190 protein-coding genes, 1 tRNA gene and 2 riboswitches (2 of these 193 running past the window's edge) are annotated in these 230,686 nt (G+C 65.8%); of the genes, 73 read left to right on the forward strand and 118 right to left on the reverse strand.

The window, feature by feature from the left end:
- Positions 1–761 carry the beginning of a glycoside hydrolase family 31 protein gene (locus AB2N08_RS03370; RefSeq protein ID WP_367609194.1) on the reverse strand. Its footprint begins 1,660 nt before the window's first position, so the window shows 761 of its 2,421 coding nt (coding positions 1–761); its start codon is at positions 759–761; its stop codon lies off the left edge, out of view.
- 142 nt (positions 762–903) lie between these two features.
- Positions 904–2,124, reverse strand: coding sequence for a hypothetical protein (locus AB2N08_RS03375; protein ID WP_367609195.1), 1,221 nt, complete (start codon positions 2,122–2,124; stop codon positions 904–906).
- 206 nt (positions 2,125–2,330) lie between these two features.
- On the opposite strand from AB2N08_RS03375, the gene AB2N08_RS03380 reads away from it, so the two are divergent.
- Positions 2,331–3,833: a peptide MFS transporter gene (locus tag AB2N08_RS03380; RefSeq protein WP_367609196.1), complete on the forward strand. Its 1,503-nt coding sequence runs from the start codon at positions 2,331–2,333 to the stop codon at positions 3,831–3,833.
- 45 nt (positions 3,834–3,878) lie between these two features.
- Positions 3,879–5,072 carry a pyridoxal phosphate-dependent aminotransferase gene (locus AB2N08_RS03385; protein WP_367609197.1) on the forward strand — a complete coding sequence of 398 codons (1,194 nt, stop codon included), beginning with the start codon at positions 3,879–3,881 and terminating at the stop codon, positions 5,070–5,072.
- A gap of 3 nt (positions 5,073–5,075) precedes the next feature.
- Here AB2N08_RS03385 and AB2N08_RS03390 read toward each other — a convergent pair whose 3' ends face one another.
- Genes AB2N08_RS03390 through AB2N08_RS03400 form a run of 3 tightly spaced genes read right to left on the reverse strand, consistent with a single transcriptional unit; the run spans position 5,076 to position 8,228 of the window.
- Positions 5,076–6,377 (reverse strand): hybrid sensor histidine kinase/response regulator, encoded by a 1,302-nt coding sequence (locus tag AB2N08_RS03390; protein WP_367609198.1) that lies wholly within the window; start codon positions 6,375–6,377, stop codon positions 5,076–5,078.
- A 1-nt stretch (position 6,378) separates the two neighbouring features.
- Positions 6,379–7,845: an RAD55 family ATPase gene (locus tag AB2N08_RS03395; RefSeq protein ID WP_367609199.1), complete on the reverse strand. Its 1,467-nt coding sequence runs from the start codon at positions 7,843–7,845 to the stop codon at positions 6,379–6,381.
- Positions 7,845–8,228, reverse strand: a complete 384-nt coding sequence (locus AB2N08_RS03400) for a hypothetical protein (RefSeq protein WP_367609200.1) — start codon at positions 8,226–8,228, stop codon at positions 7,845–7,847. The genes AB2N08_RS03395 and AB2N08_RS03400 overlap by 1 nt, the downstream gene beginning before the upstream one ends.
- A 355-nt stretch (positions 8,229–8,583) precedes the next feature.
- Here AB2N08_RS03400 and AB2N08_RS03405 point away from each other — a divergent pair, with 355 nt between their 5' ends.
- The gene (locus tag AB2N08_RS03405; RefSeq protein ID WP_367609201.1) at positions 8,584–10,305 is read left to right on the forward strand and encodes a DUF885 domain-containing protein; all 1,722 of its coding nucleotides are present in this window, start codon (positions 8,584–8,586) and stop codon (positions 10,303–10,305) included.
- 144 nt (positions 10,306–10,449) lie between these two features.
- On the opposite strand, the gene AB2N08_RS03410 is transcribed toward AB2N08_RS03405, so the two are convergent.
- The 8 genes from AB2N08_RS03410 to AB2N08_RS03445 all read right to left on the reverse strand — a co-directional run bounded on the left by AB2N08_RS03410 (position 10,450) and on the right by AB2N08_RS03445 (position 23,810).
- Positions 10,450–10,935, reverse strand: a complete 486-nt coding sequence (locus AB2N08_RS03410) for a hypothetical protein (RefSeq protein ID WP_367609202.1) — start codon at positions 10,933–10,935, stop codon at positions 10,450–10,452.
- Positions 10,935–11,483: a peptide deformylase gene (gene def, locus AB2N08_RS03415; RefSeq protein ID WP_367609203.1), complete on the reverse strand. Its 549-nt coding sequence runs from the start codon at positions 11,481–11,483 to the stop codon at positions 10,935–10,937. Before def ends, AB2N08_RS03410 begins: the two co-directional genes overlap by 1 nt.
- Positions 11,480–12,373, reverse strand: a complete 894-nt coding sequence (gene galU / locus AB2N08_RS03420) for a UTP--glucose-1-phosphate uridylyltransferase GalU (RefSeq protein WP_367609204.1) — start codon at positions 12,371–12,373, stop codon at positions 11,480–11,482. Before galU ends, def begins: the two co-directional genes overlap by 4 nt.
- 20 nt (positions 12,374–12,393) lie before the next feature.
- The gene (gene ligA / locus AB2N08_RS03425) at positions 12,394–14,706 is read right to left on the reverse strand and encodes an NAD-dependent DNA ligase LigA (protein ID WP_367609438.1); all 2,313 of its coding nucleotides are present in this window, start codon (positions 14,704–14,706) and stop codon (positions 12,394–12,396) included.
- Positions 14,707–14,746: 40 nt separating this feature from the next.
- Positions 14,747–16,096 (reverse strand): cell division protein ZipA C-terminal FtsZ-binding domain-containing protein, encoded by a 1,350-nt coding sequence (locus tag AB2N08_RS03430; RefSeq protein ID WP_367609205.1) that lies wholly within the window; start codon positions 16,094–16,096, stop codon positions 14,747–14,749.
- A gap of 201 nt (positions 16,097–16,297) precedes the next feature.
- Positions 16,298–17,773 carry a PAS domain-containing sensor histidine kinase gene (locus tag AB2N08_RS03435; RefSeq protein ID WP_367609206.1) on the reverse strand — a complete coding sequence of 492 codons (1,476 nt, stop codon included), beginning with the start codon at positions 17,771–17,773 and terminating at the stop codon, positions 16,298–16,300.
- 13 nt (positions 17,774–17,786) lie between these two features.
- A complete protein-coding gene (gene smc / locus AB2N08_RS03440) occupies positions 17,787–21,299 on the reverse strand; it encodes a chromosome segregation protein SMC (RefSeq protein ID WP_367609207.1) in 3,513 nt (1,170 codons plus the stop codon).
- Between the two features lie 90 nt (positions 21,300–21,389).
- On the reverse strand, positions 21,390–23,810 hold the full coding sequence (locus tag AB2N08_RS03445) for a DUF1631 family protein (protein WP_367609208.1): 2,421 nt from the start codon (positions 23,808–23,810) through the stop codon (positions 21,390–21,392).
- 285 nt (positions 23,811–24,095) lie between these two features.
- Here AB2N08_RS03445 and AB2N08_RS03450 point away from each other — a divergent pair, with 285 nt between their 5' ends.
- Positions 24,096–24,413, forward strand: a complete 318-nt coding sequence (locus tag AB2N08_RS03450) for a hypothetical protein (RefSeq protein WP_367609209.1) — start codon at positions 24,096–24,098, stop codon at positions 24,411–24,413.
- Between the two features lie 147 nt (positions 24,414–24,560).
- Here AB2N08_RS03450 and AB2N08_RS03455 read toward each other — a convergent pair whose 3' ends face one another.
- Complete coding sequence (locus AB2N08_RS03455; protein ID WP_367609210.1) at positions 24,561–25,121, reverse strand: ATP-dependent Clp protease proteolytic subunit; 561 nt, start codon at positions 25,119–25,121, stop codon at positions 24,561–24,563.
- A 414-nt stretch (positions 25,122–25,535) separates the two neighbouring features.
- A riboswitch (glycine riboswitch) is annotated at positions 25,536–25,621 on the forward strand.
- 17 nt (positions 25,622–25,638) lie between these two features.
- Positions 25,639–25,735: riboswitch (glycine riboswitch) on the forward strand.
- A 46-nt stretch (positions 25,736–25,781) separates the two neighbouring features.
- On the opposite strand from AB2N08_RS03455, the gene gcvT reads away from it, so the two are divergent.
- The 3 genes from gcvT to gcvP all read left to right on the forward strand — a co-directional run bounded on the left by gcvT (position 25,782) and on the right by gcvP (position 30,317).
- Positions 25,782–26,900, forward strand: a complete 1,119-nt coding sequence (gene gcvT / locus AB2N08_RS03460) for a glycine cleavage system aminomethyltransferase GcvT (RefSeq protein ID WP_367609211.1) — start codon at positions 25,782–25,784, stop codon at positions 26,898–26,900.
- A 58-nt stretch (positions 26,901–26,958) separates the two neighbouring features.
- Positions 26,959–27,339: a glycine cleavage system protein GcvH gene (gene gcvH / locus AB2N08_RS03465; protein WP_367609212.1), complete on the forward strand. Its 381-nt coding sequence runs from the start codon at positions 26,959–26,961 to the stop codon at positions 27,337–27,339.
- A 95-nt stretch (positions 27,340–27,434) separates the two neighbouring features.
- The gene (gcvP, locus tag AB2N08_RS03470; RefSeq protein ID WP_367609213.1) at positions 27,435–30,317 is read left to right on the forward strand and encodes an aminomethyl-transferring glycine dehydrogenase; all 2,883 of its coding nucleotides are present in this window, start codon (positions 27,435–27,437) and stop codon (positions 30,315–30,317) included.
- Between the two features lie 42 nt (positions 30,318–30,359).
- Here the strand turns inward: gcvP and AB2N08_RS03475 are convergent, their stop codons facing one another.
- Complete coding sequence (locus AB2N08_RS03475) at positions 30,360–32,060, reverse strand: methyl-accepting chemotaxis protein (protein ID WP_367609214.1); 1,701 nt, start codon at positions 32,058–32,060, stop codon at positions 30,360–30,362.
- Positions 32,061–32,309: 249 nt separating this feature from the next.
- Here AB2N08_RS03475 and AB2N08_RS03480 point away from each other — a divergent pair, with 249 nt between their 5' ends.
- A complete protein-coding gene (locus tag AB2N08_RS03480; RefSeq protein ID WP_367609215.1) occupies positions 32,310–33,284 on the forward strand; it encodes a DUF3108 domain-containing protein in 975 nt (324 codons plus the stop codon).
- Positions 33,285–33,314: 30 nt separating this feature from the next.
- Here AB2N08_RS03480 and AB2N08_RS03485 read toward each other — a convergent pair whose 3' ends face one another.
- The 9 genes from AB2N08_RS03485 to AB2N08_RS03525 all read right to left on the reverse strand — a co-directional run bounded on the left by AB2N08_RS03485 (position 33,315) and on the right by AB2N08_RS03525 (position 45,293).
- Positions 33,315–34,991: a peptide chain release factor 3 gene (locus AB2N08_RS03485; RefSeq protein ID WP_367609216.1), complete on the reverse strand. Its 1,677-nt coding sequence runs from the start codon at positions 34,989–34,991 to the stop codon at positions 33,315–33,317.
- Between the two features lie 127 nt (positions 34,992–35,118).
- A complete protein-coding gene (locus tag AB2N08_RS03490) occupies positions 35,119–39,822 on the reverse strand; it encodes a pilus assembly protein (RefSeq protein WP_367609217.1) in 4,704 nt (1,567 codons plus the stop codon).
- Positions 39,823–39,855: 33 nt separating this feature from the next.
- A complete protein-coding gene (locus tag AB2N08_RS03495) occupies positions 39,856–40,452 on the reverse strand; it encodes a pilus assembly PilX family protein (RefSeq protein ID WP_367609218.1) in 597 nt (198 codons plus the stop codon).
- Positions 40,449–41,639, reverse strand: coding sequence for a PilW family protein (locus AB2N08_RS03500; RefSeq protein ID WP_367609219.1), 1,191 nt, complete (start codon positions 41,637–41,639; stop codon positions 40,449–40,451). Before AB2N08_RS03500 ends, AB2N08_RS03495 begins: the two co-directional genes overlap by 4 nt.
- Complete coding sequence (locus AB2N08_RS03505) at positions 41,636–42,097, reverse strand: hypothetical protein (RefSeq protein ID WP_367609220.1); 462 nt, start codon at positions 42,095–42,097, stop codon at positions 41,636–41,638. Before AB2N08_RS03505 ends, AB2N08_RS03500 begins: the two co-directional genes overlap by 4 nt.
- A complete protein-coding gene (locus tag AB2N08_RS03510; protein ID WP_367609221.1) occupies positions 42,097–42,717 on the reverse strand; it encodes a Tfp pilus assembly protein FimT/FimU in 621 nt (206 codons plus the stop codon). The genes AB2N08_RS03505 and AB2N08_RS03510 overlap by 1 nt, the downstream gene beginning before the upstream one ends.
- On the reverse strand, positions 42,705–43,121 hold the full coding sequence (locus AB2N08_RS03515) for a type IV pilin protein (protein ID WP_367609222.1): 417 nt from the start codon (positions 43,119–43,121) through the stop codon (positions 42,705–42,707). The genes AB2N08_RS03510 and AB2N08_RS03515 overlap by 13 nt, the downstream gene beginning before the upstream one ends.
- A gap of 131 nt (positions 43,122–43,252) precedes the next feature.
- Positions 43,253–44,584: a sensor histidine kinase gene (locus tag AB2N08_RS03520; RefSeq protein ID WP_367609223.1), complete on the reverse strand. Its 1,332-nt coding sequence runs from the start codon at positions 44,582–44,584 to the stop codon at positions 43,253–43,255.
- 13 nt (positions 44,585–44,597) lie between these two features.
- Positions 44,598–45,293 (reverse strand): response regulator transcription factor, encoded by a 696-nt coding sequence (locus tag AB2N08_RS03525; protein WP_367609224.1) that lies wholly within the window; start codon positions 45,291–45,293, stop codon positions 44,598–44,600.
- A gap of 289 nt (positions 45,294–45,582) precedes the next feature.
- On the opposite strand from AB2N08_RS03525, the gene AB2N08_RS03530 reads away from it, so the two are divergent.
- On the forward strand, positions 45,583–46,386 hold the full coding sequence (locus tag AB2N08_RS03530) for a Crp/Fnr family transcriptional regulator (protein WP_367609225.1): 804 nt from the start codon (positions 45,583–45,585) through the stop codon (positions 46,384–46,386).
- Positions 46,387–46,390: 4 nt separating this feature from the next.
- Here the strand turns inward: AB2N08_RS03530 and AB2N08_RS03535 are convergent, their stop codons facing one another.
- From AB2N08_RS03535 to AB2N08_RS03585, 11 genes are all read right to left on the reverse strand, one after another.
- Positions 46,391–47,881, reverse strand: a complete 1,491-nt coding sequence (locus tag AB2N08_RS03535; RefSeq protein WP_367609226.1) for a CHASE3 domain-containing protein — start codon at positions 47,879–47,881, stop codon at positions 46,391–46,393.
- A 200-nt stretch (positions 47,882–48,081) separates the two neighbouring features.
- Positions 48,082–48,714, reverse strand: a complete 633-nt coding sequence (locus AB2N08_RS03540) for a response regulator (RefSeq protein ID WP_367609228.1) — start codon at positions 48,712–48,714, stop codon at positions 48,082–48,084.
- Positions 48,715–48,962: 248 nt separating this feature from the next.
- Entirely contained in the window at positions 48,963–49,367 is a 405-nt protein-coding gene (locus tag AB2N08_RS03545; RefSeq protein WP_367609229.1) for a MerR family transcriptional regulator, read from the reverse strand.
- 7 nt (positions 49,368–49,374) lie between these two features.
- A complete protein-coding gene (locus AB2N08_RS03550; protein WP_183553735.1) occupies positions 49,375–49,743 on the reverse strand; it encodes an integration host factor subunit alpha in 369 nt (122 codons plus the stop codon).
- Positions 49,744–49,893: 150 nt separating this feature from the next.
- Complete coding sequence (gene pheT / locus AB2N08_RS03555) at positions 49,894–52,320, reverse strand: phenylalanine--tRNA ligase subunit beta (protein WP_367609230.1); 2,427 nt, start codon at positions 52,318–52,320, stop codon at positions 49,894–49,896.
- Between the two features lie 23 nt (positions 52,321–52,343).
- Positions 52,344–53,357, reverse strand: a complete 1,014-nt coding sequence (pheS, locus tag AB2N08_RS03560; protein WP_367609231.1) for a phenylalanine--tRNA ligase subunit alpha — start codon at positions 53,355–53,357, stop codon at positions 52,344–52,346.
- Between the two features lie 139 nt (positions 53,358–53,496).
- The gene (rplT, locus tag AB2N08_RS03565) at positions 53,497–53,856 is read right to left on the reverse strand and encodes a 50S ribosomal protein L20 (RefSeq protein ID WP_183553077.1); all 360 of its coding nucleotides are present in this window, start codon (positions 53,854–53,856) and stop codon (positions 53,497–53,499) included.
- Positions 53,857–53,876: 20 nt separating this feature from the next.
- Positions 53,877–54,074 carry a 50S ribosomal protein L35 gene (gene rpmI, locus AB2N08_RS03570; protein ID WP_057262756.1) on the reverse strand — a complete coding sequence of 66 codons (198 nt, stop codon included), beginning with the start codon at positions 54,072–54,074 and terminating at the stop codon, positions 53,877–53,879.
- Between the two features lie 501 nt (positions 54,075–54,575).
- Positions 54,576–55,097, reverse strand: coding sequence for a translation initiation factor IF-3 (infC, locus tag AB2N08_RS03575; RefSeq protein WP_183553737.1), 522 nt, complete (start codon positions 55,095–55,097; stop codon positions 54,576–54,578).
- Between the two features lie 36 nt (positions 55,098–55,133).
- Complete coding sequence (gene thrS, locus AB2N08_RS03580) at positions 55,134–57,044, reverse strand: threonine--tRNA ligase (RefSeq protein WP_367609232.1); 1,911 nt, start codon at positions 57,042–57,044, stop codon at positions 55,134–55,136.
- A gap of 207 nt (positions 57,045–57,251) precedes the next feature.
- Positions 57,252–57,328 (reverse strand) — tRNA-Val (locus AB2N08_RS03585).
- 132 nt (positions 57,329–57,460) lie between these two features.
- Here AB2N08_RS03585 and AB2N08_RS03590 point away from each other — a divergent pair.
- The gene (locus AB2N08_RS03590; protein ID WP_367609439.1) at positions 57,461–58,384 is read left to right on the forward strand and encodes a cation diffusion facilitator family transporter; all 924 of its coding nucleotides are present in this window, start codon (positions 57,461–57,463) and stop codon (positions 58,382–58,384) included.
- A gap of 107 nt (positions 58,385–58,491) precedes the next feature.
- Positions 58,492–59,421: an NAD(P)/FAD-dependent oxidoreductase gene (locus AB2N08_RS03595; RefSeq protein ID WP_367609233.1), complete on the forward strand. Its 930-nt coding sequence runs from the start codon at positions 58,492–58,494 to the stop codon at positions 59,419–59,421.
- Positions 59,422–59,443: 22 nt separating this feature from the next.
- Here AB2N08_RS03595 and AB2N08_RS03600 read toward each other — a convergent pair whose 3' ends face one another.
- The 7 genes from AB2N08_RS03600 to AB2N08_RS03630 all read right to left on the reverse strand — a co-directional run bounded on the left by AB2N08_RS03600 (position 59,444) and on the right by AB2N08_RS03630 (position 65,790).
- Positions 59,444–59,689: a hypothetical protein gene (locus AB2N08_RS03600; RefSeq protein WP_367609234.1), complete on the reverse strand. Its 246-nt coding sequence runs from the start codon at positions 59,687–59,689 to the stop codon at positions 59,444–59,446.
- Positions 59,690–59,733: 44 nt separating this feature from the next.
- Positions 59,734–60,363 carry a hypothetical protein gene (locus AB2N08_RS03605; RefSeq protein WP_367609235.1) on the reverse strand — a complete coding sequence of 210 codons (630 nt, stop codon included), beginning with the start codon at positions 60,361–60,363 and terminating at the stop codon, positions 59,734–59,736.
- On the reverse strand, positions 60,360–61,307 hold the full coding sequence (locus AB2N08_RS03610) for an MlaD family protein (RefSeq protein ID WP_367609237.1): 948 nt from the start codon (positions 61,305–61,307) through the stop codon (positions 60,360–60,362). Before AB2N08_RS03610 ends, AB2N08_RS03605 begins: the two co-directional genes overlap by 4 nt.
- 19 nt (positions 61,308–61,326) lie before the next feature.
- The gene (locus AB2N08_RS03615) at positions 61,327–62,133 is read right to left on the reverse strand and encodes an MlaE family ABC transporter permease (RefSeq protein ID WP_367609238.1); all 807 of its coding nucleotides are present in this window, start codon (positions 62,131–62,133) and stop codon (positions 61,327–61,329) included.
- 132 nt (positions 62,134–62,265) lie between these two features.
- A complete protein-coding gene (locus AB2N08_RS03620; RefSeq protein WP_367609239.1) occupies positions 62,266–64,506 on the reverse strand; it encodes a RelA/SpoT family protein in 2,241 nt (746 codons plus the stop codon).
- Positions 64,507–64,510: 4 nt separating this feature from the next.
- On the reverse strand, positions 64,511–64,861 hold the full coding sequence (locus AB2N08_RS03625) for a RidA family protein (protein ID WP_367609240.1): 351 nt from the start codon (positions 64,859–64,861) through the stop codon (positions 64,511–64,513).
- 41 nt (positions 64,862–64,902) lie between these two features.
- Positions 64,903–65,790: an alpha/beta fold hydrolase gene (locus tag AB2N08_RS03630; RefSeq protein WP_367609241.1), complete on the reverse strand. Its 888-nt coding sequence runs from the start codon at positions 65,788–65,790 to the stop codon at positions 64,903–64,905.
- Positions 65,791–65,952: 162 nt separating this feature from the next.
- Here AB2N08_RS03630 and AB2N08_RS03635 point away from each other — a divergent pair, with 162 nt between their 5' ends.
- Positions 65,953–66,735 (forward strand): 3-hydroxybutyrate dehydrogenase, encoded by a 783-nt coding sequence (locus AB2N08_RS03635; protein WP_367609242.1) that lies wholly within the window; start codon positions 65,953–65,955, stop codon positions 66,733–66,735.
- Positions 66,736–66,898: 163 nt separating this feature from the next.
- Positions 66,899–68,200, forward strand: a complete 1,302-nt coding sequence (locus AB2N08_RS03640; RefSeq protein ID WP_370662389.1) for a dicarboxylate/amino acid:cation symporter — start codon at positions 66,899–66,901, stop codon at positions 68,198–68,200.
- 67 nt (positions 68,201–68,267) lie between these two features.
- On the opposite strand, the gene AB2N08_RS03645 is transcribed toward AB2N08_RS03640, so the two are convergent.
- Positions 68,268–69,236 carry an IS1595 family transposase gene (locus AB2N08_RS03645; RefSeq protein ID WP_367609243.1) on the reverse strand — a complete coding sequence of 323 codons (969 nt, stop codon included), beginning with the start codon at positions 69,234–69,236 and terminating at the stop codon, positions 68,268–68,270.
- A 177-nt stretch (positions 69,237–69,413) separates the two neighbouring features.
- On the opposite strand from AB2N08_RS03645, the gene AB2N08_RS03650 reads away from it, so the two are divergent.
- The 5 genes from AB2N08_RS03650 (at position 69,414) to AB2N08_RS03670 (ending at position 72,468) form a co-directional block, all read left to right on the forward strand.
- Positions 69,414–69,917, forward strand: a complete 504-nt coding sequence (locus tag AB2N08_RS03650; RefSeq protein ID WP_367609244.1) for a GAF domain-containing protein — start codon at positions 69,414–69,416, stop codon at positions 69,915–69,917.
- A 7-nt stretch (positions 69,918–69,924) separates the two neighbouring features.
- Positions 69,925–70,320, forward strand: a complete 396-nt coding sequence (locus AB2N08_RS03655; protein ID WP_367609245.1) for a response regulator — start codon at positions 69,925–69,927, stop codon at positions 70,318–70,320.
- 103 nt (positions 70,321–70,423) lie between these two features.
- Positions 70,424–70,810 carry a BlaI/MecI/CopY family transcriptional regulator gene (locus tag AB2N08_RS03660; RefSeq protein WP_367609246.1) on the forward strand — a complete coding sequence of 129 codons (387 nt, stop codon included), beginning with the start codon at positions 70,424–70,426 and terminating at the stop codon, positions 70,808–70,810.
- The gene (locus AB2N08_RS03665; protein ID WP_367609247.1) at positions 70,807–72,078 is read left to right on the forward strand and encodes a M56 family metallopeptidase; all 1,272 of its coding nucleotides are present in this window, start codon (positions 70,807–70,809) and stop codon (positions 72,076–72,078) included. The genes AB2N08_RS03660 and AB2N08_RS03665 overlap by 4 nt, the downstream gene beginning before the upstream one ends.
- A gap of 9 nt (positions 72,079–72,087) precedes the next feature.
- Positions 72,088–72,468 (forward strand): energy transducer TonB, encoded by a 381-nt coding sequence (locus AB2N08_RS03670; RefSeq protein WP_367609248.1) that lies wholly within the window; start codon positions 72,088–72,090, stop codon positions 72,466–72,468.
- A 72-nt stretch (positions 72,469–72,540) separates the two neighbouring features.
- Here AB2N08_RS03670 and AB2N08_RS03675 read toward each other — a convergent pair whose 3' ends face one another.
- Positions 72,541–73,191: a 3-oxoacid CoA-transferase subunit B gene (locus AB2N08_RS03675; protein ID WP_367609249.1), complete on the reverse strand. Its 651-nt coding sequence runs from the start codon at positions 73,189–73,191 to the stop codon at positions 72,541–72,543.
- Between the two features lie 23 nt (positions 73,192–73,214).
- The gene (locus AB2N08_RS03680) at positions 73,215–73,910 is read right to left on the reverse strand and encodes a CoA transferase subunit A (protein ID WP_367609250.1); all 696 of its coding nucleotides are present in this window, start codon (positions 73,908–73,910) and stop codon (positions 73,215–73,217) included.
- 83 nt (positions 73,911–73,993) lie between these two features.
- On the opposite strand from AB2N08_RS03680, the gene AB2N08_RS03685 reads away from it, so the two are divergent.
- Positions 73,994–74,551: a LuxR C-terminal-related transcriptional regulator gene (locus tag AB2N08_RS03685; protein WP_367609251.1), complete on the forward strand. Its 558-nt coding sequence runs from the start codon at positions 73,994–73,996 to the stop codon at positions 74,549–74,551.
- A 63-nt stretch (positions 74,552–74,614) separates the two neighbouring features.
- Complete coding sequence (locus tag AB2N08_RS03690) at positions 74,615–75,478, forward strand: hypothetical protein (protein ID WP_367609252.1); 864 nt, start codon at positions 74,615–74,617, stop codon at positions 75,476–75,478.
- A gap of 54 nt (positions 75,479–75,532) precedes the next feature.
- Here the strand turns inward: AB2N08_RS03690 and AB2N08_RS03695 are convergent, their stop codons facing one another.
- The 22 genes from AB2N08_RS03695 to AB2N08_RS03800 form a co-directional block, all read right to left on the reverse strand.
- Complete coding sequence (locus AB2N08_RS03695; RefSeq protein WP_367609253.1) at positions 75,533–76,147, reverse strand: 4'-phosphopantetheinyl transferase family protein; 615 nt, start codon at positions 76,145–76,147, stop codon at positions 75,533–75,535.
- 54 nt (positions 76,148–76,201) lie between these two features.
- The gene (locus AB2N08_RS03700; RefSeq protein WP_367609254.1) at positions 76,202–76,837 is read right to left on the reverse strand and encodes a hypothetical protein; all 636 of its coding nucleotides are present in this window, start codon (positions 76,835–76,837) and stop codon (positions 76,202–76,204) included.
- A gap of 46 nt (positions 76,838–76,883) precedes the next feature.
- Entirely contained in the window at positions 76,884–78,113 is a 1,230-nt protein-coding gene (locus AB2N08_RS03705) for a beta-ketoacyl-ACP synthase (RefSeq protein ID WP_367609255.1), read from the reverse strand.
- Positions 78,110–78,844: a 3-oxoacyl-ACP reductase FabG gene (fabG, locus tag AB2N08_RS03710; RefSeq protein ID WP_367609256.1), complete on the reverse strand. Its 735-nt coding sequence runs from the start codon at positions 78,842–78,844 to the stop codon at positions 78,110–78,112. The genes AB2N08_RS03705 and fabG overlap by 4 nt, the downstream gene beginning before the upstream one ends.
- On the reverse strand, positions 78,834–79,298 hold the full coding sequence (locus tag AB2N08_RS03715) for an ApeP family dehydratase (RefSeq protein ID WP_367609257.1): 465 nt from the start codon (positions 79,296–79,298) through the stop codon (positions 78,834–78,836). Before AB2N08_RS03715 ends, fabG begins: the two co-directional genes overlap by 11 nt.
- A complete protein-coding gene (locus tag AB2N08_RS03720) occupies positions 79,295–80,488 on the reverse strand; it encodes a beta-ketoacyl-ACP synthase (protein WP_367609258.1) in 1,194 nt (397 codons plus the stop codon). The genes AB2N08_RS03715 and AB2N08_RS03720 overlap by 4 nt, the downstream gene beginning before the upstream one ends.
- 8 nt (positions 80,489–80,496) lie before the next feature.
- The gene (locus AB2N08_RS03725) at positions 80,497–81,051 is read right to left on the reverse strand and encodes a DUF3261 domain-containing protein (RefSeq protein ID WP_367609259.1); all 555 of its coding nucleotides are present in this window, start codon (positions 81,049–81,051) and stop codon (positions 80,497–80,499) included.
- Positions 81,029–83,407 carry an MMPL family transporter gene (locus AB2N08_RS03730; RefSeq protein WP_367609260.1) on the reverse strand — a complete coding sequence of 793 codons (2,379 nt, stop codon included), beginning with the start codon at positions 83,405–83,407 and terminating at the stop codon, positions 81,029–81,031. The genes AB2N08_RS03725 and AB2N08_RS03730 overlap by 23 nt, the downstream gene beginning before the upstream one ends.
- The gene (locus tag AB2N08_RS03735) at positions 83,404–84,006 is read right to left on the reverse strand and encodes an outer membrane lipoprotein carrier protein LolA (protein ID WP_367609261.1); all 603 of its coding nucleotides are present in this window, start codon (positions 84,004–84,006) and stop codon (positions 83,404–83,406) included. The genes AB2N08_RS03730 and AB2N08_RS03735 overlap by 4 nt, the downstream gene beginning before the upstream one ends.
- Entirely contained in the window at positions 84,003–84,437 is a 435-nt protein-coding gene (locus tag AB2N08_RS03740; RefSeq protein WP_367609262.1) for an acyl-CoA thioesterase, read from the reverse strand. The genes AB2N08_RS03735 and AB2N08_RS03740 overlap by 4 nt, the downstream gene beginning before the upstream one ends.
- Positions 84,430–85,989, reverse strand: coding sequence for an HAL/PAL/TAL family ammonia-lyase (locus tag AB2N08_RS03745; RefSeq protein ID WP_367609263.1), 1,560 nt, complete (start codon positions 85,987–85,989; stop codon positions 84,430–84,432). Before AB2N08_RS03745 ends, AB2N08_RS03740 begins: the two co-directional genes overlap by 8 nt.
- A complete protein-coding gene (locus tag AB2N08_RS03750; RefSeq protein ID WP_367609264.1) occupies positions 85,976–86,926 on the reverse strand; it encodes an LpxL/LpxP family acyltransferase in 951 nt (316 codons plus the stop codon). The genes AB2N08_RS03745 and AB2N08_RS03750 overlap by 14 nt, the downstream gene beginning before the upstream one ends.
- A complete protein-coding gene (locus AB2N08_RS03755; RefSeq protein WP_367609265.1) occupies positions 86,914–87,654 on the reverse strand; it encodes a glycosyltransferase family 2 protein in 741 nt (246 codons plus the stop codon). The genes AB2N08_RS03750 and AB2N08_RS03755 overlap by 13 nt, the downstream gene beginning before the upstream one ends.
- A 2-nt stretch (positions 87,655–87,656) precedes the next feature.
- Positions 87,657–88,730 carry a class I SAM-dependent methyltransferase gene (locus tag AB2N08_RS03760; RefSeq protein WP_367609266.1) on the reverse strand — a complete coding sequence of 358 codons (1,074 nt, stop codon included), beginning with the start codon at positions 88,728–88,730 and terminating at the stop codon, positions 87,657–87,659.
- 7 nt (positions 88,731–88,737) lie between these two features.
- Positions 88,738–90,435 carry an AMP-binding protein gene (locus tag AB2N08_RS03765; RefSeq protein WP_367609267.1) on the reverse strand — a complete coding sequence of 566 codons (1,698 nt, stop codon included), beginning with the start codon at positions 90,433–90,435 and terminating at the stop codon, positions 88,738–88,740.
- Complete coding sequence (locus AB2N08_RS03770; protein ID WP_367609268.1) at positions 90,428–90,973, reverse strand: hypothetical protein; 546 nt, start codon at positions 90,971–90,973, stop codon at positions 90,428–90,430. Before AB2N08_RS03770 ends, AB2N08_RS03765 begins: the two co-directional genes overlap by 8 nt.
- A gap of 4 nt (positions 90,974–90,977) precedes the next feature.
- Positions 90,978–91,268, reverse strand: coding sequence for an acyl carrier protein (locus AB2N08_RS03775; RefSeq protein WP_367609269.1), 291 nt, complete (start codon positions 91,266–91,268; stop codon positions 90,978–90,980).
- A 9-nt stretch (positions 91,269–91,277) separates the two neighbouring features.
- Positions 91,278–91,532 carry a phosphopantetheine-binding protein gene (locus AB2N08_RS03780; RefSeq protein WP_367609270.1) on the reverse strand — a complete coding sequence of 85 codons (255 nt, stop codon included), beginning with the start codon at positions 91,530–91,532 and terminating at the stop codon, positions 91,278–91,280.
- Positions 91,525–92,295: a lysophospholipid acyltransferase family protein gene (locus tag AB2N08_RS03785; RefSeq protein WP_367609271.1), complete on the reverse strand. Its 771-nt coding sequence runs from the start codon at positions 92,293–92,295 to the stop codon at positions 91,525–91,527. The genes AB2N08_RS03780 and AB2N08_RS03785 overlap by 8 nt, the downstream gene beginning before the upstream one ends.
- On the reverse strand, positions 92,285–93,043 hold the full coding sequence (locus AB2N08_RS03790) for a beta-ketoacyl synthase chain length factor (RefSeq protein WP_367609272.1): 759 nt from the start codon (positions 93,041–93,043) through the stop codon (positions 92,285–92,287). The genes AB2N08_RS03785 and AB2N08_RS03790 overlap by 11 nt, the downstream gene beginning before the upstream one ends.
- A 147-nt stretch (positions 93,044–93,190) precedes the next feature.
- The gene (locus tag AB2N08_RS03795) at positions 93,191–93,622 is read right to left on the reverse strand and encodes an acyl-CoA thioesterase (protein ID WP_367609273.1); all 432 of its coding nucleotides are present in this window, start codon (positions 93,620–93,622) and stop codon (positions 93,191–93,193) included.
- Between the two features lie 17 nt (positions 93,623–93,639).
- A complete protein-coding gene (locus AB2N08_RS03800) occupies positions 93,640–94,416 on the reverse strand; it encodes an SDR family oxidoreductase (RefSeq protein WP_367609274.1) in 777 nt (258 codons plus the stop codon).
- Positions 94,417–94,599: 183 nt separating this feature from the next.
- Between AB2N08_RS03800 and AB2N08_RS03805 the strand changes: the two genes are divergently transcribed.
- Positions 94,600–96,276 (forward strand): electron transfer flavoprotein-ubiquinone oxidoreductase, encoded by a 1,677-nt coding sequence (locus AB2N08_RS03805; RefSeq protein ID WP_367609275.1) that lies wholly within the window; start codon positions 94,600–94,602, stop codon positions 96,274–96,276.
- Positions 96,277–96,430: 154 nt separating this feature from the next.
- Positions 96,431–96,829, forward strand: coding sequence for a hypothetical protein (locus AB2N08_RS03810; RefSeq protein WP_367609276.1), 399 nt, complete (start codon positions 96,431–96,433; stop codon positions 96,827–96,829).
- A gap of 60 nt (positions 96,830–96,889) precedes the next feature.
- Here the strand turns inward: AB2N08_RS03810 and AB2N08_RS03815 are convergent, their stop codons facing one another.
- Complete coding sequence (locus AB2N08_RS03815) at positions 96,890–97,672, reverse strand: transporter substrate-binding domain-containing protein (RefSeq protein WP_367609277.1); 783 nt, start codon at positions 97,670–97,672, stop codon at positions 96,890–96,892.
- Positions 97,673–97,782: 110 nt separating this feature from the next.
- Positions 97,783–98,892: a Gfo/Idh/MocA family protein gene (locus tag AB2N08_RS03820; protein ID WP_367609278.1), complete on the reverse strand. Its 1,110-nt coding sequence runs from the start codon at positions 98,890–98,892 to the stop codon at positions 97,783–97,785.
- 106 nt (positions 98,893–98,998) lie between these two features.
- Between AB2N08_RS03820 and AB2N08_RS03825 the strand changes: the two genes are divergently transcribed.
- Positions 98,999–99,970: an SMP-30/gluconolactonase/LRE family protein gene (locus tag AB2N08_RS03825; RefSeq protein WP_367609279.1), complete on the forward strand. Its 972-nt coding sequence runs from the start codon at positions 98,999–99,001 to the stop codon at positions 99,968–99,970.
- Positions 99,971–99,989: 19 nt separating this feature from the next.
- Here AB2N08_RS03825 and AB2N08_RS03830 read toward each other — a convergent pair whose 3' ends face one another.
- The 5 genes from AB2N08_RS03830 to AB2N08_RS03850 all read right to left on the reverse strand — a co-directional run bounded on the left by AB2N08_RS03830 (position 99,990) and on the right by AB2N08_RS03850 (position 102,618).
- Positions 99,990–100,394 (reverse strand): hypothetical protein, encoded by a 405-nt coding sequence (locus AB2N08_RS03830; protein ID WP_367609280.1) that lies wholly within the window; start codon positions 100,392–100,394, stop codon positions 99,990–99,992.
- Between the two features lie 66 nt (positions 100,395–100,460).
- Complete coding sequence (locus AB2N08_RS03835; protein WP_367609440.1) at positions 100,461–100,922, reverse strand: metallophosphoesterase family protein; 462 nt, start codon at positions 100,920–100,922, stop codon at positions 100,461–100,463.
- 6 nt (positions 100,923–100,928) lie between these two features.
- Positions 100,929–101,219, reverse strand: coding sequence for a DUF378 domain-containing protein (locus AB2N08_RS03840; protein ID WP_367609281.1), 291 nt, complete (start codon positions 101,217–101,219; stop codon positions 100,929–100,931).
- A 143-nt stretch (positions 101,220–101,362) separates the two neighbouring features.
- On the reverse strand, positions 101,363–101,980 hold the full coding sequence (locus tag AB2N08_RS03845) for a YcbK family protein (RefSeq protein WP_367609282.1): 618 nt from the start codon (positions 101,978–101,980) through the stop codon (positions 101,363–101,365).
- Between the two features lie 113 nt (positions 101,981–102,093).
- Positions 102,094–102,618 carry a GNAT family N-acetyltransferase gene (locus AB2N08_RS03850; RefSeq protein WP_367609283.1) on the reverse strand — a complete coding sequence of 175 codons (525 nt, stop codon included), beginning with the start codon at positions 102,616–102,618 and terminating at the stop codon, positions 102,094–102,096.
- Between the two features lie 222 nt (positions 102,619–102,840).
- On the opposite strand from AB2N08_RS03850, the gene AB2N08_RS03855 reads away from it, so the two are divergent.
- Positions 102,841–103,860: a sulfate ABC transporter substrate-binding protein gene (locus tag AB2N08_RS03855; protein ID WP_367609284.1), complete on the forward strand. Its 1,020-nt coding sequence runs from the start codon at positions 102,841–102,843 to the stop codon at positions 103,858–103,860.
- Between the two features lie 289 nt (positions 103,861–104,149).
- Positions 104,150–105,112 carry a serine hydrolase gene (locus AB2N08_RS03860; RefSeq protein ID WP_367609285.1) on the forward strand — a complete coding sequence of 321 codons (963 nt, stop codon included), beginning with the start codon at positions 104,150–104,152 and terminating at the stop codon, positions 105,110–105,112.
- Positions 105,113–105,158: 46 nt separating this feature from the next.
- On the opposite strand, the gene AB2N08_RS03865 is transcribed toward AB2N08_RS03860, so the two are convergent.
- The 9 genes from AB2N08_RS03865 to AB2N08_RS03905 form a co-directional block, all read right to left on the reverse strand.
- Positions 105,159–105,821: a thiol:disulfide interchange protein DsbA/DsbL gene (locus tag AB2N08_RS03865; RefSeq protein WP_367609286.1), complete on the reverse strand. Its 663-nt coding sequence runs from the start codon at positions 105,819–105,821 to the stop codon at positions 105,159–105,161.
- A 76-nt stretch (positions 105,822–105,897) separates the two neighbouring features.
- The gene (locus tag AB2N08_RS03870; protein WP_367609287.1) at positions 105,898–107,493 is read right to left on the reverse strand and encodes a M48 family metallopeptidase; all 1,596 of its coding nucleotides are present in this window, start codon (positions 107,491–107,493) and stop codon (positions 105,898–105,900) included.
- Between the two features lie 64 nt (positions 107,494–107,557).
- Positions 107,558–107,929, reverse strand: a complete 372-nt coding sequence (locus AB2N08_RS03875) for a hypothetical protein (protein ID WP_367609288.1) — start codon at positions 107,927–107,929, stop codon at positions 107,558–107,560.
- Between the two features lie 10 nt (positions 107,930–107,939).
- Entirely contained in the window at positions 107,940–109,520 is a 1,581-nt protein-coding gene (locus AB2N08_RS03880; RefSeq protein ID WP_367609289.1) for a CHASE2 domain-containing protein, read from the reverse strand.
- Between the two features lie 111 nt (positions 109,521–109,631).
- On the reverse strand, positions 109,632–111,557 hold the full coding sequence (gene recD / locus AB2N08_RS03885) for an exodeoxyribonuclease V subunit alpha (protein ID WP_367609290.1): 1,926 nt from the start codon (positions 111,555–111,557) through the stop codon (positions 109,632–109,634).
- The gene (recB, locus tag AB2N08_RS03890; RefSeq protein ID WP_367609291.1) at positions 111,544–115,206 is read right to left on the reverse strand and encodes an exodeoxyribonuclease V subunit beta; all 3,663 of its coding nucleotides are present in this window, start codon (positions 115,204–115,206) and stop codon (positions 111,544–111,546) included. The genes recD and recB overlap by 14 nt, the downstream gene beginning before the upstream one ends.
- Complete coding sequence (gene recC, locus AB2N08_RS03895) at positions 115,203–118,604, reverse strand: exodeoxyribonuclease V subunit gamma (protein WP_367609292.1); 3,402 nt, start codon at positions 118,602–118,604, stop codon at positions 115,203–115,205. The genes recB and recC overlap by 4 nt, the downstream gene beginning before the upstream one ends.
- A 72-nt stretch (positions 118,605–118,676) precedes the next feature.
- A complete protein-coding gene (locus AB2N08_RS03900) occupies positions 118,677–121,730 on the reverse strand; it encodes a CHASE domain-containing protein (protein WP_367609293.1) in 3,054 nt (1,017 codons plus the stop codon).
- 171 nt (positions 121,731–121,901) lie between these two features.
- A complete protein-coding gene (locus AB2N08_RS03905; protein ID WP_367609294.1) occupies positions 121,902–122,483 on the reverse strand; it encodes an acyl-homoserine-lactone synthase in 582 nt (193 codons plus the stop codon).
- Between the two features lie 237 nt (positions 122,484–122,720).
- On the opposite strand from AB2N08_RS03905, the gene AB2N08_RS03910 reads away from it, so the two are divergent.
- The gene (locus tag AB2N08_RS03910) at positions 122,721–122,936 is read left to right on the forward strand and encodes a helix-turn-helix domain-containing protein (protein WP_367609441.1); all 216 of its coding nucleotides are present in this window, start codon (positions 122,721–122,723) and stop codon (positions 122,934–122,936) included.
- Here the strand turns inward: AB2N08_RS03910 and AB2N08_RS03915 are convergent.
- Complete coding sequence (locus tag AB2N08_RS03915) at positions 122,911–123,663, reverse strand: helix-turn-helix transcriptional regulator (RefSeq protein ID WP_367609295.1); 753 nt, start codon at positions 123,661–123,663, stop codon at positions 122,911–122,913. The two genes, AB2N08_RS03910 and AB2N08_RS03915, sit on opposite strands and share 26 nt — an antisense overlap.
- A 347-nt stretch (positions 123,664–124,010) precedes the next feature.
- On the opposite strand from AB2N08_RS03915, the gene AB2N08_RS03920 reads away from it, so the two are divergent.
- On the forward strand, positions 124,011–128,933 hold the full coding sequence (locus tag AB2N08_RS03920) for a hybrid sensor histidine kinase/response regulator (RefSeq protein ID WP_367609296.1): 4,923 nt from the start codon (positions 124,011–124,013) through the stop codon (positions 128,931–128,933).
- On the forward strand, positions 128,921–129,784 hold the full coding sequence (locus tag AB2N08_RS03925; RefSeq protein WP_367609297.1) for a chemotaxis protein: 864 nt from the start codon (positions 128,921–128,923) through the stop codon (positions 129,782–129,784). Before AB2N08_RS03920 ends, AB2N08_RS03925 begins: the two co-directional genes overlap by 13 nt.
- A gap of 215 nt (positions 129,785–129,999) precedes the next feature.
- Here AB2N08_RS03925 and glpD read toward each other — a convergent pair whose 3' ends face one another.
- Entirely contained in the window at positions 130,000–131,565 is a 1,566-nt protein-coding gene (glpD, locus tag AB2N08_RS03930; protein WP_367609298.1) for a glycerol-3-phosphate dehydrogenase, read from the reverse strand.
- A 189-nt stretch (positions 131,566–131,754) separates the two neighbouring features.
- Here glpD and AB2N08_RS03935 point away from each other — a divergent pair, with 189 nt between their 5' ends.
- Positions 131,755–132,354, forward strand: a complete 600-nt coding sequence (locus AB2N08_RS03935) for a phosphohydrolase (protein ID WP_367609442.1) — start codon at positions 131,755–131,757, stop codon at positions 132,352–132,354.
- Positions 132,355–132,372: 18 nt separating this feature from the next.
- Here AB2N08_RS03935 and AB2N08_RS03940 read toward each other — a convergent pair whose 3' ends face one another.
- From AB2N08_RS03940 to AB2N08_RS03950, 3 genes are all read right to left on the reverse strand, one after another.
- Complete coding sequence (locus tag AB2N08_RS03940) at positions 132,373–133,806, reverse strand: sugar porter family MFS transporter (RefSeq protein WP_367609299.1); 1,434 nt, start codon at positions 133,804–133,806, stop codon at positions 132,373–132,375.
- Positions 133,807–134,330: 524 nt separating this feature from the next.
- Entirely contained in the window at positions 134,331–136,427 is a 2,097-nt protein-coding gene (locus AB2N08_RS03945) for an ATP-dependent helicase (protein ID WP_367609300.1), read from the reverse strand.
- Positions 136,428–136,756: 329 nt separating this feature from the next.
- Positions 136,757–136,975 carry a hypothetical protein gene (locus AB2N08_RS03950; protein ID WP_367609301.1) on the reverse strand — a complete coding sequence of 73 codons (219 nt, stop codon included), beginning with the start codon at positions 136,973–136,975 and terminating at the stop codon, positions 136,757–136,759.
- Positions 136,976–137,117: 142 nt separating this feature from the next.
- Here AB2N08_RS03950 and AB2N08_RS03955 point away from each other — a divergent pair, with 142 nt between their 5' ends.
- The 4 genes from AB2N08_RS03955 to AB2N08_RS03970 all read left to right on the forward strand — a co-directional run bounded on the left by AB2N08_RS03955 (position 137,118) and on the right by AB2N08_RS03970 (position 140,818).
- Complete coding sequence (locus tag AB2N08_RS03955; RefSeq protein ID WP_367609302.1) at positions 137,118–137,726, forward strand: chromate transporter; 609 nt, start codon at positions 137,118–137,120, stop codon at positions 137,724–137,726.
- Positions 137,723–138,304, forward strand: a complete 582-nt coding sequence (locus AB2N08_RS03960; RefSeq protein ID WP_367609303.1) for a chromate transporter — start codon at positions 137,723–137,725, stop codon at positions 138,302–138,304. Before AB2N08_RS03955 ends, AB2N08_RS03960 begins: the two co-directional genes overlap by 4 nt.
- Positions 138,305–138,364: 60 nt before the next feature.
- Positions 138,365–139,207, forward strand: coding sequence for an S-formylglutathione hydrolase (fghA, locus tag AB2N08_RS03965; protein WP_367609304.1), 843 nt, complete (start codon positions 138,365–138,367; stop codon positions 139,205–139,207).
- A gap of 204 nt (positions 139,208–139,411) precedes the next feature.
- Entirely contained in the window at positions 139,412–140,818 is a 1,407-nt protein-coding gene (locus AB2N08_RS03970; RefSeq protein WP_367609305.1) for an SRPBCC family protein, read from the forward strand.
- Between the two features lie 122 nt (positions 140,819–140,940).
- On the opposite strand, the gene AB2N08_RS03975 is transcribed toward AB2N08_RS03970, so the two are convergent.
- From AB2N08_RS03975 to AB2N08_RS03995, 5 genes are read right to left on the reverse strand one after another with little or no spacing between them, the layout of a single operon-like run.
- Positions 140,941–141,279, reverse strand: coding sequence for a hypothetical protein (locus tag AB2N08_RS03975; protein ID WP_367609306.1), 339 nt, complete (start codon positions 141,277–141,279; stop codon positions 140,941–140,943).
- Between the two features lie 60 nt (positions 141,280–141,339).
- On the reverse strand, positions 141,340–141,732 hold the full coding sequence (locus AB2N08_RS03980; RefSeq protein WP_367609307.1) for a RidA family protein: 393 nt from the start codon (positions 141,730–141,732) through the stop codon (positions 141,340–141,342).
- A gap of 21 nt (positions 141,733–141,753) precedes the next feature.
- Complete coding sequence (locus tag AB2N08_RS03985) at positions 141,754–142,929, reverse strand: acyl-CoA dehydrogenase family protein (RefSeq protein WP_367609308.1); 1,176 nt, start codon at positions 142,927–142,929, stop codon at positions 141,754–141,756.
- A complete protein-coding gene (locus tag AB2N08_RS03990; protein ID WP_367609309.1) occupies positions 142,926–143,765 on the reverse strand; it encodes an enoyl-CoA hydratase family protein in 840 nt (279 codons plus the stop codon). The genes AB2N08_RS03985 and AB2N08_RS03990 overlap by 4 nt, the downstream gene beginning before the upstream one ends.
- A gap of 40 nt (positions 143,766–143,805) precedes the next feature.
- Entirely contained in the window at positions 143,806–146,142 is a 2,337-nt protein-coding gene (locus tag AB2N08_RS03995; protein ID WP_367609310.1) for a bifunctional salicylyl-CoA 5-hydroxylase/oxidoreductase, read from the reverse strand.
- 249 nt (positions 146,143–146,391) lie between these two features.
- On the opposite strand from AB2N08_RS03995, the gene AB2N08_RS04000 reads away from it, so the two are divergent.
- The 4 genes from AB2N08_RS04000 to AB2N08_RS04015 all read left to right on the forward strand — a co-directional run bounded on the left by AB2N08_RS04000 (position 146,392) and on the right by AB2N08_RS04015 (position 154,136).
- Positions 146,392–148,629, forward strand: a complete 2,238-nt coding sequence (locus AB2N08_RS04000; RefSeq protein ID WP_367609311.1) for a hybrid sensor histidine kinase/response regulator — start codon at positions 146,392–146,394, stop codon at positions 148,627–148,629.
- A 150-nt stretch (positions 148,630–148,779) separates the two neighbouring features.
- Positions 148,780–151,110 (forward strand): putative bifunctional diguanylate cyclase/phosphodiesterase, encoded by a 2,331-nt coding sequence (locus tag AB2N08_RS04005; RefSeq protein WP_367609312.1) that lies wholly within the window; start codon positions 148,780–148,782, stop codon positions 151,108–151,110.
- Positions 151,111–151,173: 63 nt separating this feature from the next.
- Positions 151,174–152,820, forward strand: a complete 1,647-nt coding sequence (locus tag AB2N08_RS04010; RefSeq protein ID WP_367609313.1) for a Na+/H+ antiporter — start codon at positions 151,174–151,176, stop codon at positions 152,818–152,820.
- Between the two features lie 95 nt (positions 152,821–152,915).
- Complete coding sequence (locus tag AB2N08_RS04015) at positions 152,916–154,136, forward strand: DNA topoisomerase IB (protein WP_367609314.1); 1,221 nt, start codon at positions 152,916–152,918, stop codon at positions 154,134–154,136.
- On the opposite strand, the gene AB2N08_RS04020 is transcribed toward AB2N08_RS04015, so the two are convergent.
- The 4 genes from AB2N08_RS04020 to AB2N08_RS04035 all read right to left on the reverse strand — a co-directional run bounded on the left by AB2N08_RS04020 (position 154,117) and on the right by AB2N08_RS04035 (position 158,150).
- Positions 154,117–154,539, reverse strand: a complete 423-nt coding sequence (locus tag AB2N08_RS04020) for a DUF4019 domain-containing protein (protein WP_367609315.1) — start codon at positions 154,537–154,539, stop codon at positions 154,117–154,119. The genes AB2N08_RS04015 and AB2N08_RS04020 overlap by 20 nt on opposite strands.
- Positions 154,540–154,630: 91 nt before the next feature.
- Positions 154,631–155,818, reverse strand: coding sequence for a nicotinate phosphoribosyltransferase (pncB, locus tag AB2N08_RS04025; RefSeq protein WP_367609316.1), 1,188 nt, complete (start codon positions 155,816–155,818; stop codon positions 154,631–154,633).
- Positions 155,819–155,857: 39 nt separating this feature from the next.
- Positions 155,858–156,382: an SET domain-containing protein gene (locus AB2N08_RS04030; RefSeq protein ID WP_367609317.1), complete on the reverse strand. Its 525-nt coding sequence runs from the start codon at positions 156,380–156,382 to the stop codon at positions 155,858–155,860.
- A gap of 76 nt (positions 156,383–156,458) precedes the next feature.
- On the reverse strand, positions 156,459–158,150 hold the full coding sequence (locus tag AB2N08_RS04035) for an AMP-binding protein (protein WP_367609318.1): 1,692 nt from the start codon (positions 158,148–158,150) through the stop codon (positions 156,459–156,461).
- 125 nt (positions 158,151–158,275) lie between these two features.
- On the opposite strand from AB2N08_RS04035, the gene AB2N08_RS04040 reads away from it, so the two are divergent.
- From AB2N08_RS04040 to AB2N08_RS04070, 7 genes are all read left to right on the forward strand, one after another.
- The gene (locus tag AB2N08_RS04040; protein WP_367609319.1) at positions 158,276–158,542 is read left to right on the forward strand and encodes a hypothetical protein; all 267 of its coding nucleotides are present in this window, start codon (positions 158,276–158,278) and stop codon (positions 158,540–158,542) included.
- A 107-nt stretch (positions 158,543–158,649) separates the two neighbouring features.
- The gene (locus tag AB2N08_RS04045) at positions 158,650–159,543 is read left to right on the forward strand and encodes an SPFH domain-containing protein (protein ID WP_367609320.1); all 894 of its coding nucleotides are present in this window, start codon (positions 158,650–158,652) and stop codon (positions 159,541–159,543) included.
- Between the two features lie 12 nt (positions 159,544–159,555).
- Positions 159,556–159,765: a hypothetical protein gene (locus AB2N08_RS04050; RefSeq protein WP_367609321.1), complete on the forward strand. Its 210-nt coding sequence runs from the start codon at positions 159,556–159,558 to the stop codon at positions 159,763–159,765.
- Positions 159,766–159,794: 29 nt separating this feature from the next.
- Positions 159,795–160,556 carry a fumarate/nitrate reduction transcriptional regulator Fnr gene (gene fnr / locus AB2N08_RS04055; RefSeq protein WP_367609322.1) on the forward strand — a complete coding sequence of 254 codons (762 nt, stop codon included), beginning with the start codon at positions 159,795–159,797 and terminating at the stop codon, positions 160,554–160,556.
- A gap of 13 nt (positions 160,557–160,569) precedes the next feature.
- Positions 160,570–161,340, forward strand: coding sequence for an AraC family transcriptional regulator (locus tag AB2N08_RS04060; RefSeq protein WP_367609323.1), 771 nt, complete (start codon positions 160,570–160,572; stop codon positions 161,338–161,340).
- A 62-nt stretch (positions 161,341–161,402) separates the two neighbouring features.
- Complete coding sequence (locus AB2N08_RS04065; RefSeq protein WP_367609324.1) at positions 161,403–162,350, forward strand: DMT family transporter; 948 nt, start codon at positions 161,403–161,405, stop codon at positions 162,348–162,350.
- Positions 162,351–162,524: 174 nt separating this feature from the next.
- Positions 162,525–164,780, forward strand: coding sequence for a penicillin-binding protein 1A (locus AB2N08_RS04070; protein WP_367609325.1), 2,256 nt, complete (start codon positions 162,525–162,527; stop codon positions 164,778–164,780).
- Here AB2N08_RS04070 and AB2N08_RS04075 read toward each other — a convergent pair whose 3' ends face one another.
- The 4 genes from AB2N08_RS04075 to AB2N08_RS04090 form a co-directional block, all read right to left on the reverse strand.
- Positions 164,781–165,617 (reverse strand): metallophosphoesterase, encoded by an 837-nt coding sequence (locus AB2N08_RS04075; RefSeq protein WP_367609327.1) that lies wholly within the window; start codon positions 165,615–165,617, stop codon positions 164,781–164,783.
- A gap of 51 nt (positions 165,618–165,668) precedes the next feature.
- Positions 165,669–167,939 (reverse strand): catecholate siderophore receptor Fiu, encoded by a 2,271-nt coding sequence (locus AB2N08_RS04080; protein WP_367609328.1) that lies wholly within the window; start codon positions 167,937–167,939, stop codon positions 165,669–165,671.
- Positions 167,940–168,202: 263 nt separating this feature from the next.
- Positions 168,203–170,035 (reverse strand): DUF885 domain-containing protein, encoded by a 1,833-nt coding sequence (locus AB2N08_RS04085; RefSeq protein ID WP_367609329.1) that lies wholly within the window; start codon positions 170,033–170,035, stop codon positions 168,203–168,205.
- A 152-nt stretch (positions 170,036–170,187) separates the two neighbouring features.
- Positions 170,188–170,571, reverse strand: coding sequence for a hypothetical protein (locus AB2N08_RS04090; RefSeq protein ID WP_367609330.1), 384 nt, complete (start codon positions 170,569–170,571; stop codon positions 170,188–170,190).
- Between the two features lie 88 nt (positions 170,572–170,659).
- Between AB2N08_RS04090 and AB2N08_RS04095 the strand changes: the two genes are divergently transcribed.
- Together AB2N08_RS04095 and AB2N08_RS04100 are read left to right on the forward strand one after the other, a co-directional pair.
- Complete coding sequence (locus AB2N08_RS04095; RefSeq protein WP_367609331.1) at positions 170,660–171,625, forward strand: arsenic resistance protein; 966 nt, start codon at positions 170,660–170,662, stop codon at positions 171,623–171,625.
- Positions 171,626–171,740: 115 nt separating this feature from the next.
- On the forward strand, positions 171,741–172,241 hold the full coding sequence (locus tag AB2N08_RS04100) for a hypothetical protein (protein ID WP_367609332.1): 501 nt from the start codon (positions 171,741–171,743) through the stop codon (positions 172,239–172,241).
- Between the two features lie 12 nt (positions 172,242–172,253).
- Here the strand turns inward: AB2N08_RS04100 and AB2N08_RS04105 are convergent, their stop codons facing one another.
- The 3 genes from AB2N08_RS04105 to AB2N08_RS04115 all read right to left on the reverse strand — a co-directional run bounded on the left by AB2N08_RS04105 (position 172,254) and on the right by AB2N08_RS04115 (position 177,075).
- Positions 172,254–173,918 carry a heavy metal translocating P-type ATPase gene (locus tag AB2N08_RS04105; protein ID WP_367609333.1) on the reverse strand — a complete coding sequence of 555 codons (1,665 nt, stop codon included), beginning with the start codon at positions 173,916–173,918 and terminating at the stop codon, positions 172,254–172,256.
- A 9-nt stretch (positions 173,919–173,927) separates the two neighbouring features.
- Entirely contained in the window at positions 173,928–175,373 is a 1,446-nt protein-coding gene (gene hemN / locus AB2N08_RS04110; RefSeq protein WP_367609334.1) for an oxygen-independent coproporphyrinogen III oxidase, read from the reverse strand.
- Between the two features lie 97 nt (positions 175,374–175,470).
- Entirely contained in the window at positions 175,471–177,075 is a 1,605-nt protein-coding gene (locus AB2N08_RS04115; RefSeq protein ID WP_367609335.1) for a methyl-accepting chemotaxis protein, read from the reverse strand.
- A gap of 161 nt (positions 177,076–177,236) precedes the next feature.
- Here AB2N08_RS04115 and AB2N08_RS04120 point away from each other — a divergent pair, with 161 nt between their 5' ends.
- Together AB2N08_RS04120 and AB2N08_RS04125 are read left to right on the forward strand one after the other, a co-directional pair.
- Positions 177,237–178,463, forward strand: coding sequence for a metal-dependent hydrolase (locus tag AB2N08_RS04120; RefSeq protein ID WP_367609336.1), 1,227 nt, complete (start codon positions 177,237–177,239; stop codon positions 178,461–178,463).
- Positions 178,464–178,616: 153 nt separating this feature from the next.
- Positions 178,617–179,012: an MAPEG family protein gene (locus tag AB2N08_RS04125; RefSeq protein ID WP_367609337.1), complete on the forward strand. Its 396-nt coding sequence runs from the start codon at positions 178,617–178,619 to the stop codon at positions 179,010–179,012.
- A gap of 44 nt (positions 179,013–179,056) precedes the next feature.
- Here AB2N08_RS04125 and AB2N08_RS04130 read toward each other — a convergent pair whose 3' ends face one another.
- The 4 genes from AB2N08_RS04130 to AB2N08_RS04145 all read right to left on the reverse strand — a co-directional run bounded on the left by AB2N08_RS04130 (position 179,057) and on the right by AB2N08_RS04145 (position 183,451).
- Positions 179,057–179,599, reverse strand: coding sequence for a flavin reductase family protein (locus tag AB2N08_RS04130; protein ID WP_367609339.1), 543 nt, complete (start codon positions 179,597–179,599; stop codon positions 179,057–179,059).
- 2 nt (positions 179,600–179,601) lie between these two features.
- A complete protein-coding gene (locus AB2N08_RS04135) occupies positions 179,602–180,663 on the reverse strand; it encodes an NAD(P)H-dependent flavin oxidoreductase (RefSeq protein WP_367609340.1) in 1,062 nt (353 codons plus the stop codon).
- 44 nt (positions 180,664–180,707) lie between these two features.
- A complete protein-coding gene (locus AB2N08_RS04140) occupies positions 180,708–182,897 on the reverse strand; it encodes a hybrid sensor histidine kinase/response regulator (RefSeq protein ID WP_367609341.1) in 2,190 nt (729 codons plus the stop codon).
- 68 nt (positions 182,898–182,965) lie between these two features.
- Positions 182,966–183,451: an Lrp/AsnC ligand binding domain-containing protein gene (locus AB2N08_RS04145; RefSeq protein WP_367609342.1), complete on the reverse strand. Its 486-nt coding sequence runs from the start codon at positions 183,449–183,451 to the stop codon at positions 182,966–182,968.
- Positions 183,452–183,563: 112 nt separating this feature from the next.
- Here AB2N08_RS04145 and AB2N08_RS04150 point away from each other — a divergent pair, with 112 nt between their 5' ends.
- The 6 genes from AB2N08_RS04150 to gudD all read left to right on the forward strand — a co-directional run bounded on the left by AB2N08_RS04150 (position 183,564) and on the right by gudD (position 190,503).
- Positions 183,564–184,856 (forward strand): D-amino acid dehydrogenase, encoded by a 1,293-nt coding sequence (locus AB2N08_RS04150; protein ID WP_367609343.1) that lies wholly within the window; start codon positions 183,564–183,566, stop codon positions 184,854–184,856.
- A gap of 4 nt (positions 184,857–184,860) precedes the next feature.
- Positions 184,861–185,967: an alanine racemase gene (gene alr / locus AB2N08_RS04155; protein ID WP_367609344.1), complete on the forward strand. Its 1,107-nt coding sequence runs from the start codon at positions 184,861–184,863 to the stop codon at positions 185,965–185,967.
- Positions 185,968–186,024: 57 nt separating this feature from the next.
- On the forward strand, positions 186,025–186,909 hold the full coding sequence (locus tag AB2N08_RS04160) for a LysR substrate-binding domain-containing protein (RefSeq protein WP_367609345.1): 885 nt from the start codon (positions 186,025–186,027) through the stop codon (positions 186,907–186,909).
- 156 nt (positions 186,910–187,065) lie between these two features.
- Positions 187,066–188,139: a porin gene (locus tag AB2N08_RS04165; RefSeq protein ID WP_367609346.1), complete on the forward strand. Its 1,074-nt coding sequence runs from the start codon at positions 187,066–187,068 to the stop codon at positions 188,137–188,139.
- A gap of 31 nt (positions 188,140–188,170) precedes the next feature.
- Complete coding sequence (locus AB2N08_RS04170; RefSeq protein ID WP_367609347.1) at positions 188,171–189,136, forward strand: Bug family tripartite tricarboxylate transporter substrate binding protein; 966 nt, start codon at positions 188,171–188,173, stop codon at positions 189,134–189,136.
- 26 nt (positions 189,137–189,162) lie between these two features.
- Positions 189,163–190,503, forward strand: a complete 1,341-nt coding sequence (gene gudD, locus AB2N08_RS04175; RefSeq protein WP_367609348.1) for a glucarate dehydratase — start codon at positions 189,163–189,165, stop codon at positions 190,501–190,503.
- On the opposite strand, the gene AB2N08_RS04180 is transcribed toward gudD, so the two are convergent.
- Positions 190,504–191,205: an SOS response-associated peptidase family protein gene (locus AB2N08_RS04180; RefSeq protein WP_367609349.1), complete on the reverse strand. Its 702-nt coding sequence runs from the start codon at positions 191,203–191,205 to the stop codon at positions 190,504–190,506. It abuts the gene before it with no gap.
- A gap of 98 nt (positions 191,206–191,303) precedes the next feature.
- On the opposite strand from AB2N08_RS04180, the gene AB2N08_RS04185 reads away from it, so the two are divergent.
- The gene (locus AB2N08_RS04185; protein ID WP_367609350.1) at positions 191,304–194,504 is read left to right on the forward strand and encodes a hybrid sensor histidine kinase/response regulator; all 3,201 of its coding nucleotides are present in this window, start codon (positions 191,304–191,306) and stop codon (positions 194,502–194,504) included.
- A 116-nt stretch (positions 194,505–194,620) separates the two neighbouring features.
- Here AB2N08_RS04185 and AB2N08_RS04190 read toward each other — a convergent pair whose 3' ends face one another.
- From AB2N08_RS04190 to AB2N08_RS04205, 4 genes are read right to left on the reverse strand one after another with little or no spacing between them, the layout of a single operon-like run.
- A complete protein-coding gene (locus AB2N08_RS04190; RefSeq protein ID WP_367609351.1) occupies positions 194,621–196,198 on the reverse strand; it encodes a chemotaxis protein CheW in 1,578 nt (525 codons plus the stop codon).
- 17 nt (positions 196,199–196,215) lie between these two features.
- Entirely contained in the window at positions 196,216–196,707 is a 492-nt protein-coding gene (locus AB2N08_RS04195) for a chemotaxis protein CheD (RefSeq protein ID WP_367609352.1), read from the reverse strand.
- Positions 196,707–197,522, reverse strand: a complete 816-nt coding sequence (locus AB2N08_RS04200) for a CheR family methyltransferase (RefSeq protein ID WP_367609353.1) — start codon at positions 197,520–197,522, stop codon at positions 196,707–196,709. The genes AB2N08_RS04195 and AB2N08_RS04200 overlap by 1 nt, the downstream gene beginning before the upstream one ends.
- A 16-nt stretch (positions 197,523–197,538) precedes the next feature.
- Positions 197,539–199,236 carry a methyl-accepting chemotaxis protein gene (locus tag AB2N08_RS04205; RefSeq protein WP_367609354.1) on the reverse strand — a complete coding sequence of 566 codons (1,698 nt, stop codon included), beginning with the start codon at positions 199,234–199,236 and terminating at the stop codon, positions 197,539–197,541.
- A 371-nt stretch (positions 199,237–199,607) separates the two neighbouring features.
- On the opposite strand from AB2N08_RS04205, the gene AB2N08_RS04210 reads away from it, so the two are divergent.
- From AB2N08_RS04210 to AB2N08_RS04250, 9 genes are all read left to right on the forward strand, one after another.
- Positions 199,608–200,111 carry a hypothetical protein gene (locus tag AB2N08_RS04210; protein WP_367609355.1) on the forward strand — a complete coding sequence of 168 codons (504 nt, stop codon included), beginning with the start codon at positions 199,608–199,610 and terminating at the stop codon, positions 200,109–200,111.
- A gap of 131 nt (positions 200,112–200,242) precedes the next feature.
- Complete coding sequence (locus AB2N08_RS04215; protein WP_367609356.1) at positions 200,243–201,550, forward strand: NEW3 domain-containing protein; 1,308 nt, start codon at positions 200,243–200,245, stop codon at positions 201,548–201,550.
- A gap of 118 nt (positions 201,551–201,668) precedes the next feature.
- Complete coding sequence (locus AB2N08_RS04220; RefSeq protein ID WP_367609357.1) at positions 201,669–206,468, forward strand: hypothetical protein; 4,800 nt, start codon at positions 201,669–201,671, stop codon at positions 206,466–206,468.
- A 14-nt stretch (positions 206,469–206,482) separates the two neighbouring features.
- Positions 206,483–208,162 (forward strand): hypothetical protein, encoded by a 1,680-nt coding sequence (locus AB2N08_RS04225; RefSeq protein WP_367609358.1) that lies wholly within the window; start codon positions 206,483–206,485, stop codon positions 208,160–208,162.
- Positions 208,163–208,390: 228 nt separating this feature from the next.
- Positions 208,391–209,050 carry a response regulator gene (locus AB2N08_RS04230; RefSeq protein ID WP_367609359.1) on the forward strand — a complete coding sequence of 220 codons (660 nt, stop codon included), beginning with the start codon at positions 208,391–208,393 and terminating at the stop codon, positions 209,048–209,050.
- A 13-nt stretch (positions 209,051–209,063) separates the two neighbouring features.
- The gene (locus AB2N08_RS04235; protein ID WP_367609360.1) at positions 209,064–210,659 is read left to right on the forward strand and encodes a sensor histidine kinase; all 1,596 of its coding nucleotides are present in this window, start codon (positions 209,064–209,066) and stop codon (positions 210,657–210,659) included.
- 108 nt (positions 210,660–210,767) lie between these two features.
- Entirely contained in the window at positions 210,768–211,415 is a 648-nt protein-coding gene (locus AB2N08_RS04240; RefSeq protein WP_367609361.1) for a response regulator, read from the forward strand.
- A gap of 23 nt (positions 211,416–211,438) precedes the next feature.
- Complete coding sequence (locus AB2N08_RS04245) at positions 211,439–213,025, forward strand: sensor histidine kinase (protein WP_367609362.1); 1,587 nt, start codon at positions 211,439–211,441, stop codon at positions 213,023–213,025.
- Positions 213,025–213,390 carry a response regulator transcription factor gene (locus AB2N08_RS04250; protein ID WP_367609363.1) on the forward strand — a complete coding sequence of 122 codons (366 nt, stop codon included), beginning with the start codon at positions 213,025–213,027 and terminating at the stop codon, positions 213,388–213,390. Before AB2N08_RS04245 ends, AB2N08_RS04250 begins: the two co-directional genes overlap by 1 nt.
- Positions 213,391–213,481: 91 nt before the next feature.
- Here the strand turns inward: AB2N08_RS04250 and AB2N08_RS04255 are convergent, their stop codons facing one another.
- Positions 213,482–215,737 carry an ATP-binding protein gene (locus AB2N08_RS04255; protein ID WP_367609364.1) on the reverse strand — a complete coding sequence of 752 codons (2,256 nt, stop codon included), beginning with the start codon at positions 215,735–215,737 and terminating at the stop codon, positions 213,482–213,484.
- 370 nt (positions 215,738–216,107) lie between these two features.
- Here AB2N08_RS04255 and AB2N08_RS04260 point away from each other — a divergent pair, with 370 nt between their 5' ends.
- The 6 genes from AB2N08_RS04260 to tssA all read left to right on the forward strand — a co-directional run bounded on the left by AB2N08_RS04260 (position 216,108) and on the right by tssA (position 224,867).
- Positions 216,108–217,010, forward strand: coding sequence for an alpha/beta fold hydrolase (locus AB2N08_RS04260; RefSeq protein WP_367609365.1), 903 nt, complete (start codon positions 216,108–216,110; stop codon positions 217,008–217,010).
- A gap of 210 nt (positions 217,011–217,220) precedes the next feature.
- The gene (locus tag AB2N08_RS04265; protein WP_367609366.1) at positions 217,221–218,432 is read left to right on the forward strand and encodes an efflux RND transporter periplasmic adaptor subunit; all 1,212 of its coding nucleotides are present in this window, start codon (positions 217,221–217,223) and stop codon (positions 218,430–218,432) included.
- A 6-nt stretch (positions 218,433–218,438) separates the two neighbouring features.
- Positions 218,439–221,603 carry an efflux RND transporter permease subunit gene (locus AB2N08_RS04270; RefSeq protein WP_367609367.1) on the forward strand — a complete coding sequence of 1,055 codons (3,165 nt, stop codon included), beginning with the start codon at positions 218,439–218,441 and terminating at the stop codon, positions 221,601–221,603.
- A gap of 7 nt (positions 221,604–221,610) precedes the next feature.
- Positions 221,611–222,291 carry a response regulator transcription factor gene (locus tag AB2N08_RS04275; RefSeq protein ID WP_367609368.1) on the forward strand — a complete coding sequence of 227 codons (681 nt, stop codon included), beginning with the start codon at positions 221,611–221,613 and terminating at the stop codon, positions 222,289–222,291.
- 5 nt (positions 222,292–222,296) lie between these two features.
- Positions 222,297–223,682: a sensor histidine kinase gene (locus AB2N08_RS04280; protein WP_367609443.1), complete on the forward strand. Its 1,386-nt coding sequence runs from the start codon at positions 222,297–222,299 to the stop codon at positions 223,680–223,682.
- Between the two features lie 96 nt (positions 223,683–223,778).
- Positions 223,779–224,867, forward strand: coding sequence for a type VI secretion system protein TssA (gene tssA / locus AB2N08_RS04285; protein WP_367609369.1), 1,089 nt, complete (start codon positions 223,779–223,781; stop codon positions 224,865–224,867).
- Between the two features lie 460 nt (positions 224,868–225,327).
- Here tssA and AB2N08_RS04290 read toward each other — a convergent pair whose 3' ends face one another.
- From AB2N08_RS04290 to AB2N08_RS04300, 3 genes are all read right to left on the reverse strand, one after another.
- Entirely contained in the window at positions 225,328–225,981 is a 654-nt protein-coding gene (locus AB2N08_RS04290; protein WP_367609370.1) for a YitT family protein, read from the reverse strand.
- Positions 225,978–226,112: a hypothetical protein gene (locus AB2N08_RS04295; protein WP_367609371.1), complete on the reverse strand. Its 135-nt coding sequence runs from the start codon at positions 226,110–226,112 to the stop codon at positions 225,978–225,980. Before AB2N08_RS04295 ends, AB2N08_RS04290 begins: the two co-directional genes overlap by 4 nt.
- 217 nt (positions 226,113–226,329) lie before the next feature.
- Positions 226,330–227,247, reverse strand: a complete 918-nt coding sequence (locus AB2N08_RS04300; RefSeq protein WP_367609372.1) for a LysR substrate-binding domain-containing protein — start codon at positions 227,245–227,247, stop codon at positions 226,330–226,332.
- A 94-nt stretch (positions 227,248–227,341) separates the two neighbouring features.
- Here AB2N08_RS04300 and AB2N08_RS04305 point away from each other — a divergent pair, with 94 nt between their 5' ends.
- Together AB2N08_RS04305 and AB2N08_RS04310 are read left to right on the forward strand one after the other, a co-directional pair.
- The gene (locus AB2N08_RS04305) at positions 227,342–228,424 is read left to right on the forward strand and encodes a tartrate dehydrogenase (RefSeq protein ID WP_367609373.1); all 1,083 of its coding nucleotides are present in this window, start codon (positions 227,342–227,344) and stop codon (positions 228,422–228,424) included.
- 78 nt (positions 228,425–228,502) lie between these two features.
- Positions 228,503–228,985, forward strand: coding sequence for an RDD family protein (locus AB2N08_RS04310; RefSeq protein ID WP_367609374.1), 483 nt, complete (start codon positions 228,503–228,505; stop codon positions 228,983–228,985).
- Positions 228,986–228,998: 13 nt separating this feature from the next.
- Here the strand turns inward: AB2N08_RS04310 and AB2N08_RS04315 are convergent, their stop codons facing one another.
- Positions 228,999–230,165: a mandelate racemase/muconate lactonizing enzyme family protein gene (locus AB2N08_RS04315; RefSeq protein ID WP_367609375.1), complete on the reverse strand. Its 1,167-nt coding sequence runs from the start codon at positions 230,163–230,165 to the stop codon at positions 228,999–229,001.
- A 95-nt stretch (positions 230,166–230,260) separates the two neighbouring features.
- Here AB2N08_RS04315 and AB2N08_RS04320 point away from each other — a divergent pair, with 95 nt between their 5' ends.
- Positions 230,261–230,686: the beginning of a LysR substrate-binding domain-containing protein gene (locus AB2N08_RS04320; protein ID WP_367609376.1), read on the forward strand. Its footprint extends 468 nt past the window's final position; only the first 426 of its 894 coding nucleotides appear in the window; it begins with the start codon at positions 230,261–230,263; its stop codon lies off the right edge, out of view.

Raw genomic sequence — 230,686 nt, forward strand, 5'->3', positions numbered from 1 at the left:
GGCTGGCGGCCCGTCAGGTCGGTGTAGCCGGCCATGACGGCATCCCAGGTCTCGCCCGCGACCACCTGGTAGGTCTTGCGCCCGCCGCTGACTTCATAGCGCAGCGTGCCGTCCTTGCGGCTGTCGAAATCGAGCCAGCCGACCTGCGGATTGTCGAAGTGGATTGCGTATTTCTTCGACGAGAGCGCAACCGGAATCGTGTAGTTGAGCAGCTCGGAGCGTTCGCCGTAACCGTAGTCAGCCTTGTTGTACAGGCGCAGGCGGTTGCCGCGCCGGTTCATGCCAAGCGCCCGCGCGCCGCCGCCGTACAGCGCTTCGCCGTCGTCGAGCGAGAATTCGATGGTGTCCATGCCGCCAACCCGGCCGAAGCCGCGCTTCTCGGCCACCAGTGGCTTGCCCTTGTAGGCGTAGCTGATCCGGAAAGGCTGTTTGTCGACCGTGACGGCGATGCCGTCGGTGGCGTAGGTAATGCGCGCGCCGTCGTCCTTGAACGAGGCCGGCGCCTGTACCGGCGCGAGAATCACGGCATGCGAGGCCGGCTCGAAGCGCTCGCCGTCGGGGATGAACGTGGTTTCGACGATCGCGCTCGAATAAGGCTTGATCAGGTAGCGGCCATCGCCCGTCGCGATCTCGAGCGTGTTGCCGTTCTGCGTGACGCTCTTGAACTGGCGCTCGGCGTTCTGCGCAAAGGCGAACCCGCTGGTGGCCAATGGGACGGCGGTGAGGCAAAGCGCCAGGCGGGCGATCGTAGCTGTTGTCATGTCTTCGTTGTCGTTATTGTGGGGATGTACGGCTGCAGGCCGAAGCATGACAGAATTTGGCCGATTCATACAGCACGGCGCCACATGAAAAACGCCCCGCGCCGATGCGGGGCGCGGGGCGTATTGACGACAACGTCGCAGCTTAGTTGGTGCCCAGCGTCAGCAGCAGCAGGCGTCCCTGGCCGTCGGCACGCTCATTGGTCACGACGATGATGCGGCCTTGCGGATCCTGGCTCAGGGCCGAGATCGACGGGGTCGAGAATTCGTCGTCGGTCTTCTTGTCGTAGCCCGGCACCAGGGTTGAAATATCCTTCCACGAGTTGCCGCTGTCATCCGACCAGGCCAGGTAGGGCCGGCCGTGCATCTTGTCGAAACCACCGATGACGATCGTGCCCGGATTGTCCTTGAGCGGCAAAAAAGCGCCGATGTACGGATAGCCTTTGGCGTCGCTAAGGGGTTCGTGGATCACGAACTTGAAGCTGCGGCCGTTATCGAGGCTGCGCAGCAGGCCGCCTTCAACGCCGACGTAGACGATCTCGGTGCCCGGCACCGATTCGATGAACTGGACGTTGCGGTTTTCCATCTCGGGCAGCGTCATTGGCAGCTTGTCTTCGCTGGCCAGCGCGCCGCCGTCAGGCGTGAGCCGATACGCCTCGACGAACGCCATGTCGAGCGGGCACTCGCCGCCGACCAGCACCCGGTCGCCAATCACGTGGAACTTGGTCGCGTAGCACATCTGCGATTCCTTCGTGCCACGGATCACCTGCCAGGTCGTGCCGCCGTCTTTCGACGTAAACAGGTTGTTGCCGCCGCCCGGATTGCTGTACAGGCGATTGCCGGCCAGTTTCAGGTCCTGCATCGACAGCGTCTCGCAGAAGTACGGATTGCAGCTGCGCAGATCCTGGTCGCGCGGCACGAAGCTTGCCGAGTCGGGACTCAACGAGCAGGTGGTGTGCTCACCAAGCGTTTCCGGTAGATCGGCCCACGGCTGCATCAGCCACACATCCTGCCCCACCAGCTTGATCTTCGGCGCACGCCCGATAAAGTCCCCGATCGGCGCCATGCCGCACGCGCCCAGGCCCATCGGGCTCCAGGTCGACGCCGCCGTCAGGGGCAGCGTGGCCCGCAGGACCGACGACCCTTCGGTGGCGCTGTTGGCCAGCGACAGATAGGCGCTGCCGCCCTGGAACACGAGCGTATCCATCAGGCGCGTGGTCGAGGACAGCAGTTCGAGCTTGGTCGCCACGGGCGTGACGGCCACCGGCGGCAGCGCCGGCGCCGCAGTGTCGCTCGAACCGCCGCAGGCCGCCAGCAGCAGTGCGCAGGCAGCGCCGGCGGCGGTGTGTTTGATGTGTTCAATCATGCGAATCCCCAGATCTTGTTGTCGATATTCGAACGTGGAATTTTAGGCAACGCATGGTGCGCGTATGCGGGTTTATTGTCGGGCGAATGTCGTGAAACTGTAAGCATGGCGCATGCCGCCGGTTCTGCAAGCTTCACCCAATTGGCATAGAATCGTCGGATTTTGCGCGCCGGCCTGGCCAGGGCGCTTCGTTGCAAAGGATTTGTATGGACATCGCACAAGGGCGCCCGGTCAGCCAGACCCGCTCATTCGCCACGATCGCACTGATCGAGTTATGGGAACGCTTCGGCTACTACGGCATGCAGGCGCTCATCGTCTACTTCATGGTGCAGCGCCTGGGGTTCGACGACACCCGCGCCACGCTGGTGTGGGGCGCGGCGGCCGCGCTGATCTACGTCGCGCCGGCGATCGGCGGCTGGATCGGCGACAAGGTGCTGGGCACGCGCCGCTCGATGGTGATCGGCGCCATCATCCTCTCGCTCGGCTACGCACTGATGGGCATCCCCACCACGAACACCTGGCTGACCTTTGCGGCGCTGGGCGTGATCGTCGTCGGCAATGGCCTGTTCAAGCCCAATACCGCCAACCTGGTGCGCAAGATCTACGAAGGCAACGACTCCAAGATCGACAGCGCCTTTACCATCTACTACATGGCCGTCAACGTCGGCTCGACGGTGTCGATGCTGGCCACGCCGGCCATCAAGGATTACGTCAACGCCAACTACGGCGGCGATCTTGGCTGGCACATGGCGTTTGCGTTCTGCAGCGTCGGCCTGTGGGTGGGTCTCATCACGGTGGGCCTCCTGCGCCGCACGATTGGCCATATCGGCTCGCCGCCGGACGCCCTGCCGCTGGACTGGGGCAAGCTCGCGCTGGTGCTTGGCGGCGGCGTGCTGGCCGTGATTGCCTCGACCTTCATCCTCGAATACGGTTGGCTCGCGCGCCTGTTCGTGTACCTGGCCGGCTTCGTCGTGCTGGGCATCTTCATCCACCTGATCCGCAGCAGCCAGGCCAGCGAACGCGCAGGCCTCGTCGCCGCGCTCGTGCTGACGCTGCAGACGGTGTTCTTCTTCATCTTCTACCAGCAGATGTCGACGTCGCTGTCGCTGTTCGCGCTGCGCAACGTCGATCTGGACTTCAGCCTGTTCGGCAATCACCTGTTTACCTGGTCGCCGGCCCAGTTCCAGGCCCTGAACGCCATCTGGATCATGTTGCTCAGCCCCGTGCTGGCCTGGGTCTACACGCGCGCCAGCGACGCGGGGCGCGACCTGTCGATTGCCGGCAAGTTCGCACTGGGCTTTGCCGTCGTCGCGGCGGGCTTCTTCACCTACGGTGTTGCCGGCGCCTTTGCCGTGAACGGCCTGACCTCGTCGTGGATCATGATTGCCGGTTACGGCCTGTATTCGCTGGGCGAACTGCTCGTGAGCGGCCTGGGCCTGGCCATGATCGCGCGCTACGTGCCGGCGCGCATGGGCGGCTTCATGATGGGGGCCTACTTCGTCGCGGTCGGGATCTCGCAATACCTGGGCGGGCTGGTGGCCACGATGGCCAGCGTGCCGCAGGGGATGACCGACCCTGTGCAAACACTGCCGATCTATACGAGCCTGTTCAACAAGCTGGGCCTGGCGGCGATCGCCTGCACGCTGATCGCGCTGGCGGCGCTGCCGCTGATGCGCCGCCTGACGGCCGAGCATCACACATACAAGTAGGTTCTTGTAAGATGGCCGGGTTGATTCTTTTTTGATCCGGCCATCATGTCTTCCACGACTTTCAATTCCACCCTCCAGGTCGCGCAGCGCGTGCATGCGATCGAACCGTTTCGCGTCATGGAGATGGTCAAGGCCGCCGCCGCGCTGCGACGCGCCGGCCATGACATCATCAGCATGAGCGTGGGCGAGCCCGATTTCACGGCGCCCGACATCGTCGCCGACGCCGCCGTCGCCGCGATCCGGGGCGGCGTCACGCAATATACCGAGTCGCTCGGCCTGCAAGAATTGCGCGCAGCGATCGCCGGCCACTACGCGGCCACACAGAACCTCGACATCGATCCGCGCCGCATCGTCATTACCGCCGGGGCCTCGGCCGGCCTGCTGCTGGCGTGCGCCGCGCTGGTGAGCCAGGGCGACGAAGTCCTGATGCCCGACCCTTCGTATCCGTGCAACCGCCATTTCGTCACCAGTTTCGGCGGCACGCCAGTGCTGGTGCCGTCGTCCCACGAAGACCGCTACCAGCTCGGCGCGCACCATGTGCACGAGCATTGGCGCGAGCGTACGCGCGGCGTGCTGGTGGCTTCGCCGTCGAACCCCACCGGCACCTCGATGACGCCGCCCCAACTACGCGAGATGCTCGCTGCCGTGCGCGCGCGTGGCGGCTTTGCCATCGTCGACGAGATTTACCAGGGACTGTCGTACGACCACGTTCCGGCATCCGCGCTGGCGCTCGATGCCGACGTGATCACCGTGAACAGCTTTTCGAAGTACTTCAACATGACCGGCTGGCGCCTGGGCTGGCTGGTGGTGCCCGACAGCCTGGTGAGCGTGTTCGAGAAGCTGGCCCAGAACCTGTTCATCTGCGCGCCGACGATCGCCCAGCACGCGGCGCTGGCCTGCTTTGACCCCGAGGCGCTGGCCATCTTCGAAGCGCGCCGCCAGGAATTCCAGCGGCGCCGCGACTACCTGGTGCCTGCCTTGCGCGCGTTGGGCTTCGGCGTGCCGGTGATGCCAGACGGCGCGTTCTATGTGTATGCCGATATCGCGCAGCTCGATCATCCACTGCATGGCGACAGCACGGCGCTGTGCATGGCGTTGCTGCATGACGCGCACGTGGCGATCGTGCCGGGCGACGATTTCGGCGTGGCTGCGCCCGCGCGGCATGTGCGCTTTTCGTATGCGACGAAGTATGAGCGGATCGAAGAAGCAGTCGCGCGGCTGGCGCGGCTGGTGGGCTAGGCGTCAGCCGGCCGGCACTGCGCCCGCGAGCGCCTCGACGAGCATGGCCGGCGCCACCGGCTTGACCAGGTAGCGGTCGAATCCGGCGGCCAGCGCCCGTTCGCGGTCGCTCGGCTGGCCGTAGCCGGACAGCGCGATCGCCAGTGGCCGCAGGTCGGGCGGCGCAGCGCGCAGGCGCGTCATCAGTTCCAGGCCATCGATGCCAGGCAGGCCGATGTCGCACACGATGGCGTCGAAGCGGCCCTCCAGCGCCAGCGCCAGGCCGGCATGGCCGTCGCCCGCGATCTCGACCCGATGGCCTTCGACTTCAAGCAGCAGGCGCAGCATGTCGGAGGCGTCAAGGTTGTCTTCGATGATCAGGATGCGGCGGGCGGCCTGTTCGCTGCCCGCCGGCGCTGGCGCGGTGGCGCCTGCCGGGAACCCCGTGGACACGGGCAGGCGCACCGTGAAGGTACTGCCCTGCCCCAGGCCAGGACTGGCGGCGTTGACGCTGCCGCCGTGCATGGTGACCAGGTTGCGCACGACATTCAGGCCGACGCCCAGTCCGCCTTCCGAGCGCGCCAGCGAACGCGGCCCCTGCGTAAACAGTTCGAATGCACGGCCGATCGTATCGCCCGACATGCCGGCGCCATTGTCGGCGATCGTCACGGCGATGCCGGCGTCGCCACTCACGGTCACCGTCACCAGGCCGCCATCCTGCGTGTACTTCGACGCGTTGTTGAGCAGATTGGTGAATACCTGGGTCAGGCGCACGCGGTCGCCCTTGACCACCAGCTCGCGGTCGGCCTGCGTGACGTTCAGCTGCTGGCCGCGCTCGCGCATGCGCGGCATGATCGTCTCGGCTGCGTGTTCGAGCACCTCGGCCAGGCGCAGCGGCTCGATCGCGAGCGTGATCTTGCCGCTGCTCAGGCGCGCGGCGTCGAGCAGATCATCGAGCAGGCGCGCCATGTGATCGACCTGGCGCTGGATCACGCCGGTAAGCCGGGCCAGCGGCAGGGTCGCCACCGGCGTGCGCTCGAGCAGGCTGGCCGACACGCTGATCGGCACCAGCGGATTGCGCAACTCGTGCGCCAGCATGGCCAAAAATTCGTTCTGGCGACGGTTGTTTTCTTCGGCGTCATCGCGTGAGGTCTGCGCATTGACGGCGGCGAGCACCAGGTGTTCGTTGGCTTCGCGCAGCTGCACCGCCAGCGTGCCGCAGGCCTCGAGCTCGAGACGCAGCGCGGCGTTTTCATGCTCGAGCTGCGCCAGGCGGCTGGCCGGCGTGACGGCAACGTCGTCGGGTAGCGCCGCCATGGCGTTCATGTCAGGCGATCCCGCGTGCGATGGGCAAACCGTGCAGCACGCCTTCGTAGCCGGTGCTGGCCGGATCGATGTGGATGCCGTCGTCGCCGATATGGAACTGGCGCAGGTCGGGGCTGTGGCCGCTGCCCCGCACCTTGACCACCGAGATGAAGCGGCGCAGTTGGCCGCCGCTTTCGGCAAAACGCATCAGCACGATGGCATCGGTAAGGTACGCCACCTCGGACTGGCTGAAGCGCAGCTGGGTGAAGTCGTCGTCCAGGCCCATCGTCACGAGCACGCTGACCCCGCGCTTGGCCAGTGAACTGAGCATCTGGAACACCGTGGCCCGCAACTGGTTGCGGCCTTCGGGCGCCAGGTAGAGCGCCAGCTCGGACAGCGAATCGACCACCACGCGGCGCGCACCGGTGCGGTCGATCGCTTCGTTCATGGCGTCGAGCAGCTCGTCGACCGTGAGGTCGATCATGCGGCTTTCGATCACCTCGACGTCGCCCGACTCGACCATGGCGGCCAGGTCGGCATTGCGCAGGCGCGACGTGCCTTTTTCAAACGAGACGGCCACGCCTTTCTCGCCCTGGCGCGCGCCCTCGCGCAGGAACTGGGTGCCAAGAATGGTCTTGCCGCAGCCGCTGGGGCCGGAGACCAGCATCGAATGCCCTTGCGGCAGGCCGCCGTGGAGCAGCGTATCGAGGTCGGGCGTGCCAGTGGGAATACGGCGCGTCGCCAGGTCGACCGGGGCGCCTTCGTGGTGGTCGGGCGCCAGCGGCGGCAGCATGCGCGGGTAGACGCGAATGCCGTCATCGGTGATGCGGAACGTGTGCGAGCCATTCAGGTGTGCCTGGCCGCGCATCTTGACCACGCGCATCTTGCGCACGACCGAATTTTCTTCGTGCACCGGTGTCAGCGCAATCATGCCGTCGGCCACCGTCATGATGGGGCTGGCTTCGGCGTCGCCGTGCAGGTATTCGCCGATCAGGAACGTGGTGGCCTGCCAGCTCGTCATGCGCGTGCCAAGCTCTTGAATGAAGTGCTGCAGGTCGGCCACGCCTTCGTTGCCGCTGCGCGCTGTTTGCGCGACCGAGCGGAACGAATCGACGAACACGAGACTCGGCGCGAAATCCTCGACTTCTTTCATGATGCGCGCCAGGACGGCGCTGAAGTCGCCCGCGCGCAGGTCTTCGGCCAGGTTGATATAGCGCACCGCAGTGCCCACCTTGGCCATGTCGAAGAAGCTGTACTGCTGCTGGTAGCGCAGCATTTTCAACGGCGGCTCGCCCAGCACGGTAAAGAACAGGGCGCGCCGCTCGCCACTGGCCAGCGCAAACATCATCTGGTGCGCAAGCGTGGTCTTGCCCGAGCCCGGCGGGCCCGCGATCAGGTTGAAGGAAAATTCGCTCAATCCTCCTCCCAGAAGGACATCGAGCCCCTGCACGCCAGTGCTCAACTTCCCAAGGGATACTTTTTCGCTCATTACTTGTGCTCCTGTACTTTCTTATCTTCCCCACCGTCCATTGCAGCGTCGAGCAGGCGCCGCGCAAGTGCGTGCCCGATCAGGGACGCCAGCAAGTCGGTAAACGTCTGGAGCAGGGCCGCGTGGGCCGTATGTGCGAGGTCGGGTGCCACGCTGGCGAGCATATCGTCCAGCGCACTGATTTGGGCGTCGCGGGTCTTGCACGGCGAGGTTGCCGCCAGCCAAGTGTACTCGGGACCAACCAGACGCAGCGCGCGACCGTACAGCGCGCAAAAACCGCTGTCGCCGATGAGCGGCCCCAGTTGGTCAGCGAGACGCCGCCATGATTGAATGAGAAGAAGGTGCTCTTCGGAACGCCCGGGATCGCCCTTACTTGTCATCATGTCTGGTGTGGAGAACAATTGCTGCCGATGTCTTCATGAAAGGTCCGTGCGCACAGCTGCGCGATGTCGCCAGGCGCGGGCAAGGCGGCAAATTCACGGTCATTATATCTTGGCTTTCTGGCACTGATGCCCGCAGATCGAAAGTAAACTTCGAGCGCCGGCACCGTGTTTACGTCGTCAAGACAGGGTGCCGATGGGTCTGCCGATCAGTAGGCGTTCCGCGCAATCCCCGCTAATATGCTCGCCACCAAGCAATTATTTGTCCAGGCGTTTTCTATCAAGCAGCAGGTTTATCTTCATCGATCGGGGTTCAATGGAACGCAATAAGCTCAGCGCTGTCATCTCGACAGTCTTCATGGTAATCGGCTTGGCGATGGCGCCGCCAAGCATGGCGGCAACGCCGGCCGACGCGCAATTCAAGGCCATCTACACCAAAGAATGGCAATGGCGCATCGCCGAAAAACTCGAGCGCGACGAGACTGCCGCTGGCGCCAGCCGCGGCTTTGCCCGGGTCGATGCGCCGGCGCAGGACGCGCGCCGCGTCTACTGGGCCGGCATCCTCAGGCAACTCGACGCGATCAAACCAGCGAGCCTGTCGCCGGCCGAGCGCATCAACTTCGCCGTCTACCGCGCGCAGATCGCGTCGCTGCACGATGCCCAGGCCTTCCGCGAATTCGAGCAGCCCGTCAACGCCGACAGTGCGTTCTGGACGGGCGTGACTTACGGCGCGCGCCGCCCTTTGACGACCACCCAGGAATACCGCAACTACCTCGACCAGCTCGACGGCATCCCGGCCTATTTCGACGAAGAAATCGGCAATATGCGTGCCGGCCTGGCGCGTGGCTTCACGCCGCCGAAGGTCACGCTGACCGGCCGCGAAAGCACCTTGTTATCGGTGACCGACGCGAAGACGCCGCAAGACACCGTGTTCTACGGCCCGTTCAAGCAGATGCCGGCTTCCATCCCTGCGGCCGAACAGGAAGCGCTGCGCCGCCAGGCCGTGGCCATCATCGCCGACAAGGTGCAGCCGGCGCATGCAAAAACCCTCGCGTTCTTCCGCGACGAGTACGTGCAGAAAGCGCGCACCACGCTGGCAGCCCAGGACATGCCGGGCGGGAAGGCATACTACCAGTCGAAGATCGTTGAATTCACGACGACGAATCTGACGGCGGACCAGATCCACGCGATCGGCCTGGCCGAGATGGCGAAGATCCGCGCCGAGATGCACGACATCATGAAGCAGGTGGGCTTCAAGGGCGACCTGCAGGCCTTTCTGCAATTCTTGCGCACCGATCCGCAGTTCTATGCGAAGACCCCGGCCGAACTGCTCAAGAGCGCCGCCTGGACCGCCAAGCGCTTCGACGCCAAGGCCGACCAGTATTTCGGGCACCTGCCGCGCCGGCGCTTCGCGATCGTGCCGGTGCCTGACGACCAGGCGCCATTCTGGACGGCCGGTCGAGGCGGCCCAGGCATGTACTGGGTGAACACGTACAACCTGCCGGCGCGTCCGCTCTACAGCCTGCCGGCGCTGACGTTGCACGAATCGGCCCCGGGCCACGCGTTCCAGGTTCCGCTGGCGCAGGAACAGAAAGGCGTGCCGCCGTTTCGCCGCGCCTACATCTCGGCCTATGGCGAAGGCTGGGCGCTATACACCGAACGCCTGGGTGTCGAGATGGGCATCTACGAGACGCCGTACGAAGTGTTCGGAATGCTCAGCTACCAGGCCTGGCGCGCGTCGCGCCTCGTGGTCGACACCGGCGTGCACGCCAAGGGCTGGACGCGCGAACAGGCGCAGGCCTACCTGATGGAGAATACGGCGCTGTCGAAGCACGAAGTCGAGACCGAAGTCGATCGCTACATCTCGTGGCCGGGCCAGGCGCTGTCGTATTACTTGGGTCAGATGGCGATCCAGGAAGCGCGCGCGAAAGCCGAGAAGGCGCTGGGGCAAAAGTTCGACATCCGCAATTTCCACGACACCGTGCTGCAAATGGGTTCGGTGCCGCTGCCGGTATTGCAGCAGCGGATCGATCAGTTCATCGCGGCCGGTGGACCGAACCCGTATCCGAAGGACAGCTGATATGCCACGGGCGGCATTGGGCCAAATACCGTTCAGTTAGCCTGAGCCCCGTCATCCCCGCGCAGGCGGGGATGACGGTTTTCGAGATAACGAAAGAACAGGTGTGCCTGACTGGATGGCACTGCCGCATTGCGCGGCCCCTGCTCATCTCTGGAACAGCTTGAACTTCAGCTGGAACGAAATCCCGCCGTACAGCCGGTCCTTGTAGTTCGGGATGATCCCGACATTCACGCCCACGCGCTGATACTCGTACGTCAGCGTCGGGATCGCGCCCGGGAACCAGCCGCCATCGCGCGTTTTCGGATAACCGTCGAACGCCGCCAGCGCCACGCCCACGCGCACCGGCCCCACCGCATACGGCTGCCAGATCACGCCCGCATAATTCGACCATCTGCGGTCGCTGTTATAAAAGCGCCCGCCGGTGGCGGCCATCGTGCCGTTGAAGCGGTACTCGAGCGCCAGGCCCTTGTTGTTGTCGTTCAGGTCCTTGTCGCTGTCGAAGTGGGCCGTATAAAAGCCCGTGTCGAGCCACAATTCGCTTTTCGGCGCCGGGTCGATCTTCGTGAAGAAGTCGGCGCCGTGCGCCATCGGCGCGGCGCCGAGCGCCGCCAGCAAGAGTAGAGCGCGCATCAGTCGTCCGCTTTCGGGTCAAGGTCGGGGAACATCACCTCGGTGAAACCGAAGCGGGAAAAGTCGCGGATGCGCGACGGGTACAGGATGCCAAGCAGGTGGTCCACTTCATGCTGCACCACGCGCGCATGAAAACCTTCGGCGTCGACCACGATGCGTGTGCCGAACTGGTCGAAGCCTTCGTAATGCAGGCGCGCGTAGCGGGGCACGCTGCCGCGCAGGCCGGGCACCGACAGGCAGCCTTCGAAGCCCTCTTCCATCGCGTCGCCGATCGGCGTGAGCACCGGATTGATCAGCACCGTCTCTGGCACCGGCGGCGCGTCCGGATAGCGCTCGTTGCTGCCGAAGCCGAAGATCACCAGTTGCAGGTCGACGCCGATCTGCGGCGCGGCCAGGCCGGCGCCATTGGCCGCGTGCATGGTCGCGAACATGTCGGCGATCAGCGCGTGCAGTTCGGGCGTGTCGAACTCTTCGACGGGCGCGGCCACGCGCAGCAGGCGTGGGTCACCCATGCGCAGGATCTCGCGGACTTGCCCGGTGCGGCTCATTGCGCGCCCTGCCCTGCCAACAGAGCGGTCAGCGAGGCGCGGAAGCCCTCGGCGGTCTCTGGGTGTTTCAGGCCGATGGCCGTCATCGCCTGCAGGTAGCCGAGCTTCGAGCCGCAGTCATAGCGCTGGCCGGCGTAGCGATACGCCAGCACGCGTTCGGCCTGCATCAGCGCGGCGATGCCGTCGGTGAGCTGGATTTCGCCGCCGGCGCCTTTGCCGATCGTTTCGAGGTAGCCGAAGATCGATGGCGACAGCACATACCGGCCGACCACGGCCAGCGTCGACGGCGCATCGGCCGGCTGCGGTTTCTCGATGATGTCGGACACCAGCTCCAGGTCCGGCCGGTACGGCGTGGCGCTGACGATGCCGTACTGGCGCGTCTGTTCGCGCGGCACGTCCTGCACCGCCAGGATGCTGCTGCGTTCATAGGTGTACAGGTCGGTCATCTGCGCCAACACCGGCTTGTGACCGGCGGCAGTGTCCATGAAATCGTCCGCCAGCAGGACGGCAAATGGTTCATTGCCTACCACCGGTCGCGCGCACAGGACGGCGTGGCCCAGGCCCAGCGGCGACGACTGGCGGATGTAGATGCAGTTGACGTTCTTTGGAATGACATTGCGCACCGTCTCGAGCAGCGCCTGCTTGCCGGCCGCTTCCAGCTCGGCTTCGAGCTCGTAGGCGGTGTCGAAATGGTCTTCGATCGCGCGCTTGTTGCGGCCCGTGATGAAGATCAGTTCCGTGACGCCGGCGGCAACCGCCTCTTCCACCGCATACTGGATCAGCGGCTTGTCGACGATCGGCAGCATCTCTTTCGGTTGCGCTTTCGTCGCTGGCAGGAAGCGGCTACCAAGGCCGGCGACAGGGAAAACGGCTTTGCGGATCAGGGTCATCGTGGTTCAGTCAGGGTTGATTATTGTTGTTCGAGCAGCGCCAGCAGCGCCGCCTCATCCAGGATCGTGACGCCCAGTTCTTCGGCCTTGGCCAGCTTGCTGCCCGCCTCGGCGCCGGCCACCACATACGAGGTTTTCTTCGATACCGAGCTGGCGACCTTGCCGCCGGCCCCTTCGATCAGGGCGCCTGCCGCATCGCGGCTCAGGGTCGGCAACGTGCCGGTCAACACGAACGTCTTGCCGGTCATCGGGCCGTCGGCGGTCGCTGCTGCCTCGGGGACCAGGTCGAGCAGTTCGCGCCGCATGGCCGCCAGCGACGTCACCAGTTCGCGGTTGGACTTCTCGCTCATCCAGGCTTCAAGCGATGCCGCCACCGTGGCCGGCAAGCCGAAGATACCGAAGTCGGTGCGCCCTGCGACGTCTTCCAGCGTCTGGCCGGCGGCAATAACCTGGCGCGCACGCGGCTCGGTCAGTTTCGGGATGTCCAGCGCGGCGAGCAGCTTGATGGCGTCGAGCTTGTCGCGCAACTGCGCCTTGGGCGGATGCTCGTCACGCGGCGCCACGCCTGCGGCCAGCAAGGCGTCCAGTGCAATCTGGTTTTTTTCTTCGGCGAAGAATTCGGCGATCGACTGGGCCACCGTGCCGCCGATATCGGGCAGCACGCGCAGCAGCGCGGCCGGGGCGCGGCGCACCAGCGCCAGCGAGCCCAGATACTCGGCCAGCGTCTTCGCGGTGGATTCGCCCACGTGGCGGATGCCGAGCGCGAACAGCAGCCGCTCGAGCGGCGGCGCCTTGCTGGCCGCAATCGCCGCCAGCAGGTTGTCTGCCCACTTGGTCGGCACCTTGCCCTGCTTGACCGTTTCCGGGGTCGAGCCATCGGCTTCATCGGCCAGGCGCTTCATCTTGAGCAGGTCGTCCTGCGTCAGTTTATACAGGTCGGCCACGCCGGCCACCAGGTTCGCTTCGACCAGGCTGTCGATGTAGCGGTCGCCCAGGCCTTCGATGTCCATCATGCGCCGGCCGGCGAAGTGACGGATCGCTTCCTTGCGCTGCGCGGCGCAGCTCAAGCCGCCGGAGCAGCGCGCGACGATCTCGCCTTCTTCGCGCACGACGTGTGAACCGCAGACAGGACACTGCGCGGGTAGCTGATACACCGCCGGTTCCGGCGTCGGTCGGCGTTCGAGCACCACGCCCAGCACTTCGGGAATGACGTCGCCCGCGCGGCGCACGATGACCGTGTCGCCCACGCGCACGTCCTTGCGCCGCACTTCGTCTTCGTTGTGCAGGGTCGCGTTGGTGACGGTGACACCGCCGACCGACACCGGCACCAGCCGCGCCACCGGCGTGATGGCGCCGGTGCGGCCGACCTGGACCTCGATCGCCTGCACCGTGGTCAAGGCTTCTTCGGCCGGGAATTTATGGGCCAGCGCAAAGCGCGGCGCGCGCGAGACGAAGCCCAGCGCGCGCTGGTCGTCGAGCGAATCGACCTTGTAGACCACGCCATCGATCTCGTACGGCAGCGACGCGCGGCGCTCGCCGATGTCGCGGTAGAACGCCAGCAGGCCATCGCGGCCGGTGACCACCTGGCGCTCTTTTGCCACCGGCAGGCCGAGCACGCCCAGCCAGTCGAGCATCGCCGAATGGGATTCGGGCAGATCGACGCCGTCGAGCTGGCCCACGCCGTACGCGAAGAAGCGCAGCCGGCGTGCATTGGTGATGCGCGCGTCGAGCTGGCGCAGGCTGCCGGCGGCGGCGTTGCGCGGATTGGCGAATTCTTTCTGGCCGGCGGCGCGCTGGCGCTCGTTGAGGCTCTCGAAGTCGCGCTTGAACATCAGCACTTCGCCGCGCACTTCAAGCACGGCGGGCACGGCGTCGCCATGCAGGCGCAGCGGGATCACGCGCACGGTGCGGATATTGGCCGTGACGTCTTCGCCCGTGTAGCCGTCGCCACGCGTGGCGGCCTGCACCAGGCGGCCGTTTTCATAGCGCAGGCTGATGGCCAGGCCGTCGAATTTCAGCTCGGCGTTGTAGGCCACTGCGCGCGTCTCGAGCCCTTCGCGCACGCGGCGGTCGAAGTTGTCGATGTCGTCGTCATGGAACCCGTTGTTCAGCGACAGCATCGGCACGGCGTGCGTGACCTGGTTGAATTCGGGGATTGGTGCGTCGCCCACGCGCTGGGTGGGCGAATCGGACGCGATCGCTTCCGGGTAAAGCGTCTCGAGGCCGGCCAGTTCGTGGTACAGGCGATCGTACTCGGCATCGGGAATCGTCGGGGCGTCGAGCACGTGGTAGTTGTAGCTGGCGCGGTTCAGTTCCGCGACCAGCCAGGCCATCCGGGCCAGGGCGTCGATCTGCTCGGTCACGGGTGCTTCCTCAGCTGAACAGGCGCAGCGCGCGGGTCGAACCGGCCGCGATGTCCGATGCTTCCATCTCGGCGTAGAACTCGCTCACCTGGCCCTTGATTTCGTCGAGCGCTTCGGCTTCGAGCGGCTGGTTGCCGTCGTCGACGATGGTGGCGTCCAGGCGCTGCGTCAGCGAACGCGCGGTGTCGACCATGCGGCCAAAGGCGTCACGGGTCGGCGCCACGCAGGGCACGTCCAGCAGCAGCGTCAGGCGCGAGGTGGTGTCAGCGCCCAGCGTGACGTTGGTCGAGAGGGTAAACAGCACGCTGTTGCCAGCGCTGTTTCCTGCATTGTCGCGATCCGGCATGGCGAAGCGCCCGTCCGGCCGCACGTCGAAGCCCGCGTTCTCGAGCGCGCCGATCAGCGTCGACATGGCCCACGGCGCGCCGTTGGCGGCCAGGTTCACGCTCAGTTGCGCGTCGTGACCGGCGACAAAACGGTGCAGCGTACGCGCCTCGCTCATCACTTCGATCATGTCGGGCACTTCCGGCTCGGCGCCGATCTCGTCGCCCACCGCGCGCAGGCGCGTGACGAGTTCGGAATATTCGAGTTCATTCAGGGCCGTCGTGCGCGTGGCCATCTGCACGCCCGCCTGCAGCTTGGTGTACACGCCGCCATGGACGATCGGCTCCCACTCGCCGCTGACGGCAAAGCCGATGTAGTGGATCGGCTTGTTGCCCACGCGGCGCAGGCCGTGCAGCGTCGGCAGGATCTTGTCGCCACGGACCGGCGCCTCGAGCGCCAGCGGAATCATGCAGTCGATCAGCGGGTCGACCAGGCATTCGGCCAGTTCGGCCGGCGGCATGCCGGGCCGGGTGCCCGGGAGCGATGCGGCCACGGCGTCTTGCGCGGCGCTGGAGCCGCCGGCGCGGTAGGACGGTGGCGGGACTGGTGCGGCTGGTGCTGGTGCCGGCGCTGGTGTCGGCGTCGGTGCCGGCGTTGCGACTTCTTCAGCTGCCAGCGCCGGCGACTCGGCCGGGACCATTGCGTCAAGCTGTGGCTCGGGCTTGGTGTCGGCGACCGTGAAGGCGGCCGCATCGAGCGTCGGCTCGGTCACGTGCTTGTAGGTGAATTCACCTTTTCCCGCCGGCGCGGGCGCGGCTGCCGGTGTCGACGGCGGCACGCCGTGGTCGAACATCGGTTCGCTGCGTTCGGCCGCCGGCGCCGCCTCGCCGCTGCGCATCAGCACGTCGTCGTGATCCGATGCGAACGCGCGCTCGACGCTTTTCCTGGCCTTGTACTCCTGCCATTTGTTGTAAGTGACGACACCGACGACGAACACGCCGCCGGCTGCGATCAGGCTCATTTGGAGATCAGTCATGCTGCTTGTGCCTCAATAGCGAAATTCGCGCCGGACGCACGGTCCCGGTCTTGCAGCGAACTAGGTGATTCAATCGAAATGCCACGCGTGCGGGCAGTCCCCATGCAAAGGCATGCAATGATACCAACTCCCCGGTGCCGACGCCATTCATTGGCATTCCGGTATCGTGCGAGCCCGGAACCGGCACGTTCAGATGGAACGTCATGCGCCGTGCAGTGGCAAGGTGACAGCGACTTCGCTGCCCATGCCCTCCCCCCCACTCGATGCTTCCACCCGCCCGCCATGCAGTTGCACCAGGCGGTTCACGAGCGCCGGCCCGATGCCCAGGCCGCCCTGCGACCGGTCCGGCGTGCGCGTACCCTGGCGGAACAGCTCGAAAGCGCCGGCGATCAAGTCCGGCGACATCCCAATGCCGTTGTCGCGCACGGCGATGCGCACCGTGTCGTGCGTGGACGCGATCGACACCGCGATCTGCCCGCCGGGCGGCGTGTATCGGGCCGCATTGGACAACAGGTTCGAGATCACCTGCACCAGGCGCTTGGCGTCGCCGACGACCTGCCCACCCGGCCCCTGACAGGCGATGTCGAGCGTGTGCGAACGGGCGTCGACGAGCGGGCGTACCTGCTCGACCGCTTCGTCCACCAGCAGGCGTACGTCGACCGTTTGTCGGTCGAGAGAAATCGTGCCGCGCGTGACACGCGACACGTCGAGCAGGTCGTCGACCAGGCCGGCCATGTGCGCAGCCTGGCGCGCGATGACGCGGCCGATATGCTCGACGCGCACCGGGTCGCCCTTGGCCAGCGGCAGCAGGGCTGCGGCGCTGCTGATCGGCGCGAGCGGATTGCGCAGCTCGTGGCCGAGCATGGCCAGAAATTCGTCCTTGCGCACGTCGGCGTCGCGCAACGCGTCGGCCGTGAGCTTGTGTTCGTGGATGTCGGTGCAGGTGCCCATCCAGCGCTGGATCACCCCATCCTCTCCCCTCACCGGCAGCGCGCGACCCAGCACCCAGCGATAGGCGCCGCTGCGATGGCGCAGGCGGTATTCGATCTCGTAGGGCTCACCGGTAGCCAGCGAATGGCGCCATCTGGCCCAGGCTGCGGCCTGGTCGTCCGGGTGGAACATGTCGTTCCAGGCTACGCCGTCGGTGGAGCCAGGCGGCACGCCGGTAAACGCGTACCACTGGTCGCTGTAGTAATCGTGAAAGCCGTCGGGCAGCGTCGACCAGACCATCTGCGGCATCGCGTTCGTGATCGCGCGAAAGCGCGCTTCGCCGGCGGCCAGCGCGCGCTCGTGCTCCGCCTGGTCGGCCTGCGCCGGCAGCACCTGGACCACGCCAAGCACGCCTGCAATGGCGCCATCTTCCCGGTACAGCGCCGACAGGGCCACCTGCGCCGGTTCGCGCAGCACAAGCGCCACCGTGGTCGCAGCCAGACCAGCATCGACGATGGCGCGCACCGTCGCCGTCAGCGCGACAGCCTCCGGGAACATGGACGCCAGCGGCGACCATGCATCAACCGGCGCCGCGGCGCGGTCAAGCAGCGCGTGACAGGCCTGATTGAGCGTCGCCTCGCCCGTGTCGGCGCGCACCAGCAACATGGGCGCAGGCGACGTTGCGGCCATGCGCAGCGCAGCCGCCAGCGCAAAATCTGCCGGCCGATGGGCGGCGTCCTGGATCATTGTGCGGGCTCCGTCACGCGGCGACCAGGTCGGCGGCCGCTTCCATGTCCACCGCCACGATGCGCGATACGCCCTGCTCCTGCATCGTCACGCCGATCAGCTGGCTGGCCATCTCCATCGCGATCTTGTTGTGCGAGATGAAGAGGAACTGGGTGTGCTCGGACATGCGCTTGACCATGCGGCAGAAACGCTCGGTGTTGGCGTCGTCGAGCGGCGCGTCGACCTCGTCGAGCAGGCAGAATGGTGCGGGGTTCAGGCGGAACATCGAGAACACCAGCGCCGTGGCGGTCAGGGCTTTCTCGCCGCCCGAGAGCAGGTGGATCGTCGCGTTCTTCTTGCCCGGCGGCTGGGCCATCACCTGCACACCGGCGTCGAGGATCTCGTCGCCGGTCATCACCAGGCGCGCATTCCCGCCGCCGAACAAGATCGGGAACAGTTCGGAGAAGTGGCCATTCACGCGATCGAACGTGTCCTGCAGCAGGTCGCGTGTTTCGCGGTCAATGCGGCCGATCGCGTCTTCCAGCGTGGCGATGGCTTCACTGAGGTCGGCGTTCTGCGAATCGAGGAAGTGTTTGCGCTCGCTCGCCTGCGCCAGCTCGTCCACCGCCGCAAGGTTCACGGCGCCCAGACCCGCGATGGCGTTGGTCAAACGCGTGACTTCGCCCTGCAGGTATTGGGGCTTGACATCCGGATCGAGCTTGGCTGCCAGCTCGGCCTCGATGGCGCCGGTGGCGGCCAGCGCTTCGGCGAACTGCTCCTGGTTCAGGCGCGCGGCTTGTTCCTTCAGTTGCAGTTCGGTGATGCGGTCGCGCTGCGGCTGCAGGTTGCGCTCGGTCTGCATGCGCGATTCTTCGGCCGTGCGCAACTGCTGCGCGACCTGATCGAGTTCGTGGCGGGCGGCGGACAACGCTGCCTCTTGCGTCGTGCGCTGATCGAGCAGCACCTGCAAGCCCTCGTGGGCGCTGCCGCTTTCCAGCGCTTCGAGTTCCAGGCGGGCCTGGGCCAGACTGGCGCCCACTTGCTCGGCCTGGGTGGCGGCGGTGGCGATCGTGCGGCGCAATTCGTCGATGCGGCTGCGCTGGGCGCGCTCGGCGAACTGCGCCTCTTGCGCGCCGCGCTCCAGGTCGCGCATGTGTTCGCGCGCGCGGTTGAGCGCCTGTTCCTGATCCTGGAAGGCGGCCTGGCCGTCTTCGCTGGCTTCGTGCAGTTCGGCCAGCTGCAGGGTCAAGTCCTCGAGCGACATCTCGGCTTCGAGCTGGGCCTGGCGCTGCTCGGATTCCTGGGCGGCGATTTCGGTCAGGTCGGCCGCGATCTGGCCACTGCGCTGGTTGAAGCGCGCTTCGATCTCGCTCTGCTTGAGCACCTCGATCTGCAGCGCATGCACCTCGCGCTGCAGCATGGCCACACGCGCGCGGGCATCCTGCAGGCGGCGCGCCAGCGCAAGGACAGCGGCGTCGGCGCGCGCGGCGCGCTCACGCGCTTCGTCGGCCAGCAGCGCCTGTGCGCGCAACTGCTTGCCGGTGTTATCGATCTCGTGCTGGCGCGCCAGCATGCCATCCTGCTCGGCGTCCGGCGCGTGAAAGCGCACGCTCGAGCGGGTGATCACATGGCCCTGGCGCGTGACGAAGCTGGCGCCGTGTGGCAGGCGGGCGCGCGCGTCGAACGCTTCCGAGGCATCCTGCGCGATGTACACGCCGTGCAACCAGTCTTCCAGCACGCCGCGCACGCCAGCGTCGTTGATGCGCAAGAGGCTGGAGAACGGGTGCAATCCGGCAGGCGCCGGGTCGCGCGCGCCAAACAACTGCGCGGCGTACAGCGCCAGGCGCGCCGGTGGCGGATCGTTGAAAAAGGCCTTGGTCGCATCGAGGTTCGTCACGTCGAGCGCGCCGGCCCGTTCGCGCAGCACGGCTTCGAGCGCTGTTTCCCAGCCCGCTTCGACGTCGAGATGCTGCCACAGGCGCGGCAATCCGGTCAGCGCGTGTTTCTCCAGCCAGGGCTGGACCTTGCCTTTGGTTTGTACGCGGTCCTGCATCTGGCGCAGCGCGTTCAGGCGCGCTTCCAGCTGTGCGTTGGCAGCGCTCTCGCGCTGGACGTCACCGTTGGCCTGGCGGCGTTCGGCTTCCACGGTGTCCTGGCGCGCTGCTGCGTCTTCCAGCACCACCGTCTGCTCTTCGAGGGCCAGCTGCTTTTCTTCGAGCTGCAGGCGCAGGTTGTCGAGCGTGGCGCTGTCGGGCAGGTTCAGGGCATTGCGTTCCTGCTGCAGGCGCTCGCGCCGCACGACCAGGTTGGCCAGGATGCCGCCTGCGTTGCGGCCGTGGGCCGCAGCCAGTTCGATGCGCTGCTGGGCCGCCGCGATGCGCGCGCGCGCCGCATTGGCCGCATCCTGGCCGGCGCGCCAGGCCGCTTCGAGTTCCGGCAGGCGCTCGCCGTGGACTTCGACCGCGATCTGGGCGCCCTCGGCGCGCGCGGCCAGTTCCTCGAGCTGCATCTCGGCTTCTTCCTGGCCCTCGCGGTGTTCATTGGCCTGGGTCGACCAGCCGTCACGCTGGGCGCTCAGGGTGACGATCTGATTTTGCAGGCGTGTGCGCGATTCGACCACGAACTTGATCTGCGCTTCCAGGCTGCCGATTTCGGCGTTCACGCTGTACAGCGCACCCTGCGCCGTGTGCAGGCGGTCGCCTGCGGCGAAGTGCGCCTGGCGCAGGTGTTCGAGGTCGAGCTCCACGCCGCGCAGTTGCGCGGTTTGCGCCTCGAGCCCGGTCTGCGCCTCTTCGACTTCGCGGAAAAACCTGACTTGCTCGGCCTTTGCATCGTTCTTGCGCAGCAGCCAGAGGAGCTTCTGCTTTTCTTCCTGGTCCGACTGCATCTGGTGAAACCGCAGCGCCACGGCAGCCTGCGCCTCGAGTTTTTCCAGGTTGGCGTTCAGTTCGCGCAGGATGTCTTCGACGCGCAGCAGGTTCTCGCGCGTGTCGGACAGGCGGTTTTCGGTTTCGCGCCGGCGCTCCTTGTACTTCGACACGCCGGCCGCCTCTTCGAGAAACACGCGCAGTTCTTCGGGACGCGATTCGATGATCCGCGAGATCATGCCCTGGCCGATGATGGCGTAGGCGCGCGGGCCCAGGCCCGTGCCCAGGAAGATGTCCTGGATATCGCGCCGGCGCACTGGCTGGCTGTTGATGTAATACGTGGACGTGCCGTCGCGCGTGAGCGTGCGCTTGACGGCGATCTCGGCGTACTGGCCCCACTGGCCGGCGGCCTTGCCGGCACTGTTGTCGAACACCAGTTCGACCGACGAGCGCCCGGCGGGCTTGCGATGCGTGGAGCCGTTGAAGATCACGTCCTGCATCGACTCGCCACGCAGCTCGGATGCTTTCGATTCGCCCAGCACCCAGCGCACGGCGTCGATGATGTTCGACTTGCCGCAGCCGTTCGGGCCGACCACGCCGACCAGCTGGCCGGGCACCTGGAAATTGGTGGGATCGACGAACGATTTAAATCCCGACAATTTGATGGAAGAGAGGCGCACGTTGCGTGGAAGATGAAGGTAGCGAAGAAGCGCTCATCATACCATTGCGGGCATGGGGGCCGCCATGGCTGGGCGGACGCTGGCCGGGCCTTATGCGCTGCGGGCAGGCGCGCCGGGGGCCTGGCCTGCCGGCGGGCCGGCATCGTTGACCGCTTCGGTGCCGACTGCCGCGCCAAGGATGCGGCCGACGACGCCTTCGGCCAGCACCACCCGGATCGCGCCCGCGCGCAGCAGGTCGGCGAGCCGCGCAGCCGGCAGCGAGAACGCTTCCTGGCGCCCGGCGCCCGAGAAGATGTACAGCGTGCGCAGCGGGCTGACCCAGGCCAGGCGCACCTTGCGTACGTTGTCGCCCTCGGCCAGTTCGAGGCGCATGCCGCGTTCCAGGCCGGCCAGCGCGTCGGCGTCCGGCCCGTGACTGGCGTGCTGCTCGTCCTCGGCCTGTGCCTGCTCTTGCGCCACGCGGCGCAGCGCGTCCTGCTGGGCCGCTTCCACCGCCAGTTCGAGCTGGCGTTCGGGCGCGAGCTCGATCGGCGCGCGCACGATCGAGGCATGGCATTCGGCCAGCTCGGCGAAGAACTGCAGCCGCTCGGCGTCTTGCCAGCGCGTGGCGTCGAGCCATTTGTTCAGGCTGGCCAGCAGCGCGGGCAGGCGCGCGATCAGGGCCTTGCGCTGCTCCTGCGTGGCTTTCGGCTTGACGCTCCAGATCAGGTCCTCCATCGTGCGCGTAGCATTGTCGATCGCGCCGGGGCGGCTGTCTTCGATCGTGTAGGCCAGCGCCAGTGCCGCGCTCCAGCGCTGCTCCAGAAAGCCCGCCACCGCCGGCACCAGCTGTTCACCAGCCAGGCGCAGCGCGACGGCGCGCTGCGCCGAGCGCTTGGCAGCGACCTGCTTTTCCTGGCGCGTGGCGTTGGCAATCGGGCCCGCGATGGCCGCCTGCTCGGCGCTGTCGCGCGCGGCCAGGCCGGCTTCGAGTTCGGCCACGGCGGCGGCGAATTCGGGCTGCTCGGCGTCGCGCACCCGCTCGACGCTGCTGCGCATGGCGCGGTAGACCGGATCGTCCTGGCTTGCCGGCTGTTCCCAGCCGGCTTGCGAGAGCAGGTCGAGCAGGCGCCGCGCGGGATGGGCTTCCTCATAGAAGAAGCTGCGGTCGCGCAGGGCCGCCTTCAATACCGGGACCTGCAGGAACGCCATCAGCTCGCGCGTCTCGGGGGCAACGCCATCGTCCTGCAGCACGCCTTCGAACACGCGCGAGAGCAGGTCGAGCGTGGTGGCGTCACCGCGCGAGAGTGCGCCCGGCGGCAGGCTGGCGCGCAGGCGCGGCAGGTAGAAGGCGCCGTGCGGGACGCCCGGGGCACTCGCGCTGCCGTCACCGCCCTGCCCCGTGTCGCGGGCGCCGGCGCTCATGGCGAACGCCGGCAGATCCGGCATGCCGGGGATCGCGGCGCCAGCGCCAAGGCGGCCGAGCAGGTCGATCAGCGGCATCGCGCCAGTCATGGCTCCCGTGCCGGCGCCGCCTTGTGCGAATCCGTGGCCGGCCAGCGGCGTGGCGTGGCCGGGCGCGCCGTGTTGAAAACCGGCTGCCGCGACGACAGGCTGCAACCCGGCTTGCAGGCTGGCTTGCGGGATGGCTTCCAGGCTGGCAGCGAGGCCGGGTTCCGCTGCGGCGACGCTGAAACCTGACGCGGTGCTGGGTCGCCAGCCGCCGCTACCCTGCGGCAGATTCGGGATCTCGGGCACGACCAGCGCCGGGTCGAACAGCTGGCGCAGCTGATCCGACAATGATGCTTCGCGCCGTGCGCGTTCGGCGCGGCGCGCGGCGCGGTCATCGGTCTTGGCAAAGCGGGTGTCGTCGTCCTTGCCCTTGCGCGCGGCCTTGAGCGCCTCGATCAGCGATTCATACAGCGGGCCGAGATCGATCATCAGGCCGGGGCGCAGCAAAGGCGCCAGGAGGCCATGCGCTTCCGGATCGGGCTCGAACTCGCACCACGCGGCGTGCAGCGCGGCCAGGAACACGGTGGGACGGAACGGGTTGTGGGCGGCGCGCACCAGGTCGCGGCCAAGCAGCAGCCCGAGACGCACGCCGAGGGTGGCCAACTGCTCCGAATACTGCAGATCAAACGGGCGGCTGACGGTGTTCAGCGCCATCTGCCGGTCGATCTGCTCGAGCGGCACGAGACTGAGTGCCACCGGCCCTGCTTGCGCGGTCGGGGCGATCGGCACCAGGAGTTCGACTTCGGCCTGCAACGCCGCTTCGAGCGCGCTCGTGGCCAGGTGGACGAAGGCGTAGTCGTTGTCCTTGAGGAGGTTGCCCGATTTGACCCGGCGCATGACGGTGCGGGGGTCGGGGCCGGCGGCGGTCAGGTCGAGCAGGACCGACACGATGCGCCGGGCCACGTCCGCAAGCTCCGCCCCCGCCTGGCGGCAGGCGATGTCGACCAGCTCGGCGAGTGTCGCCTGCTGGGCGGCAGCGGCTTTGCGCGCGGCGTGGGTCTGGGCGGATGGGGTGGCCATGACGGTTCGGCGAAGTGAGGCAGCCTCTATTCTGCCACACTCTTGCCGGACAGCAATGAGCAAACACAGCGGGGTGGAGTTGGTGCGACAAAGTGCCGAGCCGCCATGGGTCGAATGCCCATGCAAATCTTGCTTTTGTGCGTAGGAGCAGTTCTACAGGCGCGGGGGCCGCTGTCCGATTCCAGTTCAACAGTGCGCGCCTCATGATTGATCTCCCCGGAAACGTACAACGTCATTTCGGGGACACGAGCACGATCTCTTTTGACACTTTTAAAAGGAACTATCATGGTCTCGCAAAACAAATCCAATTCGCGTTCGGGCAACCAGGGCGGCACGCACGAGCAGCATGTCGAAGCCGGACGCCAGAGTCACAAGAACGATGCGGCGCGCCAGTCCGATGCGCTGTCGAATCAGCAGTCGAGCTCTGCATCGGGCGCATCGCAGCAGTCGGGGCGCCAGGCGACGCCGGCGCAGCAGCCCGATACCCGCCTGAATGAGTCGCAGCAATCCGGCTCGCGCTCGAGCGCCGGCGTCCAGGGCGGCACGCCCGAGCAGCATGCGGCGGCGGGGCGCCAGAGTCACAAGAACGACAAGAACCGCTAGCGGTCTCCACGCTTCCGGCATGCCCGGGGGCGCCGATGGAATCAGCCTGCCCGCGCGACGCGCCGGCAGGCTTTTTCATTTTCGCGCCACGGCCGGATCACGCAAGCCCGCTGGGCCGACCTCAGGCATCGGTGTTTAATGCCAGCTTCAGATATTACGCAAAATCGCACCCTTGGGTGGCGCGAAGTCGGTCACTTCATGAATCATTTTGGATGCCTTGGCATCGCGCGCCGTCATGTGCAGGTCGCCGTACTGGTGCACGTTCCACTGGTCGGGCGTGAGCTCGATCTCCTTGCGCAGGATCGCCTCGGTGCGCGCGTCGTCGGCGCGCAAGCCCTCCACGATGATATTGAGCGCATCCGGCCGCGAGCCGGGCGACGCCGTCGCATGCGACTTGTGAATCATGAACCGCGCCGTCTCGCTGGCATAGCGGCGCGACCCGGCCAGATACAACACGACCGCGATCGAGGCCACGGCGCCGGCGTTGTACATCACAAATTTGATCGGTGAGCTGGCCATGAAGTTATACAGGCACAGCCCGTCGCTGACATAGCCGCCATTTGACTGCAGTAACACGTGGGCGGTATCGATGCCATCTTCGGTCATGTTCGCCACCGCCTCGAACATGCGATGCACCATATCACTGTTGACATCGCCGGACAGAGTGAACCACCCCTCTTTCTCCTGAAGCGCCTTTTCTTGATTCATAGTTTTTCCGCCTACAAAGTAAGTGAAACAAGTGTAGCAAATCACGACAAACGCCCCCGCCACCCACCACCAATAGTGCGAAGCAATGCTTTAAAGCACTTTTATGCCAATTCACCATGAGGGTCAGTGTAGACTTATTGGGCAATTCCTGAATGTTGTCAAACAATTCGACTCCGACCCCAATTAATTTTGAGGGGTTTAGCGCTAACAAAATCTCGGTTCGATTCCGCTTGTCACCAAGTTTTCTGAACGCATCATTTTTATTGCCGTAGCGGTCAAAATTAATTAGGGTCGGAGTCGACTTATTGGGCAATTGTCGAAAGTTGTCAAACAATTCGACTCCGACCCTGATTGGGAGCGAGTGGGGCTGGGGCTGGTGCGGTTGACAGTAATCAAAGGGTGGCATATCCTCCGCAGTCTTGATCGGGAGAGCGCAGCCAGGCTGCCGCCGAAGGGGCACTCACCCATAAACTCTCAGGCAAAAGGACCGGTCAAGGGACGGCGGCGCAGCGCGCGGCGGTTCAACTCTGGAGAGCGGCCGCGGTAGCGGTCCACCGAAGGGGCAAGTGGCGACACGCCGCTATCTCTCAGGTACCAAGGACAGAGGGGTCGACAGCGCACGACGACCGTGCTGTACCCCTATTTCTGCCTGAGGATTCCATGACGCTCAAAGCGACCCCGCTCAACTCCGCTCACCGCGCCGCCAACGCCAAGATGGTCGATTTCGGCGGCTGGGACATGCCCGTCAACTACGGCTCGCAAATCGAAGAACACAACGCCGTGCGTAGCGACGCCGGCATGTTCGACGTGTCCCATATGTGCGTGGTCGACGTCAAGGGCGCGAATGTGCGCAGCTTCCTGCGCGGTCTGCTGGCCAATAACGTCGACAAGCTGCAAGTGCCGGGCAAGGCCCTGTACTCGTGCATGCTCAATCCAGAAGGCGGCGTGATCGACGACCTGATCGTCTATTTCCTGAGCGAAGAATGGTTCCGCATCGTCGTCAACGCCGGCACCGCCGAAAAAGACGTCGCCTGGATGAACCAGCAGAATACCGCCAGCAACAGCGGTGTGACGATCACCGCGCGCCGCGACGGCAACGACCCGATCGCCCTCATCGCCGTGCAAGGCCCGAACGCCCGCGCCAAGGTATGGCAGGTGCTGCCGACCACCCAGGCGGCGTCCGAGGCCCTCAAGCCGTTCAACGCCGTCATCGTGGCCGATACCGCGTTTGGCGAAGCGATGATCGCCCGCACCGGCTACACCGGCGAAGATGGTTTCGAGATTGGCGTGCCGGCCTCGCAAGCCGAAGCGCTGTGGAATGCGTTTGTCGCCGCCGGCATCAAGCCAGCTGGCCTCGGTGCCCGCGATACGCTGCGCCTGGAAGCCGGCATGAACCTGTACGGCCAGGACATGGACGATACCGTCAACCCGCTCGACGCCGGCCTGGCCTGGACGATCGACCTGGTGTCCGAGCGCGACTTCATCGGCAAGGCGGCGCTGCAGGCCAAGGGGCAGCAGGCGCAGTTCGTCGGCCTGATCCTGCGCGAAAAAGGCGGCATCCTGCGCGCGCACCAGACCGTGGTGGCGGCATCCGGCCTGGAAGGCGAAATCACCAGCGGCACCTTCAGCCCGAGCATGCAGCAGGCGATTGCGCTCGCGCGCGTGCCGCTGGACGTGGCGGTCGGCGACACCGTCCACGTGATCATCCGCGACAAGCGCCTGGCCGCCAGCGTCGTCAAGCTGCCGTTCGTTCGCAACGGTAAGGTGCTGGCCGCCTGAGTGCCGCCCCGAATCCAGAACACCTATACTGATAGCCAATTAACTACCCGGAGTCCACATGAACATCCCTACCGACCTGAAATACACCGAGTCCCATGAGTGGGTCCGCCGCGAAGAAGACGGCAGCCTGACCGTCGGCATCACCGAATACGCGCAGGACGCACTGGGCGACATCGTGTTCGTCGAACTGCCGCAGGTCGGCAAAGCCTTCACCGCCGGCGACGACGCCGCCGTCGTGGAATCGGTGAAAGCCGCCAGCGATATCTATTCGCCAGTCTCGGGCACCGTCACCGCCGTGAACCAGCCAGTGGCCGACGCACCTGACTCGATCAACCAGGATGCCTACGGCGCCTGGCTGTTCAAGCTCGCGCCAAGCGACGCCGGCGCCTACGACAACCTGCTCGACGCCGACGCCTACGGCAAGACCACCGACCACTGATCCGCCTCCTGGTGCGCGCGCGGCCCCGCCGCGGCGCACCAATCTGCATCACCCCTCATTCTCCTTCAACGTCGCCGCAGACTGTGTCCCCAATCATGACCCGCCCAAGCCTCATCCAACTCGAAGCACGTGATTCATTCATCCCGCGCCATATCGGCCCGTCCGACGCCGACCAGGCAGCGATGCTGTCGGCCCTCGGCTACGAGACCCGCGCTGCGCTGATCGACGCCGTCGTGCCAGCCAATATCCGCCGCAAGGACAAGCTGGACCTGGGCCAGTTCGCCGAGCCGCGCACCGAAGAAGAAGCGCTGGCCACCCTCAAGGGCCTGGCCTCGAAGAACAAGGTTCTGAAGTCGCTGATCGGCCAGGGCTACTACGGCACCTTCACGCCGAAGGTCATCCTGCGCAACATCTTCGAGAACCCGGCCTGGTACACCGCCTACACCCCGTACCAGCCAGAGATCTCGCAGGGCCGCCTTGAAGCGATCCTGAACTTCCAGCAGGCCGTCACCGACCTGACCGGCATGGGCATCGCCAACTCGTCGATGCTCGACGAAGGCACCGCCGCCGCCGAAGCCATGACGCTGATCCAGCGCGTCGGCAAGTCGGCCTCGAAAGTGTTCTACGTCGCCGACGATGTGTTGCCGCAGACGCGCGAAATTATCGAGACGCGCGCGCTGCCGATCGGCGTTGAAGTCCGTACCATCAAGGCGGCCGACGTCGAGTCGCTGGACGAGACCTGCTTTGGCGTGCTGCTGCAATACCCGGGCGTCGATGGCGAAGTGCGCGACTACCGCGCCGCCGTCGAAAAACTGCACGCCGCCGGCAGCATGGTGATCGTGGCCGCCGACCTGCTGGCGCTGACCGTGCTCACGCCGCCAGGCGAATGGGGCGCCGACGTCGTCGTCGGTAACAGCCAGCGCTTCGGCGTGCCGCTTGGTTTCGGCGGCCCGCACGCCGGCTACCTGGCCACGCGCGACGAATTCAAGCGCAGCATGTCGGGCCGCCTGGTCGGCGTGACCGTCGATGCGCAAGGCAACCAGGCTTACCGCCTGGCGCTGCAAACGCGCGAGCAGCACATCCGCCGCGAAAAAGCGACGTCGAACATCTGCACCGCGCAAGTGCTGCTGGCCGTGATGGCCGGCATGTACACGGTGTACCACGGCCCGCAAGGCCTCGAGCGCATTGCCCGCCGCGTCTACCGCCAGGCCGCAATCCTCGCCGCCGGCCTGCAGCAACTGGGCTTTGAACTGGTCAACCAGACGTACTTCGACACGCTGACCGTCCGCGTGAAAGACGCCGGCGCGATCCACGCCGCAGCCACCGAACGCGGCATCAACCTGCGCCAGATCGACGCTACGCAAGTCGGGATTGCATTGGACGAAACCGTCACCCGCGACGATCTGGCCACCTTGATCGCCATCTTCGGCGCCGGCAAGTCGGTCGACCTGGACGCACTCGATGCCGATGTGGCCGATGCCCTGCCGACGGCGCTCGCCCGCACCAGCGCCTACCTGACCCACCCGACCTTCAACCGCTACCACGCCGAGCATGAGATGCTGCGCTACCTGCGCATGCTGGCCGATAAAGACCTGGCGCTCGACCGCACCATGATCCCGCTGGGTTCGTGCACGATGAAGCTCAACGCGACGTCCGAGATGGTGCCGGTCACCTGGCCCGAATTCTCGAACGTTCACCCACTGGCGCCGAACGACCAGACCGTGGGCTACCGCGAGATGATCACCCAGCTGGAGGCGATGCTGTGCGCCGCCACCGGTTACGCCGCGATCTCGCTGCAGCCGAACGCCGGCTCGCAGGGCGAGTACGCGGGCCTGCTGGTGATCCAGAAGTACCACCAGGCGCGTGGCGAAGGCCACCGCAATATCTGCCTGATCCCGTCGTCGGCCCACGGCACCAACCCGGCATCGGCCAGCATGGTCGGCATGAAGGTCGTCGTCACCGCCTGCGACGACAACGGCAACGTCGACCTGGCCGACCTGAAAGCCAAGGCCGAGCAATACAGCAAGGACCTGGCCTGCGTGATGGTCACGTACCCGTCGACCCACGGCGTGTTTGAAGAAGGCATCAAGGAACTGTGCGAGATCGTCCATGAACACGGCGGCCAGGTGTATGTCGACGGCGCCAACATGAACGCACTGGTCGGCCTGGCCGCGCCGGGCGCGTTCGGCGGCGACGTCAGCCACCTGAACCTGCACAAGACCTTCTGCATCCCGCACGGCGGTGGCGGCCCGGGCGTCGGCCCGATCGGCGTCGGCGCGCACCTGGCGAAGTTCTTGCCGAACCAACTCTCGACCGGTTACGTTCGCGACGAACAAGGCATCGGCGCCGTCAGCGCCGCCGCCTTCGGCTCGGCCTCGATCCTGCCGATTTCGTGGATGTACATCGCGATGATGGGCGCGGACGGCCTGACCGCCGCGACCGAAGTGGCGATCCTGAACGCCAACTACATCGCCCGCCGCCTGGCGCCGCACTACCCGGTGCTGTACGCGGGCCACGACGGCCTGGTGGCGCACGAGTGCATCATTGACCTGCGTCCGCTGCAGGACAAGACCGGCATCAGCAACGAAGACGTGGCCAAGCGCCTGATGGACTTCGGTTTCCATGCGCCGACCATGAGCTTCCCGGTGCCGGGCACGCTCATGATCGAGCCGACTGAATCGGAATCGAAGGCCGAGATCGACCGCTTCATCGAGGCGATGATCACGATCCACGCCGAGATCGTCAAAGTCGAGCGCGGCGAGTACGACCGCATGGACAATCCATTGAAGGGTGCGCCGCACACGGCCGAAGTGGTCACGAGCGACGATTGGCAGCACGGCTACACGCGTGAAGTGGCGGCGTTCCCGGTCGCCAGCCTGCGCAAGAAGAAGTACTGGCCGCCGGTCGGCCGCGCCGATAACGTGTATGGCGACCGCAACCTGTTCTGCGGCTGCGCGCCGATCAGCGATTACGAGTAATCGTCAGCACGCCCGCCGCAGTTGACGGCGCAAGCGATGGTGTCACTTGCGGCTCGAAGCGAGCCGCAAGTGCGATGCCGGATGACGGCGGCGTTCCCGGTTTGGCCCACGCCGTTCGCGCGAGGGTTCAAGGGGGACGCCGCCTTTTTCATTGGGCCCTGGCGGCAGGGCCGGCGCCCTCGGACTATCCCCCCCCTCTTCCAGCCGGAACCCGGCCACGGTGCGCGCCAGGGCGATCGCCTGCATCTGCAGCGTGCGCGCGGCGCTGGCCGCTTCGTCGACCAGCGTGCAGTTCTGGCGCGTGATCTGATCCATCTGCACGATCGCCTGACTCACACCCTGCAGCTGCTCGGCCTGGCCATCGCCGGCCGACTCGATGCGCCCGACGATGTCTTCGACGTCGCGCACCGAACTGGCGATGCGCTGCATGCTGCTGCCGGCGTGCAGTGCCCATGCGGTGCCGCCGTCGATCTGCGCCACCGATTGCGCCACCACGGCGCGGATTTCCCGGCTTGCGCCCGCCACCCGGCGCGCCAGTGCCCGCACCTCGGTGGCCACCGCCGCCAGCTCGCAGGCGCTCATTGGCGCACGCGAGGCGTCCAGCGCCGCATTCAGGGCCAGCGTGCCGGTCTCGCTCGCGGCCAGGTCGAGCCCGTCGACGATTTCCACCACCCGCTGCGCGCTGCGCCGGCTCGCGTCGAGTGTCGTCACCAGGCGGTCGACGACGCCGCCGCCATCCTGCGCCACGTCGCCGGCGCCGGCCGCCAGGCGGGTGGCGGCCCGGGCCTCGTCGGCGCTGTGGCGCACGTCGGCCGCCAGCGCTTGCAGCGTGGTTTCGGTATGCGCCAGCGCGCCGGCGCGGTACACCGCGCGGCTGCCCAGGCTCAGGCTGCCGAGCTTGATATCGCGCGAGGCCGCGCCGATCGTGCGCGCCGCTTCGGCGACCGTGCGCAGCGTGCCATTGAGGTTGCGGATACTTGCGTCGAGCAGGCGCGACGTGTCGGCGATTTCGTCGCCGCCGTAGTCGCGCTCTTGCACTGTCAGGTTGCCGCTGGCCAGGCTGCTGGCGGCCAGGCCGATGCCGCGGATCTCGCCAAGCAGGATGCGGCGCACCGCGAACGTGATTGCCAGCGACAATGCAATGGCCAGCACCAGCACGGCCGGCATCAGGATCGAGATCATGTGAAAGTCGGCCTTGGCGCTGCTGGCGGCCTGACGCGACAGCGCTTCTTCGAGCGCACTCAGGTCGGCCAGGCGCCGGGCCACCAGCGCGAACGCGGCTTCGGCCTTCTGCATCGCGTTGGCGCTGATCGAGCCGTCCAGCGGCGCCAGTTCGATGACGTCGCGCACCGCCCGCGCATAGCGGCGCTGGGCATGCGCGGCCTGCTCGACCTGGCGCAGTTCGGCGCCGGTCAGCGTGCTGCCCGACAGCGTCGCCAGGCCGGTGGCGATGCGCCCGTGCTGGGCCAGGATCTCCCCGCGCAGCGGGTCGGTGCGGGCCAGCGGGAAGCTGCCGCCCATCCAGCTCAGGTAGCGGTAGATATCGGCGTGCGCTTTTTGCGACTGCGTACCCAGGCTGGCGGCGGCGCGCATGCTGGCGGCGCGCTGGCCGACGATCGATTCGAGCGAATCGTTCTGGCGCGCCAGCGCGAAATAGGCCACGCACGAGAGCATGAGCAGCAGCACGAGCACGGCGCCGGGCGCGAGCAGCAATTTAGGGCCGATGCGCAAGCGGCTCAGCATGGCAACACCGTGGATGGCTGCGAGCGGTGGCGCTCGGGGCGTGGCAAAGGCAGCATGGCATCCTCACTGACGTTGTGATGCACCATTTCTTCAGTGCATTCACGAATGTACGTCCCGCGTCCTGCGATTCGTTTGTGATAGCGCAAGTGCGGCTGGGCCACCGGGCGCAAAGCAACGGCAGCCACACCCATCGAAGACAATTGCCCGCTAGACATACCCTGGCCTCCGGGCTCACGCTACACTAGCGATATGAGACTTTCCGTTTTCCACGGGCGCCACGCACTGCTGCCGATCCTGTTCCTGCTGTCGCTGGCCCTGCATCTGCTGGTGTTCGCATGGTTCGATCCTCGTCCTGCCCCGCGCGCCGCCACCGCGCCGCTGGCCGTGACGCTCACGGGCGCCGACCCGGCCCCGGCCCCGGCCGTGCTGCCGACGGTTGCGCCGCCCGTGCGTGCGCCGCAGGCGACGCCGAAGCCCGCATCCCAGCCGCGTGCGCCTGCCGCCGCGCAGCCTGCCCCGCCGTCCGAGCCGGCAGCCGGCGCGACAGGCAGTGAAGTGCTGCCGACGCAAGACGGCGGGCCGCCCCAGCGACCGAGCCAATACCGGACCGCCTCGCACGATTCGCTGCGCATCGACTACCGCGTCAGCGGCATGGACGCCGACAGCGCGCATCTGTCATGGGAAACTGACGGCAGCAGGTACCGCCTGGAGCTCGACGGAATCGTGGGAGAGATGGCCAGCGAAGGCGGGCTGGATGACGCCGGCATCGCACCGCGCCGCACGCGCGAGCGGCTGGGGACGGGTCAGGCAACGACGCTCTTCGACCGCGAGCGCGGCCAGATCGTCGATGGGCTCACCGGACGCAGCGCGCAGCTGGCGCCCGGCAGCCAGGATGATGCGTCGGTGTTGATGCAATTGAGCGGCATGGGCCAGGCCGACCCCGACCAGCTGCGCAGCAGAGTGGCGTTCTGGGTCGGCGGCCTGAAAGGCGCGCGCATGGTCTATTTCGAGAGCGCGGGGCCGGAACGCCTCGACACCGGCATCGGCCCGCTCGACACCGTGCGCCTGGTGCGCCTGGCCGACTCCGGCGCGCCGCAACTGGAAGTGTGGCTGGCCCCGGCCAACGCCTGGCTGCCGGTGCAGCTGCGCCTGACGGAGACCGGCGGCGTGGTGCGCACGCAAACCGTTGTGGCGATCAGTGCCACGCAGACGGTCCCCGACTAGCCCCGGCACAAGGCCCGGGCCAGGCCCGGATCAGGCCAGCTTGACCGCGTGCTCGCGCGTCGCGTGGAACGTCAGCTTCGGCCAGCGTTCCTGGGTCAGGCGCAGGTTGACGCCGGACGTGGCCAGGTAGGCCATATTGCCGGCCGCGTCGTAGGCGACGTTATGGCCCAGCGCGGCTTCGAAGTCGGCCAGGGCCTTCTTGTCGTCGCTCGAGACCCAGCGTGCGCTGCTGATGCTGGCGCTTTCGAACACGGCGTCGACGCTGTATTCGTTGAGCAGGCGGCTGGCGACGACCTCGAACTGCAGCACGCCCACGGCGCCCAGGATCAGCTCACCACCCAGCACCGGCTTGAACACCTGCACCGCGCCCTCTTCGCCCAGTTGCTGGAGGCCTTTGTGCAGCTGCTTCATCTTGAGTGGATTACGGATGCGCACCGAGCGGAACAGCTCCGGCGCGAAGTACGGAATGCCGGTGAAGCTGAGCATCTCGCCTTCGGTGAAGCTGTCGCCGATCTGCATATTGCCGTGGTTTGGCAAGCCGATGATGTCGCCGGCAAAGGCTTCTTCGACCTGTTCGCGGCTCGATGCCATGAAGGTCACCACCGACGACAACTTGACGTCGCGCCCCAGGCGCAGGTGCTTGACCTTCATGCCCTTTTCGAAGCGCCCCGAACACACACGCAGGAATGCGATGCGGTCGCGGTGGGCGGGGTCCATGTTCGCCTGAATCTTGAACACGAAGCCCGTAAATGGCTGCTCGTCCGGCTTGACCGCGCGCACGGTGGCATCGCGCTCGCGCGGCGACGGCGCCCAGTCGACCAGCGCCGACAGGATTTCGCGCACGCCGAAGTTGTTGATGGCCGAGCCGAAGAACACCGGCGTCTGCACGCCCGACAGGAAGCGCTCGAGGTCGAACTCGTGCGAGGCGCCGTGCACCAGCTCGACTTCCATCTTGAGTTGCTCGATTTCGAGCGGGAACATGGCGGCCAGGCGCGGATTGTCGATGCCCTTGACGATCTCGAAGGCGCCGTCGGCTTTTTCCTCGCCCGCCTTGAACAGCATGATCTCGTCTTTCAGCAGGTGGTAGACCCCGCGGAAGTTCTTGCCCATGCCGATCGGCCAGGTCACCGGCGCGCATTCGATCTTGAGTACCGATTCGACTTCGTCGAGCAATTCAAGAGGATCGCGGGTTTCGCGGTCCATCTTGTTCATGAACGTGACGATCGGCGTGGCGCGCATGCGGCACACCTCGAGCAGCTTGATGGTCTGCGACTCGACGCCCTTGGCCGCGTCGATCACCATCAGGGCCGAGTCGACCGCCGTGAGCACGCGATAGGTGTCTTCCGAGAAGTCCTGGTGGCCCGGGGTGTCGAGCAGGTTGATGACGTGGTCGCGGTAATCGAACTGCATCACCGACGAGGCGACCGAGATGCCGCGCTGCTTTTCGATGTCCATCCAGTCGGACGTCGCATGACGCCCGCTCTTGCGGCCCTTGACGGTGCCGGCCAGCTGGATCGCGCCCGAGAACAGCAGCAGCTTCTCGGTCAGCGTGGTCTTGCCGGCGTCAGGGTGGGAAATGATGCCGAAGGTGCGGCGGCGCGCGACTTCACGCGCGATGTTGCCGGCCTGTCGGTTGGCGGCGACGTCAAGGTCGGCGCCTGCGCCGGACGAATCGTCGGCGCTGGAAATATCGGTGTCGTTAGCCATAATCGAGCCCAAATGTGGACCTGTGACGGCCCTTGTCGGAAAACCCTCGATTTTACCGTCTCGGGCACGCGCCGTGTGAACAGAATACGGCGCGGCCCGTGGCCGCAGCAGCGCCTTGCAAGCGCTCTTAGTCGCGCACGCGGCGCCAGCCGGTGCGGCGCGCATCCTGGCTGGTGGCCGACGTCACCTCGGTCGTGATGGTGTCGCCCTTGGCCGTGGTGGTGACCATCTTCAACGCGCCCGATGGCAGGCGCACGATGATGAAGCCAACCGCCGCGGCATCGCCCGACAGCAGTGAACCCGCGATGTCGCCGGCGACTGCCTTGCCGGTGCAGACATCGAGGTGGTAGGCGTAGCTCGAGCCGCCCACGTTGCAGGCGGTGGCCGACTGCGGCAGGTTCGTCACCACCGACAGCGTGCCTGACACGATCTTCGGATCCAGGTTGACCCGCTCCCCGGCGTTCTTGTCGAAGTCGACGAACCAGCCGGCCTTTTCGCCCAGATCGACCCCGGCGCCGCCGATCTTGAACCGGTTCGAACGCGGCACTGTCGGCGTGGCCGCGTTATACGGCACGGTCTCGGTGAACTGGCGCTCCGAGAACGTGTCGGCGCTACGCCACTTGCCGTCGCTGACCGGGACACCGCTGTCGGCCAGCACGTACACGCTTTGCTCGCTGACATCCTTGATGTCGGTGTAGTCGAGCATGCGGCCGGTGCCGAAGGCCACGACGCGCCGCGTCGGCGACGCATCGGCGCCTTCCGCCGTGGTGTCGACCTGGCACATGGCCACGTCGGGCCGCGACGTGATCGGCTGGCCAACGCCGGCGCTGCCCATGCGCACCCGCGCCACCTTGGCCCCGGTGAAGTCGAAACGCCACATCTGGCCGAAGTTGTCGCCCCCGTACAGGTAGGTCACCAGCGGATCGGTGTTGGGGTTGGCGGTGATCGCGGTGATCTTGGCCAGGCCGGACGGATCGGCCACGCCCGTACCCGAGCCGATGCCGCCCGAGCCGGTGGTCAGGAGCCCCGTCGAAGCGTGGGTGATGTCGCTGTCGCCCAGGTTCAGCACCTGCTGGCCGGTGGCGACATCGACCACGAACAGGATGCCCTTGCCGCTGCCGCCGGCCACGTCGTCGGCGCTCGGGATATTGTTGTAGCCGGAGGTCAGGAAGGTTACCCAGCGCACCTTGGCATTGCCCTCGGCGTCGGTGCCGTCCTTGATGGTGCCGAACTGCGGATTGCCGAACGTGAAACCCATCTCGGGCTGGTGCAGCGCGCCGCTGCAGACGCTGGCGTCGGCGCAAATTTCCCACAGGGGCGTTGGCGCGTCGGGATCGGTGACGTCGATCGCATAATAGCCCCTGCCGCCGGAATTGAGGCCCGCGACCAGGATCGTGCGCCAGGCGCCGTTGATCTGGACGTCGGCCAGTTCGGGCGAGCCATCGACGGTGAACTGGTGCTCGGTGGCGTAGCCCACGCTGGCCTGGCGATACAACTTCTTCATCGTGATGCGCGGCATATAGGCCCACATCTCGGTGCCCTTGATGGCGTCGAACGCGTGCAGCATGCCGTCGTTGGCGGCGATGAACACGGTCGGCTTGCGGCCGGCCTGGGCCGTCTTGTAGGCATCGTAGCCGGCGGCCACGTAGCTCTTGCGCGCGCCGCGCAGATAGGCCGGCTTGGACGAGGCAATGTCGCCGAGCACGACCGGCTGGGCCGGTTGGTCCGGCTCGACCTCGGTCTCCCCCGGTGGCGTGTAGGCGCGCAGGATCACGTTGTTGGCGTATTGCTGGTGGCCGCGCAGCCAGCCGACGATGGTCGCGCCATTGTTGACGATCGCCTGGTTCGCGCTGTTCAGGTTGGCACACTGCGTCATCAGCGAACACTTGTCCTTGAACCAGGCCTGGTCGGCGCCCATGCCTGCGAACGCCAGTTCCTTGCGCGTGCCACTGGTGGGATCGCGGTACCAGATCGAGCGCGTGTCGCTGGCGGCGGCGACCTGCTTGCCCACGGTCCAGGTCGAACTCCAGATCACTTCCGGCTTCACTTCGCCGGTCACCGGATTGAGTACGCGCTTGGTCAGGTTGCCGGTCCACTTCACGGTGGTGAAGGTCGACGAGAAGATGTCGGCGTCTTCCTGCGTGATGTTCGGCGTCGATGTCGCGGCCGAGGCCGCAGCGCCGGTGGCCTGGCGGATGTCGTTGAGCGCCTCGTTCAGGCCCGTGACGACCTGCTGCGGATCGGACGCGGCGAAATACTTGCCGCCGCCATTGATCGCCGCATGCCACAAGTCATCGACGCGCGACTGGTAGGTGTCGGACAGCGCCACCTTGTCGACCACTGGATCGGGCCAGCGGTAGACGCCGTCGCTGGTCCACGGGCAGCCGGTACGCACCCCGTCGATGATGTTGTCGAGGTCGCCGCCGGGCTCGCGGTCGGTGTCGTACTTGGGCTCGTAGGTCATGACGCCGTCGACCCCGAGGCCAAGGCCGTAGGTTCGCATGTGCAGGCGCTTGTTGCGCGTGCCGGCCACGACGCCGTCGGCGCCTTCCAGTTCGGGGCGCAGCGAATTCTTCTTCGGATCACGGTTGACCGTGTTCGAGCCGCCGTTGTACCAGTACAGCGCGACGTCCGCCAGCGACGGCTTGCCTTGCGTGCTGGTGTCGACGCAGCCGGTGTCCTGGGTACAGAAGCGCGCCGGGTCGTCCTTGTTGTCGTTATTGGCCACGTCGCTGACGCTGCCGCCGTTCCAGTAGCCGTCGGTCGTGACGAACGTGAAGTTCTGCTGGCAGGCGAACTCGATCACTTCGGCGCCGGCCGCCTGCTTGAAGATGCCCTTGTTGGCGAACATATTGCCCATTTCGTTCAGCGCCAGCCGCACCGGCGTGCCGCCCGCGCTGTTCATTTCGTAGAGCGCCTTGTACCAGGCGACGCGGTCGCCGCCGGCGAACGATTTCGGATACAGGATCTCGTCGCGGCCCATGTAGTCGGTCTGGTTTGCCGCGCGCTGCAGGCCCACCAGGCCCACCTTGTAGTCCTTGTCCAGCGGCTGGAAGGCGTGGCCCACGGCCGTTTTCATCATCTGGTTGCGCGACTTGTAGTAGGCGTACCAGTTGGCGAAATTGGTCATTTCTTCGTCATAGGTGCACAGGGTGCCCTGGCAATCGGTGCGTCCTTCGGCCCTCGGGTACGTCGCGCGCGACGAAACGATGTCGGTGCGGGTAAACACCCCGGTGTCGACGCCGGACACCGAAGTCGGCAAGTTGTCCGTCACGGCCGCCACGGCGGTAAAGGCGAGCGAGTTGCGATTGTTGATCGAGCCGATGGTGGCCACGGTGCCGTCGGCCGACATCGGCCCTACCAGGCACAGCGTCGTGTTCTGCGCCGCCGCGCACTGCGGCGTGATGGCATTTCCGCCGGCGTAGGCCTTGACGGTGCCGCCGGTGCCGATCTGGGTCACCAGTTGCGTGACGACCTGCGCCGAGCTTGCGCTACGGCCCAGTTCCAGGCCGCGGCTGAACCAGGTCTGGCCGGCGAAACGCAGATTGGTCAGCACGCTGCGCGTGTTGCCCCCGGCCGTGCCGCTGAACTGCAGCAAGGCGGTGACGCGCGTGCCCGTTTCGACGATCAGCTCTTCGGCGGTCCGGCTGCCCTCCTTGACGACCGTGCAGCCGTTCTTGTTGTCAGTGCGAGGGCAACTGATCGGGAACACCGCCAGCATCTCGTTGGTCGGCAGCGTAATGCCGTAGTTGGCGCAGGCGGGCGCCGTGCCGGAGGCGGTTTTCACGCAGGCGTAGAACGGCCGGGCCAGTCCCATCTTGGCATTGATCGACTTGACCAGTGCGACCGCGACAGCAGTGCGTTCATCCGGCGTGTTGGTGCCGCCACTCACGGTCAGTGCGCCGTTCGTGATCTCTTGCAGGCCGGCGGTGCTGGCCGACGTCACGCGGTCGATCCGGAGCGTGTTGTTCGATTTCGAATCGTTGATGGTGATCGTGCTGTACCAGTTGACCGGGCGCTCCGGGTCGCCGAAGCGCGGGTACTTGAAATTGCCGACGAATTTCGCCTGGCAGTTGTTCAGCGCCGTGCTGTCGCACCAGCGCACCGGCGCCGGTTTGCCGTACGTGGTGCTGGGCGCGACGGCATTGACGGCGGTCGACACGCACGACGTGAGCTTGTTGTTGGTGCAGTATTCGTTGACATTCAATTTGTAGTAATAGGCATTGCCCGTGACGGCGTTCGGCGAGTTGAAGACGCGGTTGGGATAGGTGTAGCCGATCACGTTGCGGCGGCACTCGCCGGCGTCGTCGCACCACTCCAGGTCGGGAAAACCCGTCACCAGGTTGGTCTGCTGCGCGTTCGCGCTGCGCAGATCCTTGAACTCGAGGCCGAAGCCGTCGGTGGTCACGTTCGTCCAGCCGTTGGTCGTCGACCGGTTCTGTTCCGGATACGACGTCTGGTCCGCCTTCACCGGCGGCTTGTAGCGCATCTCCGGGTTGTAGTACTGGCGGTTGAATTGCGGCGTGTGGAACGGCACGTCGCCGACCGTGCACTCGCGCAGCCCCAGCGCCAGCGTGCTGCTGGCGCGGCAGGTGGTGTTGTCGTTGACGTAGTCGGGTGTGTAGGTATACGCCATCGAGCCCGAATCGTCGTACAGCAGCATCAGGTTCGGCTTGACCGTACCGCTTCCTGTCAGGCTCATCAGGGGCATCGAGGCCAGCGCCGTCGGCCCGGCCGACGCCGGCGTGGCGCCGAGACCGAGGCCGATACCGACGACCAGGGAAAGACACAGGGCCAGCAGGCCAGGGAAGGTAGTACACGAATATTTCATGCGATGTCCATGGATACGGGATGCCGGGCGCCGTCAGGCGCCGATCAGCACCACCATCTGGTTGATCACGTTACCGCCGCGCGCACCATCGAGGCGGGCGGTAATGACATAGTGGAGCTGGGGCGAGCTGGCATACGCCGGCGCGTCGGAGGCCAGGCTTTCGCCGATGGCCACCGTCGTACCGAGCTTGACGGTGTTGGCGGCGGTCTGGACGCAGGCGTTCTCGCTGTCGTTGAACGCGCCCGAGGTCTGGCACAGCCGGTGGATCACGTACTTGATCTTGTTGCCGTCGGCATCTTCCAACTCGACGCTACCGGCCCAGAACGCGCTGTCGCGCGGGCTCAGGGCGACATCCTCCAGGCTGGCCACGTAGCCGTTGTCGGCATGGTCCGTGTCCAGGTCCGAACGGTTGGCGATCGCGGTCTCGCGCAGCCACTGGAAACCGGTGTGCAAGCCCAGGTCGACCGCGCGGCTGAGCGTGGCGTCATAGGCCAGGTTGGAGGCGGCCAGCGTCGTCGAATTGCTCGAACGGAGCAGATACACGCTGGTCACCAGCATCACGAGCATCATGATCAACATGACCGGCAGGGCGACGCCTTGCTGGCGGCGCAAAATGAAACGGGATTTCATGCGGTGGGTCTCCAGCCAGCGTTACGCAGGGGCACGACGGTCTCGAAAGCGCGGTAGCGGTAGCACTGCCAGCCCACCGGGTCGTCGTCGACCGCCAGGTCCAGCGTGACCGGCACGGCCGTCACGCCGCTTGGCTGCGCCGTGGCGAACACGGTCGGCGCGGTCGCGGTGGTGCTGCAGGTGCCGTTGGCGCCGCGGCGTTCCGGACTCTTGTTGCGCGCCACCACGGCAATGCGCAGCGCGGCGACGCGCTGGTAGTCGCCGGCGCCGCCGGTCACGCCGTCGCCGTCGGCGTCGATCATCGTGTTCGACCAGCGACGCACCTGCATGCCCTGCTCCGGGTCGAACGCGGCCACGGCGCGCGTATCGAAGCCGTACTGCGCCTTGAGCGAGACGATGTTGTCGGCGACCGCTTGCGCCGTCTCGCCGCTGCCGCCCAGATTGGTCGCGCGCAGCCGCAGCACGCCGTCTTCGACCAGCCAAGTATGAAACGCCAGGTTCGCGCCCCGGCCGAGGTTGAAGATGCGGGTCGCACTCCCCGCGAAGTTGCGCCCGAGCTGCCCCGCATTGAAGCGGTCGGCGGTGTCGGCGAACCCGAGCGATGGCGTGTCGTCGGTCAAAGTCGAGATCTGCGCCAGTGCGCACTGGCCGATCCCGTCTTCCGGCGCCGCCACGATCACATCGCCCACGGCGAAACCGTACGGCACGCGGTCCAGTGCGATCTGGTTGCCGCCATTGTAGTTACTGACCAGGCGCATGGTGGCGGTGCCGCTGGCCGCGCTGCCCGAGTACAGCGTGACTTCGTCCGGTCCGGTCCCGCCATTGACGATCACCGCCGCCGCCAGCGGCTGCGTTTCGGTGGCGCCGCGCATGGCCTTGGCCATGTCGAACCCCTTGGTATCGTGGAAGATGGTGTCGCAGCCGGCCAGGATCGGATCATTCAGGCCGTAACCGGCCTGTTCGGCATCGGCGCTGATGGAAAACATGGCCATCATCCCGTTCTGCATCGACTCCGAGCCGCCCAGCGCGCCATCCTTGTTACTCTCGGAATCGGTCATCATGCGGGTGGCGAACAGCACCGCCAGCAAGCCGATCACGATGCTGACCATTAATTCGACCAGCGAAAAACCGGCCACGCGGCGGCCTGCCGGCATCTGCTGGCCGGATGGGATCGGGCGCCGCGTCATGCCGACCTCGACAGGTAGGTGACGATCCGGTGCTGGTTGCGGGGCGCCTGCTCGTCGCGGCGCCAGCGGATCTCCACCGCCACAGCCACGCGTTCGGTGCCGGCGGCCGGCGTGATTTCGACGATCACGCTGGGATGGGGCAGATGGCCGCCCAGCGCCGCATGCCAGGCCTGCAGCCGGGCGCCTGGCGTGCCGCCTTCGGCGAGTGCATAGTCGTTGAGATTGTCGAGGTCGGAATTCATGACGCCGATCAGTTCATTGGCGGCGATGGTGGCTTCGGCGCGCATGCTGGCCTCGGCCAGCGCGGCTTGAGAATTGACCTGCAGGCCGAGCGTGCCGATCAGGCCAATGGCCAGGATCAGGATCGCGATCAGCGCTTCGAGCAGCGCGACCCCGCGCTGGCCGGCGTGACGCTGACGGCGGATTGCCGGGCGCGTGGCGATTGGGCGGCGCGTCATCATGGGCACCTGCGCGCATCGCCGTCGGCCGCACCCGGGCGGCAGGTCACGACCGCCCCGGCCAGCGTCACCACGACCGCGGTAGCGGGAAACTCCTGGCTGTCCCCGACCGGCGACAGGTCGAGCCGTGTCAAGGACGGCTTGCCGGTATCGACCCAGCCCAGCGCGGTGAAATAGACCGCGCTGGCGTCGCCGTCGGGCGTGATTTCCAGCGCCGACGTGCGCGGCAGCGACGCAGCGCTGCGAAATACCGAACTGGTCTTGACATCGCCGCCATCGGGCGAGGCGGCCGGCGTGTCGACGTCCGACCAGCGCGAGCTGGTGCTGGCGCAGTCGTCATCGGCGGTCGGAAAGCACACGTCGACTTGCCAGTCGAGTTGCCCGCTTTGCGCGTTGTCGGAAAATACCATGCGGCTGCGGCTGTTGTTGGCCAGTGCCAGGCCGCGCGCCAGCGTATAGCCCTCGGCGTAGAACTGGGCCGCGCCGGCGCCCGTGGTGGCGCCCAGCCAGGCGCGCATATTCGGTACGCCCACCGCCATCAGGATGGCGAAGATGGCCACCACGACCATCGTCTCGACCAGGGTGAAGCCGTGATGGCGCTGCGGGATCATTGGGTGCATGAGCCATCCTTCCGGTCGACCCAGCAATCGTCATTATCGGTCCAGCCCGTCGGTACGCCCGTGGTGGCGCGCTTGCCGGACTGGTCGAGGGTGTACACGAAGCCGGCGGCAGCGGCGCGGCCAGTGGCAACGAGCAGGTAGCTGCTGGCGTCGGCGTCTTCGAGTTCGTAGGTGAAATTGGCGCTGTCCGCCGGTACCTGGGCAAAGTCGTCATACTTGCGGTTGTTCGACCAGTACTGTTCGAGTTTCGGCTGCGTCGAGGCCAGTGCGGTGTGCGCCTCGACCAGTCGGGCGCGCGTGACATAGCTCGTATATGACGGCATCGCAATCGCGCCGAGAATGCCGATGATCGCCACCACGATCATGAGCTCGACGAGGGTGAAGCCGGATTGGCGCTGTTGCATGGGTTTCTCCTGGTGGCGAGCGTTCGCCTGAAATGTTGCCAGAAGGAATGATAACCCGCCTTGCTGTCATTTCCCTGAGGAAAGGCTGACAAAACACTGACAAGTGCGCAAAAACGCCGTGATTTGGTCTGTTACTTTGCCATCCTGGCACCAAACAGTACCGTCACGCGCGTGCCGCCCGCCGTCGCATCTGTCAGCGTGACGGTGGCGCCGTGCGCCAGCGCGATGTCGCGCACGATCGCCAGGCCGAGTCCGCTGCCCGTGGTCTTGTCGTCCAGACGTACAAAGCGCTCGAACACCGCGGCGCGGCGCGCGGCCGGAATGCCGGGGCCGGAGTCGACGACGGTCAGCAGCGTCGCCCCGGCCTCGACGCCGCAGCCGACCGTCACTTGTCCGCCGTCCGGCGTGTAGCGCAGCGCATTGTCGACCAGATTGTCGATCAGGTCGCGCAACTGGAACGCGTCCCCGGTCAGCGGCGCCGGCGCCAGCTCGAAGCCGAGGTCGATCGACTTGCGCGCCGCCTTCTCGACGAAGAACTGGATCGATTCCTGGACCAGCAGCGCGAGGTCAAGCGCGGTGCGCGGTTCGCCCGGCCGCCCTTCCCTGGCGCGCGCCAGCGCCAGCAACTGGTTGACCTGGCGGATCATGCGCTCGTTGGCCAGGCCCATCATGTCGAGCGAGCGCACCGTCTCTTCGTCCTGTGCATGGCGCGCATGCAGCCATTCGAGCTGCAGTTGCAGGCCGGCCAGCGGCGTGCGCAACTGGTGCGCCATGTCGGCGAGAAAATCGCGCTGCGCCCGTGCGCCGGCCTCCACCTTGTCGAGCAGATCGTTGAAGCCGCTCACGACCGGGGCGATTTCATACGGCACGCCATCGGTGGGAATGGGCGCGAGGTCGCCCGGTCCACGTGCGGCGAGCTCCGCGCGGATGCGCGCCAGGGGCCGCAAGCCATTTCCCACCGACAGCCAGACCACGCCAACAAGTGTGACCGTCACGAGCGAGACCAGCACCACCAGCGAGCGCACGATGGCGGCGCGCACGTCGAGGCGCTGGCGCAGCGTGCGCGCCACGCCCACATGGCGCACGCCGCCGGGTGTCGCCACGGCCAGCGCGACGACGCGCACCGGCTCGCCGTCGACCTCGGCGTCGTACGCCGGCGCGCCCGGTCGCAGGACGGGGAAGCTGGTGGCGCCGGCGACGTACCGGCCTTGTTCATCGCGCACCACGAACCAGGCCCGTTCACCTGTTGCGCCCGCGGTCCCGGTCGCGACCGGTGGCAGGCGCGCCGTGCCAGCGACGGCCACGCGCCCGGCCAGGGCGTTTGCTGCGTCCATGAGGCCGGCGTCGAAGGCGACCTGGGCCGGCGTCCAGGCCAGGCCCGCGACCAGCGCGGCCAGCACGAGATTGACGAGCAGGATCGGGCCGAGCAGCCATTTCAGCAGGCGCAGGCGGATGCTGTTCATTGCAGGAGAACGATCACGCGGCCGCTTCGAGCAGGTAGCCGAAGCCGCGGATGGTCCGGATCGCCACATCGGCGCCGTCGAGCTTCAGGCGCAGGCGGGACACATAGACTTCCACCGCGTTGGGCGTCACGTCGTCGCCCCACGGCAGGATGGCGTCGATGATCTGCTGCTTGGAGACGACCCGGCCGGCGTGCTGCAGCAGGTATTCAAGCACGCCCCACTCGCGCACCGACAACTCGATGGCGTGTTCGCCGACGCGCGCGCGGCGCGTGGCGCTGTCCAGGCTCAGGCGGCCGAGGGTGATGACCGACGACAGCGGCGCGTGGCGGCGCGCCAGCGCGCGGATGCGTGCGACCAGTTCGGCGGTGGCAAACGGCTTGACCAGGTAATCGTCGGCGCCCGTTTCCAGGCCGCGCACGCGGTCTTCGACGGCGTCGCGGGCGGTGAGCAGCAGCACAGGGGTGGCGACGCCGCGCGCGCGCAGGCGGCGCACGACTTCGAAGCCATCGATGCCGGGCAGGCCGATGTCGAGCACAACCACATCGAACGCGGGGCCAACGTCAGTACGTTGGAGGGCGGCGTCGGCGGCAACGCCGTCGCGCACCAGGTGTATGGTCATGTCTTGTGCCTGAAGCGCGCGCAGCAGGCCGTCGGCAAGCACCGCATCATCTTCGACAAGCACGATATGTAGACCGGATCGCAGCCCCATTTGTAGGAATACCCTGTTTTGTGGGCAGTGAACGTCACCGCCGGCACCGCGAATTATGCGTTATTTTTTGTTTCCGTAACAAAATATAACGGCTTTTCGGGGCAAAACAGCGATTTCTCCCAGTAGGACTGAACTGACACGTGATGATGCTTGCAACCTACACCGGTGCGACTACATGTCTTATGTGCGGCAACAGACGGTGGACGTAAAGTAGACACATCGCGACGAGGCAAGCACGATACGCCGACTGAATCGCACCCGACGCACGATAGACACAAGAGGACATAAAATGAACAACACTCAACTTGCTGGTATTACCCAAAAAGCAAAAAGCCAGACCCCTGCCACGAGTGAGGCACTGAAGTCCGCGTCGAAACCGATCGTCAGCTACAGCGGTACCCAACAAAATGAATTGCTGGCAGCCCTCCCGCGCCAGGATCTCGAAGAGATGTTCGACCACCTCGAACTGGTGGCGATGCCCTTCGGTAAAGAACTCTTCGAGTATGGCAGCAAACTCGAATACGTGTATTTCCCAACGACCGCAATCGTGTCGCTGCTGTACGTGATGGAAGACGGCGCCACGACCGAGATCGCGGTCGTCGGCCACGAAGGCGCAGTCGGTGTGTCGCTGTTCATGGGTGAGCGCGCTACCTGCTCGGCTGTGGTGCAAAGCGCTGGCTACGGCTACCGCCTGCGGACCCAGTACCTGCGTGACGCCTTCAACCGCGGCGGCGCCCTGCCACAACTGCTGATGCGCTACACCAACGCCCTGTTCGCCCAGATGGCACAGAACGCCGTCGGCGGCCGTCACAGCTCGATCGAACAGAAGCTGTGCCGCTGGTTGCTCGACCGCCTCGATCGCTCGGCAAGCAACGAACTGAAAGTGACCCAGGAACTGATCTCGATCATGCTGGGTGTGCGCCGCGAAAGCATCACTGCTGCTGCCGGCAAGCTGCAAGACGAAGGACTGATCCAGTATCGCCGCGGTAACATCACCGTGCTCGACCGTGCTGGCCTCGAAGACTACGCTGGCGAATGCTACAAGGTCGCCAAGTCCGAATACGACCGCCTGCTGTCGGACGTCGCGCGATAAAATGTCAGCCCGGGTTCGCTGCCCCTTGCGGTAGCGAACCCTGCTGTTCCGGCCCTGCGTTCTGCGCCAGGACCGGCGGTGTGGAGTGACCTCCCGCCTCTTCATTGCCCCCCGGGGCTGCCGTCGGAATCAAGGCGCGCACACAAGTCCCCACGCCGTTCACCCCTCGTTCGATCACTAGAGTCCCGCCCAACAGCAAGGCGCGCTCACGCATACCGAGCAGACCGTGCGATTTTGTCCTGCCCAGCGTCCCTTCCGGAATGCCAATGCCGTCATCGGTGATTTCCAGGCCCCAGCCGTCCGGTTCATGGGTCAGGTTGACGATGACATTGCGGGCCTTGGCATATTTGGCGATATTGTTCAGCGCTTCCTGCGTGATACGGAATAGCGCGATGGCTTGGGTTGGACCGGCGCCATCGGCTTCCGGATCGATCAGCGCATCGCAATCGAGCGACGTCACGCGCGCATAGTCGGCGCAATAGCTTTGCAGCGCAGCCGACAAACCCATATTGTCGAGCAAGCTCGGGCGCAGATTTTCAATGATGCGACGCTTCAGTTGTACCGTGTCGACCAACGTGCGACGGGCGCGGCCCAGTTTGTCCGCGAGCTCCGGCTCGCTCATGCGCAAGCCATCGATGACGGTGGCCAGGTCGATCCCGATTGCCGTCAGGTTGGCGCCCATTTCATCGTGCAACTCCCGCGCCAGGCGCGATTTTTCTTCTTCCGAGACCCGGATCAAGTGGCGCGACAGCACCGACAGCTGCGCGGTGCGTTCGGCAACAATGTGCTCCAGGCCATCATTGGTCTGCTGCAGGGCGCGCTCGGCGTCGAGGCGTGCAACGAATGCCCGTTCGACCAGTTTGTAAAACAGCAGCAGCATGATGATCGCGGCCGCATTGATGCCGACACCGAACAGCGCGGCATGACGGTATTGCTGGTAAAACCCGGCCGTGCGCGACGTGAGCAACTCGTTTTGCTCGCGCGTCATGATTACCACTTGCAGGCGAATTTCATCCATCTGTGCGCGGTCATCGGGCGAGGCGGCGATGGCGACGATATCGTCGAGACCACCTTGGCGGAACACTTCGAGCGACTGGTGCAGCAAGGCGAGCTTGCGCTGGACAAGCGTACGCAATTGCGCCAGGTTTTTGGTTTGAGAGGGATTGTCGGCCAGCAGTACCCCGAGTGCACGGATCTGCGCATCGATTTGCTGTGGGGCGCCGCGCAGCGGGCCCAGATAGACTTCATCGTTCGACAGGAAATACCCGCGCAAGCTGGTTTCAGCATCGGTGACGAGCAGGTTCAGGTATTGCAACTCGTCCGAGACTTGCGCCGTCTGTGCCTGCAATGCATTGGCGGCGCGCAGATCATCGAGATTGCGCAGCAAGAACACACCGTTGACCACAAGCAGAACCACACAGACCAGGCACAGCAGGGACTTGTGAAGGGGAAGACTACGGGCCGGGCGCTCGGCCAGGGTGGTTGAAAAGTACATCCAGACTTCCTTTCACGCTCACAACGCGGCCCCGCATTTTACCTGTAAGGACGAATTGTTGCGCCGTAAAATGGCCTGACGTAACTATTTGTTGCATCTGAAGTCGTGAACAATGTAGAACTGGCATTCCCTGGATATGAATGACAAAACGCGCCGAAGCGCGTTGTGGGACGAATCCGATAAGAAAAATCAGAGTGCTCTTAATCCAAAAGATTGTTCTTCATGGCGTAATAGGTCAAGTCGGAATTGGACTGCAAACCCATTTTTTCCATGATCCGGGTGCGATAGGTGGAGACGGTCTTGATCGACAGCGACAGCGCATTGCCGATGTCGGACACGGTCGCGCCCTTCGCCAGACGCAGGAACACCTGGAATTCGCGGTCGGACAATTCGGTATGCAGCGCCGTGTTCGGATCACGATCGAAACTCTGGGCCAGCAATTCGCCGACGGTCGACGACACGTAGCGCCGGCCCTGGAACACGGTGCGAACGGCGGTCTTCAGTTCATCCGCTTCGCATTCCTTGTTCAGGTAACCGTTGGCGCCCATCTTGAACAGGTTCAGCGCGTATTGCTGCGCCGGGTAACCGGACAGGATCAGCACCGGCAGATTGGGCTGGCCCTGGCGAATGGTGCGCAGGATGTCGATGCCGCTCTGGTCGGGCATGGCGATATCGAGCAGCAGCACGTCACAAATCTCGCGGCGCGCGATGTCAAGGGCCTCACGGCCCGTGGCGCCTTCAGCCACGACGTCAAAGTCGCCCGACGACGAAAAAATCTGCTTGAATCCTGCTCGTACTATCTGGTGATCGTCACAAATGGCAACGCGTATCATTGTCTTCCCTTAAATTTTCCTTGCGCAGGAAAGTGCCGGATCTGCTCAGCCCGGTTCATGCGTGTCGTTCAGCATCGCGCGAGTGACATTTTAACACTCCGGGGCCTGCCTTCAACAGCGGTACGAATGCCTGAGCGATCAAACGCGCGATTGACCCGGCGACGACCCGCTACCTGCGGGTTCGCCACAGGGCAGGCGCCAGCCAGTGCGGCATTCTTGCCGATGACGTGAGGTGAAGGCCCGCGCAACTAGGCAGGCCGGGATCCGTTTTTCAGCAGATCGAGGATGTCCAGCAAACCGGCGCGCAGTTTTTCGCCATCGATTGCCGGCGTGGTGTCGAGCAGGCGCTCTTCATGGAGCTCGGCCACGACGACGGCACGATGGTCGAGCCGGTTACGTGCGCCGCTGATCGTGAAGCCCTGCTCGTACAGCAATTCGCGGATGCGCCGGATCAGCAGCACTTCGTGGTGCTGGTAATAACGGCGGTTGCCACGACGTTTGACTGGCTTTAGCTGGGTAAATTCCTGCTCCCAGTAGCGCAGCACGTGAGGTTTGACACCGCACAACTCACTGACTTCACCAATCGTGAAATAACGCTTGGCCGGAATCAAAGGCAGCACGGTCAGTTCGGTCTTGTTCGGTCGGTCGTTCATTGTCTAGTCAGGCTGCGCGCGCCATCGAACCCGAGCCCGAATTGCCCGGCCCGGCTTCTTCGACCATGGCCTTGAGTTTCTGGCTGGCGTGGAACGTCACGACGCGGCGCGCTGTGATGGGGATTTCTTCCCCTGTTTTTGGGTTCCGCCCCGGCCGTTGCGGCTTGTCGCGCAACTGGAAGTTGCCGAAGCCCGACAACTTGACCGCTTCGCCGCGCTCGAGCGCATTGCGGATCTCGTCGAAGAAGGTCTCGACCATGTCTTTGGCTTCGCGCTTGTTCAGCCCGACCTGCTCGAACAGCAGCTCGGCCAGCTCGGCCTTGGTGAGGGTCGGCAGTGACTGTTCAGCTTCTTTACGCACGCGCGCCACCAGCATTGCACGATCCAGGTCGGCAACCAGCGCCTCCTGGAACACGGTCGAATCAACGTCGTTATTGTTAATTTTGAAGCCCTGCCCGTAAGTCAATCGATGCTGGAACGACAGCAAAACCGCTCATGGCGGCTGTGCTGTCAGTGTTCATATGCTTTATGCACGCAGCTTCGCGTTCAGTTTGGTTGAAGCAGTGGCGAGTACCGCCGCCATGATGGCGTCGACCGCATCGTCCTGCAGTGTCGATTGAGTATCTTGCAAGCTAAAGCGGAAAGCAAGGCTTTTTTCATCCGCCTCGAGACCCTTGCCGCGATATTCATCAAATAAAACAACGGCTTGCACGATCTTGCCCATAGGATTTACGGCGATTTCAGCCGTGAAAGCGTCGAGCACCGACTGGGCCGGCACGTCCTGTTTCACCACCAGCGCCAAGTCGCGCGTGGCGCCCGGGAACTTCGAAATCTCGCTGTACGCCGGCACGATGCGCCCGCGCAGCGCCTCGGCATCGACCTCGAACACGACCGGCGCTTGCGGCAAGTCGTATTTTTGCAGCCAGCGCGGATGCAGCTCGCCGACCACGCCGATCTGCTGGCCGTCGAGTTCGACAATCGCCGAGCGACCCGGGTGCAGCGCTGGGTGTTCAGCCTTCGAGAAGCGCAACTGGCGCGGTGCGAACAGCGCTTCTAGGTCGGCCTTCAGATCGAAGAAATCGACGGCGCGCGTGGCGACATCCCACTGCTCGTCAAGTGCCGGGCCGTAGGCGATGGCGGCGACGCGTTTCGGCTGGTCGTAGCCGGCCACGGTCAGCGGACCATCCATGACCGCCGCGTTGCGCTTGAACACGCCGCCGACCTCGAACGCACGCACACGGCCGGCCTTGCGGTTGATGTTGTAGCGCACATTGGCCACCAGGCTGCCGATCAGCGACGAGCGCATCACGCTGAGCTGGCTGGCGATCGGATTCTGCAGGCGGATCGGTTCGAGGTTGCCGGCGAAATCGTGCTCCCACGCGCTTTCAACGAAGCTCATATTGACCACTTCCTGGAAGCCCAGGTCGGCCAGCTGATGACGAATCGCAAACAGCGAGCGGGTGTTTTCCGGCTCGATCAGCATCGCGATCGGTGCGGTTGGCGGCCGGGTCGGGATGTTCTCGAAGCCATACACGCGCGCGACTTCCTCGATCAGGTCTTCCTCGATCTCGATGTCGAAACGGTACGTTGGCGCCGTGACGTGGAATACGCCTTCTTCTTGCACAAAGGCCAGCTGCAGGCGCGTGAAGATGTCGGCAATCCCGGCGTCGGTCAGCGGCACGCCGATCACTTGCGCGGCGCGCGCGGTGCGCAGCGCCACGGGCGCACGCACCGGCAGGTTGACGATCTGGTCGTCGATCGGGCCGACCTTGCTGCCCGGGGTGCCGCAGATCTCGATCAACAGCGCGGTGATGCGCTCGAGGTGCTCGGGCACGGTCGCGTAATCGACGCCACGCTCGAAGCGGTGCGCGGCATCGGTCGAGAAATTGAAGCGACGCGCGCGGCCCTGGATGGCGTTCGGCCACCAGAATGCCGCTTCCAGATAAATGTCGGTCGTGTCGAGCGACACCGCGGTGGAATCGCCGCCCATGATGCCAGCCAGCGATTCGAGTTGCTGCTCGTCGGCGATCACGCCGACCCACTCGTCGACAGCGACCGTGTTGCCATTCAAGAGCTTGAGCGATTCGCCGGCCTTGCCCCAGCGTACGTCCAGGCTGCCGTGGATCCTGGCCAGGTCGAACACGTGCGACGGCCGGCCCACTTCGAGCATCACGTAGTTGGAAATGTCGACCAGGGCCGACACCGAGCGCTGGCCGCTGCGTTCCAGGCGGCGCTTCATCCATTCCGGCGTGGCCGCGCGCGCGTTCAGGCCGCGGATCACGCGGCCGGCGAAACGGCCGCACAGGTCCGGCGCCGAGACTTTTACCGGCAGGATTTCGTCGCTGTTGACCGCCACGGTGCGGGTGGACTCTAGCGTCAACGGCGCGCCGGTGAGGGCTGCCACTTCGCGCGCCACGCCCAGCACCGACAGGCAATCGGCCTTGTTCGGCGTGAGCTTGATCGTGAACTTCAGGTCGTCCAGGCCCAGGTAATCGCGAATGCTCTGGCCGACCGGTGCATCGGTCGGCAGTTCCATCAAGCCATTGCTTTCTTCGGAGATGCCCAGCTCTTTGCTCGAGCACATCATGCCCTGCGATTCGACGCCGCGCAGCTGGCCGACCTTGATTTCAAAGGCCTTGCCGTTCGCGCCAGGCGGCAGCACGGCGCCGGCTTTGGCGCAGATGGCCTTCATGCCGGCGCGCACGTTCGGCGCACCGCACACGATATTGAGCAACGTGCCGGTGCCGACATCGACCTGGCACACGTTCAGGCGGTCGGCGTTCGGGTGCTTGACCACTTCCTTGACTTCGGCCACGACCACGTTCGAGAACGGCGGCGCAACCGCTTCGACCTCTTCCACTTCGAGGCCGGACATGGTGAGCAGGTGTGACAGCTCTTCGGAGCTGATCTGCGGGTTGACGATCGAGCGGAGCCAGTTTTCGGAGAATTGCATAATCTTTTTGCCTCAGCGTCGAATTAATTGAACTGCTTCAGGAAGCGCAGGTCGCCTTCGTAGAACAGGCGCAGGTCGCTGATTCCGTAACGCAGCATCGTCAGGCGCTCGAGGCCGGAGCCGAACGCGAAGCCGATGAATTTTTCCGGGTCGAGCCCGAAGTTGCGCACCACCGTCGGATGCACCTGGCCGGCGCCCGAGACTTCGAGCCAGCGGCCCTTGAGCGGCCCCGAGCCGAAGGCGATATCGATCTCGGCCGACGGTTCGGTGAACGGGAAGTACGATGGACGGAAGCGTACCTGCAGGTCGTCGGTCTCGAAGAAGGCCTGGACGAAGTTCAGGTACACGCCCTTGAGGTCGGCAAAGCTGATGTTCTCGCCGATCCACAGGCCTTCGACCTGGTGGAACATCGGCGAATGGGTCGCGTCGCTGTCGACACGGTAGGTGCGGCCCGGTGCGATCACCTTGATGGGCGGCGTGTGCGTGCGCGCGTAGCGCACCTGCATCGGGCTCGTGTGCGTGCGCAGCAGCAGCGGCTTGCCGGTGGAGTCGTTGCCGTCGATATAGAAGGTATCTTGCATCGAGCGCGCCGGGTGGTTCTCGGGGCTGTTCAGTGCGGTGAAATTGGTCCAGTCGTTTTCGATCTCGGGGCCGTCGGCCACGTCGAAACCGATCGAGCGGAAGATCTGCTCGACCCGCTCCCAGGTGCGCATCACCGGGTGGATGCCGCCCTTCGAGCGGCCACGGCCCGGCAGGGTCACGTCGATGGCTTCCATCGACAGGCGCGCCTGCAGCTGCGCCTCGGCGAGTGCATCGCGGCGCGCGGTCAATGCCTGTTCGATTTGTTCTTTGGCGGCATTGATGAGGGCGCCCTGCGCCTTGCGCGCATCGGGATCGAGCTTGCCCAACCCCTTCATCAGGTCGGTCACCTGGCCGGTCTTGCCCAGGTACTTGGCTTTCGCATTTTCAAGCGCGGCGGCGTCCGGCGCCCCCGCGAAGTCGGCCCGGGCCGCGACGACGAGTTGTTCCAAGTTCATGCTTGTTCTTTTCCTGTTTTTCGTTGGCGGGAGGCGCCAGAATCAAAAACGGGGCACAGGTGTGAACCTTGCCCCGCTTCTTTGTGCGCCACACCCAGCGATGGGCGCGGCACCATTTTGCTCAGCAGCTTAACTTGTATTAAGCAGCCAGCTTGGCCTTGACGGCGCTGACAATCGCGGCGAAAGCCGGCTTGTCATGCACAGCCATGTCGGCCAGGACTTTACGGTCCAGTTCAATCGCGGACTTCTTCAGGCCGTTCATGAACACGCTGTAGGTCATGCCGTGCGAACGCGATGCCGCGTTGATACGGGTGATCCACAGTGCGCGGAAGACGCGCTTCTTGTTGCGACGATCGCGGTATGCGTATTGGCCAGCGCGCATGACTGCTTGCTTGGCAACACGATATACCTTGCTGCGACGACCGCGGTAGCCTTTGGCAAGGTCAAGAACCTTCTTGTGACGGGCACGTGCTGTAACCCCACGTTTAACTCTAGGCATAGTAGCTCCTTAGTGTGAGATTAAGCAGATGGCATCATACGCAGAACGCTGGTCACGTCCGACGCATTGATGTTACGGGTGCCGCGCAGCTGGCGCTTGTTCTTGGTGGTCTTCTTGGTCAGGATGTGACGCTTGAACGCCATACCCGATTTCACAGTACCGCCCGGACGCACGCGAAAACGTTTCTTCGCGCTGCTTTTGGTTTTCATTTTTGGCATAGTCATCTGTCCTCGCGGACAGCCTCATATGTAACAGGATTGCAGGTGGCAGCGACGCTGCTCTTAGATGCCTACTTTCACTTGTTTTGCAGCAGAAGCTAAGTCTGCTACAACCTGCTTGTCGCAAACAGGAATCGAAGATTGTAGCACAGCTTATGTGCGCTGGGATAGTAGAGGGCAATAAAGGGGGCTGACCGAGACACTGAAACCGCGCAGCTCGCATGACCCGACACGCGCCAACGTCGCACCCGCGCAGGCGGGTGCCCAAGTTTGCGTGCACGGCGCTTGTTTCGCGCGAGCACGGAGCTGCGCTGACCGTCACCGTAGGCGCAGAACTTGGGTTCCCGCCTGCGCGGGAACGACGACTCGGCGTGCAGGAGCTCAGGCGAGCGCAGGCATCATACGTGTACACGCAACTCGTACAGACGCAACAAAACCGGGCCGCGCCGCAGCATTTTCAGCTGCGCCGCGAACCCGGCTCTGCACTTCCTCAGCGAAGAATTACTTCTTCTTCCTCGGCGCGACCACCATGATCATCTGGCGACCTTCGAGTTTCGGGAACTGCTCCACCTGACCGACTGCATCGAGATCCGTGCGCAGACGCTCGAGCACGCGCATACCGATATCCTGGTGGGCCATTTCACGGCCGCGGAAACGCAGCGTGATCTTGGCTTTGTCGCCTTCTTCCAGGAACTTGATAAGGTTACGCAACTTGATGTTGTAGTCACCGTCATCGGTACCCGGGCGGAATTTGACTTCCTTGACCTGGATGATCTTTTGCTTGAGCTTGGCTTCGTGCGCTTTCTTTTGCTCCGAATACTTGAATTTGCCGTAGTCCATCAGGCGGCAGACCGGCGGGACCGCGTTCGGCGCGATCTCGACCAGGTCGACATTCAATTCTTCGGCCATACGGAACGCGTCGGCCAGAGAAACGATGCCCAAAGGCTCGTTCTCTACACCGTTCAAACGCATTTCGGGATGGGTGATCTCGCCATTGATGCGATTATTCTTGTCAGTAGCTATGTTGTTTCCTTTGAACGTATTGAAATTTGGCCGGCGTTACTTCGTCTTGGCGGCGACTTCGCCCACCAGACGTTCCACGAGTGCATCGACGGACATCACGCCCAGATCGACATTGCCTCGGGCTCGCACAGCCACGGTGTTCGCGTCCTTTTCTTTATCCCCAACAACGAGGATGTACGGCAGTTTTTGGACGGAATGTTCTCGTATTTTATAGGTGATCTTCTCGTTGCGCAAATCCGCGTGAACGCGCAGGCCTGCCGCGCGCAGCTTGGCTTCGACTTCTTTCACGTAATCGCCCTGTGCATCCGAGATGTTCAGCACCGCCACCTGCATCGGCGCCAGCCAGAGCGGCAGCGCGCCCGCGTAGTTTTCGATCAGGATGCCGATGAAACGTTCCATCGAACCGACGATTGCACGGTGCAGCATCACCGGCACGCGGCGGGTGTTGTCTTCTGCCACATACTCGGAGCCAAGACGGCCCGGCATCGAGAAGTCGACCTGCACGGTGCCCACTTGCCATGGACGGCCGAGGCTATCTTTCAGGTGATATTCGATCTTCGGACCATAGAAAGCACCCTCACCCGGCAATTCAGTCCAGCTCACGCCGCAAGCGCGCAGCGCCGAGCGCAGCGATTCTTCCGCCTGATCCCACACCTCGTCGGAGCCGATGCGGTTGTCCGGACGCAGCGCCAGCTTGACGTCGATATTGGTAAAGCCGAAGTCGTCATACACAGCCATGGCCTGGGCGTGGAACGACGTCACTTCGCGCTCGACCTGCTCTTCGGTACAGAAAATATGGCCATCATCCTGGGTAAAGCCGCGCACGCGCATCAGGCCGTGCAGCGCGCCGGACGGCTCGTTGCGGTGGCACTGGCCGAATTCGCCGAAGCGCAGCGGCAGGTCGCGGTACGAGCGCATGCCCGAGTTGTAGATCTGCACGTGGCCCGGGCAATTCATTGGCTTGAGCGCGTACGACCGGTTTTCCGACTCGGTCGTAAACATATTGTCGCGGTAGTTTTCCCAGTGACCGGTCTTTTCCCACAGGGTGCGGTCGAGAATCTGCGGCGCCTTGACTTCGCTGTAGCCGGCCACCTGGTACTTGTGGCGCATGTATTGCTCGACTTGCTGCCAGATGGTCCAGCCCTTCGGATGCCAGAACACGAGGCCCGGCGCTTCTTCCTGGAAGTGGAACAGGTCCAGCGACTTGCCGAGTTTGCGGTGGTCGCGCTTTTCGGCTTCTTCCAGCATGTGCAGATATTGCTCCTGGTCTTCCTTCTTGGTCCAGGCGGTACCGTACACGCGCTGCAGCATCTCGTTCTTCGAGTCGCCGCGCCAGTAGGCACCGGCCAGCTTCATCAGCTTGAAGACTTTCAATTTGCCGCTCGATGGCACGTGCGGGCCGCGGCACAGGTCGGTGAAGCTGCCTTCGCTGTACAGCGAGACGTCTTCACCGGCCGGGATCGAGGCGATGATTTCTGCCTTGTAGTGCTCGCCGATCGAGGTGAAATAGGCCACGGCTTCGTCGCGCGGCAGCACCTTGCGGGTGACCGGCTCATCCTTCTTGGCCAGCTCGGTCATCTTCTTTTCGATGGCGGTCAGGTCGTCCGGGGTGAATGGGCGCTTGTACGAGAAGTCGTAATAAAAGCCGTTTTCGATGACCGGGCCGATGGTGACCTGCGCATCCGGAAACAATTCCTTGACGGCGTGCGCCAGCAGGTGGGCGGTCGAGTGACGGATCACGTCGAGACCTTCCGGGTCGCGGTCGGTGACGATCGCCAGGTCGGCATCGGCTTCGATCAAGTATGAGGTGTCAACGACCTTGCCATTGACCTTGCCGGCCAGCGCGGCCTTGCCCAGGCTTGGGGCAATGCTCTGCGCTACCTGGAACACCGTCATGGGACCGTCAAACTGGCGGCTGGAACCATCGGGAAGTCGGACGTTCAACATGCTGTACTCCAATCGTGGCGCCGCGCGCCGTTAAATAACAAGAATCAAGGATAGTAAAATCTGGACGAAAAAAAACGCGGGCTAGCCGCGTTTTCTTCTTTGTGTCGAGCAAAAGAACACCACACCGCGCCTAGCGATTCCCCCACAACCAGGTTGTAGTTCGCGGTGTCATAACCGTCAGTGCCTTTCTCGCTCTTACATATGTTCTGGTGGGCGGTGCAGAATTCGAATCTGCGACCCCTTGGATGTCGACCAAGTATTCTAACCAGCTGAACTAACCGCCCGATGCCGCCATTATAGGGATCCGATGCCCGAACCGCAACCCTCACACAAAATTTATTGCTGACCAGCCCACCCTGCTGCGCCGGCGCGAATGATTTACACTGGTGCCCCGTCCCGATATTGATTGCATGGCGATGACGTACAAGCCGCTCGACCCTTCCCACCTGCACGCCCACCTTGATGGTGACGCGCGCCATTCGCACTCGATCGAAGCGCGTAGCCAGAAGGCGCTCGCCGTTGCGCTTGGACTCACGCTGCTGTTCGCGCTGGTCGAGGTGATCACCGGCTTCGTGTCCAACTCACTGGCGCTGATCTCGGACGCCGGCCACATGGTCACCGATGCCGCCGCGCTCGGCCTGGCCCTGCTCGCGCAACTCATCGCCAAGCGCCCGCCATCGGCACGCCACTCGTTCGGCTTCGTGCGCGCCGAGGCGCTGGCCGCCTTCGTCAATTGCCTGGTGATGCTGGCCCTGGTGACCTGGATCGCCTGGGAAGCCATCCAGCGCCTGCTGCATCCCGAGCCCGTGCAAGGCGGCATCGTGCTGGTGGTTGCCGCACTGGGCGCCTCGATCAATCTCCTGGTCGCGTATATCCTGTCGCGCAACAATGACAGCATCAACACGCGCGCCGCGCTGGTCAATGTGATGGGCGACTTGCTCGGCTCGCTTGCCGCGATTGCCGCCGGCGGCATCATCTACGTGACCGACTGGGTCCAGGCCGACCCCATCCTGTCGATCTTCGTCGCCCTCTTGATCCTGCGCTCGACCAGCGGCATCCTGCGCGAGTCGTATCACTTCTTGATGGAAGGCGTGCCGCACGAAATCGACTTCGTCCGCGTCGGCGCCGACATGGCCGCCATCGACGGCGTGCTGGCCGTGCACGACATGCACGTGTGGGACATGTCGCCCGGTCACCCGGCCCTGATCGGCCACATCGAGATCCGCAGCCTGGAACAGTGGCCCGCCGTACTGGAAGCCGTGCGCGCGATGCTGCGCGCGCGCCACGGGATCGACCACGTGACGCTGCAGCCTGAAGCCGCCGGCGGCAAATCGCTGTGACACCAAGCGTGGCAATCGACCGGAAACCATCTGTGTAAGCACAGGCCCACCCACGCCAGGCATGCGCGCCGATAGCCCCGCCCTTCGATCGGCCGCATAATGGTTGGATGGACCTTACACCGAACGTATTCGATACCCTCATCATCGGCGGCGGGCCAGGCGGCCTGACCGCCGCCATCTACCTGCGCCGGTTCACGCGCAACGTCGTTATCATCGACAAGGGCAATAGTCGCCTGGCCTGGATTCCCGTCTCGCACAATTACCCCGGCTTCCCCGACGGTATCAACGGCAAGTTGCTGCTCGACCAGTTGCGCTGCCAGCTCGGCAAATATGGCGGCCACGTGACACCCGGCGAGGTGAGCAAGCTGCGCATCGAGGATGGCCTGTTCATCGCCGACTGCACCGGGCCGGACGGTGACGTCACCGAACTGCGCGCCCATACGGTGCTGCTGGCCACCGGCGTGGCCGACGCCGGCATGCCGGTCGAACGCTGGGAAGATGCCGTGGCCTCCGGCGCGGTGCGCCTGTGCCCCGTGTGCGATGGCTTCGACGTGATGGACAAGCGCATCGCGGTAGCCACGTCCGAGGTCAATCCGGTCGGGCATGCACTCTTCATGCGCAGCTTCAGCCGTGACGTGCTGCTGTTCGAGCGGGCCGATGCGTCGGCGGTCGACGACGACCAGCATGCGCAGCTGAAAGCGGCCAACGTGCGCCATATCGCCTCACCGCTGGCCGGCGTCACCCTGACCGATGACCTGAAACCGGTGCTGCACACGCGCGATGGCGAAGCCTACGAATGCGATGTGTTCTACCCGATGCTGGGCGAAAGCGCGCGCTCGGGCCTGGCCGCGAACCTGGGCGCCAAGACGGTCGAATGCGACAAGCTGACGGTCGACGCGCATTGCCGCACGTCGGTGCCGGGACTGTATGCAATCGGCGACGTCACACGTGGCTTGAACCAGATCGCAGTGGCGGCGGGCCAGGCGGCGATTGCCGCGACCGATATCCACAACACGCTGCCTTGGGCGCTGCGCTAGGCGCTGCCGGCGGCCGCCCGTGTTAGTTTTTTGGTTCGGCAGCTGGCTGTTGTTGAAACCGGTCGCCGTCCGGATCGAGGTCACGATGCTCGCGCACGATCGGAAGCTGCAGATTGAACCAGATGTCACCGTACATGGCGCCCAGCGTGCGCAGGTACGGCAAACGCTCGTCTTCCGGCAGTGTTCGCAGTAGCGGATCTGCCTCGCTCAGCACGGCGCCGGCGCGCGTGTAGATGGCCATCAGTTGTCGTGCGGTGTCGTGATCCATGTCTGCTTGCTTGACGAGAGTGTTGTAGGGGAGCGCGCCCGCACCTAAGGGGTAGTCAACAATTTTCTGCGTCGCTCGATCGCGTTCAGCGCCGCCGTATCGCCAGCCGCCTCGGCGCGTTGCGCCTGCACGCCCAGCCACGTCAGCAGCGGCCGGCGCCAGCCCTGGTTCGACGCCGTGTCCACCGCCAGCGCGACCCCGGCCGGCGCGATGCGGCCCGCCTTGAACAAGGCACCGGCCGCGACCAGCCGCGATAGCGGATCGGCGATCTTCTCCAGAGCGCCGCCGGCCACGATCGCGCGATGCTGCTCCGGCAGCAGCGCCGCATCGAGACCATCCCACTGCCCTGCCAGATACGCGGCGTAGGCGCGCTGCGCCGGCGTGGCGTCCGGGGACAGCGCCGCATATCCCGGGCAATCCTCGAACACCAGGCTGGCCGCTTGCGCCGCGCAGCGCACCAGTTCAACCTGGGCCACGTGGTCCGCGCGGCCGGTGGCGGCCGTCTCGGCGCGCGCCTCGCGGAATTCGGCGTTCGACGCGGCCGTGTGGCCTTTCAGGTAATCGTCGACAGACGCGTCGAGCGCGCCCTTGGCATTGGCTTGCCAGTCGGGCGGCAATGGTTTGCTGACGCAACCGGCCAACACCGCAGCCATCAAGAAAGGAATACACTTCATGGCAGCTTGATCTCCGGATTGGTCCGCGTGAATGGCCACTTGCGGTTGATTTCCTCGACCAGGCGATTCACCTTGCGCAAGCTGGCGTCGACGTCGCCGCGCAAGGCGCTCAGGTCTTCGGTCGCTTCGCGCGTGTTGGCGCCGACGGCTTGCGCCTCGACCAGCACCGCGTCGACTTTCTTGAGTGTCTCGCTGGCGTCCTTGAGCACGACGTCGAGCTGGCGCACCGCCGTTTGCGCGTCGTCCATCACGCCGGCCTTGCCGAACACGCGCTGGTCTGCCTTCGCCAGGATCAGGTTGACCCGGTCGAGCGCCTCCATCAGCTTTTTCGCTTCTTCGTCGCCGCCCAGCGCGCCACCGAGCACGCCGTAGCGGCCCGACATGCGGCCCGTAACCGCCGACAGGTTCGACAGGCTGGCGTTCACGTCCGAGCCGGACGACGTCATCGTTTCGAGATTTTCCAGCAGCGAGCGGGCGGTGGCCACGATGCGCGGGATTTCGGCGGTGGCGTCACCGCGCAGCACGGTGCGGGTCGAGTCGGCCGGCAGCGGCGCGTCGGTCAGCACCCCGGTGTAGGCGCGCAGGCGCGTCTCGCCGACGATGCTCGACTCCAGCGTGAACACGCTCGAGGCGCGCAGCCACCTGGCGTCCTTGCTCTGGACGTCGACCAGGATGTTCACCTTGCCGGTATCGGCCAGCTCCACCTGGCGCACGCGCCCGATCGGAAAGCCGGCGAACGTCATGTCCATGCCGGGCATGACGCCGGTGGAGTCGTCGGCCACGAGCGTGAGGCGCTGGGTCGGCTCGAACACGCCGCGCGCGTACATCACATAGAACACGAAGCCGCAGATCATCACCCCCAGCAGCACGAGGAGAATCACGGCCTTGGCCTCGACGTGCCTCGGCTCGTCGGGAAGGGTGGTGTCAGGAATCGGTTCCGTCATGAATGGTGGGTCCTGTAGTTCAGATGTATTTCAGTGCGAGCGAGCCGGCTTCGATCACGATCAGCACGAACAGCAGACGCAGCGCGCCCGGTTGCACGGTGGAAGCCAGGCGGCGCGGATAACGCTGCAGCTCGAGAATGGCGGCAGTCGGAATCAGGGCCACGGCCAGCCCGAACAGCACGGTCTTGAGCACGAACCCGGCCGTCACGGTGGGCGAAAACACGCGGCCGACGGTGCGGGTGTAATCGCCCAGCCCCCACGGCGAGACGCCATACACGTTCAGGTAAGCCAGCAGCAGCACGACGATCGACGTGACCAGCGCCAGGCTCAGGACCGCCACCGCGTTGGCGAACAGCTGCGGCACCAGGTCGCTGCGCATGCGGCGCAGCGCTGCCTCGCCCGCGGCGCGCGCAGGCAGGCCGGCATGCGCCAGGCCCAGGGCCGACGCGTCGAAGGCCATGCTGGCACGCAGCGCGACGAACAGCGCCGCGCACAGGGGAATCAGTTCGAGCACCAGCACCCGCACCACCATCTCGAGCGCGAGGCCCGACAAGCCGTAACTCTTGGCCGTGACCAGCACGATGCGGATGATGACCAGGCTGACGAGGCACGAGGCCAGCGTGAACCAGGGCAGCACTTGCCAGGTGCTGGCGTGGATGTGACGCGCGGTGGCGTGGAAACGCTCGCGCTTCCAGGTGGACGGCGAGAACGCCAGCACGATGGCGACCGCGCCCAGGTGGATCATGTACCACCAGCTGCGCAGGTAGCGCGCCAGGTGGGCGAACCAGAGTTCGGGGTGGGCGGTGGACGGGAGCGAGCGCGGCATGGGTGGAATGATACTTGGTCGGGTACGGCTTTCGGAGGTTCGTGACAAATGATTACGGTTGGGGTGGGCAGAGGACTTGGGCTCCAGCCTTCGCTGGAACCCAAGTACGCCCGCACACCACCAACGCCAAACCTACTGTCGCTTCGCCTCCATCACCCCACCCACCTCCATGATCGCCGCCAGCGCTTTCTGCGCCTGCGCGGTCGACCCGATCTCCGCCGTGAACACCATGCGCGCCTGGCCCTTCGTGCTTTGCGTGTTCACCCCGATCACATTGATTTTCTCGCGCGAGAACACTTCGGAGATATCGCGCAGCAGTCCCTGGCGATCCTGCGCCAGGATGAACAGGTCGATCGGGTACACCGTCTCGGTCCCGGCTGAACCCCATTCGGTCTGGATCACCCGTTCCGGCGATTTGGCCTGCATCTCGGCGAAGTTCTTGCACGTGAACCGGTGGATCGACACGCCCTTGCCGCGCGTGACGAAGCCGATGATCGGGTCTGGCGGCGCCGGCTTGCAGCACTTGGCCAGCAGGGTCATGAGACCCTCGGTGCCCAGCACCAGCACGCCCGACTTGGCGCCCTGCTCCACGCTCGAGGCGCGGCTCTTGTTGTCGAACTTCGGCTCTTCCACCACCGGCGGTTCGTCGCCATCGTGCAGCGCCGCTTCCACGTGGCGCAGGCTGAACTTGTCCTTGCCCACTTCGATGAACAGTTCGTCCACCTTGGCAAAGCCCAGCTTTTGCGCCAGCGCCTCGAGGTTGACGGCCGTCTTGCCTTCGCGCTGGAGCGATTTCTCGACCAGCGCCCGGCCATGGGCCAGCGTTTCGGCCTGGTCGAGCGCGTGGAACCAGGCGCGGATCTTCGAGCGCGTGCGGCTGCTGGCCGCGTAACCGGGGCTGAGCCAGTCGCGCGACGGCCCCTGGTTACCGCTCGACCCCTTGGCCGTGATGATCTCGCAGGTCTGGCCATTCTTGAGCTGCGTATTCAATGGCACCATCACGCCATCGATGCGCGCGCCGCGGCAGCGGTGGCCGACGTCGCTGTGCAGGTGGTAGGCGAAGTCGATCGGTGTGGCGCCCACCGGCAGCTCGAGCACCCGCGCCTGCGGGGTCAGCACGAAGATGCGGTCATCGAGCGTGGTGGCCTTGAGCTTTTCGACCCATTCGCGCTGCAGTTCCTCCTGGCCCGAGACGGCGTCGGACACGTCGGTTTTCCAGGCCAGCAGCTGGCGCAGCCAGGCGATCTTTTCGTCGTACTGCTGGCTCTTGAAGTTCGAACCGCCTTCTTCTTTGTAGCGCCAGTGCGCGGCGATGCCGTATTCGGCGAAGCTGTGCATGTCCTGGGTGCGGATCTGCACCTCGAGCGGGCGGCCATCTTCGGCCATCACCACCGTATGCAGGGACCGGTAGCCGTTCGGCTTGGGCCGCGAGATGTAGTCGTCGAACTCTTTCGGCACCGGCGTCCAGATATTGTGGATCACGCCCAGCACCGTGTAGCAGGTCTTGATGTCGGGGACAATCACGCGGAAGGCCCGGACATCATAGAGCTCGGTGAAATCGAGCTCTTTGCCGCGCATCTTGCTCCAGATGCTGTAGATGTGCTTTGGGCGGCCCGACACTTCGGCCGGAATCGCCGCCGCCGCCAGCTCGCTTTGCAGGCGCTCGATCGACGAGGCGACAAAGCTCTCGCGCGACATGCGCTTTTCTTCGAGCATCTTGGCGATGCGCTTGTAGGTATCGGGCTCGATGAAGCGAAACGCCAGGTCTTCGAGTTCCCACTTCAGTTGCCAGATCCCGAGCCGGTTGGCCAGCGGCGCATAGAAGTCGAGCACTTCGCGGCCATAGGCGCGGGTGACATCGTCGAACCGCTTGTGCTCGGCGAAGTAGCGCAGAGTGGCCGCGCACGAGGCCAGGCGCATCAAGACCACGCGCATGTCGGTGGCCATCGCCAGCAGCATCTTGCGCAGCGTTTCGTTTTGCGCCGCGGCCTGCTGCGCCGCGTTCTTGCCGCTGCCCACCGGCGCCTGGCCGGCGGTCAGGTCGCGCAGGCGGATCAGCTGGTGCACGCCCTGCACCAGCGCGACGACGCCCGGGCCAAAGCGTTCTTCGAGCTCGGTGAACACGGCCGGATCCATCAGCGCCAGCTCGAACACCAGGCCGGCGATGCGGGTTTCGGCATCGGTATTGAGGTACGCGAGCGTGCCGGCCGCGCCGAGCGAGAACTCGAACGCGCTCTGGCCCGAGCCAGCCAGGCGCGTGCCATACGCACCGAACGCGTATTCGAGCGCGCCATGGACGCGCTGGCAGTCAAAGGCGCTCAGGCCCTGCACCAGGCCGGTCTTGGCGTCGCCTAACAGGGCTGTGGAGACCATGCGCTTAGCGCAGCGCGGCGGTGACGCACACCTCGACCAGGCAGGCCGGGTTGGCCAGTCGGGCTTCGACGGTGGCGCGCGGCGGCGTGTGGCCCTGGGCGACCCACTCGTCCCACACCACGTTCATGCCGGGGAAGTTGGCCATGTCGGAAATGAAGATATTGCACGACAAGATGCACGACTTGTCGCTGCCCGCTTCGCCCAGCAAACGGTCGACGTGGCCGAGCACTTCGCGCATCTGGCCGTCGATGCCCTGGGTGGTGTCTTCGGCGATCTGGCCGGCCAGGTAGACGGTGTCGTTGTGGATCGCTACTTCGGACAGTCGTTTGCCTACGTGCAGTCGTTTGATTTCCATGATGTCTTTCTGTTCGATAGTGAATGATTCGGGCGGGATCGTCATGATCCGACGCCGGTTAAAAATTCGCGGGCGAGCGCGATCTGGTCGGCATGCACGAAGGTCGGCGCATGGCCTACCCCGGCAAGTTCGACCAGGCGCGGCCGCGGCCCGCGTGTGGTCATTTGCTGCGCCGTGGCGTGCGAGAGCAGATCGGAATGCTCGCCGCGCACCAGCAGCGTGGGGCATGTGATCGCATCCCAGGCCGCCCACAGCGCCGCTTCGTCCTCGGCTGCGCGTTCCACGGTGATGGCGCGAAACGGCAGCGCCAGGTTCAGGTCGTAGTGGCGTTCCCACTGCCCGTCGTCGCCCTGGCGCAGCACGTCGCGGGCCAGCTTGTTCCACTCGTCGGCCGAGTGCGGCCCGAACGAGGCGGACACATCCTTGACGAATTGCTCGCCGGCGGCAAAGCTGGGAAAGCGCACGTCCTGGCCGATATAGTCGCCGATGCGCTGCAGCGCCGCGCCATCGAGTACCGGCCCGATATCGTTGATCACCAGCCGGCGTATCGGCGTGCCCTCGAGTGCGGCCAGCGCCATGCCGATCAGGCCGCCCATCGACGTGCCGAACCAGGCGACATCCTCGCCGGCCGAGCCGGCGGTGACGCGCGCGATCAGCGTCACCATGTCGGCCACGTACTGCGGCACCGTGTAGTAGGCCGGATCGCGCAGGCGATCGGAGCGCCCGCGGCCCACGATATCGGGACACACCACGCGGTAGGTGTCGCACAGCGCCTGCGCCAGGTGATCGAAGTCGGCCCCCACGCGGGTAACGCCGTGCACGCACAGGAGCACCCTCGGGTTGTCCGCGTCGCCCCATTCCTTGTAGGCGACACGGTGCAGCCCGGCGGGCGACGTGCACTGGACGCTCTTTAATCTGGGTTCAACCATGGGGCTCCGTGACAGGAAGATAATGGAAGGCAAACGGTCGCTTTCGCGTCGCGGCGGCGTTACGATTAGAATTCTACCAATTCTGAGGAAGTTTCCCCGATATGCTCGCCAACGAGCACTCACCAACGAGCACTCACCAATGAGGACACAATGACATCGACCATGCTAGACGGTAAAACAGCGCTCGTCACCGGATCGACCTCGGGCATCGGCCTGGGCATCGCACGCTGCCTGGCCGAACAGGGCGCCAATATCATGTTCAACGGCTTCGGCGACGCCCAGCAAATCGAAAAACTGTACACCGATATCGGCGCCGAGTTCGGCGTGCAGACCGCGTACCATAACGCCGACATGTCCAAGCCGGACGAGATCGCCGCGCTGATGGCCTACGCGACCGACAAGTTCGGCGGCGTCGACATCCTGGTCAACAACGCAGGAATCCAGCACGTGGCGCCGCTCGAGACGTTCCCGCCAGAGCGCTGGGACGCCATCATCGCCATCAACCTCAGTTCGGCTTTCCACACGACACGCCTGGCCCTGCCCGGCATGAAGCAAAAGGGCTGGGGCCGCATCATCAACCTGGCCTCGGTGCACGGCCTGGTGGGCTCGAGCGAAAAATCGGCCTATGTCGCCGCCAAGCATGGCCTGGTGGGCCTGACCAAGGTGACCGCGCTCGAGACGGCGCAGACGGGCGTGACCTGCAATGCGATCTGCCCCGGCTTCGTGCTCACGCCGCTGGTGCAGAAGCAGGTGGACGACCGCGCCGCGCGCGAAGGCATCGACAACGACGCCGCGCGCAAGGCGCTGCTGCTCGAAAAACAACCGTCCGGCGAATTCGTCACCCCCGACGAACTGGGCGCGCTGGCGGTGTTCTTTTGCAGCCCGGCAGCCAACCAGGTGCGCGGCGTCGCCTGGAATATGGATGGCGGCTGGGCCGCGCAGTAACAATCCAGCACTGACGGCCGGGTGCACTGCCCGATCGCGCACACTCCGGGTGCGCGATTTTCCACACTGCCCTGTTGCAGTGCAGCATGCGGATTTCCACAATAGCCCACATACCTATATTGCTCCAACATGGAACAACCACCAACCTCGTTGAAGAGTTGCCATGAAGAAGCCGTTTTATAAAATCCTGTACGTCCAGGTGCTGATCGCCATTGTCCTTGGCGTGTTGCTGGGTGTGTTCTACCCTGAACTGGGCACCGCGATGAAGCCTTTGGGAGACGGCTTCATCAAATTGATCAAGATGATCATCGCCCCCGTGATCTTCTGTACCGTCGTTGCCGGTATCGCCGGCATGCAGGACATGAAGAAGATCGGCCGCGTCGGCGGCAAGGCGCTGCTGTACTTCGAAGTCGTCTCGACCTTCGCCCTGGCCATCGGCCTGGTCGTGGCCAACGTCGCCAAACCGGGCGCCGGCTTCAACGTCGATCCGGCCCACCTCGATTCGAGCTCGATTGCGCAATACACCACCAATGCGCATGCCCAGACCACGACCGAGTTCATCATGCACATCATCCCGACCACGTTCGTGGATGCGTTCGCTACCGGTAATATCCTGCAAGTGCTGCTGGTCGCGATCCTGTTCGGTTTCGCGCTGTCGATGATGGGCGAGCGCGGCCGGCCGGTGACCAAGTTCATCGACGACATCTCGCACGTGATCTTCGGCATCGTCAACATCATCATGAAGGTCGCCCCACTGGGCGCGTTCGGCGCGATGGCGTTCACGATCGGCAAATACGGCATCGCCTCGCTGCTGCCGCTGGCCAAGCTGATGGGCTCGTTCTACCTGACCTGCGCGCTGTTCATTTTTGTCGTGCTCGGCCTGATCGCCAAATTCACCGGCTTCTCGATCTTCAAGTTCATCCGGTACATCAAGGAAGAACTGCTGATCGTACTGGGCACGTCGTCGTCGGAAAGCGCCCTGCCCAACCTGATGCGCAAACTGGAAAAGCTGGGCTGCTCCAAGCCAGTGGTCGGCCTCGTGGTCCCGACCGGCTACTCGTTCAACCTCGACGGCACCAATATCTACATGACGATGGCGGCCCTGTTCGTGGCGCAAGCAACCAACACTGACCTGACGCTGACCCAGGAACTGACCATCCTGCTGGTGGCGATGCTGACCTCGAAAGGCGCATCGGGCATCACCGGCGCCGGCTTCATCACGCTGGCCGCGACGCTGGCCGTGGTGCCGACGATTCCGGTGGCCGGCATGGCGCTGATCCTCGGCATCGACCGCTTCATGAGCGAAGCGCGCGCCCTGACCAACTTCATCGGCAACGGTGTGGCGACGGTCGTCGTGTCGAAGTGGGAAAATGAGCTCGATGCCAAACGGATGGACGATGTCCTCAATGGGCGCGAGATCGTTGAAGACCAGAACAGCATGAAAGCCGTGCGCGAAGCGGCATAATCGGTTCGCATACACCGATCGAACAAGCCGCGCCCCTGGGCGCGGCTTTTTTTTGGCGCAGTCAGCGTTATCTGTTGGTCCTGCCGACTGCGATGCCAAACAATTGTTCTGCGGATTTGACCCGGCCGCCATCGAGCGCCCAGCGCCAGCCGAGGTAGTTGGGCAAGTAGCGTGACGCCACGCCGCGAAAACCCAGCAACCAGGTCTTGAAGCGCTGGTGATAGCTGTTGACGTTCTGAACGTGGATGGCGAGATTGTCCCGGCGCCTGACCCGCACGCCTGCGCGCAGATTGACCGCCTCATGCGCGATCTTGTGCTTGCGCGAAAAGGCGCGGTAGGCGGCATTGCCGTCGCTCACCAGCAGTGCCTGCCGATCCAGCTTGGGCAGCAGGTCGCGCTCGAGCTGCGCGGCCGTCAGTGCGCCCCGGCCGGCAACCGCATCGATGGTGTTGCCATGACGGTCGCGCGCCACCAGGATGCAGTCGAGTTCACCCGAGATGCCGCGCTTGCCGGCATGCCCGCCACGCCGGCGCGCTGGCCGGTCGAGCTTGCGCGAGCCTTTCTGCGATTCAAGAAGAAATGTTTCGTCAGCCTCGACGATGCCGTTCAGCGAGGGCGGACGGTCGAACTTGACCCAGTTCAGGAAGCGGTGGCGCCAGCGGAACGCCGTGTTGCGATGCACGCCGATCCGGTCGGCCGCCTTGCGCACGGCCAGCGAATCGAGCAGCGCCTGCGAATACTCGAGCCACTTGCCCTTGAGCCTGAGCCGCGCCAGCGGCGTGCCGCTCAGGTCATTGAACGTGCGCCCGCAGGCGCAGCAGCGAAAGCGCTGCAGGTCGTTGGCGACGCCGTGGCGGTGACAGTGCGCGCCGCCACAACTGGGGCAGCAGCGAGCAGGCGCCCGGACCCGGTCGATCAGGGCGACCACCTGGTCGAGGCCGGTTGCCGGATGCAGGGCGTCGAGAACCTGCCGGCGCTGCGGCCCGTTCAGCAATGGCAGCCTGGCAAGCAAGCTTTTGAAACGAGGCGTTTTCATGGTGGACTCCTGCTGGTGGCGGCAGGGGTTGGACCACGGGGCTGCTCATCGGTTCAGGGCTGGCCTCTATTTAACGTTGACTGCGCCCTTTTTTTTGGCCCTTGACGCCGGCCGCTCCATGCCTCTGGTATATTCGACTATTCCGACTGATCACCGGTTTTGCCGGTTTTGCCAACGATGCTGATTGCTGCCACTCCTGACAACGAAGCCGAGCGCCTGGCTGCCTTGCACGCGCTGCTGATTCTCGACACACCGGCCGAAGCGCGGTTCGACAAGATCGTCGCCTTTGCCGCCGCCGAATTCGACGTGCCGGTGGTGATCATCACGCTCATCGACAGCCAGCGCCAATGGTTCAAGGCACGCGTGGGCACCGAGGTCTGCGAAACCGGGCGCGACGTGTCGTTCTGCTCGCACGCGATCCTGCAGCCAGCCATCTTCGTGGTCAACGACACGCATCGCGACCCGCGCTTTGCCGACAATCCGCTCGTGACCGACGGACCCTTGATCCGCTTCTACGCCGGGGCGCCGCTCATCATGCCGTCCGGCCTGTGCCTGGGCACGCTGTGCCTCATCGACCGCCGGCCACGCGAACTCGGTGCGATGGAACTGGGCATCCTGGGCACGCTGCGTGACCTGGTGGTCATGGAACTTGGCACTACCAGCGAGGTCATCAATGCCTGATACAACCATGCACATTCTCCTGGTCGAACCAGAACCGATGCTACGCCGCACGATCGCCATGACCGCGCGCAGTCTCGGCCTGGGTCAGGTTCACGAAGCGGCAACCAGCGCTGCCGCACTGCGCCTGCTGAGCGTGCGACGATTCCAGGGCGCCGTCATCGCCGTCGAGTGCGTGGGTAGCGGCAAGGACAGCCGCTATGATCTGGGCCTGATCGATCGCCTGCGCGCCGAAGCAGCCGCTGCCGAACAGGCCCTGTCGATTGCAATCATGACTGAAACGGCCACGCCCGAACTGCTGAGCGACCTGCGCGAGCGCCAGATCAGCCGGGTGATCCTCAAGCCATTTCGCGCCAAGGTGGTACTTGAAACCATCGAGAAGATCTGCAGCTCGCGAAAGGCCTGAACGCCGGTCTCGGCAATCGGCCCAGCGGCTGAAACGCAATTCGTAGTAGACAACTCAATCTAGACAAGATAATCTAGAATTATCTTGAATGCACGAGGTTGTCATGCCGCTTATCCCCGACGCACCGAAACCCACGCCCGCCGAGCTCGACTTGCTGCAAGTGCTGTGGCCGCTTGGCGCCGCCACCGCCAAGCAGGTGCATGAGGCGATGCTGCCGCAGCGGCCCGATGTGACTTATTCCACCGTGCTGCGCCTGATGCAGGTAATGCACACCAAAGGCTTGCTCGGCCGCGACGAGAGCGAACGCTCGCATGTCTACACCCCGATCCACGAACGCGATGCGCTGCAGGGCAATCTGCTGAACGACCTGATGCAGCGGGCGTTCTCCGGCTCGGCCAAGGCGCTGGTGCTGGCGGCGCTCAAGAGCGGCATCTCGAAGAAGGAACGGGCCGAGATCGAACAACTCCTCAAGGACGAGGCCGGCAAATGACGGCCGCCCATCTCGTCGCCAGCATCGGCTGGACGCTCGTCGAATTCATCTGGCAGGGCGCGCTGATCGGCTGCGCCGTGGCGCTGGCCATGAGCCTGCTGCGCAATGCACGCGCCGAGCACCGGTACGCAGTGGCCTGCGCCGGGCTGGTGCTATGCCTGGTCTGGCCGGCGCTTGAACTGGCGGCGCGCCTGGCGGGACCGCCCGATCTTGCCGCCCAATCGGCGGCGATCTTCGCGGGTGGCCTGGTCGCCGGTCCGCTCGACGAGGGCTGGCGCGCGGTACTCGAGCGCAGCCTGGGCTGGATCGTGGTCACGTGGGGCGTGTGCGCCGTCGTGCTCGCCCTGCGCATGATCGCGGGCTTGCTGTGGCTGCAACGAGCGGCAGCGGTCGAGGGCCGCGACCCGGTCTGGCAAGCCAGGCTCGACAGGATGGCACTGGATATCGGCATCGCCCGCAAGGTGCGGCTGCGCATCGTCGCGCAGCTGACCAGCCCGGTCACCTTCGGCTGTTGGCGCCCGGTGGTGCTGGTGCCGGCGTCGCTCGTGTCCGGCATGCCGCTGCACTTGCTGGAGGCGCTGCTGGCGCATGAACTGGCCCATATCCGGCGTCACGATTACCTCGTCAACCTGCTCCAGAACGTGGTCGAGGCACTGTTGTTTTATCACCCGGCAATCTGGTGGATCTCGGGACGCATCCGCGCCGAACGGGAACTGGTTGCCGACACCATCGCAGCAAGACAACTGGGCGAACCGCGGCGCCTGGCTCTTGCGCTATCCGAACTGGAACGCATCCAGTTTTCAACCCAGCATCTGGCCCAGGCGGCCAATGGAGGCAATCTCATGCAACGCATCAAACAACTCGTTCGTCCCGACACGCAGGCGCTGAACTGGAAAGCCGCGGTTCCGGTCCTCGGCCTGGCCCTGGCGGCACTGGCCGGCTGCACCAGCACGACGCCGGTCAATCCGTTCGCCGCCATGCCCGATAACGAGACAACCAAGCCGATCGCCAGGTTCAACACGTGCGCACGACCGGTGTATCCGGCAGAGGCGCTGGCAAGCAAGATTGAAGGTACGGTCACGATGGGGATGCTGGTGAAGGCCGATGGCAAGGTACGAGAAGCCATCGTGCGCCAGTCCAGCGGCAATGCGTCGCTCGATGAGACGGCGCGCGCCGCCATCGCCAAGTGCAGCTTCCAGCCGGGCACCGTGAATGGCGCGCCGAAGGAGCAATGGACCGAGGTGCAGTACGTCTGGACCGTGGGCTAAGGACACATGATGCGCTACTCGACACGCACATCCATCGTCGCACTGAGTTTGGCGTACGCACTTGCCGGCTGCGCGCAGACGACGCCCGTGCCGAAAAATTTCACGGTCGTGCCAGCTGAAAAAGGCGGCGTCGATGCCCCGTCGTGCGACCGGCCGGTCTATCCGCCACAGGCAATGGCCAACAAGATCGAAGGCACATCCACCATCGGCTTTTTGATCGACACGGACGGCAAGGTCGTCGCTACACGGCTGTATACATCGAGCGGTGACGCATCGCTCGACGAAGCGGCACGCAGCGGTCTTGCCAAGTGCAAGTTCAAGCCAGCGATGGCCAATGGCAAAGCCGTGCGGGCATGGATCCCGATCCAGTATGTCTGGACGCTCAAGTAAGGGACGCAGTGCGCTGACAATAACAAAGGGCGCCGACATCCGGCGCCCTTTGTCCGTTGGCCATTACGCCGACTACACGGCCGAGGTATCGAGTTCGCAGCCTGTCGCGGCGACGATTTCAGCCACGCCGACGCCGGGCGCCAGCTCGACCAGCTTCAAGCCGGTATCGCTCACATCGATAACACCGAGGTCGGTGATGATGCGATCGACGACGCCGACACCCGTCAGCGGCAGATCGCATTTTTTCAGGATCTTGTGGCTGGTCGAACCATCCTTGGCGGTGGCGACATGTTCCATCACCACGACCACGCGCTTGACGCCGGCCACCAGGTCCATTGCGCCGCCCATGCCCTTGACCATTTTCCCTGGAATCATCCAGTTGGCCAGGTCGCCCTCTTCCGACACCTGCATCGCGCCCAGGATCGCCAGATTGATCTTGCCGCCACGGATCATGCCGAACGAATCGGCCGAGCTGAAATAGGCCGAGCCCGGCAACGCCGTCACGGTCTGCTTGCCGGCGTTGATCAGGTCGGCGTCCACCGCGTCGTCGGTCGGGAACGGGCCGATGCCGAGCAAGCCGTTTTCGGATTGCAGCGAGACCTCGATATCCTTCGGCACATAGTTCGCCACCAGGGTTGGCAGGCCAATGCCGAGGTTCACGTAAAAGCCGTCTTGCAGCTCCTGCGCCGCGCGCGCGGCCATTTCATCACGAGTCCATGCCATGTTGTTGTCTCCGGTTCTGTGGGTCAGGTGCGCACGGTGCGCTGTTCGATGCGCTTCTCGGGCGACGGGTTGTGGACGATGCGATGCACGAAGATGCCGGGCGTGTGCACATGATCGGGATCGATCTCGCCGACCTCGACCAGCTGTTCGACTTCCACGATGCAGACCTTGCCGGCCGTGGCCACGTTCGGATTGAAATTGCGGGCCGTCTTGCGAAACACGAGGTTACCGGCGCGGTCGGCCATGTACGCCTTGACCAGCGAGACATCCGGGAACAGCGCATGCTCCATCACATAATACTCGCCATTGAATTCGCGCGTTTCCTTGCCCTCGGCCACGATGGTGCCGTAGCCGGTCTTGGTGAAAAAGGCCGGGATGCCGGCGCCGCCGGCGCGCAGCTTCTCGGCCAGCGTACCTTGCGGCGTGAATTCGAGTTCGAGTTCGCCAGCCAGGAACTGGCGCGCGAACTCCTTGTTCTCGCCCACGTACGACGAAATCATTTTCTTGATCTGGCGTGTCTCGAGCAACTGGCCCAGCCCGAAGCCATCGACGCCGGCATTGTTGGAAATGGCGGTGAGGTCCCGGGCGCCCGAATCGCGCAGTGCGGCGATCAGGGCTTCCGGAATCCCGCACAGGCCAAACCCGCCCACCGCGATGGTCTGGCCGTCTTGCACGACGCCCTGGAGTGCCGACCGCGCGTCTGGATAAATTTTATTCATACCTGTCCCTTTTATAAGTTGAGATCCTCGCTCAGCATAGAATACCGGCAGCCCGCACACAATACCGTAGAACTACCGCCGCGATGACCCAGGCCGAGACCATTGATTACGAGATGATTTTCCAGCACGCGCCAGTGGGCATGTGCATCTCGCGCGACCGCGTGATCGAGGCCTGCAATGGCGCGCTGGCATCAATGTTCGGGTACACCGCAGGCCATCTGCATGGCCGCTCGTTCGCCGTGCTGTATCCGACGATGGACGAGTTCCTGCGCACGGGCGACCGCATCATCCCCATCATGAATGCCAGGGGCCGCTACTCGGACGAGCGCATCATGCGCCGCGCCAACGGCGAACTGTTCTGGTGTCACGTGACCGGCCGCGCCTTGAGCCCATCGGCGCCGTTGGGCGCGGGCGTATGGACGTTTGAAGATGTCAGCGAAAAGCGGCCCGTGTCGGCGCACCTGACGCCGCGCGAACGCGAGATCGCGGCGCTGCTGGTCGAAGGCAAGACCAGCAAAGTCATCGCGCGCGAAACCGGTCTCAGTCCGCGCACCGTGGAAATGCACCGGGCCAGTTTGATGCGCAAGTTCGCGGCGTCGACCGCGGTGGAGCTGGTGCACAAGCTGGTGGGTGCAGGCTAAGCATCGGCCCGCGTGGCGTAATCGTTACCAGAAGCAAAGTTAACGAACAATAAACTTGCCATATTGCAATATCCGCTGATAGACTTTTGGTACCCAATTACAAGAGGAAAGCGGATGTCCACCTTGAACAAATTCAGTCAGATTGCTGTCGTATTAGTCACCACCGCACTGATGTCGCAGGCGGCATATGCCGCATCGATGAGCAATGCCGATGTCCTCAAATTGCTCGCGGCCGGCATGCCCGAAGAAGTGGTGCTCGAGGCTATTGAAAACAGCACCGGCCGATTCGATACGTCGGCCAATGCGCTGATTGCACTGAAAGCCAAAGGCGCCACGCCGAATGTGCTCAAGGCGATGCTGCAGGCTGGCAAGCCTCGCACGGCAGCAGCAGCGAGCACCAAGGCCGACAGCAAAAACGCCACCACGTACAACCCCGAAGAAATCACCCTGGTGCTCGACGGCCAATCAAGCGCCATGCAATACATCATTCCGCAGCAGCGTACCGCAGCGCGCGCGCTCGGTTTCGGCGGCATGGCGACGTACGCGGCATTGAGTGGCGAAAAAGCGGTACGCCGCCTGGCGGGCAAGCCTGAGTTCATCGTGTCGGTACCGCGCAATGCACAGGCTGCGAATTATCTGACGCTGGCCAACTTTGCCGTTCGCAAGAATGGCACGCGCGAAGTCATGACCGGTGGTGGTTACATGAGCTATTCGAGCGGCATCAACAAGAGCCGGGTGGTACCGATCGTGACCGAAGCGCTGCCCGATCAATCGGCAGCCCGCGAAGGCTTCATCCTGCATAAAATCACGCCGGTCGACGCCATGGCGCCGGGAGAATATGCACTGGTGCTGTACACCGGTGAAATTCGTTCATCGGGGTTCTTCGCGCAGAGCACGAACAGCTTCTACGACTTCGGCGTCGACTGATTAAATTGCTGGTGGGCCAGAATCGAAGGGCACAATATATCTCGGTGATGCACGTCAAATGTCATCCAGGCTCACCAGCATTAACTCAGGCTCAAAGGCCAGCGGCGTGGCACAAGCTAGCACGCCTACTAGTCCTAAAACTTCAAGCGGATAGTCGGCCGAGCTGGTTTGACCGAGCTTGAAGTGTGCTTCGTAAGTGCACCAGGTACGATAGAAACGCAAGCGTTGTTCGTAACCGCTAGAATCCTTGAGAAACTCAAGATCTGTTGGCGTAAATGCATGCTCAGCCATTGGCAGGACCTCACGCTCTTCATCAATTCTTTCAATATCAAGTCCAACCTTGCTGACAGTGCTAACGGCACATCCTACCCATTGCCCGCTATGGGAGATGCTAAAATTAACATGCAAGATTGTGGGAAAATCAAGTGCTGGGCCCTGACCAGAACGCTCGATCAAGGAAATCTGCACAGGTGTCATACTAAAAATTTCAGCCAGCGTTCGTCTGAGCAATGCACGGCCAGCGAGAAATTGTCGTCGCCGCTCATCTCTGACGAAGGCTTTTAATCGCTTCTTTTCAGAATTTCCGAGCCACGAGGCGAATTTACCCGCGACTGCATCCGTCATTTTTGATACATCGGTCAATAGCAACAATGTTTCAGGGTTTGGCATACTCAGTCGGAGTAAGAATTTATTAGCGCACAACTTTTGCTGATAGATGCGCGCTCACTTAAAACCAGCTATCACTTTATATGTGATCTCCGTATTAGTCGCATTGATCACTTCAATTCGAGCACCTTTGTAGCCCAATACCATCGACTCATTTAGGTCGTATGCAACGTCGTTACTGAATGCTGGACGGGCTATATTATTTACGAACTCGCGATAGCTTAACGTAACTCGGCTACCTATACGGCCACTGTACAATAAGGTCTGCTGGTTACTTGAAGGAGCGTAGAAGGTCTTTGTGCCGATCTCATAGTCCGCTAGGACGCAATTTTCGCGACCTACACAAACCAACTTTGTTTTCGCATCTTTATTGAACAAAAATAGCTTGCCATTTTTTACTGGCTTTCCGACACGGCTCATTTGCACTGGAGCAAATGCTCGATACTCGGCATTACTAGTCAAATGTGGAAAGGTGCCAGCAAAAACCGTAATATCTCCAATAACAATATTTTTTGAAAGAATTAACGTATTGCCAGTGGCGCCAATTCCCTGCTCCAGCATCTGCTCCCCAATTCCGATAGTTGTAGTTATTCCGACTGCAGGTAGCGTAATGGATGAGTATGTTGGAGAAATGGGCTTAGTTTTGCACCCAGCAAAGGCGAGAGCCATCGCCAGTAAAACGAAATTTTTCATCTTTTCTCTCATTTACTTAAATCTACTAATTTTTTTTAACCACCCGTCAACCGTGGCGCGAGAAGATCAGTGAAGTGTTGATGCCGCCGAAGGCAAAATTATTGGACATGACGTGATTACAGTTAATATATCTTCCTTCACCAGAAATATAGTCGAGTTGGCCACATTCTGGATCAATTTCATTCAAGTTAATTGTCGGCGCAAACCACCCTTCGCGCATCATCTCGATACTGATCCACGCTTCCAGCGCGCCGCAGGCGCCGAGCGTGTGACCCATATAGCTTTTGAGGGAACTGATCGGCATGCGTGCGCCGAACAGCGCGCTCGTTGCCAGGCTTTCGGCCAGGTCGCCATGCGACGTGGCCGTGCCGTGCGCGTTCACGTAGCCGATCGCGTCGGGCGTCAAGCCGGCGTCCGCCAGGCTCAGTTCCATCGCCAGTTTCATCGTCGCGGCATTGGGCTGCGTGACGTGCGTGCCGTCGCTATTGGTGCCAAAGCCCACCAGCTCCGCGTGGATGGTCGCGCCGCGCGCCAGCGCGTGCTCGCGCTCTTCGAGGATCAGGCAGCCGGCGCCCTCCCCGATCACCAGGCCGTCGCGCGTGCGGTCGAACGGGCGCGGGCTGGTTTCGGGCGCGTCGTTGCGGGTGCTGGTGGCGAATAGCGTGTCGAATACCGCCGCCTCGGTCGCGTCGAGTTCTTCGGCGCCGCCGGCGATCATGGCGATCTGGCGCCCGCTCTTGATCGCCTCGTAGGCATAGCCGATGCCCTGGCTGCCCGACGTGCAGGCCGACGACGTCGTGATCACGCGCCCCGTCACGCCGAAGAACACGCCGATGTTCACCGGCGCCGTGTGCGCCATCATCTTGATGTAGGTGGTGGCGTTGATACCGCGCGTGGTGCGCTCTTCCATCATGCGGCCGAAGTCGCCGATCGCGCTAGGCGTGCCGGCCGACGAACCGAACGACACGCCCAACTGCCCGCCCGTGAGCAACGGATGATCGAGCAGGCCGGCATCCTGCAGCGCCAGTTCGCTCACGCGCGTGGCCAGCAACGCCACGCGGCCCATGCTGCGGGTGGCCTTGCGGTCGTAATGTTTGGGCAGCTCGAACGGCGCGGCCGGTGCGCCCAGCTGCGTGTTCAAGCCTTCGTAGCCGGCCCAGTCGGCCATGCGCACGATGGCGTTGCGGTACTCGCCCAGGCGCGCGCGCACGGTCGGCCAGTCATTGCCGAGAGGGCTGATGCCGGCCATGCCGGTGACGACGACGCGGCGGTTCATGCCAGGCCGCCGTTCACCGACAGCACCTGGCGCGTCACGTACCCCGCGTCTTCCGACATCAGGTAACTTACCGCCGCCGCCACTTCTTCTGGGCGGCCGACGCGGCGCGCCGGCACCATCTTGAGTGCTTCGTCCATCGGCACGCCATCGAGCATGTCGGTCTCGATCAGGCCTGGCGCGACGCAATTGACGGTGATCTCGCGCTTGGCCAGTTCCAGCGCCAGCGCCTTGGTCGCGCCGATGATGCCGGCCTTGGCCGCGCTGTAGTTGACCTGACCGCGATTGCCGATCAGGCCCGACACCGACGCCATCGTCACGATGCGGCCCGGTTTGCGGCGCTGGACCATCGGCATCACGAGCGGGTTGAGGACATTGAAGAAGCCGTCGAGGTTCGTGCCCAGCACGATGTCCCACTCCTCGCCCGTCATCGCGGGAAACGCCGTGTCGCGCGCGACGCCGGCATTGGCCACCACGCCGTAGTAGCAGCCGTGCAGGTCGATATCGGCCAGCAACGCTGCGGCGGTGGCGTCGCGCTGGCCGATGTCGAACTGCAGCACGCGCGCGGCGCCGCCGGTGGCCACGATCTCGGCCGCCACCGCATCGGCGTCGGCGCGCCGGTCGCGGCAATGCACGACGATGGCAAAGCCGTCGCGCGCCAGGCGCAATGCGATGGCCTTGCCGATGCCGCGTGACGACCCCGTCACCAGCACAGTTTTCTGGTTACTGCTCATTCGAACTCCGTTGCAAAAACGTTTCTACATTATGGGGCTGGAACACGGTGATGGTGGCGCTGGCCAGCGTCGATCCATCCGTGGCGTCAAGAATGCGACAGTCGAACGCCCCCAGGCCATTCTCGCCCTGCAGCGCGCGCTGCACGTGGATGTGCAGCACGCTCCCGACCGCAAACGCCGGCATGCTGCATACATAGCGGCGCGTACCGAGCAGGAAGCCCACCTGCACCGGCTCGCCCCGCAGGCGCGCCGTGTAGCCGGCGTGGGCCGCCACCGCCTGCGCCATGTATTCCACACCAACCCAGGCGCCAACCCCGCCGTCGGCGCAGAATACGCTGTCCGCCGCAATCACCACTTCGGCGCTCAGGTTCTCGTCATCGGCTGCCAGCAGGCGGCCCAGCAGCGACATGGCGCCGCTGTGCGGCACCAGTTCTGCGATCGCGGGCAGCATCATGCCAGCCTCCCGAACACCAGGGCCGCATTCGAGCCGCCGAACGCGAACGAATTACTGAGCGCGTAGCGGATCGGCCGGCCCAGGCGCGCGCCCGGCGCCGCCACATTCAGTGCTGGCAGCGCCGGATCCGGCACGCCATCCCACAGGTGCGGCGGCAGCCGGCCTTCGGGATTCTCGTCCTGCATCGCCAGCCAGCACAACGCCGCTTCGACCGCCCCGGCGGCGCCCAGTGTGTGGCCGGTAAGGGGCTTGGTCGAACTGACCGCCACCGACGCGCCGAACAGCGCCGCGACGGCGCGCGACTCCATTGCGTCGTTCTGCGGCGTGGCCGTGCCGTGCAGGTTGATATAGTCGATCGCATCGGCGCCGATGCCGGCGCGCCCCAGCGCATCGCGCATCGCAATGCGCGCGCCCCCGCCTTCCGGGTCCGGCGCCGAGATATGGTGGCCGTCGGACGACTCACCCCAGCCGCACAGCGCCACGGCGGCCGGCGCGCGACTCATCAGAAACAGCGCCGCCGCTTCGCCCAGGTTGATGCCGTTGCGGTTGGCGCTGAGCGGATTGCACGGCGCGCTGCTGACCGATTCGAGGGCCGAGAACCCCGCCACCGTGAAGCCGCACAGCGTATCGACGCCGCCAGTGACGACGGCGTCGCACACGCCCATGCGGATCAGGCGCGCGGCGCTGGCCAGCGCCTTGGCGCTCGACGAACAGGCGCTCGAATGCACGTATGCCGGGCCGCTCACACCCAGCTCACGCGCCACCAGTTCTGCGCACGAGCCCATCTCTTGCTGGCCGTAGTGAAAACCGGCCGGCAGCGCGCCGCTGCGCAGCTCCTCGGCCAGCGCCGTCTCGGCCGCGCTCACGCCCGACGTGCTGGTGCCGAGTACCACGCCCACGCGCGCGGCGCCGTATTGCGCGATCGCCGCGTCGAGCGCCGGCCGGATCTGCGCCAGCGCGGCCAGCGCGAGCGCGTTGTTGCGGCTGCGCAGGCGTAGCGGCAGACCGTCGATCGATGGCAGCGCGCCCATCACGCGCCCCAGCGGCATTGGGCGCCCGGGCGACCAGGCGTCCGACATGGCCAGGCCGCTGGCGCCATCCGCCAGCAGGCGCTGCGCGATCGCGGCGCGCTCGTCGCCCAGTGCGCACACGAGCGCGCAGTCGTTCAGGTAAATGGTCGACTCAAGCATGACGGGGCTCATTCGGTGGCCGACACCACGGTCAGGCGATAACCGTAGCGCACGTTGTCCAGCACCGCCGTGCCCTGCCAGCGCGGCATCGTGCTGTAGGAAACGGTGGCAACCACGGCGCCATCGCGACTGAGCGTGCGGCGCAAGCCGTCATCGACGATCGTCCAGCCGGGCGGCAAGGCGCGCGCGATCTCGGCGAGCGGCCACAGGGTCAGTTGCAGGTCTTCCAGCACATCGGCCGCGCGTACCTGGGATGGCAGCATCGCGTGGCGCCATTCCTTCACTTCACGCCCGTCGAAGTCGAGGCTCAGGACACGCATGCCCATCGCCAGGCCCACCAGGCTGACGTGCTGCGGATCGACTTCGAGCGCGGCCACCAGGTCATTGGTGGTACCGGCGCGTTCGACGGTCAACTGCTGCTGCACGCTGATGGTCTCGCCCAGCGCCGCAGGCACCAGGCGCAGGCCCAGGCGTGCGGGCGCTTGCGGTGCCGTGGCGCATGCGGCGAGAAGGAGCACGGCCGCGATTGGCGAGAGGCGTTCAAACAGGGTCAGGTGTTGCATGTTTCGAGTCCTTGGAGACGGAAAAACAGGGAGCGAACAGCCATACCAGCGCCGCGCCGACCAGCATCGTCAGCCCGAACGCCCGCAGCGCCGGCGTGCCGCTCAGGGCCAGCAAGCCGAACGACAGGATGGTGCTGGCCGCCGACAGCCCCACGGCCAGCCACGGAGCGTCGTCGCCATCGCTCGACTCTTCCTGCATGAAGATGCCGTAGTCGACACCGACGCCAAGCAGCAGCATCAGCGCCAGTACGTGGAACAACTGCAGCGGCTGGCCGGCAAAGCCCAGCACCGCCACCGTCAGGATGCTGGCCGCCGCTGTTGGCGCCAGCACGCGCCAGGTACGGCCACGGTAGCGCGGGAACAGCACGGCGAACACCACCGCATAGGCGCCCAGCACGACCCAGCCCATGGCGGCGCGATAACTGCCCAGCACCGCCGAAATGCCGCCGACCTTGTCGACCCATTGCACACCGTCGAGGTTCTGCGCCGCGCCAGCCAGCAGCGGCAGCGACGCGTAGCGCAGGCCGCGCAGCGCGACGATGCTGGCATGCGTCGGCGCGCCGCCCACGTCGACCGCGCCCAGCCACAGGTGGCGCCACGGCTCGGCGGCCGGCGTGCGCATGAAGTCATCGATGACGAGCGGCCTGGCGTTCGAGCGCAGGTGTGCGGCCGTGTCGACGGCCCATTGCGGTTCTTCGCCGATCTCTTGCGCAAGCAGCGACAGCGGGCCGCCCGTCGCCAGAAGCCTGGCCTCGACCAGCGCCCGGCGCTCGGCCTGGGCGCGCGCGGACGGCACCCAGTTCGACAGCGCCTGGTAGCCGGTGATGTGCTGCTGCGCGACCAGGCCGTCGAGGCGGCGCTTGAGGGCTTCTTCACGCTGCAGCACCTCTTCGCTCGACGCGCCCCGGACCAGGAAATACTGCACCGGGCTTGGTGCATCGAGCAGCTTGCTCAGCTTGATCTGGTCGCGGATCAACTCGGGCGGCGACGATTGCAGCGAGCGGATATCGTCGTTCGTCGTCAGCTGCAGCCAGCCGCCGATCGCCATGGCGCCCAGCAGCAATGCCAGCCCGATCGATTTCGGCCGATGTGAAAAACGCGGCCAGCGCGGCATCAGCTTGCGGTAATTCTGCGCCAGCCAGCCCGCCCCCAGCGTGCGGCCCGAGATCAGGCCCGGGAACCAGCACACGACCGTCAGCCAGGCAAACACGAGGCCCAAGGCCGAGAACACGGCCATGTGGCGCAATCCCGGGAAGGGGCTGAGAGCCAGACCCATGTAACCCACCACGGCCGCCAGCATGCTCAGGGAGAGGCCCGGCAGCAGGCGCCGCAGCAGCGCCGTCGAGCCGAGCGCCGGATCCGCGCGCAGGCGGTGGCACAAGAAGTAGATGCCGTAATCCTGCGCCACGCCGATCAGGCTCGCGCCAAACACCAGCGTCAACAGATGGATTTGCCCGAACAGCAGCCAGCACACCGACAGCGCGCCGAGAAAGCCGATCCCGATGGCGAGCAAGGTCAGGCCGATCGGCTTGACCGAGCGGAAGGTCAGCCACGTCAGCAGGATGATGCCGACCAGCGAGCCCACGCCGATCGTGTGGATCTCGCTGCTGGCCTGGCGGCCCGCAGCGGCGGCGTGCAGCATCACGCCGGCCGTGATGACCTCGGCATCGGGCGCCGCGCTGCGGGCGGCATCGCCCGCCTGCGCCAGCAACGGCACGACCGCATCCTGCGCGCCGAGCGAGAACGCCGAGGCTTTCAAGGTGTACGTCAGCAGCACGTACTCGCGCCCTTCACCGGCCACGAACAGGCGCCCGTCGCGCGGGCGCACCGGCGTTTCGCCCGCGCGCTCCTGGGCCCAGCCTGTGAACAGGCCGAACGGATCGTCGCGGAACGATCCGAGCTTCGGGCCAGAGAATGCGTTGTACAGGCGCGCCAGCGCGTCGTCTTTCCAGTACGCTGCCGGCTGCTCGCGCAACTGGCGCTCTTGCGCCGCGCCCACCAGCAGCAGCGCATGCGGCTGCAGGCTGGCCAGCCACCCGGCCTGGGTGTCGTCGCTCATGGCGTCGAACGCCAGCAGCGCGCCGTGCGGCGCGAGCACCTTGCGGTAGGCATCGGCCGCGCGGCCGGCATCGTTCCAGTCCTTCGCGCCGACGAGCACCACCACGCGCTGCTGCGCACTGTCGACCATGTGCGTGAACGACTGCTGCAGCACCGGGTCGCGCTTGTCCAGCGGCAGCAGCGCCAGGATGTCGGTGTCCGGCACGATGCGCTGGCCCAGCCATAGCCAGGCGTTATGCCCGATCAGCAGGCAGACAATGAAAGCCCAGGCCAGCGCCAGGCGACGTTGCGTGATCAAAGCTGGGCCGCCTCCTCAAGCAGCACGGCCCCCGGGCCGGTCTTGATGTCGGTGAAGACGATGTCGGTCTTGTCGCCGCTCTCCTCGTTCATCTGGATCGCGCGCACATAGGCGCCGCCTTCAAGAGAAATCGCGCCGACGGCGCGCGCCAGCGCCGCATTGCGCGCCTTGAGCTCGACCTTCCAGGTCTGGCCCGTGACGCTGCCGTTCACCTCGAACAGGCTGTCCAGTTGCCCAAGGTCGCCGCCCAGCAGCGAGAACAGCACGCCATTAATCATGCGCACGGTCGGTTCCTGGCTCGCATCGAGGCGCATCGCCACTCGGTCGCCCTGCATGTGGATGATTTCGTCGCGCTTCAGGCGCAGCGTATTCGGAAACGGCTTGAGGGTGCGCCACAGCACGCCCTTGCCGGCCACGACGCAGAAGCGCCCGGTCGACACCAACGGTTTCGTCATGCCGGCCAGGCGCTTGGTCTGGTCGAAGCGGCCGCACAACTGCTCGGGCTTGGCCAGCATGGCCTGAATTTGCGCGATCGGCGCGGCGGCGTGCGCACCTGCGGCGCCGAACGCCAGTACGAGCGACAACAGGATTTTTTTCATGGCGGCGTGACTCCCAGTTTCTCGAACAGGATGGCGGGCGAGGCAAAGCACATCTCCCCGCTGGCGATATCGACCGCGACCTGCGTGGTGGTCGCGCGGTTCAGGCGTTTGCCGCTGGCCGCATCAGTGATCGCGTACTCGATGTGCAGGCGATTTTCCCACTCGACGATCTCGGCGCGCAGCAGCAGGCGCTGGCCGAACGCGGCCGGCGCGGCGTAGCGCAGGTGCATGTCGATGATCGGCCAGGCATAGCCCGACGCGCGCATCTGCGCGTAGTTGTAATCGATCTTGTCGAACAGCGCGCAGCGCGCCACTTCGAGGTATTTGACGTAGTTGCCATGCCAGACGATCTGCATCGGATCGAGGTCGAAGAACTGCACCTGCATCTCGACCTCGGCCCACCAGCGGGCGGGCGCTTTCGCTTTACGCATACAAGCTCCAGGCTTGTGCGCGGATGCGTTCGAGCAGCGGGCGCAGCTCCAGGTCGAGACGGCGGTCTTCCACCACCGGCGCGATGTCGGCGCCCAGCGCATCGAGCATCTGCGCCAGCGGGGCCGGCAGCGCGCGCGCCGGGTCGAGCCGGCAGCGCAGCCATACGCCCTGGCGCACCGTGATCAACAGGCTTGCCGCCACCTGCTCGGTCAGTTCCAGCACGCGCAGGCAGTCGCGCGCGGCTATGGTGCCCATGCTGACCTTGTCCTGGTTATGGCATTCGGTCGAACGCGAAAACACCGACGCCGGCATGGTCAGCTTGAGCGCTTCGGCGGTCCAGGCCGAGGCGCTGATCTGCAGCGCCTTCAGGCCGTGATTGATGGCGGCGCGTTCGCCATCCATGCCCGACAGATTGGCCGGCAGGCCGGCGTTGTAGCGCGCGTCGACCAGCAGCGCCATCTGGCGGTCGAGCAGGTCGGCCAGGTTGGCGACCGCGTTCTTCATGCTGTCCATCGCAAACGCGATGTGGCCACCGTAGAAATGCCCGCCATGCAGCACGCGCTCGCCATCGCCATCGATGATCGGGTTGTCGTTGGCGCTGTTGAGTTCGTTCTCGATCCCGGTGCGGAAGAACGGCAGCGCGTCGGCCAGCACGCCGATCACATGCGGCGCGCAGCGGATCGAGTAGCGGTCTTGCAGGCGCTTGCCGTTGCGCTCCTGCTGGCCTGTGTAAGCCAGGTCGGCGCGCAGCCAGGCGGCCACGCCCTGCATGCCGGCATGCGGCTTGACCGAGAACAGCGTCTCGTCGAAGTGGTGATCGTTGCCGTCGAGCGCGAACGAGGCCATCGCGGTGATGCGGGTCGTCAGGCGCGTCAGATAGTCGGCGCGGTCGAACGCCAGGCAGGCCAGGCCGGTCATGACGGCGGTGCCGTTCATGATTGCCAGGCCTTCTTTCGGGCGCAGCCGCAGCGGCGCGATGCCGGCCTCACGCAGGGCTTCGCTCGCCGGCACCGGCACGCCGCCGCGCAGCACTTCGCGCTCGCCGCACAGCACGGCGGCAAGATACGACAGCGGCGTCAGGTCGCCGCTCGCGCCCACCGAACCTTCGCTCGGGATCAAGGGCAGCAGGTCGGCATCGAACAGCCGCACGATCTGCTCGAGCAGCCCCACGCTCACGCCCGAAAAACCCTTCGACAGCGACGCCAGGCGCGCGGCCATCACGGCGCGCGTCTGCGCTGGATCGAGGAACGTGCCCAGGCCGCAGCCGTGATAGGTGTACAGATGATGCGGCAGTTCATCGACCAGCGACAGCGGCACGGCCACCGTGCACGAGTCGCCGTAGCCAGTGGTCACGCCGTAGATCGCGCCGTCCTCGCGCAACAGGCGATCGAGGAAGTCGGCGCCGCGCGCGATCGCCGCGCGAAACACTGGATCGGTCGACAGCTCGGGCCGGGCCGCGCCGCGCGCGATGGCAACGACGTCGTCGAGCGTCAGGCGCTCGCGGTCGAAACGGACCGTGCGTACATCAGGGTTCACATCATTGGACTGCATCAGGACGTTCCGATCCGGGGGTATGCCAAAAATCATAGAAGTTGAACCATTCGAGCGGCGCGCGCCGCACATGGTGTTCGAGCTGCGCCGCAAAATCGGCCGCGAGCTCGCGCAGCGCCGCATCGCGATCGGCGCGCGGCAGCAGCACGCGATCGCGCAGGCAGGCGAAATGCAGTTCGTGCCGCGCGCCCTGGCGCACGGCGAACATCGTGTAGACGGGGCAGCCCAGCACCGACGCCATCACGTACGGCCCGACCGGAAACGCCGCATCGCGGCCCAGAAACGGCGCCATCACCACGCGCGGCGACGGCGACACCGGCACCCGGTCGCCCGCGATGACGATGAATTCGCCCTGCCCGATGCGTTCGGACAGCTGCATCGCCATCGCCGGCGTCATGTCGGTCACCTGCATCAGATTGAGTTCGCTGCGCGGATCGAGGCTGGCCAGCATCTTGTTGAACGCCTGCGCGTGGCGCGTGTGCACCAGCACCGTGACCTTCAGGTTCGGCGTGGACAAGGACAGCGCCCGGCACAGGTCGAGATTGCCCAGGTGCGCGCACACGAGCAGCGCGCCGCGCCGCCCGGCGATCATCTCGGCCAGCGGTTCGCCGCCATGCAGCGACACGGTCGAGAAATCAAACAGCCCGCCCCACAGCAGCATCTTGTCGAGGATCGATTCGGCAAAGGCGCCGAAGTGGCGCACCACGCCCAGGAATCCGTGCGGCGCACCGACACGCGCAAGGTAGGCGCTCGACGCGCGCCGCGCCCTGCCCTGTGTGGCGACGTACCACAGCAGCACCGGATACAGCACCAGACGAAACGGCCAGCGCCCGAATATGCGGCAGACCCAGAACAACAGGCGCATGCCGCCGACGAAGCTCGCTTCGTTGATCGCCGCCCAGTGGCGTGCATCCTGTGCATTGCTTACTTTTTCCATGTGCGGGCCAGCAGGCGGGGAATGCGCGGCAGCATGCCGAAGAACAGCGCCGTGTGCAGGCGTGTGATCAGGACGTTGTCGGTCCAGGCCTTGAAGTGCGAGACGCCGTCTTCGGGATAGCCGACCTTGGTCGGCATGCTGACGACCTCGACGCCGTCCCAGTACAGGCGCACCAGGATCTCGATATCGAAGTTCATGCGCAGGCCAAGCTTGCGGCGCGCCGCCAGCGCCACCACCGGCGCGACCGGATACACGCGAAAGCCGCACATCGAATCGCGGATGCTCAGCGACAGCGTGTTGATCCAGACCCAAACGTGGGTCAGGTAGCGCGCATACAGGCGCAGCGCCGGCACCGACTCGTCATAGATCGGGCAACCAGCAATCAGCGCCGCAGGTTGCGCGCGCGCCGCCGCCAAAAAACGCGGAATGTCGGCGACATTGTGCTGGCCGTCGGCGTCGACCTGCAGCACGTGGCTGTAGCCGTCGTGCGCGGCGCGTGCGAAGCCGGTCAGTACCGCCCCGCCCTTGCCCTGGTTGATCGCGTGGCGTTCCAGTACCAACCTGTCCGGATGCGCCGCCACCAGCGCGTCGAGCACGGCGGCGCAAGGCGGCGCGCAGCCGTCGTCGACCAGGATGCAGCGCAGGTCGTGCGCCAGCACCCGCGCCACGACCTTGCCGATGGCGTGTTCGTGGTTGTACACCGGGATGACGACGCAGGGGTGAAACATGATTACTCCGACTTGGCGAAACGCAGCAGCGAGTGACAGTAGCCGATGCCGTCGCGCGCCGTCAACAGGGTCAGGCCCGCGCCTCTCGCCAGGCGCACGTAATCATCGCTCTGATACACCTTGCTGTTACCGCTGGCGAGCACATTGAAGTAGGGCGACGTATTGATCAGGCAGTACGACGCGATGTCGTAGCGCTGGCGATCCCAGAAGGTGTCGAGCACGAGCACCTGGCCGCGCGGCGCCAGCGCAGCCGCCACGCGGCGGAAGATGCTGGCGATGGCGGCCTCCGAGAAGCAGCTCAGGAATTGGCTCATCCAGATCAGGTCCATGTCGCCCGGCAGTGCAGCCTCGCCCAGCAGGTCGGTCGGGTGCAGCTTGGCGCGTTCGCGCAGGCCGGCGTCCGTCAGCACCGTGTCGGCCACGGCCAGTTGGCCCGGCAAATCGACCAGGTGCAGCATCACCGACGTATCGTAGGCCAGCGCGGCCAGCGTGAACTTGCCGGTGTTGGCGCCGATGTCCATCAGGCGCCGCGGCGCGGTCGCGAACACGTCCGGCATGATGTCGGGGAACGAGGTATCCGAATAATAGTGGTCGAACGCGAGCCAGCTGGTGCGCGCCGGCTCGGGCAGTTGCGACAGGCCCTGGTACAGCGTCGGCCAGTCGCCGAACACCTTCAGGCCCAGCGGACGCTCGGCGTCGAGCGCGTGCTCCAGGTCGAACATGGCCTGGTAGCAGACGTCGTGGTTGAAGTCGATGTTGACTTGCGTGATCGGATCGGTCAGCACGACAAAGCCCGCCTTGTCGAGCGCGTAGCGGCCATCCTCGATCAGCACGACGCCGGCCGACAGGCAGGTTTCCAGCACCACCTTGAGCACGTACGCGCTCCAGCGGCCGTCCCGTGCCAGTGCGTCGATCGACAGGCCGGTGTCGCCGGCATCGGCAATCGCCTGCAGCATGCCGCGTTTCCAGGCGTAGCGCACGCACTGGAACACCACCGGTCCAAAGGCGATCTTTTGCGCTTCGAAGCGCGCGGCGAACGCGCTCTGGCCCTCGGGCGAGAATTGTTTGTTCAGCATGCGATGGTCATGGCCCTAACTGGATGCGGCCGCTGGCATGGGCGCCGGCGTCCGAGAAATAGCGGAAATTCAGGCTGCCCTTGGACAGGTCGTGGACCAGCTCGAGCCGCACCGGATGGCCGGGGCGGATCATTTGTTGAAACTTCAGTGCATTGACGCCGGCAAACGCGCCCGTCAGGCCCAGGTGCAGGCGTCCGTAATGGATCGCCCAGTCAAGCTGCACCACGCCAGGCAGCACGGGCGCGATGCGAAAGTGACCGTCGAAGTACAGCAAGTCTTCGGGCACCGTCAGCGCCAGCAGCGCGCGTGCCGGCGCGGTTTCCAGCACCTCGATGATCGGATAGCGCGGGCGCTCGGGTGGCGCGTCATCGAGCAGCGCCAGCAAACCAGCCACCGTGGTCTTGCCTTGTGCGTTGACGGGCCAGGCGTCGAGATAGCGCCAACGGCGCGGCAATGCCACCGCCTCGACCAGCGGCGCGAGCGCCGCGCGCAGGCGCGTGTTCAGCGCCAGCTTGCCGCCGCCTGCGAGCAGCGCGCGCCCTGCTTCACTCGGCAGCACGAAGGCTGCCAGCGCCTGGCGCGCAGCCTGCTGCACGCTGACGACCTTCGCTTCACGCACGAGGCTAGTGGCGATCAAGGCCGCCTCGAGGGCATCGAGCGCAATGCGTTTTTCTTCGATCTTGACGATGCGGTCGGCGCGCCCGCGCAGCACGAAGCGGCCAGCGCCGGCGTCGTCGGCGCGATCGGCCAGCGCCAGCCACGGTTCCACGCCGGCGTACGGCGAGGCCACGTCGAGCGTGCCGACCGGGCCGATACGCCAGCGCACATCCGGCAGTGGCGTCCACGCTTCGCCCGCATCACGGCGGCGCCAGGCGACGCCGCCGCTTTCCGAACTGCCGTACACCTCGATCGGGGCCTGGCCCAGCAGGCGCGCGGCATGGATCGACGCGTCCTGCTCCAGCATGCCGCCCGACGAGAATACCGCGCGCAGCATGTGCGAAGCGCCAGACCAATCGAGGTGCGCCGGCATGCGTTTCAGGTGCGCCGGGCTGGCCAGCAGGACGCAGGGTTGCTGCGCCAGGGCTGGCGCCAGGGTCTCGGGAAATTCATGACGCGCGGCGTGGATCGGGCGGCCGGCGGCCAGCGGCCACAGGACGCGAAACAGCAGGCCGTAGATGTGCTGGTGCGAGACGGTCGAGATCACGTGCGCGCTCTGCAGGCCGGCGCCGAACGTGCGCTCGAGCGCGGCGATTTCGCACGTCAGTTGCGCGAACCGCTTCGCGATCGGCAGCGGCGTGCCGGTGCTGCCCGACGTGAAGACGACCAGCGCCGCGAAGTCGTCGTCCGGCGCGTGCCATGCACCGTCCCAGTGGTCGCCGACAACTGGCGCGTCTGGCGCGCAGGCCGCCGGAAACGCGCCCCAGAATGCATCGACCCGGCCGGCCAGCGCGGCGCAGCTGGCCGGCAGCGTATCGGCCACCAGCCAGATGCTCTTGCGCGTAATCCAGGCGCCGATGAGCGCGGCGGCAAATTCGAGGCTGTCCTCGTGATACAGCGCCACGCGCGTGGCATCGCTGCACGCACCGAGAGCAGCCCAGGCGCGCACGCGCGCCAGCCACACACCATGCGTGACGGGCGCATCGTCGCGCCAGCCGGTCACCGCGTCCTTGCGACGCGTGGCAATCAGGGGGAACACATCACGCATGGTGCAGACGTTTGAAGCGCAGGCGCAGCAGGTATTCGCCGCCGAACATCGCGCCCATCAGGCCATACGCGATCACACCGTTGTAGAGCGACCAGACGGCGTTCGATGCAAACAGCGCCGTGCCCAGCGCGATGGCGCCGTTGATGACGAAGAACACGCACCAGGCCTGGGTCACGCGGCGTGTATACAGAACACCTGCAGGCGGCAGATCGGGCTCGCGCAGGCGCGCCAGGCCTTCGATCATCGACGGCCCCTTGATCAGGCTCGCGCCGAAAGCGGCCAGCATCGCGCCATTGACCAGCACCGGATACAGCTTGAGTGGCAACACGGCATTGGCCGCGACGGCCACGCCCACCAGCACCAGGGCCCCGGCCGCGCTCCAGCGCGCTGCAACGCTGATCTTGAGCGTGGGCAGGCGCGTGGCCACCGTCAGCAACAGCAAGCCCGCGAGCCAGCGCGGCTCGATGCGGTCGTGACCGAGCCAGATGGCCAGCGGATACACGACTGTCAGCAAGGCCGTCAGGACATTCCAGTGCACGGCGTTACGCCGCTTCGGTCTGCGTGTCGGCCGGCGCAGTGGACAGGGCCACCAGCGCATTGACCACGTCGTCGATCGTGCGGATGGTCTTGAACACGTCCGGCTGCAGGCGCTTGCCGGTCATTTGCTTGAGCTTGACGGCCAGGTCGACCGCGTCGATGCTGTCGATGTCCAGGTCGGCGTACAGGTTCGAGACCGGCGTGAGCGACGCGCGATCGAGTTCGAACATCTCGGCCAGCAGGTCGGCGACCCAGACGAACAAGGCGTCGCGGTTCATGTCTTCAATGCGTACCATGGGCTTCTCCTACTTCTTGCGGTTTGCTTCGATCATCGACGCCAGCGCACGCACCGACGCGAAATGCTGGCGCGTCTCTTGCGCTTCGGCCGACAGGGTGATGCCGTAGCGCTTCTGCAGCGCGACGCCGATCTCCAGGGCGTCGATCGAGTCGAGGCCCAGGCCATCGACGAACAGGGCGGCCTCGCTGGCGATATCGTTGGGCGTGATGTCCTCGAGCTGCAGGACATCGATGATCAGGTGTTTCACTTCGAGTTCAAGCATGGTGCTGGCTTTCTTTCATGAATAACTGTTGCAGGCAATCGGTCAACCGGCGCGCCGCGACCACCTCGGAGGCGTCGCGCACGAAGTCGTCGACCGCGATGTCGTCAAGGACGTCGATGCGAAAATGCGCCTGGCGCGGCGGCACGTGCCACCACTTGTCGCCCTTGCCCAGTGTGGGCGGATCGCAGCGGATCACGACCGGCGTCACGGCGCGCAGGCCGCGCACCGCGATATTGGCCGCGCCCCGCTTCAACGTGGCTGCGCCGCCCGGCGGCGTTCGCGTGCCTTCCGGGAAAATAATCAGGTTGCCACCGGCGCGCAGCGACGCGATCCCGTCGCCGACCAGGTCGGGCCCGCGGTCGTTGCGGATATACCCGGCCGCGCGGATCGGGCCGCGCATGAACGGGTTGGTCGACAACGCGCCCTTGACGATGCAGTCGGCATTCGGCACGAACGCAATCAAGAACACGGTATCGATCAGCGTCGGGTGATTGGCCAGGATCAGCTGGCCCCGGCGCGCGAGCTTGTGCAGGCCGCGCGCCTCGTAGCGCAGCACGCCCAGCAAGCGCATGACGCCGACAAATGCCCGGAAACTCAGGCTCACCGCGCCGCGCGCCGCGCGCTGGTGCGCTCCCGGATGGCGCACGCACAGCGCCAGCAGCGGAAACACGAGCACGCGCAGCGCCACGCCGCCGATGCCGAACAGCGCGAACGACAAGCCGGTGGCGAGCACCCGCCAGAGGCGCCCGAGGCTACTGCCCATCGCGGCTCCAGGTCCAGCGCTTGCCGCCGGCGTCGCGCACCAGTGTGCGATCACCGCTCAGCTGAAAACGCAGCACATCGAGGCCGCCGGGCATGCGCGGCATGGGCGTGTCGGCAGCTTCCGAGGCCTGCCAGGCCAGGCGCAGCACGGGCATGTCGGTCTGCACATCGGCCTGCACCGGCGCGATGGCCCAAGCGAACGCGAACGGCTGTTCGTCGCAATCCTGGAATGCTTCGAACGGTGCGGGCAGCGCCGTGTCGCACGCCACAATCAGCACCATCGGCGCGCCGTCGGCCAGTTGGCCGCAGGCTTCGATGACGGCATGCTCGAACGTGGCGCCGCCGGCGGCCAGGGCCACGTGGTTGGCGCGGTCGGTGCGGGCAATGGCGAACAGGCCGGCGCTGGCATTGTGCACGGCCAGGCCGAAGGCGGTTGGCGAGAGCGGCTCGCCGCGCGCCAGCTCGCGCAACAGCTCGACCGAGCGCACGACTTCGCCGTGACGCGAGCAAAACACGGTGGGAACGCCCTGCGCCTGCCCGATGCAGGCGTACGCCACTTCGAGCGCCATGCGCCCGAGCAGGCCGGCGCGGCGGCGCAGCATCGGCGGCATCGCGGCAACCCTGGGCTCGGCGCCCGGCGTCAGCGGCCAGGGCGCTTGCGCCCAGTCGGCCCACCCTTCCTGCGTGCTCACGCCGGGCGCCCATGCGGCGTGACGCGCGATGGAGAAGATGACCTCGTTCTCGTTCATACAGTGCCATCAATGGGGAATCGGCGCGCGCCAGCAGGCGCCCGGGAAAACTGACACGATTATAATCGCTCAGTTTCCTCCCGGGAATTACCAAGTGGTGAAAAATCGCAAAATTTGCAACACTCCGCAAATCCGGCTTGGGTGCGGTCAGGCCGTCGGCAGCACGTCTCTTAATGCGTCCGGCAACGGCGCCGACTTGCCAATCCTGAAATCGACCCACACCACCTTGGCCATGCCATGCGCGTGCAGCTCGCCCGGTTCGCCATTGGCGTCCAGCAACCGGATCTCGTGCGAGACTTCGACGCTCGAACGCCCCGGCGGCGCCACGAAGGTGCGCACCTCGATCTCGCCCGGATAGGTCAGCTGCTTGAGGAAGTTCATCGAGGCGTTGACGATCACCGGCCCTTCGCCGCGCGGATCGGGCAGGCCGCCGACCTGCTCGAGCCAGGCGATGCGGGCCGATTCGATATAGCGGAAGTAATTGGTGTTGTTGACGTGGCCCATGGCGTCCATGTCGCCCCAGCGGATCGGCATGCGCATGGTGTGCACGGGCTTTGGTGCGGTGTTTTCACTGCTCATTCTGTTTGTCCAGGCGTTCAGTGCGCCATCATGCCGTCATCGGCCGTGATGATGGCGCCGTTGATGAAGTGGGCTTCTTCGGCGGCCAGCAACAATAGCAGGCCGTCAAGGTCTTCGGGCCGGCCGGCGCGCTTGCGCGGCAACATCTCGACCAGCTTGCGGCCCTGTTCGGTCTCGAAATAATCCTCGTTCGAGTCGGTGGCGATATAGCCGGGACAGATGGCGTTGACGTTGATGCCGTACTTGCCCCACTCCACCGCCATGGCCTTGGTCATCTGCACCACGCCGGCCTTGCTCATGCAGTACACGCCGATCTGCGGCAGCACGCGCAGGCCGGCCACCGAGGCGATATTGACGATGCGGTGCTGCTTGCGCGGATCGCCCTTGGCGCGCGCGATCATGCGCTTGGCCGTCTGCTGGGCAACAAAGAACGCGCCGCGCAGATTGGTGTCCATGATGTAGTTGTAGTCGTCTTCGCCGACGTCGATCAGGCGCTGGGTAGACGACACGGACGAGTTGTTGATCAGGATATCGATCGGGCCGGCCTCGGTCTCGGCATGGGCGATGGCCGCCTTGATGCTGCCCAGGTCGGTCACGTCGAGGCGCACCACATGGGCGGCGCCGCCGTCGGCTTCGATTTCGGCGCGCAACTCCTTGAGCCGCTCGACCCGGCGCGAGGCCAGCACGACCTGCGCCCCGGCGCCGGCCAGGGCCTTGGCGAAGCGCGCGCCCAGGCCGCTGGACGCGCCGGTGACCATTGCAATCTTTCCTTCAAAATTGACTTCAATTCCCACGTCCGACTCCCCGATGTAAGTGCGATCACGAGTTGCGAAAGCACCATGATCCCACAAATGTCGGGTATTCGATTGCCCCTTCTAATATTGCCCTTACAATGGCCGCGATATTGCATTGAACAGCAAAAACCCGCACACTCGTGCTATTTTCGTGATTCCCGTCATTACTCTCCCAAAAATATCATGACAGAGACAACCAACCTGCTCGAACAATACGGCCCGCGCGATGCGATGGAATACGACGTCGTGGTCGTCGGCGGCGGCCCGGCCGGCCTGTCGGCCGCTATTCGCCTGAAACAACTGGCAGCGGAAAAAGGCCAGGAAGTCACCGTCTGCGTGCTGGAAAAAGGCGGCGAGCTCGGCGCGCACATCCTGTCCGGCGCGGTGATGGATCCGCGCGCGATGGATGAGCTGATCCCCGACTGGAAAGAAAAAGGTGCGCCGCTCAACACGGCCGTGACCGAAGACCGCGTGTTGTTCCTGACCGAGAATAAATCGTTCGCCACGCCGAATTTCGCCATTCCACCGGCGCTGGCCAACCACGGCAATTACGTGATTTCACTGGCCAATGTGGTGCGCTGGCTCGGCCAGCAAGCCGAAGCGCTGGGCGTGGAAATCTTCCCGGGCTTTCCGGCCGCCGAGATCCTGTACAACGAAGACGGCTCGGTCAAGGGCGTCGCCACCGGCAATATGGGCGTGAAACGCGATGGCGAGCCGGGCCCGGAATTCCAGCTCGGCATGGAGCTGCACGCCAAGTATACGTTCTTCGCCGAAGGCTCGCGCGGCCACCTGGGCCGGCAGTTGATGGCCAAATATGAGCTGAGCAAAGGCAAGGATCCGCAGACTTACGGTATCGGCATCAAGGAACTGTGGGAAATCGATCCGGCCAAGCACCAGCCGGGCCTGGTGATCCACACGGCCGGCTGGCCACTGCCGAACGACACCTATGGCGGTTCGTTCCTGTACCACCTGGAAAACAACCAGGTTGCGGTCGGGTATGTGGTCGGCCTGTCGTACCAGAATCCGTACCTGTCGCCGTATGACGAGTTCCAGCGCTACAAGACGCACCCGGCCATTCGCGGCTTCTTCGAAGGCGGCAAGCGCATCTCGTACGGCGCGCGGTCGATCACCGCGGGCGGCCTGCAATCGCTACCGAAAACCGTGTTCCCGGGCGGCGCACTGATCGGCTGCGATGCGGGCTTCCTGAACACCAGCCGCATCAAGGGCAGCCACGCCGCGATCAAGACCGGCATGCTGGCCGCCGAGGCAGCCTTTGCCGCACTGGGCGAAGGCCGCACGAGCGACGAGCTGACCAGCTTCCCGGCGGCGTTCGAGCAATCGTGGCTGCACGAAGAACTGCACGTGGCGCGCAACTTCAAGCCGTGGATGAGCAAAGGCCTGGTGCTGGGCACGATCATGACCGGCATCGACCAGATCGTGTTCCGTGGCAAGGCGCCGTGGACGCTGCACCACAAGCATGCCGACCACGAGTGCCTCAAGCCGGCCTCGCACTTCAAGCCGATCGCCTATCCGAAGCCGGATGGCAAGCTGACCTTCGACAAGCTGTCGTCGGTGTTCATCTCGAACACCAACCATCGCGAAGACGAGCCGATCCACCTGACGCTGAAGAACCCGAGCGTGCCGGTGGATGTGAACCTGGCCAAGTATGCCGGCCCGGAACAGCGTTACTGTCCGGCCGGGGTGTACGAGTACGTCAAGCGCGACGACGGCGGGGATCGCCTGCAGATCAATGCCCAGAACTGCGTGCACTGTAAAACCTGCGATATCAAGGACCCGACCCAGAACATTGTCTGGGTCACCCCGGAAGGCGGCGGCGGACCGAATTATCCGAATATGTAATCGCTCGGGCGGGCTGCGCAACGGTCCGCCCGCTTTTATTTCTACTGCTGACTTTGTACGAGACGTCCTACAGAATCGCCGCCAATGCTCTGATTGGCAGGCGATGCGAACGGCGTAGCATCGGTTGCTCACACACCATTGGCAGGAGACGAATATGGGTGATTACAAAGGACAGAACGACAAGGCGTCGGCGCAGAATCCGGGCCAGCAAAGCGGTAATCTGCAGAGCGGCAAGCAGCAGGGCATTCAGCAAGACTTACAGCAGGATATCGCCGGCAACAAGCAATCCATTGGCCAGCAGGCTGGCCGTAATCAGGACGGAATGCAGGACGGAATGCAGCAGGGCAAGCAGCAAGACATCGGCAGCCAGCAAGGGGCCGGTGCGCAGCGGCAGAACCAGCAACAGGGTGGCCAACATGCATCAGGTGGCACCCCGGCGCTGGATGACCTGAACGCCGACCGCGACAGCCGCGACCAGGGTTCGCCGGGCAGCGGGTCCCGGCAAATGGACCAGCAGAGCGACTGGGAAGGCAAGCAGGACAAGAAACGCTGAGGTGGCACTGTCCACGCAAAAGCGCGGCGCCTTGATCGGGCCGCGCTTTTTTTGCGTGGCTCAGGGTGGCGGCGTGCTACTGGCATCGTGACCGAACCACTTGCGCGACAGCGCGCGCAAGGTGCCATCCGCACGCGCTTCGCGCAGCGCCTTGTCGATCGCCAGCTTGAAGTTCGGGTGGCCCTTGCGCATCGCGATGCCGACGCGCTCGACATTGCCGACGCGGGCGCCGGCCTTCAGCGGCAGTTGCGTGTGCTTGATCAGGTAATCGACCAGCAGGCTGTCGTCAAGCAAGGCATCGATTCGCCCGAATGCCAGGTCCTGCAAATTCTCGGGCATGGCCGGATAGCTCTTGACCTCGATGCCGGGAACGTCCCTGGCCCGCTGTTCAAACACGCTGTTCTGGCGAACGCCCAGTTTGCGACCCTTGAGATCGCCCAGCGTGCGATACGTGGCGCGTTCATTCGTGCGCACGATCAGCTGGAACTGCGAATAGGTGTAGGGCGCCGAGAACTCGAATTCCCTTTCCCGCTGTGGCGTGATGATGACCTGACTGATCGCGACATCGACCCTGCCCGCGCTCAGCGCCGGCAAGATCGCGCTCCATTCGGTCAGCACGAATTGCGGCTTGAGGCCCATGCGAATGGCGACGGTGCGGGCCACGTCGACATCGTAGCCGGTCAGCTGCCCGCTTTTCGTGTCACGGAAATTAAACGGCGGATAGGTGCCCTCGAGCGCGATGCGCAGCGTGCCGCGCGTGGCGGTGATATCCGCCAGGTCGGCCGCCGCTGCCCATGGCGTGCACAGCGCTGCAAGCGCCGGCGCCAGTGGCAGTGCCAACATTCGCGCCAGCGCGCGGCGCCGCCGTTCCCTTGCTATCCCTTCGGGCATCTGCCAGTTCCCCGCACGGTCAAAAACACGTTATAACCGAAAAACAGCGCGAATGACCAGAGTCAAGAGCGCAAGACGATGCGCTTTTGCTCGCGCGCCGAGCGGTAGACGGCCTCGATGATGCGCATGTCGCGCAACCCTTCCTCGCCCGGGACAAGCGGCTCGCGGTTCTGCAGCACGCATTGCGCCATATGGTCGAGCTGGCCGACCCACTGGTTCGCGTAAGGCCCCGGCGGTGGTTTGACCTCGGTCTTGTCGCTGCGTTCAGCGCCGACCCACATGCGTTGGCCGCTGTAGGCGGTGGCCGGTTCCAGCTCGATCCGGCCCTTCTCGCCCATCAGCAAAAACTGGTTGCGGTTGGCGCTGTACATCGACATGCACGAACCGATTGCGCCGGACGGAAACTCGAGCTGGAAGTCGATCATGTCTTCCACTTCGCGGAAGCGCGGATCGCTGCGGTTGGTGGTTTCTTTCGCGAACACGGCCAGCGGCTCTTCCCCGGTGGCATAGCGCGCCGCCTGCAAGGCGTAGATGCCGATGTCCATCAGCGAGCCGCCGCCGGACTGCGCCTTCTTCATGCGCCAGCTGTTGGCGTCGCCCGCGACAAAGCCATGCTCGGAGCGGAAATAACGGATCGTGCCGATCGCGCCGGCACGCGCCAGTCGGATGGCCTCGACATTGTGCGGCTCGAAGCGCGAGCGGTAGCCGATCATCAGTTTCTTGCCGGCCTTGCGGCACGCGGCGATCATCTGCTCGCACTCGAGCGGATTGAGCGCCATCGGCTTTTCGCACATCACGTGCTTGCCGGCCTGCGCAGCGCGGATCGTGTACTCGGCGTGCATGAACACGGGCAGGCAGATATAGACGATGTCGATGTCGGGGTTGTCGCGGATGCGGTCGAAGTCGCTATACGAATAGATGCCGCGCTCGGGCACACCGTATTCCTGCGCGACTTTCCTGGCCTTGGCGGCGTCGCCGCTGACCAGCGCCACCAGGCGGCTGTGTTGGCAATGTTGGAATTGCGGGATGATGCGGCCCAGGCCATAGCCGCCCAGGCCCACGATTGCGTAGCCGAGCTTGCGTCCGGTGCTGGCCCAGCTCGAACCCATTGCACCCGCCGCCAGGACGCCACCTGCCGCCATTACCAGGCCACGCCGATTTACATCGATCATTCTTGTCTCCTTTATCACGTCTGTTCAGGAAGGATACAATTGATTCATATGAAATGATAGCGGTAGCATCGCTGTCTTCCAATCGTCCACCTTGCCAGGAGTTGCCATGTCCGTGTCCCACCGCCGTGCTCCCCGTTATGCCTCTTTGTTGCGTCTGATGCTAGCCGCCGGTGTTACCACCGCCGTGTGTGGCGTCGCATCCGCCGCGCCGGCCGCCAGCTGCAGCGGCAAGGCCCCGTCGGGCGAACTGAAGGCCGAGCGCATCGCCGCGATCACGCCCTCGCGAAACGAGCCGGGACTGTACGAGGGGCCGGTGTGGATGGGCGGTGCGCTGTATTTCTCGGACTTCAGCTTCAGCCAGGGTTTCCCGTCGCGCGTGCGCAAATACGTTCCCGGCGGCGCGGTCACCACGGCGCTCGATGATGCGGGCAGCAACGGCCTGGCGGTCGATGCCAAGGGCGCGCTGGTGGCCGCGACCCACAAGTACAAGGCATTGTCACGCTACGACCTGGCGGGCGGCAAGCGCACAAACGTGGCGGCGCAGTTCCAGGGCCAGGTCTTCAATTCGCCAAACGATATCGCCATCGCGGCCGACGGCACGATCTACTTCACCGATCCGGATTACCAGAAAGCGGCGGCGCCCGGCGGCCAGCCGGTGACCGGGATTTATCGGGTGGCGACGAGTGGCGCGGTGACGCTGGTCGACGGCTCGCGCAAGAATCCGAACGGGATCGCCCTGTCACTCAATGGCGACACGCTGTACGTGAATGCAAGCGACGGCGCGGTGCGCGCCTACCCCATCAAGGATGGCGTGCCGCAAGCGGGCCGCGACCTGATCAAGGGGATCGAGAATGGCGACGGCATGACACTCGACTGCCATGGCAACCTGTACGTGACGGAACATGCGCCGAAACGGGTGCGCGTGTTCTCGCCGCAGGGCCGCGAACTGGCAACGATCCGGGTCGATGCCAACGTCACCAACGTCGCCTTCGGCGGGGCCGACGGCAAGACGCTGTACATCACCGGCGCCGGCGCCGTCTGGCAATTGCCGCTGGACGTGAGCGGCCTTCCCTACTGAGGTTTTCCGCGAACCCGGCTTACCAGCTCGGGCGCGAACCCGGGCCGAAGTTGTGGCCCGTGACCAGCGTGGTGCTCTGTACGAGCGTCGACAGGCCGAGGATCAGCTGCACGAGCTTGTCGTCCGGCAGCACCCAGAATTGGCCGCGCGGTTGCACGGCGCCGGCGGCGGCCATGATCAGCGGCGCGATCCAGGCGGCGTCGCTGTCGACGTCGAGCAGGACGGCGTCGGCCGTCGTCTGCATGTGCACCAGCCCGCCTTCGGCCAGGGCGAAGCAGATGCCCACGCCCGTTTCGTGTGGCGCGATCAGTTCCTGCATGGCGGCGTTGTGTTCGTCGATCCACAGGTCGACGTCTTGCGGCGTCTCGAGCGACGTCCAGGGACGGGGTTTAAAACGTGGGGGCAGTTCGGGCGGGAGGGTCATGTGCTGCACGCAAAAGGGGACGGGGCGTATCTTACGGCAATTTCGGTCGCCGCGCCCCCCGGTCACTTACGTGACGTCGAGCGTCACGAGCCGCACGTTCACCTGCCCGCCATCGATGATGAGTTCGCCGACCGATACGGGCAGTGCAAAGCGGCGCCGCCCCGCCGCGCCGGGATTGACATACAACACCCCGTCCCGCTCGACGCACGCCGGCTTGTGCGTGTGCCCGGTGACGACGACGCGCACGCCGCTGGCCACGGGGTCGATGGCCAGTTCATTGAGATCGTGCAGCATGTGGATGGCCACGCCGGCGAACGTTACGGTCACCGCTTCCGGCAAGGCCAGCGCCCATGCGCCGATGTCGTTGTTGCCGCGCACGCTCGTGAGCGGTGCGATCGCGGCCAGGCGCTCGAGCGTGGCCGGATCAACGATATCGCCTGCGTGCAGCAGCGCATCGCTGCCTTGCAGGAAGTCGAGTGCTTGCGGGCGCAGTAACGCGTGTGTATCGGAAATCAGCCCGATGCGCAGCGCCACTTATGGTCGCTTGCTGCCGGCCATCTTGGCCGTTGTGTAGACCGAATACAGCGCAGCGAGACCGACCAGCACGTACACGACGCGGGTGAGCGTGCTACCCGGCTCGAACAGCACGCCGATCATGTCAACGTCGAACAGGCCGACCATGCCCCAGTTCAGGCCACCGATAATCAGTAGCGCCATCGCGATGTAATCCAGTGCGGACATGGCCGAGTGGCCATGCGTGCGCGCCATTACGCGGCGATCGGGAATAGAACGGCGGTCCATGGTTGGTGTATTGATGGTTGACATCACAGCCTCCTGGGAAAGACGTGGAAATCGTCGGGACGGATGCCCCGGCGCCTGCTGGCCATACTAGCCCAAGACAGCAAACGCGCACGCACTATTGCAGCGCATGCGGGCCGCGTGACGTGTCACGCCGGAGCGCCGCGAACTCAGCCTTTCCAGGTGCGCGCCAGGCCGGTATCTGCGTGAATCCAGCCGCCGCGCGGGCCGCTGCGGTAGTAGTAGCCCACACCGCCGCCACGGAAACTCTTGATGAGGCCGCCGAGCACTTCTTCGTTCAGGCTGGCGATGCGGATATCGGCCGCCTTGCCGACCAGGTGCAGCGACTGGCGCGCAGCCGGGATACCCTGCTCGCGCAGGCGCGCATTCGATTCTGGCGAACGGTAGCCCGACAGGATCTCGAGCGGCTTGATGATGCCGAAGCGGGCGATAAAGGCCTGGGTGCTCCACAGCATCTCGAACAGCTTCGGATCGATCGGCGCCGACGCCTTGCCGTTCACGTCGCGCAGTATATGGCACAGCTCCTGGTACGCCGACTCGATGACTTCGCCATCTTTCCAGTACAGCACGTTCACCTTTTCGCCGTTTTGCGGACGCGTCATCGACAGGGTGCGCGGCTTGACCCAGAAGTCAAGGTCGAGCGCCTGTGAATCGAACAGGTCGGGTGGCGGCTGGAGGTCGGTCGCGGCGGCGGCCAGCGGCGAACCGATGACACCGATGGCGGCAAGGCGCGCGCCCTGATGGAGGAAGTCTCTGCGGGAAGCCATATATGCGTTGGTGGAACTCGTGAATATCGATGGGCCGTACTATAGCGTATCGGCCCCGGATCGCGCCGTACGGCGCGCACCGGCTGTGCGTGGCGCCCGGCCTGGAACCTGACTCACTCGCTGCAGTTGCAGAACCGCTTGCGCGCGCCGCTGTCAGCGGCGCCGTCGAGTCGCTTCCACATCAGGTCGCTATCGAGGCCGAAACAGGATTTTTCCTTGCCGGCGTTGCTGTAGCCGTGGCGCTCGAAGAACGCGCTCGCGCCCGCCGGGCTGTGCAGATGCAATTTGCTGATGTTCCAGACGCGCGCCTGCGCCTCGACCGCCGCCAGCAGCGCGCGGCCCACGCCGCAGCGCAACGCATCGGGCAGCACGTAGCACAGGGCGACCTTGCCGGCCTGGGTCAACAGCGTCAAGCCGACCAGCTGGCCCTCGCTCTCGGCGACCACGGCAAAATTGGTCGGCGCGGCAAACCAGGCCGCGACATTGGCCGGCGTCTTGTTGCCGAGCCAGGCGTCAAGCACCGCTGGCTGGCCGTCGTGATCCGCGCGGCAGCCTTCCTCGATGGAGCGGCGCAGCAGCGTGCAGGCTGGCGTGGCATCGGCAGGAAGCGCCTTGCGGATTTCAATACGCGTGGACATCGATCATCAACATGAATACGGTTACGACTACGTGAGGTGGCGAAGCGCGACGCCCCGGGCATTGCACGGGCTCGACTATACACCGAAAGTCAACAACCCTGCTGGCGACAGGGGCAAACGCGCTCGCGGCATAACGATATGACGAAAGTATCGTTCCTTTCCCCGTCGACATTAGGGAACATGCAAGCTGTCACTACAACCTTTACAAAGCGAGACTCCACCATGCGCATCACCCCTCCGAACACGCTGCGCCGCTCGATCCTGGCGCTGGTCCTGGCTGCGGGCAGCGCCATGCCGCTGCATGCCAGCGCCGCCGAGACCGAACTGCTGAACGTGTCGTACGACGTCGCCCGTGAATTGTACAAAGAAATCAACCCGGCGTTCATTGCGTCGTACAAGCAGCAAAGCGGCCAGACGGTCGAGATCAAGCAGTCGCATGGCGGCTCGAGCAAGCAGGCGCGGGCCGTGGCCGATGGCCTGGCGGCGTCGGTCGTCACCATGAACCAGGCCAACGACATCGACATGCTGGCCGACCGTGGCCTGGTGGCCAAGGACTGGGCCAAGAAGTTCCCGAACAACGCTGCGCCCTACTATTCGACCATGGTGTTCCTGGTGCGCAAGGGCAACCCGAAGCAGGTACGTGACTGGCAAGACCTGGCGCGCAGCGGCGTGGCCGTGATCATCCCGAATCCCAAGACCGCTGGCAATGGCCGCTACACCTACCTGGCCGCGTGGGGTTCCGTGATCAAGAAAGGCGGCAATGAAGCCGCCGCGCGCGACCTGGTCTCGAAGATCTTCAAGAACGTGCCGATCCTCGATGGCGGCGGCCGCGCAGCCACCACCACCTTCACGCAGCGCCAGATCGGCGACGTGCTGGTCACGTTCGAAAACGAAGTGAGCATGGTGCGCAAGGAATTCGGCAACGACTTCGAAGTCGTCTACCCGACCAGCTCGATCCTGGCCGAGTCGCCGGTGGCCGTCGTCGACAAGGTGGTCGACCGCGAAAAGCTGCGCCAGCCGGCAACGGCCTACCTGAACTTCCTGTACAGCCCGACCGGCCAGGAAATCGGCGCGAAGCACTTCATGCGCGTGCGCTCCGACGCCGTCATGAAAAAGTACGCGGCCAACTACAAGCCGATCAGCCTGTTCACCGTGGATGATGTCTTCGGCGGTTGGCGCGCGGCGCAAAAGCGTCATTTCGACGATGGCGGCGAGTTCGACAAGATCTACACCGCCAAGTAATTTGAAGCACTCTTCGACAGCCCTGCCGCGTGCAGGGCTGTTTGCATTGGCACGTCAACAACGGCCAGTCGACATTTCCATGCGACATATTTTCTTAATAATATGCATGGAGGCTGTCATATTTCGATAGAAAATTGCGCCGTCACGGGGGAATTTTCTTGTGCGCCATAGACATATTCGACGGATAGATGCTATCTTCCCTTCCTTCTCGTTGCCCTAGAGACAGATGTTGATCCTGCGCCGCTCGGCGCCAAGCTACATCAACCTCAACCCAAGATTCCAGACACCCATGATCAAACACCTGCTCGCCACGGTCCTGATGACGTTTTCGGCTGCGGCACTCGCCGTGCCGTTCGGCTCCCAGTCCGTCCTCGTCGTTGAAAACGAGACCGGCAAAATCCTCCTTGAAAAAAACGCCAACACGGTCGTCCCGATTGCATCGCTGACCAAGCTGATGACGGCGATGGTCGTCCTCGACGCCAAGCTCGACATGAACGAGCAGATCGAGATCGACCGCGACGACGTCGACCGCGTCAAGTTCAGCAGCTCGCGCGTGCCGGTTGGCGCCAGCATCGCGCGCAGCGATGTGCTGCACCTGGCGCTGATGTCGTCCGACAACCGCGCCGCCGCTGCCCTGGCCCGCACTTACCCGGGCGGCAACGAAGGCTTCAAGGCCGCCGTGCGCCGCAAGATCCACGCGCTGGGCATGACCCAGACCACGATCGAAGAACCGACCGGCCTGTCACCGCACAACCGCTCCACCGCTGGCGACCTGGTCAAGATGGCTGTCGCCTCGGTCCGCTATCCGGAAATCGTGCGCATGACCACCGAGACCCGGGAGACGATCGACATCAACGGCCGTGGCGTCGAATATCACAACACCAACCGCCTGGTCGGCGCCAAGGGCTGGGATATCGGCCTGTCGAAGACCGGCTTCACGAACGAAGCGGGCCGCTGCCTGATCATGAACATCACCGCCGCCGGCAAGAAGGCGACGCTGGTGCTGCTCAATGCCAGTGCGTCGTCGGCGCGCGTGGTCGATGCCCTGAACATCCGCCGCTTCATCAGCGGCGACGCCGCGCCGGTCGCACGCGTCGCGCGCGCCGCCACGGGCGGTCCCCGCATCAAGGCCAGCGCCGGCGGATCGAAAGCGAAGGCGAAGGCCCGTGCGAAGGTCGTCAAGTCGAAGGTCAAGGCCACCAAGAACCGCAAGGTGGCCAAGGTCAAGACGACGCGCAAGCGCCGTGACTAAAGGAATCTGTTTGCAGGGATCAAGGGGCCGCGAGGCCCCTTTCTCATTATTTGGCTGCAGCCGCCTTCGTCACGAGCGCATCCATCACCTGGCCGGTTGCGGTCATCAGCTGACCGACATCCTGGATCTTGTTCGCCTGCCGCACCTGATCCGGCGACACGACATATTTGCCATCGATGACGACCGTCGGCGTGCGGCTGACTTTGTAGGCGTCGATGGTCTGGCTCAGGCGTTTGAGTTTGGTCTGCACGCCGAATGAATTCCACGCTTCGGCAAACTTCGCCTTGTCGAGGCCATTCGCCCCCGCCCACGCGATGATGTCGGCGTCTTTCATCAGGCGCTTGCGCTCGACGTGCACGGCGCGGAACACGCGATCGTGGTAGCGTTCGAGCTGGCCCATCGCCTCGAGCGTGAGGAACAGGCGCGCCTCCGGGTCTAGCGGCCCCTGGAACAGAACCGGGATCCTGCGCAACGCGATCCTGTCGCCCTGCGCCTTCACCCAGTTGGCCAGCGTCGGCTCGAAGGCATTGCAGGCGCCGCAGTGATACGCGAAAAATTCGGTGACCTCGACCTTCTTGCCCACCGCCTGCGTCGGCTGCGGCGCTGCCAGTGTCGTGAATTCGGCGCCATCGCGCGGTGCGGTGGGCGAGGCGTTGGCGACACCGGCCACCAGGGCGGCGGCGATGAAGGCACGTCGGATAAATCGCATGGCAAGCTTTCTCACATGAAAAACGTATTGTATTTAAAGTGACCAGGGGAATGCAGCTACTTCATGGCGCATGTCGTTACTTCTTCTTGAAAACGCGCTGCATCAGATTCTCGGCCTTGGCCTCTGCCTTGCGGTCGGCCTCGGCCAGCTCGGCCGGACTGGCGGCCGCAGCAGTGCATCGCGCCGACGCAAGCGGGAACTGTTTCCCGCATTCGGCTGCGCGCCGCCTGGCCTCATCCCAACCCTGGGTTTCACCGTAGAAGCGAATGGCATCCGGCCAGGCATCTTCGGCTTTTGCAAAATAAGCCAATCCCGATTCGATGACGTTCTTCGCCGCCGGCGTGGAACCCGACGTCTTCAGACCCATGCCCCGTATGGTGTACAACTTCCAGGCACGGTCCTGCTCCGAAACGAAGTTCGCTTCCAGCAGTTTGCCAGGATCGGCAACGCGCCGCTTCATCGCACCCGGCTGCTGGCCGAGCACCGTGTAGAGCGCAAACAGCGGCACCGCGTGGGCGGCAGTCGGCGCCGTGGTCGCGCGTTGCGCCGCCACCAGCGACGCCGGATCGGCAGGGGCGGCCAATGCCCGGAACGCCAATTCATAGTGAGACAGCATGGCGGCAGTACGCGGCGCGTTGCGGGCGGCCAGCAGCGGCGCCACGATCGGATCGGCATCGGAGTGGGCCGCCGGGAAGGCCGCCATCGCGTGCGCGAGCGCATCGCTGCGATCGGTGATATCGGGATGATCGCTGCGCAGCTTGCCCATGGTTTGCTCGAACTTCATGCCCCAGCTTTTCATCGTGGCATCGAGCGCGCCCTGCACTTCGCCCGTCGTCTGGGCCACGCGCAACTGGAGGGCGTCGGGCGCCCTGCCGCCACCGGCCGACTTCTGCGCCCTGGTCACCGCGTCGGCGCGAATGGCCGCCATTAACTGCTCCTGGCGGCGCGCTTCGCGCTCGCGGTTGGTGTCCTCCCAACTGGCGATGCGCTCGAGGAAAGCCTTCAATCCATGCTCGTAGGAGTAGCCCATCTTGAGCGAAATATTCAGGCCAAACGCGTCCGCCGCGCTTTCCTGCGTGCGGCTGTACACCGTCGTCGCCAGGCCCTTGCCAAGCGCGTAGGCCGCCACCAGGCTGTCGAGCTGATTCCAGCCTGCGATCTGTCCCGTCTTCTTCACCAGCATCACGCCGACGCCGACGGTTCCCGCCGCCATGTCGGCCCCCTGCACTGCGCCTTCGAGCTGGTGATAATGGAGGTAGACGTGACCGAATTCATGACTGAGCAACGCAACGAGCTCGTCTTCGCTTTCGACGGACGTGAGCCACGGAAGCGACACATACAGATTGCCGGCGCCAGTGGCGTAGGCATCGAGCGATTCGTTGGCGACAATCTGCACCCCGCCCGGCCAGCCAGGCACCCCGGCCTGCGCCTTGATGCGTGCATACAGGCCATTCAGGTAGCGCTGCAGGTCCGGCGAGTGCACCAGGCCGAAGCCGCGGGCGCGCTGGTTCAATACATCCTGCCCGCTATCGGGCCAACTACGCGCTTGCGGCGGCGCCAGGGGGCCGACCGGATTCGCCACAGTGCCTGCGCCCGAACCGCCATACGGCAGTCCTGGCACGCCGCCGGGGACGGCGGCGCAACCTGCCAGCAGGCCCAGCCAGATCGTCATGCACAACAGACGACTGCGCCGCACGCGCAGTCTGCCGTTTCCAGCCGGGTTTGTCGCCGCCATGTCAGTTGGCCTTGGTGCAGGCGACATCGGCTGCGCCGGGCGTGGACGCGGTCGGCTTGAGCGCCGCATGCGAGGCCAGCGCGCCACAGTTGGCGGTACTGGTACGGCTCACGCGCACCTTGGCGCTGCGAATCCACACCGGCTGTCCGCCGATGTCGACCTTCAGGAAGCCTCCCTGGCGGGCCAGCACCGGCAACGGCAGCCCGGCCTCCGAAACCTTGATCTCGCGCGGCGACTGGGACGCATCGGGCGTCGGATACAGGTCGAAGCTGACACTGCTGGCGGGGCTGGCGGCGACAATGGTCTGCTGCGCCATCGCAGCGACGCTGGTCAGGGCGATCGAGGCCAACAGGGTGAGCTTCACGATATTCATGTGCATCCTTTCAAGGGGGCGTGGGGGTGGACAGGTCGGGCGAGCCGGGCACCGGATCCGGCTCTGCCGGCGCCGTCTCCTTGCCGAGGGCATACCAGCGCAGGCGGGCCAGGTAATCGATCGCCTCGACGAACAAGGTCATCCCGATCAGCTCGACGACCGGGAGCATGCCGGCCCGAAATATGATTTGCAGGGCCGCGATGAGCAGTGCGGCGCTGATGAACTGCAGGGTCAGGCGCAAGGCCCAGGCCAGAGCGCCGACCGCGGCCATGCCAGTGCGGCCGCGCAGGGTCGCCTCATCGGTCCAGGTGCGCAAGGCGGGCCTGCCGGCGCGACGGTGCACGAATGTCTTCCAGGTCTGGCCCTTCCCGATCCGGGCAAGTGCCCACGACCACAGCCAGTGCACGGCCAGCACGGCCAGCACTGTCAGCAAGCCCGACCAGACAAGCGCGGCGATGCCCTCGGCGTTCCATTCATGATTGAGCTTGTAGCGCTCGCCGTAGCTCAGCAGATTGTCGAGCGCCATGGCATGGTAGTGCACGCCGGGCACCAGGCCATGTACCGGCGACCGGGCGAAATCGTTGTGGCCAGGGATGTTCGCCCCCACCAGGACGAACCGGCCAGCCAGCGCCGCGGCCAGCTCTGCCTCGGGCAGGGCCCCGACCTGCTCCATGGACAATGTGCGGTGATAGGGACAGAGCGGTGGCGGGGCATCCTCGAACTGCAGGAACAGCCCTGGCGTGAGGTTGCGCACCAGTGAGCGGCCTGGCACGCAGCCCCGGTCGCGCTCGGCCAGCGGTGCGCCAGGCGCCGCGTCCGCACCCCAGACCAGCGCCATGGGCACCGACTCCTCACCCAGCGCGATGTGCCCGGCATCCTGGGCCATCGTCATGGCGGCGCTGCGGTAGGCATACTGCGCCGGCGCTGACGGCGGGCCGGCTGTCCATCCGGCAGCGCCCAGGTGCGTGGTCAATGGATAGGTCCAGGCGTAACCGTCCAGCGGGTCGGGCGTATAGTCGGCGCCCACGAGGGTGAAGCATGAACCGAGACCCGCGCGCAGGCCGAGCTGTCCGGTTGCGGCGTCTGGCAAGGCTGCCAGGAAGACCGGGATGTGCAGGCTGTGGCGCAAGGTACACAACGCGCTGTTCAACGCCGGCAGCGTCGCATCGTCGCGTTCCTGGCCGAAGGTAATGTCCAGGAAAATCGCCTTCGGACGCGAACCGGGCTCACCTGCCAGGCGCAGCAGCCAATCGGCATGGTCCTGGTAGCTGATTGGCCATGCGCTGTCGTACGCGCGCAAGAACTGTTCGTCGTAGAGCACGACGGCCACCTGGTCACGCGCACGGTCGGGATAGCCGATCTGCGCCGTCACTGCCGCCTGGCCTGCAGCCATGAAACGGGTGAGCACCATGCCGCTGGCGTTGAGTTTGTCACCGAGATACAGCATGCCGAACGAGATCAGCACCAGGATGACAAAGGCCCAGACGAATGTCGGTGCCGGGTGACGCAGTGGCTGCCTGTCCTTATCGGTAAGGCGGAGCGCATCGGCAAGGGCCGCGCGAAGCGTGATCAGGACGGAGTGCAACGACATGCGATTGGCAACTGATCGAAATAGTTATTCGAACACCAAGTGTACAGGCAGTCTTGCAAATCTGAAATGTTTTATTGCCTCGCCCGGTAGTGGATGCCGTGCGTGTACCTTCTACGCCATCAGCGCGCGCAGTCCGCTGGTGCGGTGCGTGCGGCTGGCAATCGCCTCTTGCAGCACGTCGCCGCCCGGCGTGACGAGCGTAAACACCGCGCTTGCGCGCGTGATCCCGGTGTAGACGAGCTCGCGCGTGAGCACCGCATTGCGCTCGCGCGGCAGCGCCAGCACCGTGTGCCGAAACTCCGAGCCCTGCGATTTATGCACCGTCATCGCGAACGCCGTCTCCACATTGCGCAGGCGCGTGGCCAGCACGCTGCGCACCGCCTCGCCTTCCAGGAAGTACACGCGCAGCGCGCCGGCGCGGGCCGGATCGGGCAGCGTGACGCCAATGTCGCCGTTGAACACGCGCGTCGAATAATCGTTACGCGTCACCATCACCGGCCGGCCCACGTACCACTCGGCGCCATGGCGCAGCAGGTGGCCTGCCGCCAGCCGTTTTTCGATGGCCTCGTTCAGGCCAGCCACGCCCCACTCGCCATCGCGCACCGCGCACAGGATGCGGAAGGTCTCGAAGCTGAGCAAAATCCGGCGCACCCAGTCTTCATGCTCGCCCTGGGCGCCGTCGCGCAGCAGATGCAGGTACGGCGCGTAGCCGGCATGCGCCAGCTGGAGCAGTTGCGCCGGCTGTGCGTGCTCCAGCCAGCGCACGTTGTCGCCCCCGGCGCGCAGCACGCTTTCGGCGCGCGCCGTGTCCCCTAGATTGACCGCCAGCGCCAGTTGGCCGATCGGTCCGCCGAAGCGGCGGCTGTGACGCAGCATCACGGTTTGCTGGGCCAGCGGACCGCCCTCGCCGCGATAAGCGTCGGGGATGGCCTCGCCGCTGGCCGCCGCGACATACGCGATCGTCGCGGCGCTGTAGTGGCCCTCGTGCGCCGCATGGCACAAGTCACCGAGCACGGCGCCCGCCTCCACCGACGCCAGCTGGTCCTTGTCGCCCAACAGGATCAGCGTCGCACCGGGCGGCAGCGCATCGAGCAGGCTGGCCATCATTTCCAGGTGCACCATCGACGCCTCGTCGACGATCAGCACGTCGACGTCGAGCGGATTGCCGCGATGGTGCGCGAATGCGCGCGTATCGGGCCGCGCCCCCAGCAGGCTGTGGAGCGTGCGCGCCGCGCCCATGCGCGCCGTCAGTTCGCGCAGCGGCAGTTCGGCGCCAACGCGATCGGCCAGTTCGCCCAACGCCTTGTCGATCGACTGCTTCAGGCGCGCCGCCGCCTTGCCCGTCGGTGCGGCCAGGGCCACGCGCTGGCGCCCCGCTTCGGGCGCCGTGGCAAACAACAGCGCCAGCAGGCGCGCCACCGTGTAGGTCTTGCCAGTGCCAGGGCCGCCCGTGATGATCGCCACCGAGCCACGCAGCGCAACGGCGCAGGCGAGCTTTTGCCAGTCCGGCTGTTCTGCTCCCTGCTGCGCCACGAACAGCTTGTCGAGCCAGGTGCGCACGAGCGTTGTATCCACCGGATGCGTGGCCGCCGCGCGCTCGCGCACGGCCTGCGCGACCAGTGTCTCGTCGCGCCAGTATCGCCGCAGGTACAGGCGCTCGCCATCGAGCACGAGCGGCTGGTCATAATCGAATTCGCCCCGCACCCACACCTGCTCGCAGTGCGCCAGCAGCTTGATCCAGCCCGCCACGCCCTTGGGCAGCGGCGCGGCTGCCTGCGCCAATCCGCGCCAGGCGTCGTCGCTCCAGCCCAGCAGCAGCGTCGGCCCTTCTGCCAGGTCTTGCAATTGAATGCAGCTGTGACCATGGCCTTCGAGTTCGGACAGCACCGCTGCCGCCAGGATCAGTGCCGGCGGCGCGTCGCCCAGCTGCGCGATAAAACGCGCAAAAGCGCTCGACAGGCGGCGCAACTCGCCCGCCTCGGTCAACGCGCCGATTGCACGCCACAGTCCATCGATATCGGCTTCAACCTTCGCCATGGTCATCCTTGTCCAGCAATCGTTCGAGTCCGTCCAGCAGTTCGAGGTCGGGCGCCAGCACCCAGCAGCCGCGCGTGACCGGGTTGGCGATCCCGCGCAGGAACATGAAGACGGCGCCACCCAGTTGGTATTCCGGCTCGTAGGCATCGCCCAGGCGCGCGCGCAGCAATCGATGCAGGGCCAGCAAGTAGATGCTGCCCTGGATCTCGTAGCGGTGCTCGGCCATCCCCGCTTCCATGGCCGCCTGGCTGTACGCCGCGTCGCCCGGGCCCAGCGCATTGGACTTGTAGTCCAGCACCCAGTAGCGGCCCTCGTGCTCGAACACCAGGTCGGCGAAGCCCTTGAGCATGCCGTGCAGGACGCGCTCGGGCAGCACGGGCCGCTCGATCCCTTGCAGCAGGTGCGTGCGGCACAGCGCGTCCAGCCGCGCCAGGTCGAGGTGCTCGCTCGGGAACCAGAATTCCATCTCGGGCAGCACGCCGCGCAGGTCGCGCAGCCGCGCGTTCAACGGCGGCAACCGCGTGTCGACGATCTCGCGCAGCCAGGCCAGTGCATCGTCCAGCCGGTTGCCCCAGCCCGCGCGCTCGATATGCTGCACCAGGCGCGCTTCGCAACTGGGGGCGTCCAGGCAATCGAAGCCTTCGCGCGCCAGCCACTCGAGCCGCTCGTGCATGAAGTTGCCCGGCACCGAGCCGCGCGGGAAACGGTGCCACGGCGCGTCCTCGATGCGGGCTGGCGTGGCCGCCTGCGGCACGTCTTCCATCAGGGTCTGCTCTTGCGCGCGCATCGGGGTCGGCGGCGCCACCGCGTGGCGCGTGAGCGACGTGAACGAGCCCACCGACCAGTCGCGCTCGAACTCGGCGCGGTAGCGCGGCGCGTCCAGCAATTCGGGGCGCACGTCCTGGCGCGACAGCAACGTGACGCCGTCGGGTTCCGGCAGCTCGTGCAGCGAGATGCCGTCGGCGCGGCCGGCCACGACATCGAAGCGCGCCTGCAGCGCATCGGCGGCGATGGCGTCGCCCCCGGCCAGCAGGTAGCCAAGCGCCGACTCGTGCAGCTTGTTTGCGCCCTTGCGCGTGCCGGCCACCGCCGCCGCGCCAAGCCACAGGAAGTGGCGCGCGCGCGTGAGCGCGACGTATAGCAGGCGCAGGTCTTCCTCGATGCGCGCGCGGTCGACCGCCGCCAGCGCGTCGTCGGTCAGCGCCAGGTCGAGGTGGCGCGTGCCCTGGTCGTCCACGTACTCGAAGAACGCGCGGTTGCGGCGGTTGGTCGCGCGCGCCGTCACGGCGAATGGCAGATACACCAGCGGGTATTCCAGGCCCTTCGATTTGTGCACCGTGACGACCTTGACCAGTTCGGCGTCGCTTTCCAGGCGCAGCACGCGCTCGTCGCCGTTCGCGCCAACCCCGTCGATCTGTTCGGCGAACCAGCGGATCAGCGCCTGTTCGCCTTCCAGCTGGCCGCTCGCCTCTTGCAGCAGTTCGGCCAGGTGCAGCAGATTGGTCAGGCGCCGCTCGCCACCCGGTTCGCGCAGCAACCGCGTCGGCAAGCCCAGTTCGTGGATGAAGCGGCGCAGCATCGCCAGCACGCCCTGGCGCTGCCAGCTGCCATGCAGTGCTTTCAACTGTTCGACGCGCGCCTCCCACACCATCTCGTCGTGCGAAAACTGCGCCAGCTCGGCCAGGCCAAGGCCGGCCGTGGCGGTGGCAAAGGCCGCCCGCGCCAGCGCGCCATCGAGCGGATTGGCCACCGCGTACAGCCAGCGCAGCACGTCGGCCGCTTCCTCGCTTTCGACGACGGAATCCTTGTCGGACAGGTAGACACTGGCCACCTTGCGCCGCATCAGCGCGCGCCGGATGGCGCCGGCCTCGCGCCGGTCGCGCACCAGGATCGCGATATCGGCCGGCATCAGCCGGGTGAAACCGGTTTCGCTATCGTCGAAGCCCACCCGCGCATCGTTGAGCAGGCCGACGATGTGTTCGGCGCAGTGATGGGCAAAGATGTCGCGGTAGTCGTCGGCCTTCAGGTCATCGCGGCGCATGGTGTTCACGGACAGTGCGCCGGCATCGTCCGCCAGGCCCACCAGCTGGCGCCGGTGCCCTTGCGCCTTGACAGCGTCAAATGGCAGCGGGTTGTCGTCGCCGCGCCGGAAACGAAACGCCGCGCCCGCGTGCGTGTCTTCGGCATGCGAAAACAAGCCATTGACGGCGCTCACGAGCCGCGCGGTAGAACGGTAATTGGTGTCGAGCTGGTAGTGGCGCCCGGCCGTCGCACGGCGCGCCGACAGGTAGCTGTGGATGTCGGCGCCGCGAAAACCGTAGATCGACTGCTTCGGATCCCCAATCAGGAACAGGCCCTGCTGCGGATCGTTGGCATCGACCCGGTACAGCAGGTCGAAGATCCGGTACTGGTCGGGCGACGTGTCCTGGAATTCGTCGACCATCGCCACCGGATACTGCGCCACGATGCGCGCGCGCAGTGCCGCGCCGTTCTCGCCTTCGAGCGCAACCTTTAGTCGCTCGAGCATGTCGGCAAACCCGAACTGGCGGTTGCGCCGTTTGAGTTCCTGCATGCGCGCTTTGACGCGGCCGGCGGCGTGGCGCAGCAGCGCATGGGCGATCGGGTCGAGCGCGCCCAGGGCGGCCTGCAGCGCGGCGGTGTCGTCGAAGCAGGCCGGCACCTCGCTCGAGAAATCCTTGCTGAACGCATCCTCGATCCCGCCCGGAGTCAGGCGGCGCCAAGCGGTGTCGGTCAGATCCGGCATATGGCGCGCCGGGTCGTTCGCCCAGGCGCGCAGCGCCTCGAACCACTTCACAAGCGAGTCGGCCCGCATCTTGGTGCCGTTGAAGCACTTGGGCTGGCGTTCGCGGTGGCCGGCGATCCAGCGCTCCATCGCATCGGCGCGCTCGACCCAGCCGTCTTTCAGGCGCATCAGCTCTTCTCGCTGCGCCCGCGCCAGCCGCGCCACCAGTTGCTTGAGCGGTTCGGCGCCCGGTGCGCCGAGCAAGGCGTCGCGATGAATCAGATCGCGCACACTTGCCTTGAGCGCCTCGACATCGCGCCAGCTATCCATCACCACTGCCAGCGCCTCGGCGCCCAGCGGATAGACTTGCTGGCGCCAGTAGTCGTGCGCGGCGTCTTCGAATAGTTCGCGCTCGTCGCTGACCAGTTCTTCGTCGAACAGGCTGCCGCTGTCGAACGCATGCTCGCGCAGCATGCGCTGGCACCAGGCGTCGATGGTGAAGATCGCCGCTTCGTCCATCGTTTCGGCGGCCAGCATCAGGCGATGCGCGGCGACACTGCGCTCTGTGCCCGCCGCGTAGCTCCCCGCCAGTTCTTGCAGGTACGGGTCGTCGAGCTCGAGTTCACCACGAAAGTAACTCGCCGCCTGCACCAGCCGCTCGCGCACGCGGTTGGCCAGCTCGCGCGTGGCCGCGCGCGTGAACGTCATCACCAGGATCTCGGCCGGCAGCAGCGGCCGCACAAAGGCGTCCGGCCCACCATGCCCAAGCACCAGGCGCACGTACAGCGCGGCGATGGTCCAGGTCTTGCCGGTGCCGGCCGACGCCTCGATCAGGCGCGAGCCGTGCAGCGGAAAACCGATCGGCTCGAGTTTGCTACTCAGTCTGCTATTCAGTCTGCCATTCATGCGGACAACTCCTGCAACGGCTTGATCTTCACGAAGTCCTGCATCCAGCTGGCCAGCGGCCCATACAATTCGTCGGCCAGGTCAAGCCAGCCGCCGGCGTTCTTCAAGGCCTCGAAGTCGGGCCACAGGCGCGCCAGACACAGGTCGTCGACCTCGCCGCGCAGTTCAAAGCCGCCGTCATAGGTCGCGCGGGGGTCTCCCTGCGCCAGGTGGCTCAGGGCCGTCTTGCACGCCACCGGCAGCGGGCTGTCGAGATTGGCCCGCCACAGGCGCACCAGGTCGCGCAGCACGGCCAGGGAATCGGCAGGATCCAGCGGCGCCATCTCGAGCACCGCATCGCGCGCCACCAGGTAACCCGTTACCGGATTGCCGGCGGCGGCCGCCGCCAGCTGGCGCAGCCACGGCGCGATCAGTTTGTCGCCACGTGGATTGCCGGCCCGGTCGAGCACCTTGGACGAGATCTGCATCAGCCATGCACTGCCCTCGCCGCTCGTGCGCAGGCGGTCGATCCAGTCGTCGAGCAGCACGCCATCGAGGTCCAGGCTGATGGCAAATTTCGGCGCCGGATGCGGGAAGCGCGCGCCCAGGCGCAGCCACTCGGTGCGCACCGGCGCCAGGCTCTCGACCAGCTGCTCCTGCCACATGCGGCCCATCAGCCCGATCGGCAGAACGCCTTCGCGCGCCAGGCGCCCGGCGCGGGTGGCCAGCGTGGCGCGCACGTCGCCTATTGCTTCCGCCTCGCCGCTGTCGTCGAGCAGGTGGTCTTCGATCTGGTAGCGCTCCAAAGCGTCCAGGCCAAACGGTTCGTCGTCGTCGCCCACGTGCGCGGCGTCGGCAAACACGACGCCCAGGCGGCGGCGGAAGAAAAAGCGCGCCGGCTGGCGCAGGAAGCTGGCCAGTTCGCCCAGTTTCAGTACGAAGTCCGGCTCCAGCTCGTACGGCGGCAAGGCGTCATCGACCAGCTGGTCGTCGGCTCCGTGCGCGGTGCGCCATTCACCGGCGTACGTGAGCAGGCCGCCGCGCTGGAAGTACAGGCGGCTGAACGGTTGCAGCGGATGTTCGGTGGTGATGCCGTGCAGGTCGGGCATGGCCCAGCCGGCCTGCAGATAGTCGCGCAGCTGCGCCACCAGCACCGATGGCGGCTGCTCGCTGTTATCGCGCACATTGCGTCCGACCCAGCTGACGTAGAACTTGTCGCGCGCGGCCAGCAGGGCTTCGAGCATCAGGTAGCGGTCGTCGTCGCGGCGCGAACGGTCGCCCGGGCGCGCCATGCCAGGCAAGGCCAGCAGATCGAAGTCGGACGGGCGCGCGCGGCGCGGGAAGTCGCCATCGTTCATGCCAAGCAGGCACACGGCGCGAAACGGCACGGCGCGCATCGGCATCAGCGTGCAGAAGGTCACGCCGCCGGACACGAACTGGTGGTTCAGCGTGGGCGCATCGAGTTCGTTCAGCCACGCTTCGCGCAGCACCGCCAGCGGCACCGGTTCATCGAACCCTGCCGCCGCGCACGTCTCGAGCCAGCACTGCAGGCCCTCGCCCAGGTTCGACAGCGTCAGGCGGTCGGCTTCGTCGCCGGCCGCATAAAAGCACGACAGCATTTCGCGCGCGGCCTCGCCCCACTCGGCCGGGCGACGCGACTCGTCGAGCCGGCCGCGCCAGGTCAACAGGCATTCGACCAGTTCGGCGAGCGAACCGGCCAGCGCGGCATCGAGCCCGCCGACTTCGGCGTACGGTTCGATCTCGCCGAAGCTGGCGCCGGCGCCACTCGCGTAACCGAGCAGCATGCGGCGCACGCCGAAGATCCAGGCGTTCTGCTCGCCGGCCATGCCCAGGCCCAGGCCCGCGCGGTGATCGTGGTCCAGGCCCCAGCGCACACCGGCGCCGTCGATCCAGCGGCCCAGTATCGGCAGGTCGTCGCTCGTCACGCCAAAGCGGCGCGCCACGGCGGGCACGTCGAGCAGATCGCGCACTTCGCTCTGGCGGCAGCGCTGCTGCGGCAGGCGCAGCAGCCACTCGAGCGAGACCAGCAGCGGATTGACGCTGCGGTCGCGCACGTCGCCGATCTCGAAGGGGATGTGGCGCGGGTCGTGGCGCCGGTGCTGGTCGAACACGGCGTGGATCGCGGGCGAAAAGGCGTCGATGTCGGGCACCATCACCACCACGTCGCGTGGCCGCAAAGTCGGATCCTGCGCGAACCACGACAGCAGCTGGTCGTGCAGCACTTCGATCTCGCGCTGCACGCTGTGCGTGACGTGGAACTCGATGGAACGGTCGCCCGGTATCGGCGGCACGTTCGGATGCTCGGACAGCGGGACCAGGTCGCGCACCGCCGCCTGGACTTGCGCCAGCAGCGTGCCGCCGTCGTCGTCGGTGAACAGATCGACCCGCAGCGGCGCAGCCTGCTCTTCGCTGCGATCTTCGCTGCGATCCTGGTTGTCGAATTCGTCGAGCATGCGCACGAAATCGCGGCCTTGCCGCCCCCAACTTGCCAGCAGCGGATGGCTGTGGACATGCATTTCCTCGATCGGGAACTGGCCCAGGTCGACGCCGTTGCGCTGCGGCTGGCGGCGCCGCGCGGCCTTGAGCAGCTGGCTGCCTTCGATGATGTCGCCCCAATAGAACCGGCACGGATTGGGCACCGCGAACAGCACCTGCGTGTGGCGCGCCAGCGCCGATATCGCCTGCAACGTCTGGTATGGCAGCGTGGACATCCCGAACAGCACCACGCGGCGCGGCAGGCGGCTGGCCGGCGTGACGTCGGCCGCCACGGCGGCGAGGAACTGGTCGTGGATCGTGGCGCGCCCGCTCTGGCGCTGCGCTTCCGGCAGGCTGGCGTGCACGGCGCGCCACAGGCAGGCCTGCCAGCGCTGCTCGGGCGCGAGGGCGATGGTGTCTCCACCGGCGCGGCGCAGCACGTCGCGCCCGGCCGCCCAGTCGGCCAGCCAGTCGGCGCGGTACACCTGGTACTGGTCGTACAGGTCGGCCACGCGTTCGGCCAGTTGCAGGCGCCGCTCGGCGTCGCCGTCGGCGAGAAAGCGCGCGAGCGGCTCGTAGCCGTCATCTTGCAGCAGCGTGGGCAGCAGGCGCATCAGGCGCCAGGTCAGGGGATCCTTGTCGAACGGCGCACGCTGCGGCACGCGCTCGCGCCCCAGCATGCCCCGGTAGGCTTCCCACATGAAGCGCGCCGGCAGCGCCACGCGGGTGGCAGCGCACACGCCGTTTTCTTCGGCCAGCGCGATTTTGAGCCACTCGGCCACGCCATTGGACTGGACCAGGAAAATCTCTTCTTCGAGCGGGCCCAGAGGGTGACTGCGCAGCCAGTCGAAGACGGCGCTGCGCAGCAGCTCCATCTGGTTACCGTGGAGGATCAAGAGACCGGGAGTGATCGGGGAAGACATGCGCTGTGCTCGGGCAATCGGGAGCAAAGCATACCGCGTTTGGCCCCCTGGCGGTAGGGCCAGGCGGGCCGGCTAGCGCCCGTCGCCGGCGCGGCTGCCGAACTGCGCCGAGACCTCGCGCTCGATGCGGATCAACAGCGCGCGCAGACGCGCCGTCAGCGCCCGCGCCTGCGCCGTGCCGCCGGCACTCGATTCGCGTACCGGCTGCGCCTCGAGGTCTTCGCAGATCGCGCCGAACGCGGTGGCGCCGACCGCGCGCGCGGACGACTTGAGCTGGTGGGCCAGGCTGGCGGTGTGGGTCAGGTCGCTGCACGCCAGCGCCATGTCGATGGCGGTCAGGTTGTCGCGCGCTGTCTCCAGGAACAGGAACGCGTACTTGCGCATGCGTTCGGTGTCACCGCCGGCGGTGGACGCCAGCAGCGCCAGGTCGAGCACCGCGCTGCCGGCCGCCGTGCCAGCGGGCAGGTTGACGGCGACATCGGACACCGGCGCGGTCGTGCGCCCCAGGCAGCGCGCGATGGTGGCGGCCAGCAGCTCCGGCACCACCGGCTTGGCGAGGAACTCATTCATGCCCGCCGCCATGCAGCGGGCGCGGTCATCCACGCCGGCGTTGGCGGTCATGGCCACCACCAGCGTGCCGGCCAGGCGCGGGTCGCGCCGGATGCGGCGCGTCGCTTCCAGGCCGTCCATCACCGGCATCTGCACGTCCATCAGCACGCAGTCGAATCGCGCCTGCGCCATCGCGTCCAGCGCCTCTTGCCCATTGCCGGCCACCACGACGGCTGCACCGGCCAGTTCGAGCAATTCGCGCGCGACCTGCTGGTTGAACGTGTTGTCCTCGACCAGCAGCACCGCGCAGCCATCCAGGCGCGCCAGGGCCGGCGCCGGCGCCGCGCCCAGGCCGGAACTGGCGCCCGCCCCCACCCGCGCGCCGGCGCCATCGTCGAGCGCCAGGCGCGCCGTGAACCAGAAGATGCTGCCCACGCCGGGCGTGCTGGTCACGCCGACTTCACCACCCATCAGTTCGGCCAGCTGGCGGCTGATCGCCAGGCCCAGGCCCGTGCCGCCGTGCCGCCGCGTGGCCGACTGGTCGGCCTGCTGGAACGGCGTAAACAGGTGCTGCAACGCGTTCGGCGCGATGCCGATGCCGCGGTCTTCGACTTCGAAGCGCACCAGGATTTCAGGGCCGAACGCGTGCGCCAGGCGCGCACGCATCGTGATGCGCCCGCGCCCGGCGAACTTGACAGCGTTGCCGGCGAAGTTGATCAGCACCTGTTCAAGCCGCAGCGAATCGCCGCACAGGGGCCGCATCAGTTCGGGCGCGATCTCGATGTCGAAGCCCAGGCCCTTGGCCGCCGCCGCCGTGCCCAGTTGCGCTTCGACGTTGCGCATCAACGCGTCGGGCATGAAGCGCTCGGTGGCCAGTTCGAGCATGCCGGCCTCGATCTTGGAAAAGTCGAGGATGTCGTTGATGATGCCCAGCAGGTGCTGGCCCGAGTGGTAGATCTTTTCGAGATAGTCGCGCTGGCGCGGGTCGGGCCCGGCCTGCAGCGCCAGGTGGGTCATGCCGATGATGCTGTTCATCGGCGTGCGGATCTCGTGGCTCATGTTCGACAGGAAGTCGCTCTTGGCCTTGCTGGCGGCGTCGGCGCGCGCCTTCAGGCGATGCAGTTCGGTGACGTCGGTCGACACGCACAGCACGGCCGGCTCTTCGTCGACCTGCAGCGGCACGCGCACGCTCCATAACTGGCGCGTGGCGCCGTCCGGGCCGGCCTGCGCCACCTGCGCGCTGCTCTGGCGGTCGGCGCGCAGCACGGCGCGATCGAGCTCCCACGCTGCATCGGCCTGGGCCGCATCCATCGCTTCGCTATCGGGCCGGCCGATCAGGTCCGTCGCCGGGCGCCCGAGGCGCGAGGCGCCCTTGGCATTGAGGTAGCGGATGCGGCGCGCGCCGTCTTTCAAATACACCTCGGCGTCGAGATTGTCGAGCACCGTGTCCAGCAGCAGCCGTTGTTCGTCGGCGGCGCGGCGGGAGCGGTACTGCGCCAGGAACAAGCCGTACATCAGCAGCGTGCCGATGAAGCCGGCGGCAAACGCGCCGAACGGCACATAGCGGTCGACGCCCACGAGCATCCGGGCCTTGGGCGCCGAGAAGTGCGCTGTCCAGCCGTTGCCGACGTAGTTCACGCCCAGCACCGACACGAAGTGCAGCGCCGGATCGACCGCATTGCCACGCACGTCGACGCCGTGCAGCAGGATGTCCCCGGACACCGGCGCAGCCGGCGTCGCCGTGTAGCGGCGCCCGGTGCCGTACAGGCTCACGCGCAGCGGCTGGGCCTCGAGCGAGATGAGCGCATTGCGCACCAGTTCCTGCACCGAAAAGAAGATGCCGAACGAGCCAAGATATGCGGCGCGGCGTTCTTCGACGCCCAGCGGCAGCACGCCGCCGACATACACGGGCAGGCGCATGCCGAGCGCGTTGTGCGGCACCGGGTCGGGCAGGAACACAGGCTGGCCCGATGCGCTCATGGTGCCGCTGTCGCGCGCCAGCACCAGCGCGCGCGCGACCAGCGGCCGGGCGGCCATGTCGAAGCCGAGGCGCCGGCTGGGCTTGTCGGCCGGATACTGGTAGGTGACGACTTCGTACCAAGGGCGGCGCCCGGCCGGGAAGATCTGGAAATCGGGATAGCCGCGCGCGTCGACACTGCGGTCGGCGCGCATGGCCGCGACGAAGGCGGCCCGCTCGCCGTCGGGCACGCGGGTGGCAAACGTCAGCGCCTCGATGGCCGGATAATTATTGGCCAGGTCGAGCGCCGCTGCGTAGCGGTGGAACGATGCACGATCCGGTACCGCACTGCCGCCGCCTGCAGCATGCAGCGCCGCCATCGCCCGTACGGCGCGGGCATATGAGGCAATGGCGTTGTCGAGGCGTTCCTGGGCGCCGCGCGCCAGGTTGTCGAAGCGGCGCCGGGCATCGTTCTCGACGGCAGCGCCTGCGAACGCATGCAGCAGCATGCCAATGGCCAGCGCCAGCACCACGCCACCGCCCCACAGGACGACAGGGCGCCCCAGACGGGTGGCCGCAAGTTCGATGGCGCTGGCGCCGTGCAAGGCTGATCGCTTCATGCTTCCCCTGACGGGCGATGCAGGCCCCGCAAAATTGACAGTATATCGACGTGTTGCGCTGACGCAATCCTGTCAGGCGCCTTCATGAGGCTTGCATGCAACACATCGCGGCCCGCGCGAACACGGCCCATGCAATGCGTGCGCCGATCGGCGGGGTCGCTGCGCAAGCGGTCAGGACGCCAGGCGCGCGGCGAACAGCGCGTCCCAGGTCGGTTCGATTTCGACGTACAGCGCCACGGCCTGCTCGATCCCAACCGCCCGGGGCGCGCCGATCCGCGTGATGACCACGCCGGCGCGGCGCAGCATGCGTTCGATCGCCGTGGTGGTGACCGTGACGTAGCGCGACAACCCACGCTCGTGGGCGTCGTCGATGATGGCGGCGATCGACGCCATCGTCATGGCCGAAAACCCGTAACCGGCCACGCTGTCGGTCTTGAGCGCGAAGCGCGACAGCTCCCAGATCTGCGGGTCGCTCGGTGCAGCCTGGCCGTCGAGCAGCTGGGGGAACGAATCCTTGAGCATGTACGGCCCTTCGGTCGGCAGCAGGCGCCAGCAGCCGCGCAGCGTGGCGTGGTCGCGCATGAGCATGTAGCGCGGCTCGAGCGCGTCATAGCCATCGATCTCCATGCCGAACAAGACCGGCACTTCCCAGCCCAGCCGATCGCGAAATACCCGGGCGCGCAACAGATGCATTTCGCACAACTCGTTCGATGCGATGGCATGGCGCGGCGCGATCCTGATGTGCAGGCTCATGGCCGATCTCCTCGAGTGACATCCGGTCGATAAAAAAATGCTTTTGGCATATTAGCGTCATGCAATTTGAATAGCTTGGGTACTATCAGCTCTGCTAGGTGGCGAGCAATGTCGAGGGTGCAATACTTTTGGTTATGCAGTTTCCCTCGTGCTGGCTTCACTTCCTTGAAAGGAAAAATCATGGCAACCGAACTGATGTCTGACGCACTGGCCGCCGACCTCCACGCCAGCCATGTGATGCATACGGCTGGCGCTGTGCGCCTGGCGCCGCATGAACTGCGCCGCCTGCGCATCACCAAGCGCGAGAGCCAGGAAAAATTCTGGGGCCGCTTCGGCGTCACCCAATCGAGCGGCTCCCGCTTTGAAACCGGCCTGGCAATTCCCACGCCCGTGTCGATTTTGCTGCGTATGTATGTCAACGGCAAGCTCAGCGATGGTGATCTTCAGGGGTGATCAAGCCAAGGCCGATGGCCTTGACCACCGCCTGCTGGCGGGTGTTGACATCGAACTTCTGACGCACATTCGCCAAATGAAAGTTCACGGTCGCTTCGGAGCAGTTGGTAATGCGCGCGATCTCCCATGACGATTTACCCACCATCACCCACTGCAAGACTTCCAGCTCTCGCTTGGTCAGGCGCGGCGCGCCGCCCCGGCCCTCTTCCAGGCGCACGCCTTCCTCGCGAAAGCGATGCGACGAAGCGAACGCGTAATCGCGCGCCAGGGCGAGCAACGGCAGCACCTCGATCATGGCGCGCTGGGCGGCGATATCGGGCCGCGCGTCGGACGCGAAACTGAGCACCCCGAACTCGCCTTGTGGGCCATGCACCGGCAACGTCACGCCGCTGCGGATCCCATGCGCGCTGGCTTCTTCGTACAGGCCGGCCTGCTGGCTGCCGGCGGCGAACACGCCCGGTTCCCACACCATCGGCAAGGTGCTGGTCAGGCAGTGCGAAACGGTGGGATCGATATAGGCGAAGCCGTTGCGGTCGTAGCGTTCACGCCATTCATCGGAATAATTACTGCGCAGGAAGGCCGATTCAAAGCGCGCATGGCGCGAACCCACCAGCCCGAACAAGACTTGATCGAAACCCAATCCACGCGCGAGATTGAACAGGGAGGCGCTCCACTGCGTCGCATCCTTGGCCTGCATCAACTCTAGTAATAGGGTGGTATCAATCATGGGGGCGAAATAATATGCGACACCGCTATGCTAGTTGGTTCGGCCCCGATCAATATCCTCGAAAATTAACAATTGGATATTTACACACATCTATTTTGCATGGTGTCGTGCATTGACAACAACTATTTTCACATCGTGGTTCATTGCAGGACTATTTTCGCTATCGCACGCGGCTTTACTTAAGGTAAATTTCGCTGTCGCAAATCAATGTTACACGTTTGTTAGCGAACAATAATTTTGTGTCTTGATATAAGTCAATATAACGCACAGTCGCCACGGCGGCCTATCGGACCGGCCGGTGCAAGTCCGGCATACAACCACTTCTTCTGAGTACGAGGATCTAGTCAATGAACAATATGACCGACATGGGCGAACAGCTGGACATCAAACTGCTGCTGGCCACATTGATGGCGTTGAAAAAAGGCGATTTTTCGGTTCGCATGCCATCCGACTGGACGGGCGTGTCGGGCAAGATCGCCGATACATTGAATGACATCATCGAAACGAAGCAGAAGATGGTGGAAACCGTCACCGAAGTCTCGCGTGTCGTGGGCCGCGAGGGGCACCTGACCCAGCGCGCCGACCTGCCCGGCGTGGTCGGCGGCTGGAGCACGATGATCAGCTCGGTCAATACGCTGATCGACGACCTGGTGCGCCCCACCACCGAAATGGCGCGCGTGATCGGCGCCGTGGCCAAGGGCGACCTGTCGCAGACGATGGCGCTCGAAGTCGACGGCCATCCGCTCAAGGGCCAGTACCTGCGCGCGGCCATGACGGCCAACACGATGGTCGAACAGCTCTCGTCGTTCTCGTCCGAAGTCACGCGCGTGGCGCGCGAGGTCGGCACCGAAGGCAAGCTCGGTGGCCAGGCGCAGGTCAAGGGCGTGGCCGGCACCTGGAAAGACTTGACCGACTCGGTCAACTCGATGGCGGGCAACCTCACGTCCCAGGTGCGCAATATCGCCGAAGTGACCACCGCAGTGGCCAACGGCGACCTGTCCAAGAAGATCACGGTCGACGTGCGCGGCGAGATCCTGCAACTGAAGGACACCATCAACGTGATGGTCGACCAGCTGCGCTCCTTTGCATCGGAAGTCACGCGCGTGGCGCGCGAGGTCGGCACCGAAGGCAAACTCGGTGGCCAGGCCTATGTGCCGGGCGTGGCGGGCACCTGGAAAGACCTGACCGACAACGTGAACTTCATGGCGTCGAACCTGACGGGCCAGGTGCGTAACATCGCGGCGGTGACCACCGCGGTGGCCAACGGCGACCTGTCCAAGAAGATCACGGTCGACGTCAAGGGCGAGATTCTCGAGCTGAAAAACACCATCAACGTGATGGTTGACCAGCTCTCCTCTTTTGCTTCAGAGGTCACGCGCGTGGCGCGTGAAGTCGGCACCGAGGGCAAGCTCGGTGGCCAGGCCATGGTGAAAGGCGTGGCCGGCACCTGGAAGGACTTGACCGACTCGGTCAACTCGATGGCCGGTAACCTCACGGGCCAGGTGCGCAATATCGCGGACGTGACTACCGCCGTGGCCAACGGCGACTTGTCCAAGAAGATCACGGTCGACGTCAAGGGCGAGATTCTCGAACTGAAGAACACCATCAACGTGATGGTCGATCAATTGAACTCGTTCGCATCGGAAGTCACGCGCGTGGCGCGCGAAGTGGGCACCGAAGGCAAGCTCGGTGGCCAGGCCAACGTGCCCGGCGTGGCCGGCACCTGGAAGGACTTGACCGACGGCGTCAATTCGATGGCCGGCAACCTGACGGCGCAGGTGCGCAACATCGCCGACGTGACCACCGCCGTGGCCAATGGCGACCTGTCCAAGAAGATCACGGTGGACGTCAAGGGCGAGATTCTCGAGCTGAAGAACACCATCAACGTGATGGTCGACCAGCTATCCTCTTTTGCTTCAGAGGTCACGCGCGTGGCGCGCGAAGTCGGCACCGAAGGTAAATTGGGTGGCCAGGCCTACGTGCCGGGCGTGGGCGGCACCTGGAAGGACCTCACCGACAACGTCAACTTCATGGCGTCGAACCTGACGGGCCAGGTGCGTAATATCGCGGCGGTGACCACCGCCGTGGCGCGCGGCGACCTGTCCAAGAAGATCACGGTGGACGTCAAGGGCGAGATTCTCGAGCTGAAGGACACCATCAACGTGATGGTCGACCAGCTGTCCTCATTTGCTTCAGAGGTCACGCGCGTGGCGCGCGAAGTCGGCACCGAAGGTAAATTGGGTGGCCAGGCCAATGTGTCGGGCGTGGCCGGCACCTGGAAAGACCTGACCGAAAACGTCAACCAGCTGGCGGCAAACCTGACCAACCAGATGCGCGCGATCGGTGAAGTGGCCACCGCGGTCACGCGCGGCGACTTGTCGCGCTCGATCCAGGTGGAGGCGCGCGGCGAGGTGTCCTACCTGAAGGACAACATCAACGAGATGATCCGCAACCTGAAAGAGACGACGCAAAAGAACGCGCAGCAGGATTGGCTCAAGACCAACCTGGCGCGCTTCACGCGCCTGCTGCAGGGCCAGCGCGACTTGCAGGCCGTGACGCGCCTGATCCTGTCCGAACTGGCCCCGCTGGTCTCGGCCCACCACGGCGTGTTCTACATGATGGACTCGCAAGAGAGCGACGCGCGCCTGCGCATGATCGCCAGCTACGGCTACCGTTCCAGCCGCAAGCTGCCCACGTCCTTCCTGCCGGGCGAAGGCCTGGTGGGCCAGTGCGCACTCGAGAAGAGCCGCATCTGGCTCACCGACGTGCCGCGCGATTACATCGTGGTCTCGTCCGGCCTGGGCTCGGCGCCGCCGAACAATATCGTCGTGCTGCCGATCCTGTTCGAGCAGCAGGTCAAGGCCGTGATCGAGATCGCATCGCTCGACCGCTTCACCGAAACCCACCTGTCGTTCCTGGACCAGTTGATGGAATCGATCGGCGTGGTCCTGAACACGATCGAGGCGAACAGCCGCACCGAGTCGCTGCTGACCCAGTCGCAGTCGCTGGCGCAGGAACTGCAGCAAACGAACCAGGAACTGGCCGAGAAGGCGCGCCTGCTGTCCGAGCAGAACATCGAGGTCGAACGCAAGAACCGCGAGGTCGAGCAAGCCAAGCTGGCGCTGGAAGAAAAGGCGACCCAACTGGCGCTGTCGTCGAAGTACAAGTCGGAGTTTCTGGCCAATATGTCGCACGAGTTGCGCACACCGTTGAATTCGCTGCTGATCCTCGCGCAGCAACTGTCGGATAACCCCGAGGGCAACCTGTCGGGCAAGCAGGTCGAATTCGCCAAGACCATCTACGGCTCGGGCTCTGACCTGCTCACGCTGATCAACGACATTCTCGACCTGTCGAAGATCGAGTCGGGCACCGTCACGCTGGACGTCTCGGAGTACCGCTTCGCCAACCTGCGCAACTACGTCGACCGCACCTTCCGCCACATGGCCGAGGCCAAGCACCTGGGCTTCCAGGTCGACCTGGCCGAGAACCTGCCGACGGCCGTGATGACCGACACCACGCGCCTGCAGCAGGTGCTCAAGAACCTGCTGTCGAATGCGTTCAAGTTCACCAGCCACGGCCAGGTCTCGCTTGGCATCAGCCTGGTAGTGAGCGGGTGGACGGCCGATCACCCGAACCTGGAGCACGCCGATGCGGTGCTGGCGTTCTCGGTGTACGACACCGGCGTGGGCATCCCGGCCGACAAGCTGCAGCTGATCTTCGAGGCATTCCAGCAGGCCGACGGCTCCACCGCCCGCAAATATGGCGGCACCGGCCTGGGCCTGTCGATCTCGCGCGAACTGGCGCGTTTGCTGGGCGGCGAAATCCGCGTCGAATCGACCGTCAACGTCGGTTCGGTGTTCACACTGTACCTGCCGTACAACCGCGCCGGCTTCGTCAACTACGAGCAGGCCCGCCAGCCGCAACCGGCGCGCCTGCTGCCGCCGCAAGGCCCCGCGCACGCGCAGCAGCCGCTGCAACCGGTATTGCAAGAGCGCGGTGACGTGGCCACGCACGAACGCACTGCGGATGTGCTGGACCACAGCAGCGCGCTGGTGGAATACGCGAGTGTGCTCGATGACCGGGGGCTGGTGACGCCGGGCGATCCGTCGGTGCTGATCGTCGAGGATGACGAGCGCTTCGCCAAGGTGGTGCTCGAATTCGCGCGCGAGCGCAACTTCAAGGCGATTGTCACGCACCGTGGCGATTCGACCCTGTCGCTGGCGCGCGACTATCTGCCGTCGGCCATCCTGCTCGACCTCGACCTGCCCGACATCGACGGCTTCACGGTGCTCGATCGCCTGAAACGCGATCCGAGCACGCGCCACATTCCGGTGCACGTGATGTCGTCACTGCGCGAGCGCGAGCGCGCGCTGCGCCAGGGCGCGATCTCGTACATCAACAAGCCGGTCGAGCGCGACGTGCTGCACGAAGAATTCAAGCGCATCCAGAAATTCCTGATGGGCGGCAAGCGCAGCCTGCTGGTGGTCGACGACGATCCGGCGCAGCGTGATGCCATCGTCTCGCTGATCGGCAATACCGATATCCACATCGTCACGGTCGATCATGGCGGCGCCGCGCTCGACGTGCTGCAGTCGTCGCATTTCGACTGCATGGTGCTGGACCTGACGCTGCCGGACATCTCGGGCTTCGACCTGCTCGACCAGATCGGCCGCGACGAACGCCTGCGCGACCTGCCGATCGTGATCTACACGGCGCAGGAACTCAATCGCAAGGAAGTCACGAAGCTCAAGCGCTACGCCAAGACGATCGTCATCAAGGATGCGCGCTCGCCCGAGCGGCTGCTGGACGAGACGGCGCTGTTCCTGCACCGCTCGCAGGCCAGCCTGCCCGAGACCCAGCGCAAGATGCTGGAAGAGATCCATGCGATGGATTCCGGCCTGGCCGGGCGCAAGGTGCTGATCGTCGACGATGACCTGCGCAACATCTTTGCGCTGTCGACACTGCTCGAGCGCCAGCAGATGCAGGTGCTGTTTGCGGAAAATGGCCGCGACGGCATCGAGGTGCTCGAGAAGGATCCGACCATCGAGATCGTCCTGATGGACATCATGATGCCCGAGATGGACGGCTACGACACGATGCGGGCGATTCGCCGCATTCCCAAATTCCGCTCGCTGCCGATCATCACCCTCACTGCGAAAGCCATGAAGGGCGACCGTGACAAGTGCATCGCCGCCGGCGCGTCGGACTACATCACCAAGCCGGTCGATGTGGCCCAGCTGCTGTCGATGATGCGGGTTTGGCTGCATTGAGCGCGGTCCTGAACGCCCCGGCCATCCCGGGGCTCGATCCGGCCCTGGAAGAACTCGAGATCGGGTTGCTGCTCGAGGCGCTCTACGGGCGCTTCGGCCTCGATTATCGCAGCCACGAACGCGCGCTGCTGCGGCGCCGGCTGCAGGGCGTGGTGCGCGAACGTGCGCTGCCCAGTCTGTCGCGGCTGCAAGAAGAAGTGCTGCACGTGCCGGGCGTGGCCGCGAGCGTGGTGCGCGCGCTGGCGGTGCCGCCGGCGGCGCTGTTCGACCGCCCCGACTGGGCGCGGCGCCAGCGCACGGCGCTGGCCGACAGCCTGCGCCCGACCGCGCTGCCGAAGGTGTGGCTGCCCGACGTGGCCGGCGTGGGCGAAGCGTGGACGCTGGCGATCCTGCTGGCCGAAGAAAAGCTGTATGGCCGCACCGAGGTCTTCGCCACGCTGACCAGCGACGAGCAGCTGCATGCGGTGCACGACGCCACGCTGCCAATCGGGCAGATCGCGCTGGCGCAAGCCGGGTATGAAGCCAGCGGCGGCAACGGGCGCCTGCTCGATTATTTCGACGTGACCGACGGCCAGGCGCGCCTGCTGCCCCGGCTGCGCGAGCGCATCACCTGGGCCCAGTACAACCTGGTGACCGATGCCTCGTTCAATGAATTCCACGCGATCGTCTGCTGCCGCGCCCTGCCCGGCTTCGGCCCGGTGCTGCGCCAGCGCGTGCTGCGCCTGTTTCGCGACAGCCTGGCGCTGTTCGGGGTGCTGGGCGTCGACCGCGCACTGGCGGCGACCGATGCGGCGGTGGGCGATTACCAGTTGCTGCCCGGCGATGGGGCCTGGTACAAGCGTATCAGGTAGCCAACCGTTCGTCGTTCCAGCGAAGGCTGGAACCTGATTCGATTGCAGGCCGCTATGAATTTTGCGGCAAAGATGCTGAACTTGGGTTCCAGCCTTGCGCTGGAACGACGGTGGTATCCCGGATAGCCGTGCGCCTAGGAATGAGCTCGAGTGTGCGCACGCACCAATCGCTGTAGTTTTTGCGGATACGCCGCCAGAAGCGCTGCCCCCACCCCTCACACCGGATCTTCGACACGCGCCCGCCCGATCGCCGCCGCCGCGCGCTGCGCCGCCATCCAGGCGTCGACCGCCTTGCCCGCGCCGGGCCGCAGATGCAGGCCCAGTTTGCTGCGGCGCCACAGCACGTCGGTCGCGCACGACGCCCATTCATGCGTCATCAGGTAGCGCAGTTCGGCTTCGTACAGGCCGGGCGCGACCTCGAACCCCAGGTCGGCCAGCGCGTTGCAGCCCTCGAGCAGGCGCACCACGCGGGTACCGTAGGCGCGCGCATAGCGCAGCGCAAGCGACGCTGGCAGCCAGGCGCTGCGCTGGCGCAGTCCCGCCACCCAGCGATCGAATTCGAGCACGCCGCGCCGGTCGGGCCTGGGGCCGAACAGGTCGCCGCCAGGCAGCACGGCGTGCGCCGTCCAGGCCGGTGCGGTCGGGCGACCGACGCGTGGCGCCAGCCAGTCGAGCGCTTCTTCGGCCAGCTTGCGGTAGGTGGTAATCTTGCCGCCGAAGACCGACAGCAGCGGCGGGCCGTCGCCGTCGCGCGCCAGGTGATAGTCGCGCGTGACCGCCGCCGCGTTGCCGGCATCGTCGGCCAGCAGCGGACGCACGCCCGAATAGCTCCAGACCACGTCGCCCGGCGCGACCTGGCGCCGGAAGTAGGTGTTGGCCAGCGCGCACAGATACTGCTTCTCGTCGTCGGCAATGGCGACGTTGTCGGGGTCGCCTTCGAACTCGACGTCGGTGGTGCCGATCAGTGTGAACGCGCCTTCGTACGGCAGCGCAAACACCACGCGGCCATCGGTGTGCTGGAACAGGTAGGCGCAGCCGTGATCGAACAGGCGCGGCACGATGATATGGCTGCCCTTGACCAGGCGTAGCGCGCGCTGCGGCGCATCGCCCCCGGCGCGCAGGGCCAGGCGCGCCGCCCACGGCCCGGTGGCGTTGACCAGGCCACGCGCGCGCACGGCCAGCGGCCCGCTGGCGCGCAGCAGCCGCGCTTCCCAGTGGCCGGCGCGGCGCACGACGTCGTCGCACGCCGTATGCGGCATGACCTGCGCGCCGCGCTCGTGGGCATCGAGCGCATTGAGCACGACCAGCCGCGCATCGTCGACCCAGCCGTCGGAATAGGCGAACGCGCGCGCGAACTCGGGCCTGAGCGCAGCACCGGCGCGGTGCGCGGCCAGGTCGATTGTTTCGGCGCCGGGCAGGAAGTCGCGCGGGGCGAGCCGGTCATACAGGAACAGGCCGGCGCGGATCAGCCAGGCCGGGCGCGCCCCTGCCACCTGCGGCATGATGAAGCGCAGCGGGCGCATGATGTGCGGCGCACTGCGCAGCAGGATTTCGCGCTCGGCCAGCGCCTTGCGCACCAGGCCGAACTCGCGGTGTTCGAGGTAGCGCAACCCGCCGTGGATCAGTTTGCTGGAGGCGGAGGACGTATGCGAGCCGAGGTCGTCCTTGTCGCACAGGATGACCTTCAGGCCGCGCCCGGCGGCGTCGCGCGCGATGCCGGCGCCATTGATGCCGGCGCCCACGACCAGCAGGTCGCAATCGATGAAAGTGTCCGTGGTCATCCATCCTCCCTCGCCGCCGGCATGCTGCTCTCCGCACCAGTGTAGGTAGCCGATTCGGACCCGCGCTGTGCCTGGATCAATTATGCGCAAAATGGCACAGGCGATGTGTAAAATCGCCACATGCACATCCCCTCTTCCACGATCCCGCAGGGCGCCATCAAGGACGCGCCGACGCGCGCCTGGGTCCGCATGCCGTCGGGCCGCCGGCTCGACCTGCTCGATCCGACACCCTTCGACTGGGACGACGCCGACCTGGCGCTCGGCCTGGCCCGCACGTACCGCTGGGGCGGCCATTCGGCATGGCCGTTGCCGCTGTCAGTCGCGCAACATTCGATCAGCGTGATGCTGCTGCGGCGCGCGGCCTCGCCAACCTTGTCGCCGCTCGATGAATTGCGCGAGCTGCTGCATGACGCCGAAGAAGGCTTGTTGGGATTCGATGCGATTTCGGTCATCAAGCCGTTTTTGGGTGACGCGTTTCGCGCCCTGACCCGTCGCCTGGAGCACGTGGTGTTCCTGCGCTATGGCTTGCCGGCATGGGATGAAATATCGCATGCGGCGCACAAGAAAGCCGACCGGCTGGCGGCGGCCAGCGAGGCCGTGCATGTGGCGGGCTGGTCGGCTGACGAGGTGCGGCGCACGCTCAAGATTCGCGCCGGCATACTGCAAGATGATCCACTGGCGGCGTACTACGACTGCACGCCATGGGAACCGTGGCCGCCCAAGCTGGCCTGTAAACGCTTCTTGCATGAGCTCGAACGGCTCATGGTGGCGATCAAGCCGGCGCCCTGACGGCCGCCGGCCTGTTCATTACGCCCTGGCGCGCGGCGTCAGTTCTTGTTCCAGGTACTTTTCCAGCCCTTCCAGCGAGCGGCCACGGGTTTCCGGCAAGCGCATGGCGACGAAGATCAGCGAGCCCACATTGATGGCGGCGAACAGGAAGAAGGTCGCGCTGCCGAACTGTGCCAGAGCCAGTGGAAACACCAGGGCGACGATTGCGTTGAATACCCACTGGCACGCCACGGCAGTGCCCGTCAGCACGCCACGCAGGTGCATCGGGAAGAGTTCGGACATCAACAGCCAGTACACCGGCGCGATCAGCATCTGCATGAACAGCAGGAAGCACAGGATGCACGCCAGCGCGGCATAGCTGCGCATGACGCCATCGGGCATCCACAGCAGCACGGCGCCAAGCGCGAACTGCATGACGATCACACCCGTCAAGCCCGACAGCAGCATCGAGCGGCGACCGTGCTTGCCGATCAGCCAGATACCGATGAAGGTGGCGATCACGGCCACCACGCCGTTGCCGATGGTCGCAGTCAGCGCGGCATTGGTGCCCAGGCCGGTCGACTGCAGGATGATCGGGGTGAAGTACATGAAGGCATTGACGCCCGTGAACTGGGCCATGAAGCCCAGGCCGATACCGAGCCACAGCAGTTTCTTGATCCACGGCGTACCGAACACGGCAGACCAGCCGGCCTGGTCGTGCTCGATCGCGTTCAGCTTGGTCATCTCGGCCATCTCGAGCTCGATCTGCTTGTCGCTCGAGCGGATCTGTTCCAGCACGGCGCGCGCTTCGTCCATCCGGTTCTTGCTGGCCAGCCAGCGCGGCGACGGCGGCACGAACATCATGCCGACACCGAGCAACAGGGCCGGCACGGCGGCAATCGCGAGCATATAGCGCCACACATCCGGCGAATCCGATAAATGCGCCAGCAAGGCATTGAGCACGTAGGCAATCAATTGACCAGTGACGATCATCAGTTCATTCTGCGTGACGAGCCTGGCCCGCCTGCTGGGGCCGGCCATTTCGGCGATGAACACCGGCACGGTGGACGACGCGCCGCCCACGGCCAGGCCAAGCACGAAGCGCATGATCACCATGACCTCGACCGACGGCGCGAGGGTTGTGCCGAGCGCGCCGATCATGAAGACCAGCGCCAGCCAGATCAGGGTCATGCGGCGACCGAACTTGTCGGACAGCGAGCCTGCCATCAGCGAGCCAACGGCAGCGCCGAACACGAGCGCGGAGGTGACGATACCCTCGGTCAGCGGGGTCAGGCCCAGGCCGCCGGTGGAAGGCGGCGCGCTCATGAACGGCAGCGCGCCGGAAATCACGCCGGTGTCGTAACCGAACGCGAGTGCGCCCATGGTGGCGACGATGGCGACCTTGAAGACGAAGCGGCTTTCTTTGGTATCGGGTGGCGCCGTGGCGGCGGCCGGGGGAACTGCTGAAGACATACGGATCCTTAATGAGAAATGGACGGGGTTGAGAAACACGACGGGCCCATTTCGTCACCGTCTGGACGACGGCGAAGTACGCCAGCACTTGAGAGCATTGGCAATTTCTTTATATTACTTACCAAAGGATAAAGGAAGTTATGCCAAACGAATGTTCGATGGCAAACATATTAGTGGATTTCAATCGTATTACTAAAAATCACTAATTTGGGGATAGTGGGCGTCATCAATCTGCATCGACGCCCGCACGGTTGCGACGATCAAAGCTAACTCGCTGATTTTGTTCAGCCTTTTAGGCTATCCACAAGAATTGTGGATAAAGTTGTGGACAAGCGCCACTTGACAAGCCGCAAGGCTAGTCCTGATGCGGGTTTCAACAAAATGCCCGTTCTGCAGGCAAAAATTAGTCCTAATTAAATCAAGCACTTGCACCTGCACCACATGTGAGCACCAAGTAAACCTGCGGCGAACTCCTACAAAAGCGTGACACGGGGGATAAGTCGCCAACGTGTCCCGATCTGCGCTTATTTCCATGCGCTGCGGGCCCGGTCGCGCACGAGCATGCGCACGCTATCGGGCATCGGGGTGCGCAGCTCGCGCTTGTCGGCGCTGAGCCAGGGGCTTTCTTCGAAATGCTTGAGCATCACGGGCGTGACGAAACGCGAACGCGCCGCGTACACATGGCGGTCGCCCATGCTCGACTGCTGCTTGATGAAAAAGCGGTTCGGCACGATCAGGTGCAGGTTTTCACGCGCCCGCGTCATCGCCACGTACAGCAGGCGCCGCTCTTCCTCGATATCGTCCTGGTTGCCAGTGGCCATGTCCGACGGGATGCAACCGTCAACCACATTGAGCACGTACACCGACTTCCACTCTTGCCCCTTGCTCGAGTGGATGGTCGACAGGATCACGTAGTCTTCGTCGAGCAGCGGCGGGCCGGCGCGGTCGCTCGTGGCTTCGGGCGGGTCGAGCGTGATCTCGGCCAGAAAGCTCTCGCGGTTGGCGTGGCCGCCCGACAGCGCCACCAATTGATCGAGGTCGAGCGCGCGCACCTGGAAATCGTCATGCAGGCGCTCCAGATGCGGCGCGTACCAGTCGCGCGCCAGTTCGAGGTCTTGCGGCCAGCGCAGGCCAGGCGTTCGCAGGCGCGTGTACAGGGCGCAGAACGCCTGCCATTCGACCCTGCTGCGCGCCGGCACGGGAAACGCCGCCAGCGTGGCCGCGACATCGCTGCTTTCCGCGGCGGCATCGAGCACGCGCGTGGCAGTTGCTTGCCCGATGCCGGGAATCAGCTGCAGCACGCGAAAACCGGCCAGGCGGCCGCTCGGGTTCTGAGCAAAGCGCAGCAGCGCCAGCACATCCTTGATGTGCGACGCTTCCAGGAATTTCAGGCCGCCGAACTTGACGAACGGCACGTTGCGCCGCATGAGTTCGAGTTCGAGCGCCGCACTGTGGCTGGCCGCGCGAAACAGCACCGCCTGCGACTTGAGCGGGACGCCCTCTTCGCGCTGCTCGAGGATGCGGCTGCAGACCCAGCGCGCCTGCTCGGCCTCGTCGGGAATCAACACCAGCTGCGGCTTGATGCCCGACGCCTTGTCGGTCCAGAGCGTCTTGGCGTGGCGCTCGAGCGCGGCGCCGATGACGGCGTTGGACGCGTCCAGGATGGGCTGGGTCGAGCGGTAGTTGCGCTCGAGCGTGATGAGGTGCGCCGGCTGCGAGAACTGGCCCGCGAAGTCGAGGATGTTGCGCACGGTGGCGCCGCGAAAACTGTAGATGGACTGGGCGTCGTCACCGACCACCATCACGCCCTTGCCGTCAGGCTTCATGCCGGTGATGATCGCGGCCTGCAGCCGGTTGGTGTCCTGGTATTCGTCGACCAGCACGTGGTCGAACCAGCTGCCAAGTTCGGCGCCGAGCACCGGGTCGGCCGCCATCTCGGCCCAGAACAGCAGCAGGTCGTCGTAGTCGAGCACGTTCTGCTCTTGCTTGGCGTCGACATAGGCGCCGAACAGGGTCTTGAGCTGCGCTTCCCATTCGCTGCACCACGGGAAGAAGGCCTGCAATACCTGAGCGAGCGGATCGCGGCTGTTGACCACCCGCGAATAGATCGACAGGCAGGTGCCTTTCATGGGGAAGCGTTTTTCGGTCTGGCCCAGACCGATCTCGTGACGCACCATACCCATCAGGTCTTCGGCGTCGCCCCGGTCGTGGATGGTAAATTGCGGATCGAGCCCGATGCGCCCGGCGAACTCGCGCAGCAGGCGCGCGCCGATGCTGTGAAAGGTGCCGGCCCACGGCAACGCCACCGGCGCCTGGGATTGAGACTGGGCTTGGCCACCGCGACCCAGCAGCCGGTGCAGTACCCCGCTGGCGCGCTGGCTCATCTCGCCCGCCGCGCGGCGCGAGAAGGTCAGCAGCAGGATGCGCTGCGGATCGGCGCCGGCCCCGATCAGGCGCGCCACGCGGTGCGCCAGCGTATTGGTCTTGCCGGACCCGGCGCCGGCAACCACCAGCAGCGGCCGTGGCGCGTCGACGCCGATATCGTGCTCGACCGCGGCGCGCTGCTCGGCATTGAGGCTGGCGAACGGGTCTTCGATAACGGGCGGGTCAGCGGTGGTCATGGTTCAGCGGGCGTAGAAAACACCACTGTACATTTACACAGTAGCGAACCGCAAGCGCTAAATTGCAGGGCATCGATATCGCGCTGGCGCATGACATCAACCACCACCTGAGGAGCCGCCGCCAAGCTCCGGATAAATAAAACCTTTTCTGGATATCCACAAAGTCTGTGAATAACTATGTGGAAAAGCGGGGGCTTGACACGCTGGACACGGCCTGCCGGGCGGGTTTCAACAATTTGCCTATTGGGGAGGCAACAGCGGTGACAAGTGCAGATCGGTGGCAAACAAAGCCGGTCACACGCTTGACACGGTCGGCGCTGCCGTGCATTTCAGGCCGATGCGCGGCGCCGCTCGGGTTCGAGCACGACACGCTCGATCACCTTGGGGCCCACGCCATTCGACTTCAGATATTCGACCGCCGGCATGACGCCGAGTTCGCACAATGTGGCAATACCGCGCGTAACGACATCGCGCTGGTCGGCGTTGGAGCGCAGCTCGGATGCGCTGGCAACGCGTGAAAGGTCGTGTTGCGCGTGCAGTGTACTCATCGCTGATCTCCGGTGATGTTGGATGGGTGACGCACCCCGATTATTGGCGAAGACAAATTAAAGTCAATGGCAAACCTGTATCAATACGCGAATATATTAGTCATGCCAAGCACGTACATTGCCAAGCAGCGATAATACCGGCATGAGCATGCCGCCCCTCCCTTCCCCGACAGCGTCGCCGCGCGCGAGCACAGCCGATCGCCCCGCCCCCCTCTCGTGCACCGACCTGTTCGTGTCGTTCACGCTGATTGCCCTGCAGGGCTTCGGCGGCGTGCTGGCCGTGATCCAGCGCGAGATGGTCGAGCGCAAGCGCTGGTTGAGCAATGACGAATTTATCGAAGAATGGTCGGTCGCGCAAATCCTGCCCGGTCCGAACGTGTGCAACCTGGCGATGATGATCGGCCAGCGCCACTTCGGCCTGGCCGGCGCGATGAGTGCGCTGGCCGGCTTGCTGGCGGCGCCGCTGGTCGTCGTGCTGGTGCTGGCGCTGGTGTATGCGCGCTTCGCCGACGTGCCGGCGGTCCAGGGCGCGCTGCGCGGGATGGCGGCCGTCGCCGCTGGTCTCGTGGCCGCCACCGGCCTGAAGATGTCGGCCGCGCTGGGCAAGAACGTACTGCCCCTGGCCGTCTGCGTCATCGTCGCCGCGCTTGGCTTCGTGCTGCTGGCCTGGATCCGGGTACCGCTGGCGGCGGTCGTGTTCGGTCTCGGCGGCCTGGGCTGCGTACTGGCCTGGCGCAGGCTCAAGCCATGAGCGCGCCGCAGCTGCTATTTGCCTGGCATGACTGGCTCAGCCTGTTCACGCACTTCTTGATGCTGTCGATGATGTCGCTCGGCGGCGCGATCTCGACCACGTCCGAAATGCAGCGCTATCTGGTCGAACGCCAGGGCTGGCTCACGCCGGCGCAGTTTGGCGATTCGGTCGCGCTGGCGCAATCCTCGCCGGGGCCGAACGTGCTGTTCGTGGCCCTGCTGGGCTGGAACGTTGGCCTCAACAATGGCAGCGTCACGGCCGCGCTGAGCGGTGTCGTCATCGCAATGGTGGGCATCATGCTGCCGTCGACCGTGTTTACTTATCAGGTGGCGCAATGGGCCCAGCGCAATCGCACACTGCGGGCGGTGCGTGCCTTCAAGCAGGGCATGGCCCCGCTCGTCATTGCAATGCTGCTGTCGACCGCCTGGCTGCTGGGCTCGAGCGGCGGCGCGGACCTGGACCATTGGCCGCTGTGGTTGCTGTCGGCGGCCAGCTGCCTCATCATCTGGCGCACGCGCCTGCACCTGCTGTGGATGCTGGCGGCCGGCGCCTTGCTCGGCGCGATTGGACTGGTGTAGTTGGCACGCATGGGCAGGACGCGGCATACTGGGCCACCTTTTACTGTCCACCATATGACGATGTCCGAACTCCTGAACCAACATGCCTGCTTCGGCGGCGAGCAGCGTTTCTACCAGCACGATTCGAGCGCCATCGGCCTGCCGATGAAGTTCTCGGTGTTCCTGCCACCCGAGGCTGCCGGCAAGAAACTGCCTGTGCTGTTCTACCTGGCCGGGCTGACCTGCACCGAAGAAACCTTCATGACCAAGGCCGGCGCCCAGCGCGTGGCGAGCGAACTGGGGATCATCCTGGTGGCGCCCGATACCAGCCCGCGCGGCGCGAACGTGCAGGGCGAGTCCGACAGCTGGGACTTCGGCGCCGGCGCCGGCTTCTATCTCGACGCCACCGAAGCGCCATGGTCGACGCATTACCGCATGCACAGCTACCTGCTCGAACTGCACGCGCTGGTGCTGGCCACCCTGCCGGCCGATCCCGAGCGCGTGAGCATCTTTGGCCACTCGATGGGCGGCCATGGCGCGCTGGTGATGGCGCTGCGCCACCCGGAGCTGTTCCGCTCGGTGTCGGCGTTTGCGCCGATTGCCGCGCCGAGCCGCTGCCCATGGGGCGTGAAGGCGTTCGGCGGCTATCTCGGCCAGGATGAAAGCACCTGGCAGCAATACGATGCCAGCGCGCTGATGGCGCAACAAGAGACGGCGCCCTTCCCCGGTGGCATCCTGATTGACCAGGGCCTGGGCGACAAGTTCCTGGCCGAGCAGCTGCGCCCGGAAGCCTTCGAAGGCGCCTGCGCCCGCATCGGCCAGCCGCTCGAGCTGCGCCGCCACGCGGGCTACGACCACGGCTACTACTTCATCTCGACCTTCGTCGAAGACCATCTGCGTTTCCACGCCAGCCAGCTCGGCTGATTGCGATGCCGGGCCCTGCGCCCGGCCATCCTCCCGTGCGCAAGCGTTGCATTTTCCTCAAGGCAAACGAACACGGTCAGGGCAAACCCCTGGTGTATGCTGAGTCAACTGCGCGCAGATATTTGCGCCGCTGTGCGATGACGCATACAAGACAACGCCGGGATCGCGCCAGCGATCGGGTAAAACTAACCGAGAGGAGCCGACATGAACGAATCGAACGATCAGGGAACCAACGTGGGTAAATGGATTGGCGCCGCTGTAGCAGGCGCCCTGCTGATGTACGCCTTCGACCCGGACCGCGGCCCGAAACGCCGTGCACGCGCCAAGGGCGCGCTGCGCGACGCGCGCCATCGCGGCGCCGACAAGCTCGAACACGCGCTGCACACGGCCGGCGAGCGCTTCGACTCGGCGCGCGAGCGCGCTGAATCGGTGTACCTGCGCGCCGGCGAACGCCTGGCGGGCGCCGCCCACGCGGCGGGCGACCGTTTGGCCGAAGCATCGCACCACACGCGCGACCGCCTCGAACATGCGCGCGGCCGCCTGGCAGAAGCGTCGTACGAGGCTCGCGACCGTGCCTCGCATGCCGCCGATTATGCACGCGAGCGTGCCTCGCACGCTGCCGATCAGGCACGCGACCGCGCTTCGCATGCCGCTGACTACGCCCGTGACCGCGTCTCTCACGCCGCCGCCGATGCGCGCGACTACGCCGACGATGTCCGTTCGCGCGCGCACCACGTCGCCAATGACGCGCGCGACCGCGCCAACCACGCTGCCGACAAGGCCCGCGTCAGCGCCGATGAAGCCGCCGAACGTGCACGCGAGCGCGCCGACCTGGCCCGTGAAAACCTGGCGCAAGCCGCGCACGAGGCCGGCACCGGCGCCCGTGCCCGCGCCAACGCCGTCGGTCATCAGGTGCGTGAATGGACCGACCACCTGACACAGGCCTTCGGCTCGCGCGGCCCGACGCTGACCAACTCCGCCCTGCTGGGCACCGGCGCGCTGAGCGTCGTCGGCCTGGTGCGCCGTTCGCCGGCCGTCGCCCTGCTGGGCCTGGGCGCGCTGGCGGTGCTGCTGCGCAGCGACCGCGGCCGCAACCTGGTCGATTCGCTGCGTCACCGCGGCGAAGCGAGCCGGGTCGACGTCGAGAACAGCGTGTATATCGATGCCTCGCCACGCGAAGTGTTCGATGCCTGGTCCGAAGTCGAAAATTTCCCGCGCTTCATGTCGCACGTGACCGAAGTACGCGACCTTGGCCATCGCCGTTCGCACTGGGTGGTGCGCGGCCCGGGCGGCCTCGAATACGCGTGGAATGCGGTGATGACCGAGCAGTCGCGTCCGGACCGCCTGTCGTGGCGCAGCGAGCCAGGCTCGGAGATCGAACAGGACGGCAGCGTCACGTTCGAGCCGAGCAATGGCGGCACCCGCGTGACGGTGCGCATCAGCTATGCGCCGCCAGCCGGCGTGCTGGGCCACGGCGTGGCGCGCATGCTGGGCGTCGATCCGCAGCGCCAGATGGATGACGACCTGGCACAGATGAAAGCGTTCATCGAACGCAGCGTTTCGCGCAGCCCGACCCGTCCGCAGCCGCCGAGCCACACGTCGCTGCACTGATCATCAGGCACAAACGACCAACCACCACGCTTATGTAGAACGACGATCGGCCCCATCCGGGGCCGATCGTACGTAGTGATACAGCGAAGCTGGTTATCAGCCGAGTTTGGCTTCAAGGTTGATCAGGGCACGCCCTGCGCGCTGATCGCGTGCGGGGCCGCCGCGTGGTGGCGCGCAAAAATCGCATTGGCCATGTCTTCCTCGCTGGCGTCGACCGCCATGATCTTGAGGATGCAGGCGCCGTGCACGTCGCCCTCGGGCTGGAACACATCCTTGTAGTCGGTGCCGCCCTTGGCTTCGGACGAGTCGCCGACGGTAAAATTGGACTGCCCCGGTCCGGCTTCATCGCCGATCGGCGACAGCACGACGGCGTCCTTGCTGAAGCCGGCGGCCAGGAAATCGTCCCGTACCTGCTCTGCAATCGCGAAATCCTGGATCACGCGGACGATTGGATTGGTCATGCTGGTCTCCCTGTGTCTGGTATGCGAATCAAGGTAACAGAAAGGTCGGCATCGAGGCGCTCAGTCCGGGAGGATGGCCGTGACTTCGATCTCCACGCGCGCCCGGTCTTCCATCAGCCCGGCCACTTGCACGGCCGTCATGGCCGGGTAGTGGCGGCCGATGACGTCACGGTAAGCCGCGCCCAGCGCCGGCCCGGCGTCCAGGTACTCGCGCTTGTCGAGCACATACCAGGTCATGCGCACGATATGGTCGGGACGGGCGCCGGCTTCGTTCAGCACCGCCACGATATTCTGCAAGGCCTGGCGCGACTGGCCCACGAAATCGTCCGTCTCGAACAGGCCCGCCGGCGTCCAGCCGACCATGCCGCTGACGTGGATCTGCCGGCCGCGCGCGACGACACCATTGGCGTAGCCTTTCGGGCGCGGCCAGCCGGGCGGTTGCAGTATGTCCATCAACTCTCCAGCCATGGCACGTCAGCTTTCCTGCGCAAGCAGTTCGCGCGCAATGATCAGGAGCTGCACTTCGCTGGCTCCCTCGTAGATGCGCAGCGCGCGGATCTCGCGGTACAGGCCCTCGACGACCTGGCCGCGCTGCACGCCCAGGCCGCCGAACAGCTGCACCGCGCTGTCGATCACGCGCTGCGCCGATTCGGTCGCGGCCAGCTTGGCCATCGCCGCCTCTTTCGTCACGCGCTTGCCGCTGTCGCGCAGCCAGGCGGCGCGATACGTCAACAGCGCGGCGGCGTCGATCTCGAGCGCCATCTGCGCCAGCTTTGCCTGCGTGAGCTGGAAGTCGGCGAGCAGCTTGCCGAACATCGGCCGTGCCTGCGCGTGCTTCAGGGCCTCGCCCAGTGCGCGCCGCGCAAAGCCCAGCGCGGCCGCCGCCACCGAGGTGCGAAACACATCGAGGGTGGCCATCGCCACCTTGAAGCCGTCGCCTTCGGCGCCGATCAGGCAGGCGGCCGGTACGCGGCAGCCATTAAAGCGCAGGCGCGCCAGCGGATGCGGCGCGATCACGTCGATGCGCTCGGCGAGCTCGAGGCCCGGCGTGGCCGCATCGACGATGAAGGCCGAGATGCCACGCGAGCTGCGCTCGGCTGGCTCGCCCGTGCGCGCGAACACGACATAGAAGTCGGCGATGCCGCCGTTGGAAATCCAGGTCTTTTCCCCGTCGAGCACCCACGCCTCGCCTTCACGGCGCGCCGCGCACTGCAGGGCCGCGACGTCGGAACCGGCATCGGGTTCGGACAGCGCAAAAGCGGCGATCGCGCTGCCGTCGGCCACGCGCGGCAGCCAGGTGCTGCGCTGCGCGCTGCTGCCGAACAGCGAAATCGCGCCGCTGCCCAGGCCCTGCATGGCAAACGCGAAGTCGGCCAGGCCGGCATGGCGCGCCAGCGTTTCGCGGATCAGGCAGATGGCGCGGGTGTCGATCGCATCCTGCGCGCCGCCATGTTCGAGCCCGCCGACCGCGTGGCGCAACCAGCCGCCCTGGCCCAGGCGCGCGACCAGCGCGCGGCAGACCGCGTCGACGTCGACATCGGCGCCATGTACATCGGCGAGATGCGCCACCGCCCAGGCATCGAGTTCACGCGCCAGCACGCCATGGCGCGCCTCGAAAAATGGCCACTCCAAGTAATCGTGGTCCATCAATCCCCCTCGAACTGCGGCCGCTCTTTGCCCACGAACGCGTGATAGGCGCGATGAAAATCCTTCGTCATCATGCAAATGGCCTGCGCCTGCGCCTCGGCTTCGATGGCTTCGTCGACGCCCATATTCCACTCTTGCTGCAGCATCTTCTTGGTCATGCCGTGCGCGAACGTGGGGCCGGCGGCCAGCTGCGCGGCAAACGCCTGCGCCTGCACCAGCACCGCGTCCGGCGCGCACAGGCGGTTGAAGAAGCCCCAGCGCTCGCCCTCCTCCCCATCCATCGAACGGCCCGTGTAGAGCAGCTCGGCCGCGCGGCCTTGGCCGATCACGCGCGGCAGCAAGGCGCAGGCGCCCATGTCGCAGCCGGCCAGGCCCACGCGCGTGAACAGGAATGCGGTGCGGCTGCGCGCGGTGGCGTAGCGGATGTCGGACGCCAGCGCCAGGATCGCGCCGGCGCCGGCGCATGCGCCGTCCACCGCCGCGACGATCGGCTGCGGGCAGGCGCGCATGGCTTTGACCAGGTCGCCCGTCATGCGTGTGAACGCCAGCAGGCCCGGCATGTCCAGTTGCGTCAGCGGCCCGATGATCTCGTGCACGTCGCCGCCCGAGCAGAAATTGTCGCCCGCGCCGGTGAGCACGACCGCCTTGACGTCGTCGGCATACGCCAGTGCGCGAAACAGGTCGCGCAGCTCGGCGTAGGCGTCGAACGTGAGCGGGTTCTTGCGCTCGGGCCGATCGAGCGTGACGGTGGCCACGCGGGTGTCAGGGTCGAGCGCGAAGCCGACGTGCTGCGCCTGAAACCCCGCCAGGCTCGTTCGACTGCCCGGTAAATACTGCATGCGCTGCTCCTGATGGCTCATTGAGAAATGCGTGGACTCGTCACATGCCCTGCCGCTCGCGCGCAAGATTGCGCTCGAGTTGCTGCTTGCCAGGCGCGTACTGGCGCGGCCACGCGGCGCCAGTGTAGCCGATGCGCGCCGCCTCGTTCAGTGTCCATGCCGGATTGGCCAGGTGCGGACGGCCCACGGCGCACAGGTCGGCGCGGCCGGCCGCAATGATGCTGTTGACGTGATCGGCCTCGCTGATGCCGCCCACGGCGATCGTCGCGATGCCGGCTTCGTTGCGGATGCGGTCGGAAAACGGCGTCTGGTACATGCGGCCGTACACCGGCTGCTCGGCCTTGCTGACCTGCCCCGACGAACAGTCGATCATGTCGGCGCCGGCCGCCCGGAACAGGCGCGCGATCTCCACGGCGTCGACCGGCGTGATGCCGCCATCGACCCAATCGTGGCTCGAGATGCGCACGCTGACCGGCAGGTGCTCTGGCCAGGCCGCGCGCACGGCGGCGAACACGCGCAGCGGAAAGCGGCAGCGGTTGGCCAGGCTGCCGCCATACGCATCAAGGCGCCGGTTGGTCAGCGGCGAGATGAAACTCGACAGCAGATAGCCATGCGCGCAGTGCAGCTCGAGCCAGTCGAAGCCCGCTTCGCCCGCAGCCAGCGTGGCGCGCACGAAGTCGGCCTCGATGCGCGCCATGTCGTCGTCGTTCGCCTCGCGCGCCACCTGCGACACGCCCGCCAGGTACTGCTGGGGCGAAGCCGACACCAGCGGCCAGTTGCCAAGCGCCAGCGGCTGGTCGATCCCTTCCCACATCGGCCGGGTCGAGCCCTTCGCGCCGGCATGGCCCAGCTGGATGCCGATCTTCGCGTCGCTCGCCGCGTGCACGAAGTCGACGATGCGGCGCCAGGCCAGCGTGTGCTGCGGCAGGTACAACCCCGGGCAGCGCGGGGTGATGCGCGCATCGGCCGACACGCACGTCATCTCGGCCATCACCAGGCCCGCGCCGCCGAGCGCGCGTGCGCCCAGATGGGCCAGGTGAAAGTCGCCCGCCACGCCGTCGATGCACGAATACTGCGCCATTGGCGAGACGACCACGCGGTTCTTGAGCACCACGCCGCGCATCCTGAACGGCGTGAACATCGGCGGCGTGGCGGTGGTCGGCACGCCCACGCCAGCCTGCAACGCCGCATCGCGTGCGAAACGGCGCTCGAAGCCATCGATATACGCAGGGTCGCGCAGGCGCAGGTTTTCATGCGACAGGCGCTGGCTGCGCGTGAGCAGCGAGTACGCGAAGGCGTCCTGCGGCATGGCGCTGTAGCGGGCCACGTTCTCGAACCATTCGGTCGAATTGCGCGCCGCGCTTTGCAGCTTGAGCACCTCGACCACGCGCGCCGCCTGGTAGCGCAGCAACCCGGCATCGAGGTCATCGTTGCTATCGGGCGCGGCAGACAGAGCAGCAGACAGCGCAATCGCGTCTTCCAGCGCCAGCCTGGTGCCCGAACCGATGGAAAAATGCGCCGTGTGCGCGGCGTCGCCCATCAGCACCAGCGGCACGCGTCGGCCATCGACATCGACCGCATGCACCCACTGGCGGCAGGCCAGGCGCGGGAAGCGGCTCCACATGCCGGCGCCGCCGCGGGCGGCCTGGGTCAGCAGCGGCGCGCCGCCAAGAACTCGCGCGAACAGGCGCTCGCAGAACGCCAGTGTGGCGTCGGCGTCCATGTCGGCCAGGCCGCTGGCGCGCCAGGTGGCGTCCAGCGTCTCGACGATGAACGTCGAATTCTGGTCGTCGTATTGATAGGCATGGGCCTGGAACCAGCCATGCACGGTCTCTTCAAAGGCGAAGGTGAACGCGGAAAAATCGCGGCGCGTGCCGAGCCACACGTAGCGGCACTGCTGCTCTTCTACATCCGGCTGGAAGACATCGGCATGGCGGCTGCGCAGCGTACTGCGCACACCGTCGGCGGCTACCACGAGGTCAGCGCCGTAGCGCTGCGCCAACGCCACTTCGTCTGCCACCTCGGTCCCGAACACCAGTTCCACGCCCGCTTCTTCGCAGCGCGCCTGCAGGATGCCGAGCAGGCGCTTGCGCGCGATGCCGCAAAAACCGTGGCCGTGCGAGGTGACGGTCGCGCCCCTGATGTGCACATCGATCGCGTCCCAGCGATTGAACGCGCCTTCGATCGCGCGCGCACTGGGCGCGTCGGCCAGAGCCAGTTTGCCGAGGGTCTGGTCGGAAAACACGACGCCCCAGCCGAACGTGTCGCCGGCCCGGTTGCGCTCGACAACCGTGACGGCGTGGCGCGGGTCGCGCAATTTGATGAGCAAGCCGGCATATAACCCGGCCGGCCCGCCACCGACGCAGACGATATTCATCTTCCCTCCAGTTTCTCGCATGGCGCCTATCTTACCTGCGGCGTTGCTTGAGGTGTCAACGACCCGTGGCGCACGGGAGACGCATTCACTGTGGATAACTCAATTTTTAGTACAATCAGGAAACTTTACCTAATGCCCCCGCCAATTGCTGCGGGTCATACCGATCGATCGTCCGCCAGCCATGTTCAAGACCGCCGACAGCAACGCGCTTCCCCTCGTTATCCCTACGCCGTCCCAGGCGCTGCCTCGATGAACACATCTCCTGGACGCTTTCGCCTGAACAGCCTGCGCAGCCGGCTGATGCTGCTGGTGCTGCTGGCGATCACGCCGATCGCCATCGTGACGGTGCTCGGTGGCCTGCGCGAGCGCGAAGCCGCGATCCGCGCCTCGCAAGAAAACCTGAAACGCCTGACGGCGCTGGCCGCCGCCAACGAAGCGCAGTCGATCGACCGCGCGCGCCAGATCCTGGTCGACCTGGTCAGCGTGCCGGACCTGATGGGCAAGACCGACGATTGCAATGCGCTGCTGACCAACGTCCTCGATCGCAACGAGGGGTATGTGAACTTCGGCCTGATCCAGCTCGATGGCAACGTCAGTTGCAGCGCGGTGCCGATGGTGCATCCGGTGAACCTGGGCGACCGCAGCCACTTCAAGCGCGCCATCGCCGAGCGCCGCTTCATCGCCGGCGACTATATCTTCGGGCGCGTGATCCGGCGCCACACGATCAACCTGACCTACCCCGTCATCGACCGCAATGGCCAGGTGACGGCGGTCGTGTTCGCGGCGATGGACCTGGCCAGCCTGGACACCTTCGTCAACGACATCAGCCTGCCGGCCGGCTCGATCCTGGAAACTGCCGATGCGACCGGCAAGCTGCTCACGCGCCGACCCGAGCCCGAGCGCTGGTTCGGCAAGCGCATCGCCGCGCCATTGCTCGAGGCGATGCGCAGCCAGCAGGGCAAGGCCGTGGTGATCCCGGGCGAGGACGGTGTCGAGCGCCTGCACGCATTCGCGCGCGTGGGGCCGTCGACACTGACCGACTATACGCTCACCATCGGTATCCCGACCGACGCCATCACGCGCGTGGCACGCGAGGCGCAGCTGATGTCGCTGCTCGGCCTGGCCCTGACCACCATCCTGGCGCTGCTGGCGGCCTGGCTCGCTGGCGACAAGCTGATCGTCGAGCGCGTGCAGAAGCTGATGACGGTGGCGCGCCGCATCGCCGCCGGCGAACTCGATGCCCGCACCGGCATCAAGTCCGGCAGTGAAGAAATCGGCCGGCTCGCCGCGGCCCTGGACGAAATGGCCGCGAACCTGCAACACAAGGAAGCCCAGCGCAGCCAGGCCGAACGCGAACTGCGCGCGGCCGACCAGCGCAAGGACGAATTCCTGGCGATGCTGGCGCACGAGCTGCGCAACCCGCTCGCGCCGATCAGCACCGGCGCCAACCTGCTCAAGCTGCTGCATTCCGATAACGCGCAGATCACGCAGACCTGCGCCATCATCGCACGCCAGGTCGAGCACATGACCAGCCTCGTCGACGACTTGCTGGACGTGTCGCGTGTGACGCGCGGGCTGGTGACCCTGTCGACCGGGATCCTCGACCTGCGCAAGGTGGTCGACGACGCGGCCGAGCAGATCCGGCCACTGATGATCGCGCGGCGCCACAAGATCGTGCTCGATGTGCCGACGCTGCCGGCGAATGTCAAGGGCGACCACAAGCGCCTGGTGCAGGTCGTGGCCAACCTGCTCGGCAACGCCACCAAGTACACCCCCGAGGGCGGCCACATCACCCTGCAACTGGCGCCGCAAGGCGAGACATGGGTGATCGACGTGCGCGACGACGGCATCGGCATGGATGCACGCCTGGTCGAGCGCGTGTTCGACCTGTTCACGCAGGCCGAGCGCACCCCGGACCGGTCGCAGGGCGGCCTGGGCCTGGGCCTGGCGCTGGCCCGCAGTCTGGTCGAGCTGCATGGCGGCAGCGTCGGCGCAGCCAGCGCCGGCCCCGGCCTGGGCAGCACGTTCACCGTGCGCCTGCCACGTTTTGCACAAGAAAATCCGACTGCACCCGCGCCGGCGCCGGTTGCCGCCATCGCCGCTGGCGCCCTGCGCATCCTGGTGGTGGACGACAATCTCGACGCCGCGCAGACGCTGGGCCTGTTCCTGCGCGCGAGCGGGCACACGGTCGAAGTGGTCTACGGCGGCCTCGATGCGATCGACGTGGCCGCGGTGTTCGCGCCGCAGGTCTGCCTGCTCGACATCGGCTTGCCCGACATGGATGGCAACGAACTGGCGCGGCGCCTGCGCGCAATGCCCGGCATGGAAGGCGCCACGCTGATCGCCGCCACCGGCTACGGGCGCCAGCAAGACCGCGAGCTGGCCATCGAGGCGGGGTTCGACCATTACCTCGTCAAGCCCATCAACACGGTGCAACTGGGCGACCTGCTGGCCGAGGCAAGCGGCCCGTGGACGTCGAACGGCTAGTGAACCGCCATCGTGCGCAGCGCCGTTTCATTAGCACAACAGCTCGCAAGATAGTGCGTGACAGGTGTCGATGTAACTACATAGAATTTGCAGCAATAAATTTAATATGCTCCGGAGTAACTCCGTGCGGCGTGCCGAACAGGATGCTTCATGACGGTTCCTTCTGATGACATCGCGCAGTGGCGCGTAAAAGTGTTCTCGACCATCCTGCCGATTGTGCTGGTGCTGGGGTGCATCGCTGCCCTGCCCAGCATCCCGCTGGTTCTGATCAAGGGCAAATGGCCGGTGGCCGTCATGGATGTGGTGGCATTGGCGTGGCTCTTTGCCGTCTGGCGTCTCGACCGGATCTCGCACACGACCCGTGTGCTCAATTTTCTGACGATGCTGTTTCTGGTTGCGGTTGGCCTGATGCTGTCGGTCGGCCCGGTCGGTCTTGTCTACCTGATCGCCTTGCCGGCCATGGCCGTGATCCTGCTCGGTACGCGTCAGTCGCACATTGCCCTGGCCCTGTGCGCGGCCTGCGTCCTGATCCTGGGCGTGAATGGCCATGTCAACCTGTACGTCCCCGGCCTGGAAACGAACATCCTCGCCTCGTCGATCGTCGTCGCGATCAATTTCAGCTGCGTCGGCGCGCTGATCACCTTCACCGGCGGCACGCTGCTCAAGGGACTGGCGCAATCGCTCCTCGAAGCGCGCACCGCTGCCGCTGGACTCGAAGCGGGCCAGCTGCGCCTGCACGCCGTCAACGATGAACTGCGCCTGACGTCGGCCGCAGTGGCGCGCCTGAACGATATGGTCTTGATCGCGCGCATGGTCGATGTGCCCGGCGCCGAGCAACCGATCATCTTCGCCAACGACGCCCTGCTGCGCCACACCGGCTACACCCGCGAAGAAGTCATCGGGCGCAGTCTGCGCATGCTGGAGGGCCCCGACACCGACCCGGCGACGATCAAGCGCGTGCTGACCTCCGTGATGCACAAGGAAGCCGCCAGCGCCGAGATGGTCCTGTACACCAAGCACGGCACACCATACTGGGTCGAGGCCGAGATGGTGCCATTCTCGGGCGACAGTGGCGCCATCACGCACTGGGTCATCGTCAGTCGCGACGTGACCGAGCGGCGCAATGCCGCCGACGCCATCCACCGCCTGGCTTTCTACGACGTGTTGACCGGCCTGCCGAACCGGCGCTTGCTGATGGAGCGCCTCGATGCGGTGGTGGCCGGCGCCCGCGCTGGCCAGTCGATGGGCGCAGTGCTGTACGTCGACATCGACAACTTCAAGACCGTCAACGACGCGCGCGGCCACGCCATCGGCGACCAGTTGCTCAGGAGCGTGGCCGATCGCCTGGTGGCGATGGCCGGCGACGAAGGCAGTGTGGCGCGCCTGGGCGGCGACGAATTCGTCGTGCTGCTCGGCGCGCTGGGGCAGGATACCGAGCGGGCGGCCGAGTGCGCCCTGGCCCTGGCCGAACGGATCCGGGTGGCGCTGGCCGACAAGATCATCATCGACGCCCAGCGCTACTACGCCACCAGCAGCATCGGCGTGGCGCTCACCGCGCCCGCCGACGGCCAGCATCAGAGCACGCACGATCTGCTGCGCGAAGCCGACACCGCGATGTACCACGCCAAGTCGCGCGGCCGCAATGGCGTGGCGCTGTTCGAAGCGGGCATGCTGTCCGACGCGGAAGGCCGGCTGACGCTCGAACGCGACCTGGGCCTGGCGCTGGAAAGCGGCGAGCTGTCCCTGCACCTGCAGCTGCAGGTCGATGCCGGGCAAACGCCGAACGGCGCCGAGCTCCTGATGCGCTGGCGCCGCAAGGACGGCAGCAGCGTGCCGCCCGACGTGTTCATCCCGGTGGCCGAATCGAGTGGCCTGATCGTGGCGCTGGGCGACTGGGCGCTGCGCGAAGCCTGCCTGGCCTGGCACGTGCTGGACCGCGCCGGCCATCGCTTGCCGCTGTCGGTCAACGTCAGCCCGATGCAATTCCGCCAGCACGACTTCGTCACGCGCGTGGAAGCGATCCTGCACGACACGGGCGTGCCGCCCGGCCAGCTGATCTTCGAGATCACCGAAGGCTTGCTGGTCGACCGTCTCGACCAGACCATCGAGCGCATGCACGCGCTGGCCGAACTCGGCATCCGCATCTCGATCGACGACTTCGGCACCGGCTACTCGAGCCTGTCGTACCTGACCCGCATGCCCCTGTACGAACTGAAGATCGACAAGAGCTTCATCCGCGACACGCCGCACGACAAGAATGGCACGGCCATCGTGCAGTCGATCCTGGCGATGGCCGGCCACCTGGATCTGCGCGTGGTGGCAGAGGGTGTCGAGACGTCGGCCCAGGCCGAGTACCTGGCCGCGCACGGCAACGCCTGCATGCAGGGTTACCTGTTCCATCGGCCGATGCCGCTCGAGGCATTACTGGCGCAGCTCGGCGCCGCCGCCAACCTGCCCGCCATCCCCGCCATCCCCGCCTGAGCATGCGGGCCGGCAGGACCGGCGCCGATCCATTATCATTCTGCCTCGAACAAGGAGAGATCAATGGATGAAGTAGGGATCGTGCTGGCCATGCTGCTGGCGGTGGTGGCCAGCGGCTACCTGGTGCGCATGTTGCCGTTCGCGCTGCCGCTGCCGCTGATGCAGATCGCCCTTGGCGCAGCCATCGCCGGCAGCACGGGCCACGGCGTGCGGCTCGAACCGCATATCTTCTTCCTCGTGTTCCTGCCTCCGCTGCTGTTTCTCGACGGCTGGCGCATCCCCAAGATCGGCCTGTTTCGCGACCGCTCCACGATCCTCGAACTGGCCCTCGGCCTGGTGCTGTTTACGGTGCTCGGCGCAGGCTTCCTGATCCACTGGCTGATTCCTTCGCTGCCGCTGGCCGTGTGCTTCGCGCTGGCCGCCATCGTCGCGCCCACCGACCCGGTCGCGGTGTCGTCGATCGCCGCGCGCGTGCCGATCCCGCCGCGCCTGATGCACATCCTCGAGGGCGAGTCGCTGCTCAACGACGCCAGTGGCCTGGTGTGCTTCCGCTTCGCCGTGGCCGCCGCCCTCACCGGCACCTTCTCGCTGGGCCAGGCCACGCTGACGTTCCTGTGGGTGGCGCTGGCGGGCGTGGCCATCGGCGTGGGCATCACGGTCGGCGTGAGCTGGGCCCAGCGCCAGCTGGCCGCGCGCATCGGCGAAGAAAGCGGCTCGCCCATCCTGATCAACCTGCTGCTGCCGTTCGGCGCCTACCTGGCGGCCGAGCATCTGCAAGCTTCAGGCATCCTGGCGGCGGTGGCGGCCGGCGTGACGATGAGCTACGTCGAATTGAGCGGTCGCGCCGCTGCGACCACGCGCGTGCGGCGCGCGGTGGTGTGGGACACCGTGCAGTTCGCACTCAACGGCATCATGTTCGTGCTGCTTGGCGAGCAGCTCCCGAGCATCGTCAAGGCGGCCCTGGTCGCGCCCGAACTGCCGCGCGCCAACGACGTCTGGTGGCTGGCCACCAACGCGCTGGCGATCAGCTTCGGCCTGATCCTGCTGCGCTTCGTCTGGGTCTGGGTCTCGCTGCGCCTGACGCTGCTCAACGCCCGGCGCCAGAAGCTGCCCGAGTACCGCCCTAATCCGCGCCTGATCCTGGCCACGTCGCTGGCCGGCGTGCGCGGCGCGATCACGCTGGCCGGCGTGCTCACGCTGCCGCTGGCCATGCCCGGCGGCGCTCCCTTCCCGGGGCGCGACCTGGTGATTTTCCTGGCCAGTGCGGTGATCGTCGTCTCGCTCGTGCTGGCCAGCGTGGGCTTGCCGCGCGTGCTGCGCGGGCTCGAGCTGCCACACGATTCGGCCCATGACAGCGAAGAGGCGCGTGCGCGCCATGTGGCGGCGCTGGCCGCGCTCGACGCGATCGCCAAGGCGCCGCCACCGCCGCCAACGTCGGGTTGCGATGCGCAAGGCGCGGTCGACATGCACGCCAGTGCGGTCGACCAGGTGCGCAGCCTGTATCAGTACCGGCTCGATGGCGGCGGTGGCGGCGACGTCGATCCGGCGCATGCGCGCGCCGCCGAAAGCGCCGAGCGCCATTACCGCCTGGCGGCGCTCGAGCAGGAGCGCGCGGTACTGCTGCGCATGGCGCGTCAGAAGACCTTGTCCGACGAAGTCGCGCGCAAGCTGCTGCGCGAGATCGACCTGGTCGAGGCACGCTACCGCTGAACCGGGTCACTGGCGCGTGCGTTACTTCGCGTACAGTACGGCCTGGCGCACGGGCGTAGGATCGGCTGCTAGTCCATTCTGCGAGCCCACTTGCCATGCCCAACCAGACTCCCGACGCGCTCGACGCCAATGACTCCACCAGCGCCGCGCGCGCGGCCGGCCTGCGCTACGTGCACGACGGCCGCGCCGGCATCCGCCGTGAGGCCGTCAAGGATGGGTTTCGCTACCTGGATGCCCACGGCGAGCAAGTAGAAGACGACGCCACGCTGGCGCGCATCAAGAGCCTGGTGATCCCGCCGGCCTGGCAGGATGTGTGGATCTGCGCCCAGGCCAACGGCCACCTGCAGGCGACCGGGCGCGATGCGCGCGGACGCAAGCAATACCGCTATCACGCCAAGTGGCGCACGGCGCGCGACGAAGTGAAATACGAGCGCATGCTCAAGTTCGGCGACGCGCTGCCGACGATCCGCCATGAAGTCGACCGCGCCCTCAAATTGCCTGGCCTGCCGCGCGAAAAAGTGCTGGCCACGATCGTCTATCTGCTCGAAGCGACCATGATGCGGGTCGGGAACGAGGAATACGCGCGCACGAACAAATCGTTCGGCCTGACGACGCTGCGCAACCGCCACGTGCGGGTCGATGGCAGCGACGTCGAGTTCAGCTTCCGTGGCAAGAGCGGCGTGTACCACAAGGTCAAGGTGCATGACCGGCGCCTGGCCGGCATCGTCAAGCGCACGCGCGACCTGCCAGGCCAGGAACTGTTCCAGTACGTCGACGAAGACGGCGAAACGCACAGCGTCGACTCGAGCGACGTCAACGACTACCTGCGCGCCATCACCGGCGAAGAATACACGGCCAAGGATTTCCGCACCTGGTCGGGCACCGTGCTGGCGGCGCTGGCGTTGCAGGAGTTCGAGAAGTTCGACTCCGAGACGCAGGCCAAGAAGAATATCGTGCGCGCGATCGAGTCGGTGGCCGAAAAGCTCGGCAACACGCCGACGATCTGCCGCAAGTGCTATGTGCATCCGGCCGTGCTGGACGCGTATCTCGACGGCGCGCCGCTCGAGGTATTGCGCGAACGGACCGAAGAAAAACTGGCCGACGACCTGCACGCGCTGCAGCCCGAAGAAGCCGCGGTGCTGGCGATGCTGCAGCAGCGACTGCGGCATGAGGAAGACAAGCCGCGGGAGAAGGCTGCCGCAAAGAAGCCGGCACCGAAGAAGCCGGCGCCGAAGAACGCGGCGGTGAAGAAGACCACCAAACGCGCCGCGCCGAAAGCACAGCGCCCCGACGCCGCTAACGGATCAGGTACGTGATGGTCTTCCAGCTGCCGTCGGCCTCGCGCACCACGACGACGGTCTCGGTTGCAAGCGGGCGATTGGCAAAGCTGGACTCGTATTGCAGCACCACGTAGTCGGCTTCCGGCGCCCCCGGCAAGGTGCGCGTGGCGCGTGCGTCGGCGAGGGTGCGTTTGGTCAGAGCGCCCAATGGTGCGCGGGCTTGACCCAGCGCGGCCGACCACTCCTTCTGGCTCACCGCCCCCTGGAACAACGTGCCCGCCGTAGTCCAGGTGTCCGCCCCCTTGCCGGCATCGGCCAGCGCCAGCCAGCGCTCGGCCGCTTCGATACCGGGTTTTGTCTGGTCGGCCTGCTGCGCCTGCACAGTGAGTATTGGAAGCGAAAACAGTGCGGCGATGGCAATCGGGGCAAGGCGGGACATGGCGGTCTCCTGGGCGATGGGGAAACCGACAGCATAGCGCGGCAGGCGCCACCATAAATGCACACAAACTTGCAGCCGACGCAGTCGGCAATTACACCGGCTGGTTGAACACCTGGCGCAGATAGGCGATGTAGGTAACGTCGGTGCATTGCGACTTGCCTGGCTCGTCCGACAGCTTGGCCACCGGCTGGCCGTTGCAGCGCACGAGCTTCATGACGATATTGATCGCCGGGAAAGGCGTGTCGTTGGTGAGTTTGGTGCCGATGCCGAAGCCCGTCATCACGCGGTCGGCGAAATGGCGATACAGGGAGAGGGCCTTCGGGATGGTCAGGGCATCGGAGAACACGAGGCGCTTGGTGCGCGCATTGATGCGCAGCTTGGCGTAGTGCGCCAGCGCCTTTTCGCCCCACACGACCGGGTCGCCCGAATCGTGGCGCAAGCCGTCGAACAGCTTGGCGAAGTACAGGTCGAAGTCGGCGAGAAACGCGTCCATGCCCACGACGTCGGTGAGCGCGGTGCCCAGGTCGCCCCGGTACTCTTGTACCCAGTTCTCGAGCGCGGCGCTCTGGAAGTCGACCAGGCGCGTACCGAACGCCTGGTGCGCCTGCAGGTACTCGTGTGCCATGGTGCCGATCGGGACCAGGTTGAATTTGTAGGCCAGGTAGACGTTCGACGTGCCCTTGAAGTAGACGGGCAGTTCACGCGCCAGCGTCTGTACCACTTCATCGTGCCACTCGCCGGAAAAGCGCCGGCGCACGCCGAAGTCGAAGAACTCGAACGGGTTGGCGCACGGGGCTTCTTCGCCGAAGGCGCGCAGTTCGTCGATTTTCTGGCGCAGGCGCACGCGCGCTTCGCCCATGGCCTCGGCCTGGTCGAAGCGGCGGAAATACAGCTCGTTGACGATATACAGCACGAAGATTTCATAGCCCATCACGTGCACCAGCGGGCCGCTGGCGCGGATGCGCAGGTGCGGGCCGTCGGTGGTGACTTCGATGAACTTGCGCTGGAAACGGAACAGCGTGAGGAAGTCGGCGAAGTCGCCCTTGATGAAGCGCAGGCCGCGCAAGTACGCGACTTCGGCCTCGGTGAACATCATCGAGCACAGGTGATCGAGCTCGCGTTCGATGTCGGCCTTGAGCTCGGCCAGCGGATAGGCCGGCTCGTTACGGCAGCGGAATTCATACTCGCCCGTGGCGCCAGGATGGCTGTGCAGCAAAGCCTGCCACATCGTGAATTTGTACAGGTCGGTTTCAAGCAGGCTGCGGACTACAGGTTTCATCGTTGCTCCAGGTCGATGACGGACCAGGCCAGGACTGGTTTATTTGCTGGCGGCTGGCGTGCGGGTGCGGCGCTTTGGCGCAAGCATCGTGCCCGTGCAGCCGGGCGTACCGCAGCGGCAGGCGAACACTTTCTTGAGCTTGGGCGTGTGGCGCTCTTCGTAGATCAGGGCGTAATTGTAGTTCAGCTCGCTACCTGCGTCGATGTCGTGCATCGCGTGGATATACACCTTGCCGTCTTCTTCGAACGCTTCGCAGTTGGGCGAACAAGCGTGGTTGATCCAGCGCGCCTCGTTGCCGCGCCGGCCACCATCGATCACGCGCCCGTCGGCCAGGCTGAAATAGAAGGTGTGGTTGACCGGGCCACCCGCCTTTTCGGCGCGCTCGGTCGCCGCGTCCCAGCTGATGCGCTCACCGCGGTACTCGATGATGCGCTCGCCCGCCGCGATCGGCTTGCGGGCGAAGACGCCGTTGCCGTGAATGGGCGACTGGCGTACTTCGTACGACGGGCCGGTGGCGGCCGTGCTGGTGGCGGTGGGCGTTGGTGTGGTTCGCTTGGTGGTCATCGGGCTGGCGCGTGGACGAGAAAAAGGGATGGCATCCATTATGGCTGCATTCCCCGCAAACGCCGCACACTTGCGGCTATGCCGGAAAATCTTCTTCGCGGTATTCGAGCGCATCGGGCGCGGCGTCCGAGCGCCCCGCTTCTTCGCGCCGCAACTCGACACGCCGGATCTTGCCCGAGATGGTCTTGGGCAGCTCGCGAAAGGCGATGCGCCGGATCCGTTGATACGGCGCGAGCCGCGCGCGGCTGAACGCGAACAGCGCGCCAGCCATCTCGCGGCTTGGCGCCACGCCGGCGCGCAGCGTGACAAACGCCTTCGGCACCGCCAGGCGGAGCAGGTCGGGACTGGGCACGATCGCGGCTTCCAGCACGCTCTCGTGCTCGATCAGCACACTCTCGAGCTCGAAGGGGCTGATGCGGTAGTCGGCCGACTTGAACACGTCGTCATTGCGGCCCACATAAAAATAATACCCATCGCTGTCGACCGCCGCGGTGTCGCCCGTGTGGTAGTGGCCTGCGCGCATGGCGTCGCGCGTTTTCTCGGCATCGCCTTCGTAGCCCACCATCACGCCGACCGGGTTCGACGCCAGGTCGATCGCGATCTCGCCCTCGGTGGCAGGTGCGTCATCGATATCGAGCAATGCAATGCGGTAGCCCGGCAGCGCGCGGCCCATCGAGCCGGGCTTGAGCGGCTGGCCGGGCGAGTTTCCGATCTGGCAGGTGGTTTCGGACTGGCCGAAGCCGTCGCGGATGCGGATCCCCCACGCGCGCTCGACCTGCTCGATGACTTCGGGATTGAGCGGCTCGCCGGCCCCGACCAGTGCACGCAGGGCTGGCTTGTACGCGGCCAGGTTTTCCTTGATCAGCATGCGCCAGACGGTCGGCGGCGCGCACAGCGAGGTCACGCCGCAGCGCTCGATCACGCGCAATACGGCCGGACTGGCGAAGCGCTCGTAGTTGTAGACGAAGACGGTCGCGCCGGCGTTCCAGGGCGCGAAGAAGCAGCTCCAGGCATGCTTGGCCCAGCCGGGCGAGCTGATATTCCAGTGGATGTCGCCCGCCTGCAAGCCGATCCAGTACATCGTCGACAGGTGGCCGACCGGATAGCTCTGGTGCGTGTGCAGCACGAGCTTGGGCCGCGCCGTGGTGCCGGACGTGAAGTACAGCAGCAGCGGATCGGTGGCCAGCGTTTCGCCCTCGGGCACGAACACGCTGACCACGTCGTGGCTGGCGGCGTAGTCGTGCCAACCTTCGTGCCAGCCTTCGTGCATGCCGCCCACCGCGATGCGGGTAAAGCTGCCGGGCAGCGCAGCGAACTTGTGCACCTCGGATGCCTGCGCGATCACGTGCCTGACGCAACCGCGCTCGAGCCGGTCCGCCAGGTCGTCGCCCGCAATCAGCATCGTCGTGGGCACCAGCACGGCGCCCAGCTTGATCCCGGCCAGCATGACTTCCCACAGCTCGACGCGATTGGGCAGCATCAGCAGCACCCGGTCGCCGCGCCGCACACCGCAGTTGCGCAGGTATTCGGCCACCTGGCTCGAGCGCGCGGCCATGTCGGCGAAGGTGATCCTGCGCTCGGCGCCGTCTTCGTCGACGACCCACAGCGCCACGTTGTGGTTGTCCTGCGCCTGCTGGTCGAAGAAGTCGAGCGCCCAGTTGAAGGTGGTCAGCTGCGGGCTCTGGTAGTCGCGGTACGCGGTGTCGTAATCGAGCCGGTGCTGCTGGAGGAAGTCGCGCGCCTGCAGGAAGCGCTGGGTGGGCGTCATGGTGGTCTCCTGATCGGGGTCGTACTGCCACGCTCATGATGCCACCAAATGCGGCCCGTTTGCCGATTCTCGGCGCCGCCGCGTTTCGAGAGTAGAATTCGGCTCCAACAAACTTGAGGCACGTGATGAAAAAGACGGACATGGCAAAAGGCGACGCCAAGAAGATTCAACGCCAGATGGCAGCCAGGGGCGCCGTCATCGGCGCGCCGGCCAAGGATACGGCGCCGGATCGCCGCGAACAGCGCGAACGCGAGCGCGCGCTGGGACTGGTGCCGTTTGCAGTAAAGCTCAACAGCACTCTGGTGGCGCAGTTGCAGACCCTGAGCAAGGAACGCGGTGTCGAGCTCAATGCGCTGGTGGCCGAACTGCTGCAAAAGGGCCTGGCCGACTAGCGCCTGTTCCGTTGTATCAGCGCGTTCTCTAAATTGCTTGACAAGAATTTCTGGCGCTCCTAAAGTGATATCACTTTGATGTCACACCCACCCAGAAGAGGTCAAGCATGAACGCATCGCACGCCCGCCGCGAAAAGGCATTCTCGTCCGCAAATGGCTACCTGGCCGCTGGTGCAGGGATTGTTTTCCTGTTGGGTGCGGCGTATCTGTTCAAGACCGGGGTCGAGACGCCCGATGGCCTGTCGCTGCTGGGTGCGGTGGCGTCGGGACTGGCCGGCCTGTTGTGCCTGACGGGCCTCTTCATGCTGCAGCCGAACGAGAGCGCGATCCTGACCCTGTTTGGCAAGTACATCGGCACCGACCGCAGCGAAGGGCTGCGCTGGGCCTTCCCGCTGTACGTCAAGCGGCGCCTGTCGCTGCGGGCGCGCAACTTCAACGCCCCCACGCTCAAGGTCAACGACAAGCGCGGCAACCCGGTAGAGATCAGCGCGGCCGTCGTCTGGCGCGTGCGCGACACCGCGCAAGCCGTATTCGAGGTCGACGATTTCGAACGCTACGTGTCGATCCAGGCCGAAGCCGCGCTGCGCCACCTGGCCTCGCAATATGCCTATGACGAAGGCGAAGATCTGCCGCAGGGTGAAACCACGCTGCGCGCCGGCATGGACATCGTGGCCGACGCACTCAAGACCGAGCTGCAGGCGCGCTTCGAGGCGGCCGGTGTCGAGGTGCTCGACGCCAAGCTGACCCATCTTGCCTACGCCGCCGAAATCGCCCAGGTCATGCTGCGGCGCCAGCAGGCCGAAGCCATCATTAGCGCCCGCAGCAAGATCGTGCATGGCGCCGTGAGCATGGTGGAGGCTGCGCTCAAGGGCTTGTCCGAGCGCGGCATCGTCGAACTTGACGACGAGCGCAAGGCGGCGATGGTCAGCAATCTGCTCGTGGTGCTGTGCTCGGACAAGGAAACGCAACCGATCATCAACACGGGCACGCTGTACAACTAGCGGCCGACCAGCATGGCAAGTCCAGGAAAAAAAGCGTTCGCGCTACGAATCGACCCGGCGCTGTGGGATGAGCTGCAGCGTCTGGCCGCGCGCGACCTGCGCAGCGTGAACGCACAAATCGAGTTCCTGCTGCGCGAGGGCCTGGCCCGGCGCGGCGCGAAGGTATCGGTGCCAAAGGGCGAGCGCGACGATCCCGGATCCGACGAACCGGCCGGTCTATAATCTGGCCTGAACCTCTGCCGGCCAACCCGATGATCCCAGCCACACCCTCCCCGACCGAACCGACTCTCACACCCCAGGCGCTCAAGTCGTGCGCCTCGTGCAGCATGCACCAGCTATGCCTGCCGATGGGGCTCGAAGACGCCGACATCGTCCGCCTCGACCAGATCATCGGCCGGCGCCGCCGCCTGGCGCGCGACGAGCGCCTGTACACCGTGGGCGAGCCGTTTCGCAACCTGTACGCGGTGCGCTTCGGCCACTTCAAGACGTTCCAGGTCAATGCCAGCGGCGAGGCGCAGATCACCGGTTTCCAGATGGCCGGCGAACTGCTCGGGATGGACGCGATCGGCGGCACCCACCACTGCGACGCCGAGGCGCTCGAGGACAGCGAGGTGTGCGAAATCCCGTTCGCGCGCCTGGAAGAACTGTTCGGCGAAGTGCCGGCGCTGCTGCGCCACTTCCATCGCATCATGAGCCAGGAAATCACCCGCGAGCAGAACGTCATGCTCTTGCTTGGCAATATGCGCGCCGAGCAGCGCTTCGCCGTCTTCCTGGTGAACCTGTCGGCGCGCTACGCGGCGCGCGGTTATTCAAGCACGCAGTTCCAGCTGCGCATGTCGCGCGAAGACATCGGCAATTACCTGGGCCTGACCATCGAGAGCATCAGCCGCCTGCTGTCGCGCTTTAGAAAGCAGGGCTGGCTCGAGGTCGACAAGCGCGAGATCGTCCTGCTCGACCCGACCAGGCTAAAGGCGCTGGCGGCGGGCACGGATGTTTGCAGCCCGATGGCATAACAAGGCGCCGGGCATGTCACGGATCCTCTCGAGCGCTATCGTCACCGGTCTGCACTTGCGCAGTTACGACGCCGTGCACTGGGGCGACCGCCACGCGTTCGCCCAGCTGGTGCTGCCGGTCGATGGCGCGGTATTGCTCGACATTGACAACCGGCGCGGCACCCTCGACCCGCTCCATGCCGCCCTGGTCGCGCCGGGCGCATGGCACGCGCAATCGAGCCGCGTCTCGAATGCATCCCTGATCGTCGATGTCGAGGCCAGGGCATTTGCAGATGGGCCGTGGGCCGAGCTTCTGGACCAGCCATTCACGCCGATCGGCGCTGCCGCCCGCAAGCTCGTCGAGTTCATGGCCGTGCTGGCGCGGGCCGGCGAGGTGCCGGATTCCATCGTCCAAGGCTGGACGCCACTGCTGCTCGACACCCTGACCCAGGGCGCGCCGCGGCCGGCGTCCCGCCTTGGCGCAGTGCTCGCGCAGATAGAAGCGCAGCCAGGCCTGCCGTGGACCACCGCCACGATGGCGCGCGCCGCCAACCTGAGCGTGAGCCGCCTGCACGCGCTGTTCAATGAGCATCATGGATCGACCCCAGGCGAGTACTTGCTCGCGCGGCGTCTCGAGCACGCGTGCGCGCTGCTTGCCGGCACAGCGCGCAGCGTCAGCGACATCGCCCTGGCATCCGGTTTTTCCGACCAGACCAGCCTGACGCGCGCGATGCGCCGGACGCTGGACACGACACCGGCCGCGTACCGCCGCGCAATCCGCGAGAACGGGTCAAGTTCGCAGTAGTTCCAGCCAGGACAGCGGCGCAGCCCAGGGGCGAGAATCTCGCATCACCGGGAGACAGACCAATGGCAATCGACGCAACTGCTGCCGCAAGCGCAGGCACCATCCACCGCAACACCCTGACTGGAATTGGCGCCGCCATCCTGGCCGGCTCTCTCTGGGGCCTGGTCTTTCTGGCGCCGGAACTCGTGCCCGGCTTTACCGCCCTTCAGCTTTCGGCAGGGCGCTACCTGGCGTATGGCGCCATTGCCGCGATCCTGATCGTGCCGAGCTGGCCCCGCCTGCGCCGCCAGCTCGGCGCCCGGGCGTTGCGCGCCCTGTGCGCTCTGGCCCTGAGCGGCAACATCGTGTATTACCTGTTTCTGGCGAATGCCGTGCGGCTGGGCGGCGTGGCGATGGCCTCGATCGTCATCGGCCTGCTGCCGATCGCCGTCACGCTGGTGGGAAGCCGCGAGCGGCATGCCGTACCGCTGCGCCGGCTCGTTCCGTCCCTGCTGCTCAGCGCCGCGGGACTGGCGTGCATCGGCTGGGAGACGGCGGCCGGTTCCGCCGCGTCGCTGCTGGGCTTGGGCTGCGCGTTCGGCGCCCTGGTGTCCTGGACGTTCTTCGCGGTGCATAACAGCCGCTGGCTCGCGCGTCTCGACGGCGTCTCGGCGCACGAGTGGAATCTTGCCGTGGGCGTGATGACCGGTGTGCAGGCGCTGGTGCTGGCGGTGCCGGCCTTTGTGCTGACCACGGGCAGCCACAGCACGGCGAGCTGGCTGCGCTTTGGCGGGGTGGCGGTCGCTGTCGCCATTCTCTGTTCGCTGGTCGGCAACGCCTTGTGGAACCGGGCCAGCCGCGCCCTGCCAATGAGTTTGATGGGACAGATGATCGTGTTCGAAACCATCTTCGCGGCATTCTATGGTTTCGTGTGGGAGGCACGCTGGCCAAGCGGCGCGGAGATCGCGGCGCTCGCGCTGCTGGTCGGCGGTGTGATTGCCTGCGCAGCAGCGCATCGCGAGCGACGCTGACTGGCGATGGACGCGTCATTACCGATCGGTACCGCCCCGCGCACCCGCACGGCGCGAATGGCAATACCCAGGCTCGATGCCAGCGGGCGTATTCGGCGGGCAGTAAGATTGGCATCGAATCGGCCCCACGATTCATGTTGTACGCCCTGATGACTGCTTACCGAGATTGTCGCCATGATCCTCCATCGTTCGTTTTTGCCCCTGTTGTTATCAGCCCTGCTGTCGGCCGCCCCGCTCCCTGGGGCCGCGTCCATCCTGCCGGACGTGCCGGACATCGGCGCCGTCACCGACTACCGCCCGAAGATTCCGCTGCGCGTCTACAGCGCCGACAAGGTGCTGATCGGCGAATTCGGCGCCGAGCGGCGCGACTTCGTGCAGATCGCGAACGTGCCGGCCTTGATGAAGACGGCCGTGCTGGCCATCGAAGACACGCGCTTCTATGAACACGGCGGCATCGACTGGATCCGCGCTCTCGGCGCGGCCAAGGCCAACTTGTCCGACTTTGGCAGCCAGGGCGCGTCGACCATCACGATGCAGGTGGCGCGCAATTTCTTTCTCTCGCGCGACAAAACCCTCCCGCGCAAGCTGACCGAAGTCGCGCTGGCCTACAAGATCGAAAATGCCTTGAGCAAGGACCAGATCCTGGAGGTCTACCTGAACCAGATCTACCTGGGCCAGCGTTCGTACGGGTTCTCCAGCGCGGCGCGCACCTACTTCGGCAAATCGCTGAACGAGCTGACGCTGGCCGAGACGGCCATGCTTGCCGGCCTGCCGCAAAATCCCTCGAGCAGCAATCCGGTCACCAATCCGGCAGCGGCGAAGAAGCGCCAGCACACCGTCCTGCGCCGCATGTTCGAACTCAAGGCGATCAGCGAGCCGCAGTACCGGCGCGCGCTGGCCGAGCCGTTGACGTTCAAGCGCGACGGCGCAGGTGTGGGCGGGCGGGCCGCCTGGGTCGCCGAGATCGCGCGCCAGACCGTCCACACCCGCTTCGGCGCGGCGGCGTACGAACGCGGTATCACGGTGACGACCACCGTCATCGCCGCCGAGCAGGAGGCGGCCTCGGACTCGGTGCGCCGCAACGTCGTCGCCTACGACCGGCGCCACGGCTATCGCGGCCCGGAGACGCGCATCACGTTACCTGGTGCGGGGGATACGCGTGACGATGCGGTGGCCACCGCGCTGCAGAAACGCCCGGCCGTCGACGGCTTCGTGGCCGCCGTTGTGATCAGCGCGTCAGCCAGGCGCGTGCGGGCGGCAATGGCCAACGGCGAGACGATAGAGATCACCGGCCCTAGCCTGAGTTTCGCCGCAGGCGCGCTGGCGCCGAAAGCCAAGGCCGGCCTGAAGCTCGCGCCGGGCGCCGTCATCCGCCTGGCCAGAACGCAAGGCGCGTGGGCGATCGCGCAGTTGCCCGAAGTGGCGGCGGCATTCGTCGCGATCGATGCCGAAACCGGCGCCTACCGCGCGCTGGTGGGTGGTTTCGATTTCGGGCTGCACAAGTTCAATCACGTCACGCAGGCGTGGCGCCAGCCGGGATCGAGCATCAAGCCGTTCGTGTATTCGGCCGGGCTGGAACGCGGTTTCTTCCCCGGCACGCCGATCCTCGACGCGCCGCTCGACCTCGGCGGCGAGAAGGCGTACGCCAACTGGTCGCCGCGCAACGACGACAATGTTTTCGAGGGTCTGGTGACGGTGCGCCATGCGCTGTCGCGCTCGAGGAACGTGCCCACGGTGCGCATGCTGCAGGCGATCGACGTCGACGACACGCGCGCGCACCTGGCGCGCTTCGGCTTCGACGCCGCGCGCCAGCCGCGCAATCTCACGATGGCGCTGGGCACGGGTGCGGTCACGCCGCTGCAGATGGCCGGCGCCTACGCCGTGATCGCCAACGGCGGCAATCGGGTCGAACCCTGGCTGATCGCCCGCATCCAGGATGGCGACGGCAAGGTCGTCTACGAACACGCACGCAAGGAGCCCACGCGCGTGCTCGATGCGCGCAATGCCTTTATCGTTGATTCCATGCTGCGCGACGTGACGCGCGTGGGCACGGCAACGGCGGCCTCACGCCAACTGGGGCGCGACGACCTGGCCGGCAAGACCGGCACGACCAGCAATGCGATCGACGGCTGGTTCGCCGGCTACGGCGGCCCGGTGGTGGCGGTGGCGTGGATGGGCTACGACGAGCCGCGCTCGCTGGGCGGGCGCGAATTCGGTTCGACGCTGGCGCTGCCGATCTGGGTCGACTATATGCGCGTGGCGCTGGCCAAGGTGCCGCGGCGCGCGCCGCTGGTACCCGAGGGCGTGGCGCACGTCAATGGCGACTGGGTGTATGCGGAGTATGCGGAGCAGCAGGAGCCGCCGCCGCAGGTGGACAGCATCGATACACTGATGGAAAACCTGACGCGCGAAAATCCGCCGCAGGAGTAATCAGAGCTCGATCACCAGGTTCGGGCGATAGCCTTCCTGCTCGCCCTTGCTCAGATACCCGAGCGGATTGGCCACCACGCGACAGCCCCACGACAGCGGACCGTCGCGGCCCTCGACCACGTAATCGTTGGCGCAGTGCAGGTGGCCATGCAGCCACACCTGCGCGAACTTCAAGAGGTCATCGAGCGCATTGCAAAAGCCGGCCGTGCCGGGCGTCTTGCCGTAGCGCGGGTCGGCGCTTTCCAGGCTCGGTGCAAAGTGCGTCACGACGACGGTCTTGCCATCGAACGGCGTGGCCAGGGTCGCGCGCAGCCAGGCCTGGCAATCGAGCGACATCGCGCGGATGCCTTCGGCCAGCACCGGCTCGCCATCTTTCAAGGTCGTGTTCTTGCTCAGGTAGTAGTTCGCGGCGCGGAAGGCCTTGGTGCGTTGCTGCAGCTGCTTCGTCAGCGTCGCGCCTTCCTCGACCAATGCATCGAAGTCGCTCCACAGCGTGGTGCCGATGAAGCGTATGCCGCCGATCGTGACCACTTCGCGATCGAGCCACGTGATGCCCAGGCGTGCGCAGGTCTCGCGCAGCCGCGCGTAGGTCGCATCGTAGTCGAGCGCATCGAATTCGTGGTTCCCGGGGATGAACAGCACCGCGACCTTCGCCAGGGCCGGCACGAGCAGCGGCGAAAAACGTTCGAGCCCGAAGTCCGGCGTGAGCAGGCGCGAGCCGCTCTGGTACGAGCCGATGTCCCCGGCCAGCACCACGACATCGAGGCCGGGCAGGACCTGCGGCAGGAAGTCGGGGTACCGTTCGAGGTGAAGGTCGGAAAAAAGCTGTATGCGCATGGCCGGCGAGTATAGCGCAAGCGCCACCCGCCGGCCCGTCGTGCACGCGTATCAGAACCCGATATTGGCTGTCAGGCTGGCCGAACGCGCCACGCCCGGCGTGTAACGGTAGCCGCTCTTGTTGATCGCGGCGACGTATTTTTCATCGGCCAGGTTGTACACGTTCAGGCGCAGGTCGATGTTTTTCGTCAGGCGGTAGCCCAGCATCGCGTCGAACACCCAGTACGAGTCGGTGAAGGCCGGCGTGCCCACCGCGCCGTCGGTGCCGCGCTTGAGCTTGTCGGAGAAGCGCGCGCCCCCACCGATCCGCAGGCCCCATGGCAGATCGTACGACGTCCACACGGTGAAGGCCTGCTTCGGCGTGTAGGTCAGGCTGTTCTCGCCCGAGGCGGTCACGTTGCGGCCCTGTTCGACGCTGGTGTCCATATACGTGTAGCCAGCGCTGACGAGCCAATGCGGGGCCAGTTCGCCTGTCGCGCCCAGCTCGATGCCCTGCACGCGCTTTTCGCCCGTCTGGTAGTACTGCAGGTCGACCGGATCCTGCTCGACCTCGTTCTTGACGTCGGTGCGGTACAGCGCAGCCGACAGCGACAGCTTCGATTTGAGCAGATCGAGCTTGCCGCCGATTTCGCTGGTGGTCGATTCTTGCGGATCGTAGATCGGATTCTGCGCGCTGTTGACGCTGCCCGAGACGGTGAAGTTGCCGCCCGGCGGCTGCTTCGAGCTGGCCACCAGCGCATACACGCTGCTGTTGGCGGTCGGCTTGTACAGGGCCGAGATCTTGCCGTTGACCAGGTTGTCGCCGACCTTGAAGCGGGCCGGCACCAACACGTTATTGGTCAGGGTCACGGTCGAATAATCGGCGCGGAAATGGTCGACCCGCACGCCGCCATTGAGGATCCAGCGCTCGCCGATCTTGGCGGTGTCGAACAGGTACAGGCTTTGCGTGTCGACTTCGCCTTCGTTGTAGGCGCCGGTGCGGCGCACGTTCACGGGCGTGGTCGGCGCGTCGTTCGGGTTCGGGTTGTACATATTCGCCGCCGGCAGCGTGCCCAGGCCCGTCAGGCTCCACGTCGTCTGGCGTTCGCTCGTCACTTCCAGGCCGGCCACCAGCGTGTGTCCCACTGCGCCGGTGCTGAACTGCGACGTCAGGGTCGTCACGTTGGTCAGGATCTTGTTTTCCTGGTCCTTGCCGGTGCGGATGCTGCGCGCCAGGGTCCAGGTGTTCGGGTCGGCCGGGTTCGGGGTGCCCAGGTTGGCGGTGCTGGTCAGGAAGGCCGTGAGCAGGTAGTCCTGCGACGTCTTGCCGTAGCGGCTCGTGTTCTGCAGCTTCATCGTCGGCGAGAAGTCATGCTCGATGCGCACGGTGCCCATGTCGGCTGTCACGTCGTCGTAGTCGCCGGTCGAACCGTAGAAGTTCTTCGGGTCGACCTTCTTGCCGTCGGTGATGAACGGGCGGGTGCGGTCCGGGCTCGTGTAGCCGGGCAGGCCGATGACGAACACACCGCCGTCGGGGATGTTGTTCTGGTCGACGTGCAGGTAGTCCAGGTGCACGCGCGTGGCGCCGTTCAGGCCGAAGCCGATACTCGGTGCGACGGCCCAGCGTTTGTTCTCCACCACGTCGCGCGACGCGCTGCCCGAATCCTGGCCCAGCACGTTCAGGCGCAGCGCGATGCCACGTTCTTCATTGAGTACCTGGTTGACGTCGGCCGTGACGCGCTTTTGCGAACCGCTGCCGCCGGTGATCGCGGCCGACATGCCGCTCGTCATATTGGCTTTTTTCGACACCAGGTTGACTGAACCGGTGGGCGAGCCGCGCCCGCTGTCGGTCCCGGCCGGGCCCTTGAGCACTTCAATTTGTTCGAGGTTGAACACGTCGCGCGAGATCGAGCCGATGTCGCGCACGCCGTCGACAAAGATGGAGCTGGACGTGTCGAAGCCGCGCATGAAGATCGCGTCGCCGGTGGTGGTGTTGCCGTTCTCGCCGAGGAAGAACGCGCCGACGCCAGGGGTGTTGCGCAGGGCTTCGGTCAGCGTCAGGGCGCCCTGCTGCTCGAACAGCTCTTTCTTGATCACCTGCAGCGTCTGCGCAGTGTCGACCAGGCGCTCGGTGTACTTCGGCGACGAGGCCTGCTCGGCGCGAAAGGCGTTTCCGTATTTGCCGACGATTTCGACCTTGGATTCGGGCAGGACGTTGGCCGGTGCTGCTGCTGCATCGACGCCGGCAGCCTGCGCGCCGAGCGGCAGCAGGACGGCGGCCAGGGCGGTGCTCATGACCTGGTTGCGGGTGGACGAATGCTTGCGGCTTGTTATTGCTTTCATGGCGAGGCGGTCTCTTTGGGTGTGAGTGAGTAAAAACACTGCTTGAAAAACAATGATTCTACTTGGGAATGTAAAGACATGTAAACGATAATCATTATCATTTGCATTCGTACCACAGAGATTTAACCCAGATCACCGATTCGTTGAGACCACGCTGCGCATCGTTATTCCGCTGGCATAAAAACATCATCCCCGCGGAGGCGGGGATGACGTGCTACAGATAACGAAAGAACTACTGAGCGGCTGCTCGGCCGCCCGTGACTTCACGCCTTCTTCTGCCCCGCAATCCAGTTATCGACCAGATTGCCCAGCACGTCCAGCGGTACCGACCCGGCGCCCAGCACCAGGTCATGGAACGCCGGCAGCGAGAACTTGTCGCCCAGTGCGGCCTGCGCTTTCTGGCGCAGTTCCAGGATGCGCAGCATGCCGATCATGTAGGCATTGGCCTGGCCCGGCCAGACGATATAGCGTTCGGTCTCCTGCACGCCCATGCCGTAGTCGATCGCCTGCTGGCGCGTCCAGCCCTTGGTGTGCAGGCCGGTGTCGGCCACCAGGCGGCGGGCGCGGAACAGTTCGGAACCGAGCGCGCCGAGCAGGCCCGGCACGTCGCCTTCGTACCAGCCCTGCTCCACCGCCAGGCGCTCGGTGTACAGCGCCCAGCCTTCCGAGTGCGCACTGCCGCCACTGAAGATGCGCTGGCTGCGGAACTTCGGCAGGTCCTTCATCTCTTGCTGGATCGCGAGCTGGAAATGGTGGCCCGGCACGGCCTCGTGGTACGACAGGCTGCGCATGCGGATCATCGGGAAGGTCGGCCCCACCAGCGGCACCCAGAAGATGCCCGGGCGCGTGCCATCCGGCGCCGGCATGCTGTAGTGGGCGGCGGCCGACGGCTCGGTCATCGGCGGCACGCGGCGCACATCCACCGGCGCGCGCGGCTTGAGGTTGAACAGCGGCGCGCTGCGACGCTCGGCATCGCGCACCATCTCGTTGTAGCTGGCGATGATGCCAGGGCGCGGATCGCCCTCGCCTTTCGGCTGGAAGCGCGCGTCGAGCTGCTTCATGCGCGCCTCGATGCCGCCCTCGGTCAGACCCAGCGAACGCAGGTGCTTGTCCATGTCGGCTTCGATGCGCGCCACTTCGCGCAGGCCGATCGTGTGGATCTGGTCGGCCGTCAGCTTGGTGCTGGTGAAGTTTTCCAGCGCGCGCGCATATGCCGCCGCGCCGTTCGGCAGGCGCGAGATGCCGGCCACGTCGCCGGTGCGCGGATGGATCTCTGCCATGAAGCCCTGCACGCGCGTGTAGGCCGGGCGCACCTTCGTTTCCACGATGCTGGTGGCGCGCGCGATTGCGGCATTACGTGCTTCCGGCGTCAGGTCTTTCAGTGCGGCGCTGCGCTCGGCCAGCGACGTCACGAACACGTTTTCGGCGGCCGAGGGCTTGAGGAAGTGATCGACCTGGAACTGCGCGCGTTCGAGGATGAAGCGCGGCGGGATCAGCTGTTTTGCCGCGGCGCCCCGTGCCCGCACCAGCGCTTCGTCCATGCGCGTGCCCACCTGGTCCAGGCGCGCGAGGTAGTTGTCGACGTCCTGCTTGTTGCGCATCGGGTGCGTGTTGGTCATGAAGTTGACCAGGCCGACCTGCACGCCGCTGAACTGCGAGAACACGAAGTTGTAGTCCTCGAACGGCTCGTTGGCGATCACGTTTTCCAGCGACCAGCGCATCACCGACGCCGAGATCTTCTGGGTCGCGTCCAGCGGCGCGGCCTTGAAGCCGTCGATGCGCTTGAGGCCCTCGCGCGCCAGCGCCACGGCCTTCTCGCGGTGCGCGGCGGTCAAGGGCGTCAGTTCGCGGTCGAGCCGCGCCTGTTCGGCGCCGCTGAAGTACTGGGTCGACGTCGCCGACTGCGGCGACAGGCGCACCCAGTCTTCGGCGAACTTGTCGGCCCATGCGTTGAAGGCGGCGTCAGGCTTGGTGGCGGTGGCCTGGGCGACGGGCGCCGGCGCGGCGGCAACTGGCAAGGCAACGCCGGCAAGCATGGCAGGGATGAACAGGGCGGCGATGATGGCGCGCGTGCTGCGCTGGCGGGTCGATGGCATGTAGTGGACTTCCTGGTGATTGTTTGTCGTCGGCGGATACTGCTTTTGCCGCCAAGAATCTAACATGGAAGTAAACAGAGTGACAACATGGCTGTTGCGGCGCGGCGTAAGTACCGGACGACCGACAACGGGCCTGGGTCAACTGGCGTAGGTCAGCCGGCGTCTGAGGCCGCCGGCCGCTGCGGCGTATCCTCGGCATAGCCGCGCGCCGTCAGCAGCATCCAGTCCTTGATCAGGCTCTCGCCGCAAAAGGCCAGCAGCGCGGCCGCGATACAGGCCAGCACCTTCCACCCGAGCAGCAGGCTGCCGATGCACGCCACGGCCGCGCCGATGGCCAGCCGGATGGCGAACGTGCGCCGGCCCATGCCGAACACGAAGCGGCTGCGCGGGCGCGTGTGCAGGAACACGACGAACATCAGCCAGTAGGGAATCGCGTAGACAAAGTACAGCAGCGCGCCGATGCCCAGCGCGAAGCCGACGCCGGGCACGAGAAAGGCCAGCATTCCGCCCAGGCCCAGGGCGAGCCAGTACAACATGAGGTTCCGGTACTGCACATGATCTCCTGATGGATCGGACACCGGCATCTTACAATACGGGCCCGATCCAGCAGAAGACGACATCCCCATGCAAGCATTGCGCGACAGGCTCGAACACCGGCAGATCGCCATCTACTTCGGCGCCGTCGCACTGGCCGCCATCGCGGCGGGCCTGATGCCGGCAACCGCAACGCTGGGCGCCGCCGTCAACCCGGCCCTGGCGCTCATGCTGTTCGTGACCTTCCTGCAGGTACCGCTGGCCGAACTGGGCCGGGCATTCACGCACACGCGGTTCCTCGCTGCGCTGTTGGCGACCAACTTTATCGTCATCCCGCTGCTGGTCGCGGGCCTGCTGCCGCTGGCGCCGGACGAGCCGCTGATCCGGCTTGGCGTTCTGCTCGTGCTGCTCGCCCCCTGCATCGACTATGTGGTGACGTTCTCGCACCTGGGCCGCGCCGATGCGCGCGCCCTGCTCGCGGCAACGCCCGTGCTGCTGGTGGCCCAGATGGTGCTGCTGCCGGTGTATCTGCGCCTTCTGCTGGGCGACGAAGCTGCCGCGCTGGTCCAGCCGGCGCCGTTCATCGATGCGTTCATCTGGCTGATTGCGGCGCCGCTGGTGCTGGCAGTGGCGGTCCAGTTCTGGGCCGCGCGCTCGCGCGCCGGTGCGCAGGCATCCACGATGCTTGGCCTGTTGCCGGTGCCGGCAACGGCGCTGGTGCTGTTCGTGGTGGTGGCCTCGGTGCTGCCGCAACTGGGCCAGTCGCAGGGCGCCGCATTGGCCGTCATCCCCATCTACCTCGCCTTTGCGGTGCTGGCGCCGCCCGCTGGCTGGCTCGTGGCGCGGCTGTGTCGTCTCGATGCGCCCGCCGGCCGCGCCGTGGCCTTCAGCGGCGCCACCCGCAACTCGCTCGTGATCCTGCCGCTGGCGCTGGCCGTGCCAGGCGCCCTGCCGCTGCTGCCGGCGATCATCGTCACGCAGACGCTGGTCGAGCTGATCGCAGAACTGGTGTATGTGCGTGCGATCGCACGCCTGGGCGCCACGGACGGCGCCTGAGATGTTGGGTTTGTGCACAGGCCGGTGTTGCATATCGGCCCCACCTGCCGGACATCAAGGATCACCACCAGTGTCGCCCGCATGATGTTTCCATACGGAATCACTGGAGATCGATGTGGAAACCTGCCTGGACGTCCCGCTGGATGCCCCGTCTATCATCCCCAGCAAGGCCTGCTCGCTGGACGCAAGCCTGCCCCTGTGGAATCCGCGCGCTGCAACATGCCTTGGCCTGCTGCTCTCGCCCGCTTTCAGCGCCTACATCCATATGTGCAACTGGGATACGCTGGGAGAAGATGAGCAGTCCCTCGAAGCCAGGGCATGGTGCGGCATGATGCTCGGCTACTTCATCATGTGCGGCGTGCTGATTGGCCTGGGCGGGATTGTCGGACGCGACCTGGCGCCGCCGTTGTCGGCGACGATCGGTATCCTGGCCGGCTGGCATGCCTGGGGCGGCCGCGCGCAAGAGCGCTACATTGCGGTCATCACCAACGGCGCCTACACGCGCCGTCCCTGGCGTCGGGTCGTACTGGCGGCGCTGGCCGTGCTGTTGGTGCTGATGATGCTGGTCGTGCTGGTCGTGATGGCCGCCAGCATGGTGCGGGCCGTGCCTGGCTGACCCGGTACGGGTTCACCGCTGCGCCGCGCGCAGCCTCAATGCATTGAGCACGACCAGCACCGACACGCCTGCCATGCCAACACCCGCCAGCCAGGGATCGAGCAGGCCGGTCGCGGCGGCCGGAATCGCCAGCGCGTTGTATACCGCGACCCCGATCAGGTTCTGGCGCATCACCGCCAGCGTGCGCCGCGCGCCGTCGAGCGCATCGGCCAGCGGCGTCAGGTCGTCGCCAATGATCAACGCATCGGCGTGGCGCTGCCCCGGCACGGACCCGCAGACCATCGCGATCGTCACGTCGGCCACGCGCGGCGCCGCCGCGTCTACCGCGTCACCCGCGTCTACCTGAGCGGCGCTCGCCATCGCAACCACCGCGACCACCGCACCTCCGGCCTGCAGGCGCCGTATGCAGGCGAGTTTCTCGTGGGGCAGCTTGCCGCCGATGGCGGTGGGGATGCCCAGCCGCGCTGCCACCGCCTGCGCCGCAGGCTGGGTGTCGCCCGACAGCAGGATGAGGGTCTTGCCGGCTGCGCGCAGGCGCCCCACCACGGCCAGGGCTTCCGGCCGCAGTGGGTCGATCAGGTCGAAGCGCGCCAGCCAGCCCGCAGCGTGTCCCAGCCAGACCGATGTCGTTCCGGCCGGCGCTGCGGCGCGAGCCGCGCCGCCGGCGATACCGCCCACCCAGGCCGCGCTGCCGATGCGGTAACGCACGCCGTCGATCCAGCCTTCCACGCCCTGCCCGGCCGCCATGTGCACCCGCTCGGCCAACGGCGGCGCGGCCACGCCGCCGCGCAAGGCCTGCCCCAGCGGATGCGGGTTGCCGGTTTCCAGCGCCGCCGCGATGCGGCGGCATGCCACGTCATCGAGCGCGCCGACCGGCACCGTCCGGCACAGGACCGGCCGGCCGCGCGTGAGCGTACCGGTCTTGCCCAGGATGACATGGGTGGCACGATCGATCGTATCGAGCGCGTGCGGCTGCAAGGCCAGCACGCCGCGCTGCAGCAGGCTGTCAGTAGTGCAGGCTCGCGCGGTCGGCGTGGCCAGCGACAGCGCGCACGGACACGCCGCCATCAACACGGCCAGCGCCACCTGCGACGCGCGGCCCGGCTCGATCTGCAGCCAGCTCGCATACACCAGCGCCGTCAGGGCCAACAGGCCGCTCACGCACCAGGCCGCGATGCGATCGGTCTCTGGCGAGCGCCCCGGCCGGCGACGTGCCGATGGCTGTCCGCACAGTGCAAGGTAGCGGCTGGCCAGCAGCACGAACGCGAACAGCGGCACGGCGTCGAAGTGCAACGCCCGGGAATCGAACACCAGCGCGGCGCAGCTGTCGACAAAGGCGACAACCAGCGCCAGTGCGATCGGCACGTCCATGCCGGCCACGCCCCGTTTCAGGTCATGCCAGGCGCCGCTGAAAAACGGTTGCGCCGAATACAGCAGCACCGGCAGCGTCAGGCACAGCGCGATTATGCCGGCCGAGGCGGGCGCCATCCCCGGCACCACATGCAACAGCACCTGGATCATCGACAGGCCGGCCACCTGCATCCGCCGCACCAGCACGGCGCGCGCGCGATCGAGCTTGATCCCACGACGCTCGATCGTCCGGACGCCGGCCGTATCGCGCAGGCCGTCTGCCGTGAAACCGGCGGCGAGCGCTGCGTGATTCAGTACGACGCTCATCGCTGCGCCCTAGACGGTGCGTGAGTGACGCGGCCCGTCGGCCTGGCGGCCGAGGTAGCGGTCAAACACCATGCACAGGTTGCGGATCAGCAGGCGGCCCTTGGGGGTCACGCTGATCCAGGCGTCATCCACGTGAACCAGGCCGTCGGCCTGCATGGCGCGCAGGGCTCCCAGCTCGCCCGCGAAGTGGTCGGCGAACACGATCGGAAACGCCTGCTCGATGGCCGCGATCGACAGCTCGAACTGGCACATCAGTTTCTGGATGATGGCGCGGCGCAGCAGATCGTCCATCTCCAGGCGGATGCCACGCCCGAGCGGCAGCGCACCGGCGTCGATCAGCGCGTAATAGTCATCGAGCGTCTTGACGTTCTGGCTGTAGGTTGCGCCGACCGCGCCGATGCTCGACACGCCGCACGCCACCAGATCGGCGTCGGCATGGGTGGAATAGCCCTGGAAGTTGCGGTGCAGCCGGCCCTGGCGCTGGGCCACGGCCAGGTCGTCGCCGGGCTTGGCGAAATGGTCCATGCCAATGTACACATACCCGGCCGCGCCCAGGCGCTCGATGCATAGCTGGAGCATGCCAAGCTTGGTGGCCGCCGCCGGCATATCGGCCTCCAGGATGCGGCGCTGCGGCTTGAACAGATGCGGCATGTGGGCGTAGTGATAGACCGAGATGCGATCCGGGCTGGCTGCAGTCACCTTGTCGAGCGTCTGCGCCATGCTGGCCAGCGTCTGCTTCGGCAAGCCGTAGATCAGGTCGATGCTGACCGAGCGAAAACCGGCGGCGCGGGCGGCGTCGATGATGGCCACGGTCTCGGCTTCGGGCTGGACGCGGTTCACGGCGCGCTGTACATCGGGGTCGAAATCCTGCACGCCCAGGCTGATGCGGTTGAAGCCCTGGCGGCGCAGGCTGTGCACGCGTTCGACCGACACGGTGCGCGGATCGACTTCGATCGAATACTCGCCGATCGCGTCCGGCGCGAACCCGAAGCTGGCGTGCAGGTGCGCCATCAGCTCGGCCATCTGCGCGTCGAGCAGATAGGTCGGCGTGCCACCGCCGAAATGCAGTTGCTCGACGGCGTTCATGCCGGCGAAGAGCCGGCTTTGCAGCGTGATCTCGCGCTTGAGATAAGCGAGGTAGGTGGCCGCCTTCTCACGCTGGCGGGTAACGATCTTGTTGCAGGCGCAGTAGTAGCAGACGGTGTCGCAGAACGGGATGTGCAGGTAGAGCGACAGCGGGCGCATGCCGCGCTGGCGCCGCATTGTCACGGCGGCCAGATAGTCGCCCGCGCCGAAGTCGGGGCTGAAGCGGTCCGCGGTCGGATACGAGGTGTAGCGCGGCCCGGACTTGCCGAGCCGGGCCAGCAACTCGCCATCGAACTGGGCGCTGGCACAGGGAACATTGGAACGTTCGAAAGGACGTACAGCGGATGGGATGTCGGCATCGACCAGCATAAGCAGCTCACTCCGGCTATGACCACGTCGCGGAAGGCAACGTGGCACGATCAGCAGTCAGTTTATTGATCCAGGTCGAATGAATCTTTGATTTACATCAAACCCGCATGAGTCTGCCTTGCATTGGGACAGTGCGGTCTGCCTTGTTCACACTTGCCGCATGTCCGAACTGGAAGATCGACAGCGCCAGCGACAACCGCGCCGCCTCGTCGGCAACGCTGCCAGAGGCCGTGGCCGACTCTTCCACCTGCGCCGCGTTGCGGCGCGTGATCGCATCGAGTTCCAGCATGGCCGCGTTGACGCCGGCGATGTCAAGCGCCTGCTCGCGGCTCGCGGCCGTGATCTCGCTCATGATCGCGGCCGCGTCGGCCACCTTGCCCACCACGTCGCGCATCGTCTGGCCGGCAGCGCCGACGAGCTGGCCACCCTGGCCGACGTGGGCGCGGGACGCCTCGATCAGCCCCGTGATTTCGCGGGCGGCGCCGGCCGTGCGCTGGGCCAGGCCGCGCACCTCGCCGGCCACGACCGCGAAACCCCGTCCCTGTTCGCCGGCGCGGGCCGCCTCCACGGCGGCATTCAACGCGAGCAGATTGGTCTGGAACGCGATGCCGTCGATCAGGCCGATGATGTCGCCGATGCGGCTCGACGAGGCGCTGATTTCTTCCATCGTCGCGCCCACCCGCTGCACGGCCTGGCCGCCGTCCCCGGCCACGGTGGTGGCGGCCAGCACCATGCCGTCGGCGCGCACCGCACTGTCCGTGTTGCGGCTGGCGGCCTGGGCGATGTTGCCCAGGCTGTTCGCGGTCTGCTCGAGGCTCGCGGCCTGTGCTTCGGTGCGGCTGGCCAGGTCGGCATTGCCGGCGGCGATCGCGCGCGTGGCGTGCTCGATCGAGCTGACGTTGTCGCGCACGTCGCCGATGACAGCCGTCAGGTTGATCGTCAACTGGCGCAGCGCCAGTTGCAGGCGCCCCATCTCGCCGCCAACTCGCGCCGAAGCGCGGTGCGCCAGGTCGCCGCCGGCCAGCGCATGGACGGTGGCGATCGTGTCGCCCAACGGCCGCACGATGCTGCGGTGCAGGCTGTACCAGGCGGCAAGCGTTGCCAGCGCGCCTGCGCCGGCGACAAGGCGCCAAGCGCCGCCATCGACCGCCATACCCAATGCCACCAGCAGCGCCGCCTGGCCGCCCAGCATCCCGCCAAGCCGCACGCCGAGCGGCACGTCGCCCAGCAAGCGCTGCGCGCCCAGGCCGGCACGCACGACGCGCCCGCGCACGATGGCTAGGCCGCGCGCGTCGTTATCCGTGAACTTGCGATACAGCGCGCTTGCCGTCTCGACCTGCTCGCGCGTGGGCGCGGTGCGCACCGACATGTAACCGGTGACCTGGCCGTGTTCCCGGATCGGCGCCACATTGGCCACCACCCAGTAAAAGTCGCCGTTCTTGCGGCGGTTCTTGACCAGGCCCGTCCACGGCTCGCCCGCCTGCAGCGTGCGCCACATGTCGGCGAAGGCCTCGGGCGGCATGTCCGGATGGCGCACCAGATTATGGGCTTTACCCAGCAACTCGGATTCGGCAAAGCCGCTGACCTCGACGAAGTTCGGATTGACGTAGGTGATGCGGCCCCTGGTATCGGTCTTCGAGACGATCGACTGCCCTGCTTGCATCCGGTATTCGGTCGTGGTGACTGGCTGGTTGTGACGCACTGCGCTCTCCTAGAAATTGCCTCATTGCAAGTTTCGAATTGTACGGACCACTTTCTAAAAAATTTTTGATCTGGATCAAAAACGTTCCGTTCAATCCTGCGTAGTGATCCGACGAAGCTTGGCTTGAATCAACTTGTTGCTTTTCAGGATAAACTCGGCGTATGGATAATTTGACCCACTCCCTGGTCGGCCTTGCCCTCGGCGAACTTGTCGAGCGCGCCCTGCCGGCCTACCCGGATCCGCAACGTGGACGCACGCGCCGCCGCGTCCTGCTGGCCACCGGCGCGCTGGCCAGCAACTTCCCCGACCTCGACCTGGTGCTTACGCCGCTGCTGGCGCCGCCCCTCGGCTACCTGCTGCACCACCGTGGCCACACGCACACGCTGCTGTTCGCGCTGCCACAGATTGTCCTGCTGCTCGGGCTGATGTGGCTGCTGTGGCCCGGCGCGCGGCGCCTGCTGCAGGGCGATCGCACGGCGCGCAACGCGATCCTCGCCACGGCCGGGCTCGGCATGGTGCTGCACCTGTCGTTCGATTTCCTGAACGTGTACGGCGTGCATCCGTTCCATCCGCTCGATTCGCGCTGGCTGTATGGCGACCTGGTGTTCATCGTCGAACCCGTGTTCTGGACCGCGCTGGGCGTGGCGCTGGCGCTGCGGGTGCCCGGGCGCATGCTGCGCTGGCTGTTCGTGGCGCTGTTGCTGGCCGCACCGGTCGCGTTCACGGCGCTGGGTTTCCTGCAATGGGGTTCGCTGGCAGGACTGCTGCTGGTCGCTGGCGCCATCGGGCTGGCCTCGCGGCGGGGCGGGAGCGGCCCACTGGTCGCGGCGATTGTCGCCTGCATCGCTTTTGTCGCCGTGCAGGGCGTGGCCGGGCACCTGGCGCGCGAACAGATTCGCAGCGTCCTGGCGCAGGCCGAACCGGGCAGCCGCGTGCTGGACCTGCCGCTGTCGGCGATGCCGTCCAACCCCTTGTGCTGGTCGTTCGCGACCGTGACCGCGGATCGCGGCGCAGGCACCTATGCGCTCCGTCTCGGCGTGCTGAGCCTGGCCCCTGGCGTGACGGACGTCCACGCCTGTCCCGCGCGTTTCGCCGGCGCGCCCGCCGCGGCCCCCGCTGCGGCCCCCGCTGCGCTGGCATGGACCTATCGCGAGAGCGGCAATCTCGACGGCTTGCGCACGTTGCAGCAGACCGATTGCCGCATCGATGCCTGGCTGCGCTTTGCGCGCGTGCCGTCGCTGATCGATGGCAAGGCCACCGACATCCGCTTTTCCGAACCCGGCGTGGACAATTTCTCGACGCTGCCGTACACGGCGCTGGCGAACCAGCCGTGTCCGGGCTCCGTGCCGCAATGGGAGCGGCCACGGGACGATCTGCTCGGCGATTGATGTGGCAAGCACGGTTGCCTGGTGCGCTCTGGCGCCGTGTGTCATTCGCTGGCATCAACGCAGATAATCCGCCGCCACGGTCAGCAGTGCGCGCCTGGAAACCGGAAAGGCGCCACACTGCAAGCCGTCCGCCCACCACAACAAGGAATATCGATGACCACCGAACTGACCCTGCTGGCCTGGACCCTCGTGCTGGCCCTCGTCCAGATCATGCTGGTCGCTAACCTGCGCACCGCCGAGACCGGCATCCAGTACAACGCCAGCGCCCGCGACGGCGAGGCGCCGCCGCCGCGGCCCGTCACGGCGCGCCTGCAACGCGCCCAGGCCAACCTGTTCGAAACGCTGCCGCTGTTCGCCGCAGCCGTCATCATCGCGCATGTGTCGGGCAACGAAGGCGACCTGACGTTGTGGGGCTGCTGGATGTATCTGCTCGCGCGCATCGTCTACGTGCCGCTGTATGCGGCCGGCATTCCGTTCGTGCGCTCGCTGGTGTGGCTCGTGTCGCTGGTCGGCCTGGTGATGGTGTTGGCGGCCGTGCTGACTGGGTGACGTCCGTCAAACGTGCGCCTGCCGACCGCATTAAAGCGCCGCGATCACTTCAACCCTTCCCGCTGACGCCGGATCACCTTGCCCGATACCATGAACGTGCCATCGCCCTTGTAGTGCAAGGTCTCCGGGTGTCGTGGCCGCGCCAGCGCGCGCGCCGCCACGACTTCCCAGATGAAGAAGTCGTGGCGTTCGACCAGGCTGTCGTCATGCAGCCGGCACTCGAACTGTGCGTGGCATTCCCGGATCGACGGCGCCGCCACGAGGTCGCTGTCCTCCGGCGTCAGGCCGAACGCGGCGAACTTGTCGGTATCCAGGCCGGTGGTCGAACCCACGCCCAGCACCGCCTCGAGCTGGCTGCTGGTGGGCAGATTGATCACGCATTCGCCGCTGGCGCGAATCAAACCATGGCTGTGGTTCGCGGACGAGATCACGCAGCCGATCAGTGAGGGAGTAAATTCCATCACCGTGTGCCAGCCCATCACCATCACGTCGCGCTCGCCCGCATGCGCTGACGTGACCAGGACCACCGGTCCCGGCTCAAGAAAACGGCGCACCTCGTGCAGGGGCAGGTCGGGTTTGCGGGCCATGTTCACGCCGCCTGCGCTTCAGTCATCTCGGTCACGAGCAGGCGCACCAGGTCCGCCGCCGGCAGCGGCCGCGCCAGCGCGTAGGCTTGCCCGGCCCAGTTGACCGAATAATCGAGGATGCCCTGGCTGCTGGCGGCCGCATGCAGCGCCTTGGCGGCATCGTAGGCGATCGGGTAATCGGGTGGCGGCGGATGGCCCGCCGCGCCGATCTCGCTGAAGAACGGATTGACGATCCCGCGCGCGGGCCGGCCCGAGATCGTCGCCGTCACCGCCGTGCCAAGGTCGCTCTGCGCGAGTAGCGCGCGGTGGTGCGCCGACGTATTGGCTTCCGGGCAGCCCAGGAAGGCTGTCCCCATCTGCGCGCCGCTCGCACCCAGGCGCAGCGCTGCGGCGATGCCCTGCCCGTCCATGATGCCGCCGGCCGCGACGAGCGGGATGCGCACGGCCTGCGCCAGCAGGCGCACCAGCGCGAACGTCCCGAGCGCCGGATCGGGCAGGTTCGGATCGAAGATGCCGCGATGCCCGCCCGCCTCGTAGCCTTGCGCGACGATCACATCGATGCCGGCCGCTTCGATGGCGCGCGCCTCGGCCACGTTCGTCGCAGTCGCCATCAGCACGCAGCCGGCGCCATGCAGCGCGTCGATCTGGCGCGCGCTTGGCAGGCCGAAATGAAAGCTGACTACGGCCGGGCGCGTGCGCACCAGCACCTCGAGCATGTCCGGGTCAGCCAGGAAGCTGCGGTAGATCTCATGCAGCGCGGCCGGCGCCGCCTGCCCCGTGCGCGCGAAGTGCGGCGCCAGGTAGTCGAGCCAGCGCGCCTCGCGCGCCGCATCGGGCTGCGCCGGCGCGTGCGTAAACAGGTTGACGTTGAACGGGCCGCCCGTCAGCGCCTGCAACGCCGTGATCGCGGCGTGCGCCTGTGCCGCCGTGCCGGCGCCCAGCGCCAGCGAGCCGAGGCCGCCCGCTTCGGTCACGGCCGCAGCCAGTTGCGGCGTGCCGAAGCCGGCCATCGGCGCCTGGATGATCGGGTGGCGTATGTCGAGCAGGGTCGTCAGGGTAGTCAAGGGCGCTCCATGGGTGGTTGCACAGGCCCACCAGTATAGTGGCGTCAGCTGTCGACTGCCTGCGCAGCGGCGCGCTGCGCCAATGCATCCTGCAGCGCCTCGAGCGTGGCCGGCTTGGTCAGGTGGACGTCAAAACCCGCCGCCAGCGCACGCGCGACGTCGGCTTCCTGGCCGTAGCCGGTCAGCGCGACCAGGTGCAATATCGGGTCTTGCAAGTCAGCGCGCAATGCCGCCGCCAGCGCGTAACCATCCATATCGGGCAGGCCGATATCGAGGATCGCCACGTCGGGCCGCACGCTCAGTGCGCTCGCCCGCGCACTGGCGGCGTTATGGGCCACTTGCACGTCATGCCCCAGCAAGCGTAGCAGCAGCGCACCCGCCGCCGCTGCGTCTTCGTTGTCGTCGACGAGCAGGATGCGGCGTGCATGGAATGCCTGCGCCGGCCCCACGGGCACGAGTGCCGGCGCCGGCGGGACCAGCGGCAACGTCACCTCGAAGCGGCTGCCGGCGCCCGGCCCGTCGCTGAAGGCCGCCACGTGTCCGCCGTGCCGTTGCACGATCTCGCGCACGATCGACAGGCCCAGGCCCAACCCGCCGGTACGTCGCGCCAGCGGTTGCGGCGCCTGGTAGAACGGCTCGAACACATGCGCCAGCAAGTCGGGCGCCATGCCGGCGCCATCGTCGGTCACGCTCAGCACCGCCTCGGTGCCGAGCGTCTCCAGTCGCACCCGGGTCGTGCGGCTGCCGAAGCGCACGGCATTCGACAGCAGGTTGCCCAGCACCTGGGCCAGGCGCGTCTCGTCACCGTTGACCCAGACCGCCGCCGGCGCCTCGAGCGTGATGCCCTCTCCCGGCGGCGCGGCCAGCGCGAGGCGCGCCGTCTCGGCCAGGTTCATCGGGCGTGGATCGATTTCGAGCTTGCCGGATGCGATGCGCGAGACGTCCAGCAAATCGTCGACCAGGCGCCGCAGATGGTTCACCTGACGCCGCATGACGACGCGCTCGCGCGCGCTGCCCGGCTCATTGCGCAGGTCCATCAGGTCGAGCGACGTGAGGATGGGGCTGAGCGGATTGCGCAGCTCGTGGCCGAGCATGGCGAGGAACGTATCCTTGGCCACGCCGGCCTGGCGCGCCTGGGCCAGCGCGTCTTCGAGCGTGGCGAGCAGGCGCGAACGCTCGTCCTCGTGCGCCGCGCGCTGGCGGGCCGCGACCTCCAGCGCCTGGCCCATCTGGCGGATTTCCTTGATCCGCGACGGCGCCACCTGCACGCCCTGGCCGCTGCCCAGCGCGGCGGCGCCGACCTGCACGCTCTCGATGCGGCGCACGATGCGTCCGGACAGCCAGGACGCGAGCGCGATGCAGGCGGCCAGCACCACCCAGGCGCCAAGCATGTAGACAGCGAAGCGCTTGAAGAAGACCACGCCCAGGCCGGCGCTGGGCGCGCCGACCGCCACCGCCCAGCCATAGCGCGGCGAGGTCGCGTAGCCGCTGATCACCGCGTCGCCCTCGAGCGTCTTGACCTGCCCCACGCCGTCGGGCCCTGCCTGCATCAGGCGCCGCAGCGATTCGCTCGGCGCCCCGACCACGGTGCGTTCCTGGTTGCGCGAGCGCGCCACCAATGAGCCGGCGCCATCGAGCACGGCGATCACGGAATCGGATGGGATTTTCTGGCGTGCGATCACGTCCAGAAAGCGGTTGGGCTGCACCGCCGCAGTCAGGATCCATGACTGGCCGCCCGGCCCGGTGACTGGCACCCGCACCGGCACTGCCGCCAGGCCTGTGATGCCGCGCGCCACGCGGCCCACCACCGGCCGGCGTTCGCGCAGCGCCTGGTGCAGGCTGGCCGGCTCGGCGACGTGCCCCGGCGGCGCGCCGAACGGCGACATCGTGCTGAACACGGCCTTGCCGCCGGCATCGTTGAGGATCACGCCCAGCCAGTCAGGGCGGGTGAGGCGCGCGGCCGTGGCGTGGAAGTCTTCCAGGTCGCCGCCGGCGAGCTGCGGACTCTTGGCGATCCCGTTCAGGGCGGCGATGGTGGCGTCCAGTTCGGCGTCCACGGCGCTCGAGAGCGCGCGCGCGTGGCCGAGCAGCAGGCGTTCCTGCTCCTGCTCGAGATAACGCCCGGCACCGTGGATGGTCCATACCCCCAGCAGCACAAGCGGCAGCAAGCCGATCGCGGTCAACAGAATCAACAGGTGTCGCAGTGACAGAACCGGGCCGGCAGGGTCGCGCATGGAATCTCACCAGAGGCGAAAAATTGCATTATAGGATGTGTTGCACGCACCCTTGCATTTTTACCGGTTCAGCGCGGAATCGACAACGCCAGCGTTTCCTTCAGTTCTTCCATCACCACATAACTCTTCGACTGGCCGGCATCGGCCACATGCAGGATTTCGCCCAGCAGGCGCCGGTATTCGGACATCTCGGGGATGCGCGCCTTGATCAGGTAATCGAAGTCGCCCGACACCAGGTGGCATTCGAGCACCTCGGGAATGGCGAGCATCGCGCGCCGGAAGCGCTCGAAGGCCTTGTCGGATTTCTGGTGCAGGTTGATCTCGACGAACACCAGGATCTGCATCCCCAGCGCCTGGGGATTGACACGCGCGTGGTAGCCCATGATCACGCCGTCGCGTTCCATGCGCTTGACGCGCTCGATGCAGGGCGTGAGCGACAGCCCGACCTGCTCGGCCAGGTCTTTCATGACGATTCGCGCATCCTGCTGCAGCACCGCCAGGATGTGCAGGTCGATGCGGTCGAGAATGCGGTTCGACGCCTTTTGCACGCGCATGGTCTGGCTCCGTAATTTCTTCTGAAAACTGCAGTATTAACAGAAACAATTATCGGGCTTCTGCCGCTAAGATGGCAAGCTTTACTGAATCCTGATTCTTTTCGAGGAAATTATGCGTGTCATCGTATTGGGCAGCGGCGTGGTCGGCGTCACCACCGCGTATTACCTGGCCCTGGCCGGGCATGAAGTGACCGTGATCGACCGCCAGCCCGGTCCGGCCCTCGAAACCAGTTTCGCCAACGCCGGCCAGATTTCTCCCGGCTACGCCTCGCCCTGGGCCGCGCCCGGCATTCCGCTCAAGGCCGCCAAATGGCTGTTCCAGCGCCACGCGCCGCTGTCGATCCGGCCGGACGGCACGCTGTTCCAGTTGCAGTGGATGTGGGAGATGTACCGTAACTGCGATCCGGCGCGCTACGCCGTCAACAAGGAGCGGATGGTGCGCCTGGCCGAATACAGCCGCGACTGCATGCGCCAGCTGCGGCGCGACACCGGCATCGCCTACGAAGGCCGCCAGCAAGGCACCGTGCAGCTGTTTCGCACGCAGCAGCAGTTCGACAATGCCGCCAAGGACATCGAGGTGCTGCGCGATGCCGGCGTGGCCTATGAAGTACTGGCCGGCGCGCAGCTCGCTGCGGCCGAACCGGCGCTGGCCAATGTCGCCGACAAGCTGGTGGGCGGCCTGCGCCTGCCGAACGATGAAACGGGCGACTGCCAGCTGTTTACCACGCGCCTGACCGCCATGGCGCGCGACCTGGGCGTGCGCTTCGAGTTCGACACCACCGTGCGCCGGCTGGAACAAGCGGGCGGCGAGATCTCTGGCGTGGTCACCGACAAGGGCGTGTTGACGGCCGAGAGGTATGTGCTGGCCACGGGCAGCCATACACGCGCCCTGCTGCAGCGCTGGTTCCCGGTGCCGGTGTATCCGATGAAGGGGTATTCGCTGACGGTGCCGATCGTCGACGCCGCGCGCGCGCCCGTCTCGACCATCCTCGACGAGACCTACAAGATCGCCGTGACGCGCTTCGACGACCGCATCCGCGTCGGTGGCATGGCCGAACTGTCGGGCTTTAATCTCGATCTCGATCCGCGCCGCCGCGAAACGCTCGAACTGGTGGTCAATGACCTGTTCCCGGGCGCGGGCGACACGAAGCAAGCCAGCTTCTGGACCGGCCTGCGCCCGATGACGCCGGACAGCACGCCCATTGTCGGCGCCACGCCGCTCTCGAACCTGTTCCTCAATACCGGCCACGGCACGCTGGGCTGGACGATGGCGGCCGGTTCGGCCATGGTCATCGCCGACCTGGTGGGCGGCAAGGCGCCGTCGATCCGGGCCGACGACCTGGCGGTGTTCCGCTACGCCGGCGTACGCGACGTGTCGCCCGGCGCCGGGCTGGCACGGGCATAAGGCGATGACGTCCGCCACGCGCGCCGGCGCGTACCTGACCATCGACCTGCACGCGGTGCGGGCCAACTACCGCACACTGGCTGCGCATGGCGGCGGGGCCGAATGCGGCGCCGTGCTCAAGGCCGACGCGTATGGCCTGGGCATGGCGCCGGTGGCCGCCGCGCTGCTGGCCGAAGGCTGCCGCACGTTCTTCACGGCGCACCTGGACGAAGGCATCCGCCTGCGCGCGCTGCTGCCGTTCGGCGCCACGATCTACGTGATGCACGGCGCGATGCCGGGCGCCGCGCGCGATTGCCTGGCGCATGACCTGGTGCCCGTGCTGAACGATCCGGGCCAGATCGCCGAATGGCGCGCATTGGCCGCCGAGACTGGCCGCAGGTTGCCGGCGGCGATCCAGTTCGACACCGGCATGGCGCGCATGGGCCTGGCGGGCGCGGACCTCGAGCGCCTGCGTCAGGACCCGGCCTGGCTCGATGGCATTCAACCGCGACTCGTGATGAGCCACCTGGCCTGCGCCGACGAAGCACAGCATCCGCTCAACGCGCGCCAGCGCGGCCGCTTCGATGCCGTGCGCGCGCTGTTCCCCGGCGTGCCGGGCAGCCTCGCGAATTCGTCGGGCGTGTTCCTCGGGCCGGCCTTCCACCATGACCTGCTGCGCCCCGGCGCGGCGCTGTACGGCATCCATCCGCAGCCGGGCAGCGTCAACCCGCTGGCGCAGGCGGTGTCGCTGGCGGCGCGCGTGGTGCAGCTGCGCAGCATCGACGCGGGCGACATCGTCGGCTACGGTGCGCGCTACGTGGCGCCCGGCCCGCGCCGCATCGCCACCATCGCCATCGGCTATGCCGACGGCTGGCTGCGCGCCCTGAGCGGGCGCTCGTACGCCTGGGTCGATGGGGTGGCGGCGCCGTTTGTCGGCACCGTATCGATGGACAGCATCACGCTCGACGTGACCGGGATGCCGGAAGCGCGCATCGCACCGGGCCAGAGCGTCGACCTGCTGTGCGAGAAGCAAACCGTGGACGACGTGGCGGCGCAGGCCGGCACGATCGGCTACGAAGTGCTCACGCGGCTTGGCAGCCGTTTCGAGCGACGCTACGTCGGCGGCATGTAGCCACCGGTTACACTATTCGCCGCGGCGACTCGCCGTACTTTGGTGAAGAGGTAACCCTTGTTTGAAATCAGCCAGCTGCGCTGCTTCGTCGCCGTCGCCGAAGAACTGCACTTCAGCCGCGCAGCGGAGCGCTTGAACATGACGCAGCCGCCGCTCAGCCGCCAGATCCGCCTGCTCGAACACAGCGTGGGCGTCGCCCTGCTCGAACGCACCAGCCGCTCGGTCACGCTCACCGCCGCCGGCAAGGCCTTCCTGCCCGAAGCCACGCGCATCCTTCGGTTGGCGCAGGAAGCCGCCGTCAAGGCGCGCCGCACTGCCAGGGGCGAGCAGGGATCGCTGACCATCGGCTTCAGCGCTGCCTCCGGCTACAGCCTGCTGCCCGCCGTCGTGCGCGGCATCCGCCAGTTTTGTCCCGACGTCGCGCTCAATCTCAAGGAACTGGTCAGCACGGCGCAGGTCGAGGCGCTCAACGCCGGCGAAATCGACCTGGGCCTGATGCGCCCCCACACCGTCAACAGTGAACTCGACAGCGTGTTGATGGTCACCGAATCGCTGATGCTGGCCATCCAGGAAAGCGACGCCCACCTGTGGCCCGAGGCGCCGACGCTGGCCTGCTTTCACGGCAAGCCGTTCATCATGTACTCGCCCTACGAGGCGCGGCCCTTCTACCAGATGCTCAGCGAACGGTTCGCCATGGCCGGCGTGGTGCCGGACATCGTCGAGCACATCGGCCAGGTCCACACGATGCTGGCCCTGGTCGGCGCGGGCATGGGCGCAGCCCTGATTGCCGAAGGCGCTACCCGCCTGAAATTCGAGGGCATCGTCCTGCGCGAAGTAACGACCGATCCCGTGCACCTCGTGGCCACCTATCGGCGCGACAACGACAACCCGGTGCTCGATCTTGTCAGGCAACAGGTGCTGGCGACATTCCACCCAGGTTGATCGCGCCATTGATTCAATTCCTGTATTGGACGCACCAGCTTTTGGATTGATCCGGTATTGATCTCTGCTCTATGATGGCGCCAGCCTGAGGCTCGTGACCGCCGATGGCTGCGTACGGATTCCATAAGATCCGACCACATAAAAAAGGAGACAGTCTTGAAAACAGCAACAGCGCTCGTCCTGTTACTGGGCGCCGCCACGGCCCATGCACAAACCTCGGTTACCTTCTACGGCATCGCCGATGCGGGCATCGTCATCGAAGATGGCGGTTCCGCCGGCCGCATCACCAAGGTCACCAGCGGGGTCGGCGCCGCGTCGCGCTTCGGCTTCCGGGGCGTCGAAGAACTGGGCAACGGCCTCTCGGCCTATTTCACGCTCGAGGGCGGCGCCAAGATCGATACCGGCGAAATCGACGCCGCCGGCACCATCTTCAACCGCCAGGCCCTGGTTGGCCTGCGCGGCAATTTCGGCGCGGTCGCCCTCGGGCGCCAGTACACGCCGTATCACACGGCGATGGTCTCCATCGTCGATCCGTTCAGCACCGGCTATGCGGGCAGCGCCAAGAGCCTGTTCCCGCACAACGGCACCAATATCCGCACCAGTAACACCATCACTTACGCCACGCCGAAGAAGAACGGCTTCGATGGCGAGCTGGCCTACAGCGTGGGCGAGCAAAGCCGCTCGGCCGCCGGGCGCCAGTTCGGCGGCGCGGTCGGCTATGCGGCCGGCCCGCTCGCCGTGCGCCTGGTCTACAACAACAAGAACACCGACGTCGCCGCCAGCGGCGCCACGCCCGCGGTGGACCGCTCCATCGGCCGCAACGTCCTGCTCGCGGCCTCGTACAACGCCGGCTGGATCAAGCTGCACACGGGGATCAGCAGCGACAAGGGCGACGGCGCGGCGCCGCTGATCAATGCCAACAACCCGTACGGCGGCGTGCGGCCAACACCATCGACGGACGGGCGCAGCTACCTGCTCGGCATCTCGGCGCCGGTCAAGGGCGGCACGCTGATGGCGTCGGTGCTGCACAAGGATGACCGCACGGGATTCAACCAGGACGCCAATGCCTGGGGCATCGGCTACCTGTACGCGCTGTCCAGGCGCACCGGCCTGTACGCCGCCTACGGTCATGTCGACAACCGCAACGGCGCCGGCTACACGATCGCGAACAATACCGAATCGGGCAGCGGCGACACCGGCTACAACCTGGGCCTGCGCCACAGCTTCTGATCTGCACCACCACAACGAGGAGACAAAAAAAATGACTATCCGTACCAAGGTTTCATCCCTGCTCATGGGACTGGCGATCGTCGGCAGTGCGCACGCGGCCTATCCCGACAAGGCGATCAACGTCGTCGTGCCGTTCCCGGCGGGCGGCTCGACCGACGCCATCGCGCGCGCCATCGGCCCGAAGGTCAGCGCCAGACTGGGCCAGCCATGGGTAGTCGACAACCGTCCCGGCGCCACCGGCGCGCTGGGTGGCGGCTACGTCAAGCGCGCCGCGCCCGACGGCTACACGCTGATGGTCGCGTCCATTGGCGTGTACTCGGTCAACCCGCTCCTGCAAAAGACGCTGCCCTACGATCCGTCGAAAGACTTCGACCTGCTGACCGTGGCCGTGCAGGCGCCGAACGTGCTGGTGACGAATGCCACCGTGCCGTCCACCACCGTGGCCGACTTTGTCGCCTATCTGAAGAAGAATCCCGAGAAGATCACGTTCGCCACGTCCGGCGCCGGCAGTTCGGATCACCTGACGACGGCGCTGTTCTGGCAAAAGACCGGCACCTCGGGCCTGCACGTGCCGTACAAAGGCGGCGCGCCGGCGATCACCGACCTGCTGGGCGGCCATGCCAACGCGTCCTTCCAGAACATCAACGTCGTGCTCAGCCACATCAAGGCCGGCAAGCTCAAGGCGCTGGCCGTCACGGGCAGCAAGCGCTCGGCAGCGCTGCCGAATGTGCCGACGCTCGCTGAAGCCGGCGTCAAGGATGTCGACGTGTATTCGTGGCAGGGCATCGCGGCGCCAAAAGGCTTGCCGAAGGATGTGAAAGCCCTGCTTCACGCGACGATCACGGGCGCCCTGCACGATCCGCAGATTGCGGCGAAACTGACCGAGCAAGGCTTTGAAGTCGTGGCCTCGTCGCCCGAGCAGTTCACGAAGTTCCAGGCGCAGGAACTGGCGCGCTGGCGCGAGGTCATCACCAACGGCAAGATCTCGATCGACTGACCTTTACTTTTTAGAGCCGCCCCATCATGTCCCACACTACGTCGAATGCCCCCGTCATCACCAGCCTGCGCGTCGTCCCGGTCGCGGGGCAGGACAGCATGCTCCTGAACCTCTCCGGCGCGCACGGCCCGTGGTTCACCCGCAATATCGTGATCCTGACCGACAGCGCCGGCAACACGGGCCTGGGCGAAGTGCCCGGCGGCGAAAAGATCCGCCAGACGATCGAGGACGCCGGCCCGTTCGTCATCGGTGCGACCCTGGGCGACTACAACAAGGTCCTGAACGCCATGCGCACCGCGTTCGCCGATCGTGACCAGGGTGGCCGGGGCTTGCAGACGTTCGACCTGCGCACGGCCATTCACGCCGTCACGGCCGTGGAATCGGCGATGCTCGACCTGCTCGGCCAGTTCATGGAGGTGCCGGTGGCGGCGCTGCTGGGTGAAGGCCAGCAGCGTACCGCCGTCGAGATGCTGGGCTACCTGTTCTACGTGGGCGACGGCGCGAAGACGCCGCTCGGCTACCGCAGCGAACCCGATGCAGACGATACCTGGCTGCGCGTGCGCAACGAAGCAGCGCTCACGCCGGAAGCCATCGTGCGCCTGGCCGAAGCGGCGCGCGAGCGCTACGGCTTCAATGACTTCAAGCTCAAGGGCGGCGTGCTGGGCGCCGATGAAGAAATGGAAGCCATCGTCGCGCTGCACGAACGCTTCCCGCAGGCGCGCGTGACGCTCGATCCCAACGGCGGCTGGCTGCTGGCCGACGCCATCCGCGTCTGCCGCGACAAGCACGACATCCTGGCCTACGCCGAAGACCCATGCGGGGCCGAGAATGGCTACTCGGGCCGCGAAGTGATGGCCGAGTTTCGCCGCGCCACCGGCCTGCGCACGGCAACCAATATGATCGCCACCGACTGGCGCCAGATGGCCCATGCGATCCAGCTGCAGTCGGTCGACATCCCGCTGGCCGACCCGCATTTCTGGACGATGCAGGGTTCGGTCCGGGTGGCGCAACTGTGCGACATGTTCGGCCTGACCTGGGGTTCGCACTCGAACAACCACTTCGACATATCGCTGGCCATGTTTACGCACGTGGGCGCGGCCGCGCCGGGGCGCGTCACGGCCATCGACACCCACTGGATCTGGCAGGACGGCCAGCACCTGACCACGGAGCCGCTGCTGATCGAGGGCGGCATGGTGCAGGTGCCGCAACGCCCAGGGCTGGGGATCGAACTCGACCCTGACAAGCTCGAGGCCGCGCACCAGGCTTACAAGAACCTGGGCCTGGGCGCGCGCGACGACGCGGTGGCGATGCAGTACCTGATTCGCGACTGGAAGTTCGACAACAAGCGGCCCTGCCTGCTGCGTTGATCAGAACAGCTCGCCATTGACCGGCGCTGGCGACTGCGCTGCTGCTGCTACCCGCCTGGGCGCCAGCGGCGCCGGCCACGCTTTCATGGCCTCGGCCGGAAAGTGCCGCAGAAAACTGCGTGCCACGTCGAGGTCGCGGCTGGCCAGCCAGTCGCCCACTTCGTCGTCGCCGAGCAGCACCAGCGAGCGCTTCTCGTCGCCCGGCCTGTGCATGCGGCGCATCAGGGGATGCGTGTCGGCGTTGATCGTGATCTGGGTGAAGGCATTGGCCATGCCGCCATCGGCCTCTTGCCATTCGCGCCACAGGCCCGCCACCCAGAACAGCGATGCGTCGCGCATGCCGATGGCGGTGCGCTCGGCGCGGCCGCTCTCGTAGCACGGTTCGTAAAACCACAGCATCGGCACCGCGCACAGTTGCAGGCGGCGCCAGGCCGGTGCAAACGAGCGGCGCTCGACCAGTGATTCAGCGCGCGCATTCATGGTGTCGAACGGTTTTACGTCGGGCGGAATATGGCGGCGCGGGACCATGCCGTAGCTGGCCACGCACGCCTGCGGCGCCAGCCCTGGCGCGGCGCGCAGGATCGGCGCCGTGTAATCCTTCCAGGTTTCTTCGGGCCACTGCCAGTCGCGCGGCAACTGGCTGAAGGCGCCGATGCGGCCGTTGAACATTTCCGGCGTCGGGGGGCGGTAGTTCACGCACATGATTTTGCTCCAAAGATATTGCGTGTTAACAACAATGCGTCACTGCTCGTCAAGCCAAGTGTAAAATACCAGCGTCTATTTTTAGCATTCTACCCACGATGCCAGCAAGCCTGCCCTTCCTGCCCGAGACTGACGAAACGTCGCGCCTTATCCGTTCCTTCCCCTGGCACGCAACGAGCCTCGGCCCTATCGAAGGCTGGCCTACCGTCCTCAAGACCACCGTCGCGCTGATCATGGCCACGCCCGCGCCCATCGTCACCCTGTGGGGCCCGGATGGCTACATGATCTACAACGACGCCTACCGGGTGTTCGCGGGCGGACGCCATCCGACGCTGCTGGGATCGAAGGTGCGCGAAGGCTGGCCCGAAGTGGCCGACTTCAACGACAACGTGATGCGGGTCGGCCTTGCGGGCGGCACGCTGAGCTACCAGGACCAGGAACTCACGCTGCACCGGACCGGCCAGCCCGAGCAGGTCTGGATGAACCTCGACTATTCGCCGATCCGCGACCAGGACGGCGTCATCGCCGGCATCATGGCGGTGGTGGTCGAGACCTCGGGCAAGGTCAAGGCCGAGCGCCACATCCTGGCCGAGCGCGCGCGCCTGCACACGATGTTCGAGCAAGCCCCCGGCTTCATCTGCCTGCTCGACGGACCGGAGCACCGCTACGCGCTGGCCAACGACGCCTATCGCGTCCTGACGGGCGACCGCCCCCTGCTTGGCATGACGGTGGCGCAGGCCGTGCCCGAGCTGGCGGCGCACGGCATCGTCGAGCAGCTCGATCGCAGCTTTGCCGACGGCGCCGTGTTTCGCGCCGAAGGCGTCGAACTCTCGCTGAACAATCCCGGCCAGGATGGGCACATCCGCACCTTCATCGACTTCGTGCTGCAGCCGCTGCGCAATGCCGACGGCGCCGTGTTCGCCACCTTCGTGCTCGGCAACGATGTGACCGAGCGGGTACTGGCCGAACGCGCGCTGCGCGCGAGCGAGGCGCGTTTTCGCACCTTCGCCCAGGCCATGCCGAACCACGTGTGGGCCGCGCATGACGACGGCAGCGTCGAGTGGATCAACGACCGCGTGCACGAATACGCCAGTGGCAGCAAGGCGCCCGACGCGCTGCTGGGCCACGGCTGGGCGTCGCTCGTGCATCCCGACGACGACAGCCGCTACCGCGCGCTGTGGCAGTCGTGCGTGGCGTCGGGCGCCGCGCTCGACACCGAAATCCGCCTGCGTCGCCACGATGGCCAGTACCGCTGGCACCTGGTGCGTGCGCACCGCTCCCCTGGCGATGCCGGCAACGCATCCCTGTGGATCGGCACCAGCATCGACATCGAAGACCAGAAGCGCGCAGCCGAGGCGCTGGCGCTGTCGAATGCCAGCCTGGAAGAACGGGTCGAGCGCCGCACGGCCGAACGCGACCGCATGTGGCGCCTGTCGAAGGACATCATGCTGGTGGCCGACCTGCATGCCACGCTGTTCGCCGTCAATCCGGCCTTCACCGCGATCCTGGGCTGGACCGAGGCCGAGGTGCTGGCCACGCCAATGCTCGCGCTGGTGCACCCGGACGACCATGCCGTGACCGCGCAGCAGATCGAGGCGCTGCGCTCGGGTGGCCAGGTGTACCGCTTCGAGAACCGCTGGCAGCGCAAGAACGGCAGCTGGTGCAACCTGTCCTGGACTGCCTCGCCCGACCAGCAATATATCCACGCCGTGGGCCGCGACATCAGCGCCGACCTGGCGCAGATGGAGGTCATGCGCCGCACCGAGGCCGCGCTGCAGCAATCGCAGAAGATGGAAACGATCGGCAAGCTCACCGGCGGCGTGGCGCACGACTTCAACAACCTGCTGCAGGTCATCGGCGGCAACCTGCAACTGATTGCCCGCCGCGCCGACGGCCTGCCCGAGATCAAGAAGCGGGTCGAGAACGCGATGAGCGGCGTCGAGCGCGGCGCCAAGCTGGCCAGCTCGCTGCTGTCGTTCGCGCGGCGCCAGCCCCTCGAACCGAAAGCGGTCAAGATCGGGCGCCTGCTGGGCAATATGGAAGACATGATGCGCCGCGCGCTGGGCGAAGAAATCGATATCGAGATGGTGATCTCGGGCGGCCTGTGGACCACCGAGGTCGATCCGGCGCAGCTCGAGAACGCGGTCCTGAACCTGGCGATCAATGCGCGCGACGCGATGGACGGCGCCGGGCGCCTGACGCTCGAAGTGGCCAATGCCGCGCTGGACGCCACTTACTGCGCGGCGCATCCCGAAGTCACGCCCGGCCAGTACGTGATGCTGGCCGTGAGCGACACCGGCAGCGGCATGCCGCAGGATGTGATTGACCAGGCCTTCGAGCCGTTCTTCTCGACCAAGCCCGAAGGCAAGGGCACCGGCCTGGGGTTGTCGATGGTGTACGGCCTGGTCAAGCAGTCGGGCGGCCACGTCAAGATCTACAGCGAGGTCGATGAAGGCACCACGATCAAGATCTACCTGCCCAGATCCCTGCAGGTCGAAGACCATGCGGGCGAGCCGCTGCTGCAGGCGGTCACCGGCGGCCACGAAACCGTGCTGGTGGTCGAGGATGACGAGCAGGTGCGCCTGACGGTGGTCGACATGCTCACCGACCTCGGTTACCGCGTCCTGCGCGCCAACGACGCCACGGCGGCGCTGACGGTGGTCGACAGCGGCATCCACATCGACCTGCTGTTTACCGACGTCGTCATGCCCGGCCCGCTGCGCAGCCCCGAGCTGGCCAGGAAGACGCGCGAGCGCTTGCCGAACGTGGCGGTGCTGTTCACGTCGGGCTATACCGAGAATGCGATCGTGCATGGCGGGCGGCTCGACGCCGGCGTCGAACTGCTCGGCAAGCCGTACACGCGCGACAACCTGGCACGCAAGGTGCGCCACGTGCTGTCGAACCAGCAGCAAAAGAATGCACTGATGGCAGCAAGCCTGCCGGCCCCGGCGCCAACGCCGGCGGCGGCAAAGGCGCGCGTGCTGCTGGTGGAAGACGAAGACGACATCCGCGAGAACACGGCCGAACTGCTGCGCATCCTCGGCTACGAGGTGCTCGAGGCTTCCAGCGGCGAAGCGGCGCTGGCTTTGCTGGACCTGGCGCCCGACATCGTGCTGACCGACCTGCACCTGCCCGGCATCGGGGGCGACGAGCTGGCGCTGCGGGTCAAGGCGCGCCTGCCGCAGGCGCGCATCGCGTTCGCCAGCGGGGCCAGTCATGCCAGCGACGTGGCAGATGCGATGCTGGCCAAGCCGTACGATGCGCAGCAGCTCGAGGCCTTGCTGGTGCGGCTGGCATAACGGCGGCGCTGGCCAGCCCGCCACGGCCCGCGCAACAAAAAAGGCCCCGAAGGGCCTTCAATCAAAATGGAGCGCCTGGCGGGCCTGTAAAGCCCGCCAAACGGGGTTCTGATGGCTCAATGCACCGCGCCCAGTTGCTGGCGCAGGGTGACGATGAACTTCTCCTTGTCGAACAGCGTCAGCACGTCGTCGCGGCCGTCGATGCCCGGCACTTCGAGCACCTCGGCGCTGTCCTGGCGCATGTCTTGCGGGCCGTTCACGCGCAGCAGTTGCGGCGACGGGCGGCGCTGGCTGTCCGGCAGCGACAGGATGGTGTCGACGCGGTCGACGATCAGGCCGAAGCGCTCGCCCTCGTGCTCGAGCACCAGGATGCGGCGCGCAGCCTCGGTGCCCAACGGCGCCATGCCGTACAACACGCGCAGGTCGATCACGCACACCATCTGCTGGCGCACCTGCATCATGCCGTACACGCAGGCCGGCATGCCCGGCGGACGGGTGACGGTGCCGTCGAAGTCGACGATCTCGCGCACCTGGCTGATGTCGGCGGCCCAGCCGGTATCGAGCGAGAACGCCAGGTACACGTGGCGGGCGCCGGATTTTTTCCGGGCAGCGCAGGCGGCGCTGGCTTCTTGTGCATACAGGCGGCGGTGGCCGGCGCAGATGTCGCTCACTTCGGTATCCGAGAAAAGACTTTCGTGGGCCAGGAACAGGCTGTCGCCCAGTTCCGCATTCGGCAGGCAGCCGCGGTACATCGCGCCGCGCGCGGTCCCCAGCAGCGGGATCGGCAGGATGTCGGTGTCAAAATACGGGCGGATATCGTCGACCGCGTCGACCAGCAGGCCCAGTTGCTCGTCGCCGATGCGCACGACCAGGACGCGCGCGTCCTGGGGATCGGACTGCGACGGGGCGCAATTGAGCAGCGCGCCGAAGTCCACCACGCCGACCGGCATGCCGCGCAGGTTCAGCCAGCCCTTGCACAGGCGGCCCAGCATCACCGACGGCAGCAGCTCGGGCACCCGCATGATCTCCTGGATCGCTTCCATCGCCAGCGCGAAGCGCAGGCCGCCGACGGTGAACGAAATGCACTTGCGGCCCTGCGCCTGACGCAGAAAGCGCATGCGCCAGGCGTCGCGCGCCACGCTGGCGTGGGCGCGCACCTGCGGCACGTTATCGATCCGCACCAGCGCGTCGGCGTCGAGCAACTGCACCACGCGCGCGCCATCGTTCAGGGTGATCGCGCCGGCCACCACGCCGGCCGGCGCTTGGTCGTCCCCTTCGCGCCAGCGCAAGCCGGCGCGCTGCTCGGGCCGCACGCGCAGCACTTCGCCGGTGGCGTCGAACACCAGGCCAACCTGGATATCGTCGACGTCGATGATCGCCACGCGCTGCTCGCCCATCGCCGCAGGCGCGGCCGGGTCGAAGATGCGGCCCAGGTTCAGCAGCGGGATCGCGGCGCCGCGCAGCGTGAAGATGCCCTCCAGGCAGTGCGGCGAGAGCGGGATCGGCGTGATCCGCCCGGGCATGCCCACCACTTCGCGCACGTTCGCCGCCGGCAGTGCAAACTCTTGCCCGGCCAGGAAGAACGTGCCCATCACTTCCATGCCGGCCGCTTCGCGCAGCACGCGCGCGGCGGCAGCTGTTTGTTGTTCGATGGCCGTCACGGCCGCGTGGGCATCAGTCATGGCGTTGGTCATTGCCGCAGTCTCCATATTCATGCCGCCACCGCCTGCTGTTCGCGCGCGATGCGCACCACACTGAAGGTCTGGCGATCGCAATCGATCGACAGGCGCCGGCCCTGCGAGCCGCCCACGTCCTGGAACATCACCTGCAGGCCGCGCAGCGACAGCTGCGAGCGGGCCGCTTCGATATTGCGCGTGCCGACCGCGCCGTCCAGTGCGCGCAGGTTCAGCATGCGCGCGCCGCCGGCGATGACGACGTCGACTTCATCGTACTGCTCGCGCCGCACGCCCATCATGGCCAACAGGCGCGGCACAGCCGCGCTGACATAGCGCGCCGAGCTCTCGCCTGCTTCGACGCCGTCGGGCAGGAAGCAGTGCGCCAGGCCGCAGCGGCCCTGGTTACGCCAGATCATGCCGATCCCGACGCAGGAACCGAGCAGCGCGGTCAGGACCTGTTCGCCCTGGCCGATCTGCATCTGGCCGGACAGCACGTAGGACATGTGGTTCAGGCTTTGCATACTCATTATTTTTCTCCGCCGATACGATAGACATGGGCCTGCTCGAACGTGAATTCGGTTTGCAGGCGGGTGATGGATTCCTGCTCGCCCAGGACCAGGCGGGCATCGGGGCGCATCGCGGCGCGCGCGCCCGCGAGCACCTGTTGCTGGTGCTCGCCATCGAAATAGATCAGCACATTGCGCAGCATCACTAAATCAAAAGCAACGGAGCGTGGCGGGCGGCCCAGCAGGTTGTGCTGGTCGAAGCTCACGTGCTGCGCGACGTCGGGCGCGACCTTCACGCCGTCGCCGTGCGGCGTCAGGTACTTGCGAAACAGCGCCGGGCGATCGGCCTCGAAGCGCTCCACGCTGCGCCCGCGGTACTCGCCGGCGCGCGCCGTGGCCAGCGCCGCGTTCGAGATGTCGGTGCCGAGGATCTCGAAGCGCAGGCCGGGCGCGTGCGCCTGGTGCTCGAGGCAGCTCATGGCCAGCGAATACGCTTCTTCGCCGGTGGCCGCCGCGGCCGACCAGATGCGCAGCGGCGCACCGTGGCCGGCGGCCACGAAAGTGGGCAAGAACGCGTGTTCAAACCAGGACCACACGGCCGGCGTGCGGAAGAACACCGTGTCGTTGGTGGTCACGGAATCGATGAACGACGTGACTTCATTGCGGTCGCTGGCCAGGCGCTCGATGTAGCCGGCCCACGAGGCGATGCCCAGCGCGCGCAGTCGCGGGCGCAGGCGCCCTTGCAGCAGCACGCGCTTGTGCTCGTTCATCGCGATGCCCGTGTGCTGGCGCACCAGGGCAATCAGGGCGGTCAGGTTGTCGTCACATAGTTCCATCGCTGTTCCCCTACCCTCAGACCACGAAGCGGGCCACGGTGTTGTTGAGGTGACCGGCGTGCTCGTTCAGGCCTTCGGTCGAACGGGCGATGCTGTCGCACGAGCCGGCCGAGCGCTCGGTTTCCTGGGCGATGTAGAGGATCGCGGCCGACACTTCCTTGGCCGTGAGCGACTGTTCGCTGGCGCTGTCCGAGATCTCGGCGATCGCCAGCGACGTCTTGGCGACGCCGGTCGTGATGCGGTCGAACGCTTCGCTGGCCTGGCGCGAAATCTCGCTGCCCTGCGCGACGCGGCGCACCGATTCGTTGATCAGCTTCGAGATTTCCTTGGTCGCCTGCGACGAGCGCTCGGCGAGTTTGCGCACTTCGTCGGCCACGACCGAGAAGCCCAGGCCGTGTTCACCGGCGCGCGCCGCCTCGATGGCCGCGTTGAAGGCGAGCATATTGGTCTGGCCGGCGATCTCGCCGATGACCTTGACGATCTCGCCGATGTCTTCCGACGACTGGTTGATCATCGCCATCGCTTCGATCGAGCGGGCGATCGCCTTGGCGCCGATCTCGGCTTCGTCGCGGGTCGACTGGGCCAGGCCATTGGCCTCTTGCGTGCTGCGCGCAATGGTGTTGATCGATGCGGTCAAGCCATCGACCGAGGCATTCATCTGCTCGACCGTGGCGCCCAGCGCCTGGGCGCTGGCGGCCACCGTGTTGGAGCGGTCGGCGATCGTGCGCGACGAGACATTGAGCTTGCCGGCGGCCGAGACGGCGTCGCCGATCACGCCGCGCAGGTCGCCGATCATCTTCATCACGCCGCGCCCCAGTTCGTCAAGCGGCTCGTCGCCGCTGGTATCGACCGAACCGGTCAGGTCCCCGGCCGAGGCGCGCGCGACCTGCTCGAGCAGCAGGCCCACTTTCTGGCGCTCGTGCTCGGCGCGTTCGACGGCAGCCTCCTCGAGCAGCACTTGCGCCGTGATATCGGTGGCGAACTTGACGACTTTTACCGGCTTGCCGCTGGCGTCGAAGATCGGGTTGTAGGTGGCCTGGATCCAGACAGTCTTGTTGTTGTTGCCGTGGCGCTTGTAGCGACCGGCGTCGAATTCGCCACGGTTGAGCTTGCCCCAGAAGCGGCGATAGGCGGCGCTCGACGCGTATTCGTCGTCGCAGAACACGCGATGATGTTCGCCGCGCACGTCTTCCAGCGCGTAATCGAGCAGGTCGAGGAAGTTGGCGTTGGCGTCGAGCAGGATGCCATTCATGTCGAACTCGACCACGGCCTGAGCGCGGCCGATCGCCGTCACCAGGCCGGTCGTTTCGGCGGCGCGCACTTTCTCGCCCGTGATGTCGGTGGCGAACTTGATGATCTTGCACACGCGGCCGGAGCTGTCGCGCACCGGGTTGTAGGACGCGTTGATCCAGAATTCGCGGCCGCCCTTGGCGATGCGCTTGTATTCGGCGCGGTCGGACTTGCCGGCGCCCAGATCGGCCCAGAAACGGGCGTAGGCCGGCGAATCGACCAAATCGCGTTCGCAGAACATCGAATGATGACGGCCTGTCAACTCGGCGTCGGAGTAACCGGTCACGCTCAGGAAGTTGTCGTTGGCGCGCAGGATGTTGCCATTCAAATCGAACTCGATGATGGCCTGGGCGCCGTCAAGCGCCGAATAGATCGCACGCAGGTCCTGCAGGGCGTCGGGCGATTCCAGATAGATCGTTTCCATATATCCAATGAAGTAAGTGAGTGGAAGACGCCGCGGGCGCGACGACGCAACAAGTGCATGCCTAGATAATGCGCCAGAACGCACAAACAGTAAATCCAGCAAAGTCAGAATATCTTGCTTAACGCGATTTTATGTTGTCCAAGAACAACGATATCAGGTTGGCAAGGGCCAAGCATTGTTTCCAGACGAGCAAAATGCCGGAAGGCCGTCTTCAAGATGTTCCCATGAAACAACCAAATCGATCAAAACGAAATATTTTTCTTGAGAAATTCAGCAAAGTCGATAGAATTCAGGTCATCAACAAACTCAGCAAAACCGAAACCATGACGACTTCACCGACTTACCGTTTGAATGAAAGGAACAATATGTTCATGCGTATCCTGAATATCCTGCTGTTCTGGACCATCGTGCTCGCCGGCACGAAAGTATTCGCTGCCGATACCCACGCCGTCGACGTGCGCCTGCAAGCGTTCCAGGTCGTCAGCCAGGACAAGGGCGGCGAGAAGCTGGTGCCAGCCACCGAAGCCAACCCTGGCGACACCATCGAATACCAGGTCACTTACCAGAACAACGGCAAGACGGCCGCGAAGGCCGTGGCGGCAACCCTGCCGGTGCCCGAAGGCGCGATGGTCTACCTCGACGGCAGCGCCGCCCCGAAAGCGGTCCAGGCCAGTGTCGATGGCAAGCAGTTCAGTCCCCTGCCCCTGACGCGCGAAGTACTGCGCAATGGCCGACGAACGGTGGAGCCGGTCCCACCGGAGCAATACCGCTTCCTGCGCTGGGAGCTGGGCGATCTCGCCCCGGGCAAGGCTGCCACCGTGACGTCGCGCATGCGGGTCGGCGTGCCCGCAACGCCCAAGGTCGCCCGCTCGTAAACCCTGATTTTTTCTGACGTTTCGACGTCACGCTGTAAAACCGTATCAATAGTTGTCTTTTTGTCAATTACAAACCCGTGTCAACACCTGTTCAACCCTGATTCGCCGACATCACACACAAGGAAGCAGCCATGAAAACCCGTCTCAAGCTTGTCGCCGCAGCCGCGCTGCTGGCAGCCGCCAACGGCGCCTACGCCGCCACTGCGGCCGGCACCGTCATCACCAACCAGGCAACCGCCACGTATAACGACTCCACCGGCACCAAGACGGTCCAGTCGAATACCGTGATCACCACCGTGCAGCAGGTCGCCAGCCTGACCATGCCTGCAGGTACCGCCAAGAGCGCCGGCGCCGGCACCTCGGTCACCTACGCCCACAGCGTGACCAACACCGGTAACGGCAGCGACACCTTCGCCCTGTCGCAAACCAATACCGGCACGCTGAACATGACCGGCGTCGTGTTCTACCTCGATGCCAACGGCGACGGCGTGGCTGACAACGCCACCCCGATCACCACCACCGGTCCACTGGCGCCCGGCGCCACCTTCCGCTTCGTGGCCGTCGCCACCCTGCCGGCCGGCGCCACCAATGGCACCACCAACGCCCTGACGGTGCGCGCCACCAGCGGCTTCAACGGTTCCGTCAACGCCACCAGCATCGACACCACCACCACCTCGGCAGGCGCCGTGATCGACATCACCGCCAACTCGGCCGGCGCCGGCGCACCGGGTGCAGGTCCTGGCGTCGAAGCAGCTGCCGTGGAAACCAAGACCACCACGGCCGGCACGATGACCTCGTTCGTCCTGTTCCTGAACAACACCGGCGGCAGCCCGGACACCTTCAGCCTGGCAGCCAGCACCGACGCCACCTTCGGCACGACTGTCCTGCCATCGGGCTGGACCGTGGTGTTCAAGGACGTCAACGGCGCCGTAATCACCAACGCCACCGTCGCCGCTGGCGGCAACTTCCGGGTTACTGCCGAAGTTACCCCGCCTGCAGGCACCGCACCAGGCACGACCGACCTGTACTTCCGCGCCATCTCGGGCACCGGCGTGGCCGACCGCATCCACGAAGCCGTCACCGTCGCCGCCGCCGATTCGCTGGTCGAACTGGTCAAGACGCAAGCCCTGGACGCCAACTGCGACGGTGTCGCCGATACCGCCTTCAGCAACGCACCGATCACGACCGGCGCAGTGCCGGGCGCCTGCATCCGCTACCAGATCGTCGGCACCAACAAGGGCGTGACCACCATCAACCTGATGGTCATGAACGACACGGTCCCGGCCAACACGACGTACCACGCCGGCGCACCAGCCAACACCCTGCTGGGCAGCATCGTTGCGCCACTCGCGGGCCTGATCGGCAACGTTTCGGCCACCGTCGGCAACCTGGCCCCGGGCCAGTCGAACACCATGGCGTTCGGCGTGAAGATCGACTAAGTCATTTGACCTTGTAACCCAGCCACACCAACGCAGCGCCGCTCCGGCGGCGCTGCCCCGAATTCCCAGACTCCTACGCGCCATGACCACTCTGCTCCGACAACTCGTACTTCTCTGCATGAGCCTCGTCCTGCTGATGGCTGGCGCCGCGGACGCCGCCATTACCAACCGGGCCAGCGCGACCTTCGCCAACCCGGCCGGCGGCAGCACCACCGTGCAATCGAATACCGTGAGCGCCAAGCGCCCGGATTCGATCACCTATTTCACCTCGGCCGCCTACAGCCGCGTGGCCCGTTCGACCAAGCTCGACGGCGCGCTGTTCCTGCAGGTCGAGGCCGACGACTGCAACGCCGACGGCAGCATCGCCGAGCGCGTCAATGTCACCCTCACCTCCAAGCTCACCGGCGACAGCCAGACCTACGTCGCGATGGAGACCGCAGCCGACAGCGGGGTGTACCGCTTCACCGCCAACGCCTCCAACCACGAGATGGACGAAGACCACGAAGATGACGTGGCCGACGGCGCGATCGAGGTGCTGGCCAACGACACCCTGATGGCGACCGTCAACGGTTGCGGCAACAACCAGATCTGGAGCTCGATCCTGATCGACCCGATCGGCGTGGTCTACGACAGCCGCAGCAACCTGCCGCTGCCAGGCGCGACCGTGACCTTGATCGATGTCACCGGCGCGGGCAACGGCGGCGCACCGGGCGCCCCAGCGCGGGTGTTCGACGTCGATGGCGTCACGCCGATGCCAAGCACCGTCGTCACCGACGAAGAAGGCGGTTATCAGTTCCCACTGGTGGCCGCGAGCCTGTACCGCCTCGACGTCAAGTCGCCATCGAACTACAGCTTCCCATCGAAGACCGCCGCCGGCGACCTGCCGGCCGGCCGCACCACCAATCTGTACGGCTCGTTCGGCGGCGAATTCATCGTCAGCGAAACGACCGGCCTGGTCACGATCGACGTGCCGCTCGACCCGATCCCGGGCGTGCTGTACCTGGAAAAGAACGCGTCGCGCGCCATCGTCGAAGTCGGCGACGTGCTCGACTACACCGTGCGCGTCTATAACACCGCCGAACAAGCCCTGGTCGACGTGGTCGTCGAAGACCGCCTGCCAGCCGGCTTTAGTTTCGTGCCGGGCACGCTGCGCATCGACGGCGCGCTGGTGACCGACAACTTCGAAAACCGCGGCCCGACGCTGCGCATCCCATTGGCCACCCTGAACGCCAAGTCGAACCGCGTGCTGCGCTACCGCGTGCGCATCGGCGGCGGCGCGCTGCAGGGCGACGGCATCAACCGCGCCCAGGCCACCAGCGGCGCCCCGCTGGCCCTGGTCTCGTCTGTGGCCGCCGCCAAGGTGAAGGTCGAAGCGGGCGTGTTCAGCAGCAAGGGCTACATCCTGGGCGACGTGTTCGCCGACTGCAATGTGAATGGCCAGCGCGACCTGGGCGAGCCGGGCATTCCCGACGTGCGCATCTACCTGGAAGACGGCAGCTTCTCGCAGACCGACGCCGATGGCCGCTACAGCTTCGCCGATGTTGCCCCGCGCACCCACGTGGCGAAAGTCGACATGAGCACGCTGCTGGCCGGTAACCTCGCCGTGCTGTCGAACCGCAATGCGGGCGACGCCGGCAGCCGCTTCGTCGACCTCAAGGATGGCGAACTGGCGCGCGCCGACTTCGCGCTGAGTGGTTGCAACCCTGAACTCATCGACGCGATCAAGGCCCGCGCCGCCCGCCTGCGCGCCTTGCTGGCCTCGGCCGCTGTGCTCACCGCCCCGGCCCCGGCCGCCGCCAAGGCAGCGCCCGAGCTGGATCTCGAATCGATGACCAACCGCCTGGGTTTCATCGGCCTGGTCGATGGCGCGATCCTGCCGCACGCCCAGCCAACGATCCGCATCAAGGGCGGCGCCGGTTCGAGCTTCACCCTGCTGGTCAACGGCGTGACCGTCGACGACAGCCATATCGGCAAGCAGGACACGCTGGCGGCGCATGCCCTGGAGCTGCGCGAATACGTCGGCGTGACGCTGAAAGCCGGCCACAACCTGATCGAAGTGCGCGAAACCGACAGCTTCGGCAACCGGCGCGGCAGCAGCGTCGTGGACGTGGTGCTGCCGGGCGCCCTGGCGCGCCTGTCGATCGCCCCGCTGGTCGAATCGGCACCGGCCGACGGTCAGCACATGGCGATGATCGCCGTGCGCCTGGAAGACGCCAATGGCGTGCTGATCGCCGAACGCACCCCGGTCACGCTCGAGGCGAGCGCCGGCCAGTGGGACCAGCCTGACCTCGACCCGCGCGAACCTGGCCACCAGGTCTTCGTCGAAGGCGGCAGTGCCGAATTCGCCCTGCGCACGGCACCGGACGCCGGCGAAGCCCGCCTGCAGGCGACCAGCGGCCTGCTGCGCGCCAAGAGCACCATGCGCTTCTTGCCAGCGCTGCGCCCGATGGTCGCGGCCGGTGTGGTCGAAGGCGCCTTCAGCCTGAACCGTACCCGTGGCAACAACACCACGCCGCTGCGCGATTTCGACGGCTTCGAAGACCGCCTGCGCCACATGGCCGGCAGCGACACCGTGAACGCCGGCGCCCGCGCCGCCATGTTCGCCAAGGGCCAGATCGGCGCAGACACGCTCTTGACCATGTCGTACGACTCGGACAAGGACACCGAACCGAAGATGTTCCGTGACATCAACCCGTTCGCTTTCTACCCGACCTACGGCGACGACGCACGCCGCGGCTTCGAGGCGCAATCGGCCGGCCGCCTGTATTTCAAGGCCGAGCGCAACCGCTCGTACGTGATGTTCGGCGACTTCGTGCCGCCAGGCGTGACCCCGGCGCGCAACCTGGGCGCCTACAACCGCAACCTGACGGGCCTGCGCCAGCACGCCGAACTGGACAACTTTGGTGGCAACCTTACCGTCGACTCGTTCCTGAGCTACGACAGCACCCGCCAGATGGTCGAAGAATTCGCCGCCAACGGCACCTCGGGCCCGTTCCTCACCGGCGGCGGCCTGATGGTCATCAACAGCGAGCGCGTCGAAATCATGGTGCGCGACCGTAACCAGGCCGGCCTGATCCTGTCGCGCCGCGCCCTGGTGCGCTACGTCGACTACGACATCGATCCACTCACCGGCCGCATCCTGCTGCGCGCCCCGGTGCCGAGCCTGGACGAAAACCTGAACCCGGTCAGCCTGCGCCTGGCGTACGAAGTCGACCAGAATGGCGCCCGCTTCCTGGTCGGCGGCGTCGCCGCCCAGTACCAGATCGGCCGCTATGTCGAAGTCGGCGCCAGCGCCGTGGAAGACCGCAACCCGGCCGCCCCGACCCGCCTGGTGAGCGTCAACGCCACCGTCAAGCCTGACGAAAAGACCACGGTCATCGTCGAAGCTGCGCAGATGGAAAAGGCCGACCTGTCGGGCCGCGCCGCGCGCTTTGACGCCACCCGCACCGACGGCAAACTGGAAAGCCACCTGTTCCTGGGCCGCGCCGACGCCAACTTCGACAACCCATCGGCGAACCTGCCGAAAGGCCGCACCGAAGGCGGCGCGCGCATGCGTTACCGCTTCACCGAGCGCACCAGCCTGGGCCTGGAAGGCCTGCACACCGCCGACCTGACCACCGACGCCACCCGCAACGGCGTGCAGATCTTCGCCGGCTACGCGTTCGAGAATGGCTTGCAAGCCGAACTGGGCATGCGCCATTCGCGCGAAGAAGGCGGCCAGTCGGTCATCGTGGCCCAGCCCGACCTGACCAGCGTGCGCGCCAAACTGGGCATGCAGATCCCTGGCCTGCCGCAGGCCGGCGTGTTCGTCGAAGGCGAACAGGACATCCACGACAACGGCCGCCGCATGGTGGCCCTGGGCGGCGACTACCGCTTCGCCGGCGGCAGCCGCGTGTACGGCCGCCACGAACTGATCAGCAGCCTGGGCTCAACCTATGCACTGAATCAAGGCCAGCAGCGCCACGCCACCGTGTTCGGCGTCGATACCGACTACATGCACGATGGCCGCGTGTTCTCGGAATACCGCGCCGGTGGCACTTCGCCAGCGGGCACCGTCACCGGCGAGCGCCAGGCCGAAGCGGCCCTGGGCCTGCGCAACCTGTGGACGCTGGGTGAAGGCGTGCGCGCCAACACCAGCTTCGAGCGCGTCAAGGTGCTCTCGGGCGTGAACAACAACGAAGCAATCGCCCTGACCGGCGCCATCGAAGTGAGCCGCCACCCGACCTGGACCGGCAACGCCCGCCTCGAACTGCGCCACGGCGCCGACAGCGACGGCCTGCTCTCGACCCTGGGCCTGGCCTACAAGATCGACGACAGCTGGACCTTCCTGGGCAAGAACACCCTGGCCGCGACCCGCGCCAACGCCAACAAGACCATGCGCGTGACCGAGTTGCTGCAAACCGGCGTGGCGTACCGCGCGCTGCAATCGATCGGGGTGAACGGCCTGGCCAAGTACGAGTACAAGCTCGAACGCGACGACGGCCTGGCCGACCTGAAACGCGCCGTGCACGCTGTTTCGTTCAACGCCAACTGGCAGCTGCGCCAGGACACCACCGTCAGCGGCCGCTACGCCGCCAAGATGGCGATGGACCAGTCGAGCGGCCTGTCGAACCGCACCGTCAGCCACCTGGTGGCCGGCCGCGTGACCCACGAAATCAATGAAGACTGGGACATCGGCGCGACCGCCCAGATGCTGATGGATCGCGACACGCGCGGCCGCCAGTACGCCGCCGGTCTGGAAGCGGGCTACCAACTGAAACGCAATATGTGGGTCTCGGCCGGCTACAACCTGCTCGGCTTCAAGGAGCGTGACCTGGCTGGCGCCGACGCCACCGCCAAGGGCGTGTACTTCCGCGTGCGCATGAAGTTCGACGAGAACACCCTGCAGGGCCTCCTCTCGGGCGACCTGCTCAAGTAATCAAGGATATCGACATGACTTACCAATCGTTTTCGACCCTTCTGCGCCACGCCTGGCTGCGCACGCTGCTGGCTGCCCTGTGCCTGCTCGGCGCCCTGCCCGCCAAGGCCGACTGCACCGTGACCGGCGCCTGCATCACCGCCGGCCCGCGCCTGGCCAGCGTCGATACCGGCAAGAGCGCCCTGCTCGGCCCACTGCTGGGCGGCATGCTCGGTACCGGTGTCTCGCTCAATGCCGTCGACTGGAACGCGCTGGCTGGCGGCAATCTCAATCTGCTGAACTTCCTGAACGTGCTCAAGACCGACCTGGGTGTATCGACCCCGGCGCAGGCCTTGAGCGCCAACGTCACGCTGGCGCAGGTGGCCAATGCGCTGGCCGTGCAAGCGCAGGCCGAGGCCAAGCCGCAGCTGGCCAGCGCCCTGAACGGCCTGGCATCGCAACTCAATGGCGTGGGCGGCACCGTGCGGCTGGGCGACCTGCTCAAGGTCACGGCCGACACCGGGTCACTCGGCACCACCACCATCAATGCGCTCGACATGTTCACTGGCCTGGCCCAGCTGTACAACCGCCGCAATGTCCTCAGCACCCCACAGCCGGTCGGCGTCTCGGGCGGCCTGCTGGGCGCGGTTGGCGTGGTCAATAACCTGCAACTGTATTCGCAGGTGATCGAGCAGCCGGTGTATGTGTGCGGCCCGACGGGCTCGACCTTCCATTCGGCGGCAGTGCGGCTCAAGCTCAAACTGGACCTGGTGTCGCTGGCGCCGGTCACCGACACCCTGGTGGGCCTGGGCCTGCTGCAAAGCGCATCGATCGCCATCGGCAAGCTCGACGTGTACGTGGAAGTCGCGCGCGGCGAAGGCAGCCTGACGGCGGTGAGCGCCGCCACCAAGGCCGTCACCCTGCAGGTCGCGCCAGGCGTGTCCGACATCTTCGTCGGCAAGATCGACGACGCCGTGTTCTTCAACCGCACCCGCAGGATCCTCGATTCGGACGTCGACTTCGGCACCATCGGCTCGCTCCAGGCGGCCGCGCTGGGGCTCGTCTCGGTGAACATCCCGCTCGACATCAAGAGCATCGTGCGCGGCCAGGCGCCGTTCTCGACCAGCGTGACGATGTCGGGCACGTTCCCGCAAACGCGCACCGTGACCTCGAGCACCACCTTCATCACGAACGCGGCCAACAGCCTGGTGACGAACCTGCAGATCCGCAGCATGCCGGCCCTGGGCCTGCTGCAGGGCGCGGTCGAACCGCTCGTCAAGACACTGGTCAAGAACGTGGTCAGCCCCCTGCTCGCGCCGGTGCTGAGCGGCGTGGCCGATCCGCTGCTCAAACTGCTGGGCATCGGCCTGGGCGAAATCGTCGTCACGGTCGAAGGCATTTGCCAGACCTGCGACGACTTCAAGCTGACCAAGGCCGTCGACAAGGCCAATGCCACGCCGGGCAGCACCATCCTGTACACGATCACGTTCCAGAACAGCGGCACCACCACCCTGACGCAACTGAAGATCGAAGACACCACGCCGGCATTTACCACCTATGCCGACAGCAGCTGCGGCACGCTACCGTCGGGTCTGGCATGCGCGGTGGCGGCCAAGCCCGAAGTCGGCGCCAACGGCAAGGTCGAGTGGGGCATCACGGGCACGCTGGCGCCGGGCGACAGTGGGACTGTCACAGTGACGGTGAAAGTGCAATAGTGCTGCATAATTAATCACTGCAAGTTACAATATAGAAACGAGTTATCACGTTTCACTATCGTAAGTTGTGATAATTTGATAGATTGCTGACTTGCCTATGCGTATTGTTACGCATCCAGGTGGCCTGTTCCGGCTTTTCCCGACGCGCTGTCAGCACCAGGACGTGTCGAGATCGTGGACCACCAGCCCCCGGTCGGGAAGTTCTTAATCACCTGCACAAACTATTTCATGACATCGCACAGCAGTACACCGCCGGCGCCACCCGACCCCGCTTCAGCAGAAGTCTGCTCGACCAAAGAGGCCGCGAGCCTGCTCGGCGTTTCGCACCGCACCGTGCAACTCTGGGTCGAGAGCGGCGTCCTGCAGGCCTGGAAAACCGCCGGCGGCCACCGCCGCATCCTGCTCACGTCGGTGCATCGCCTGGTCGCGCAGCGCAATCACGCTGTTACCGGCGGTCACCCTGCACCATCGCCCGAGGCCAAGGCGACGCTGATTGGCCGGCGCATCGTGATGGCCGACGACGACGCTACCCTGCTGCGCCTGTATGAACTGGAAATCTCGGGCTGGGGGCTGGATGCCCAGCTGATCAAGGCGCGCGACGGCTTCGACGCCCTGATCCGTATCGGCGAAGCGCGCCCCGACCTGTTGATCAGCGACTTGAACATGCCAGGCATGGATGGTTTCCGCATGGTACGAACCCTGCGCGCCGATCCGCGCTATGGCAACATGGCGATCATCGTCATCAGTGGCCTGGATCGTGCCACGATCACGTCGATGGGCCTGCCCGACGACATCCCGGTATTTGCCAAACCCGTGCGTTTCCCCGAACTGCGCGCCCGGATCGAACAGATCTTCAACGACATCGACGCGGCGGCTGCGCCCGACTGACAGGACCCACACCATGCCCCCCGAGCCGGACCGACGCCCCCTGGTTGCCCCGGCTCCTGCATTGCAGTCCGACCTGGAGCGGGTACGCGCCCTGCACGACCTGGCCCTGCTCGACACCCCGCCCGAAGAACGCTTCGACCGCCTCACGCGCCTGGCCTGCCGCCTGCTGGGCGTGCCGATTTCGCTCATCGCCCTGGTCGACACCGACCGCCAGTGGTTCAAGTCGCGCGTGGGGATCGACCTGCATGAAACCACCCGCGTCACCTCGTTCTGCACCCACACGATCCAGCACGAACACGGCCTGGTGATCGCCGACGCGCGGCTCGATCCGCGCTTTGCCAACAACCCGTTCGTGACCGGCGCGCCCGATGTGCGCGCCTATGCCGGCATTCCACTGGCCGCGCCCGACGGCAGCCGGGTCGGTGCGCTGTGCGTGATCGATACCCAGGTACGCCATTTCGACGATGACCAGATGGCCACGCTGCGCGACCTGGCGGCCATTGCCGGCGACGAACTGCGCGCCCGCCCGGCCGGCCGGCCCGCGCCCGAAGGCTGGGAAAAAGCGCTGGTGGCCCACCTGCCCGATGGCATCCTGATGCTCAATGCGCAAGGCAATATCGTCGCCGCCAACCCGGCCGCCGAAATGCTGTTCGGCGCCAGCGGCGCCATGCTGGCCGGCAGGCCGTTGCGCGAATTGATGGACGAAGACCTGCTGCGCCTGCGCCGCACCGGACTGTTGCAGGAAGGCGCGCGCTATGAGGCGCTGGCGCGGCGCCTGGACGGCAGCCATTTCCCGGTCGAATTCTCGTATTGCCGCATGATGTGGGCGGCACGGCCCAAGTATGCCGTGACGGTGCGCGACATTTCGCAGCGGCGCGAGGTCGAAGAGCGCAACCGCGCCACCGACGAGCGACGCCGGCGCCACTTCGCCACCGCCACGCACGAGTTGCGCACGCCCATGTCGAGCGTGCTGGGTTTTTCCGAATTGCTGCTCAAGCGCGATTTCGATCCCGCCGTCAGCCGCGAACTGGTGGAGATCATCCACCGCGAATCCGGACGCCTGGTCGATCTCGTCAACCAGTTGCTGGATCTGGCCCGGATCGAAGCGGGCGGGCGGGCCGAGCTCAGGATCGACGCGGTGCCGGTCGCTGAACTCATGACCCGGACGCTGGCCTGCCTGGAGGGCCTCGGCCAGGCGCACCGCGTCAGCAGCGACATCGCGCTCGGCCTGCCGCCGCTGGCGGCCGACGCGCAAAAAATGCAGCAGGCCCTGACCAACATCATCAGCAACAGCATCAAGTATTCCGCCCCCGGCACCCCGATTCTGCTGAGCGCGACGCCCGAGCGATGGGGCGAACGCTTGATGGTCGCGATCCGCGTGCGCGACCAGGGCATCGGCATGACGCCCCAACAACAGGCACAGGTGTTCGACGCGTTCTACCGGGTGGACAGCGAATCGTCCGCGCCCGGCAGTGGCCTGGGACTGACGATCCTCAAGGAGATCGTCGACCTGCACGGCGGGCGCATTGCGCTCGAATCCGAGGTCAATGTGGGCACCGAAATCACCCTTTATCTCCCCGTGACCAGCGCGGATGACCAGGCGGCATGACAAGGAAACACGGTGCCTGTCGGGCGTGTGTTGCAATTGCTCATCAGTAACAGCGCACCCCCTTGGTTTGACTTGACAGTGAAATGTTAAACGGTAAAATCAGTAAATATGAAAATTGCCGATCATCAAGGAAATACTGAGTCCGTCTGCAACCGGTCGGCCTTCTGCACCACCCGGCAGGCGGCCGAGCGGATCGGCGTCTCGCACCGCACGGTGCAGATGTGGGTCGAAAACGGCACGCTGCAGGCGTGGAAAACGGCGGGCGGCCATCGCCGCATCACCAATGCCTCGGTCGAGCGCTTGCTCGACGGGCGCCGCGCCGCGCTGGCCGAAACGCCGGCCATGGCAAGCAGCGCCCGCCCGATCCTGCCGCTGGGGCCGGCGCGTACGGTGCTGATCGTCGACGACGACGCCATGCTGCTGCGTCTGTATGAACTGGAAATCGAGACCTGGGGCATGCATCTGTCGGTGCGCAAGGCCAGCAACGGTTTCGAGGCACTGATGTGCATCGGCCAGGCGCGTCCGGACATCATGGTGAGCGACCTGCACATGCCCGGCATGGATGGCTTCGGGATGATCCGCAGCCTGCGTGACAATCCGGCCACCGCATCGATGCCGATGGTGGTCATCAGCGGCATGGACAAGCCGACCGTGCTGGCCCTTGGCCTGCCCGATGACGTCCCCTACCTGACCAAGCCGGCGCCGCTCGCGGCCCTGCGCGCCGCAGTGACCTCGGCGCTCCCTCCGGCTTCCTGAGACCGACCCTGTACGGCCATATTATGAACGAGACACATAACGACATTCGCTACATCCCCGCCCCGCTGCCGCCGGACGAAGAACGGCGCCTGCAGGTGCTGCTCGACCTGAACCTGCTCGACACGCCCCCGAGCGAATCGTTCGACCGCATCACGCGCCTGGCCACGCACCTGTTCAAGGTGCCGATCGCGCTCGTGAGCCTGATCGACGCCGAGCGCCAGTGGCATCTGTCGAAGGTAGGCATCGAGATCCCGGAAGCGCCGCGCTCGATCTCGTTCTGCGCCCACGCCATCCTGCAGGACGACGTGATGGTGGTACGCGACGCCAGCGAAGATCCCCGGTTTGCCGACAATCCGATGGTGCGTGGCGATTCGCCCATCCGCTTCTACGCCGGCTCGCCGATCGCGGCCGGCGATGGCGCGCGCATCGGCACCCTGTGCATCGTCGATAGCGTACCGCACGAATTCTCCGAATTGCAGCGGTCCATGCTGCGCGACCTGGCCGGCATGGTCACCAACGAAATCGCCGCGCAGTCGCTGCGCGCCGCCTGCGAGCGCGAGCGCAAGGGCACGCGCGCCTTGCGCTCGCTGCTCGAGCACCTGCCCGACGGTGTGCTGCTGATGGATGACGCCGGCCAGATCCTGTCGTGCAATCCGGCCGCCGAGCAGATGTTCGGCGCGGCCTGTCCCGAACTGGCGAGCCATTCGTCGACTACCCTGATCGGCATGGCGCCGCACGTGGTGTCGCGCCACGAGGGCAATGCCCGCCGCGTCGATGGCAGCAGCTTCGCCGCCGAGATCTCGGTCGTCGAGATGACACTGGACGACCATGTGCACCTGGTGGCGACCGTGCGCGACGTGGCCAGCCTGCGCGCCGAGCGCGAACGGGTGCGCGCCGCGAACCAGCGCCGCCACGATTACTTCCGCACCGCCAGCCACGAGCTGCGCACGCCGATGGCCAGCATCCTGGGCTTTTCCGAGCTGCTGCTCAAGCGCGAATTCGACGCCGCCACCGGACGCGAGCTGATCGACATCATCCATCGCCAGGCCACGCGCCTGATCGGCCTGGTGAACCAGATGCTCGACCTGGCGCGCATCGACGCTGGCGGCGCGGCCCAGTTGCATCCCTCCCTGCTCGACCTGGCCGACGTGATGGCCAAGGTCAAGGGCGCGATCGCCGACGACGTGCAAGCCGGCCGCATCGCGCTGCGCGTGGCGCCGGACCTCACGCAGGTGACGGCCGACCCGATGCGCGTGCAGCAGGCGCTGGGCAATATCGTGAGCAATGCGCTGGCATATTCGGCGCAGGACAGCGCGGTCGACGTGAGCATCGAGCTGCAGGAACGCGACGGACAAGCCGGCGCCGCAGTGCGGGTGCGCGACGAGGGCGTGGGCATGACGCCGGAGCAGAAAAAGCGTGTATACGACGCCTTCTGGCGCGCCAGCGCCCTGCCCGACGTGCCGGGCAATGGCCTGGGCATGACGATCGTGCGCGAGATCGTCACCGCTCACGGCGGCGCGATCGAGATCGTGTCGGCCCCGGGCGACGGCACCGAGGTCGCGCTGTGGCTGCCCACCAACGCGGCGGCCGACGCCGGGGCGACTATCTGATGCAGCGCATTCTCGTGGTCGACGACCAGGCCGACCTGCGCCTGTTGATTCGCCTGAGCCTGCGCGCGCTGGGCGAGGTGGCGCAGGCTGCGAACGCCGAAGCGGCGCTGGCCCAGCTGGCGGCATCCAGGCCCGACCTGCTGATCCTGGATGTCTGTCTCGGTGAAGGGATTTCCGGGCTGGCGCTGTGCCGCCAGCTTCGCGACGACCCTGCGCTGGCCGGGATGAAGATCATGCTGCTGTCGGCCTGCGGCCAGCAAAGCGACGTCACCGCCGGCCTGGCGGCTGGGGCGGACGATTATGTCGTCAAGCCGTTCAGTCCCGAGTCGCTGTACGATGCGGCGGCCGCGTTGTTGAAACAGTAGCGCAGCCACCTGCCACCGCCCCGCCTCCTGCCCGTCGTTCCAGCGGAGGCTGGAACGACGGTCTTCCAGCGAACGGGCGCGGCGCCACGCCTCAATGCGCCAGCGCGTGCATCACGCTGGCCTGCAGCGGCAGGTCGACGTGGAAGCTGGTGCCGCCGCCGGCGCGGTCCTCGAACCACAATTCTCCACCATGCTCGCCGACGATCTGGCGGCTGATCGCCAGGCCCAGGCCCGAACTGCTCTTGCACTTGACGCCGTTTTCGGCCTGCGCAAAGCGCTGGAAGATGCGGTCGCGGAAGTCGGGTGGAATCCCCGGCCCGCGGTCGGCCACCGTGATGCGCAGCGCCGCACCGATCCGCACCAGCGATACGTCGACCGCGCTGTGCGCCGGCGCGAATTTCAAGGCGTTCGATAACAGGTTCATCAACACCTGCGTAATGCGATCGCGGTCGACCTCGAGCATCAGTTGCTCGAGGTCGGGCGCGCAGCTGACGCGCAGGCCGACCTGCGCGCCATGGGCCTGCACCCGCATCGCGGCTACCGTGTCGAACAGCACCGGAGGCAACGGCTGCGGTTTCGGATGAGCCGTGAAGCGCGCCGACTCGATCTTTTCCACGTCCAGCATGTCGCTCACCAGCCGCACCAGGCGCTCGCAGTGGCGCTGCGCGATGTCGATCAGTTCCTGCACCTCGCCCTCGACCGGGCCGGCCGCGCCGCTCTTGAGCAGCGACAGCGAGGCGCGCATTGACGTGAGCGGGGTGCGCAGTTCGTGCGACACGGTGGCCACCAGTTCATTCTTCATCTGGTCCACGCGTTTGCGCAGCGAGATATCGTGCAGGAAGATCGAAATGAAGGTGCGCTCGCCGATGCCGGCGATCCCCGCTGTCATCTCGATGGCGAATTCCTGGCCCTGGCGCGTGCGCACGATACGCTCCAGACGACGGTTCAGCGCACCCGTCTGGCCGGTGGTGCGGTATTCGTGCAGCGCCCGGTACAGCGAATCGTGGTAGCGCGCCGGCACCGTCAGCTCGGCCAGCGGCCGGCCGATCGCCTCGTGGCGGCGCCAGCCGAACATGCGCTCGGCCTGCGTATTCCAGTCGGTGACCGTGCCATCGAGGTCCACGCCGATAAAGGCGTCGTGTGCAGTCTCGATGATGGTGTTGATGTGCTGCGCGTTCTGCTGCACGGTGGCCAGCGCCGAGGCCAGTTCATGGGTGCGCACGCCCACGCGCTGCTCGAGCGTGCGATTGAGTTCTTCCAGTTCGCGCCCACGCCGCATGAGCTCCGCCACCAGCGAATCGAGGGCGTCGGCCAGGCTGCGCACTTCATCGTAGTTGCGCGCGTCGGGCGGCAGCGGCGCGGCGGCGCCCAGGCGGATGTGGTCGGCGTAGTCCTGCAGTTTCTTGATCGGACGCGTGATCCAGTTCGCCACCAGCACGCCGGTGACCGAGAACAGCAGCGCCAGTGCGACGCCCGTCCACAGCGCGTAGCCTCCCAGTTCGCGCACCGGCGCATAGGCATTGTCGGCATCCTGGCGCAGCAGCACGGTCCAGCCCAGGCCCGGGTAGTCGGCATGGCCATTGGTCTGCGCATATCCCACGACGTAGTGCTTGCCATCGGGCCAGCGCTCCATCAAGTGGCCGGTGGCGCGCCGCGCACGCGCGCGCCGCAGGCTGTCGGTGTCGATCACCTGCCCCTGCAAGCTTGCCGGGCCGAGCAACACCAGGCCCCGCGCGTCGACAATCAGCGCATCGACGTGGCGGCCGGCCTGCACGCCACCCGTCACGGAACGCTCGATATCGCGCGCCCATTCCCACGTCAGGTGGGCGCCGAGCACGCCGCGCCGCTTGCCGTCCGGCGCATCGATCGGGAACGCCAGGTCGATGAAGCGTTGCGCTTCGCCGTCGAGCGCCGGCAGCGGGCGCGCCGCCACGGCGGCGCCGCGCACGTCGCCGACATGATTGCCGACCAGGGCATTGGTGAACCATGGATGCGAGCCCACGTCGGTCCCTTCCTGCAGGCGCTTTGCCGATACCGTGACCTCGCCATCGATGCTGGCAATGCCGAGCCAGCCGTAATACGCGTAACTGCGGTAAGCGTCGTCGAGCAGGCCGCGCTGGACTTGCGGCGATGCACCGGGGCCCAGGTCGGCCACGTGACGCGCCAGCAACCGAATTTCGCGATAGCGCTCGTACAGGCCACGATCGAGCTTGTCGGCCGCCTGCTGCGCCAGCTCGCCCAGGCTCTGGCCGATGCTGTCACGGACATGGTTGCGCGCCTGGCTCTGCACCAGCGCGACCAATACCAGCGTCAGAATGGCGCACAGGACCGACGTGGCCAGGGCCATATAGCCAGCGAGCCCGCGTGGGAGCAACCGATGCGTGAGATTCCGAACAGGTGACGTGCGCGACAGCATGGGAACCAAGGGAAAGGGTAAGGTTTCGATTTTACGTGATTCATTTCCAGTAAGAACGAAACTTTCCACATGGCTATATCGATAGGCGTGCAACCGTGGCCGCGCTGCCACAGAGCTTGTGAAATATTCCAGATATTTGACCAACAAATTGTGGGTTTTGCCAGATCGATTTGAGCAAATCGGTATCGCCTGCCGATAGATCAGGAAGAATCGACAAGGTCCTGCCTATCATCAATGCAGCCATCCGGTACCGCCCCAAGCCTGGCGGCGCCGCCTCCCCCCCACGTCGAAAGGAACCGTCATGCCCAACGATCTGCACCCGCCCGCCACCCCTGCCGTCGCCGCCGGGGCCGGGCGTCGCAGCGCCCTCACGTTCACCACGCGCGATGGCGTGGACATCTATTACAAGGATTGGGGCCGGGGCCAGCCGGTCGTGTTCTGCCACGGTTGGCCGCTCGGCGCGGACAGCTGGGAATCGCAGATGTTGCATCTGGCGCAAAACGGCTTTCGCACGGTGGCGCACGACCGGCGCGGCCATATGCGCTCGAGCCAGCCGTGGGACGGCAATGACATGGACCACTACGCCGACAACCTGGCCGACCTGCTTGAACTGCTCGACCTGAACGACGTGGTGCTGGTCGGCTTTTCGACGGGCGGGGGCGAAGTGGCGCGCTATGTCGGGCGCCACGGCACCGGCCGCATCGCGCGCCTGGTCCTGATCAGCGCCGTGCCCCCGCTGATGGTGCAGCGGCCCGACAATCCTGGCGGCGTGCCGCGCGAGGTGTTCGACGGCATCCGCGCGGCCCAGGTCGAGAACCGGGCTCAGCTTTATCTGGACATTCCGTCCGGCCCGTTCTATGGTTTCAACCGGCCCGGCGCCACACCGTCGCCAGGGCTGGTGCAGTCCTGGTTCCTGCAGGGAATGCTTGGCGGACACAAGAATACCTACGACTCGATCGCGGCGTTTTCCGAGACCGACTTTCGCGACGATCTCAAGAAATTCGACAAACCCACCCTGATCATCCACGGCGACGACGACCAGGTGGTGCCGATCGATGTCGGCGGGCGGGCCTCGGCGCAGCTGTTGCCCGAGGCCACCTTCATCGTGTATGCCGGCGCGCCGCACGGCTTGACCGACACCCACAAGGACCGCGTCAACGCCGACTTGCTGGCCTTCGCGCGCGGCGAAACCGTGGGCAGATAGAGCTGGATACTCCCCCTGGCCAGTGCCTTCCAGCCAGGGGCCTGGTAATCTTTACCCTTGGAAATGCTATCGCTCATCCACAGCCAACGGTGACAGCGCCTGAACATTAACGATATTTAATCAATCAAACACCCCCATTTAAGCCTGCGCCGGGCATAGTCGAAGGTAGGGAACAATACGCTCTCAACCTTGCAAACGGATCCGACACACATGCCCTCGATTACCCTTCTGCGCCACCGGGCGCTGGCGACCGCCGCTGCGGCCGCCACGCTGCTGTCCGCCTGCGGCAAAGACCCCAAGCCCGCCGCGCCTGCCGTGCCCGAAGTCGCCGTACTGACCATGGCCACCACGAACGTGGCGCTGAACATCGCCCTGCCGGGGCGGACGGCGCCGTTCCTGCTGGCCGAGGTGCGGGCCCGGGTCGACGGCATCGTGCAAGAGCGCCGCTTCACCGAGGGCGCCGACGTGCGCAAGGGCGAGCCGCTGTACCTGATCGATCCGGCGCCGTATCGCGCCGCCGTCAAGAGCGCCGAAGCCGAGCTGCAACGGGCCCAGGCCACGCTGGCCAGCAATGCATCGCAACTCGATCGCAACCGCGTGCTGGTGAAAGAGAACGCGGTCAGCAAGCAGGAATTCGAAACCGCCGAGGCGGCGCAACTCGAAGCGGCGGCCGACGTCGCTGCGGCCAGGGCGGCGTTGGAAGTGGCGCGCATCAACCTCGGCTACACCACCGTGACGGCGCCGATTGCCGGCCGCAGCAGCGTGTCGGCCGTGACCCAGGGCGCGTATGTGCAGGGCAGCGCGGCCACGCTCATGACCACGATCCAGCAGATCGACCCGATGTATGTCGACCTGCAGCAGTCGAGCAGCGAAGGCCTGGCGCTGCGGCGCGAGATCGCCGCTGGCCGCGTGCGCATGGACGGCGGCAACGCCGCCAGGGTCAGCCTGCAACTGGAAGACGGCACCACGTACAGCCGCAGCGGCACGCTCGAGTTTTCGGGCGTGACGGTCGACCAGGCCACCGGCTCGGTCACGCTGCGCGCACGGTTCCCGAACCCCGACAAGCTGCTGTTGCCCGGCATGTTCGTGCGCGCGAGCGTGAGCCAGGGCGTGCGCCAGGCTGTCATGCGCGTGCCCGCGCCGGCCGTGACGCGCACGCCGCAAGGCACGGCCACCGTGATGGTGGTCGGCGTCGATAACAAGGCCGTGCTGCGCACCGTGCGCACCGGCGCGCTGGTCGACGGCTTCTGGCTGGTCGACGACGGTTTGAAGGCAGGCGAACGCGTGATCGTCAGCGGCGTGCAGAAGCTGCGGCCCGGCACCGTGGTGCGGGTTGGCGCGCCGACCGCGCCCGCCAGCACGGCGCCGGCGGCATCGGCGGCGACGCCCTCTGCGCCAGCCACGGCTGCGCGCCAGGGATAAGTCCAGATGCCAAAGTATTTCATCAACCGTCCGATCTTCGCGATCGTGATCTCGCTCCTGATCATGCTGGTCGGGGGCATCGCGCTGTTCAAGATGCCGATCGAGCAGTACCCGCCCGTCTCGCCGCCGTCGGTGCAGATTCAGGCGACCTTCCCGGGCGCATCGGCCGAGACCATGCAGAACACCGTGATCCAGGTGATCGAGCAGCAGATGACGGCGATCGACAATCTGCTGTACATGCAGTCGACCAGTGACGACACGGGCCAGTCGACGACGTCCCTGACTTTCGCGGCCGGCACCGACCCCGATATCGCCCAGGTCCAGGTGCAGAACAAGCTGCAGGCGGCAGTGCCGCGCCTGCCGAGCGAGGTCCAGCAATCGGGCCTGCGCGTGACCAAGTCGACGTCCGACTTCCTCATGGTGGCGGCGTTCGTCTCGGACGACGACAGCATGACCAAGTTCGACATCGCCAACTACGTGGCCTCGAACATCCAGGATCCACTCTCGCGCATGCCGGGCGTGGGCAGCATGAACCTGTTCGGCACGCAGTACGCGATGCGCATCTGGCTCGACCCGGTCAAGCTCACCAGTTATTCCCTCACGCCACTCGACGTGACCGACGCGATCCGCGCGCAGAACGTGCAGATCTCGGGCGGCCAATTGGGCGGCACGCCGGCCGTGCAGGGCCAGAGCCTGAGCGCGACCATCAATCAGGCGACGATGCTGCGCACGCCCGAAGAGTTCAACCGCATTTTGGTCAAGGTCCAGCCGGACGGCTCGTCGGTGCGCATAGGCGACGTCGCGCGCGTGGCGCTGGGCCCGGAGAATTACAACGTCGACGTGCGCTACAACGGCAAGTCGGCCTCGGGCCTGGGCATCCAGCTGGCGCCAAACGCCAATGCACTCGACACCGCAGCCGCCGTGCGCGCGCGCCTGGAAGAACTGGGCCAGTTCTTCCCGCCCGGCCTGCGTACCGTGTACCCGAACGACGTCACCCCGTTCATTGAAACGTCGATCAAGGGTGTGACCCACACGCTGATCGAGGGCATCGTGCTGGTGTTCCTGGTGATGTACCTGTTCCTGCAAAACTTCCGCGCCACGCTGATCCCGTCGATCACGGTGCCGGTGGTGCTGCTGGGGACCTTCGGCATCATGTCGGCGCTGGGCTTTACCATCAATACGCTGTCGATGTTCGGCCTCGTGCTGTCCATTGGCCTGTTGGTCGACGATGCGATCGTGGTGGTGGAAAACGTCGAGCGCGTGATGCACGAAGACGGCCTGCCGCCGAAGGAGGCGACGATCAAGGCCATGGGCCAGATCACCAGCGCGCTGATCGGCGTGGCCCTGGTGCTGTCGGCCGTGTTCGTGCCGGTCGCGTTCTCGAGCGGCACGGTCGGCGCGATCTACCGCGAATTCTCGCTCACGGTCGTGGCCTCGATGCTGCTGTCGGCCTTTGTCGCGCTGACGCTCACGCCCGCCCTGTGCGCGACGATGCTCAAGCCGGTCGATCCTGACCACCATCAGAAGAAAGGCTTCTTCGGCTGGTTCAACCGCTCGTTCGACAAGACCCGCGACCGCTACCTGGGCGGCGTCACGCGCATCCTGGGCCGGCGCGCGCTGTGGATGGTCGTGTACGTGGTGCTCGTGGGCGCCGTTATTGCCCTGTTCATGCGCCTGCCGGGCGGCTTCCTGCCGAAGGAAGACCAGGGCTTCATGTTCGTCCAGGTGCAGACGCCGGCCGGCAGCACGCAGGAAGCGACGGGTCGCGTGCTGGAAGAGATTAGTCAGTACCTGCTGAAGGAAGAGTCGGCAATGGTCGAAGCGACCTTCATGACCAATGGCGCGAGCCAGCCGCAGCGCGGCCAGAACCAGGGCCGCCTGTTTGTGCGACTGAAAACCTGGGACGAGCGCAAGGACGAGGCGCTGGGCGTCTCGGCGCTGGCCAATCGCATCACCGCGCGCTACGCCAATTACCAGGGCGCGACCGTGAATGCGGTCGAGCCGCCATCGATCCGCGGCCTGGGCGCGGCCAACGGCTTCTCGCTGCAGCTGCAGGATCGCGGCGGACTGGGTCACGACGCGCTGGCCAAGGCACGCGACCAGCTGCTCGAGATGGCGCGCAAAGAGCCGAACCTGCAGCGCGTGCGCTTCACGGGCCAGGCCGACAATGCGACCTATAAAATCGACATCGACCGCGAAAAGGCGGCCGCGCTGGGCGTGAACCTGACCGAAGTCGACCAGACCTTCTCGACGGCCTGGGGCTCGCGCTACATCAACAACTTCCTCGATACGGACAACCGCATCAAGCGCGTGTACGTGCAGGCCGATGCACAGTTCCGCATGAACCCGGACGACATCAAACTGCTGTATGCGCGCAACGGCGCCGGCGAGATGGTGCCGTTTTCGAGCTTCGCCAGTGCGCGCTGGGCCTGGGGCTCGCCGGCGATGGCGCGCTACAACGGCATCGAGTCGGCCGAGATCCTGGGCCAGCCGGCGCCGGGCTTTTCTACCGGCGAGGCGATGGCGATCATGGAGCGCCTGGTGGGCCAGCTCCCGGCAGGCATCGGCTTCGAGTGGAGCGGCATCTCGCTGCAAGAATCACAGGCCGGATCGCAAGCGCCGCTGCTGTACGCGCTGTCGATCCTGGTCGTGTTCCTGTGCCTGGCCGCGCTGTATGAAAGCTGGGCGATCCCGATCTCGGTGATCATGGTGGTGCCGATCGGCGTACTGGGTGCGCTCACCGCCGCCACGGCCTTCGGCATGGAAAACGATGTGTTCTTCCAGGTTGGCCTGTTGACCACCATTGGTCTTTCAGCCAAAAATGCGATCCTGATCGTGGAATTCGCGCGCGAGCTGCAGATGGAAGGCATGGGCCTGGTCGAGGCGGCGCTCGAATCGGCCAAGGTGCGGCTGCGGCCGATCATCATGACCTCGATGGCGTTCATCCTGGGCGTGCTGCCGCTGGCACTGTCGAGCGGCGCCGGCTCGGGCAGCCAGAACGCCCTTGGTATCGGCGTCATCGGCGGCATGCTGACGGCGACATTCCTGGCCACGTTCCTGATTCCGTTGTTCTACGTGATCGTCGCGTCGCGCGCCAAGGCGCCGACGCATGTCGATGCAGCGCCGGACGTCAAGCCGGCGGTTGTGGAACCGCAGCCGCAGGCGCATTGAGGACGCCGTGAAACTGCTTCTCGTCGAAGACAACGAGCGCGTCGCGCGCTTCGTCAAGAAAGGGCTGAGCGAAGCCGGGCACACGGTCGACCATGCCGAGAATGGCCGCGACGGCATGGTCTACGCTGTCAGCGAACCGTATGACGCGATCGTCATGGACCGCATGCTGCCCGGCGGGATCGACGGCCTGGCCATCATCGAGGCGCTGCGCCAGCAGGGAAACCGGGTGCCGATCCTGATCCTGTCCGCGCTCGATGGGGTGGACGACCGGATCCGCGGCCTGCGCGCCGGCGGCGACGACTACCTGACCAAGCCGTTCGCGTTCGGCGAATTGCTGGCGCGCCTGGACGCGCTGCTGCGCCGCTCGCAAAGCCAGGCGGTGGAAACCGTCATGACGCTGGGCGACCTGAGTGTCGACATGCTGGCGCACCGCGTCACGCGTGCCGGCAAGCCGGTGGCGCTGCAGCCGCGCGAATTCAAGCTGCTGACCTATCTGCTGCGCCATGCGAACCAGGTGGTCACGCGCACCATGCTGCTCGAGAATGTGTGGGACTACCACTTCGACCCGCAGACCAATGTCATCGATGTCCACATCAGCAAGCTGCGGCAAAAGATCGACGCCGGCTTTTCCACCGCCCTGCTGCGCACGGTGCGCAATGCCGGCTACATGCTGACCGACCAGCCTTGAGCGGTATGCGCATGATGCTCAAGCTGCCCAGCTTTTCGGCCCGCACGATCGCGATCGGCTACGCCTTCGTCACGCTGCTGGTGCTGGCGATGTTTGCCACGCCGCTGTGGTTGGCGTGGCATACCAATATCGGCGAAGTGCGCAGCCAGCTGCTCAAGACCGACGCCCAGCACTTGAGCAACCTGTTCATCCGCCAGGGCCCGCCCGCGCTGGCCGCCGCCATCGACAGCCAGGTCCATGGCGTGAACGATGGCGTGCGCAAGATCATGCTGTTCGTCGCGCCCGATGGCGCCAAGCTGGCGGGGAACCTGCCCGAATGGCCCGAGGGCGTGCCGGACCGCGATGGCCTGTGCCGGGTGACGATCGTGGTCGACGATGTGCCGCGCAGTGTGGAGCTGGTGCGCGTGACGCTGGAAGACGGCTACCGGCTGCTCGTGGCCAGCAACCTCGATCGCTTCCAGCAGCTCGAACGCCTGTTCGCATATGGGCTGCTGGGCTGCGCGATCACGGTGCTGCTCAGCGCCGCGCTTGGCGGCATCATGATCCGGCGCGCGCTGCTGGGCCGCATGCAGGGCATCAGCGACACCACGGCCTCGATCATCGAAGGCAAACTCTCGCATCGCCTGGTCGAACCAGGCGACGGCGACGAGCTGCAGCAGCTGACGCGCACCGTGAACCGCATGCTCGACCAGATCGAGCACCTGGTGACGGGCGTGCAGGACGTCTCGAACGCCATCGCGCACGACCTGCGCACGCCGCTCTCCGAGCTGCGCGCGCGGCTTGAAGAATTATCGGTGGCCCGGCCGGCGCCTGATGAAACCTTCGTCGAGATCGATGCGGCGATCGATGACGTCGACCGCGTGATGGGCATTTTCAACGCCCTGCTGCGGCTGGCCGAAATCGACAGCGGCAGCCGGCGCGGCGGGTTCGTCGACGTCGACCTGGCGGCGCTGGCAGCCGAGGTGACCGAGTTCTATGCACCGGTGGCCGAGTTGAAGGACATCGCGCTGGGCTTTGACGGTCCCGACAACCTGCATGTGGTGGGCGACCCGGTGCTGCTGGCGCAAGCGCTGGGCAATATGGTCGACAACGCGCTCAAGTACGCACCGGTGCGCGGCGCGATCGCGATCTCGGCGCGGCGCATCGACGCCGACACGGTGCAGATCGTCGTGGCTGATAACGGCCCCGGCATCCCGGTGCATGAGCGCACGCGCGTCATCGAGCGCTTCTACCGGGTGGACGCCAGCCGCGGCACACCCGGCGTGGGGCTGGGCCTGAGCGTGGTGTCGGCAGTGGCGCGGCTGCATGGCGGCACCCTGACGCTGGAAGACAACCATCCCGGCCTGCGGGCCACGCTGCGTATCGGGTCAATGGTGCTCGCCAGCGCCTGACCTGCCTGCTGCCGGCGCCTGACCCTGCCGGCCGCATTTGCGCTACAGTGTGGCCTTGATTGGTGCCCCGTCGGGCCGCCTTACCGGGAGAACCACATGCCTGAACCAGTTTCACCAAACGGCGACCTGACCAGGCGCGCCGACGACCACTTCCTGCGCCACCTCGGCATCGCGTTCGAGGCGCTGGCGGCGCCGGTGGACCCGGCCAATCCGGCCAATCCGACCGGCCTGCCGGCGCGTGCGACGAGCGTCTACCGCGCCATCATCGAAGCGCGCCAGGGCGACGAATCCGCGTTGCCGCGCGGGGTCTGGCAGCGGCAACCGAAGCGGTCTGACTGGCCCCATGTCAGCACCCTGGCCGCCGGCGCGCTGCGCACCCAGGGCAAGGACCTGCAACTGGCGGCGTGGCTGTGCGAAGCCCAGGTCCACGAACACGGCGTGAGCGCGCTGGCGCCGTGCATGCTGCTCGTGCACGTGCTGTGCGAACGTTACTGGTCCGACCTGCACCCGCAACTGGAGAACGACGACGCCGAGGCCCGCGCGAACATCATCCGATGGCTTGACCAGAAGCTGGTCCCGGCGCTGCGCCAGGCGCCTTTGATCATGATGGACGACGGTCGCACGTACACCTGGGCCGACTGGGAACAAACCGCGCGAGACGATGACGCCGCCGGCAACGTCCGCGCCGCGCTGACCGCCACGCCGGCCGCAATGCTGACCGAGCGGGTAATGGCTCTCGAGGACGCGCACGAAACAATCACCCTGGCACAACGCACCTTCGACAACCGACTGGGCGCAGCGGCGCCGCGCCTGGACGCGGTGGCAGGCCAAGTGAACGCCTTCCTGACAATGCTGCGCACGGAACAACAAGCCCGTGCCCCGCTACCGGCAGCCGTCCCGACGGAACCAGCTCCCGCACCAGCCGCGGCAGGAAATGCCGAGCCATACCACTTCCGCGACCGCGCCGATGCCTACGCCTGTCTGGCCGCCGCCGCCGCCTACCTCGCCCGCGTCGAACCGCACAGCCCGACGCCCTACCTGGTCAAACGCGCCGTGGAATGGGGCAATATGACCACTGGCGCCCTCTACCAGGAACTCTTCATCCGCCTGGGCGGCCAACTCAGCATCTTCGACATGGTCGGCAGCGACACGCTAACCGCCCCGCATAAAAACACCCCCCCATAACCCCCAGTTCACATCAGGGTCAGTGTCGAATTGTTTGACAACTTCAGTTAATCAATTGTTTATTAAATCGACTCTGACCCCAATTAATTTGCAAGACCAACTGCAGAGTATGGGGTCGGAGTCGATTTGTTTGACAACTTTGAATAATTGCTAATTAAATCGACTCTGACCCTGATTATTCAGGTGGATGTTCAGCGCCAATCAATTGACCTTGAGAAGTGAATGAAAAAGGGGAAATTTCCCAACCCACTATAGCGCTATCACGGGCGAAAAATAATTAGGGTCAGAGTAGAATTGTTTGCCAATTTTTGAAAATCAATTGATAAACAAATCTACTCTGACCCTAATTTTCGTGCAATTTTTAGCAGCTCATCCATAGGAGCTCAATAAACGCCATTTGCTAAAAGCTATTACCCAATAATTCTACTCTGACCCTAATTGTTGGGTAATTGATTGGGGGTTAGCTGCCGAAATAGCGGCCGGCGCGGTGCCAGGCCATGACCATGCCGCTCATGGCGACGGCGCTCAAGGCCGACCAGGCAACCATGTGCGGTGCGACCAGGCTCAGGGCCAGCAACAGGATGACGCTGTCGATCATTACCTGGCTACGGCCGGCGTTGATGTTGTACTGCTTTTGCAGCCACAGCGTGACGATGCCCGTGCCGCCGACACCGGCGCCGTGGCGGGCCAGCGCCAGGATGCCCATGCCGCAGAAGGTACCGCCGCCCAATGCAGCGACGGCCGGGTGGACGCGGTCGATCACCAGCACGAATGGCATGATCTTGAGAAGCCCCATGATCATCGCGCTGCCGGCCAGCGATTTGATCGTGAAGCGCGCGCCCATGAAGAAGTAACCGAACAGGAAGAACGGGACGTTGATCAGCATGAACAGCGTGCCCACCGACAGGCCGGTCGAGTAAGACGTCAGCAACGCGATGCCGGCGACGCCGCCGGTCAGCAGCCCTGCCGCCTGCAGCAGCACGATGCCGATCACGACGAACAGCACCCCGACGATGATGCCGTAGACGTCATCGAGCAGCGAGTGCGGCTTGACCTCGATGAGCGGGCGGGATGGCTTGCTTGGGGAACCCGGATACATGGCCGACTGACTCACGCGCGCACCATCGCGCATGCAGCAGCAGGCCGCGACGCGCACGGCGGCGCGAGCGGATCGACCACGCGAGCGGGCAAGTGGCGGCGCGCGGCGGCGCACACGGTATCGGCAAGCGTAGGGCTGGAGTTCATGGTCCTCGGATGATCGGATGGCAGGGAAACTGCGGGCGGCCCAGGTCTGGCTAAAAGACGCAAACACACGAGTTACGGCGCGCTACAGCCCGCCATTATCGCCCATGTTGCGGCGCACTGTCGAGCCACGCGAATGCCGCGTGTCGCGAATGCGAGAATGCCTTGTGCGCTGCACTGCTCCGGTGCGCGAACGCGAGCCGTGCGCAGTCGCGGCGCGTTACGTGCCCGTATCCGGTGCCCCGCCGGACGCCAGCTCGCCCTCGAGGAATTCGACGCAGGCGCGTACCTTCGCCGAATTGCTCAGCCGCTGCGGATACACGGCCCACACATTGGCCTCTTGCATATACTCGGGCAGGATCTGCACCAGTCGGCCCGTCTCCAGCAACGGCTGCGCATGCCAGCGCGAGCGCAGCACGATGCCGGCGCCGTCCAGCGCCCAGCGCAGCGCGATCTCGCCATGGTTGGTCGACAGCGCGCCCGACACCTTCACCGTCTCTTCGCCGTGTTTGGAGCGCAGCCGCCACACACCGAACGGATGGTCGCGCTCCTTGATCACCAGGCACTGATGCCCCGTCAGATCCTGCGGCGTGCGCGGCGCGCCGTGCTGCGCCAGGTATCCGGGCGCCGCGCACAGGATGCGGTGATTGACCATCAGGCGCCGCGCAATCAGCTGCGGCGCGATCTCGTCGCCGATCCGCACATCCAGATCGAACCCCTCAGCGACCGGATCGACCAGCCGATCGAACACCTCGAAGCGGATCTGCAGCGCCGGATACGCGCGCGCCAACCGGGCGATCGCCGGCGCGACGACATTGCGGCCGAACCCGAAGCTGCTGCACACGCGCAGCTGGCCGCTGGGCGCGCGGCGCCGCTCGGACGCTTCATCGATCAGGTCGTCCAGGCTGTCGAGAATCGCCTGCGCGCGCGCATACGCCCCTTCGCCATCCTCGGTGATCACGATGCGGCGCGTGGTGCGCTGGAACAGCCGCACGCCCAGCGCCTCTTCGAGCACCCCGATGCGCTTGCTGACATACGCCGCCGACATCCCCAGCGCCTGCGCGGCGCCAGAGAACGAGCCCTGGCGTGCCACCGTCACGAACACCCGCAGGTCGGCATTCTCCAAAAGACTATTCACGCTGCGTGTTCCTTAACACCACGGAAAGCAACATTATAAACACAGCGTTTTGCATTATCCTTGCTGTATTCAGACTAACCAGGAGGAGACACCCATGAAGACCCACAAGATCGCCGTCATCGCCGGTGACGGCATCGGCAAGGAAGTCATGCCGGAAGGCCTGCGCGCACTCGACGCCACCGCGAAGCGCTTCGGCATCGACCTCGAATTCACCACCTTCGAATGGGCCGACTGCGACTACTACGTCAAGCACGGCAAGATGATGCCCGACGACTGGCGCCAGCAACTGGCAGGCTTCGAAGCCATTTTCTTCGGCGCGGTCGGCATGCCCGACATCGTGCCCGACCATATATCGCTGTGGGGTTCCCTGCTCAAGTTCCGGCGCGAGTTCGACCAGTACGTCAATCTACGCCCGGTGCGCCTGATGCCCGGCGTGCCCTGCCCCCTCGCCAACAAGAAGCCGGGCGACATCGATTTCTATGTCGTGCGCGAAAACACCGAAGGCGAATATTCGTCCGTCGGCGGCAAGATGTTCGAAGGGACCGACCGCGAATTCGTGCTGCAGGAATCGGTCTTCACGCGCCACGGTACCGATCGCATCCTCAAGTACGCGTTCGACCTGGCGCAGAGCCGCCCGAAAAAGCACCTGACTGCGGCCACAAAATCGAACGGCATCTCGATCTCGATGCCCTACTGGGACGAGCGCGTGGCCGCCATGGGCGACCAGTACGCCGACGTCAAGTGGGACAAGTACCACATCGACATCCTGTGCGCGCGCTTCGTGATCTCGCCGGAACGCTTCGACGTGGTGGTGGCCTCGAACCTGTTCGGCGACATCCTGTCTGACCTCGGTCCGGCCTGCACCGGCACGATCGGCATCGCGCCATCGGCCAACCTGAACCCCGACCGCACCTTCCCGTCGCTGTTCGAACCGGTGCATGGCTCGGCCCCGGACATCTACGGCAAGAACATCGCCAACCCGATCGCGATGATCTGGTCGGGCGCCATGATGCTCGAGTTCCTGGGCCAGGGCGATGCCAACTACACCGCCGCGCATGACGCCATGCTGGGCGCCATCGAACGCTGCCTGGTCGAGGGCCCGCGCACACCCGATATGGGTGGCACGGCCAACACCACCGAAGTGGGCGAGGCAGTCACGCGCTATCTGGCGATGTAAAACCGCAGCCGCGTTTTCCGGCACCGCCTGGCGAGTGCTATTGTGTGGGTCCAATCAGTGCAATCGAACGAGGACACCATGCAGCAGCACGAATCACCCGAACTGGAATACGTCGGCTTCTGGGCGCGCGTTGGCGCGTCCCTCATCGACACCGTTCTGCTCCTGATCATCATCATGCCGCTGCTGGCCATCATCTACGGCAGCGCCTACTGGAGCAGCACCGACCTGATCCTGGGCCCGGCGCACGCATTCTTCAACTACGTGTTCCCGGCCATCGTCGTCGTCGCCTTGTGGATCAAGATCTCGACCACGCCGGGCAAGCGGGCCGTGGGCGCCGTCATTGTCGATGCGCGCACGGGCCAACGGCCGAGCACGGGCCAGTTTGTGATCCGCTACGTCGGCTACTACGTGTCCACCATCCCGCTCGGGCTGGGCTTCTTCTGGGTCGGCTGGGATCCGCGCAAGCAAGGCTGGCACGACAAGATGGCCGGCACCGTCGTCGTGCGGCGCAAGGGCGGCACGACGCAACCGGTGCAGTTCGACGGATCGAATCGCGCCTGATCCTGGGGCCTGCTCACTCGGTCAGGCGCCGCATCTGCGCAATCAGATCGGCCTTGCCCTCAAAGCCAATCCCCGGCAGATCCGGCATCGTGATGTGGCCATTCTCGACCTTCACGCCATCCGGGAATCCGCCGTAAGGCTGGAACAGGTCGGGGTACGATTCGTTCCCGCCCAGCCCCAGGCCGGCGGCGATATTGAGTGACATCTGGTGCCCGCCATGCGGGATGCAGCGCTTGGCCGACCAGCCGTGTTCCTTCAACATATCGAGCGTGCGCAGATACTCCACCAGGCCGTAACTGAGCGCGCAGTCGAACTGCAGCCAGTCGCGATCGGCGCGCATGCCGCCATGGCGGATCAGGTTGCGCGCATCCTGCATCGAGAACAGGTTTTCGCCAGTGGCCATCGGGTTCTTGTAATAGTTACGCAGCGTCGCCTGCAGCTCGTAGTCGAGCGGGTCGCCCGCTTCTTCGTACCAGAACAGGTCGTACTGCGACAGCGCCTTGGCGTAGCGGATCGCGGTGTCCAGGTCGAAGCGCCCGTTGGCGTCGACCGCCAGCTTCTGCCCATCGCCAAGCACACTCAGGATCGAGTCGATCCGGCGCAGGTCTTCGTCGAGCGAGTCGCCGCCAATCTTCTTCTTGACCACCGTGTAGCCGCGATCGAGATAACTGCGCATCTCGTCTTTCAGCTTGCCGTGGTCCTGCCCCGGATAGTAGTAGCCGCCGGCCGCGTACACGAACACGCGGCGCTCCGGCTGGCCATTGCCATAACGATCGGCCAGCAACTGGAACAGCGGCACGCCCGCGATCTTGGCCGTCGCATCCCACACCGCCATGTCGATCGTGCCGATGGCGACCGAGCGCTCGCCGTGCCCGCCCGGCTTCTCGTTGGTGAACATCGCCTGCCAGATCTTGTGCGGATCGAGGTTCGTGCCAGTGTCGTCCTGCAGCGACGCTGGATCGGCCTCGAGGATACGCGGGATGAAGCGCTCGCGCATCAGGGTGCCCTGGCCATAGCGGCCGTTGGAATTGAAGCCGTAGCCGATCACCGGCTTGCCGTCGCGGATCACGTCGGTCACTACGGCGACCACGCTCAGCGTCATCTTGCTGAAATCGATGTAGGCATTGCGGATCGGGGAGCTGATCGGCGCGGTCTGCTCGCGGATGTCGACGATTCTCATGGCGGTGTCTCTTCTGTTCTGTTGGAGAAGTCACCAGATTATTCGCTGTGAACGCGGTTATGATTGAATGTCTTTCATATGATTCTTCACCCAAAGTGAAAAACGACCTCGCCTCCACCCTCGAATTCTTTGTGCTGCTCGCCCGCCATGGCAGCCTGAGCGCTGCCGCACGCGCGCTCGACCTGACCCCGCCGGCCGCCACCAAGCGCCTGGCGCAGCTGGAAGAACGCCTCGGCGTGCGCCTTGTAAATCGCACCACGCGCACCAGCAGCCTGACGCCCGAAGGCGAAACCTATCTGCACTACGCCACCCGCATCCTGGCCGACCTGCAAGAGATGGATGAAGCCGTATCGAGCACGCGCGCCGTACCGCGCGGCCTGCTGCGGGTAAATGCGTCACTTGGCTTTGGCCGTACTGCGATCGCGCCGCTGGTGTCGACCTTCGCGCAGCGCTACCCGCAGGTGGAGGTGCAGCTCGACGTCACCGACCGGCCGGTGGACCTGGTGGCGGGCGGGATCGAC

Origin of the sequence: Massilia aurea, assembly GCF_040790145.1 — a bacterium.
Classification (GTDB): Bacteria; Pseudomonadota; Gammaproteobacteria; order Burkholderiales; family Burkholderiaceae_D; genus Telluria; species Telluria aurea_C.

Excerpts from the sequence above, each read along its gene's own strand:
- AB2N08_RS04230 (WP_367609359.1), top strand. The coding sequence starts at position 208,391 with ATGACATCGCACAGCAGTACACCGCCGGCGCCACCCGACCCCGCTTCA.
- gcvH (WP_367609212.1), top strand. The coding sequence starts at position 26,959 with ATGAACATCCCTACCGACCTGAAATACACCGAGTCCCATGAGTGGGTC.
- AB2N08_RS03485 (WP_367609216.1), bottom strand. The coding sequence starts at position 34,991 with ATGGCTAACGACACCGATATTTCCAGCGCCGACGATTCGTCCGGCGCA.
- AB2N08_RS03675 (WP_367609249.1), bottom strand. The coding sequence starts at position 73,191 with ATGGCATGGACTCGTGATGAAATGGCCGCGCGCGCGGCGCAGGAGCTG.
- alr (WP_367609344.1), top strand. The coding sequence starts at position 184,861 with ATGACGTCCGCCACGCGCGCCGGCGCGTACCTGACCATCGACCTGCAC.
- AB2N08_RS03740 (WP_367609262.1), bottom strand. The coding sequence starts at position 84,437 with ATGCGTAAAGCGAAAGCGCCCGCCCGCTGGTGGGCCGAGGTCGAGATG.
- gcvT (WP_367609211.1), top strand. The coding sequence starts at position 25,782 with ATGACGCTCAAAGCGACCCCGCTCAACTCCGCTCACCGCGCCGCCAAC.
- AB2N08_RS03755 (WP_367609265.1), bottom strand. The coding sequence starts at position 87,654 with ATGTTTCACCCCTGCGTCGTCATCCCGGTGTACAACCACGAACACGCC.
- recC (WP_367609292.1), bottom strand. The coding sequence starts at position 118,604 with ATGTCTTCCCCGATCACTCCCGGTCTCTTGATCCTCCACGGTAACCAG.
- AB2N08_RS04220 (WP_367609357.1), top strand. The coding sequence starts at position 201,669 with ATGAGCCTCGTCCTGCTGATGGCTGGCGCCGCGGACGCCGCCATTACC.
- AB2N08_RS03900 (WP_367609293.1), bottom strand. The coding sequence starts at position 121,730 with ATGAAGCGATCAGCCTTGCACGGCGCCAGCGCCATCGAACTTGCGGCC.
- AB2N08_RS03955 (WP_367609302.1), top strand. The coding sequence starts at position 137,118 with ATGAGCATGCCGCCCCTCCCTTCCCCGACAGCGTCGCCGCGCGCGAGC.
- glpD (WP_367609298.1), bottom strand. The coding sequence starts at position 131,565 with ATGACCACGGACACTTTCATCGATTGCGACCTGCTGGTCGTGGGCGCC.
- AB2N08_RS04045 (WP_367609320.1), top strand. The coding sequence starts at position 158,650 with ATGAACGCATCGCACGCCCGCCGCGAAAAGGCATTCTCGTCCGCAAAT.
- AB2N08_RS03670 (WP_367609248.1), top strand. The coding sequence starts at position 72,088 with ATGCGCTACTCGACACGCACATCCATCGTCGCACTGAGTTTGGCGTAC.
- AB2N08_RS03795 (WP_367609273.1), bottom strand. The coding sequence starts at position 93,622 with ATGAGCAGTGAAAACACCGCACCAAAGCCCGTGCACACCATGCGCATG.
- AB2N08_RS04050 (WP_367609321.1), top strand. The coding sequence starts at position 159,556 with ATGGCAAGTCCAGGAAAAAAAGCGTTCGCGCTACGAATCGACCCGGCG.
- AB2N08_RS03700 (WP_367609254.1), bottom strand. The coding sequence starts at position 76,837 with ATGAAAAATTTCGTTTTACTGGCGATGGCTCTCGCCTTTGCTGGGTGC.
- AB2N08_RS04245 (WP_367609362.1), top strand. The coding sequence starts at position 211,439 with ATGAACGAGACACATAACGACATTCGCTACATCCCCGCCCCGCTGCCG.
- AB2N08_RS03725 (WP_367609259.1), bottom strand. The coding sequence starts at position 81,051 with ATGCAACACCTGACCCTGTTTGAACGCCTCTCGCCAATCGCGGCCGTG.
- AB2N08_RS03385 (WP_367609197.1), top strand. The coding sequence starts at position 3,879 with ATGTCTTCCACGACTTTCAATTCCACCCTCCAGGTCGCGCAGCGCGTG.
- AB2N08_RS03720 (WP_367609258.1), bottom strand. The coding sequence starts at position 80,488 with ATGCTTGAGTCGACCATTTACCTGAACGACTGCGCGCTCGTGTGCGCA.
- def (WP_367609203.1), bottom strand. The coding sequence starts at position 11,483 with ATGAGCCGCACCGGGCAAGTCCGCGAGATCCTGCGCATGGGTGACCCA.
- AB2N08_RS03750 (WP_367609264.1), bottom strand. The coding sequence starts at position 86,926 with ATGGAAAAAGTAAGCAATGCACAGGATGCACGCCACTGGGCGGCGATC.
- AB2N08_RS03545 (WP_367609229.1), bottom strand. The coding sequence starts at position 49,367 with ATGAACGACCGACCGAACAAGACCGAACTGACCGTGCTGCCTTTGATT.
- recB (WP_367609291.1), bottom strand. The coding sequence starts at position 115,206 with ATGAATGGCAGACTGAATAGCAGACTGAGTAGCAAACTCGAGCCGATC.
- AB2N08_RS03540 (WP_367609228.1), bottom strand. The coding sequence starts at position 48,714 with ATGATACGCGTTGCCATTTGTGACGATCACCAGATAGTACGAGCAGGA.
- AB2N08_RS03815 (WP_367609277.1), bottom strand. The coding sequence starts at position 97,672 with ATGTTGGCACTGCCACTGGCGCCGGCGCTTGCAGCGCTGTGCACGCCA.
- AB2N08_RS03950 (WP_367609301.1), bottom strand. The coding sequence starts at position 136,975 with ATGAGTACACTGCACGCGCAACACGACCTTTCACGCGTTGCCAGCGCA.
- AB2N08_RS03775 (WP_367609269.1), bottom strand. The coding sequence starts at position 91,268 with ATGGTACGCATTGAAGACATGAACCGCGACGCCTTGTTCGTCTGGGTC.
- AB2N08_RS03695 (WP_367609253.1), bottom strand. The coding sequence starts at position 76,147 with ATGCCAAACCCTGAAACATTGTTGCTATTGACCGATGTATCAAAAATG.
- AB2N08_RS04280 (WP_367609443.1), top strand. The coding sequence starts at position 222,297 with ATGCGCATGATGCTCAAGCTGCCCAGCTTTTCGGCCCGCACGATCGCG.
- AB2N08_RS03510 (WP_367609221.1), bottom strand. The coding sequence starts at position 42,717 with ATGCACCCAATGATCCCGCAGCGCCATCACGGCTTCACCCTGGTCGAG.
- AB2N08_RS03655 (WP_367609245.1), top strand. The coding sequence starts at position 69,925 with ATGCACATTCTCCTGGTCGAACCAGAACCGATGCTACGCCGCACGATC.
- AB2N08_RS03475 (WP_367609214.1), bottom strand. The coding sequence starts at position 32,060 with ATGCTGAGCCGCTTGCGCATCGGCCCTAAATTGCTGCTCGCGCCCGGC.
- AB2N08_RS04295 (WP_367609371.1), bottom strand. The coding sequence starts at position 226,112 with ATGAACTCCAGCCCTACGCTTGCCGATACCGTGTGCGCCGCCGCGCGC.
- AB2N08_RS04125 (WP_367609337.1), top strand. The coding sequence starts at position 178,617 with ATGACCACCGAACTGACCCTGCTGGCCTGGACCCTCGTGCTGGCCCTC.
- AB2N08_RS03805 (WP_367609275.1), top strand. The coding sequence starts at position 94,600 with ATGACAGAGACAACCAACCTGCTCGAACAATACGGCCCGCGCGATGCG.
- AB2N08_RS03830 (WP_367609280.1), bottom strand. The coding sequence starts at position 100,394 with ATGACCCTCCCGCCCGAACTGCCCCCACGTTTTAAACCCCGTCCCTGG.
- AB2N08_RS04210 (WP_367609355.1), top strand. The coding sequence starts at position 199,608 with ATGCGTATCCTGAATATCCTGCTGTTCTGGACCATCGTGCTCGCCGGC.
- AB2N08_RS03995 (WP_367609310.1), bottom strand. The coding sequence starts at position 146,142 with ATGAATATCGTCTGCGTCGGTGGCGGGCCGGCCGGGTTATATGCCGGC.
- gcvP (WP_367609213.1), top strand. The coding sequence starts at position 27,435 with ATGACCCGCCCAAGCCTCATCCAACTCGAAGCACGTGATTCATTCATC.
- AB2N08_RS03850 (WP_367609283.1), bottom strand. The coding sequence starts at position 102,618 with ATGTCCACGCGTATTGAAATCCGCAAGGCGCTTCCTGCCGATGCCACG.
- AB2N08_RS03940 (WP_367609299.1), bottom strand. The coding sequence starts at position 133,806 with ATGTCTTCAGCAGTTCCCCCGGCCGCCGCCACGGCGCCACCCGATACC.
- AB2N08_RS04150 (WP_367609343.1), top strand. The coding sequence starts at position 183,564 with ATGCGTGTCATCGTATTGGGCAGCGGCGTGGTCGGCGTCACCACCGCG.
- AB2N08_RS04140 (WP_367609341.1), bottom strand. The coding sequence starts at position 182,897 with ATGCGCGACCCTGCCGGCCCGGTTCTGTCACTGCGACACCTGTTGATT.
- AB2N08_RS03780 (WP_367609270.1), bottom strand. The coding sequence starts at position 91,532 with ATGCTTGAACTCGAAGTGAAACACCTGATCATCGATGTCCTGCAGCTC.
- AB2N08_RS04205 (WP_367609354.1), bottom strand. The coding sequence starts at position 199,236 with ATGGAAACGATCTATCTGGAATCGCCCGACGCCCTGCAGGACCTGCGT.
- AB2N08_RS03855 (WP_367609284.1), top strand. The coding sequence starts at position 102,841 with ATGCGCATCACCCCTCCGAACACGCTGCGCCGCTCGATCCTGGCGCTG.
- AB2N08_RS03645 (WP_367609243.1), bottom strand. The coding sequence starts at position 69,236 with ATGAAAACGCCTCGTTTCAAAAGCTTGCTTGCCAGGCTGCCATTGCTG.
- AB2N08_RS03390 (WP_367609198.1), bottom strand. The coding sequence starts at position 6,377 with ATGAACGCCATGGCGGCGCTACCCGACGACGTTGCCGTCACGCCGGCC.
- AB2N08_RS03745 (WP_367609263.1), bottom strand. The coding sequence starts at position 85,989 with ATGCAGTCCAATGATGTGAACCCTGATGTACGCACGGTCCGTTTCGAC.
- AB2N08_RS04200 (WP_367609353.1), bottom strand. The coding sequence starts at position 197,522 with ATGGAACTATGTGACGACAACCTGACCGCCCTGATTGCCCTGGTGCGC.
- AB2N08_RS04070 (WP_367609325.1), top strand. The coding sequence starts at position 162,525 with ATGATCCTCCATCGTTCGTTTTTGCCCCTGTTGTTATCAGCCCTGCTG.
- pheS (WP_367609231.1), bottom strand. The coding sequence starts at position 53,357 with ATGAACTTGGAACAACTCGTCGTCGCGGCCCGGGCCGACTTCGCGGGG.
- AB2N08_RS04190 (WP_367609351.1), bottom strand. The coding sequence starts at position 196,198 with ATGACCAACGCCATGACTGATGCCCACGCGGCCGTGACGGCCATCGAA.
- AB2N08_RS03480 (WP_367609215.1), top strand. The coding sequence starts at position 32,310 with ATGAGACTTTCCGTTTTCCACGGGCGCCACGCACTGCTGCCGATCCTG.
- AB2N08_RS04030 (WP_367609317.1), bottom strand. The coding sequence starts at position 156,382 with ATGACCACCAAGCGAACCACACCAACGCCCACCGCCACCAGCACGGCC.
- AB2N08_RS04075 (WP_367609327.1), bottom strand. The coding sequence starts at position 165,617 with ATGCGCATACAGCTTTTTTCCGACCTTCACCTCGAACGGTACCCCGAC.
- AB2N08_RS03715 (WP_367609257.1), bottom strand. The coding sequence starts at position 79,298 with ATGATGCTGCCCGCGATCGCAGAACTGGTGCCGCACAGCGGCGCCATG.
- AB2N08_RS03620 (WP_367609239.1), bottom strand. The coding sequence starts at position 64,506 with ATGGTCTCCACAGCCCTGTTAGGCGACGCCAAGACCGGCCTGGTGCAG.
- AB2N08_RS03920 (WP_367609296.1), top strand. The coding sequence starts at position 124,011 with ATGAACAATATGACCGACATGGGCGAACAGCTGGACATCAAACTGCTG.
- gudD (WP_367609348.1), top strand. The coding sequence starts at position 189,163 with ATGTCCCACACTACGTCGAATGCCCCCGTCATCACCAGCCTGCGCGTC.
- AB2N08_RS04260 (WP_367609365.1), top strand. The coding sequence starts at position 216,108 with ATGCCCAACGATCTGCACCCGCCCGCCACCCCTGCCGTCGCCGCCGGG.
- AB2N08_RS03495 (WP_367609218.1), bottom strand. The coding sequence starts at position 40,452 with ATGAAATCCCGTTTCATTTTGCGCCGCCAGCAAGGCGTCGCCCTGCCG.
- AB2N08_RS03860 (WP_367609285.1), top strand. The coding sequence starts at position 104,150 with ATGATCAAACACCTGCTCGCCACGGTCCTGATGACGTTTTCGGCTGCG.
- AB2N08_RS03975 (WP_367609306.1), bottom strand. The coding sequence starts at position 141,279 with ATGACCAATCCAATCGTCCGCGTGATCCAGGATTTCGCGATTGCAGAG.
- AB2N08_RS03535 (WP_367609226.1), bottom strand. The coding sequence starts at position 47,881 with ATGTACTTTTCAACCACCCTGGCCGAGCGCCCGGCCCGTAGTCTTCCC.
- AB2N08_RS03760 (WP_367609266.1), bottom strand. The coding sequence starts at position 88,730 with ATGCTGAACAAACAATTCTCGCCCGAGGGCCAGAGCGCGTTCGCCGCG.
- AB2N08_RS03905 (WP_367609294.1), bottom strand. The coding sequence starts at position 122,483 with ATGAGCCTGCACATCAGGATCGCGCCGCGCCATGCCATCGCATCGAAC.
- AB2N08_RS04130 (WP_367609339.1), bottom strand. The coding sequence starts at position 179,599 with ATGGCCCGCAAACCCGACCTGCCCCTGCACGAGGTGCGCCGTTTTCTT.
- AB2N08_RS03445 (WP_367609208.1), bottom strand. The coding sequence starts at position 23,810 with ATGGCCACCCCATCCGCCCAGACCCACGCCGCGCGCAAAGCCGCTGCC.
- AB2N08_RS03820 (WP_367609278.1), bottom strand. The coding sequence starts at position 98,892 with ATGATCGATGTAAATCGGCGTGGCCTGGTAATGGCGGCAGGTGGCGTC.
- AB2N08_RS03785 (WP_367609271.1), bottom strand. The coding sequence starts at position 92,295 with ATGGGCAGTAGCCTCGGGCGCCTCTGGCGGGTGCTCGCCACCGGCTTG.
- pncB (WP_367609316.1), bottom strand. The coding sequence starts at position 155,818 with ATGAAACCTGTAGTCCGCAGCCTGCTTGAAACCGACCTGTACAAATTC.
- AB2N08_RS04270 (WP_367609367.1), top strand. The coding sequence starts at position 218,439 with ATGCCAAAGTATTTCATCAACCGTCCGATCTTCGCGATCGTGATCTCG.
- AB2N08_RS03605 (WP_367609235.1), bottom strand. The coding sequence starts at position 60,363 with ATGAAGTGTATTCCTTTCTTGATGGCTGCGGTGTTGGCCGGTTGCGTC.
- AB2N08_RS03490 (WP_367609217.1), bottom strand. The coding sequence starts at position 39,822 with ATGAAATATTCGTGTACTACCTTCCCTGGCCTGCTGGCCCTGTGTCTT.
- AB2N08_RS03610 (WP_367609237.1), bottom strand. The coding sequence starts at position 61,307 with ATGACGGAACCGATTCCTGACACCACCCTTCCCGACGAGCCGAGGCAC.
- fghA (WP_367609304.1), top strand. The coding sequence starts at position 138,365 with ATGTCCGAACTCCTGAACCAACATGCCTGCTTCGGCGGCGAGCAGCGT.
- AB2N08_RS03765 (WP_367609267.1), bottom strand. The coding sequence starts at position 90,435 with ATGCGTGATGTGTTCCCCCTGATTGCCACGCGTCGCAAGGACGCGGTG.
- AB2N08_RS03875 (WP_367609288.1), bottom strand. The coding sequence starts at position 107,929 with ATGAATATCGTGAAGCTCACCCTGTTGGCCTCGATCGCCCTGACCAGC.
- AB2N08_RS03525 (WP_367609224.1), bottom strand. The coding sequence starts at position 45,293 with ATGGGGCTGCGATCCGGTCTACATATCGTGCTTGTCGAAGATGATGCG.
- AB2N08_RS04310 (WP_367609374.1), top strand. The coding sequence starts at position 228,503 with ATGCAGCAGCACGAATCACCCGAACTGGAATACGTCGGCTTCTGGGCG.
- pheT (WP_367609230.1), bottom strand. The coding sequence starts at position 52,320 with ATGCAATTCTCCGAAAACTGGCTCCGCTCGATCGTCAACCCGCAGATC.
- AB2N08_RS03455 (WP_367609210.1), bottom strand. The coding sequence starts at position 25,121 with ATGAATCAAGAAAAGGCGCTTCAGGAGAAAGAGGGGTGGTTCACTCTG.
- thrS (WP_367609232.1), bottom strand. The coding sequence starts at position 57,044 with ATGTTGAACGTCCGACTTCCCGATGGTTCCAGCCGCCAGTTTGACGGT.
- AB2N08_RS03435 (WP_367609206.1), bottom strand. The coding sequence starts at position 17,773 with ATGATCCAGGACGCCGCCCATCGGCCGGCAGATTTTGCGCTGGCGGCT.
- AB2N08_RS03640 (WP_370662389.1), top strand. The coding sequence starts at position 66,899 with ATGAAGAAGCCGTTTTATAAAATCCTGTACGTCCAGGTGCTGATCGCC.
- rpmI (WP_057262756.1), bottom strand. The coding sequence starts at position 54,074 with ATGCCAAAAATGAAAACCAAAAGCAGCGCGAAGAAACGTTTTCGCGTG.
- AB2N08_RS04020 (WP_367609315.1), bottom strand. The coding sequence starts at position 154,539 with ATGTCCCGCCTTGCCCCGATTGCCATCGCCGCACTGTTTTCGCTTCCA.
- AB2N08_RS04185 (WP_367609350.1), top strand. The coding sequence starts at position 191,304 with ATGCCAGCAAGCCTGCCCTTCCTGCCCGAGACTGACGAAACGTCGCGC.
- AB2N08_RS04040 (WP_367609319.1), top strand. The coding sequence starts at position 158,276 with ATGAAAAAGACGGACATGGCAAAAGGCGACGCCAAGAAGATTCAACGC.
- hemN (WP_367609334.1), bottom strand. The coding sequence starts at position 175,373 with ATGCTGGTCGATGCCGACATCCCATCCGCTGTACGTCCTTTCGAACGT.
- AB2N08_RS04085 (WP_367609329.1), bottom strand. The coding sequence starts at position 170,035 with ATGCCATCGACCCGCCAGCGCAGCACGCGCGCCATCATCGCCGCCCTG.
- AB2N08_RS03600 (WP_367609234.1), bottom strand. The coding sequence starts at position 59,689 with ATGGATCACGACACCGCACGACAACTGATGGCCATCTACACGCGCGCC.
- AB2N08_RS03840 (WP_367609281.1), bottom strand. The coding sequence starts at position 101,219 with ATGTCAACCATCAATACACCAACCATGGACCGCCGTTCTATTCCCGAT.
- AB2N08_RS03430 (WP_367609205.1), bottom strand. The coding sequence starts at position 16,096 with ATGACTGATCTCCAAATGAGCCTGATCGCAGCCGGCGGCGTGTTCGTC.
- fnr (WP_367609322.1), top strand. The coding sequence starts at position 159,795 with ATGATCCCAGCCACACCCTCCCCGACCGAACCGACTCTCACACCCCAG.
- AB2N08_RS04060 (WP_367609323.1), top strand. The coding sequence starts at position 160,570 with ATGTCACGGATCCTCTCGAGCGCTATCGTCACCGGTCTGCACTTGCGC.
- fabG (WP_367609256.1), bottom strand. The coding sequence starts at position 78,844 with ATGAGCAGTAACCAGAAAACTGTGCTGGTGACGGGGTCGTCACGCGGC.
- AB2N08_RS03405 (WP_367609201.1), top strand. The coding sequence starts at position 8,584 with ATGGTAATCGGCTTGGCGATGGCGCCGCCAAGCATGGCGGCAACGCCG.
- AB2N08_RS04095 (WP_367609331.1), top strand. The coding sequence starts at position 170,660 with ATGCAAGCATTGCGCGACAGGCTCGAACACCGGCAGATCGCCATCTAC.
- AB2N08_RS03635 (WP_367609242.1), top strand. The coding sequence starts at position 65,953 with ATGCTAGACGGTAAAACAGCGCTCGTCACCGGATCGACCTCGGGCATC.
- AB2N08_RS03380 (WP_367609196.1), top strand. The coding sequence starts at position 2,331 with ATGGACATCGCACAAGGGCGCCCGGTCAGCCAGACCCGCTCATTCGCC.
- AB2N08_RS03880 (WP_367609289.1), bottom strand. The coding sequence starts at position 109,520 with ATGTCGTTGCACTCCGTCCTGATCACGCTTCGCGCGGCCCTTGCCGAT.
- AB2N08_RS03625 (WP_367609240.1), bottom strand. The coding sequence starts at position 64,861 with ATGGAAATCAAACGACTGCACGTAGGCAAACGACTGTCCGAAGTAGCG.
- AB2N08_RS04225 (WP_367609358.1), top strand. The coding sequence starts at position 206,483 with ATGACTTACCAATCGTTTTCGACCCTTCTGCGCCACGCCTGGCTGCGC.
- AB2N08_RS04215 (WP_367609356.1), top strand. The coding sequence starts at position 200,243 with ATGAAAACCCGTCTCAAGCTTGTCGCCGCAGCCGCGCTGCTGGCAGCC.
- AB2N08_RS03825 (WP_367609279.1), top strand. The coding sequence starts at position 98,999 with ATGTCCGTGTCCCACCGCCGTGCTCCCCGTTATGCCTCTTTGTTGCGT.
- AB2N08_RS04255 (WP_367609364.1), bottom strand. The coding sequence starts at position 215,737 with ATGGCCCTGGCCACGTCGGTCCTGTGCGCCATTCTGACGCTGGTATTG.
- AB2N08_RS03990 (WP_367609309.1), bottom strand. The coding sequence starts at position 143,765 with ATGCAGTATTTACCGGGCAGTCGAACGAGCCTGGCGGGGTTTCAGGCG.
- AB2N08_RS03660 (WP_367609246.1), top strand. The coding sequence starts at position 70,424 with ATGCCGCTTATCCCCGACGCACCGAAACCCACGCCCGCCGAGCTCGAC.
- AB2N08_RS04010 (WP_367609313.1), top strand. The coding sequence starts at position 151,174 with ATGGATGAAGTAGGGATCGTGCTGGCCATGCTGCTGGCGGTGGTGGCC.
- AB2N08_RS03685 (WP_367609251.1), top strand. The coding sequence starts at position 73,994 with ATGACCCAGGCCGAGACCATTGATTACGAGATGATTTTCCAGCACGCG.
- AB2N08_RS03665 (WP_367609247.1), top strand. The coding sequence starts at position 70,807 with ATGACGGCCGCCCATCTCGTCGCCAGCATCGGCTGGACGCTCGTCGAA.
- AB2N08_RS04240 (WP_367609361.1), top strand. The coding sequence starts at position 210,768 with ATGAAAATTGCCGATCATCAAGGAAATACTGAGTCCGTCTGCAACCGG.
- recD (WP_367609290.1), bottom strand. The coding sequence starts at position 111,557 with ATGGCGAAGGTTGAAGCCGATATCGATGGACTGTGGCGTGCAATCGGC.
- AB2N08_RS04005 (WP_367609312.1), top strand. The coding sequence starts at position 148,780 with ATGACGGTTCCTTCTGATGACATCGCGCAGTGGCGCGTAAAAGTGTTC.
- AB2N08_RS04080 (WP_367609328.1), bottom strand. The coding sequence starts at position 167,939 with ATGAAAGCAATAACAAGCCGCAAGCATTCGTCCACCCGCAACCAGGTC.
- AB2N08_RS03915 (WP_367609295.1), bottom strand. The coding sequence starts at position 123,663 with ATGATTGATACCACCCTATTACTAGAGTTGATGCAGGCCAAGGATGCG.
- AB2N08_RS03735 (WP_367609261.1), bottom strand. The coding sequence starts at position 84,006 with ATGAAAAAAATCCTGTTGTCGCTCGTACTGGCGTTCGGCGCCGCAGGT.
- AB2N08_RS03515 (WP_367609222.1), bottom strand. The coding sequence starts at position 43,121 with ATGCAACAGCGCCAATCCGGCTTCACCCTCGTCGAGCTCATGATCGTG.
- AB2N08_RS03410 (WP_367609202.1), bottom strand. The coding sequence starts at position 10,935 with ATGCGCGCTCTACTCTTGCTGGCGGCGCTCGGCGCCGCGCCGATGGCG.
- AB2N08_RS04015 (WP_367609314.1), top strand. The coding sequence starts at position 152,916 with ATGCCCAACCAGACTCCCGACGCGCTCGACGCCAATGACTCCACCAGC.
- AB2N08_RS03870 (WP_367609287.1), bottom strand. The coding sequence starts at position 107,493 with ATGACGATCTGGCTGGGCCTGCTGGCAGGTTGCGCCGCCGTCCCCGGC.
- AB2N08_RS04145 (WP_367609342.1), bottom strand. The coding sequence starts at position 183,451 with ATGCGCGTGCAAAAGGCGTCGAACCGCATTCTCGACCGCATCGACCTG.
- AB2N08_RS04180 (WP_367609349.1), bottom strand. The coding sequence starts at position 191,205 with ATGTGCGTGAACTACCGCCCCCCGACGCCGGAAATGTTCAACGGCCGC.
- AB2N08_RS04265 (WP_367609366.1), top strand. The coding sequence starts at position 217,221 with ATGCCCTCGATTACCCTTCTGCGCCACCGGGCGCTGGCGACCGCCGCT.
- AB2N08_RS04195 (WP_367609352.1), bottom strand. The coding sequence starts at position 196,707 with ATGAGTATGCAAAGCCTGAACCACATGTCCTACGTGCTGTCCGGCCAG.
- AB2N08_RS03395 (WP_367609199.1), bottom strand. The coding sequence starts at position 7,845 with ATGAGCGAAAAAGTATCCCTTGGGAAGTTGAGCACTGGCGTGCAGGGG.
- AB2N08_RS03630 (WP_367609241.1), bottom strand. The coding sequence starts at position 65,790 with ATGGTTGAACCCAGATTAAAGAGCGTCCAGTGCACGTCGCCCGCCGGG.
- AB2N08_RS03500 (WP_367609219.1), bottom strand. The coding sequence starts at position 41,639 with ATGACGCGGCGCCCGATCCCATCCGGCCAGCAGATGCCGGCAGGCCGC.
- AB2N08_RS03810 (WP_367609276.1), top strand. The coding sequence starts at position 96,431 with ATGGGTGATTACAAAGGACAGAACGACAAGGCGTCGGCGCAGAATCCG.
- AB2N08_RS03935 (WP_367609442.1), top strand. The coding sequence starts at position 131,755 with ATGCCGTCGGGCCGCCGGCTCGACCTGCTCGATCCGACACCCTTCGAC.
- AB2N08_RS04250 (WP_367609363.1), top strand. The coding sequence starts at position 213,025 with ATGCAGCGCATTCTCGTGGTCGACGACCAGGCCGACCTGCGCCTGTTG.
- AB2N08_RS04170 (WP_367609347.1), top strand. The coding sequence starts at position 188,171 with ATGACTATCCGTACCAAGGTTTCATCCCTGCTCATGGGACTGGCGATC.
- AB2N08_RS03505 (WP_367609220.1), bottom strand. The coding sequence starts at position 42,097 with ATGACGCGCCGCCCAATCGCCACGCGCCCGGCAATCCGCCGTCAGCGT.
- rplT (WP_183553077.1), bottom strand. The coding sequence starts at position 53,856 with ATGCCTAGAGTTAAACGTGGGGTTACAGCACGTGCCCGTCACAAGAAG.
- AB2N08_RS03705 (WP_367609255.1), bottom strand. The coding sequence starts at position 78,113 with ATGAACCGCCGCGTCGTCGTCACCGGCATGGCCGGCATCAGCCCTCTC.
- AB2N08_RS03530 (WP_367609225.1), top strand. The coding sequence starts at position 45,583 with ATGAACAACACTCAACTTGCTGGTATTACCCAAAAAGCAAAAAGCCAG.
- ligA (WP_367609438.1), bottom strand. The coding sequence starts at position 14,706 with ATGGCCTGGCTGGTCGCGGAACTGAACCGCGCCAGCTACAACTACCAC.
- tssA (WP_367609369.1), top strand. The coding sequence starts at position 223,779 with ATGCCTGAACCAGTTTCACCAAACGGCGACCTGACCAGGCGCGCCGAC.
- AB2N08_RS03790 (WP_367609272.1), bottom strand. The coding sequence starts at position 93,043 with ATGAACGAGAACGAGGTCATCTTCTCCATCGCGCGTCACGCCGCATGG.
- AB2N08_RS04315 (WP_367609375.1), bottom strand. The coding sequence starts at position 230,165 with ATGAGAATCGTCGACATCCGCGAGCAGACCGCGCCGATCAGCTCCCCG.
- AB2N08_RS04235 (WP_367609360.1), top strand. The coding sequence starts at position 209,064 with ATGCCCCCCGAGCCGGACCGACGCCCCCTGGTTGCCCCGGCTCCTGCA.
- AB2N08_RS03450 (WP_367609209.1), top strand. The coding sequence starts at position 24,096 with ATGGTCTCGCAAAACAAATCCAATTCGCGTTCGGGCAACCAGGGCGGC.
- AB2N08_RS03400 (WP_367609200.1), bottom strand. The coding sequence starts at position 8,228 with ATGATGACAAGTAAGGGCGATCCCGGGCGTTCCGAAGAGCACCTTCTT.
- galU (WP_367609204.1), bottom strand. The coding sequence starts at position 12,373 with ATGACCCTGATCCGCAAAGCCGTTTTCCCTGTCGCCGGCCTTGGTAGC.
- AB2N08_RS03680 (WP_367609250.1), bottom strand. The coding sequence starts at position 73,910 with ATGAATAAAATTTATCCAGACGCGCGGTCGGCACTCCAGGGCGTCGTG.
- AB2N08_RS04120 (WP_367609336.1), top strand. The coding sequence starts at position 177,237 with ATGGATAATTTGACCCACTCCCTGGTCGGCCTTGCCCTCGGCGAACTT.
- AB2N08_RS03550 (WP_183553735.1), bottom strand. The coding sequence starts at position 49,743 with ATGCTGGTGGCGCGCGTGCGTAAAGAAGCTGAACAGTCACTGCCGACC.
- AB2N08_RS04105 (WP_367609333.1), bottom strand. The coding sequence starts at position 173,918 with ATGAGCGTCGTACTGAATCACGCAGCGCTCGCCGCCGGTTTCACGGCA.
- AB2N08_RS03945 (WP_367609300.1), bottom strand. The coding sequence starts at position 136,427 with ATGACCACCGCTGACCCGCCCGTTATCGAAGACCCGTTCGCCAGCCTC.
- AB2N08_RS04035 (WP_367609318.1), bottom strand. The coding sequence starts at position 158,150 with ATGACGCCCACCCAGCGCTTCCTGCAGGCGCGCGACTTCCTCCAGCAG.
- AB2N08_RS03615 (WP_367609238.1), bottom strand. The coding sequence starts at position 62,133 with ATGCCGCGCTCGCTCCCGTCCACCGCCCACCCCGAACTCTGGTTCGCC.
- AB2N08_RS03910 (WP_367609441.1), top strand. The coding sequence starts at position 122,721 with ATGCATACGGCTGGCGCTGTGCGCCTGGCGCCGCATGAACTGCGCCGC.
- AB2N08_RS03980 (WP_367609307.1), bottom strand. The coding sequence starts at position 141,732 with ATGGACATACTGCAACCGCCCGGCTGGCCGCGCCCGAAAGGCTACGCC.
- AB2N08_RS03520 (WP_367609223.1), bottom strand. The coding sequence starts at position 44,584 with ATGAACAGCATCCGCCTGCGCCTGCTGAAATGGCTGCTCGGCCCGATC.
- AB2N08_RS03650 (WP_367609244.1), top strand. The coding sequence starts at position 69,414 with ATGCTGATTGCTGCCACTCCTGACAACGAAGCCGAGCGCCTGGCTGCC.
- AB2N08_RS03970 (WP_367609305.1), top strand. The coding sequence starts at position 139,412 with ATGAACGAATCGAACGATCAGGGAACCAACGTGGGTAAATGGATTGGC.
- AB2N08_RS03590 (WP_367609439.1), top strand. The coding sequence starts at position 57,461 with ATGACGTACAAGCCGCTCGACCCTTCCCACCTGCACGCCCACCTTGAT.
- AB2N08_RS03375 (WP_367609195.1), bottom strand. The coding sequence starts at position 2,124 with ATGATTGAACACATCAAACACACCGCCGCCGGCGCTGCCTGCGCACTG.
- AB2N08_RS03865 (WP_367609286.1), bottom strand. The coding sequence starts at position 105,821 with ATGCGATTTATCCGACGTGCCTTCATCGCCGCCGCCCTGGTGGCCGGT.
- AB2N08_RS04090 (WP_367609330.1), bottom strand. The coding sequence starts at position 170,571 with ATGTTGTACTGGCTCGCCCTGGGCCTGGGCGGAATGCTGGCCTTTCTC.
- AB2N08_RS03845 (WP_367609282.1), bottom strand. The coding sequence starts at position 101,980 with ATGGCTTCCCGCAGAGACTTCCTCCATCAGGGCGCGCGCCTTGCCGCC.
- AB2N08_RS04065 (WP_367609324.1), top strand. The coding sequence starts at position 161,403 with ATGGCAATCGACGCAACTGCTGCCGCAAGCGCAGGCACCATCCACCGC.
- AB2N08_RS04000 (WP_367609311.1), top strand. The coding sequence starts at position 146,392 with ATGAACACATCTCCTGGACGCTTTCGCCTGAACAGCCTGCGCAGCCGG.
- AB2N08_RS04305 (WP_367609373.1), top strand. The coding sequence starts at position 227,342 with ATGAAGACCCACAAGATCGCCGTCATCGCCGGTGACGGCATCGGCAAG.
- AB2N08_RS03960 (WP_367609303.1), top strand. The coding sequence starts at position 137,723 with ATGAGCGCGCCGCAGCTGCTATTTGCCTGGCATGACTGGCTCAGCCTG.
- AB2N08_RS03595 (WP_367609233.1), top strand. The coding sequence starts at position 58,492 with ATGGACCTTACACCGAACGTATTCGATACCCTCATCATCGGCGGCGGG.